The organism is Haladaptatus sp. DYF46 (assembly GCF_021083305.1).
In the GTDB taxonomy this organism is placed as follows: Archaea; Halobacteriota; Halobacteria; order Halobacteriales; family Haladaptataceae; genus Haladaptatus.
In genome coordinates this window covers 170,472-393,890 of sequence record NZ_JAJFAY010000004.1, presented here as the reverse complement: position 1 = coordinate 393,890, position 223,419 = coordinate 170,472, and the positions used below count along the sequence as shown (strand labels likewise).

Annotated in this window: 231 protein-coding genes and 4 pseudogenes (2 of these 235 running past the window's edge); 137 read left to right on the top strand and 98 right to left on the bottom strand. The window is 62.9% G+C overall.

What is annotated here, in order from left to right:
- Positions 1-935 carry the 5' portion of an MFS transporter gene (locus LJF34_RS20040; RefSeq protein ID WP_231187182.1) on the bottom strand. It extends 658 nt beyond the left edge of the window, so only the first 935 of its 1,593 coding nucleotides appear in the window; its start codon is at positions 933-935; its stop codon lies beyond the left edge, outside the window.
- Between the two features lie 162 nt (positions 936-1,097).
- Entirely contained in the window at positions 1,098-1,244 is a 147-nt protein-coding gene (locus tag LJF34_RS20035) for a hypothetical protein (RefSeq protein WP_231187180.1), read from the bottom strand.
- A 103-nt stretch (positions 1,245-1,347) separates the two neighbouring features.
- Here LJF34_RS20035 and LJF34_RS20030 point away from each other — a divergent pair, with 103 nt between their 5' ends.
- Positions 1,348-2,307, top strand: coding sequence for a PrsW family glutamic-type intramembrane protease (locus LJF34_RS20030; RefSeq protein ID WP_231187178.1), 960 nt, complete (start codon positions 1,348-1,350; stop codon positions 2,305-2,307).
- A gap of 13 nt (positions 2,308-2,320) precedes the next feature.
- Complete coding sequence (locus tag LJF34_RS20025; protein WP_231187176.1) at positions 2,321-4,024, top strand: SulP family inorganic anion transporter; 1,704 nt, start codon at positions 2,321-2,323, stop codon at positions 4,022-4,024.
- Between the two features lie 93 nt (positions 4,025-4,117).
- Here the strand turns inward: LJF34_RS20025 and LJF34_RS20020 are convergent.
- A pseudogene (locus tag LJF34_RS20020) lies at positions 4,118-4,346 on the bottom strand (transposase); the annotation flags it as partial.
- Positions 4,347-4,675: 329 nt separating this feature from the next.
- Between LJF34_RS20020 and LJF34_RS20015 the strand changes: the two are divergent.
- A complete protein-coding gene (locus LJF34_RS20015) occupies positions 4,676-5,227 on the top strand; it encodes an ArsR family transcriptional regulator (protein ID WP_231187174.1) in 552 nt (183 codons plus the stop codon).
- A 530-nt stretch (positions 5,228-5,757) separates the two neighbouring features.
- Here LJF34_RS20015 and LJF34_RS20010 read toward each other — a convergent pair.
- Positions 5,758-5,907, bottom strand: a pseudogene (locus LJF34_RS20010) (integrase core domain-containing protein); the annotation flags it as partial.
- Positions 5,908-6,265: 358 nt separating this feature from the next.
- Here LJF34_RS20010 and LJF34_RS20005 point away from each other — a divergent pair.
- On the top strand, positions 6,266-7,387 hold the full coding sequence (locus tag LJF34_RS20005; protein WP_231187172.1) for an AI-2E family transporter: 1,122 nt from the start codon (positions 6,266-6,268) through the stop codon (positions 7,385-7,387).
- 8 nt (positions 7,388-7,395) lie between these two features.
- Here LJF34_RS20005 and LJF34_RS20000 read toward each other — a convergent pair whose 3' ends face one another.
- Complete coding sequence (locus tag LJF34_RS20000; protein ID WP_231187170.1) at positions 7,396-8,067, bottom strand: helix-turn-helix domain-containing protein; 672 nt, start codon at positions 8,065-8,067, stop codon at positions 7,396-7,398.
- A 115-nt stretch (positions 8,068-8,182) separates the two neighbouring features.
- On the opposite strand from LJF34_RS20000, the gene LJF34_RS19995 reads away from it, so the two are divergent.
- A complete protein-coding gene (locus LJF34_RS19995; protein ID WP_231187168.1) occupies positions 8,183-8,884 on the top strand; it encodes a DUF502 domain-containing protein in 702 nt (233 codons plus the stop codon).
- Positions 8,885-8,902: 18 nt separating this feature from the next.
- Here the strand turns inward: LJF34_RS19995 and LJF34_RS19990 are convergent, their stop codons facing one another.
- Both LJF34_RS19990 and LJF34_RS19985 read right to left on the bottom strand, forming a co-directional pair.
- Positions 8,903-10,132: a M20 family metallo-hydrolase gene (locus LJF34_RS19990; RefSeq protein WP_231187166.1), complete on the bottom strand. Its 1,230-nt coding sequence runs from the start codon at positions 10,130-10,132 to the stop codon at positions 8,903-8,905.
- A gap of 78 nt (positions 10,133-10,210) precedes the next feature.
- Positions 10,211-10,660 carry a pyridoxamine 5'-phosphate oxidase family protein gene (locus LJF34_RS19985; RefSeq protein WP_231187163.1) on the bottom strand — a complete coding sequence of 150 codons (450 nt, stop codon included), beginning with the start codon at positions 10,658-10,660 and terminating at the stop codon, positions 10,211-10,213.
- Positions 10,661-10,830: 170 nt separating this feature from the next.
- Here LJF34_RS19985 and LJF34_RS19980 point away from each other — a divergent pair, with 170 nt between their 5' ends.
- From LJF34_RS19980 to hemG (LJF34_RS19960), 5 genes are all read left to right on the top strand, one after another.
- The gene (locus LJF34_RS19980) at positions 10,831-11,577 is read left to right on the top strand and encodes an ABC transporter ATP-binding protein (RefSeq protein WP_231187161.1); all 747 of its coding nucleotides are present in this window, start codon (positions 10,831-10,833) and stop codon (positions 11,575-11,577) included.
- Between the two features lie 15 nt (positions 11,578-11,592).
- The gene (locus tag LJF34_RS19975; protein ID WP_231187159.1) at positions 11,593-12,828 is read left to right on the top strand and encodes an ABC transporter permease; all 1,236 of its coding nucleotides are present in this window, start codon (positions 11,593-11,595) and stop codon (positions 12,826-12,828) included.
- A 200-nt stretch (positions 12,829-13,028) separates the two neighbouring features.
- Positions 13,029-14,360: a tryptophanase gene (locus LJF34_RS19970; RefSeq protein ID WP_231187157.1), complete on the top strand. Its 1,332-nt coding sequence runs from the start codon at positions 13,029-13,031 to the stop codon at positions 14,358-14,360.
- Between the two features lie 162 nt (positions 14,361-14,522).
- Positions 14,523-15,917, top strand: a complete 1,395-nt coding sequence (locus LJF34_RS19965) for a sulfatase-like hydrolase/transferase (RefSeq protein WP_231187155.1) — start codon at positions 14,523-14,525, stop codon at positions 15,915-15,917.
- 117 nt (positions 15,918-16,034) lie between these two features.
- Positions 16,035-16,574 (top strand): menaquinone-dependent protoporphyrinogen IX dehydrogenase, encoded by a 540-nt coding sequence (gene hemG / locus LJF34_RS19960; RefSeq protein WP_231187153.1) that lies wholly within the window; start codon positions 16,035-16,037, stop codon positions 16,572-16,574.
- Here the strand turns inward: hemG (LJF34_RS19960) and LJF34_RS19955 are convergent, their stop codons facing one another.
- Complete coding sequence (locus LJF34_RS19955) at positions 16,575-16,967, bottom strand: DUF302 domain-containing protein (protein WP_231187151.1); 393 nt, start codon at positions 16,965-16,967, stop codon at positions 16,575-16,577. It abuts the gene before it with no gap.
- A gap of 168 nt (positions 16,968-17,135) precedes the next feature.
- Here LJF34_RS19955 and LJF34_RS29050 point away from each other — a divergent pair, with 168 nt between their 5' ends.
- The gene (locus LJF34_RS29050; RefSeq protein ID WP_255666295.1) at positions 17,136-17,261 is read left to right on the top strand and encodes a hypothetical protein; all 126 of its coding nucleotides are present in this window, start codon (positions 17,136-17,138) and stop codon (positions 17,259-17,261) included.
- A gap of 9 nt (positions 17,262-17,270) precedes the next feature.
- Here the strand turns inward: LJF34_RS29050 and LJF34_RS19950 are convergent, their stop codons facing one another.
- The 7 genes from LJF34_RS19950 to LJF34_RS19920 all read right to left on the bottom strand — a co-directional run bounded on the left by LJF34_RS19950 (position 17,271) and on the right by LJF34_RS19920 (position 25,979).
- A complete protein-coding gene (locus tag LJF34_RS19950; protein WP_231187149.1) occupies positions 17,271-18,506 on the bottom strand; it encodes a permease in 1,236 nt (411 codons plus the stop codon).
- Between the two features lie 251 nt (positions 18,507-18,757).
- The gene (locus tag LJF34_RS19945; protein ID WP_231187147.1) at positions 18,758-18,916 is read right to left on the bottom strand and encodes a hypothetical protein; all 159 of its coding nucleotides are present in this window, start codon (positions 18,914-18,916) and stop codon (positions 18,758-18,760) included.
- 209 nt (positions 18,917-19,125) lie between these two features.
- Complete coding sequence (locus LJF34_RS19940; protein ID WP_231187261.1) at positions 19,126-20,307, bottom strand: ABC transporter substrate-binding protein; 1,182 nt, start codon at positions 20,305-20,307, stop codon at positions 19,126-19,128.
- A gap of 220 nt (positions 20,308-20,527) precedes the next feature.
- Positions 20,528-21,769: an ABC transporter substrate-binding protein gene (locus LJF34_RS19935; RefSeq protein ID WP_231187145.1), complete on the bottom strand. Its 1,242-nt coding sequence runs from the start codon at positions 21,767-21,769 to the stop codon at positions 20,528-20,530.
- Positions 21,769-22,977, bottom strand: coding sequence for an ABC transporter substrate-binding protein (locus LJF34_RS19930; RefSeq protein WP_231187143.1), 1,209 nt, complete (start codon positions 22,975-22,977; stop codon positions 21,769-21,771). Before LJF34_RS19930 ends, LJF34_RS19935 begins: the two co-directional genes overlap by 1 nt.
- Positions 22,978-23,045: 68 nt before the next feature.
- Positions 23,046-24,062, bottom strand: coding sequence for a HEAT repeat domain-containing protein (locus LJF34_RS19925; RefSeq protein WP_231187141.1), 1,017 nt, complete (start codon positions 24,060-24,062; stop codon positions 23,046-23,048).
- A 75-nt stretch (positions 24,063-24,137) separates the two neighbouring features.
- A complete protein-coding gene (locus tag LJF34_RS19920; protein ID WP_231187139.1) occupies positions 24,138-25,979 on the bottom strand; it encodes a cation:proton antiporter in 1,842 nt (613 codons plus the stop codon).
- A 152-nt stretch (positions 25,980-26,131) separates the two neighbouring features.
- Between LJF34_RS19920 and LJF34_RS19915 the strand changes: the two genes are divergently transcribed.
- Positions 26,132-27,922: a S9 family peptidase gene (locus tag LJF34_RS19915; RefSeq protein WP_231187137.1), complete on the top strand. Its 1,791-nt coding sequence runs from the start codon at positions 26,132-26,134 to the stop codon at positions 27,920-27,922.
- A gap of 314 nt (positions 27,923-28,236) precedes the next feature.
- Complete coding sequence (locus LJF34_RS19910) at positions 28,237-28,974, top strand: type II CAAX endopeptidase family protein (protein WP_231187135.1); 738 nt, start codon at positions 28,237-28,239, stop codon at positions 28,972-28,974.
- A 4-nt stretch (positions 28,975-28,978) separates the two neighbouring features.
- Here the strand turns inward: LJF34_RS19910 and LJF34_RS19905 are convergent, their stop codons facing one another.
- Complete coding sequence (locus LJF34_RS19905) at positions 28,979-29,260, bottom strand: hypothetical protein (protein WP_231187133.1); 282 nt, start codon at positions 29,258-29,260, stop codon at positions 28,979-28,981.
- 30 nt (positions 29,261-29,290) lie between these two features.
- Between LJF34_RS19905 and LJF34_RS19900 the strand changes: the two genes are divergently transcribed.
- Positions 29,291-29,569 carry a hypothetical protein gene (locus LJF34_RS19900; protein ID WP_231187131.1) on the top strand — a complete coding sequence of 93 codons (279 nt, stop codon included), beginning with the start codon at positions 29,291-29,293 and terminating at the stop codon, positions 29,567-29,569.
- Positions 29,570-29,583: 14 nt separating this feature from the next.
- Here LJF34_RS19900 and LJF34_RS19895 read toward each other — a convergent pair whose 3' ends face one another.
- Both LJF34_RS19895 and LJF34_RS19890 read right to left on the bottom strand, forming a co-directional pair.
- Positions 29,584-30,252, bottom strand: a complete 669-nt coding sequence (locus LJF34_RS19895) for a hypothetical protein (protein WP_231187129.1) — start codon at positions 30,250-30,252, stop codon at positions 29,584-29,586.
- 81 nt (positions 30,253-30,333) lie between these two features.
- A complete protein-coding gene (locus LJF34_RS19890; protein ID WP_231187127.1) occupies positions 30,334-31,659 on the bottom strand; it encodes an AI-2E family transporter in 1,326 nt (441 codons plus the stop codon).
- Positions 31,660-31,811: 152 nt separating this feature from the next.
- Between LJF34_RS19890 and LJF34_RS19885 the strand changes: the two genes are divergently transcribed.
- Complete coding sequence (locus tag LJF34_RS19885) at positions 31,812-32,426, top strand: universal stress protein (protein ID WP_231187125.1); 615 nt, start codon at positions 31,812-31,814, stop codon at positions 32,424-32,426.
- A gap of 19 nt (positions 32,427-32,445) precedes the next feature.
- Here LJF34_RS19885 and LJF34_RS19880 read toward each other — a convergent pair whose 3' ends face one another.
- Positions 32,446-33,276 (bottom strand): NAD+ synthase, encoded by an 831-nt coding sequence (locus tag LJF34_RS19880; RefSeq protein WP_231187123.1) that lies wholly within the window; start codon positions 33,274-33,276, stop codon positions 32,446-32,448.
- 543 nt (positions 33,277-33,819) lie between these two features.
- On the opposite strand from LJF34_RS19880, the gene amt reads away from it, so the two are divergent.
- The 3 genes from amt (at position 33,820) to LJF34_RS19865 (ending at position 36,813) form a co-directional block, all read left to right on the top strand.
- Positions 33,820-35,190 carry an ammonium transporter gene (gene amt / locus LJF34_RS19875; RefSeq protein ID WP_231187121.1) on the top strand — a complete coding sequence of 457 codons (1,371 nt, stop codon included), beginning with the start codon at positions 33,820-33,822 and terminating at the stop codon, positions 35,188-35,190.
- Positions 35,187-35,543, top strand: a complete 357-nt coding sequence (locus LJF34_RS19870) for a P-II family nitrogen regulator (RefSeq protein WP_255666286.1) — start codon at positions 35,187-35,189, stop codon at positions 35,541-35,543. The genes amt and LJF34_RS19870 overlap by 4 nt, the downstream gene beginning before the upstream one ends.
- Positions 35,544-35,700: 157 nt before the next feature.
- Positions 35,701-36,813: a Xaa-Pro peptidase family protein gene (locus LJF34_RS19865; protein WP_231187119.1), complete on the top strand. Its 1,113-nt coding sequence runs from the start codon at positions 35,701-35,703 to the stop codon at positions 36,811-36,813.
- A 25-nt stretch (positions 36,814-36,838) separates the two neighbouring features.
- On the opposite strand, the gene LJF34_RS19860 is transcribed toward LJF34_RS19865, so the two are convergent.
- From LJF34_RS19860 to LJF34_RS19850, 3 genes are all read right to left on the bottom strand, one after another.
- Positions 36,839-37,195 carry a hypothetical protein gene (locus LJF34_RS19860; protein WP_231187117.1) on the bottom strand — a complete coding sequence of 119 codons (357 nt, stop codon included), beginning with the start codon at positions 37,193-37,195 and terminating at the stop codon, positions 36,839-36,841.
- Positions 37,196-37,329: 134 nt separating this feature from the next.
- Positions 37,330-38,157, bottom strand: coding sequence for an ABC transporter ATP-binding protein (locus tag LJF34_RS19855; RefSeq protein ID WP_231187259.1), 828 nt, complete (start codon positions 38,155-38,157; stop codon positions 37,330-37,332).
- Positions 38,158-38,281: 124 nt separating this feature from the next.
- Entirely contained in the window at positions 38,282-39,379 is a 1,098-nt protein-coding gene (locus LJF34_RS19850) for an iron ABC transporter permease (RefSeq protein WP_231187115.1), read from the bottom strand.
- 566 nt (positions 39,380-39,945) lie between these two features.
- Between LJF34_RS19850 and LJF34_RS19845 the strand changes: the two genes are divergently transcribed.
- Positions 39,946-41,091, top strand: a complete 1,146-nt coding sequence (locus LJF34_RS19845) for a hypothetical protein (protein WP_231187113.1) — start codon at positions 39,946-39,948, stop codon at positions 41,089-41,091.
- Here the strand turns inward: LJF34_RS19845 and LJF34_RS19840 are convergent.
- Together LJF34_RS19840 and LJF34_RS19835 are read right to left on the bottom strand one after the other, a co-directional pair.
- Positions 41,057-42,337: a TIGR00341 family protein gene (locus LJF34_RS19840; protein ID WP_231187111.1), complete on the bottom strand. Its 1,281-nt coding sequence runs from the start codon at positions 42,335-42,337 to the stop codon at positions 41,057-41,059. The two genes, LJF34_RS19845 and LJF34_RS19840, sit on opposite strands and share 35 nt — an antisense overlap.
- A 53-nt stretch (positions 42,338-42,390) precedes the next feature.
- Positions 42,391-45,165 carry a PAS domain S-box protein gene (locus LJF34_RS19835; protein WP_231187108.1) on the bottom strand — a complete coding sequence of 925 codons (2,775 nt, stop codon included), beginning with the start codon at positions 45,163-45,165 and terminating at the stop codon, positions 42,391-42,393.
- An 81-nt stretch (positions 45,166-45,246) separates the two neighbouring features.
- Between LJF34_RS19835 and LJF34_RS19830 the strand changes: the two genes are divergently transcribed.
- Positions 45,247-46,971 (top strand): DNA mismatch repair protein, encoded by a 1,725-nt coding sequence (locus LJF34_RS19830; protein WP_231187106.1) that lies wholly within the window; start codon positions 45,247-45,249, stop codon positions 46,969-46,971.
- Positions 46,972-46,980: 9 nt separating this feature from the next.
- Here LJF34_RS19830 and LJF34_RS19825 read toward each other — a convergent pair whose 3' ends face one another.
- Positions 46,981-47,184 (bottom strand): DUF4177 domain-containing protein, encoded by a 204-nt coding sequence (locus tag LJF34_RS19825; RefSeq protein ID WP_231187104.1) that lies wholly within the window; start codon positions 47,182-47,184, stop codon positions 46,981-46,983.
- 74 nt (positions 47,185-47,258) lie between these two features.
- Positions 47,259-47,696 carry an SHOCT domain-containing protein gene (locus tag LJF34_RS19820; RefSeq protein WP_231187102.1) on the bottom strand — a complete coding sequence of 146 codons (438 nt, stop codon included), beginning with the start codon at positions 47,694-47,696 and terminating at the stop codon, positions 47,259-47,261.
- A 148-nt stretch (positions 47,697-47,844) separates the two neighbouring features.
- On the opposite strand from LJF34_RS19820, the gene LJF34_RS19815 reads away from it, so the two are divergent.
- The 10 genes from LJF34_RS19815 to ptsP all read left to right on the top strand — a co-directional run bounded on the left by LJF34_RS19815 (position 47,845) and on the right by ptsP (position 57,423).
- Positions 47,845-48,753 (top strand): helix-turn-helix domain-containing protein, encoded by a 909-nt coding sequence (locus tag LJF34_RS19815; protein WP_231187100.1) that lies wholly within the window; start codon positions 47,845-47,847, stop codon positions 48,751-48,753.
- 77 nt (positions 48,754-48,830) lie between these two features.
- The gene (locus LJF34_RS19810) at positions 48,831-49,703 is read left to right on the top strand and encodes a DUF5694 domain-containing protein (RefSeq protein ID WP_231187098.1); all 873 of its coding nucleotides are present in this window, start codon (positions 48,831-48,833) and stop codon (positions 49,701-49,703) included.
- Positions 49,704-49,734: 31 nt separating this feature from the next.
- Positions 49,735-50,748: a lamin tail domain-containing protein gene (locus LJF34_RS19805; RefSeq protein ID WP_231187096.1), complete on the top strand. Its 1,014-nt coding sequence runs from the start codon at positions 49,735-49,737 to the stop codon at positions 50,746-50,748.
- A gap of 174 nt (positions 50,749-50,922) precedes the next feature.
- A complete protein-coding gene (locus LJF34_RS19800; protein WP_231187094.1) occupies positions 50,923-51,720 on the top strand; it encodes an aldolase/citrate lyase family protein in 798 nt (265 codons plus the stop codon).
- Between the two features lie 221 nt (positions 51,721-51,941).
- Positions 51,942-52,385 (top strand): arsenic resistance N-acetyltransferase ArsN2, encoded by a 444-nt coding sequence (gene arsN2, locus LJF34_RS19795; protein ID WP_231187091.1) that lies wholly within the window; start codon positions 51,942-51,944, stop codon positions 52,383-52,385.
- A gap of 228 nt (positions 52,386-52,613) precedes the next feature.
- On the top strand, positions 52,614-54,152 hold the full coding sequence (glpK, locus tag LJF34_RS19790) for a glycerol kinase GlpK (protein WP_231187089.1): 1,539 nt from the start codon (positions 52,614-52,616) through the stop codon (positions 54,150-54,152).
- A 1-nt stretch (position 54,153) separates the two neighbouring features.
- Positions 54,154-55,140 carry an MIP/aquaporin family protein gene (locus tag LJF34_RS19785; RefSeq protein ID WP_231187087.1) on the top strand — a complete coding sequence of 329 codons (987 nt, stop codon included), beginning with the start codon at positions 54,154-54,156 and terminating at the stop codon, positions 55,138-55,140.
- Positions 55,141-55,149: 9 nt separating this feature from the next.
- A complete protein-coding gene (locus LJF34_RS19780) occupies positions 55,150-55,389 on the top strand; it encodes a hypothetical protein (protein ID WP_231187085.1) in 240 nt (79 codons plus the stop codon).
- Between the two features lie 64 nt (positions 55,390-55,453).
- The gene (locus LJF34_RS19775) at positions 55,454-55,723 is read left to right on the top strand and encodes an HPr family phosphocarrier protein (protein ID WP_231187258.1); all 270 of its coding nucleotides are present in this window, start codon (positions 55,454-55,456) and stop codon (positions 55,721-55,723) included.
- A complete protein-coding gene (gene ptsP / locus LJF34_RS19770) occupies positions 55,723-57,423 on the top strand; it encodes a phosphoenolpyruvate--protein phosphotransferase (protein WP_231187083.1) in 1,701 nt (566 codons plus the stop codon). Before LJF34_RS19775 ends, ptsP begins: the two co-directional genes overlap by 1 nt.
- A gap of 60 nt (positions 57,424-57,483) precedes the next feature.
- On the opposite strand, the gene dhaM is transcribed toward ptsP, so the two are convergent.
- The 3 genes from dhaM to dhaK form a co-directional block, all read right to left on the bottom strand.
- Complete coding sequence (gene dhaM / locus LJF34_RS19765) at positions 57,484-57,864, bottom strand: dihydroxyacetone kinase phosphoryl donor subunit DhaM (RefSeq protein ID WP_231187081.1); 381 nt, start codon at positions 57,862-57,864, stop codon at positions 57,484-57,486.
- The gene (dhaL, locus tag LJF34_RS19760; protein ID WP_231187079.1) at positions 57,861-58,595 is read right to left on the bottom strand and encodes a dihydroxyacetone kinase subunit DhaL; all 735 of its coding nucleotides are present in this window, start codon (positions 58,593-58,595) and stop codon (positions 57,861-57,863) included. The genes dhaM and dhaL overlap by 4 nt, the downstream gene beginning before the upstream one ends.
- A gap of 489 nt (positions 58,596-59,084) precedes the next feature.
- On the bottom strand, positions 59,085-60,086 hold the full coding sequence (gene dhaK / locus LJF34_RS19755; RefSeq protein ID WP_231187077.1) for a dihydroxyacetone kinase subunit DhaK: 1,002 nt from the start codon (positions 60,084-60,086) through the stop codon (positions 59,085-59,087).
- Positions 60,087-60,242: 156 nt separating this feature from the next.
- Between dhaK and LJF34_RS19750 the strand changes: the two genes are divergently transcribed.
- Together LJF34_RS19750 and LJF34_RS19745 are read left to right on the top strand one after the other, a co-directional pair.
- Positions 60,243-61,823, top strand: a complete 1,581-nt coding sequence (locus LJF34_RS19750; RefSeq protein ID WP_231187075.1) for a HEAT repeat domain-containing protein — start codon at positions 60,243-60,245, stop codon at positions 61,821-61,823.
- A gap of 28 nt (positions 61,824-61,851) precedes the next feature.
- The gene (locus LJF34_RS19745) at positions 61,852-62,586 is read left to right on the top strand and encodes a hypothetical protein (RefSeq protein ID WP_231187073.1); all 735 of its coding nucleotides are present in this window, start codon (positions 61,852-61,854) and stop codon (positions 62,584-62,586) included.
- Between the two features lie 7 nt (positions 62,587-62,593).
- On the opposite strand, the gene LJF34_RS19740 is transcribed toward LJF34_RS19745, so the two are convergent.
- On the bottom strand, positions 62,594-63,442 hold the full coding sequence (locus LJF34_RS19740; protein WP_231187071.1) for an aldo/keto reductase: 849 nt from the start codon (positions 63,440-63,442) through the stop codon (positions 62,594-62,596).
- Positions 63,443-63,599: 157 nt separating this feature from the next.
- On the opposite strand from LJF34_RS19740, the gene LJF34_RS19735 reads away from it, so the two are divergent.
- Entirely contained in the window at positions 63,600-64,076 is a 477-nt protein-coding gene (locus LJF34_RS19735; RefSeq protein WP_231187069.1) for a DUF6789 family protein, read from the top strand.
- A 28-nt stretch (positions 64,077-64,104) separates the two neighbouring features.
- Here the strand turns inward: LJF34_RS19735 and LJF34_RS19730 are convergent, their stop codons facing one another.
- Together LJF34_RS19730 and LJF34_RS19725 are read right to left on the bottom strand one after the other, a co-directional pair.
- Positions 64,105-65,844, bottom strand: a complete 1,740-nt coding sequence (locus tag LJF34_RS19730) for a cbb3-type cytochrome c oxidase subunit I (RefSeq protein WP_231187067.1) — start codon at positions 65,842-65,844, stop codon at positions 64,105-64,107.
- Positions 65,845-65,982: 138 nt separating this feature from the next.
- Complete coding sequence (locus tag LJF34_RS19725; protein WP_231187064.1) at positions 65,983-66,384, bottom strand: universal stress protein; 402 nt, start codon at positions 66,382-66,384, stop codon at positions 65,983-65,985.
- 163 nt (positions 66,385-66,547) lie between these two features.
- Here LJF34_RS19725 and LJF34_RS19720 point away from each other — a divergent pair, with 163 nt between their 5' ends.
- Positions 66,548-67,321 (top strand): Sir2 family NAD-dependent protein deacetylase, encoded by a 774-nt coding sequence (locus tag LJF34_RS19720; RefSeq protein WP_231187062.1) that lies wholly within the window; start codon positions 66,548-66,550, stop codon positions 67,319-67,321.
- 89 nt (positions 67,322-67,410) lie between these two features.
- Positions 67,411-67,938 carry a DUF6789 family protein gene (locus LJF34_RS19715; RefSeq protein ID WP_231187060.1) on the top strand — a complete coding sequence of 176 codons (528 nt, stop codon included), beginning with the start codon at positions 67,411-67,413 and terminating at the stop codon, positions 67,936-67,938.
- Positions 67,939-67,971: 33 nt separating this feature from the next.
- Here LJF34_RS19715 and LJF34_RS19710 read toward each other — a convergent pair whose 3' ends face one another.
- From LJF34_RS19710 to LJF34_RS19695, 4 genes are all read right to left on the bottom strand, one after another.
- Positions 67,972-68,145 carry a hypothetical protein gene (locus LJF34_RS19710; RefSeq protein ID WP_231187058.1) on the bottom strand — a complete coding sequence of 58 codons (174 nt, stop codon included), beginning with the start codon at positions 68,143-68,145 and terminating at the stop codon, positions 67,972-67,974.
- 120 nt (positions 68,146-68,265) lie between these two features.
- Positions 68,266-69,759, bottom strand: a complete 1,494-nt coding sequence (locus tag LJF34_RS19705; protein WP_231187056.1) for an ABC transporter permease — start codon at positions 69,757-69,759, stop codon at positions 68,266-68,268.
- 52 nt (positions 69,760-69,811) lie between these two features.
- Positions 69,812-70,672, bottom strand: coding sequence for an ABC transporter ATP-binding protein (locus tag LJF34_RS19700; protein WP_231187054.1), 861 nt, complete (start codon positions 70,670-70,672; stop codon positions 69,812-69,814).
- Complete coding sequence (locus tag LJF34_RS19695) at positions 70,663-70,815, bottom strand: hypothetical protein (RefSeq protein WP_231187052.1); 153 nt, start codon at positions 70,813-70,815, stop codon at positions 70,663-70,665. The genes LJF34_RS19700 and LJF34_RS19695 overlap by 10 nt, the downstream gene beginning before the upstream one ends.
- Positions 70,816-70,913: 98 nt before the next feature.
- Between LJF34_RS19695 and LJF34_RS19690 the strand changes: the two genes are divergently transcribed.
- The 5 genes from LJF34_RS19690 to LJF34_RS19670 all read left to right on the top strand — a co-directional run bounded on the left by LJF34_RS19690 (position 70,914) and on the right by LJF34_RS19670 (position 76,356).
- Positions 70,914-71,528, top strand: coding sequence for a TetR/AcrR family transcriptional regulator (locus tag LJF34_RS19690; RefSeq protein ID WP_231187050.1), 615 nt, complete (start codon positions 70,914-70,916; stop codon positions 71,526-71,528).
- Between the two features lie 182 nt (positions 71,529-71,710).
- A complete protein-coding gene (locus LJF34_RS19685) occupies positions 71,711-73,576 on the top strand; it encodes a bacterio-opsin activator domain-containing protein (RefSeq protein WP_231187048.1) in 1,866 nt (621 codons plus the stop codon).
- A gap of 104 nt (positions 73,577-73,680) precedes the next feature.
- Positions 73,681-75,471 (top strand): asparagine synthase-related protein, encoded by a 1,791-nt coding sequence (locus LJF34_RS19680; protein ID WP_231187046.1) that lies wholly within the window; start codon positions 73,681-73,683, stop codon positions 75,469-75,471.
- 470 nt (positions 75,472-75,941) lie between these two features.
- Positions 75,942-76,154, top strand: coding sequence for a hypothetical protein (locus LJF34_RS19675; protein WP_231187044.1), 213 nt, complete (start codon positions 75,942-75,944; stop codon positions 76,152-76,154).
- A gap of 43 nt (positions 76,155-76,197) precedes the next feature.
- Positions 76,198-76,356: a hypothetical protein gene (locus tag LJF34_RS19670; RefSeq protein ID WP_231187042.1), complete on the top strand. Its 159-nt coding sequence runs from the start codon at positions 76,198-76,200 to the stop codon at positions 76,354-76,356.
- On the opposite strand, the gene LJF34_RS19665 is transcribed toward LJF34_RS19670, so the two are convergent.
- Positions 76,353-78,191: a DUF87 domain-containing protein gene (locus LJF34_RS19665; RefSeq protein ID WP_231187040.1), complete on the bottom strand. Its 1,839-nt coding sequence runs from the start codon at positions 78,189-78,191 to the stop codon at positions 76,353-76,355. The two genes, LJF34_RS19670 and LJF34_RS19665, sit on opposite strands and share 4 nt — an antisense overlap.
- Positions 78,192-78,569: 378 nt before the next feature.
- On the opposite strand from LJF34_RS19665, the gene LJF34_RS19660 reads away from it, so the two are divergent.
- Positions 78,570-79,583 carry an FAD-dependent oxidoreductase gene (locus tag LJF34_RS19660; RefSeq protein ID WP_231187038.1) on the top strand — a complete coding sequence of 338 codons (1,014 nt, stop codon included), beginning with the start codon at positions 78,570-78,572 and terminating at the stop codon, positions 79,581-79,583.
- A gap of 1 nt (position 79,584) precedes the next feature.
- Here LJF34_RS19660 and LJF34_RS19655 read toward each other — a convergent pair whose 3' ends face one another.
- A complete protein-coding gene (locus LJF34_RS19655) occupies positions 79,585-80,364 on the bottom strand; it encodes a hypothetical protein (protein ID WP_231187036.1) in 780 nt (259 codons plus the stop codon).
- Positions 80,365-80,494: 130 nt separating this feature from the next.
- Here LJF34_RS19655 and LJF34_RS19650 point away from each other — a divergent pair, with 130 nt between their 5' ends.
- The 3 genes from LJF34_RS19650 (at position 80,495) to LJF34_RS19640 (ending at position 82,438) form a co-directional block, all read left to right on the top strand.
- Complete coding sequence (locus tag LJF34_RS19650; RefSeq protein ID WP_231187034.1) at positions 80,495-80,905, top strand: hypothetical protein; 411 nt, start codon at positions 80,495-80,497, stop codon at positions 80,903-80,905.
- Between the two features lies 1 nt (position 80,906).
- Positions 80,907-81,578: a hypothetical protein gene (locus LJF34_RS19645; protein WP_231187032.1), complete on the top strand. Its 672-nt coding sequence runs from the start codon at positions 80,907-80,909 to the stop codon at positions 81,576-81,578.
- 122 nt (positions 81,579-81,700) lie between these two features.
- Positions 81,701-82,438, top strand: a complete 738-nt coding sequence (locus tag LJF34_RS19640; RefSeq protein ID WP_231187030.1) for a helix-turn-helix domain-containing protein — start codon at positions 81,701-81,703, stop codon at positions 82,436-82,438.
- A gap of 496 nt (positions 82,439-82,934) precedes the next feature.
- Here the strand turns inward: LJF34_RS19640 and LJF34_RS19635 are convergent, their stop codons facing one another.
- Together LJF34_RS19635 and LJF34_RS19630 are read right to left on the bottom strand one after the other, a co-directional pair.
- Positions 82,935-83,303 carry a DUF192 domain-containing protein gene (locus tag LJF34_RS19635; protein WP_231187028.1) on the bottom strand — a complete coding sequence of 123 codons (369 nt, stop codon included), beginning with the start codon at positions 83,301-83,303 and terminating at the stop codon, positions 82,935-82,937.
- A 25-nt stretch (positions 83,304-83,328) separates the two neighbouring features.
- Positions 83,329-83,553: a hypothetical protein gene (locus LJF34_RS19630; RefSeq protein WP_231187027.1), complete on the bottom strand. Its 225-nt coding sequence runs from the start codon at positions 83,551-83,553 to the stop codon at positions 83,329-83,331.
- A 286-nt stretch (positions 83,554-83,839) separates the two neighbouring features.
- Between LJF34_RS19630 and LJF34_RS19625 the strand changes: the two genes are divergently transcribed.
- The 5 genes from LJF34_RS19625 (at position 83,840) to LJF34_RS19605 (ending at position 87,975) form a co-directional block, all read left to right on the top strand.
- A complete protein-coding gene (locus tag LJF34_RS19625) occupies positions 83,840-84,175 on the top strand; it encodes a HalOD1 output domain-containing protein (RefSeq protein ID WP_231187026.1) in 336 nt (111 codons plus the stop codon).
- A gap of 44 nt (positions 84,176-84,219) precedes the next feature.
- Complete coding sequence (locus tag LJF34_RS19620; protein ID WP_231187025.1) at positions 84,220-84,360, top strand: hypothetical protein; 141 nt, start codon at positions 84,220-84,222, stop codon at positions 84,358-84,360.
- The gene (locus LJF34_RS19615) at positions 84,357-85,454 is read left to right on the top strand and encodes a tyrosine-type recombinase/integrase (RefSeq protein ID WP_231187024.1); all 1,098 of its coding nucleotides are present in this window, start codon (positions 84,357-84,359) and stop codon (positions 85,452-85,454) included. The genes LJF34_RS19620 and LJF34_RS19615 overlap by 4 nt, the downstream gene beginning before the upstream one ends.
- Before the next feature lie 94 nt (positions 85,455-85,548).
- Positions 85,549-86,814: a Dyp-type peroxidase domain-containing protein gene (locus LJF34_RS19610; protein WP_231187023.1), complete on the top strand. Its 1,266-nt coding sequence runs from the start codon at positions 85,549-85,551 to the stop codon at positions 86,812-86,814.
- 105 nt (positions 86,815-86,919) lie between these two features.
- Positions 86,920-87,975: an iron transporter gene (locus LJF34_RS19605; RefSeq protein WP_231187022.1), complete on the top strand. Its 1,056-nt coding sequence runs from the start codon at positions 86,920-86,922 to the stop codon at positions 87,973-87,975.
- On the opposite strand, the gene LJF34_RS19600 is transcribed toward LJF34_RS19605, so the two are convergent.
- From LJF34_RS19600 to LJF34_RS19590, 3 genes are all read right to left on the bottom strand, one after another.
- Complete coding sequence (locus LJF34_RS19600; RefSeq protein ID WP_231187020.1) at positions 87,972-89,261, bottom strand: hypothetical protein; 1,290 nt, start codon at positions 89,259-89,261, stop codon at positions 87,972-87,974. The two genes, LJF34_RS19605 and LJF34_RS19600, sit on opposite strands and share 4 nt — an antisense overlap.
- 148 nt (positions 89,262-89,409) lie before the next feature.
- Positions 89,410-90,393: a transcription initiation factor IIB gene (locus LJF34_RS19595; RefSeq protein ID WP_231187018.1), complete on the bottom strand. Its 984-nt coding sequence runs from the start codon at positions 90,391-90,393 to the stop codon at positions 89,410-89,412.
- A gap of 281 nt (positions 90,394-90,674) precedes the next feature.
- The gene (locus LJF34_RS19590; protein ID WP_231187016.1) at positions 90,675-91,301 is read right to left on the bottom strand and encodes a phosphoribosyltransferase family protein; all 627 of its coding nucleotides are present in this window, start codon (positions 91,299-91,301) and stop codon (positions 90,675-90,677) included.
- A 128-nt stretch (positions 91,302-91,429) separates the two neighbouring features.
- On the opposite strand from LJF34_RS19590, the gene LJF34_RS19585 reads away from it, so the two are divergent.
- The 9 genes from LJF34_RS19585 (at position 91,430) to LJF34_RS19545 (ending at position 101,613) form a co-directional block, all read left to right on the top strand.
- The gene (locus tag LJF34_RS19585; RefSeq protein WP_231187014.1) at positions 91,430-94,027 is read left to right on the top strand and encodes a PAS domain S-box protein; all 2,598 of its coding nucleotides are present in this window, start codon (positions 91,430-91,432) and stop codon (positions 94,025-94,027) included.
- The gene (locus LJF34_RS19580; protein WP_231187012.1) at positions 94,024-94,620 is read left to right on the top strand and encodes a hypothetical protein; all 597 of its coding nucleotides are present in this window, start codon (positions 94,024-94,026) and stop codon (positions 94,618-94,620) included. Before LJF34_RS19585 ends, LJF34_RS19580 begins: the two co-directional genes overlap by 4 nt.
- A 37-nt stretch (positions 94,621-94,657) precedes the next feature.
- Positions 94,658-95,716, top strand: coding sequence for a zinc-binding alcohol dehydrogenase (locus tag LJF34_RS19575; protein ID WP_231187010.1), 1,059 nt, complete (start codon positions 94,658-94,660; stop codon positions 95,714-95,716).
- Positions 95,717-95,762: 46 nt separating this feature from the next.
- Entirely contained in the window at positions 95,763-96,140 is a 378-nt protein-coding gene (locus tag LJF34_RS19570; RefSeq protein ID WP_231187008.1) for a 6-carboxytetrahydropterin synthase, read from the top strand.
- Positions 96,113-97,237, top strand: a complete 1,125-nt coding sequence (locus tag LJF34_RS19565; protein ID WP_231187006.1) for a glycosyltransferase family 4 protein — start codon at positions 96,113-96,115, stop codon at positions 97,235-97,237. Before LJF34_RS19570 ends, LJF34_RS19565 begins: the two co-directional genes overlap by 28 nt.
- On the top strand, positions 97,234-98,082 hold the full coding sequence (locus LJF34_RS19560; RefSeq protein WP_231187005.1) for a class I SAM-dependent methyltransferase: 849 nt from the start codon (positions 97,234-97,236) through the stop codon (positions 98,080-98,082). The genes LJF34_RS19565 and LJF34_RS19560 overlap by 4 nt, the downstream gene beginning before the upstream one ends.
- Before the next feature lie 112 nt (positions 98,083-98,194).
- Positions 98,195-99,595, top strand: a complete 1,401-nt coding sequence (locus LJF34_RS19555) for an aryl-sulfate sulfotransferase (protein WP_231187003.1) — start codon at positions 98,195-98,197, stop codon at positions 99,593-99,595.
- 137 nt (positions 99,596-99,732) lie between these two features.
- Positions 99,733-100,497, top strand: coding sequence for a class I SAM-dependent methyltransferase (locus LJF34_RS19550; protein ID WP_231187001.1), 765 nt, complete (start codon positions 99,733-99,735; stop codon positions 100,495-100,497).
- Positions 100,498-100,626: 129 nt separating this feature from the next.
- Complete coding sequence (locus tag LJF34_RS19545) at positions 100,627-101,613, top strand: WD40 repeat domain-containing protein (RefSeq protein ID WP_231186999.1); 987 nt, start codon at positions 100,627-100,629, stop codon at positions 101,611-101,613.
- A gap of 47 nt (positions 101,614-101,660) precedes the next feature.
- Here LJF34_RS19545 and LJF34_RS19540 read toward each other — a convergent pair whose 3' ends face one another.
- The 5 genes from LJF34_RS19540 to hflX form a co-directional block, all read right to left on the bottom strand.
- Positions 101,661-101,819 carry a hypothetical protein gene (locus tag LJF34_RS19540; protein ID WP_231186998.1) on the bottom strand — a complete coding sequence of 53 codons (159 nt, stop codon included), beginning with the start codon at positions 101,817-101,819 and terminating at the stop codon, positions 101,661-101,663.
- Positions 101,820-101,896: 77 nt separating this feature from the next.
- Complete coding sequence (locus LJF34_RS19535; RefSeq protein WP_231186996.1) at positions 101,897-102,358, bottom strand: NADH-quinone oxidoreductase subunit I; 462 nt, start codon at positions 102,356-102,358, stop codon at positions 101,897-101,899.
- Positions 102,355-104,013: an NADH-quinone oxidoreductase subunit D gene (locus LJF34_RS19530; protein ID WP_231186994.1), complete on the bottom strand. Its 1,659-nt coding sequence runs from the start codon at positions 104,011-104,013 to the stop codon at positions 102,355-102,357. The genes LJF34_RS19535 and LJF34_RS19530 overlap by 4 nt, the downstream gene beginning before the upstream one ends.
- Positions 104,010-104,684 carry an NADH-quinone oxidoreductase subunit B gene (locus tag LJF34_RS19525; protein ID WP_231187256.1) on the bottom strand — a complete coding sequence of 225 codons (675 nt, stop codon included), beginning with the start codon at positions 104,682-104,684 and terminating at the stop codon, positions 104,010-104,012. The genes LJF34_RS19530 and LJF34_RS19525 overlap by 4 nt, the downstream gene beginning before the upstream one ends.
- A 124-nt stretch (positions 104,685-104,808) precedes the next feature.
- Positions 104,809-106,107 (bottom strand): GTPase HflX, encoded by a 1,299-nt coding sequence (hflX, locus tag LJF34_RS19520; protein WP_231186992.1) that lies wholly within the window; start codon positions 106,105-106,107, stop codon positions 104,809-104,811.
- A 344-nt stretch (positions 106,108-106,451) separates the two neighbouring features.
- On the opposite strand from hflX, the gene LJF34_RS19515 reads away from it, so the two are divergent.
- Positions 106,452-107,144 carry a glycosyltransferase gene (locus LJF34_RS19515; protein ID WP_231186990.1) on the top strand — a complete coding sequence of 231 codons (693 nt, stop codon included), beginning with the start codon at positions 106,452-106,454 and terminating at the stop codon, positions 107,142-107,144.
- A 22-nt stretch (positions 107,145-107,166) separates the two neighbouring features.
- On the opposite strand, the gene LJF34_RS19510 is transcribed toward LJF34_RS19515, so the two are convergent.
- Both LJF34_RS19510 and LJF34_RS19505 read right to left on the bottom strand, forming a co-directional pair.
- On the bottom strand, positions 107,167-107,754 hold the full coding sequence (locus tag LJF34_RS19510; protein WP_231186988.1) for a DsrE/DsrF/DrsH-like family protein: 588 nt from the start codon (positions 107,752-107,754) through the stop codon (positions 107,167-107,169).
- A 2-nt stretch (positions 107,755-107,756) separates the two neighbouring features.
- A complete protein-coding gene (locus LJF34_RS19505; protein ID WP_231186986.1) occupies positions 107,757-108,014 on the bottom strand; it encodes a sulfurtransferase TusA family protein in 258 nt (85 codons plus the stop codon).
- Positions 108,015-108,230: 216 nt separating this feature from the next.
- Between LJF34_RS19505 and LJF34_RS19500 the strand changes: the two genes are divergently transcribed.
- From LJF34_RS19500 to LJF34_RS19475, 6 genes are all read left to right on the top strand, one after another.
- Positions 108,231-109,424 carry an MBL fold metallo-hydrolase gene (locus LJF34_RS19500; protein ID WP_231186984.1) on the top strand — a complete coding sequence of 398 codons (1,194 nt, stop codon included), beginning with the start codon at positions 108,231-108,233 and terminating at the stop codon, positions 109,422-109,424.
- An 18-nt stretch (positions 109,425-109,442) separates the two neighbouring features.
- Positions 109,443-109,934, top strand: coding sequence for a YeeE/YedE thiosulfate transporter family protein (locus LJF34_RS19495; protein WP_231186982.1), 492 nt, complete (start codon positions 109,443-109,445; stop codon positions 109,932-109,934).
- On the top strand, positions 109,931-110,401 hold the full coding sequence (locus tag LJF34_RS19490; protein ID WP_231186980.1) for a DUF6691 family protein: 471 nt from the start codon (positions 109,931-109,933) through the stop codon (positions 110,399-110,401). The genes LJF34_RS19495 and LJF34_RS19490 overlap by 4 nt, the downstream gene beginning before the upstream one ends.
- A 389-nt stretch (positions 110,402-110,790) precedes the next feature.
- A complete protein-coding gene (locus tag LJF34_RS19485; protein ID WP_231187263.1) occupies positions 110,791-110,937 on the top strand; it encodes a hypothetical protein in 147 nt (48 codons plus the stop codon).
- A gap of 2 nt (positions 110,938-110,939) precedes the next feature.
- A complete protein-coding gene (locus tag LJF34_RS19480) occupies positions 110,940-111,905 on the top strand; it encodes a sulfite exporter TauE/SafE family protein (RefSeq protein WP_231186978.1) in 966 nt (321 codons plus the stop codon).
- Positions 111,906-112,064: 159 nt separating this feature from the next.
- Complete coding sequence (locus LJF34_RS19475) at positions 112,065-112,472, top strand: helix-turn-helix domain-containing protein (protein WP_231186977.1); 408 nt, start codon at positions 112,065-112,067, stop codon at positions 112,470-112,472.
- A 193-nt stretch (positions 112,473-112,665) separates the two neighbouring features.
- On the opposite strand, the gene LJF34_RS19470 is transcribed toward LJF34_RS19475, so the two are convergent.
- The gene (locus LJF34_RS19470) at positions 112,666-113,196 is read right to left on the bottom strand and encodes a hypothetical protein (protein WP_231186976.1); all 531 of its coding nucleotides are present in this window, start codon (positions 113,194-113,196) and stop codon (positions 112,666-112,668) included.
- 71 nt (positions 113,197-113,267) lie between these two features.
- Here LJF34_RS19470 and LJF34_RS19465 point away from each other — a divergent pair, with 71 nt between their 5' ends.
- Together LJF34_RS19465 and LJF34_RS19460 are read left to right on the top strand one after the other, a co-directional pair.
- Positions 113,268-113,705 (top strand): CopD family protein, encoded by a 438-nt coding sequence (locus LJF34_RS19465; protein WP_231186975.1) that lies wholly within the window; start codon positions 113,268-113,270, stop codon positions 113,703-113,705.
- A complete protein-coding gene (locus LJF34_RS19460; protein WP_231186974.1) occupies positions 113,705-114,253 on the top strand; it encodes a hypothetical protein in 549 nt (182 codons plus the stop codon). The genes LJF34_RS19465 and LJF34_RS19460 overlap by 1 nt, the downstream gene beginning before the upstream one ends.
- Before the next feature lie 31 nt (positions 114,254-114,284).
- On the opposite strand, the gene LJF34_RS19455 is transcribed toward LJF34_RS19460, so the two are convergent.
- From LJF34_RS19455 to LJF34_RS19445, 3 genes are all read right to left on the bottom strand, one after another.
- Entirely contained in the window at positions 114,285-115,082 is a 798-nt protein-coding gene (locus LJF34_RS19455) for an SDR family oxidoreductase (RefSeq protein WP_231186973.1), read from the bottom strand.
- A gap of 132 nt (positions 115,083-115,214) precedes the next feature.
- Entirely contained in the window at positions 115,215-116,177 is a 963-nt protein-coding gene (locus LJF34_RS19450; protein ID WP_231186972.1) for a cytochrome d ubiquinol oxidase subunit II, read from the bottom strand.
- Positions 116,170-117,567, bottom strand: coding sequence for a cytochrome ubiquinol oxidase subunit I (locus LJF34_RS19445; protein ID WP_231186971.1), 1,398 nt, complete (start codon positions 117,565-117,567; stop codon positions 116,170-116,172). The genes LJF34_RS19450 and LJF34_RS19445 overlap by 8 nt, the downstream gene beginning before the upstream one ends.
- A 149-nt stretch (positions 117,568-117,716) precedes the next feature.
- Between LJF34_RS19445 and LJF34_RS19440 the strand changes: the two genes are divergently transcribed.
- The 5 genes from LJF34_RS19440 (at position 117,717) to LJF34_RS19420 (ending at position 123,913) form a co-directional block, all read left to right on the top strand.
- Complete coding sequence (locus LJF34_RS19440) at positions 117,717-118,145, top strand: universal stress protein (RefSeq protein ID WP_231186970.1); 429 nt, start codon at positions 117,717-117,719, stop codon at positions 118,143-118,145.
- A gap of 183 nt (positions 118,146-118,328) precedes the next feature.
- The gene (locus tag LJF34_RS19435; protein WP_231186969.1) at positions 118,329-119,591 is read left to right on the top strand and encodes an ABC transporter permease; all 1,263 of its coding nucleotides are present in this window, start codon (positions 118,329-118,331) and stop codon (positions 119,589-119,591) included.
- A gap of 334 nt (positions 119,592-119,925) precedes the next feature.
- A complete protein-coding gene (locus tag LJF34_RS19430; RefSeq protein ID WP_231186968.1) occupies positions 119,926-121,503 on the top strand; it encodes a glycosyltransferase family 39 protein in 1,578 nt (525 codons plus the stop codon).
- 117 nt (positions 121,504-121,620) lie between these two features.
- A complete protein-coding gene (locus tag LJF34_RS19425; RefSeq protein ID WP_231186967.1) occupies positions 121,621-122,646 on the top strand; it encodes a Gfo/Idh/MocA family oxidoreductase in 1,026 nt (341 codons plus the stop codon).
- A gap of 61 nt (positions 122,647-122,707) precedes the next feature.
- Positions 122,708-123,913 (top strand): MFS transporter, encoded by a 1,206-nt coding sequence (locus LJF34_RS19420; protein WP_231186966.1) that lies wholly within the window; start codon positions 122,708-122,710, stop codon positions 123,911-123,913.
- 23 nt (positions 123,914-123,936) lie between these two features.
- Here the strand turns inward: LJF34_RS19420 and LJF34_RS19415 are convergent, their stop codons facing one another.
- The 3 genes from LJF34_RS19415 to LJF34_RS19405 form a co-directional block, all read right to left on the bottom strand.
- A complete protein-coding gene (locus LJF34_RS19415) occupies positions 123,937-124,149 on the bottom strand; it encodes a DUF6684 family protein (protein ID WP_231186965.1) in 213 nt (70 codons plus the stop codon).
- Positions 124,149-125,918, bottom strand: coding sequence for a cytochrome c oxidase subunit I (gene ctaD / locus LJF34_RS19410; protein ID WP_231186964.1), 1,770 nt, complete (start codon positions 125,916-125,918; stop codon positions 124,149-124,151). The genes LJF34_RS19415 and ctaD overlap by 1 nt, the downstream gene beginning before the upstream one ends.
- Before the next feature lie 133 nt (positions 125,919-126,051).
- The gene (locus LJF34_RS19405) at positions 126,052-126,945 is read right to left on the bottom strand and encodes a succinate dehydrogenase/fumarate reductase iron-sulfur subunit (protein WP_231186963.1); all 894 of its coding nucleotides are present in this window, start codon (positions 126,943-126,945) and stop codon (positions 126,052-126,054) included.
- 157 nt (positions 126,946-127,102) lie between these two features.
- On the opposite strand from LJF34_RS19405, the gene LJF34_RS19400 reads away from it, so the two are divergent.
- From LJF34_RS19400 to LJF34_RS19390, 3 genes are all read left to right on the top strand, one after another.
- Positions 127,103-127,681, top strand: a complete 579-nt coding sequence (locus LJF34_RS19400) for a hypothetical protein (RefSeq protein WP_231186962.1) — start codon at positions 127,103-127,105, stop codon at positions 127,679-127,681.
- 24 nt (positions 127,682-127,705) lie between these two features.
- On the top strand, positions 127,706-129,283 hold the full coding sequence (locus LJF34_RS19395) for an acetolactate synthase large subunit (protein ID WP_231186961.1): 1,578 nt from the start codon (positions 127,706-127,708) through the stop codon (positions 129,281-129,283).
- 78 nt (positions 129,284-129,361) lie between these two features.
- Positions 129,362-130,300 carry a purine nucleoside permease gene (locus tag LJF34_RS19390; RefSeq protein WP_231186960.1) on the top strand — a complete coding sequence of 313 codons (939 nt, stop codon included), beginning with the start codon at positions 129,362-129,364 and terminating at the stop codon, positions 130,298-130,300.
- A 23-nt stretch (positions 130,301-130,323) separates the two neighbouring features.
- Here the strand turns inward: LJF34_RS19390 and LJF34_RS19385 are convergent, their stop codons facing one another.
- Both LJF34_RS19385 and LJF34_RS19380 read right to left on the bottom strand, forming a co-directional pair.
- Positions 130,324-131,142: an aldo/keto reductase gene (locus LJF34_RS19385; RefSeq protein WP_231186959.1), complete on the bottom strand. Its 819-nt coding sequence runs from the start codon at positions 131,140-131,142 to the stop codon at positions 130,324-130,326.
- 79 nt (positions 131,143-131,221) lie between these two features.
- Entirely contained in the window at positions 131,222-132,049 is an 828-nt protein-coding gene (locus tag LJF34_RS19380; protein ID WP_231186958.1) for a phosphosulfolactate synthase, read from the bottom strand.
- 109 nt (positions 132,050-132,158) lie between these two features.
- Here LJF34_RS19380 and LJF34_RS19375 point away from each other — a divergent pair, with 109 nt between their 5' ends.
- On the top strand, positions 132,159-132,641 hold the full coding sequence (locus tag LJF34_RS19375; protein WP_231186957.1) for a hypothetical protein: 483 nt from the start codon (positions 132,159-132,161) through the stop codon (positions 132,639-132,641).
- Positions 132,642-132,663: 22 nt separating this feature from the next.
- Here LJF34_RS19375 and LJF34_RS19370 read toward each other — a convergent pair whose 3' ends face one another.
- The 3 genes from LJF34_RS19370 to LJF34_RS19360 form a co-directional block, all read right to left on the bottom strand.
- The gene (locus LJF34_RS19370) at positions 132,664-132,996 is read right to left on the bottom strand and encodes a hypothetical protein (protein WP_231186956.1); all 333 of its coding nucleotides are present in this window, start codon (positions 132,994-132,996) and stop codon (positions 132,664-132,666) included.
- A 161-nt stretch (positions 132,997-133,157) separates the two neighbouring features.
- Complete coding sequence (locus LJF34_RS19365) at positions 133,158-133,478, bottom strand: hypothetical protein (protein ID WP_231186955.1); 321 nt, start codon at positions 133,476-133,478, stop codon at positions 133,158-133,160.
- A 368-nt stretch (positions 133,479-133,846) separates the two neighbouring features.
- Positions 133,847-135,190 (bottom strand): MmgE/PrpD family protein, encoded by a 1,344-nt coding sequence (locus LJF34_RS19360; protein WP_231186954.1) that lies wholly within the window; start codon positions 135,188-135,190, stop codon positions 133,847-133,849.
- Positions 135,191-135,305: 115 nt separating this feature from the next.
- On the opposite strand from LJF34_RS19360, the gene LJF34_RS19355 reads away from it, so the two are divergent.
- Positions 135,306-135,761, top strand: coding sequence for a cupin domain-containing protein (locus LJF34_RS19355; protein ID WP_231186953.1), 456 nt, complete (start codon positions 135,306-135,308; stop codon positions 135,759-135,761).
- 31 nt (positions 135,762-135,792) lie between these two features.
- On the opposite strand, the gene LJF34_RS19350 is transcribed toward LJF34_RS19355, so the two are convergent.
- Entirely contained in the window at positions 135,793-136,185 is a 393-nt protein-coding gene (locus tag LJF34_RS19350) for a MaoC/PaaZ C-terminal domain-containing protein (RefSeq protein ID WP_231186952.1), read from the bottom strand.
- A gap of 87 nt (positions 136,186-136,272) precedes the next feature.
- On the opposite strand from LJF34_RS19350, the gene LJF34_RS19345 reads away from it, so the two are divergent.
- From LJF34_RS19345 to LJF34_RS19325, 5 genes are all read left to right on the top strand, one after another.
- Complete coding sequence (locus tag LJF34_RS19345) at positions 136,273-137,076, top strand: alpha/beta hydrolase (RefSeq protein ID WP_231186951.1); 804 nt, start codon at positions 136,273-136,275, stop codon at positions 137,074-137,076.
- Entirely contained in the window at positions 137,069-138,709 is a 1,641-nt protein-coding gene (locus LJF34_RS19340) for an AMP-binding protein (protein WP_231186950.1), read from the top strand. Before LJF34_RS19345 ends, LJF34_RS19340 begins: the two co-directional genes overlap by 8 nt.
- An 89-nt stretch (positions 138,710-138,798) precedes the next feature.
- Positions 138,799-139,002, top strand: a complete 204-nt coding sequence (locus tag LJF34_RS19335; RefSeq protein ID WP_231186949.1) for a hypothetical protein — start codon at positions 138,799-138,801, stop codon at positions 139,000-139,002.
- A 125-nt stretch (positions 139,003-139,127) separates the two neighbouring features.
- Positions 139,128-139,331, top strand: a complete 204-nt coding sequence (locus LJF34_RS19330; RefSeq protein ID WP_231186948.1) for a hypothetical protein — start codon at positions 139,128-139,130, stop codon at positions 139,329-139,331.
- 117 nt (positions 139,332-139,448) lie between these two features.
- On the top strand, positions 139,449-140,150 hold the full coding sequence (locus LJF34_RS19325) for a helix-turn-helix domain-containing protein (RefSeq protein ID WP_231186947.1): 702 nt from the start codon (positions 139,449-139,451) through the stop codon (positions 140,148-140,150).
- A 98-nt stretch (positions 140,151-140,248) separates the two neighbouring features.
- Here LJF34_RS19325 and LJF34_RS19320 read toward each other — a convergent pair whose 3' ends face one another.
- Positions 140,249-141,118 (bottom strand): SDR family oxidoreductase, encoded by an 870-nt coding sequence (locus LJF34_RS19320; RefSeq protein ID WP_231186946.1) that lies wholly within the window; start codon positions 141,116-141,118, stop codon positions 140,249-140,251.
- A 121-nt stretch (positions 141,119-141,239) separates the two neighbouring features.
- Here LJF34_RS19320 and LJF34_RS19315 point away from each other — a divergent pair, with 121 nt between their 5' ends.
- The 6 genes from LJF34_RS19315 (at position 141,240) to LJF34_RS19290 (ending at position 147,415) form a co-directional block, all read left to right on the top strand.
- A complete protein-coding gene (locus tag LJF34_RS19315) occupies positions 141,240-142,664 on the top strand; it encodes an ABC transporter substrate-binding protein (RefSeq protein WP_231186945.1) in 1,425 nt (474 codons plus the stop codon).
- Position 142,665: 1 nt separating this feature from the next.
- Positions 142,666-143,433 carry an ABC transporter ATP-binding protein gene (locus LJF34_RS19310; protein WP_231186944.1) on the top strand — a complete coding sequence of 256 codons (768 nt, stop codon included), beginning with the start codon at positions 142,666-142,668 and terminating at the stop codon, positions 143,431-143,433.
- Positions 143,430-144,128: an ABC transporter ATP-binding protein gene (locus LJF34_RS19305; RefSeq protein WP_231186943.1), complete on the top strand. Its 699-nt coding sequence runs from the start codon at positions 143,430-143,432 to the stop codon at positions 144,126-144,128. Before LJF34_RS19310 ends, LJF34_RS19305 begins: the two co-directional genes overlap by 4 nt.
- The gene (locus LJF34_RS19300) at positions 144,128-145,138 is read left to right on the top strand and encodes a branched-chain amino acid ABC transporter permease (protein WP_231187254.1); all 1,011 of its coding nucleotides are present in this window, start codon (positions 144,128-144,130) and stop codon (positions 145,136-145,138) included. The genes LJF34_RS19305 and LJF34_RS19300 overlap by 1 nt, the downstream gene beginning before the upstream one ends.
- Positions 145,139-145,262: 124 nt before the next feature.
- Positions 145,263-146,411 carry a branched-chain amino acid ABC transporter permease gene (locus tag LJF34_RS19295; RefSeq protein WP_231187252.1) on the top strand — a complete coding sequence of 383 codons (1,149 nt, stop codon included), beginning with the start codon at positions 145,263-145,265 and terminating at the stop codon, positions 146,409-146,411.
- On the top strand, positions 146,411-147,415 hold the full coding sequence (locus LJF34_RS19290; RefSeq protein WP_231186942.1) for a 3-oxoacyl-ACP synthase: 1,005 nt from the start codon (positions 146,411-146,413) through the stop codon (positions 147,413-147,415). The genes LJF34_RS19295 and LJF34_RS19290 overlap by 1 nt, the downstream gene beginning before the upstream one ends.
- Before the next feature lie 10 nt (positions 147,416-147,425).
- Here LJF34_RS19290 and LJF34_RS19285 read toward each other — a convergent pair whose 3' ends face one another.
- A complete protein-coding gene (locus LJF34_RS19285) occupies positions 147,426-147,584 on the bottom strand; it encodes a hypothetical protein (RefSeq protein WP_231186941.1) in 159 nt (52 codons plus the stop codon).
- Positions 147,585-147,682: 98 nt separating this feature from the next.
- Here LJF34_RS19285 and LJF34_RS19280 point away from each other — a divergent pair, with 98 nt between their 5' ends.
- Together LJF34_RS19280 and LJF34_RS19275 are read left to right on the top strand one after the other, a co-directional pair.
- Positions 147,683-148,558, top strand: a complete 876-nt coding sequence (locus tag LJF34_RS19280; RefSeq protein WP_231186940.1) for a hypothetical protein — start codon at positions 147,683-147,685, stop codon at positions 148,556-148,558.
- A gap of 216 nt (positions 148,559-148,774) precedes the next feature.
- Positions 148,775-150,316, top strand: coding sequence for a stage II sporulation protein M (locus LJF34_RS19275; protein WP_231186939.1), 1,542 nt, complete (start codon positions 148,775-148,777; stop codon positions 150,314-150,316).
- Positions 150,317-150,323: 7 nt separating this feature from the next.
- Here the strand turns inward: LJF34_RS19275 and LJF34_RS19270 are convergent, their stop codons facing one another.
- Positions 150,324-152,003, bottom strand: coding sequence for an NAD-binding protein (locus LJF34_RS19270; RefSeq protein WP_231186938.1), 1,680 nt, complete (start codon positions 152,001-152,003; stop codon positions 150,324-150,326).
- Between the two features lie 98 nt (positions 152,004-152,101).
- Positions 152,102-152,791: a hypothetical protein gene (locus LJF34_RS19265; protein WP_231186937.1), complete on the bottom strand. Its 690-nt coding sequence runs from the start codon at positions 152,789-152,791 to the stop codon at positions 152,102-152,104.
- 236 nt (positions 152,792-153,027) lie between these two features.
- Between LJF34_RS19265 and LJF34_RS19260 the strand changes: the two genes are divergently transcribed.
- The 5 genes from LJF34_RS19260 to LJF34_RS19240 all read left to right on the top strand — a co-directional run bounded on the left by LJF34_RS19260 (position 153,028) and on the right by LJF34_RS19240 (position 158,390).
- Positions 153,028-153,987 carry an ABC transporter ATP-binding protein gene (locus LJF34_RS19260; protein WP_231186936.1) on the top strand — a complete coding sequence of 320 codons (960 nt, stop codon included), beginning with the start codon at positions 153,028-153,030 and terminating at the stop codon, positions 153,985-153,987.
- The gene (ccoS, locus tag LJF34_RS19255; RefSeq protein ID WP_231186935.1) at positions 153,984-154,832 is read left to right on the top strand and encodes a cbb3-type cytochrome oxidase assembly protein CcoS; all 849 of its coding nucleotides are present in this window, start codon (positions 153,984-153,986) and stop codon (positions 154,830-154,832) included. The genes LJF34_RS19260 and ccoS overlap by 4 nt, the downstream gene beginning before the upstream one ends.
- Positions 154,833-154,904: 72 nt before the next feature.
- Positions 154,905-155,690, top strand: a complete 786-nt coding sequence (locus LJF34_RS19250) for an HAD-IIA family hydrolase (RefSeq protein WP_231186934.1) — start codon at positions 154,905-154,907, stop codon at positions 155,688-155,690.
- Between the two features lie 9 nt (positions 155,691-155,699).
- Positions 155,700-157,253 (top strand): DASH family cryptochrome, encoded by a 1,554-nt coding sequence (locus LJF34_RS19245; protein WP_231186933.1) that lies wholly within the window; start codon positions 155,700-155,702, stop codon positions 157,251-157,253.
- A 96-nt stretch (positions 157,254-157,349) separates the two neighbouring features.
- A complete protein-coding gene (locus tag LJF34_RS19240; RefSeq protein WP_231186932.1) occupies positions 157,350-158,390 on the top strand; it encodes a hypothetical protein in 1,041 nt (346 codons plus the stop codon).
- A gap of 23 nt (positions 158,391-158,413) precedes the next feature.
- Here LJF34_RS19240 and LJF34_RS19235 read toward each other — a convergent pair whose 3' ends face one another.
- Together LJF34_RS19235 and LJF34_RS19230 are read right to left on the bottom strand one after the other, a co-directional pair.
- Positions 158,414-160,636 carry a PAS domain S-box protein gene (locus tag LJF34_RS19235; protein WP_231186931.1) on the bottom strand — a complete coding sequence of 741 codons (2,223 nt, stop codon included), beginning with the start codon at positions 160,634-160,636 and terminating at the stop codon, positions 158,414-158,416.
- Positions 160,637-160,672: 36 nt separating this feature from the next.
- Complete coding sequence (locus tag LJF34_RS19230; protein WP_231186930.1) at positions 160,673-160,834, bottom strand: hypothetical protein; 162 nt, start codon at positions 160,832-160,834, stop codon at positions 160,673-160,675.
- 46 nt (positions 160,835-160,880) lie between these two features.
- On the opposite strand from LJF34_RS19230, the pseudogene LJF34_RS19225 reads away from it, so the two are divergent.
- Together LJF34_RS19225 and LJF34_RS19220 are read left to right on the top strand one after the other, a co-directional pair.
- Positions 160,881-161,381 (top strand): annotated as a pseudogene (locus LJF34_RS19225) (aldo/keto reductase); the annotation flags it as partial.
- On the top strand, positions 161,376-161,849 hold the full coding sequence (locus LJF34_RS19220) for a DUF4396 domain-containing protein (RefSeq protein WP_231187250.1): 474 nt from the start codon (positions 161,376-161,378) through the stop codon (positions 161,847-161,849). The pseudogene LJF34_RS19225 and the gene LJF34_RS19220, both read left to right, overlap by 6 nt.
- A 3-nt stretch (positions 161,850-161,852) precedes the next feature.
- On the opposite strand, the gene LJF34_RS19215 is transcribed toward LJF34_RS19220, so the two are convergent.
- Positions 161,853-162,200, bottom strand: coding sequence for an SHOCT domain-containing protein (locus LJF34_RS19215; protein WP_231186929.1), 348 nt, complete (start codon positions 162,198-162,200; stop codon positions 161,853-161,855).
- A gap of 100 nt (positions 162,201-162,300) precedes the next feature.
- Here LJF34_RS19215 and LJF34_RS19210 point away from each other — a divergent pair, with 100 nt between their 5' ends.
- The gene (locus LJF34_RS19210) at positions 162,301-162,984 is read left to right on the top strand and encodes a haloacid dehalogenase type II (protein WP_231186928.1); all 684 of its coding nucleotides are present in this window, start codon (positions 162,301-162,303) and stop codon (positions 162,982-162,984) included.
- A 297-nt stretch (positions 162,985-163,281) separates the two neighbouring features.
- On the opposite strand, the gene LJF34_RS19205 is transcribed toward LJF34_RS19210, so the two are convergent.
- Positions 163,282-163,962, bottom strand: coding sequence for an MBL fold metallo-hydrolase (locus LJF34_RS19205; RefSeq protein WP_231186927.1), 681 nt, complete (start codon positions 163,960-163,962; stop codon positions 163,282-163,284).
- A 251-nt stretch (positions 163,963-164,213) separates the two neighbouring features.
- On the opposite strand from LJF34_RS19205, the gene LJF34_RS19200 reads away from it, so the two are divergent.
- Both LJF34_RS19200 and LJF34_RS19195 read left to right on the top strand, forming a co-directional pair.
- Complete coding sequence (locus tag LJF34_RS19200; protein ID WP_231186926.1) at positions 164,214-164,690, top strand: Lrp/AsnC family transcriptional regulator; 477 nt, start codon at positions 164,214-164,216, stop codon at positions 164,688-164,690.
- Positions 164,691-164,935: 245 nt separating this feature from the next.
- Positions 164,936-165,184 carry a hypothetical protein gene (locus tag LJF34_RS19195; RefSeq protein ID WP_231186925.1) on the top strand — a complete coding sequence of 83 codons (249 nt, stop codon included), beginning with the start codon at positions 164,936-164,938 and terminating at the stop codon, positions 165,182-165,184.
- 68 nt (positions 165,185-165,252) lie between these two features.
- On the opposite strand, the gene LJF34_RS19190 is transcribed toward LJF34_RS19195, so the two are convergent.
- On the bottom strand, positions 165,253-165,669 hold the full coding sequence (locus LJF34_RS19190) for a hypothetical protein (protein WP_231186924.1): 417 nt from the start codon (positions 165,667-165,669) through the stop codon (positions 165,253-165,255).
- Between the two features lie 97 nt (positions 165,670-165,766).
- On the opposite strand from LJF34_RS19190, the gene LJF34_RS19185 reads away from it, so the two are divergent.
- Positions 165,767-166,498, top strand: coding sequence for a sporulation protein (locus LJF34_RS19185; protein ID WP_231186923.1), 732 nt, complete (start codon positions 165,767-165,769; stop codon positions 166,496-166,498).
- Positions 166,499-166,522: 24 nt separating this feature from the next.
- Here LJF34_RS19185 and LJF34_RS19180 read toward each other — a convergent pair whose 3' ends face one another.
- On the bottom strand, positions 166,523-167,089 hold the full coding sequence (locus LJF34_RS19180) for a hypothetical protein (RefSeq protein WP_231186922.1): 567 nt from the start codon (positions 167,087-167,089) through the stop codon (positions 166,523-166,525).
- 311 nt (positions 167,090-167,400) lie between these two features.
- Between LJF34_RS19180 and LJF34_RS19175 the strand changes: the two genes are divergently transcribed.
- Positions 167,401-167,604: a twin-arginine translocase TatA/TatE family subunit gene (locus LJF34_RS19175; RefSeq protein ID WP_342765889.1), complete on the top strand. Its 204-nt coding sequence runs from the start codon at positions 167,401-167,403 to the stop codon at positions 167,602-167,604.
- Positions 167,605-167,734: 130 nt separating this feature from the next.
- Positions 167,735-168,085 (top strand): hypothetical protein, encoded by a 351-nt coding sequence (locus LJF34_RS19170; RefSeq protein WP_231186920.1) that lies wholly within the window; start codon positions 167,735-167,737, stop codon positions 168,083-168,085.
- A gap of 1 nt (position 168,086) precedes the next feature.
- On the opposite strand, the gene LJF34_RS19165 is transcribed toward LJF34_RS19170, so the two are convergent.
- Positions 168,087-169,757, bottom strand: coding sequence for a gamma-glutamyltransferase family protein (locus tag LJF34_RS19165; RefSeq protein WP_231186919.1), 1,671 nt, complete (start codon positions 169,755-169,757; stop codon positions 168,087-168,089).
- An 87-nt stretch (positions 169,758-169,844) separates the two neighbouring features.
- Here LJF34_RS19165 and LJF34_RS19160 point away from each other — a divergent pair, with 87 nt between their 5' ends.
- Together LJF34_RS19160 and LJF34_RS19155 are read left to right on the top strand one after the other, a co-directional pair.
- Positions 169,845-170,501: a DUF1028 domain-containing protein gene (locus LJF34_RS19160; protein WP_231186918.1), complete on the top strand. Its 657-nt coding sequence runs from the start codon at positions 169,845-169,847 to the stop codon at positions 170,499-170,501.
- Positions 170,502-170,600: 99 nt separating this feature from the next.
- Positions 170,601-170,897: an RNA-protein complex protein Nop10 gene (locus LJF34_RS19155; RefSeq protein WP_231186917.1), complete on the top strand. Its 297-nt coding sequence runs from the start codon at positions 170,601-170,603 to the stop codon at positions 170,895-170,897.
- Between the two features lie 37 nt (positions 170,898-170,934).
- Here the strand turns inward: LJF34_RS19155 and LJF34_RS19150 are convergent, their stop codons facing one another.
- Entirely contained in the window at positions 170,935-171,828 is an 894-nt protein-coding gene (locus tag LJF34_RS19150) for a hypothetical protein (protein ID WP_231186916.1), read from the bottom strand.
- A 122-nt stretch (positions 171,829-171,950) separates the two neighbouring features.
- On the opposite strand from LJF34_RS19150, the gene LJF34_RS19145 reads away from it, so the two are divergent.
- Entirely contained in the window at positions 171,951-172,355 is a 405-nt protein-coding gene (locus LJF34_RS19145) for a DUF5788 family protein (protein ID WP_231186915.1), read from the top strand.
- A 126-nt stretch (positions 172,356-172,481) separates the two neighbouring features.
- Here the strand turns inward: LJF34_RS19145 and LJF34_RS19140 are convergent, their stop codons facing one another.
- Genes LJF34_RS19140 through LJF34_RS19120 form a run of 5 tightly spaced genes read right to left on the bottom strand, consistent with a single transcriptional unit; the run spans position 172,482 to position 178,520 of the window.
- Positions 172,482-173,798 (bottom strand): oligopeptide/dipeptide ABC transporter ATP-binding protein, encoded by a 1,317-nt coding sequence (locus LJF34_RS19140; protein ID WP_231186914.1) that lies wholly within the window; start codon positions 173,796-173,798, stop codon positions 172,482-172,484.
- Positions 173,795-174,847 carry an ABC transporter ATP-binding protein gene (locus LJF34_RS19135; protein WP_231186913.1) on the bottom strand — a complete coding sequence of 351 codons (1,053 nt, stop codon included), beginning with the start codon at positions 174,845-174,847 and terminating at the stop codon, positions 173,795-173,797. The genes LJF34_RS19140 and LJF34_RS19135 overlap by 4 nt, the downstream gene beginning before the upstream one ends.
- Complete coding sequence (locus LJF34_RS19130) at positions 174,844-175,860, bottom strand: ABC transporter permease (RefSeq protein WP_231186912.1); 1,017 nt, start codon at positions 175,858-175,860, stop codon at positions 174,844-174,846. The genes LJF34_RS19135 and LJF34_RS19130 overlap by 4 nt, the downstream gene beginning before the upstream one ends.
- Positions 175,857-176,810, bottom strand: coding sequence for an ABC transporter permease (locus LJF34_RS19125; protein ID WP_231186911.1), 954 nt, complete (start codon positions 176,808-176,810; stop codon positions 175,857-175,859). Before LJF34_RS19125 ends, LJF34_RS19130 begins: the two co-directional genes overlap by 4 nt.
- A complete protein-coding gene (locus tag LJF34_RS19120) occupies positions 176,811-178,520 on the bottom strand; it encodes an ABC transporter substrate-binding protein (RefSeq protein WP_231186910.1) in 1,710 nt (569 codons plus the stop codon).
- Between the two features lie 163 nt (positions 178,521-178,683).
- On the opposite strand from LJF34_RS19120, the gene LJF34_RS19115 reads away from it, so the two are divergent.
- Entirely contained in the window at positions 178,684-179,379 is a 696-nt protein-coding gene (locus tag LJF34_RS19115; protein ID WP_231186909.1) for a helix-turn-helix domain-containing protein, read from the top strand.
- On the opposite strand, the gene LJF34_RS19110 is transcribed toward LJF34_RS19115, so the two are convergent.
- Positions 179,365-180,630 carry an MFS transporter gene (locus LJF34_RS19110; RefSeq protein WP_231186908.1) on the bottom strand — a complete coding sequence of 422 codons (1,266 nt, stop codon included), beginning with the start codon at positions 180,628-180,630 and terminating at the stop codon, positions 179,365-179,367. The genes LJF34_RS19115 and LJF34_RS19110 overlap by 15 nt on opposite strands.
- 96 nt (positions 180,631-180,726) lie before the next feature.
- A complete protein-coding gene (locus tag LJF34_RS19105) occupies positions 180,727-181,056 on the bottom strand; it encodes a hypothetical protein (RefSeq protein ID WP_231186907.1) in 330 nt (109 codons plus the stop codon).
- A gap of 129 nt (positions 181,057-181,185) precedes the next feature.
- Between LJF34_RS19105 and LJF34_RS19100 the strand changes: the two genes are divergently transcribed.
- The 4 genes from LJF34_RS19100 (at position 181,186) to LJF34_RS19085 (ending at position 185,507) form a co-directional block, all read left to right on the top strand.
- Entirely contained in the window at positions 181,186-181,842 is a 657-nt protein-coding gene (locus tag LJF34_RS19100) for a helix-turn-helix domain-containing protein (RefSeq protein WP_231186906.1), read from the top strand.
- A gap of 114 nt (positions 181,843-181,956) precedes the next feature.
- On the top strand, positions 181,957-183,678 hold the full coding sequence (locus LJF34_RS19095; protein ID WP_231186905.1) for a thiamine pyrophosphate-binding protein: 1,722 nt from the start codon (positions 181,957-181,959) through the stop codon (positions 183,676-183,678).
- 67 nt (positions 183,679-183,745) lie between these two features.
- Positions 183,746-184,711 carry an NAD(P)-dependent oxidoreductase gene (locus LJF34_RS19090; protein WP_231186904.1) on the top strand — a complete coding sequence of 322 codons (966 nt, stop codon included), beginning with the start codon at positions 183,746-183,748 and terminating at the stop codon, positions 184,709-184,711.
- Positions 184,712-184,814: 103 nt separating this feature from the next.
- Complete coding sequence (locus LJF34_RS19085; protein ID WP_231186903.1) at positions 184,815-185,507, top strand: DUF2071 domain-containing protein; 693 nt, start codon at positions 184,815-184,817, stop codon at positions 185,505-185,507.
- A gap of 19 nt (positions 185,508-185,526) precedes the next feature.
- Here the strand turns inward: LJF34_RS19085 and LJF34_RS19080 are convergent, their stop codons facing one another.
- On the bottom strand, positions 185,527-186,120 hold the full coding sequence (locus LJF34_RS19080; RefSeq protein ID WP_231186902.1) for an HD domain-containing protein: 594 nt from the start codon (positions 186,118-186,120) through the stop codon (positions 185,527-185,529).
- Between the two features lie 29 nt (positions 186,121-186,149).
- Between LJF34_RS19080 and LJF34_RS19075 the strand changes: the two genes are divergently transcribed.
- Positions 186,150-187,259, top strand: coding sequence for a DMT family transporter (locus LJF34_RS19075; protein WP_231186901.1), 1,110 nt, complete (start codon positions 186,150-186,152; stop codon positions 187,257-187,259).
- 56 nt (positions 187,260-187,315) lie between these two features.
- Here the strand turns inward: LJF34_RS19075 and LJF34_RS19070 are convergent, their stop codons facing one another.
- Positions 187,316-188,590, bottom strand: a complete 1,275-nt coding sequence (locus LJF34_RS19070) for a M24 family metallopeptidase (protein WP_231186900.1) — start codon at positions 188,588-188,590, stop codon at positions 187,316-187,318.
- A gap of 214 nt (positions 188,591-188,804) precedes the next feature.
- Between LJF34_RS19070 and LJF34_RS19065 the strand changes: the two genes are divergently transcribed.
- The 3 genes from LJF34_RS19065 (at position 188,805) to LJF34_RS19055 (ending at position 190,726) form a co-directional block, all read left to right on the top strand.
- Positions 188,805-189,560: an EthD domain-containing protein gene (locus LJF34_RS19065; RefSeq protein WP_231187248.1), complete on the top strand. Its 756-nt coding sequence runs from the start codon at positions 188,805-188,807 to the stop codon at positions 189,558-189,560.
- A gap of 76 nt (positions 189,561-189,636) precedes the next feature.
- Positions 189,637-190,161 (top strand): DUF192 domain-containing protein, encoded by a 525-nt coding sequence (locus LJF34_RS19060; RefSeq protein ID WP_231186899.1) that lies wholly within the window; start codon positions 189,637-189,639, stop codon positions 190,159-190,161.
- Positions 190,162-190,240: 79 nt separating this feature from the next.
- Positions 190,241-190,726, top strand: a complete 486-nt coding sequence (locus LJF34_RS19055; protein WP_231186898.1) for a GNAT family N-acetyltransferase — start codon at positions 190,241-190,243, stop codon at positions 190,724-190,726.
- A 98-nt stretch (positions 190,727-190,824) separates the two neighbouring features.
- Here the strand turns inward: LJF34_RS19055 and LJF34_RS19050 are convergent, their stop codons facing one another.
- From LJF34_RS19050 to LJF34_RS19040, 3 genes are read right to left on the bottom strand one after another with little or no spacing between them, the layout of a single operon-like run.
- On the bottom strand, positions 190,825-191,193 hold the full coding sequence (locus LJF34_RS19050; protein WP_231186897.1) for a hypothetical protein: 369 nt from the start codon (positions 191,191-191,193) through the stop codon (positions 190,825-190,827).
- 58 nt (positions 191,194-191,251) lie between these two features.
- A complete protein-coding gene (locus LJF34_RS19045; protein WP_231186896.1) occupies positions 191,252-192,067 on the bottom strand; it encodes an alpha/beta hydrolase in 816 nt (271 codons plus the stop codon).
- Between the two features lie 53 nt (positions 192,068-192,120).
- Positions 192,121-192,687, bottom strand: a complete 567-nt coding sequence (locus LJF34_RS19040) for a response regulator (protein ID WP_231186895.1) — start codon at positions 192,685-192,687, stop codon at positions 192,121-192,123.
- Between the two features lie 199 nt (positions 192,688-192,886).
- Here LJF34_RS19040 and LJF34_RS19035 point away from each other — a divergent pair, with 199 nt between their 5' ends.
- The 3 genes from LJF34_RS19035 to LJF34_RS19025 all read left to right on the top strand — a co-directional run bounded on the left by LJF34_RS19035 (position 192,887) and on the right by LJF34_RS19025 (position 194,337).
- Entirely contained in the window at positions 192,887-193,180 is a 294-nt protein-coding gene (locus LJF34_RS19035) for a hypothetical protein (RefSeq protein WP_231186894.1), read from the top strand.
- A gap of 256 nt (positions 193,181-193,436) precedes the next feature.
- A complete protein-coding gene (locus tag LJF34_RS19030) occupies positions 193,437-193,724 on the top strand; it encodes a hypothetical protein (protein WP_231186893.1) in 288 nt (95 codons plus the stop codon).
- Between the two features lie 70 nt (positions 193,725-193,794).
- On the top strand, positions 193,795-194,337 hold the full coding sequence (locus LJF34_RS19025; RefSeq protein ID WP_231186892.1) for a SprT-like domain-containing protein: 543 nt from the start codon (positions 193,795-193,797) through the stop codon (positions 194,335-194,337).
- Positions 194,338-194,372: 35 nt separating this feature from the next.
- Here LJF34_RS19025 and LJF34_RS19020 read toward each other — a convergent pair whose 3' ends face one another.
- Positions 194,373-194,735: a hypothetical protein gene (locus tag LJF34_RS19020; protein ID WP_231186891.1), complete on the bottom strand. Its 363-nt coding sequence runs from the start codon at positions 194,733-194,735 to the stop codon at positions 194,373-194,375.
- 67 nt (positions 194,736-194,802) lie between these two features.
- On the bottom strand, positions 194,803-195,249 hold the full coding sequence (locus LJF34_RS19015; protein ID WP_231186890.1) for a universal stress protein: 447 nt from the start codon (positions 195,247-195,249) through the stop codon (positions 194,803-194,805).
- 149 nt (positions 195,250-195,398) lie between these two features.
- On the opposite strand from LJF34_RS19015, the gene LJF34_RS19010 reads away from it, so the two are divergent.
- The 3 genes from LJF34_RS19010 to hemG (LJF34_RS19000) all read left to right on the top strand — a co-directional run bounded on the left by LJF34_RS19010 (position 195,399) and on the right by hemG (LJF34_RS19000) (position 198,174).
- Positions 195,399-195,710 (top strand): helix-turn-helix domain-containing protein, encoded by a 312-nt coding sequence (locus tag LJF34_RS19010; RefSeq protein WP_231186889.1) that lies wholly within the window; start codon positions 195,399-195,401, stop codon positions 195,708-195,710.
- Between the two features lie 137 nt (positions 195,711-195,847).
- Positions 195,848-196,897, top strand: a complete 1,050-nt coding sequence (gene hemH / locus LJF34_RS19005) for a ferrochelatase (protein ID WP_231186888.1) — start codon at positions 195,848-195,850, stop codon at positions 196,895-196,897.
- Positions 196,870-198,174 (top strand): protoporphyrinogen oxidase, encoded by a 1,305-nt coding sequence (gene hemG / locus LJF34_RS19000; protein WP_231186887.1) that lies wholly within the window; start codon positions 196,870-196,872, stop codon positions 198,172-198,174. Before hemH ends, hemG (LJF34_RS19000) begins: the two co-directional genes overlap by 28 nt.
- A gap of 5 nt (positions 198,175-198,179) precedes the next feature.
- On the opposite strand, the gene LJF34_RS29045 is transcribed toward hemG (LJF34_RS19000), so the two are convergent.
- The 3 genes from LJF34_RS29045 to LJF34_RS18990 form a co-directional block, all read right to left on the bottom strand.
- Positions 198,180-198,314, bottom strand: a complete 135-nt coding sequence (locus LJF34_RS29045; protein ID WP_255666269.1) for a hypothetical protein — start codon at positions 198,312-198,314, stop codon at positions 198,180-198,182.
- A gap of 34 nt (positions 198,315-198,348) precedes the next feature.
- A complete protein-coding gene (gene hemE / locus LJF34_RS18995; RefSeq protein ID WP_231186886.1) occupies positions 198,349-199,353 on the bottom strand; it encodes a uroporphyrinogen decarboxylase in 1,005 nt (334 codons plus the stop codon).
- A gap of 73 nt (positions 199,354-199,426) precedes the next feature.
- Entirely contained in the window at positions 199,427-199,624 is a 198-nt protein-coding gene (locus LJF34_RS18990) for a heavy metal-associated domain-containing protein (RefSeq protein WP_231186885.1), read from the bottom strand.
- Positions 199,625-199,866: 242 nt separating this feature from the next.
- Between LJF34_RS18990 and LJF34_RS18985 the strand changes: the two genes are divergently transcribed.
- The 5 genes from LJF34_RS18985 to LJF34_RS18965 all read left to right on the top strand — a co-directional run bounded on the left by LJF34_RS18985 (position 199,867) and on the right by LJF34_RS18965 (position 206,579).
- Positions 199,867-200,463 (top strand): AsnC family transcriptional regulator, encoded by a 597-nt coding sequence (locus LJF34_RS18985; protein WP_231186884.1) that lies wholly within the window; start codon positions 199,867-199,869, stop codon positions 200,461-200,463.
- A gap of 63 nt (positions 200,464-200,526) precedes the next feature.
- Entirely contained in the window at positions 200,527-202,290 is a 1,764-nt protein-coding gene (locus tag LJF34_RS18980) for a Rieske (2Fe-2S) protein (protein ID WP_231186883.1), read from the top strand.
- Positions 202,291-202,554: 264 nt separating this feature from the next.
- Entirely contained in the window at positions 202,555-203,040 is a 486-nt protein-coding gene (nrdR, locus tag LJF34_RS18975; protein ID WP_231187246.1) for a transcriptional regulator NrdR, read from the top strand.
- A gap of 16 nt (positions 203,041-203,056) precedes the next feature.
- On the top strand, positions 203,057-205,555 hold the full coding sequence (locus tag LJF34_RS18970) for a ribonucleoside-diphosphate reductase subunit alpha (RefSeq protein ID WP_231186882.1): 2,499 nt from the start codon (positions 203,057-203,059) through the stop codon (positions 205,553-205,555).
- Between the two features lie 31 nt (positions 205,556-205,586).
- On the top strand, positions 205,587-206,579 hold the full coding sequence (locus tag LJF34_RS18965; RefSeq protein ID WP_231186881.1) for a ribonucleotide-diphosphate reductase subunit beta: 993 nt from the start codon (positions 205,587-205,589) through the stop codon (positions 206,577-206,579).
- Here LJF34_RS18965 and LJF34_RS18960 read toward each other — a convergent pair whose 3' ends face one another.
- Positions 206,580-207,053: an acyl-CoA thioesterase gene (locus LJF34_RS18960; RefSeq protein ID WP_231186880.1), complete on the bottom strand. Its 474-nt coding sequence runs from the start codon at positions 207,051-207,053 to the stop codon at positions 206,580-206,582.
- A 118-nt stretch (positions 207,054-207,171) separates the two neighbouring features.
- Here LJF34_RS18960 and LJF34_RS18955 point away from each other — a divergent pair, with 118 nt between their 5' ends.
- Positions 207,172-207,570: an SPW repeat protein gene (locus LJF34_RS18955; protein WP_231186879.1), complete on the top strand. Its 399-nt coding sequence runs from the start codon at positions 207,172-207,174 to the stop codon at positions 207,568-207,570.
- A 14-nt stretch (positions 207,571-207,584) separates the two neighbouring features.
- On the opposite strand, the gene LJF34_RS18950 is transcribed toward LJF34_RS18955, so the two are convergent.
- Positions 207,585-208,430 carry a hypothetical protein gene (locus LJF34_RS18950; RefSeq protein WP_231186878.1) on the bottom strand — a complete coding sequence of 282 codons (846 nt, stop codon included), beginning with the start codon at positions 208,428-208,430 and terminating at the stop codon, positions 207,585-207,587.
- A gap of 209 nt (positions 208,431-208,639) precedes the next feature.
- Here LJF34_RS18950 and LJF34_RS18945 point away from each other — a divergent pair, with 209 nt between their 5' ends.
- The 5 genes from LJF34_RS18945 to LJF34_RS18925 all read left to right on the top strand — a co-directional run bounded on the left by LJF34_RS18945 (position 208,640) and on the right by LJF34_RS18925 (position 215,714).
- The gene (locus tag LJF34_RS18945) at positions 208,640-211,393 is read left to right on the top strand and encodes a heavy metal translocating P-type ATPase (RefSeq protein ID WP_231186877.1); all 2,754 of its coding nucleotides are present in this window, start codon (positions 208,640-208,642) and stop codon (positions 211,391-211,393) included.
- A gap of 120 nt (positions 211,394-211,513) precedes the next feature.
- Complete coding sequence (locus LJF34_RS18940) at positions 211,514-211,885, top strand: helix-turn-helix domain-containing protein (RefSeq protein WP_231186876.1); 372 nt, start codon at positions 211,514-211,516, stop codon at positions 211,883-211,885.
- Complete coding sequence (locus LJF34_RS18935; RefSeq protein ID WP_231186875.1) at positions 211,882-212,154, top strand: hypothetical protein; 273 nt, start codon at positions 211,882-211,884, stop codon at positions 212,152-212,154. Before LJF34_RS18940 ends, LJF34_RS18935 begins: the two co-directional genes overlap by 4 nt.
- Positions 212,155-212,185: 31 nt before the next feature.
- Complete coding sequence (locus LJF34_RS18930) at positions 212,186-214,552, top strand: N-6 DNA methylase (protein ID WP_231186874.1); 2,367 nt, start codon at positions 212,186-212,188, stop codon at positions 214,550-214,552.
- A gap of 112 nt (positions 214,553-214,664) precedes the next feature.
- Positions 214,665-215,714, top strand: coding sequence for a cation diffusion facilitator family transporter (locus LJF34_RS18925; RefSeq protein WP_231186873.1), 1,050 nt, complete (start codon positions 214,665-214,667; stop codon positions 215,712-215,714).
- A gap of 42 nt (positions 215,715-215,756) precedes the next feature.
- On the opposite strand, the gene LJF34_RS18920 is transcribed toward LJF34_RS18925, so the two are convergent.
- Complete coding sequence (locus LJF34_RS18920) at positions 215,757-215,942, bottom strand: hypothetical protein (protein ID WP_231186872.1); 186 nt, start codon at positions 215,940-215,942, stop codon at positions 215,757-215,759.
- 105 nt (positions 215,943-216,047) lie between these two features.
- Between LJF34_RS18920 and LJF34_RS18915 the strand changes: the two genes are divergently transcribed.
- Positions 216,048-217,880, top strand: a complete 1,833-nt coding sequence (locus LJF34_RS18915; protein ID WP_231186871.1) for an SLC13 family permease — start codon at positions 216,048-216,050, stop codon at positions 217,878-217,880.
- 121 nt (positions 217,881-218,001) lie between these two features.
- Positions 218,002-219,072, top strand: coding sequence for a glutamate-cysteine ligase family protein (locus tag LJF34_RS18910; RefSeq protein WP_231186870.1), 1,071 nt, complete (start codon positions 218,002-218,004; stop codon positions 219,070-219,072).
- A gap of 6 nt (positions 219,073-219,078) precedes the next feature.
- On the opposite strand, the gene LJF34_RS18905 is transcribed toward LJF34_RS18910, so the two are convergent.
- Together LJF34_RS18905 and LJF34_RS18900 are read right to left on the bottom strand one after the other, a co-directional pair.
- Positions 219,079-219,522 (bottom strand): hypothetical protein, encoded by a 444-nt coding sequence (locus LJF34_RS18905; RefSeq protein WP_231186869.1) that lies wholly within the window; start codon positions 219,520-219,522, stop codon positions 219,079-219,081.
- A gap of 85 nt (positions 219,523-219,607) precedes the next feature.
- Entirely contained in the window at positions 219,608-219,805 is a 198-nt protein-coding gene (locus LJF34_RS18900) for a transcriptional regulator (protein ID WP_231186868.1), read from the bottom strand.
- Between the two features lie 172 nt (positions 219,806-219,977).
- Here LJF34_RS18900 and LJF34_RS18895 point away from each other — a divergent pair, with 172 nt between their 5' ends.
- On the top strand, positions 219,978-220,253 hold the full coding sequence (locus LJF34_RS18895) for a MarR family transcriptional regulator (RefSeq protein WP_231186867.1): 276 nt from the start codon (positions 219,978-219,980) through the stop codon (positions 220,251-220,253).
- Positions 220,254-220,585: 332 nt separating this feature from the next.
- Here LJF34_RS18895 and LJF34_RS18890 read toward each other — a convergent pair.
- Positions 220,586-221,635 (bottom strand): annotated as a pseudogene (locus tag LJF34_RS18890) (zinc-dependent alcohol dehydrogenase family protein); the annotation flags it as partial.
- 104 nt (positions 221,636-221,739) lie between these two features.
- Between LJF34_RS18890 and LJF34_RS18885 the strand changes: the two are divergent.
- Together LJF34_RS18885 and tuf are read left to right on the top strand one after the other, a co-directional pair.
- Entirely contained in the window at positions 221,740-222,747 is a 1,008-nt protein-coding gene (locus LJF34_RS18885) for a YhjD/YihY/BrkB family envelope integrity protein (RefSeq protein ID WP_231186866.1), read from the top strand.
- A 61-nt stretch (positions 222,748-222,808) separates the two neighbouring features.
- Positions 222,809-223,419: the 5' portion of a translation elongation factor EF-1 subunit alpha gene (gene tuf, locus LJF34_RS18880; RefSeq protein WP_231186865.1), read on the top strand. Its footprint extends 655 nt past the window's final position; the window shows 611 of its 1,266 coding nt (coding positions 1-611); it begins with the start codon at positions 222,809-222,811; its stop codon lies off the right edge, out of view.

Genomic DNA, 223,419 nt, shown 5'->3' with positions numbered 1-223,419 from the left:
TGGACGAGCCCCAGGACCACCAGCGTGAGGCCGAACAGGGCCGACGCCCCGATGACGACCTGATTCGTCGTGAACCGCTGTCGCGCCCGTTCGAGGACGGTGATTCCGGCCGCCGACCCGAGACCCGTAACGCCGAGGACGATGCCGTAGCCACCGGCCCCGAGGCCGAGTTGGTTGCGGACGAGCAGGGGCAAGAGCGCCCAGACCGCGCTGGCGAAGGTGATAAAGATCACCGTCCGTATCAACACCGAGCGCAGGTCGGGGTCGTTCCGGACGAACCGAACGCCGCGATGTATCGACTCCGACAGGCGCTCGGGCGGCAGTTCCGATATCCGCGGTTCGCGGTCCCAGCGATAGACGACCACGAGGACGGCGACGAACGACACCGCATTGAGAAAGAACACCGTCGCCGCGCCGGTCGCGGCGAGGATGAGGCCCCCGACTGCCGGGCCGACCGCTCGGGCGACGTTGAAACCCACGGCACCCAGCGAAATCGCCGCCGGGAGTTCCTTCCGGGGAACCAACTCCGGTTGCACCGCTTGCCACGTCGGGTTCAGGAACGCGGTGCCGACCCCGAGCGAGAACGTGAGCAACAACAGCACCCACGGCGTCGTCGCGCCGACCGCGGTCAGTCCGCTCAGTATCACGGCGGTGACTAACATCCACGCCTGAACAACTATCAGCAGCCACCGCCGGTTGACGATGTCGCCGATGGCACCCGCGGGAAGCGAAACGAGGACGACGGGGAGCGTCGTGGCCGTCTGTACCAGCGCGACGAGCAGGGCGGAGGTGGTGAGCGAGGTCATCAACCACGCCGCGCCGACGTTCTGCATCCACGTCCCGACGTTCGACACGAGCGCCGCCGTCCACATCGCCCGGAAGACGGGTTCGCGAAGCGGTTGCCAGACGGTGATGGATTCCTCTCCGTCGGTCATGCAAGTTCCCCTCGATGCGATGTTTCCCTCGCGCTCGACCTCTCCACTCTCACCGTTCCCCCCGACAGCAACCGTCTCCGTTCCCCCCCGACGATGCTCGCTGCCACGTGTGGAGACGCTCGGAGCGGTCAAAGCTCTGTCCCGTCGAAAACGGCGTGTGACCTATCGCCGCCGTCCCGGTCCCCCTCTCGTGAGGACGAAAAACACCACGACGAGCAGAATCCACGCTGCGACCATTTTCACGCCTTCCCGCCCGGTTTCGCCCGGTTCGGACGACAGTCCCACTCTCTCGGTCGATTCGAACGCCATGCCATCGTGACACCACGAGGGCGAGAATAAAACTGGTGGGCGGTCGTCGTCCCCGCCACACCTGTCACCAATCGTTATAGTACGTCGTGACGTGGAAGGGTGTATGGGTGGGAGCGAGGACGATCTGATAGAGACGTCCCTTGAGGAGGAGGATCTCTACGACGTGACGACGTGGGAGGAACGAACTCGAATCGACAAAGCGGCGGTGTTCATCTATCGCGGCCTTACGGACAACTGGCGACGGATGTTCGTTGCGCTCGCGGTGCTGCTGTTCGTCGCTCAACTCGCCGCGACCGGATTCATCCTCTTTTTGCAACCGGCACTGGGCGTGTTGACCCTCCTGTCGGTCATTCCGGCGTTCGTCCTCGCCGCGATCATCTGGTACGGCGACGAGGTCCAGCGCGAACCGCTCGCACCGTTGGCGATAACGTTCCTCTTGGGCGTGCTGTTCGCCGGGTTCGCCGCCCTGCTCAACACGACGTTACAGCCGGTCTTCGAACTGATTCCGGTCGTCGGAACGGTCGCCTTCTTCTACGTCGTCGTCGGTCCGGTCGAGGAGACGTCGAAGTGGCTCGCGTCCCGACTGTACGCATATCGGACGCCGTACCTCGGCGCGGCCATCGACGGTGCGGTGTTCGGTGCGTTCGCCGGACTCGGCTTCGCGACCATCGAGAACTTCACGTACATCACGAACGCGCTGTTCGCGGCGGGACGCCTCCCGATGTCGAGGCTCGCCAGCATCGCCATCGGGACCGCCGCACAGCGGTCGTTCGTCGGACCCGGGCACGTCATCTATGCCTCGTTCGCGGGCTACTACCTCGGATTGGCGAAGGGGAATCCCGAAAACCGCGGTCCCATCGTGGTGAAGGGGCTGCTCATCGCCGTCCTCATTCACGCCACCTACGACACGCTGGTGACGTATCTGCCGTTTCCCGGACTGACGTTCATCGCGTTCGTCGTCGTGTACGACGGCTTCTTCCTCTTCCTCCTCTACCGGAAGATAGCGGCCTACCGACACAAGTACGAGCAAGCGATGGAGCAACCCGAACGAACCCCGTCGTGACCGGTGACGACGGATGGAATCGGACTCACAATCGGGGAGGGAAAACGGAATCGTCGAATCCGTCCTTCCTATCTCGAACTGGCTTCCCCGATACGACCGGTCGTGGCTCCGCGCCGACGCACTCGCGGGCATCACGGTCGGCGCGGCGGTCCTCCCCGAGGGCATGGCTTACGCGTCGTTGGCCGGGTTGCCGCCCGAAACCGGCCTGTACGCCAGCCTGCTCGCACTCCTCGTCTACGTGTTCGTCGGTGCCTCCCGGCAGGTCGTGTACGGTCCCACCTCCGCGCTCGCCATATTGGTCGCGACGGGCGTCGGGTCCGTCGCCGCTGGGTCCCCGGCGGACTACGCGGCCCTCGTCGCGGTGACGACGATGCTCGTCGGACTCGTCTCCGTCGTCGCGTGGCTGTTCCGACTCGGGTTCGTCGTGAACTTCATCTCCGAGTCGGTTCTCACCGGCTTTTCCGCGGGCGCGGCGCTATACATCACCGCCACGCAACTCGACAAACTGTTCGGGATTCCGCGGGCGAGCGGCACCTTCTTCGAACGTCTCGGGTTCGTCGTGACCCACCTCGGTGCGACGAACCTCCCGACGCTGGCCGTCGGCGTCGGCGCGCTCGCCCTCCTCGTCCTCGGCGAACGCTACGCGAGACGCCTTCCGATGGCCCTCATCGTCGTCCTCCTCGCCACCGGACTGGTCGCCGTGACGGACCTCCAGCGTCGGGGGGTCGAAATCGTCGGACGGATTCCGAGCGGACTGCCCCCGCTTTCGATTCCGACGCCGCCGACCGGTACCCTCTCCGACCTCGTCCCCGTCGCGTTCGCGCTCTTCCTGCTTTCCTACGTCGAGGGAATGAGCGCCGTGGAGACGTTCGCCCGACGACACGACGACGCCGTGGACGCGAATCAGGAACTCCTCGCCGACGGCCTCACGAACGTCGCGGCGGGGCTCGGCCACGGCTTCGTCGTCGGCGGGAGCATGTCCAGAAGCGCCCTCAACGACGAAATCGGCGGCAAGACGCAACTCGCGAGCGGCGTCGCCGCCGCAGTTCTCGCGCTCGTCCTCGTCTTCCTGACCGACCTGTTCACGACGCTCCCCGAGACGGTGTTGGCGGCGGTGGTCATCGTCGCCGTCGCGGGGTTGGTCGACGTGCCCGAACTCCGCCGCATCTACCGCATCGACAAGTTGGAGTTCGGGACGGCGGCGTCCGCCTTTTTCGGCGTCCTCGTCTTCGGCATGTTGGACGGCGTGTTCATCGGCGTGTTCGTCTCGCTCCTCGTCGTCGTGGGGCGTGCGACGTACCCAAACACGGCGACGCTGGGTCGCGTGCCGGACTCCGACGAGTTCAGCGACCTGTCGCGTCACCCCGAAAACGAGCGCGTTCCCGGCGTCCTCGTCTACCGCGTCGATGCCGAGTTGTTCTTCGCCAACGCCCCGACCATCCGCGCCGAAGTCATCGACGCGGTGGACGGCCGCGATTCTCCCGTCTCCCTCGTGGTCTTCGACATGCGTTCTTCGCCCACCATCGACCTCACTGCCGCCGACATGCTCGCCTCGCTGGCCGAAGACCTCGACGAACGCGATATCGACTTCCGTCTGGCCGAGGCCGACGGTGCGGTTCGGGACGTCCTCGCCGCCACCGGCGCGGGAGTGTTCGACGACATGCCCCTCAACGAACGCGTCGTGACCGTCATCGAGAAGTGGGAGCGAAATCGTTGAGCGTCTTCCCCGGCACAATCGTGTCGCAATGCTACTGTTTGTTTGGCTCTGTAGTTTCGACACACGGCGCTGGATTCACGGATATCGGACGCTCTAGCGGAGGTTGTAGGCGGTAGCTTTGAGCAGCATTTCCCGGAACTCAAGCCACCAGTCTCGCACACGCGGCTGCGCCGAGCGTGCGCTTGATGCTTGAGAAGACGGTTTCGTTCATTCAGCGACGGTTGTACCGATCACGATCCATGCGGGCGTTGTGAGCGTGATCGAGTGAGTTCATGATACGGTGAGTATCGGGACGGACGCCGTTTTCACGGAGTTCATCACGGAGGCCCTGTGTGGTGAGGAAGCCGCGTAATGCCAATCTCTTCGAGGACACCACGCATCTCGCCGAGCATTCACTACCAGAACGGATTCATCAGTGGCGAGGGATTAACCAACACCAACTAACACATACGGATTTATTGGTTAAATGCTCATTCATCGGTTCGGAGTTGCATTCGGCTTGACGCGAAATCTGTGCGGGTCGTTGAACAGGCGGTTCATCACCCCAATCGTCCCTCTTTGAACATTCAGTGGCTGAGTCGTACGTCAGGGCTCCTCCTAGATTATTTTATCCACGGAAAGATTATCACACTCGAAGGTGTAGAAGTGTATATGACCAAGTCACCAATTGATGGCGAAAACGATCCAGAGCCGGCGTATGTCGAGCGGTGGAAGGAACATACAACTGGTTTCGATCGAGTTCGGTCGGTTGCGTTTGGGCTTCAGGAACCACGGACAGCAGGATGGATCGCTGGCGAAGCATATGTTTCAGAGCCCACTACCCGAGACCACCTTACTCGGCTTGTCGATCTCGGGATCCTTGTCACAGATGAAACCAGTGGAGGCCGAACGTACTACCCCGATCCGATTTACTCACGGTTGACAGCGCTTCGCGAGCTTGTAAATGAAAACACGGCGGCCGAACTCGCTGAACAAGCCGCGACAGTACAACGCGATATCGAGGAGTGGCAACAGGAGTACGGAGTTAGTGACCCGTCTGGTCTCCGGGCAACAGTTGCTGGTGAGGAACTCTCCGCCGACGAGGCTCAGACTCGACTTCGTCGTGCGGACGATTGGATGTCAGCGAAATATCACCTCTCTCTGCTCCGTGATGCCATCGACCATTACGATACCTACACCGCTCGTCCCTCGGCATCGGCATGACTGACTCGTCTACATGGCTGTTTGCCGATTATCATCGGTCAAAAAGCAACTCTGGAGCGAGGAAGTCAGCGCTCCCTCTTCGTCCAGACGGTGGGTCACGAAATGAAAATGAATCTGCCGAGAAGCGTCACCGAATCCTTCGGACGCTGCGAGAACAACTCGACCGCCATCCAGCAATCACGAACGCACGTGGGATTCCAGAAGGGTTGTACGCTGAAGTTCGTGCTGAGATGAACCCTCGGTACTTCGGACGCGACGGTGACGATGCGACGTTTCGAGTGACGTGGCATCCGAATCCGACATTTCCACCTGGGACTGGACTCGAAGACCGTGAACGTACGTCGCTGACCGCCAACTTTGCCTTCCATTACAGCGAATCCACTGGTTTTGACTGTGGATGGCACCTCGAACCGAATCCGCACGTCAGTGGTCACCTCCACTCGCAAGAACGGGACACACCAGACGAGGACTACACGTATCACGAGTGCACGCTCACTGCGGATTCGGTAGTCGGGGTACTCTGGGAAGTACTAGATGCCCTTGAATCCCGGTTGCGTGGCACTGTTTAGTTCTGTATCCTCGACAGGTGTTTGATTGTTGGTCGATTGATGCGGTCTCAGACGATTATAGTACTGCATAAACTGCTCAAGTCACTTCCTCAAACTGGCTCAACTGGACAGTGCCCTCAAAATAAGTCCTATCGAAAGTTGATCCATTGCTGCTGCTACAGGTATACCTAGTACACCGATACGATCGATACGTTGTGTGCCGAGAAGTATCGGACGTAATTCCCATCGATCTACTAACGGACCGATGAGGAAACGGAGTGCGTTCGACACCTGCACAAGCGCACCAGTAAGACCCGCGTAGAATGGGTTCCCCGTTAACTCCCAGATGTTCACCCTCGGTGGCCTTCTCATCGGCCTGTTCGCGGCGGGAGGCGCTCTTCTGGTTCCGATACTCTCCGACGAAAAGCCGTGACACCCCTCCCAATTATCACGCTACCTGATGTATTCCGTCCACACCACGGGGAATGCTATGAAACTTGGAACCGACGAGGGACCCGACGCGGCCGAACTCGGTTGGTGGCTGTTCGCCACCGCCTTGGCTCTCGTCCTCCTCACGTCGCTCGACGTCTATCTTGGCTGGTCGGTGTTCGGCGTCTTTCTTTACTACGTCGCCCGTCCCATCGCCAGACGCCTTCAGCACCGAGGAGTACCGCCGGGTGTGGCGGCCGTGATCACGCTGACTGTCATCGTCCTCCCGTTCATCGCCCTTCTCGGTGCCATCGCGGTTATCGCGTTCGGACAACTCTCGACGGTTCGCGTCGCCGACGTCGAGCGCCTCGTCCGAACCCTGTTTCCGGGCTTCGACTTTCGTGCGATTCCGACGACACCCGAACGGCTGTCCGACTCGGTCATGGAACTGCTTCGAAACCCGTCCATTCGCTCGTTTCTCTTCCGGATTCGCGGCTTCGTCGGGACGTTCGCGACCCAATCGTACAACCTGTTTCTCACGCTCATCTTCGTCTTCTTCCTCGTCCGGGACGAGCGAAACATCGCGGATTGGTTCCACCGAACCGTCGCGGACGAGGAGACGCGGACGGGCGAGTACCTGCACGCGGTGGATCGCGGCTTGAACTCCGTCTTCTTCGGTTACACGCTGACGATCTTCGTCATCATCGTCCTCTCCGCGGTCATCTACAACCTGCTGAACCTCGTCGCCCCACCGGGAATGGCGATTCCCCAGACCATGCTCGTGGCGATCGCGACCGGACTCGCCACCATCGTTCCGCTCGTCGGCCGGTCCATCGTCTACTTCGCGGTGGTCCTCTTCCTCGCCGTCGTCGCGCTCGAAACCGACCCGATTCGACTCTGGTTTCCGCTCCTGTTTCTCGCCGTCATGGAACTCGCGTTCGACAACGTTGTCCGGACGTACATTCGGCCGTCCCTCTCGGGTCGGCTGTTTCCGACCAGCCTCATCATGTTCGCATATCTCCTCGGCCCGCCCGTGTTCGGGTGGTACGGAATCTTCCTCGGCCCGTTCGTCATGGTCGTCACGGTGCAGTTCCTCTGGGTCGTTTTCCCGGGACTGCTCGGTCGGAATACGGTCGAAACCGAAGACTCCGACGGCGATGGAAACGACTCGAAAACGACCTGAACTGCCGTCTATTCGCTGATCTCGTTCTCCCCGACGACGAGCGCGTTCGTGAGGAGGTTCGTGTACCCGCGTCGGAGGCGCTCGGACAACGCCTGATGTGAGATACCGAGGTCTGCGGCGAGGTCGGTTCCCGAAATCTCCCGCGGGATATCGTAGTAGCCCTTCTCCAACGCCGCGATGAGCGTCTCGTACTGCTCCTCGGTGAGTCCGTACTGCCCCCGACGGGGCGACTGGTCGAGGCGGTATATCTGTTCGAGTCTGAGCGGAATGTCGTGTTCCTCGCAGTACTCGTACGTCGCTCCGAGCGCATCGCGGGCGGGAAAGAGGATTCGAAGCTGCCACTCGTCGCCCGTCCCCGTGGCGTCGATTATCGTTCCGTTCTCCTCGACGAGGATGTGGATGACGAACTTCGTCTTCCCGACCCACGTCATGCGGAACAACCATTCGTCGTCCAAATCGACGAGGAGTTCCACGTCACCGGTGGTCGGGTCGTCTTCGAGTGCCGCTTGGAGGGCGTCGAACTGCTCCGCTTCGGCCGTCGCCCAGACGTAAGGCATCACTCGGTCTGCTTCGGGTGCGACGACGCGCTCGACTTCGAAGGAAACCCCCGGAACCCCTTCGAGCGTCGCCTCCAGTGCGAACTCCGAGGCCGGAAGCCGCACGACGGCGATAGTACTCATCGGACGAACCTAGGGGCTTCGCATGGATTAGTCTGCTGGCGATCGGCGCGGGTTTCCCAACTGCTGGAATATTCAGCCGGTACGCTCTTTGTCCCCCGCCCGAGTGTGCTGGACGATGGATTCCACGGAGGATTTGTCTGTCGTCGGGAAACTACGGGAGATGGCCTTGACGGGCGTCACCGTCGTCGTTCCCCTCCTTATCACGTTATACGTCGTCGTCGTTTTGCTCAAATTCGTTCGAAATATGCTGTTGCCGCTCCTCTCGTACGTTCCGGTCGATTCCGTGTTCGTTCTCGGTGGCATCGCAATCGGGAGCATTTTCGTGTTGATTCTGGCCGTCGGGTTTCTCGCCCACTCCCCGTTCGGGGAGCGAGCCATCGACAATTTCGATTACGCCATCAGCCAGATTCCCGGACTCGGAACCGTCTACCGGAGCTTTCGACGGATGGGCGATGCGATGGTCGAGAGCGACGAGGATCACTTTCGGGACGTGAAACTGCTCGAATTTCCGACCGACGACACCTACACGTTCGCGTTCGTGACGGCGGAGACCCCCGAGGAAATCACCGACGCGACCGGCCAAACGGACATGACGACCGTGTTCCTCCCGATGGCCCCCAACCCCGTCATGGGTGGCTTCGTCGTCAACGTGCCCTCCGCTGACCTCGTCGACATCGACGTCCCCCTTGAAGTGGCGTTCCGCGCCATCGTTACCAGCGGCGTCGGCCTCGACGAGATGGACTCCGACACGGGCGGCCTCAGCGAGGACCAACTCCGAAAACTGACCGGTCAGGACGTCGCCCGGTATCAGGACTGAACCCCTTCTTCCGTTCCGTCAGCGCGCCAACGACGCGAGTCCTCCCGCGAGCGCCCGCGTCGCCGTCGCACAGTCCTCCCACTCGGTCCACTCGGCGGGGTTGTGCGAAATTCCGTCGCGGGACGGCGCGAACAGCATCGCGGCGTCCGTTACCCCCGCGACGTACATCGTGTCGTGGGCCGCCCCCGAGTGCAGGTCCAGCGTTTCGATACCCGTGTCTTCTTCCGCCTCGTGTACCGCCCGACGACAGCGTTCGCTCATTTCCGTCGGTTCGAGGTCGAACCCACGCGAAAACGTCGTCTCGACGCCCCGTTCCGTTTCGAGCCGCGACAGCGACTCCTCCGCCCGCGAGACGAGTTCGTTCATCGACTCGTAGCGCACGTCGCGGATATCGACGCCCATCTCGACGGTCCCGGGGACGACGTTCGTCGCGTTCGGCCGCACGTCGAGTTTGCCGACGGTCCCGACCGTCGTCTCGCCGATTTCGGTGGCCGCGCGCTCCACGTCCCCGACGAACTCGCTCGCCGCGGCCAACGCGTCGGTTCGCTCGTCCATCGGCGTCGCTCCCGCGTGGTTCGCCTCGCCGCGAACCGTCACGTCGCAGTGGGTGATCCCCGTGATCGTCGTGACGACGCCGACCGAAGCGCCAGCCCGTTCGAGGCGTCGCCCCTGTTCGACGTGCAGTTCGAGCCACGAATCCCACTCGCTCGCGTCGAGTCGCCCCTCGCCTCGGAAGCCCATGGATTCGAGGGCGTCCGCCAGCGTCGTTTGCCCGTCGGTCAGCGCGAGCGCCTCCTTCACGGACCGCTCGCCGACTGCGACCGATGACCCGAGCAGGCCGCTGGCGAACCGTTGGCCTTCCTCCTCGGTGAACGAGACGACGTCGACCGGACGGGACGGCTCGACACCCACGTCCTGCATCGCCCGAACCGCCTCCAGCGCCGAATACACGCCGAGCGGGCCGTCGAAGATTCCCCCCTCGGGAACCGAATCGAGGTGGCTCCCCGCGGCGACCGCGGCCGCATCCGGGTCGGCACCCTCCGGCGTCCACCGCCCGGCGATGTTGCCGACCGCATCCACGCGAACGACCAATCCGGCGTCCTCCAGTCGCTCGACGAAGTACTCCCGTGCCCGTCTGTTGGCCTCCGTTCCCACGAGGACGGTCCGCCCGTGTCCGTCGCCGTCGAGCGCGCCGAACTCCCCGGTCGCTTCGATATCGGCTTGCAGTCGATCCCGGTCTACTTCCATGGCTGGGTGTCGGCGACGGGAGGCAAGAAGGTGGGGGTGGTCGGTAGGGACTGCCGGAGCCGCGAACTCCCCTCCCAGCTAGGATGTGTCCCCCATTTGAGCCGTGAAATCCCAACTGTGGAGACGGTCCGGTTCGATTCGAACGGTCACTTCGGTTCGCCCGTCGGACAGGAGTTCACGCGCGAGTCGGGAATCGGTCCCGCCGAGATACCGACCCAACAACTCCCTGAGGAGGTCCTTCTCGGGATCCTGCTCCACGCTCGCGGTGCCGTTTCCCCGCACCCCGCTGTACGGGGGGTCGTTCGTGGAAACCTCGAACGCGACGGTCGAATCGTTTCGGAGCAACCGCACGATATCGGCGTTCGCGCCGGTGGCACAGCACAGGGTACCGTCCTCGAAGAGGTACCACAACGATACCATCCAGAGGCGTCCCGACGGCGTGTTACACGCCAGTCGAAGCGGAACCGCCGTTCGGTCGAAGAACTCGACGACCTCGGATTTCGACCACGCGCCGGAGAGTTCGGTCATGAAGACGCACCAATACGTCATCGCTCTCGAAGACCGAATACGCTTCGTCGGGTGTGACCACGTTCGAACCCACCGGCGGTGAGTGTAACCCCGCGACTGGGTTATTTTTCCCCTCGCCGCCGTTCGTGGCATGGAGTAGGGTTTAGACTGTCGGGATGCTAACGGTTTCTATGGCAGCACGCCACTCGGCGACGGGGTCCGACGGGGGGCCGAGCGACGCGGTGACGCTGACCGACGTCCGAAAAACGTACTTCCTCGGCGAACCGGTCCACGCGCTCGACGGGGTGGACCTGTCGATTCCGCGGGGGGCGTACACGGCGGTGATGGGACCGAGTGGGTCGGGGAAAAGCACGCTCCTCAACCTCATCGGCTGTCTCGACACGCCGACCGAGGGGACGATTCACATCAACGGACGCGACGTCACCGACCTGTCCGATTCGGAACGAACGACCGTCCGCGGGGAGGAAATCGGCTTCGTCTTCCAGACGTTCAACCTGATGCCGCGTCTGACCGCCCGCGAGAACGTCGCGCTTCCGCTCGTGTTCCGAGGTATTTCGCGCACCGAGCGACGGGAACGCGCCGACGACCTGCTCTATCGCGTCGGCCTCCGCGGACGTGAGGACCACCGACCCAACGAACTGTCCGGCGGGCAACGCCAACGGGTCGCGATTGCGCGCGCGCTGGCGAACGACCCCGCCATCATCCTCGCCGACGAACCGACGGGCAACCTCGACACCGAGACGGGCCAGCAGATAATGGCGCTGTTCGAGGAACTCAACGACGAGGGTAACACCGTGCTGATGGTGACCCACGAGCGCCACATCGCGGAACACGCCGAACGCGTCGTTCACATCCTCGACGGCACCGTCGAACGCGTCGAAGAAATCGACTCACAGCGGCGGGTCGAAGGGCGGTAAAAGCGGGGGTTGGTCGTGGAGTTCAGCGAGACGCTTCGGATGAGCATCCGGGAGATTCGGAGCCACCGCGTTCGCTCTTCGCTCTCCGCGCTCGGCGTCGTCATCGGCATCGCCGCCGTCATCACGCTCGTCACCCTCGGCACCAGCCTTCGCGTTGAGATTTTACAGGAGTTCACCGGCGGCCACGCGCCGAACGTGTACGTCTGGGCGGGTCCACCCGGCGGGCAACCCGGGACCGGCGCGCAACCGGCATTCACCGCACACGACATCGCCCGTCTCCGCGGTCTCGACGGGGTAGCGGCCGTCGTTCCGCGCGGTGTACTGCCCGTTATCGCTCTTACTCACGACGGGCAGACGGTGAGCCAGAACGGAATCGTGGCCACGACGCCGGACCAGTTCCGAACCCGGAAATTCGCCCACGGCGAACCGTTCGAACAGGGAAAACGCGAAGTCGTCCTGAATCCCGCGGCGACACGCCTGTTCGACGATGACCTCTCGGTCGGCGACCGAATCGGTATTCGAACGGCCGACGGGACCACCGTACGCGCCCGCGTCGCCGGAATCCTCGCCCGGTCGAGCGGAAACGGCCAGTTCGACAGCGGCGGGTCGCTCCCGCAGGTGTACGTCCCGACGCGACCGTTCTACGGTTCGACCGTCGAGAGTCCGACGCGGGGCACCGCCCAGCGCGTCTATCCGCTGGTCACGGTGGTCGCCGAAAACCACGGACGGATTCGGGAGAGCAAACGGGCGGTGAAATCCTACCTCCGTTCGAACTCCGACGCGGCGCGACTCACGCCCGACGAGTACGACATCCGGGTCCGAACCGATCGGGACCTCGTGAACCGGGTGAAGGACGTACTCACGACGCTGACGACGTTCATCACGAGCATCGCGGTCATCTCGCTCGTCGTCGCGGCCATCGGCATCGCCAACATCATGCTGGTGAGCGTGACCGAGCGCACCCGCGAGATCGGCATCATGAAAGCCGTCGGCGCGCAGAATCGCGACGTCCTCCAGTTGTTTCTGACGCAGGCGGTCCTCCTCGGTATCATCGGATCCGTCTTCGGCGTCGCGCTCGGTGCCCTCGCCGGGTACGCCGCGACCCGATACGTCGGCCTTCCGCTCGTCTTCGCGTACGAAGCGGTCCCCGTCGCCATCGGCGTCGGTCTCCTCGTCGGCGTGGTGACGGGACTCTATCCGGCGTGGAACGCGGCCCGGGTGGACCCCATCGACGCGCTCCGCTACGAGTGAATCGCACGGACACTTCGGGCATCGACCCCGGGCCGAAACTCGTCGATGAACTGACCGATGTGGGGACTCGAAGCCGTCGAAACACGGATGGACTATCGATAGTATCGATGTGCAAATCCGGTGACCGACGCCCGGAAACGCCCGTTTTCGACCGATGATTTCTCAGCAGGGTTAAGGCACTGACCGTTCCTATTTCGACCATGCGAGCCTACCGGGCCAAAGTCGTCGAACCGATTCACCTTCCCGACCGCGACGAACGCGAAGCGAACATCGAAGAAGCCGGCTACAACGTCTTCAATCTCGACTCCGAGGACGTGTTCATCGACCTGCTGACCGACAGCGGGACGGGCACGATGAGCGACGAACAGTGGGCCGCGATGATGCGCGGCGACGAAGCGTACGCGGGCAGTGACAGTTTCAAACGCCTGCAGGAGAGCGTCTCGGACGTGATGGGCTTCGAAAAGATCGTTCCCGCCCATCAGGGCCGCGGCGCGGAGAACGTCCTCTACGGCGTTATCGTCTCCGAGGGCGACTACGTCCCGAACAACACGCACTTCGACACGACGCGGGCGCACGTCGTCAACAACGGCGGAAACCCCGTCGATTGTCCCGTTGACGTCGCGCCGGACGACCCCTTCCAGGGCAACCTCGACCCCGACAAAGTCCGCGAACTGGCCGGGGAGGTCGGTGCCGAAAACATCCCCGCGCTCGTCGTCACCATCACCAACAACTCGATGGCGGGGCAACCCGTGAGCGTCCGGAACCTCCGCGAGGCACGCGAGGTGGCCGACGAAATCGACGCCACGTTCGTCATCGACGCCTGCCGGTTCGCCGAGAACGCCTACTTCGTTCAGCAGCGCGAAGCCGAGTTCGAGGGCAAGAGCGTCGCCGACATCGCACGCGAGGAGCTTTCGTACGCGGACGCCATCATCATGAGCGGAAAGAAGGACGCGCTCGCCAACATCGGCGGGTTCGTCGGCGTACGCGACGGCGAACTGTTCGAACACGCGAAACAGCGCGGCATCCTCTACGAGGGCTTTTCCACCTACGGCGGTCTCGCCGGACGCGATTTGGAGGCCATGGCCGTCGGCCTCCGCGAGGCGGTCACGCAACCGTACATCGAATCCCGCGTCGAACAGGTGGCGGAACTGGGCGACCTCCTCATCGACGCCGGCGTTCCGATTTACGCGCCGACCGGCGGCCACGCGGTGTACGTGAAGGCCGAGGAGTTCCTGCCGGACATCCCGCGCGAGCAGTTCCCCGGGCAGGTGCTCGCGGGCGAACTCTACCGCGAGGGCGGCGTTCGCGCCGTCGAACTCGGCGAGTTCGCCTTCCCGGGCGAGGACCGCCCGCAACTCGTTCGGCTCTGTCTCCCCCGCCGAACCTACTTCCGCGAACATCTGGAACACATCGCGGAGACGTTCGAGGCGGTCGATGAACGGCGCGAGGAACTCTCCGGCCTGGAAATCGTCTGGGAACCGCCGATGGAGGAACTGCGCCACTTCAGCGCGAAACTGGAACCCGTCGAGTGACGCCGAGACGGCAATTTGGTTGATGCCGACTCGTTCGGCCCGTCGTCTCGAAACTCTCACGAGAGCTATGGAGCGCTATACGCTCTCCCGGGCCACTTCCTAGCAAGGTATTTTACCTCGGTGACGAACTTTCAGGTAGCGAACCAGCAGTCACCCCGACAGATGAGCACGAACGCCACACCGATAACGGTCCTGTTTACCGTCGATTCGCTCCGAGCGGACGCACTGCCCGACGACGGCGCGATCGCCGATCTCGGACGGGCGGGAACCACGTTCGAGAACGCCTTCGCGCACGGCAACTGGACGCCGTTTTCCTTTCCGTCGATTCTCGGCGGGGGGCACGTCTTCACCGATTCGCGCGACATCGGTCTGCCCGACCGTTCGACCCTCGCCGAAACGCTCCGCGACGCCGGAATCACGACGGCGGGGTTCAACGGCGCGAACGGGTTTCTGACCGACCACTGGGGATACGACCGCGGCTTCGAGACGTTCGAGACGTTCACGTCGAGCACGAACGACGCGTTTTACAGCAAGTATCTCACCGCCCATCCGACCGTTCAAGCGTGGTTGCAGGTCGCGGCGTCGCCGTTCCGCCGCCTCCTCGGCCGCGACGGCGGGGCGAGGAACGTCTCCCGGATGCGGGACGTGGAGGAACACGCCGTCGACTTCATCGAACGCGCCGAACCGCCCTTCTTCCTGTGGGTCCACTACATGGACGTTCACACGCCCTACGTCCCCGCACCGAAGTTCGTCCGCGACGAGACGGGCGTGAACGTCGGCTCGTTGAAGATGCTCCGGGCGCACGCTCAAGCCGGTCTCGGGAAGGAAGTCAGCGGCGAGACGCTCGACAACCTCCGATCGCTCTACCGCGCCGCGATTCGGCAGGTGGACGAGAGCGTCGGCCGCGTCGTCTCGGCGCTGTCCGACAGGGGATTTCGGGACGACGTCTGCCTCGTCTTCGCGGGCGACCACGGCGAGGAGTTCATGGAACACGGCCACCTCGCCCACTACCCGAAACTCTACGAGGAGTTGGTCCGCGTTCCTCTCTCCGTCTCCCATCCCGACGGCGGGTCGAAACCCGTCGAGCGGGCCGTCGGCCTCGACGCGATTCCGCCGACGATCTGTGACGCGATGGGCGTCGACCACGATTTCGACGGCGAGAGCCTTCTCGACGAAACTCCCGACTCGTCCGCCACGCCCGCCACTCCAGTTACCTCCGTCGCGGTTCGCGGACCGACCGTCACCTACCAACCGATTCCGCGCCGGTTGGACGACGGGGAACTCCTCGTCAGCGCCAGAACGCGCGAGTGGTCGTACGTCTACCACACCGAGTCGGAAGCCCGGGAACTGTACGACCGAACCGCCGACCCGGCGGAAACACAAAACTTGCTGGACGACACCGCCGCCGGGGATATCGACGTTCCCGACCATCTCCACGAGGCGGTGGAGGGACGAATCGACGCGATGGCCGCGGCGGACGTGGAAACCCGCGATAATGGAGAGAAAGCGCCGCCGTCCGCGGTCACCGACCGGTTGAAGGCGCTGGGCTATCAGTAACCGTCCTTCTCACTGGAATACTATTTTACTCGATGCCGTCGAACGGATCCCCGGGGGACAGACAGTGCAATCCATATCGAGCCACGAACGCACGCGTTCGAACGGGGGCGGAAACTGATGGCGCAGGTACTCGTGCTCTACGGTTCGACCGAAGGGCAGGCCGCGACGGTAGCCGAACGGATCGCCGACGTGCTCGAAACGGCGGGCCACGACCCGGCCGTCGTTCATATCAAACATCGACCGGAGCCGTTCGATTTGACGGACTACGACGCCGTCATCGTCGGCGCGTCGATTCACATGGGCAAACACCAGAAGTACGTGCGGAAGTACGTCAAGCGGCACGCCGACGAGTTGAATCGGCTTCCGTCGGCCTTCTTCTCGGTGAGCCTCGCCGCCGCCGACGATTCCGAGGAGGGATGGGAGGGTGCCCGCGAGTACGTCGCCGAGTTCCTCGCCGAAACCGGGTGGAACCCGGACGCGACGGCGGTCGTTCCCGGCGCGCTCAAATACAGCCAATACGGGACGCTCAAGCGGTTCGTGATGAAGCAGATAGCGAAGCGGACGAGCGGCGATACGGACACCGCCCGCGATTACGAGTACACCGACTGGAACGAAGTCGAGGGGTTCACGTCGGACTTCGCGGAGTCGTTGACGTGATTACTCGGCGAGCGACGCCAACACCCGGTCGAACCGACTTTTCACGTCGTCCGCGATGTCGTCCAGTTCGTCGTTGTCCACGACTGAAAGCATCGTTTCCGGGTCCACCATGCTGACCAGCACGCCGTCGTCGGTTTCGTAGACGACGACGTTGCAGGGCAGGAGGACGCCGAGGTCGGTTTCGGCGTCGAGGCCCTGCTTCGCGAGCGGCGGGTTGCAGGCACCGAGGATTCGGTAGTTCGGGTAGTCCTCGATGTCGAGTTTTTTGGCGAACGCCTCGCTCACGTCGATGTCCGAGAGGACGCCGAACCCCTCGTCGGCGAGCGCTTCCGTCGTTCGCTCCACGACCGAATCGAAGTCGCCGTCCACGCGCCGTTTGTCGTAGTAGGTCATCGCCGTTTCCTACGGAGCGGAGGCTGATAGTAGTTGAGGTTACTTCGTGCAATCGTGGTCGGTCGCTTTCTCCCCGCTTCCAGCTACTCCAGCTTTGTTTCGCACTATCCTCTCTCCCTGTATTGAATCTACCGCACAATACAAAGCGCTTCGGACCGTACTATGCATATGAACGATTCCGAGAAGACCTGCGAGCTAGAGGAGGGTCCGAACTGCGACTCCTCGCCGGTTTCGGACTACGCGTGGCTTCTGAAGCGCGTCGGTCGCAAACTTCGAACGCTCGTGGCTCGTTGAAAACGGACGTCAGTCCGCGTGAGCGGCGGCCTCTTCCCCCTCGCCGCTCGACTCGAAGTAGGTGACGTACACCTGCGCGGCGAAGACGGCGGTAAATATCACGTCGAGCACCGTCGTGTAGGTGTGGGGTACCGACCCGCCCGTCGCGTTGTGTTTCGGAATCAACCCTCCGGCCAACCACGCGTAGTGGGTGACGATGCCTGCGAACGTCGCCACGGCGAAGATGGAGACGAACAGCACCGCCGCCAACCGCTTGCCGTAGTATTTCCGGTACATGTCCACGATGTGCGGGACGATGAGGTCGGCGTAGATGAACGACATGACGCCTCCGAACGGGATGCCCGCGTTCCACAGCACGAGCGCGAAGGGGACGTTCGCCACCGAGCAGACGAACGTGATGACGCCGACCATCACGCCGATGGCCGACCCGAGGACGACCCATCCGACGGTTCCCTCCGGGACGAGCGTGAACAGTTGCGCCCACCACGACCGCGGGACGAAGGCGGCCAACAGCGAGGCCACGATGAACCCGACGATGAGGTCGTCCCACAGCATCTCCCACTCGCCGATGGCGTTGCGGAAGGCGTTTTTCCACCCGGACACGGTGAGGAGTTTGTCCTTCCACGTCGCGTCCTCCCGTTGATTGACGAACGTCTCCTTGCAGGACTGCGAGCAGAAGTATTCCGTCCCTTCGTCCGTTTCGACACTGAGCGTGTCGTCGTCGTTCGGGTCCACTTCCATGCCGCACACCGGGTCGCGGACGGTGTCGCTCTCCTCGTCGCCCGACCGTACGTGGTCGCGGGCGGCCTCGAACCACGAGTCCGGAACGACGTATTTCGTGATGGCCGCGAGCACCAGAATCATCAGGATTCCGCCGAAGATGTCCGCGGCAACGAACTGCCATCCCAGCAGAATCCACATCACGAGACCGATTTCGATGACGAGGTTCGTGCTAGCGAACTGGAACCCGGCGAACGAGGCCTCCGGCGACGCGCCCTTCTCGAACAGCGACTTCGTCGTCGCCACGGCCCCGAACGAGCAACTGGACGAGAGGAAGCCGAAGAAACTCCCGATGCCGATTTCGCGTAGTCCCCGCCCGCCCAGCAGGTTCGTCATCCGCTCCTCGCTCACGAACGCCTGTACCGCCCCCGAAATCGTGAACCCGAGGACCAGCGCCCACCACGTCTTCCACGTCATCTCGCCGAAGAACGTGGCCGCGTCGGTCAGGCTCCCTGCGATGTTCATACCGGCTAGTACGGGAACGACACTTTCTACGGTTGCGGCTAACAGGGTAAACCCGATGACTCGGGCGTCGAACGAACTATTTCCATGAAACAGCGCCTGAGACGCCGAAGCAGTCCGCACTCCTCGCATCTGAACACACGTTTCCGCGTACCAAGATGGATTTCACCTCAGAATATCAAAAACACTCCCGGAAAACAAAATTTCCTGTGGTATATCGACCCCCTTCTCCGCAGAATATTTCTTCGAGGTGATTACTGACGGACTTCCGCGCACGTGTTCGCCATCAACCACTGATTGTCCGTATCCTCCGGGTTTCGAATCTCCACCCACCCGTCGTCACAGAACAACATTTCACACTCGTCGTCGGACGTCGGTGCATCCGACGACACGCCTTCGTCTTCGGCCGACATCTCAGATACCTCCGCGGGTCGCGTGTCGGTCGGACTCAACCTCGCTCGCTCGAACGGAATCGTGAACTCGAACCATGGGCTTCCTCGGCTAGTCAGGCGACCGTTTCTCACTTTGTTATGCGGCGCGATACGCGTGATAAACGCTGCCTACCGCCGGGAAGGGAGTGGTTTCCTCCGGTGTGATCACCGGAGAGAACCCGTTCGGTTCCTCAGTTCGTTCCGGCGACGATCCCCGCCACGCGTCCCCTGTCGAACAACTGTTCGTCCTTCGGAATTTCCGGATACGGGTCGCCGTTTTCGTACTCGGGCCACTCGCCGAACTGCTCGGGATAGAGCTGTTTTGCGGTCATCTCCAACTGGAAGAGGTTCATCAGCGGCCCTTGGACCGGGTTTCCGGACGGGTAGACGGCGTCGTTCTTCACGGCGGTCAACTTGCTTCCGACGGGGTGGTCGGCGAGCGTCTTCCGGATTTGCGCGACGTCGTAGTACGAGGCGACCCCGAACGTGTGAAGGATGACGTCGGGGTCGACTTTCAGTATCGTCTCGAAGTCGTATGTCGTCTGATACGTTACCTCCCCCTCGGCGAACGCGTCGATCGCTCCGAGGGGTCGAACGTGGGCGTTGGCGAACCCTTCCGTGTTGATCTTCGAGGGGTAAAACGTCCCCTGCATGAAGATGACGGACCCGACGGTCGGTCGTTCACCCTCCGGCGGCAGGTTCGACTCTATCCGTTCGAGGAGGTCGTCGTGAACCGACGCGAGCGCCTCGTAGCGCTCCCGCTCCCGGAACACGGCGGCCACCTTCTCCGCGATCTCCCAGAGCGTGTAGTACTCGTAGTTATCCCGATACGCCTTCGGCGGTTGGCTGTGCTGACGGCTGTACGTGTTGCCGAACCACGGCGCTATCTTCTCCTCGATTTCGTCGATATCGGATTTCTTCCACCCGTCGAACGACAGCACGAGCGCGGGGTCGACCATGTGGAGGTCCGAATCCAACTCGTAGAACAGTTCCTTGTCGATGTTGACGCCGCCGGAACCGGTGTTCAGTTGGGTCAGTCCCTCCCGATCGAAGGAGACGCCGTCCAGTCGCTCGTAGTACGCGTCCAGCGTGTTTCCGCCCGCATCCGAGTCGAATCCCAGCGAGTTCACCGCGTCGCCGTGCCCGTAGGCGACCGCCATGTCGGCGTACAGTAGACTGTACACCATCACGTTCGCCGGGACGCTCTCGAACTCGACGGTGCCCATCGGCGACATCGTCACCGAGTACGGTCCGGACTCTCCCCCGTCCGATTCGGTCGTCGTCGCGCTCGTAGTCGTGTCCGTAGCCGCGTCATCCGTCGTTTCCGTCGTCGATGCACCGTCCGTCTCGTTCCCCGAACATCCCGCGAGCATCCCGGCACCGACCAGCGTGCCGGTGCCCTTGATGTACTCTCGTCGAGGAAGAGAGGTCAACAGCCTCTCTTCCTCGACGGCTTCCCCCTCGCTTCGTTCGCGGGAATCCCGTCGGGTCCGTTCGCTTCGCTCACTTCCCCGACGACTTATCACTCGCTGACGCTCGTGAGAATCCCGCCGCGTCGATGCGTCGGTCGGGATCGTGTCGTCGTTCGTCATGTTAGAACTCCCCCTCGACGATGTCCGCCACCCGCTGGCGGTCGAACAGTTTCTCGCTCGCGCCGAACTCGTCGGGATACACCTGCTTGACGGTCCGTTCGGTGTTGAACAGGTTGAGCAGGGGTCCCGCCTGCGGCGGGCCGCCGGGATAGACGGCGTCGTTTTCCACCGCCGTTAGCTGACTCCCGACGCCGTTTTCCCGCATGGATTCGAGGTACGCTTGACGCCACTCGTCGGTCCCGCGGAGTTCCGTCGATTCCAATTTCGACGGGATGTGCGCGTCGTAGATGAGCGCGTCGGGGTCCACTTCCAACAGCGTCTCGTATCCGACGGTGGGATAGTCTCCGGCCTCGATGTCCATCTCGCCCCACGCGTCGTCGAATCCCGCATCGCGGTAGTGCATCTGCCGGAACCCGTGTTCGCGGAGTTGAAGGAGCTGAAACGACCCTTTCTCGGGGTTCGACCCGACGAAGAGGACGCCGACGGTCGGCCGGTCGGCCTTCGACGGCAGTCGTTTCTCGATACGCTCCATCATCTCTGCGTGTAGTTGCCGGAACCTCTCGCCGCGTTCCTCCTCGCGGAACACGGCCGCAACCTTGTCGAAGAGGTCGTACAGCGAGACCATGTAGTCGCCGTTCCAGTCGTACTCCCGTGCGCTGTACGCGCCGAAGAACGGGCCGACGTTTTCTGCCACCTCGTCGATGTCCCCCTGCGACATGCCGTACGCCTTGAGATAGTTGGGGTCGGCCAAGTGGACGTCCGAGTCGGCCTCGTAGAACACTTCCTTGTCGAAGCCGCCGTCCTGCCAGATGACGGGTACCTCGTCCGGGTCCACGTCGATGGGGACGCCGGTCGCCTCGAACGCCACGGTCGGAAACAGTCCGAATCCGGTGGCGGCGAGGCCGTCCTGCTTCCCGAGCGCGATGGCCATATCGAGGTACGCGGGGCCGCCGGGGTTCGACCATCGTTCGGGAACCGATTCGAACTCCACGTCGCCGACGGGTTCCATCGACACCGTGTAGGACCCGTCGGATTCGGTCGTCGTTTCGTCGTCGCTCGTGGTCCCCGTTCCGTCGTCCGTTTCGCTCCCGCTTCCGGTCGTCGTCTCCGTACCGCTGGCGTCCGTTCCGGAATCGCTTGCACACCCGGCCAGCAGGCCCCCACCGACGATGACACCGCCGTATCTGATGTACTCGCGACGCGGTAGCGTGTCGCTTCGGGGCGTGTCCTCGTCGCCTGCCATCAGAGCTCTCCGTTGACGATGTCCGCGACGCGCTGGCGGTCGAACAGTTCGTCGTCGCCAGTTACGTCGCCGAACGTGTCGGGATACAGCTGTTTCGCCGCGCGTTCGGTCAGGAAGAGGTTGTGAATCGGTCCCTGGTAGAGGTAGCCGCCGCGGTACACGCGCCCGTTCTGAACGGCCGTCAGTTCGCTCGCGACCGGGTGGTCTCGCATGAACTCGAGGACGGTGTTTCGGAACTCCGTCGCGGACTGGCGCTCGTGTGCGCGCAGCATGATCACGTCGGGGTCGATTTCGAGCATCGTCTCGTAATCGATTCGCCCGCGGTCGGTGGTGCTGATGCCGTCGATGCCGCTGCTCGCGAGCGCGTCGCTGACGCCGAGGTCGCGCCACTGCTTCTTGCTGGTCCCCTTGTCATTGAGTCGGTACGGCGAGAACTTCTCCGGTTCGTTACTCCCCTCGTACACGAGCAACACGTTCGGGCGCTCGTCGGCCGGGGGAAGTTCGGTTTGTATCTCGGCGATGAACTCGTCGTGCAGCGTTTCGAACGCCTCGTACCGTTCCCGCTCCTGGAAAAGCTGTGCTATCTTCTCGAACGCCTCGTAGAGGGTGTAGTACCGGTAGTCGTGCCACTCGTCCTCGCGGCGGAAGATGAGGTTCCCCACGAACGGGCCGACGTTCTTCGTTATCTCCTCGACGTCCTTCTCGCTCCAGTCGAACCAGTTAACGAGCATCTTCGGGTCCATGACGTGGACGTCGCTGTCGAGTTCGTAGAACAGCTCTTTTCCCATCCCGGCCTCGCCGATATCGTTGTTTTCGAGCTTTTTTCGGTCCACGCTCACGCCGGGCAACTCGTCGTAGAACTCCGTGTAGTATCGGGCCGCGCCGCCGATTCCCGTCATTCCGTCGGCTTTGCCGAGTGCGACGCCCATGTCGGCGTAGCCGCCGCCGTACGCGACCCACTTACCGGGGACCGATTCGAACGTGACTTTCCCGGCCGGTGCCATCGAAACCGAGTAGGATTCGTCCTCGGTCTTCGTGGTCCCGTCGGACGAACTCGTCGTGTCCGTCGTGTCATCCGTCGTCGATGCCGTTTTCGATTCCGAATCTCCCGCACAACCGGCGAGCAGACTCCCGCCGAGTATCACGCCGCCGTATTTCACGTACTCTCTCCGCGTCCGTCCCGAATCTGTCGTGAACTCTCTCGACATACCTTTTAGGCTCGCCTAAAGTCATAAAACGGTTTCGAATTTTTAGGTCTGCCTAAACGACTGCGTATTTAATACGGCGACCCGCAGCGAGGACACATCGGCGGCCCGAAATCCGGAAGCGAAAGGCCGCAACTCGGGCACACGCCGTCCCCGTCCGGCGACGTTATCTCTTCGACCGCCTCGTCCGTCGTCGCACGGAGTCCGTCGAGCGCTCCCACCTCGATACTCCCCTCGGATGGTCGTTCGCGTCCGTCCATCGCATCGAGCGCAAACCGCGCCCTGCCGCGGACGAACGCCGTCTCGTTATCGCACCCCTCGCGCAACCGCGATGTCGTTTCCGGCGACAGCGAATCGCCGCCATCGGCGCGGGCGAGGAGACCGACCGCCTCGGCGGCCCGTCCCCGGACGTAGTCGTTTTCGTCGCCCAACCGTGCCGCGAGTGCGTCGGCTTCCTCGGCGAGCGCCTCCGGTGCCGCACACCCGACGGCCGCGAGCGCCGTACAGAGATAGTAGCGGACGAGTTCGTCGTCGTCGCCGAGATGCTCCGCGAGGTTCGGCACGCGGTGGTCGAGGCGATCCGGGTCGCTCAGCGCGATGTCCGCGAGCGCCTTCGCCAACTTCTCCTTCACTTCCGGTTCGTCGAACGACAGCCCTATCTGTAACTCGGCGACGACGGCGGGTGAGGCGACTTCGTCCGCGTGTTCGAGCGCGACGTTCCCCAATGCTTCGGCCGCCCGAGCGCGAACGTAGTAGAACTCGTCCGGGTCGGCGAGACGGTCGGTCAGCACGGGAAGTATCGAAACCACGGCGTCTGGGTCGCGTTCGGAAACGGCGACGAACAGCTTCGCCGTCTTCAATCGGACCGAACGCTCCTCGTCGGTGAAAAACGGCGACAGGGTCGGCAGAAGCGGTCCCACGGCCGACTCGTCCGCTTCGAAGCGCCGGAGGGTCCCGAGGGCGGCTTTTCGCTCCTCCGTCGGTGCCGTCTCGAACCGCTCCAGACACGCGATTGCGTCGTCGTATGCCCCGGCATCGACCAGTTCCGCGAGGTGCTCGACCGGAGGTGGGTGGGCTGATTCGTCCATCGTTCGTGTCGTTGGTGCCAGCAATGCGTGGCGACGGTATAAATACGGGGTGCGGTGAACCGACGTCGAATCCGGCTACTCCAACATCGAAACGCTCCGTTCGACCGCTTTCCGTTTCCCGATGAGCGTCACCAAATCCCCCTGCTGAAGGACGAGCGTCGGTTTCGGGATGACGAACTCGCCGTCCTGTCGGATGAGCGCGATGACGGCGTCATCGTGCAGTTCGACGTCCCGTATCTGCCGTCCGGCGGCCGACGTCGATTCGACCACTACTTCGGCGATATCGTTCTCGTCCCCGACCGCCGACAGCCAGTCGGAGAAGTTCGGTCGGAGTATCAGATCGTCCATCGTGTCCACCGTGGCAGTCACCGGCGTCACCGCTTGCACGCCGAGGTCCTCGAACGCCTCCGCGTTCTCGGGTTTGTTCACCTGTGCGATGAGCCGCTGAATCCCGAAGTTCGTCCGCGCCGTCTGGCAGGCGAGGATGTTCTGGTCGTCGTCGCTCGTCGCCGCGACGACCATCTTCGCCCGCTCCGCCCCCGCCTCTTCGAGGACGGCGGCGTTCGTTCCGTTGCCCCCCACGACCGAATACCCTGCCCGCCGGAGTTCGGTGATTGCCCCATCGTCGCGTTCGATGATGACGGGATTTTCGCCGCGCTCTTCGAGTCTGTCAGCCAACAGCTGTCCGGTCCGACTGCCGCCGATGATGAGTACGGTCATGGGTATGATATCGAGTGCTTTCGCCGCCAACGGTGCCCCGCCAGCCTCCACGATGACGGTCACGAGGATGACGAGGAACACCACGTGGACGACGCTCGTCGCGTTCGGGACTCCCGCGTTGGCGAGTTGGAGGGAAAACAGCGTCGCGGTGGAGGCCGGGATGATTCCGCGCGGGCCGACGGCGGCGACGAACATGCGTTCGTTTCGCGTGAACTGCGTCCCCGTCGTCGAGAGGAAGACCGAGAGCGGGCGAACGACGAGCATCGTCAGGATGACGATGGCGAGGCCGCCCAACCCCAGCGTGAGGAGGTGATGTAAGTCCAGCAAGGAGGCGAGGATGATGTACACCACGCTCAGCACTATCGACGTAATGTCGCCGCTGAACCCCGCGATTTCATCGTCGAAGGGGATATCGATACTCCCCAAAATGAGTCCGGCGACCGCCACGGTCACGACACCCGCCTCGGCGGCGAACGCGTCCGCGATGGCGAACGAAATCAGCGCCGTACCGATCACCGTGATCCGGGAGTTCTGCGGCGAGCGGCTCAGGTATCGGAGTACGTACCCCGCCACCAGCGCCGTCAGTATTCCGATGAGGACGCCGGTTCCGATTCGCTCCACGAAGTCGAGGACGACATCGATCCTGACGTCCCCCCCGAAGGGGTCGATTCGCAACACCGCGACGCTGAAGATGACCGTTCCAAGCACGGAGGCGGTCACGTCGTTGATGACGCCCTCCGCCTCCAAGAGGTTCTTTACGCCCTCTCGCACCTCTATTTGGTCCAGTATCGGCGTGACGACCGTCGGTCCCGTCGCCACCAGGAGCGCCGCGATGAGAAACGAGAGGTTCCACTGAATCGAGAGGAAGAAGTGAACGAGTCCCCCGAGGGCGAGGAACGTCAGGCCCGCACCGACCGTCACGAGCCGAAGCGTCGATTTCGGCGTCTCACGCATCTCCGACGCGGAGAGCGTGAACGCCCCCTCGAAGATGATGATCGCGACCGCCAGTCCGACGAGGGCCGAAAGCGAGTCGTCGAACAGCGCGGGGTCGATGAGACCGACCCCCTCCGGGCCGAACAGGATGCCGAAACCCAACAGGAACACCACGTTCGGAATCCCGTACTTGTCGGCGAGAAGCTTCGACACGGCTCCGAGCGCGATTATCGACGCCGACACGAGGAGGAGGTCAGAGGACATCTGTCGGAGGTGGTTGCTGGCGCAGGCTGGACGACCTCACCCGAACCCTTGCCATACATGAAAGTCACGCATCAGGATAGGTCTTTCCGAAAAACCGGTCACGGAGGCACCCGAGCCGAATTCTTTTGCCGTCACCCTTCACAGACTGTGGTATGTCGGACGCTCGCCATCCACTCACGCGTTATCTCGGTATCGATTCGGCCAGTTCGCCGACCATGACCGTCGACGGAACGCTCGTCTACCTCGCTGACACGACGGGGACGCCGCAGGTTTGGTCGCTCGACGAACCGGGATCGTTTCCGTCCCGTCTGACTGCCCACGACGAACGCGTCTCGTTCGTCTCCGCCTCCCCGACCCGCTCGGAGGTCGTCTTCGGCATGGACACGGGCAGCGACGAACACGACCAACTGTACCGCTACGACCTCGATACGGGAATCGAAACGGCACTCACGGCGACCCCCGAAGCCATCCACGGATGGGGTGCGTGGCGGCCCGACGGCGACGAAACCGTGTTCGTCGCCAACCGCCGCGACGGCGGGACGTTCGACGTGTACGTGCAGGATCGGGACGGGACGGACGCGACGCTCGTCCATGAGGGACCGGGAGGGTTCCTGAGCATCGAAGCGTGGGGCAAACCGGGAATCGTCTTCTCGCGGGCGAACGCCAGTTTCGACCAGAACCTGTTCCTCCTCGACCCCGAGACGGGCGACCACCGGAAAATCACGGACGACGCGGACGTCCGATATCACGACGTGACGTTCGGACCGAACGGCGAACTCTACTGTGTGACGAACCACGGCGCGGACACGACCTACGTCTGCCGACTCGGCCTCCACGACGGCACGCACACGGTCGTCGAGGAGGCGGGGAACTGGAACGTCTCCCACTTCTCGCTCCACGGCAGAACGGGCCGCGCGGTGTGGGTTCGAAACGTCGATGGCTACTCCGAGGTTCACGCGGGGCGATTGACCGAGGACGGCGACAGCATCGAACCGTTTGCTGAACCGAACCTCCCGACAGGTGTGGTCTTCGGTGTAGGCTTCGGCCCCGACGGCGAGTGTGCGCTCTCGATGAGTCGCAGCGACGACCCGCAGAACGTTCTCGTCTTCGACCCGAAAACCGGAACCGCCGAGCGGTGGACGGACTTCGGCACGCTCGGTATTCCTCGGGAGACGTTTCTCGACCCCGAAATCGTGCGATACGAGTCGTTCGACGGGCGGGAGATTCCGGCCTACTGGACGCTCCCGCCGAACGCGAAACCGGGCGAGACGCCCGTCATCGTGGACATCCACGGCGGGCCGCAGTACCAGCGCCAACCGTGGTTCTACCCGATGAAGCAGTACTTTCTCCAGGAGGGCTACGCGATTTTCGAACCCAACGTCCGCGGGTCGAGCGGGTACGGCACGGCCTACACCCGATTGGACGACACGGACAAACGGATGGATTCGGTGGCCGACATCGAGGCGGCGGTCCAATGGCTTCACGGGCGGGACGCCGTGGACGCCGACCGAATCGTCGCCTACGGCCGTTCCTACGGCGGCTTCATGGTCCTCGCGGCGATTACGGAGTACCCCGACCTGTGGGCCGCCGCCGTGGATTTCGTCGGCATCGCCGACTTCGAGACGTTCCTCGAAAACACGGGCGAGTGGCGACGAAGCCACCGCGAGCAGGAGTACGGGTCCCTCGACGATACCGACCTGCTCGAACGAATCAGCCCGATTCACGAGGCGGACCGGATTTCCTGCCCGCTGTTCATCCAGCACGGCGCGAACGACCCCCGCGTCCCGGTCGGCGAAGCGGAACAGATCGCCGAGAAGGTCCGCGAGCGCGGCGTTCCCGTCGAAACCTGCATCTTCGAGGACGAGGGTCATCACACCACCTCGCGCGAAAACCTCATCGAGGAGTTCGAGCGTATCGCCGCCTTCCTCGACGAACACGTGTAGAATTCGCACTCGCTCCCCGGTTTGAAATCTCCCGTGTAGGCAGTGCCTACCGATTACAATCGCTTCCATCGGCGAAAATACAGGGTTCGATTCGCTTCAACCACCGGCCGCCTTCGTTTCTTTTTCGATCGACGAAATTCGTTTTTCGGTTGCCAGTCCATCACGTCGCCGTCGTGCCTTTCTTGCCACGCCAAACGAGACAGTATTTCTACACAATAGTCAGTACCCTCCGCGTCGAACCCCGAAACGGAGGAGATTGGGATGGGACATGTCATCACGGGAGCAACGGGCGTGGATTTTCGAGAGGCAAACGAATGACGACCTTGTGGAACGCGCGTTCCCGCGCGGTGTTCGTCGCCGCCGGGTTGGGGTTCGGCGGGTACGCCTTCGCGGTCATCGTCGTCCTCCTCACGGCACTGGTGTTTTCGGCCGGCGGAATCGACTTGCTCTCCAGTCCGACGCTGTTGGTCGCCGTCTCCATCGTCATGGGCCAAGGGGTCTCATTCGGCGTGTTTGCGCTGGCGTACCTCCGCTACACCGGACGCGGGCGTTCGTACATTGGGGTTCGGTTCCCGACGCTTTCGGACCTCGGATGGACCGTCGGGGGGTTCGTCGTCTTCTACGGCGGCCTCATCGTGGTGTCTATCGTCCTCACGACGTTCGGAATTCAGTCGGCACAGAACGAACTCGCCAACATCGGCGAACAGGACCCGCGGGTGTTTCTCCTGCTGATTCCGCTCTCGTTCCTCCTCATCGGCCCCGGCGAGGAACTGCTGTATCGCGGTGTCGTGCAGGAACGCCTCCGCGAGTCGTTCGGACGGTGGCCCGCCATCGCGCTGGCGAGTCTCATCTTCGCGTTCGTTCACTTCTTCTCGTTGCAGGGTGCGGGGAAGTTCGTCTACCTCGCCATCCTGTTCATTCTCTCGCCCGTCCTCGGGGCGGCCTACGAGTACACCGGCAACCTCGTCGTCCCGTCGCTGATTCACGGCGCGTTCAACGCGCTCCAGTTCGGACTCGCGTATCTGATGGTGACGGGCCAACTGCCGCCGTGAGTCGTTACTCCTGTCCCTGCCATCGCATGATGAGAAATTCGGTGTAACCACCGTAGGCGATTTCGAGCGACCCGACCCACCAGTTCCATCGCTCGGGAAGCGACATGTCGTCCGGTGCGTCCTCCAGATGACTGACGATAGCCCCGGCGGTGAGGTCCATCCCCGAATGCTTTCGGTACTGCCCCGAGTCCGACAGGTCGCGGGCCTCTCGAACGACGACTCTGCGGGCACCCTCGGGTGCGTCGAATCGCTCGCGCAGTCGTCGGTCGAGTTCGGTCGGGTTCATTTTAATAGCGTTCTCCGCGTTATTCCACCCATGCCGACGGTCTTCGCGGTAGACGAATACGAGGCACAGGAGTACGATGCGGTACTCGTCCAAGAAAACGCAGTCGTCTGTCTTAACGCTGACCCAGGACTCGCCCGCGTCATCCCCTTTCAGAAGGTAAACCACGTCGATTCCGACCCCGAACTGCACCTCTCCGACTCGGAAGTTCCGGATTCGTTCTTCGGCGGCGCGGAGTACGCGTTCGTGGAGGTTTCGAAATTTCCACGAATCCAACGCCATCTGGAGGACCTAGAGAAAGAACAGTACTGAATCCATTCCCGAAATCACAGTTTGACCCACCCCGTACTCCTGTCGTCCATCGGTACGTGCCAGCGCTGTTCTGCGACCAACCGATCCCGACGCCGGAGTTCGATTCGCGCGTCGAACAGCGGCGACAACCGAGCGACCGTCCGCGAGTCGTCGGGGACGGGCAGGTGAACGTGTCCGATTCCGCTGACGCCTCGGACGAGTGCCATCACCGTCCGGAGAAACCGCGTCACGGTCCCGTAGCCGTTCGTTTCGAGGAGTCCTTCGAGCGAGTCGATGCTGACCCTGAGTTCCGCGGGGGACAGTCCCGATGCGATGTCGTCGAAATACCCGACCGCTTTGAGGAGTTCCGCCCGGATGTATTGCAGTTCGGTCTGCCCGACGTCAGTCGGCGAGTCGTTCAACTCGACATCGGGGGGTCGAATGACGCGAACGTCGGGACCGTTCCGTTCCACGCCCGGTGGGAGGCCATCGGCGATATCCACGTCCGACCGTCGCGTCGCGACGAGGACGCGTTTTCGGTCACACCGCGGGTCGCCAGCGAGACGCCGTGTCGCCTGCAACGTGACGTCTCCGGCCACCGCGCCGGTTATCAACAGGACGCATCCGTGTCGCTTCAGTTCCCGTAACGTCCCCTCGAAATCCCGAGCGCAACCGTCCCGATACCGGTTCCGCACGAATGACATTCTTTATTGATAGATGAAACTCAATAGTATATTATTTACTATTGTTATTTGATACAAACGCCGATTCTAACGCTCGATCGCTCAGGGTGGAGGCGTGTCGTTCTCGTCGTCGCGGTCCGATTCTCCGTCGCTGGTTCCCTCTTCGAACGATTCCGACTCCCCATCGGTCTGCGTTCCCGATTTCGGTTTCGTTTTCGACCGCTTTCGGCTTTTCTCCGCTCGTTCGTCCCCTTCCTCCCCTCGCTCCGCCGTGTTTCGTTCTCCCGCTTCGCCATCGTTTTCCGAGTCGTCCCCTCCGATGGCGTCCGTGGCCTCCCGTGTCTGAATCGGAGTTCCCTGCATCAAATCCGGGAGCACGATGCGGTTGAACTGGACGAGGAGGACGAGCAACAGCGGGCCGAAAAACAGGCCGTACCACCCGAACAGGAGCGGACCGAAGATGTACGCGAACAGCATCAGACCGACGTGAAGTTCGGGGCCCGTGATGTACGGACGGATGATGACCTCGGCCACGATGTCGATGACGACGATGAACAGGGCGACGAACGCGGCGGGGAACCAGAGCGTTCTCGGTCCGATTTCGAACGACCGGACGACGAGGTACGCAGCGATGGGAACGTACACGAGTTTGGTCCCGACGATGGGAACGAGGCTTGCGACCCCGGTCAGCAACCCGAGGAGGGTCGGAAGCGGAACCGAGAGCCCCGGCGGCGCGAAGACGTTGGCGAGGTTGTACACCACGGCGGCGGCGAGGCCGACGACGAAGGCGTTGAGGATGTTCCCGAAGTAGACGGTCTGGAGACTTCGGTCCACCGCCGCGACGTAGGTGTACGCCGTGCTCCGTTCGCCACCGATGTCGCTGACGAACCACCGAACCAGTTTGTCGTCGTCCCGAAGCAGGTAGAAGGCGAACGCGAGCGCGACGAACAACTGGAGGAGTCCCGTACCGAACGCCGCTAGCACGTCCGCGGCGGTTCGAAGGAGTTCCGGGCCGCCGAATCGCATGAACTCCCCTTGGCTCTGCTGGGCCAGTTCGAGGATTCGCCGGGGATGGACCGTCAGCGACGACAGGTCGAGGTAGGGTTGCAGAACGCCCTCGTAGCCCTGCAACGACTGTCCCGCGATCGTGGCGACTTCGACCGCGCTCACGGCGACCGCATAGGAGACGAGAATCACGACGGGGAGCGCGACCGTTACGAGCGCCGCGACCGCGGTCAACCCCGGATGGCCCAATCGGCGTTCCAATCGGTCGTATACCGGTCGCGTCGCGTAGTACATGAACAGTCCGAGGACGAACGTCCCCTCGAACGAATAGAACACGAACAGGACGACGACTCCGAGGACGAGGCCGACCACCCACCACGCGAGACGCGCCCGCTTCCGTAACAACGCTCTGTTCCCATCCATCGTTTCGTTGGGTCCCCACCCGATACTCCGTACGTTCGCCGTCGCTATAGCCGTCGGGGTCGGTCGAGTTCGAATCGAGGACCCGGTTCGAGTCAGCCGATTCGAACCGGAAATCACCCCGACTTTTACCGACTCGCGTCCTACGTTCATCGATGTACGAACGTATCCTGGTTCCGGTCGATGGGGGAAGCGAAACGCGGGGGGCGGTGAGCCACGCGATCGACATCGCCGACAAGTACGACGCGACGGTGTACGTCCTCCACGTCGTCAGCCAACAGTTGGTCGGGGACGCGGCAGAACTCGAAGCGGATGGAAAGCACATCACCGACGAAGCCGTCGAACGGGCGGCCGAATACGGCGTCGACGTCGTCGGCGACGTGACGGACGGACGCCCCTCCGACCGTATCCTCGGCTACGCCGACGAACGGGACATCGACCTCATCGTGATGGGGACTCACGGTCGAACCGGCGTGGGTCGGGTGCTCCTCGGAAGCGTCGCGGAGCGCGTTGCCCGTCACTCCGTCGTGCCCGTCCTCCTCGTTCGCTCTCCCGGCCTGCGGACCATCGACTCCGAGGAGGAGGTGATCGACATCGCCAAAGCCGCACTCGTCGACGAGGGGTACGACGACGTGTCCGTTACGGAAACCCCGTATCGGGCGGCCAACACGTGGATCGTTCGTGCGGCGGCGGACGAGGGGACGTTCAACGTCCACGTTGACCCGGCGACGGGCGAGACGAGCGTGGCGAGCATCCAGCCACGGGAGTGACCGCCGTCGTTTCCTCACCTCACTCGACGGATTCCCGGCCGGGCGTGGCAGGAAGACGCCGTTTGTGATGGGTCTCCAGGTGTTTGTTGAGGACCCCCCAGACCGTCTCTATCGGGATGTCGAGTTCCTCGGCGACGGTTTCGGCGCGGTAGCGACGGTCAACCACGTAGTGTAACACGGCGTCGATGCAGTCGTACGTCGCACCTAACTCCCCCTCGTCGGTCTGTTCGGCCCACAATCCCGCCGTCGAGGGCTTTTCGACGATTCGGCACGGCAGTCCCATGTGGCGTGCGAGCGCCCGAACCTCGGTCTTGTAGAGGTTCGCCAACGGAATGAGGTCACACCCGCCGTCCCCGTACTTCGTGAAGTAGCCGAGGAGCCGTTCCGAACGGTTTCCGGTCCCGAGGACCAGTTTCGACTGCGTGTTCGCCGTGTAGTAGAGACAGGCCATGCGCAGTCGCGCGGTGGTGTTGCCGAGCGCACGAATCCGTTCGTCGCGTCCCTCGTCGCCGACCAGAAGGCGCTCGAAACACCGGATGAGCGGTTGGAGGTGAACTTCCTCGTAGTCGATGCCGAGCGCTTCGGCGACGGTCAGGGCGTCGTGGCTTCCCACCTCGGCGGTCTTGTTGCAGGGAAGCAACAACCCGAACACGCGGTCCGGGCCGAGGGCATCGACCGCGAGCGCCGCCGTTAACGTGGAATCCACCCCGCCGCTCATCCCGACGACGACGCCGCTCGTTCCCGAACGCTCCACGTACTCCTCGATGAAAAGGGTGAGCTGTTGGTGTGTCGCCTCCAGATTCTTCTCGTCGGTCAGCAGTTCGGTCGGCGGGAGGTACGACGAAGTCACGTCCCTGTCACCCCGTTGTACGGAACGTTCGTGTTCCTCATCGAGAACTGACGCGAACGCGTGAAACAATGTTGGAGATTTTGCGTGTATTTGGGAACGTTTGTGGGTGTATTCACGTGATAACGAAATAATCTGGCACTATAAAACGTTTCTTGTGGGTTGATGCATACTTCTCGGATTGTGTTTTAGGTGTTTAATCATCGACCCGCCACAGTATGATCACTGTGCGCATCGAGGCGCACCCCCTCCAAATACTGTCTGGAATTTCCCATCTACGTTTGTTGACGAACGACCGGTTATCACGTCTGCAAAAACGCATCTCTGGACACTTTACAACCTTAAACAGAATATATCTGATTGTGAACTGACCGATCGTCAATAAGTACCGAGATAATCGGTCATTTGTAAACACTTAGGTTTATATTCTTATGAATCACGAGTCTATAGCGTGAGTTGGATTACAAACACAGCGGAAACGGGTGAAAAGGTAAACGATTCGGTTATGATTGGTTGTTCAAAACCGGTCGAGGAGCGTGGTGACTGATGGTCGATTTGACCTCAATCGCGACGGGCATCAACACCGTGTGGGTGCTCACGGTTTCGTTCCTCATCTTCTTCATGCAGCCGGGCTTCGCCATGCTGGAGGCCGGACAGGTTCGCGCGAAGAACGTCGCTAACGTCCTGATGAAGAACATGATGGACTGGTGTCTCGGCGTCCTCATCTACTTCCTCGTCGGTTCGGGAATCGCGGCGGTCGCCGCCGGTCTCACCTCGTCCGGCGGGTTCTCGATGGCGGAGGCGTTCGTCTACATCAACGACCCGAGCGCGTGGGTCGGCTGGCTGTTCGGTGCGGTGTTCGCCATGACCGCCGCCACCATCGTCAGCGGTGCGGTCGCGGAACGGCTACACTTCAAAGCCTACCTGTTTTACTCCATCGCGCTGACGGCGGTCATCTACCCCGTCGTTCAGGGCTTCGCGTGGGGCGGCGGTCTGCTCTCCGCGGGCGGCTACCTCGGACAGGCAGTTGGCTCCACCTTCGGCATCGCCGCGGGCGTGGGATACATGGACTTCGCAGGGGCGACCGTGGTTCACATGCTCGGCGGCATCGCCGGACTCGTGGGCGCGTACATGGTCGGCCCTCGTCGCGGTCGCTTCGATAAGGACGGCAACAGCGTGCCGATTCCCGGCCACTCGCTGACGCTCGTCATGCTCGGAACGTTCATCCTGGCGTTCGGCTGGTACGGCTTCAACGTCGGGACGCAGGCCAGCGTTCTCTCCGTGGAGAACGGTGCCCTCCAGTTCGCGGGTGCCACGCTCGGTCGCGTCGCGCTCAACACGACCCTCGGAATGGGTGCGGGCGCGGTCGCCGCCGCGCTGACGACGACGTACCTCGAAGGCAAGCCGGACCCGCTGTTCACGGCCAACGGCCTCCTCGCGGGCCTCGTCGCCGTGACCGGCGCGGTCCCCCACGTCACGTGGTTCGGCGGCATCGCCCTCGGCGTCATCGCGGGCGTGCAGGTTCCGCTCGTCTACCGCTGGGTCGTCGACACGCTCAAAGTCGACGACGTGTGTGGCGTCTTCTGCGTCCACGGAAGCGCGGGTGCCATCGGTACGTGGCTCATTCCCGTGTTCGCCGTCTCGGGCTTCTCGCTCGCACAGTTCACCATGCAGACCGTCGGTATCTTGGTCATCACCGTTTGGACGCTCGTCACGTCCTACCTCATCTTCAAGCTCGCCGACGTGACCGTCGGCCTGCGCGTCGACGAGAAGGAAGAGCACACCGGACTCGACAGCTCCGAACACGGCATCGTGGCATACCCCGAATTCGTCGAATCCTTCGACGAAACCGGCGGCGGTTCCCCGACGGGGACCGCGGACGGCCCTGCCATCGCGGACGGAGGTGAGAACAAATGAGTGCCGACTCCGGAATCGAAATGGTCGTCGCCATCATCCGCCCCGCTCGACTGGAAAACGTCAAGCGGGCGTTGGTCGAAGCAGGCGCGCCGAGTCTGACCGTCACGAACGTCTCCGGACGGGGCAGTCAACCGGCGACGAAGAGCCAGTGGCGCGGCGAGGAGTACGTGGTCGACCTCCACCAGAAGGTCAAAATCGAGTGCGTCGTCGCCGACACCCCGGCCGAAGACGTCGTCGAGGCCATTCAAGAGGCCGCCTCGACGGGCGAACCCGGCGACGGGAAGATTTTCGTTCTGCCCGTCAGCGACGCCTGTCAGGTCCGAACCGGTAAACGCGGACCGGACGCGGTCTGAACCGGCCGCCGTTCCGACGAATCGCTTTTCGAACGCGTAACCTTGCCCGCTCTCCGCCCTTCGCTGCCGCTTTTTCAGTCTCGATTACCCATCGAACGTTCGCCGCCGAGGATACCGAAGAGTGAACTTTTACCACAGCGGCGACGACAATCGAATCATGCCCGACGTTTTCGCGGAGCGAACCCAAAGGAGCCAACAGCGATTGCAGGCGACCGAGGCCGACGCGCTCGTCCTCTTTCCGAGTACGAACCTGTTCTACGTCTCCGGATTCGAGGAACATCCGGCCGAACGCCACCTCCTCCTGTTCGTCCCGAGTCAGGGGGACCCCGTCTTCGTCGTCCCCGACATGTACGGAGAACAGATAACCGAGGAGTCGTGGGTTCCGGACGTTCGAACGTGGAGCGACGGCGACGATCCGCTCTCCCTCGTGAACGACGTCGCCGACGAGTTCGACCTCCGCGGCGGCCGCATCCTCGTGGACGACACGATGTGGGCGCTGTTCACGCAGGACCTCCGGCGTGCGCTCCCCGACGCGACGTTCGGACTGGCGAGCGAGGTGCTCGAACCGCTCCGAATGCGAAAGGACGGGACGGAAATCGAGGCTCTGCGGAGGGCCGGAGAAGCCGCGGACCGCGCCAGCGTCGAAGTCCGGGAACTCGGCGAGGAGGCCATCGGCATGACCGAAACCGAACTCGCGGCCGAAATCGAGTCCCGACTGGCCGACGCGGGCGGCGACGAACCCGCCTTCGGAACCATCGTCGGGTCCGGCCCGAACGGCGCGAAACCCCACCACGGCCACGGCGACCGGAAGGTAGGGTACGGCGACCCGGTGGTCCTCGATTTTGGCGCGTACGTCGGCGACTATCCCGGCGACCAGACCCGAACCGTCGTGTTCGCCGGGGACCCACCGGACGGGTACGAGCAGGTTCATCAGGCCGTTCTCGAAGCCGAGCGGGCGGGCGTCGAGGCCGTCCAACCCGGAGCAACCGCCGAGTCGGTGGACCGCGCCGCCCGCGAGGTCATCGAGTCCTACGGCTACGGCGAGGAGTTCATCCACCGGACGGGCCACGGCGTCGGCTTGGACGTCCACGAAGGACCGTACATCGTCGAGGGCAACGAGTTGGAACTCGAACCCGGCATGGTGTTCAGCGTCGAACCCGGAATCTACCTCCCCGGCGAGTTCGGCGTCCGTATCGAGGATTTGGTCGTCGTCACGGAGGACGGCTGTGAGCGCCTGAACGACTCGCCGCGGACGTGGCAGTCGCTCTGAAGAATCGAATTACGCACGGGGGAAGTCACTCGTTTTCGCGGTAGTGCTGTGCGTACATCATGGCGAACACTCCGAAGAGCGGAACGAGGTTTGCCACCGTCCCGGCGAATTCGTCCATCGGGACGAGTTGGTACAGTGCGCGACTGATGCCGCCGAGTACGAACAGGGAACCGGCCACTAACGATAGGGTGCTGTCCCCGTGGAGGTACAGTTCCTTGACGCCGAAGAGAACGAACATGGTCGGGAGCCCCCACCAGACCACGGTCCTGAACGGTGGATAGGACACCATCGCCGCGCCGAAGACGGCGATTCCGACGACGAGTATCGCCAATCGTCCGAAGGGGTGCTCGGCGAGTCGGTCCGCATACTCTACTGTATTCATTACTTCGTGCCGTCCTGTCTTCTGGCGATACTCTTTCCGCTGTTAAAAATGTATTCCAACCAATCGGTTGCCGGACGAGTACCTGACTCGGACTGCAATCGAACTGAACTCCCTCGAACTCACGCACACCGCATTCAGAGCGGTTGCTGTGGGTTCACTATCGGCCCGTCGGGACCGAGTCCGACCGTCGCCTCGACGCCGAACACGTCGGCGAGGAGTTCCTCGGTGACAACTTCGTCCGGCGGTCCCCAGTCGTACGGTTCGCCGTCGCGCAACGCGACGAGGTTGTCGGCGTAGCGCGCGGCTTGCGAGATGTCGTGGAGGACGATGCCGATGGTCAAATCCTCCTCGCGGGCGAGGGTTTGGACGACTTCGAGGACGCGCAACTGGTGGCGCAAATCGAGATACGTCGTCGGTTCGTCGAGCAGGAGAACGTCGGTTTCCTGTGCCAGAACCATCGCTATCCACGCGAGTTGTCGCTGGCCGCCGCTGAGGCTGTTCATCGCCTCGTCCCGCAGGTGAGTGACGCCGGCGCGTTCGAGGGCCGTTTCGACGGCTTGGTGGTCCTCGTTCGTTTTCGACTCGAAGAAGCCGCGGTGCGGATAGCGTCCGTAGTACGCGAGTTCCTCAACGGTCAAGCCACCGGGAGACTCGTTTTCCTGCGAGAGGAGGCCCAACTTTCGTGCCAACTCCTTTGTTCCGAACGCCTGGATGTCCTCGCCGTCGAGTCGGACGGCACCGTTCTCCGGGTCGAGTTCCCGCGAGAGCGCCCTGAGCAGCGTCGATTTGCCGCTCCCGTTCGGGCCGACGAGCGCGGTGATTTCGCCCTTCGGGAGGACGATGGAGTCACACTCGACGATGATTCCCGAGTTCGGGTAGCCTATCGCCAACTCCTCGCCGAACAGTTCGCTGGCCTGTTTGCCCGTTTCGTCGCTCGTTTCATCGTTCAGTTCGTCGTTCATTCCTGTACTCATTCTGATTCCTCCGGTTGATGCGCCCTACCCCCAGAAACTCGCACCACAGTCGCTCGTTCGCGTTCAAATCCTTTCCTCCCCTTGCCGGCTTCGATCACACCATCCAGCGTCATCAGAGTTCACCTACCTTTTGGCGCTTCCGCATGAGATAGAGGAAGTACGGCCCGCCGACCAGTCCGGTGACGATTCCCACCGGAATCTGTATCGGGTTGAGTGCGAGGCGAGCGCCCACGTCCGCGCTGACCACCAGCGCGGGTCCGGCGAACAGGCTTCCGACGAGGAGTTTGCGGTAGTCGCTGCCGACGATGTTCCGGACGACGTGCGGCACGATGAGGCCGACGAAGCCGACGATTCCGGCGACCGAAATCGCGGAACTGGCGGCGAGAATCGCCAACGTCGAGAGCGCAAACCGGATGCGTTCGACCGACATTCCGAGCGACCGGGCGGTTCGTTCGCCGAGCAGGAGGACGTTCAACTGCCGGGACGCCAACATCGCGAGCGGGAGTATCACCAGCGTCGGGAGGAGGATGATTCGTACCTGTTCCCACCCGGTTCCGGTGAGCGACCCCGTGGTCCACGAGAGGGCTGTCTGTACCACGCCGATGTCCTGTGCGAAGAAGAACAGACCGCGCTGCAACGACGAGCAAATGGTGCCGACGATGACGCCTGCGAGGACTAGACGGACGGGGCTCGTTCCGCCCTTCCACGCGATGATGTAGACGACGATAAACGCCGCGATACCTCCCACGGCGGCGAAAATCGGCAGGAAGACGGTGAGTCCGCTGAACACGACGAGGGTGAGGAGGACGGCCAACCCGGCCCCTTGGCTGACGCCGAGAATGTACGGACTGGCCAGTTCGTTGCGTGTGACGGCCTGAAATATCGCGCCCGAGACGGCCAGGTTCGCGCCGACGAAGATACCGACGAACACGCGCGGCAGGCGGAGGCTCCAGATGACCGTCGTCGTATTGCTCAACGTCACGTTCGACGGGATTTCCGTGCCGAGCAGGAGCGCACCGAGCACGTCCGGGTTCGTGACCACTTTCGGGTTGAAGACGGCGTTCCACGCCTGCGAGAGCGTCGTGGAGTACGCCCCGAAACTGACCTGCACGAGCGCCGAAATCACGACGATGGCGATACTGCCGAGGATGAGCATCACCAGAGAGCCGTCCAGTCGTGCTCCTATCCCCGTCTCGGTATCCTTCGTCATACGTGTCGTTCCATCCTCGGTTTCTTCCATCGTTCCCTCCAGCGAAGCACTGTTTGCCTCGCTGCTCGTCTTTGCTTTTAGGTCCCCCTAATATCCGATAAGAGCTTTGGTTCTCGCTCCGCTACCGCGATTTACCCCCGTCTCTTCCGTTCTCCCCCTATTCCGGGTTTGTTTCATTGTTCATGGCTGGGTTTCATATTCCAGCCGTCGTATCGGACGGTGATATGGGACGACGCGAGCGATGATGCCTACCGCACTCGCGTCGCACTGGTTCATGATTCGTATCTCGATTCGTGACTTGGTTCGCGGCCCGGCGTGCGAGCCCGAACCGGAGCTTCGATTATGAGAGCGGCGCTACAGCCGAGGAGTCCATCGTCGCATCGTGAACATCGACTCGCCTGCTACCACGCTCATGTTTTAGGCTAGCCTAAACACACGTAAACTTTGCTATTTTTCGGCGTGCCTAAAACACTCTCGATAATTTCAGCCGACACCCGTCGAACGTGACGGTTCACTTTCAAGTGCCCGTCCGTCGTACTCCGGCTCGGGAATGGGGAAACGACACGATGGGGAGACACGACGACATCGGACAGCGATGGCTACCGCGTTCTCTGTCCGATAGACGACTCGAAACGATGGGGAGGAGACGGTTCATCACGACGCTGGCGGGTGCAGGGTTGGGATCCATGGCCGCCCTGCTCACCCCCGACGACGTACGGGCGGCCGGCGGGGACGAAGTACCGCTCGTGTACGGCCACGGTCCCGACTCGGAACCGCTGACCACGACGGTGCCGGCGGACTGGTTCGCGGACCTCCGTGCCGCGTTCGACGCACACGAACGCTCCGACGTGCTCTCGCATCCCGGCGTCGTCGGGAGCGCCGTCGTTCCGGGGGAGTTCGGCGGCCGAAACGCCGCCCTCTCGGTGGACGTGACCGACGACGAAGCGACGGGAACCGTTCCCGAGCGCGTCGGCGACGTCGCCGTCGAAGTCAACCGGGTTCGGTCGGAAGCCGAAACGCGGAACGAGGGTTCGGACGGGCGTCCGTTCGACGGAAATCACATTCCGGGAAGCATCGAATGCGGTAGCAGGGACGCGTCCGCCACGCTCTGCCCGGCCATGTACGACGGTGAGACGCCGTTTTTCACCACGTCGAACCACCTCTACGGCGACGACGGGGGACGACACAGCGGCGAACCGTTCTTCGTCAAACGCCGCGACGGGTGGCGAAAGGTCGGCGAGGTGCGACGCGGCTACGCGCTCGACGATTTCGTTCGCATCGACCCGGTGAACGATGCGGTCCCGTTGAACTCCATCGACGGCGAGTCGCCCTCCACCGTCATGGGGCAGTTTACGCGCGGGGGCCTCGCTCATCTCAAAGCCCGTGGGTCGAAACTGAAGAAAATCGCCGTCGTCTCGGGCTACACGTCCGGCGCGATTCAGGCCATCGACGGAATGACGTGCGCCTACGGCACCGTCTGCAAACACGGCCAACTGAAGTGGGGGTCCCAGTCGTCGTTCACCGACGGCGACAGCGGAAGCGTCAGTTACCACTCGGACCTCGAAAATCCGGAGGACGGTCTCCTCGTGGCCGGCATCAACAACGCGCGGACGTGGTGGCCCGTCGAGGACTACATCTGGGGGACCGCCGCGTATCGAATCACGGCCGACTACGGGTTCACGTTCTCGCCGCCGACTGCTGACGTTCCGTGAACTCCAGTTCGACCACGGTTCTGCCGCCCAGTTTCACGGAGATTCGCTTTGCTATCTCCTTCGCCAGTCCTGCATACCGCTTGCCCGACGGGCGAGTCACGAGGACCGTTACGTGCTGTGTGTTGTCCACCAAACCCATGTCGTCGAACTCGACGTTCACCTTCACGAGGTCCAGTTCCTTGTACTGCTTTCCCTCCAAGAGCGTCTGTACCTCCCTGTTCGCCGTGTTCTCCGTGTGAACCTGCTGAGCCATCAGCGCCCCCGCACCCGCGAACGAAACGAGGAGGACGGCGACGGCGACGAGCGTCGGCGCGGCCTTGCGGAGGTTCGTCTCCGTCGTCGGACGGTAGCCCAAAATCCACAGGACTCCGCTTCCGGCGGCGTTGATGGAGACGACGTTCACCACCAACAGGACGAACGCGCCGAACGCGAGCACCGGCGGACCCCACGCCAATCCGACGCCAACGGCGGCCGCCGCGGGAATGAGCGCCGCGGCGATCATGACGCCGACGAGCGACACCGGCAGGGCGGTTGCGAGGCCCAACGCTCCCGCCCCTCCGGCGCAGAGACCCACCGCGAGCGAGAGGAATCCGGGCGAGGTACGCTGACTTATCTGGTTCACCGTCGCCACGTTGAGGGCTGGCGGGATGAACTGTGCCGATTTGAGCGCCCACCCGAAAATCGTCGCGCTGACGATGGCGACGGCGAGTCCGAGGACCTGCGACCACAGGCCGTCGCGTATCATGTCGCGGTCGTTCAACACGAGTCCGACGCTCGTCGTCATCGCCGACCCCACCTGCGGTGCGATGACCATCGACCCGACGACGAGCGCGGGCGAATCGAGTAACAACCCGGCGGTGGCGACGATGGCCGACAGCACGGTCATGGCGTAGTACGTCACCGGACTCGGGTTCATCCCGAGCGCCTTCGTTCGAATCTCCTCCGTCGCGATGCTGTCGTCCTCGTCGCGTCCTTTGACGAAGCGGTCCTCCAGTTCGTCGATGTTCGGCGTTCGGGCCGTTTCCAGACTTCCGACGACGGTGTATCCCTCCTCGTCCAACCCCGCATCCCTCAGGTCCGTGAGGACGGCGTCCACCGCCTGCGTCGGGACCGGAAACTGGACGACCGCCGCGTCATCTCCGTTACCCTCCTCCCGCGTGAGAACGTAATCGATGTGCTCGTCGTCGAGCACGGCGAGAACCTCGTTCCGGCAGTCGTCCGGGACGAGGATTTGAATGAGACGCATGCCCCGACCATCCGACGCGGGGATGAAAACCTCTCCGGCCGAAAACTGGCGTCTTATCGGTCAAAAAACGTCTTTAGCAGTTTCGCCTCCGCGTGTCTGAGGTGCTGATGGAACGTCGGTGCCGACACGTCAAGCAACTCCGCCACCTCCTCGCCCGTGCTGTCCCGAGGCCATTCGAAGAACCCGGCGAGATAGGCCGTCTCCATCGCCGTCCGTTGCCGGTCGGTCAAGGACTCCGACAGTTGCATGCGGAACTCCGTCGCCGTCGGTTCCGGCTTCTCGCGTTCGCGTTGGGCGACGACCCGTCCCTTCGGCGCGATGCTCTTCACCGCCTCGACCGCCCCCCTGATGTTCGCGTCGGCCGGGAGTTCGACGGTGCCACGCGCACGTTCCTCGTTCGCTTCGACGTATCCGATGGCCCCTCCCCTATCCACGAGCGTCTTGACGAACGACGGCCCCTCGTAGGTCACTTCGAAGACGCACTCGTGGTCGGATTCGCGGATGAGCCGCGTGTCGGTTATCCCGTCCGCTTTCGCGGTTCGTTCGAGGACGACGTCCGACGGCACGCCGGTGGCGGTGATGAAACAGTGGATCTCCCCGGTCGGCGACATCGTCGTCCCGTGAAGGGTGAACGTACATCCCAACTCCTGTGGGACGCGAACGAAGTAATGATCGGCGTCCGATATCTCCATCTCCACCTCGACCACGCAGTCCGAAGCCAACGCCTTCCTGCTCTCCATCGCGGCTATCGCCATCCCCATCGTCTCCCCGAGTTCCACGAGAACGTCCCGTTCCCTGTCATCGAAGGCGCCACCCCTGTTCGCGTGGACTGCGAGGACGCCGTAACAGGTTTCGTCGTACCGAATCGGGATGGCGGCCATCGACTGTACACCGCCGTCGAGCGTCGCTTCTCCCCACGCCTCGAAATCGGGATCGATTTTCACATCCTCGACGACCACCGCCCGTCCCGATGTCTGTGCCTGTTCGACCGGGCAGTTACACGTGTCCGCGGCCGTTTCCACCGCCTCCATATAGGTGGTGTCGCCCGCGTTCGCCACCGTGCGGACGGTTTCGGCGCTCACTTCGCTTTCGCTGACCCACGCGAATTCGTACGGCCCTGCCGCCGCCAGCCGATTCACGACCGTCTCTTCGATTTCCTCCCGACTCGTCGCCTGTACCAGCGCTTGGTCCACCTCGCGGATGACCTCGTTGATACGATTCAGTTCCACCAACTCGGCCCGCTGGGTGGAAAGGGTTTCCTCGCGTGTCGCCCGGTCGAGCGCGGACCGGACGTTCGTCGCCAAAATCTCGGCGAAATCCCTGACGTACTCGTCCAGTTCGGCCGCCGAGAGCGATCCCAACAGAAATATGCCATGGTCGCCCAGCGGAATTACCATCTCCTGTTCGACCGAAACCGGCCGGTCATAGGTCGTTCGCGCGTCTTTCGCGTCGTCGAACGTGGTCGCCTCTCCCGATTCGAACGCCGACCACGTGAGGCCCTCCCCGGCCTCGAAACGCGGCAGTTCGTCCAATAGTCGCTCCGTCGTCTCCGTCACCGCGACCGGCCGCAGTACGTCCTCCTCGTCGTTCGCGAGGTAGATGCCGGAGAGGGGGAGGTCCAACTCCTCGCCGGCGGCCTCCACCGCGATTTTGCAGATGTCGGCCTTCGTTTCTGCCGTCATGAGTTCGCGCGTCGCGGACCGAAGGTACGCGAGCGTCCGATCGCGGGCCTTGCGCTCCGAGACGTCCTTGAAGATACCGTGAATAACCAGTCGGCCGTCGAGTCGCGTTCGGTTCGTGCTGATTTCCACCGGAACCTCCTCCCCGTCCGACCGGACGACCGAGAGATCGTCAGTGCTCCGTGATATTCCACCTTCCTTCGCGTGCCGCTCGAAGAGTTGTCGGTAGTACGTCTGTCGCTCCCGCGGATGTATCTCCCACTGATACATCCCGCGGATTTCGCTTCGTGACCGATCGAGGAGTTCCTCGGCCGCGACGTTGGCATCGATCAGCTTCCCCGTTTCCGCGTCGGCGACGAGGATGGCTTCCGGACTCGCTGCCACCAGCTTTCGATAGCGCTCGCGTGACGCTTCGAGTTCCGTCTCCACCGTCTTGCGCTCGGAGATGTCGCGGATGATCCCCGTTATCAACTCCTCGCCGCCGTCGGTCGCGTTCCGAAGCGAAAGCGTCACCGGAACCTCGTGGCCGTCGCTGTGTCGCGCTCTCGTCTCGAAATATTCCCAGTCGAGGCTTCGCTCATCCGTTTCGGAATACCGTCTCAATGCGGCTTCGTACAGCGACTCCAACCGCTCCGGAATCACGCGCTTCAACGGTTCACCCGCTATCCCCGTCGAGTCGTAGCCGAGTACCCGCTCGAACCCGTCGTTGGCGTACCGAACCGTTCCCTCCGTGTCGATCGTCACGATAGCGTCCGGAACCCCTTCGAGAACCGCTTTGGCTCGTGAGAGCGCCTGTTCATTCCGATAGCCAGTTACGGCACGTTCGATTTTGTGCGACAGAACCGTCCGGTCCTCGGGACCGATACAGTCCGTTACGTCCATCGCAAACGCTTCTGCTATCGTTTCATCGTCCTCTGTCACGACGAAGAACGGAAGGCTCGAATCGCGTTCGCGCACCTCGCTCAGTACGGCGAGTGCATCACACTCGGGCAGTCCGTGCTCACAGACGATGCACTCCGTCGCTTCGAGGGCGTCGAGCGCCCGCTCGACGCTCGCCGCTTCCGCTGACATCCCCGGAAGAGAAACCCCACTCGTATCGCCGACGTGGAGGATACGCGGCGTTTCAGAGTATTCTTCATGGAGGGGCATGGGAACATAAACTCTCCAGGGCCTCCTCTATGTTTCGGTCGAACGGGAATGATTAATAGCCGTCCGTGTCAGCGGTCAGGTATGAGGCTGGAGGATTACTGGGGCGTCGGGCCGAAGACGAGCGAACTGCTCGAAGCCGAACTGGGCGTCGAACGAGCGATTCGAGCGATCGAATCGACCGACGTTCGCGCACTCACGGCCGCGGGGTTGTCCCGCGGCCGAGCGACGCGAATCCTTCGACAGGCCAACGGCGGCGAGGGAATGGCGGTCCTCGCCACCCGCGACGCCCGCTCGGTGTACAAATCGTTGCTCGACCTCGCGAGCGATTACGCCATTACGCCCGACGCCGGCGACCGAATCCGGGTTCTGACCCCGGTTCGCTCCCGGGAGGAGGCCACCGAACGACTCGATTCCGTCATGGCCGCCGTCGAATCGTGGGACGAACTGAACGACGGGACGCGAACGACCGTTCTCGATGCTTTCGAGGAGTACGACGGCAGCGAGCGAACCGCGGTGGAGACGGCGATTTCCCTCCAGCAGACCGGCGTGACCGACGGCGCGTTCGCCACGGTGGCCGCCATCGACGCGGACGACCTCGCCGTCGCCGCCGGTGCCCTCGGAAAACTCGACGACGGAACGGTTGCCGAGGGGGCGGACGATGAACTCGACCGCTTCCGGGCCGCGCTGACTGCGGTCGAACGCCTCGAAAGCGGTGCCTTGGACGTGCTCGAATCCGTCCAATCCGGCGACGTGCGGACGCCGGACGAGTTCCGCGAGAGCTACGTCGAGTACGTCGCCCGCGAAACCGATATCGAACCGCAGCGAATCCGCGACGCGACGGTCGGTGAGGCCACCGACGCCACCGATTTCGTCGGCGGGTCGCTCCGCGAACTCGTCGCCGAAACGAAGCGCGCCGTCGAAGAGCGCGAGGAAACGGTCGTTTCGGCGCTCGAAACCGACATCGAAACCGCCCGCGACGCCATCGACGCCGCCGTATCGGCCGTGAGCGACCTCGCGGTTTCGCTGTCGCTCGCCCGCTTTGCCGACGCGTTCGACATGACGCGCCCGGAGTTCGTGGACTCCGGTTTCGCCGTCGACGGCGCGCGAAACCTGTTTCTCGCCACCGCGGGAGACGTGCAACCCATCACCTACGGCATCGGCGACCACGGAATCGCCGGCCCGCCGAAGGGCGACCGAGTGACGGTCCTGACCGGCGCGAACAGCGGCGGGAAGACGACCCTGCTCGAAACGCTGTGTCAGGTCGGTCTGCTGGCACAGATGGGGCTTCCCGTTCCCGCCTCCTACGCACAGGTGTCGATTTCGGACGCCATCGTCTTCCACCGCCGCCACGCGAGTTTCAACGCGGGCGTGCTCGAATCCACGCTCCGAAGTATCGTCCCGCCGCTCACGAACGACGGGCGGACGCTCATGCTGGTGGACGAGTTCGAGGCGATTACCGAGCCGGGAAGCGCCGCGAACCTCCTCCACGGACTCGTCAGCCTGACCGTCGATAGGGGCGCGCTCGGCGTGTTCGTGACCCACCTCGCGGACGACCTGAACCCGCTCCCCGGACGGGCGCGCAAGGACGGCATCTTCGCCGAGGGGCTGAACGAGGAGTTGGACCTCCTCGTCGATTACCAGCCGCGGTTCCAGACGGTCGGCAAGTCCACGCCCGAGTTCATCGTCTCGCGCCTCATCGCCTCCTCGGACGACCGGGCGGAACGCGCCGGATACGACGTCCTCGGCCGCGCCGTCGGTGAAGCGCTGATTCAGCAGACACTGGATTCGTGGACGGACGAGGAGTGAGCCACCGCATTACTCCCTCGGTCGCTTGAACACTAACGCGCTCGTCTCGCTCTTCGGTCGACCGCCGAGCGTTTTGTTGGACCCGGTTAGCGACGATGCCAGTTCCCAGCCCTCTTCCCCGAGTTCGTTGAGGTCTGCCTCGGTCGGTTCCTCGCTCCCGCCGAACAGCCCGCCGTCCGACAGCTCCACGATTTTGTACTCCCATTCGTCCATGGAGCCGTATTGTCCCGTTTTTCCGTATAAACCTTCGCCCAAAGGAGATCGCCACTATCTCCCCCAATCGTGGCTCAGTTCCGCTCCACGTCCCGCTCCTTGCGTCGCAATCGTTCCTCGACGTCCTCCACGGTGTCGTTTTCCATGAGTCGTTCCAGCTTTCGCTCGAACTGTTCGTCGGTGAGTTCCCCCCGCGCATAGCGGTTTTTGAGGGTTTCGAGGGCGTCCCTATTGTTCGGTTCGACGGTTTCGGCGGGTTCGTTCGAACGTTCGTTACCGCTGGACCAGTCCCACCAATCGTCGTCCCACGTGGCGTCCCACCAGCCTTCGACGTCCTCGTCGTCCCCGAACAGCATCTCGACTATCGGAATGACGACGATGTAGCCGAGAAGCATGGCCGGAAGCCACCAACTCTGGCCGGTAAAGAGAGCGAGAAGCCAGAACCCCGTGACGAGAATCGACGCGATTTCAGTCGCGTTCTCGCGGAAGCGCTCGGTCGGTGTGTCGCCCATATCGGTTCGTTTCGGCGCTGGGATATAAAACGTCCTTCTTGTTCACTTGCGTACCCGTTCGACAGTCGGTTTTCCGACTCAACCCTTCGGAACGATTCACGAACCACGGAACCACACTACTTTGTTTCCGTTCTCGTAACGATGCAGTATGGAACGCGACGACGACCCGACCGTTACGTGCCTCACCCCCGACGAGGCGTTCGGGCTGCTCGGCGACGAGACTCGGTTCGAAATCCTGCGGGTGCTGAACCGGGCCGAGGAGTCGTTGTCCTTCTCGGAACTTCGAACCCGCGTCGGTGCGGACGACCCCGGCGGGTTCAACTACCATCTCGGGAAGTTGACGGGACAGTTCGTCCGCAAGACCGATGACGGCTACGATGTCGCACCGCCGGGGGAACGGGTCGTCGGGGCCGTCCTGTCCGGTGGGTACACCGCGGAGTTCAGCGCCGACGCCGTTCCGGTCGATGGGAACTGCCTCCACTGCGGGGGGCGGTTGGAAGCGGTCTTTCGGGACCACGGAATCACCATCGACTGCACGGGCTGTGAGTGGATGTTCACGGACCCGGAAATTCCCGCGGGACTCATGGACGGGATGGACGCGGCGGCGGCACCGACCGTCGTCGCTCGATGGCTCCGAACTTTGGACGAGGCCGCCGAGGTCGGCATGTGTACGAACTGCCACGGGCAGTTGGATTCGACGCTGTATCTCTCCGACGACGAGGACGCACCCGACTGGCTCGAAGGCAGCGGATTGGTCGGAATGGAGTTCCACGAGTGCGGTCGGTGCGGTCACAGGTACAATCGGTCCGTTCAGTTGGCCGTCCTCTCGCACCCGCTGGTCGCCGCGTTCCACTACGAACACGGCATCGACCTCCGCGAGACGCCGCGGTGGGAACTCCCGTGGTTGAAGGAGGACAACGCGACCGTCGAATCCACCGACCCGCTTCGTATCGCGGTTCCCATGACCCTCGACGGCGAGACGAGGACGTTCGTTTTCGACCGCGAGTTGGACGTCGTGGAACGGCACGGTGGGGAAGTACTGACACCCGAAGAATAGAACTGTGCTTTTGTAACCTCGCGTATAGAAATTCAATTCTACGAACACTTATTCCCGGCGCGTCGGTCGTCCCGTCCATGGCGAATAGGAACGACGCCCGGACGCCGAACGGATGGCCGGAACCGACCTCCGAGCAGGTGCAGGTGATGTTGCTCGGTACCTATCACATGGACAATCCGGGATTGGACGAGGTGAACGTCGATGCCGACGACGTGCTCGCCGACCGCCGACAGGCCGAACTGCGCGATTTGGTCGCCCGCGTTTCGGAATGGAACCCGGACAGGGTCGCCGTCGAACGACCGTACGACCGAAACGAGGCGATAAACGACCTGTATTGGGAGTTCCGGTCGGGCGAATTGGCCTACGACCGCGAGGCGTCGTTTCCCTCGCCACACTCGGAACGGGACGAACTGACCACCGAATGCCGGAGCGAAATCGTCCAAGTCGGTTTCCGACTCGCCGACCACCTCGGCCACGAGCGGGTCGCCGCGATAGACGAGTATCCCTCGGAACCCGACACCGATCCGTTCGAGGACCGCGACGTCGATTCGAGTCGGAAGACCGACATCGAACTCGCCGACAACGACACCGTACAGCGTGAGAGCGACGAACGACTCTCGTCCTCCACGATTCCCGAGTACTTCGCGTGGATCAACGACAAAGAGGAGCGCCGGGAGAACCACGATTTCATGTTCGATAGGGGGATTCGCGCGGCGGACGAGCGGTTCGGGAGTCCGCTGGCGCTCGCGTACTGGTACGACCGAAACATCAGGATGGTCCACCACCTCTGGCGGACCATGGACGCCACGGACGACCGAATCCTGTTCCTCGTCGGGGCGGGTCACGTTCGCGTTCTCCGCCACCTTCTCACGGAAGCACCGATGTTCTGTCCGGTCAGTCCGCTCCCGTATCTACCGGCACGCGACCGAGACGCCGAAGGAGTCGCATAGATTTAACCGCCGGAAGCGTCTCGGTTTCCTCGTGTCTTTCACGGGCTCCTCGCGGCCGGTCTCCATCGCCGTCGTCCTCGTCGTCTGCGCGAGCGTCCTGACCGCCGGGTGTGCGTCGGTGCAGGATACCACGACGCCCAGACCCGACGGAACCGCCTCGATCGGCGACTCTCAGTCCCAATCTCGTCACTGGACCGTCACCGTCTCCAGAATCGTGGACGGCGACACCGTGGAGTTCCGCTACGCGAACGGGACGAAGGAGACGGGCCGCCTCCTCGGCGTCGATACGCCGGAGGTCCACACCGAAAACGACCCGACGGAGTTCGAGGAGGTCCCCGACGATCGGAGCGGAGAGCGGTGTCTCCGCGATTGGGGGCACAAGGCGAGCGAGTTCGCCAGAGCCGAACTCGTGGACGAGCGAGTGACGATCACGCTCGACGCGAACGAGGGACCGCGGGGCTACTACGGCAGATTGCTGATTTACGTCCGCGAATCGGACGGCACGCTCTTCAACTACCAACTGGTGAAACAGGGCTACGCGCGGGTGTACGACAGTGAATTCACCGAGCGCGACCGGTTTTACGCCGCCGAATCACGTGCACAGAAGGACGGCGTCGGCCTCTGGGAGTGTGCGAACGGACGGGCGAGCGGGGGTGAACAAGGAAGCACGGACGAATCGACGACCCGAGTGGCGACCGACGGCGGGACGGACGGCCTCGCCGTCGCTCGAATCCACGCCGACGCGGACGGCAACGACCACCAGAACTTGAACGACGAGTACGTCGTTCTGAAGAACACGGGAGACGTGACCCTCGACCTCTCCAGATGGACGATTTCGGACGACGGCGGGCACACGTACCGCGTGCCGTCGGGTGTGACGCTGGCGAGCGGGAAGACGCTCACGCTCTACACGGGGAGCGGGTCCGACTCGCCGTCGGAACGCTACTGGAACGCCGACGGTGCCGTCTGGAACAACGACGGGGATACGGTCGTCGTTCGGAACGCGAGCGGGTACGTGGTGGTGCGCGCGGAATATTCCGGTTGACGGGTGGTGTTCTCCGAGAGCGTGTTCGACTCGACAGCGCGGACCAGCAGCGCTACTACCGTCGCTAGCGTACCACGTTCGCCGACCCGACACCGATAGCGGTGCGAAATCGAACACAGGTGGCGCGAAACGCACCGTCGAACAACCCGTGTCGGTACCCGGTTGGGGGGACTCATGGAACGAGAAAGAAACACGACAAGTTTGCGAAAGCGACTCGAACGCGGCGACGTCACGCTCGGGATGGCCGAAGACACGTACTCGCCGACGCTCGTCGAACTGTACGGCGATCTCGGACTCGATTTCGTTTGGATCGATTTCGAACACGCGGGGCCGAGTCCGTGGGACGCAAGCGCGGTGGAATCGCTGCTCCGCGCGAGCGAGCTGACTGGTACGGAGCTGTTGGTTCGGGTACCGGTTACGGAACCGGCGCTCGTCCGGAAGGTACTGGACACCGGCGTGAGGAACGTGTTCCTCTCACACGTCGATACGGCTGACGAGGTGCGGGATATCGTGCGGGCAGCGTACTTCCGCTACGACGGCGGGCCGGGCGAACGCGGCCTCGCTGTTCCACGAGCGAGTCGGTGGGGATTGACGGACGACTACGCGGCCGCCGAGGACGAAGCGGTGCTCATCGGGGTGACGATAGAGTCCTTGGAGGCGGTCGAGAACATCGACTCGATTCTCGACGTTCCGGACCTCGGCTTCGTCTTCGTCGGCCCGTTCGACCTTTCGGTCGCGGTCGGCTCTCCCGGGGAACTCGATAATCCGGACGTACAGGACGCCGTGGAAACCGTTCGTTCGAGGAGCGTCGAACGAGGCGTACCCGTGGGTAACCTCGGCTTCGGAATGGAGGACGTCAACGAGAAGGCTCGAAACGGGTATCAAATCCTCAACGTCGGCACGACCGCCCTCGCGATTCAAGAGATAGTCGCCGAGTGGTTGAACGCGTACGAGGAACCCCGAAACCGATAGCCCGAACGACACTTCACGCTCGACTTGTTTTCAACCTGCTGTATTTTCTCCCGGTATAGCTACGTCAGGTCCCATTCCCCTTCGTGTCCCGGCCCACGACTAGCCGCTTTCCCGAAGTTTACCACCTTCCCCGACACGCGAGCTAAAACGCCGGTTCGAACCCGTCCGAGCGATGGCCGCCGGGGGAACGTACTTTACGCTCGTTCCCGCATTCGTTCCCGATGAGCGAGACGACACTCGTGCTTCGACAGGCGGATGACGCTCACCGCTCGTATATTCGAACGCTGCTGAAGGAAAACGGGTTACCGTTCGAGGACGTCGGGCCGAAACTGGACCGTTTCTACGTCGCCCACGTTGGACCCGACCCCGTCGGTCTCGGTGGCGTCGAAGTCCACGGAACGGACGGCCTTCTACGGTCGGTCGTCGTGGAGCGAGGCGCTCGTGACGAAGGCTACGGAAGCGTACTCTGTGCCCGATTGGAGGAACGAGCGGCCGCCGACGGGGTGGAGACCCTTCACCTACTGACGACGACGGCGGCGGAGTTCTTCGCCGAACGGATGTACGTCGAAGCGTCCCGTCGGACCGCTCCCGACGCCATCCGGAAGACGACGGAATTTGCCGACCTCTGTCCCGACACCGCGACATATATGCGGAAGTCGCTGTGACGCCAAACCCCATGTGATTCACATGTGTCTCGGTCGAAATTCGGCGAAGGGTGGTCTGTTTGTTGTCACAATCCAGTGTCTCGAAGAGTAAAGTGAACGGTCACGGACGGTTCAACGAGTCCGAGGTACCGAAACCGGCGTGGGAAAACATCATTATTCTTCGTCCCGTCTCTTTCCCGAGGTGTGGCCGAACGTGGCAATGAACCGGCGCACCCAATGGGGGAGTCAATGTCAGAAACCTATGTCGGCGCTATCGACCAAGGAACGACCGGAACGCGGTTCATGCTGTTCGACCACGACGGTCGGGTCGTCCAAAGCGCCTACGAAAAACACGAACAGAAATACCCGGAACCGGGATGGGTCGAGCACGACCCCCTCGAAATCTGGGAGAACACACAACACGTCGTCACCACCGCGTTGGAGGAGGCCGACGTTTCCGCGGACCGGCTGGAAGCCATCGGCATCACCAACCAGCGCGAGACGACCCTGCTGTGGGACAAGGACAGCGGCAGTCCGGTCCACGACGCCATCGTCTGGCAGGACCGTCGGACGACCGACCGCGTGGAGCAGTTGGAAGACGAGGGGAAGGTAGACGACATCCGCGCGAAAACCGGGTTGGAACCCGACGCGTACTTCTCGGCGACGAAGGCCGAGTGGTTGCTCGACAACGCCGACCCGATAAAGCTCCAGCGCGCCCGTCCGCAGGACATCCACGAACGTGCCGAGGAGGGCGAAATCCTCTTCGGGACCATCGACACGTGGTTGATTTACAACCTGACCGGCGAACACATCACGGACGTGACGAACGCCTCGCGGACGATGCTGTTCGACATCCACGAGATGGACTGGGACGACGACCTCTGTGCGGAGTTCGACGTCCCGCGCGAAATGCTGCCCGAGGTGCGACCGTCGAGCGACGACGAGACGTACGGTTCGACCGACTCGGACGGCTTTTTGGGTGCCGAAGTCCCGGTTGCTGGCGCGTTCGGCGACCAGCAGGCGGCGCTGTTCGGGCAGACTTGCTTCGACGCGGGCGACGCGAAGAACACCTACGGGACGGGCAGTTTCTTCCTCCTGAACACCGGCGAGGACGCGGTCGAGAGCGAACACGGCCTCCTCACGACGGTCGGATTCCAGCGCTCGGGAGAACCCGTACAGTACGCGCTCGAAGGGTCCATCTTCGTCACCGGCGCGGCCATCGAATGGCTCGTAGATGTCGGCTTCATCGGCGACGCGGCTGAGACGGAGACGATGGCTCGAAGCGTCGATTCGACGGACGGTGTGTACATGGTTCCGGCGTTCACGGGACTCGGCGCGCCCCACTGGAACCAGCGCGCTCGCGGCACCCTCGTCGGGATGACACGGGGTACTCGCCCCGAGCACATCGTCCGGGCGACGCTCGAATCCATCGCCTACCAGACCCGCGACGTGGCCGAAGCGATGGAGGCCGACAGCGGTATCGACATCGAGTCGCTGAAGGTCGACGGCGGCGCGGTGAAGAACAACTTCCTCTGCCAACTGCAAGCCGACATCCTCGGTGCCGACATCGTTCGGCCCGTCGTGGACGAGACGACGGCGCTCGGGTCGGCCTACGCCGCCGGCCTCGCCGTCGGCTACTGGGACTCCGTGGACGACCTGCGAAAGAACTGGCAGGTCGACCGCGAGTTCGAACCGAAGATGTCAGAAACCGAGGCGGACGCGAAGTACGACCGCTGGGAGGACGCCGTCGAGCGCTCCCTTGGATGGGCACGCGAGGGAGGTGCCTGAGATGACGGACGAAGCGACGGTCGACGGCGGCGAACCAGTCTCGGATGGCGGGGAAACCGCTACCGACGACGGCTCGGTGGAGGAGTACTGGGGCGCGAAGTACGTGAACGAACTCGTCGGGACGTTCATCCTCGTCCTCCTCGGTGACGGTGCCGTCACCGTCTCGGTGTTGACGGGCGGGTTCGACCTGTTCGGCGTGGCCGTCCTGTGGGGATTCGCGGTGATGTTCGCGGTATACTGGGTCGGCGGCGTCTCGGAAGGGCACATCAACCCGGCCGTGACCATCGCGAACGCCGTCTGGCGGGACTTTCCGTGGAAACACGTTCCGGGCTACATCGTGGCTCAAATCGTTGGGGCGTTTCTGGCCGCCGGGACGTTGCTCGTCACGTGGTCGGGGTACTATCAAAGCTTCAGCGAGGCCAACAACGTGGTTCGCGGTCAACCCGGTAGTTCCATCACCGGAATGACGCTCTGGACGTTCTTCCCGAACCCCGCCTTCGCGGGCGTGAAAGTGGGGGACTACAACTCGCTTCAGCAGGCCGCGTCGCTCGTCTCGTTCCCGCAAGCGTTCTTCAGCGAGATGGTCATCACGGCCATCCTCGTCGCCGTCATCTTCGCACTTGTGGACGACGAGAACCCGATGGGAACGCGGGCGACCCCCGGAATCGCGGCGCTCCTCATCGGACTGCTCGTCGCGGCGCTCGTCCAGTACGAGGCACCCATCAGCATGGCGGCGTTGAACCCTGCCCGGGACCTCGGTCCGCGAATCATGGGGTATTTCGCCGGATGGGGTCGAATCGCCTTCCCCGGTCCGCGCGGCGGCTGGTGGCTTCCGACCGTTTCCACCATCGTCGGCGGTATCATCGGCGGCGGGTTGTACGACTTCCTGACACGTCGGTACGTGATAAAGCTCGAAGCCGAGGAGATAGAACCCGAAGAGCCGGCGGTCCACGACGAAGAGCATGAACGACCGTCCGGAGGGAGTTAGAGGGGCACCGTGACGACTTCGGACGATCCGAAGCGTTCGACCGGTGCCTACCTCCGGTTGGTGTTTCTCGATCCGGTGAGCCTCGCGGGACTGGTCGTCCTCGCGTGTGGACTCGCGCTCGTCGCCGTCTCCGCGCCGGGACCTCCGGTCAACGAACCGCTCCTCGGCGGGTCACTGATGTTGGTCGGCACGGTGTTGTTCGCGCTCGGCTACACTCGGGCGCAGTGGGGATTGCAGGAATGGGGGTGATGGCCGAAACGATGGCGGCGATAGCATGAAGCGGCTTCCACTCCAACTGTCGGCCATGCCTCGAATGGAACGAACCGTTACCATCGTCCCAGCGGACGGACTGCACGCCCGACCAGCCTCGAAATTCGTCAATACAGCGAACGAGTTCGACGCCGACTGCACCGTTTCCCTCGTGGACGGCGACCCGGTCAACGCGGGAAGTATGCTGTCCGTGACGACGCTCAACGCCCGAAAGGGCGACGAGGTTCTCCTCGTGGCGGACGGCGACGACGCCGAGGAAGCGCTCGATGCGCTGGAAGACGTTCTCACCACTCCCGAGGAGAAAGAAGCGTGATGACGGAACTCTCGGGAACGGGTGTGACGCCGCGCGCCGGAATCGGTCGCGTCGTCTGGTATCGCGGAACGACCGACCTCGAAGACCCGCCCGACCCCGCGACCGTCGACCCCGACGAGGAACTCGCGGCGTTCGAGTCGGCACAGGAGGCCGCCCACGAGGAACTCGAACGCGAGCGGGAGCGGACGAGCGAACGCCTCGGGGAGGACGAAGCGGAGATTTTCGACGCACACCGCGCGTTCCTGGACGACCCGGAAATCGTCGGCGGTATCGAGGCGGCCATCGAGAACGGCCTCCCGGCACCGCACGCGATTCGACGCGCGTTCACCGACCCCATCGCCCGTTTCGAGAACTTGGACGGGCCGATGGCCGAACGGGCCGACGACCTCCGCGACGTGCGCGACAGGTTGCTTCGACTCGTGACGGACGGCGACCGGATGGACCTCGGCGACCTTCCCGACGGGTCCGTCCTCGTCGCGGAACGGTTGACCCCGAGCGACACCGCACAACTCGACGCCGACGCGATCGCCGGATTCGCCACCATCTTCGGCGGCCGAACGTCGCACGCCGCGATTTTCGCCCGCTCGCTCGCCATCCCCGCCGTCGTCGGCGTCGGCGAGGAACTCGCCCAAGTCGGCGACGGGCGGGAACTGGTGGTCGACGGCGAGCAGGGGACGGTCGTCATCGACCCCGACGACGAGGCCCGGAACCGAGTTTCCGTCTCGGAGACGCCCATCGTGGAGGATCACGTCTCGACGGCGGGCGGCCGAGAAATCGAAGTCGCGGCCAACGTCGGGACGCTCGCGGAACTGGATGTGGCGGCCGAACAGGGTGCCGACGGCATCGGCCTCTTCCGAACGGAATTTCTGTTCCTCGACCGCGAAGCGCCGCCGGACGAGGAGGAGCAGTACGAAGCTTACACCGCCGCACTGTCGGCATTCCCCGACGAACGAGTCGTCGTCAGGACGCTCGACATCGGCGGCGACAAACCGATTCCGTACCTCGACACGCCGGACGAGGCGAACCCGTTCCTCGGCGAGCGCGGAATCCGGCGCTCGCTCGGCCCCGATTCCGACCTGTTCGAGGCCCAGTTGCGCGCCCTGCTCCGGGCCGCCGGCGACCACGAGGACTCGGGTGGCTCCCTCGCCGTGATGTTCCCACTGGTCGCCAGCGTCGAGGAACTGGACGCGGCGCTCTCCCGCGTCGAATCGGTCGCGGCGGAGTTGGCCGGGGAAGGCATAAACCACGCCGTTCCCGAACTCGGCGTGATGATAGAGACGCCCGGGTCGGTGTTCATGGCCGAAGCGCTCGCCGAGCGGGTGTCGTTCCTCAGCATCGGGACGAACGACCTCACGCAGTACGTGATGGCCGCCTCCCGCGAAAACGAGCGGGTTTCGGACCTCCACGACCCGCGCTATCCCGCCGTCCTCCGCGCGATTCGTCGAACCGTGCAGGCGGGCCACGACGGGGACGCGTGGGTCGGCATGTGCGGCGAGATGGCGGGCGATCCCGCCTTGACGGACCTCCTCGTCGGTCTCGGCTTGGACGAACTGAGCATGAGTGCGATTACGGTTCCCGACGTGAAGGCGAACGTCCCGGAAATCGACACGGACGACGCCGCCGAACGCGCCGACCGAATCCTCGCCGCCCAAACGCGCGAGGAAGTGGTCCGTCTGCTGTCGGTGGAAGAAGCCGAATAAAATTAGAACGTATTTTCCGAAACCGGCGGCGTCGGCCGCCTTCGACCTCCCTCCGACGAGTTACAACTTCGAAACCTCGCCCGCTTCCTCGGCCGCTTCGAGGACGGATTCCACGGTGGCCTTCGAACCGTTCGCCGTGACCGCCGCGTTGACGGCCCCTTCGAGGATCGGCGCGTCGGCGATTTCCGCCTCCACTTCGGCCATCTCGATGGCGAGTTCCGTGTTCATCACCGCGCTCCCCAAATCGACGAGGACGACGACGCCGTCCTCGTCGGAGAGCGAATCCAACGCCCCCTGTATCTCGGGGGCGCTCGTTCCGAGGCCGCCGTCCGGGTCGCCGCCGACCGCCACGATGGAAACGTCGCCCGCCATCTCCGCCGCCACTTCGCGAATCCCCTCCGCCGCTCGTTCGCTGTGGGAGACGATTACGATGCCGATCATTCAGACGCCCCCGGTTCGCCGTCCTCGGGCGTCGGTTCCTCGTCCGGAACCGTCGGCGACTCCGCGTCCGCTTCGAGGTCCCCGTCGCCGAGGTATTCGACCGCCGTGTCCTGTATCTCCTCGACGATGAACAGCGTGCTCGTCGCGCCGGGGTCCTGATGGCCGACCGACCGCCAGCCAAGGTACGACGCTCGCCCCTTCTTCGCACGAATCGGGGTAGTGAAGTTGACGCCGCGCTCGCACGCGTCGACCGCCTTCGTCAGCGCCTCGACTGGTTCGAGGTCGTCCTCCTCGATGGACTTCTTGTAGGTGTGGACGGCGGGCGTCAGCGCGTCCACCATCGTCTTCGCGCCGACCGGCGCGTCTCCCCTGTCCTGTACCTTCTCCAGAAACGCCTCGGCGAAGGCCACCGTCGATTCGGCGGTGACGCCGTCGGACAGTTCCGCGCTGGCGCTCATGAACGACCCGCCGTACAGCGGTCCGGCGGCCCCGCCGACCTCCGAGATGAGCGTCACGCCGACCGTCTTCACGAGGTCGGCGGCATCCGCCTCGTCCATCCCGTCCGTCTTTTCGAGGACCGCCCGAAAGCCCCGGTCCATGTTCGCGCCGTGGTCGGCGTCGCCGATGGCCGAGTCGAGGTCCGTCAGGTATTCCTTCTCGTCGGCCATTCGTGCCGCGACGTTCTCGATTGCAGAACGCACCGCATCCCGCTCCGTTGCTGTATCTGCCATCTCTATGCCGACCCCACGGGGCGGGGTAGGGTAAACCTTCGCTCGTGTCGTCGGTGACTGTTTCCGATTCGGACAAGATCCCACCGATGGTATCGGGATGGGTTGTGACGGGATTGTGTATCGTGCTAGCGTTCCTCAAAACACATCAATTCACTGTGGATGCCTACCGAGTAGTTCAGACCGAGAGGACGGTCACTATCGTGACTCCGATTACGAATCCGACACCACCTCCGAGGAGGTCCGTAACGATTCGCGCCGGTGTCGACTGCAAAACGTTCAAGTCAGTAAATAATTTGTCAGATAAAAGGGTGAGGAGGAACATACACCCGAGGACGATTACGACGCTCAGAACGTAACTGAGGACAGTCACCATATGTTTCAAACGTTTTGTTGGTACAAAAATAGCTCGAAAACGCGGTAGTCTATTCGATGTTACTGATGGTGAAACGAAGGTTCACTCCACGAAATAGTTCCGGAATATGATTTCGACTACGTCACCGTCAACGCGGGCGTCTCCACCGGATGCGCCAACAACTCTTTCAACTCGTCGTCCAACGCCAATACCGTCACCGAACAGCCCTGCATGTCGAGCGAGGTCATGTAGTCGCCGACCCACGCGTCCCACGTCTCCAGTCCCTCGTCCTCCAGTATCGACTGGAGTTTCCGGTTCACGATATACAGTTCCGACAGCGGCGTGCCGCCCATCCCGTTGACGATTGTGGCGACTTCCGTTCCCGAATCGAGGTCCAAGTCGTCGAGGACGTTCTCGGCCAGTCGCTCGGTGATGTCGTCCGCGGACATCGTCTCGGTGCGTTCGACGCCCGGTTCGCCGTGGATGCCGATGCCGAGTTCGATTTCGTCCTCGCCGAGGTCGAATGTCGGTTCGCCCTTCTCGGGCGTGATGCACGACGTGAGTGCGGTTCCCATCGTCGCCACGTTGTCGATGACCTTCTGAGCGACGCGCTGTACCTCGTCCAAATCGCCGCCCTCGTCGGCCATCGCGCCCGCGACCTTGTGGACGAAGATCGTGCCACAGACCCCGCGTCGTCCGGAGGTGTACAGCGAATCTTCGACCGCCACGTCGTCGTTGACGACGACCTGCGCGACGTCCACGTCGGATTCCATCTCGGCCATCTCGCCCGCCGTCTCGAAGTTCATCACGTCGCCCTCGTAGTTCTTGATGACCATGAGGACGCCCTCGCCGCCGTCGCAGGCCTGTACCATCTCGCTCACCTCGTCCGCCGTCGGCGAGGTGAACACTTCGCCTGACGCCGCGCCGTCCAGCATTCCCGGCCCGAGATAGCCCGCGTGTGTCGGTTCGTGCCCGCTCCCGCCGCCGCTCACGACGGCTACCTTTCCTTCGACCGGCGCGTCCGCTCGAACGAGGACGTTCGAGTCCGGCAGTCGTCGAACTTCGTCGGGATGTGCAGCGACCATCCCGTCCAGCATCTCGTCCACGACCGCCGACGGTTCGTTGATGAGTTTTTTCATGTGTCGTGTTATCATCTACTCCGTGACGCATAAGGGTTCTTTCGATTATCGTGACAGTTCTCCGAAGTTCTGATGTTTTTTCGTTTCCCGACCCGGTTCGGGGGACACACAACGATTATTGTATATCGGCTCTTCGATAGGTACGAAGGTTGAATTATGGGCCGGTTCGACTCCGAGGAGCGCGATGTACGGCGATACGAGGACGGAGAGCGTGCGAACGTCTACTCGGTACGGGACGTTTCGGACCTCCTCGTGTCGCTCGACGCCGACGACCCGAAGCGACGCGCGAGCGCGGCGTGGGCGCTCGCGGAGGTGGCCGCCAACGCGCCGGAGCGGGTTCCCGTTCCGGACCTCATGCAGGCCATCACCGACGACGACCAGTGGGTGCGACGCGGCGCGACGTGGGCGCTCGCGGAAGTCGCACAATCGAATCCCGCCGACGCCAAACCGGCCATGAAACACGTCCCCGAGTTGGTCGAAGACGGCGACCCGTTGGTGCGCGAAAACGCCGTCGTGACCGTGGCCGGCGTGGCCGAAACGTATCCTCGGTCCGCGGAACCGGTGTTCGGTTCGCTTTTTTCGCTTCGAGACGAGGGGAGCGGAACCGTTCGACGGTACGCGACGGAGGCGATTCGACACATCTCCAACGCGCTTTCGGGGGCGACGCTGGACGGCCAACCGGTCGTCATCAGCGTTTCCGACCCGGAAACGGCGGCGGTGTTCCCCGTCGGGGCGAACGTCGTGCAGTCGGGACGGGGCGGGCCGGAAACAGGTGGTATCCGTATCGAACCGGCATCGGATGTCGATAGTCCGTCAACGTCGAAACCGTCATCCGGGGACGCCTTCCGTTCCGGCACGGGTCCGCCGTCCTCCGAGGACATCGAATCGCCACGACCGCTCCCGGTCGAGTACGAGGATTTCGAGACGCTTCGTCCCGCCGGACGCTCGCCGCTCGTGGTCGCACACCACGCGCGGGCCGCGACCACCCGCGAACAGCACGCCATGACGACGCTGTTCACCCTCCGTCCCGACCATCGAACGCAGTCGATTATCGATTCGTTCTTCGACGCCATCGACCGGTGGGAGGCCATCCACGACCACGACCACGTGCTGACGGTTCGGGCGCGCGGAAGCGCCCCGCCGTGGGTTGCGACGGAGTTCACGGGTGGTGGGACGCTGGATGACCACGTGGTTGCCGGGTTGGAACCCTCGCTCTGGTTCGCACACGGCCTCGTCAGAACGGTTTCACACGCTCACGCGCTCGGTGTGATTCACGGCGGCCTCTGTCCTCCCGCGGTTCGGTTCACGAGGACCTTCGGTTCGACGTGGCCCGTTCCGAAGGTCGGCGATTGGGGATTCGCCGAGGTGATGGCCGACGCCCGACTGTCGCTCGTGCCGCCGGCCTATGCCGCACCCGAGCATCTGGAACCCGAATCGTTCGGCGGCATCGACCACTCGACCGACGTGTACGGTCTCGGTGCTGTTTTGTACACCCTCTTCACCGGCAGTTCGCCGTTCGTCGGTGACTCGCACCTCGTCGTAAAACAGGTGACGTCGGACGTCCCGCCGACGCCGTCCGATGTGAATTCCGATGTGCCACCCGAAATCGACGACTTCCTCCGGCGCGCGATGGCGAAGCGCAAGTCGGACCGATACGAAACGATCGAGGACCTCCGGGTCGCTCTCGAACGAGTCATCGAGACACACTATCCGGAATTGATGGGTCGAATATATTAAATAACTGCGCTCCTTTCGATGCACGCAGATGGTCATCCCACTCGCACAGGTCGGTGCCGACGCAAGCGGGGGCGTCGTGCGGTTCGTCGGTTCGGGTCTCCTCGCCGTCTCGGCCGGAATCTTCGGCTTCTACGCGTTCCGTAACCTGCAACTGAATCGGATGGAGTCCCAACGACCGTTCTGGTTCTACCTCGTCGCCATCGGCGTTGCGGGGGTTCTGTACGGCGTCCTCGGGATGGCGGGCGTGCTTTCGGCGGGCCGATGGCTCCTCGCGCTCGCCCACGCGGCGTTTCTGTTCTGCACCGTCTTCCTCGCGTTCGCGATGCGCGAACTGTACTACAACAGCACGTTGGCCCCGCCAGCTGACGAACGGCGGATTCCGCTGTCGCGACTGCGCCGGATCGAACTCGGGTTCGTCTGCGCCATCCTGTTCGAACTCCTCGTCGTCCTGCTCCTCGGTCACGGCTCCGTCGTCTCGTTCGTCAAAGGCCTCGGAAGCATCTCCTTCGCCGTCTACGGCATCGTCTTCGCCGACCGACTCGAATCGCTCGCACAGGGAACGTCCATCGACACGTTACGCCGCCACTTGCTTCCGGTTCTGGTCTGTTCGGGCCTCCTGGGCCTCGCCGACCTCGGCGTCGTCGTCGGCGTCGAGTCGGTGCTCGTGGGAAGCGTCGAAAGCGTCTTCGTGGTGATGATCGGCGCGTTCATGCTTACCGCGACGATTCGACTTCAGCAGAACGTTCGCGGGCTCTCGGCCTGATTTTCGCCTAATCGAGACGTTCCATCTCGTCGGAGGAGAGGTCGACGTGCGACGCCGCGACGTTGTCGTGCAGGTGATCCACGCTCGACGTGCCCGGAATCGGCAGCGTGACCGGCGAATGATGAAGCAACCACGCCAAGGCTATCTGTCGGTCGGAGGCGTCGTGGTCTTCGGCGATTTGGTCCACCACGTCCCCCTTGTCGCCGAGGTCGCCCGCGCCGAGCGGGAACCACGGGATGAAGCCGATGTCGTACTCCTCGCAGGCTTCGAGCACGTCCTCGTGTTCGCGGTTGCCGACGTTGTACCGGTTCTGTACCGTGGCGACGTCCACGATGTCGCGGGCCTCCTCCAACTGTTCGACCGAGACGTTGCTCAGGCCGACGTTTCGGACCTTGCCCTCGTCCTTGAGTTCCGCGAACGTGTTTACCGCGTCCTCGAACGGGACGTCCGGGTCCGGGCGGTGGTACTGGTACAGGTCGATGGTATCCACCTTGAGTCGGTCGAGGCTGCCGAGGATGGCGTTCCTGATGTAGCCCGGTTCGCCGCATTTCGGCCACGACCCGTCCCGGCTGTCGCGCCAGAGACCGCCCTTCGTGGCGACGACGAGGTCCGAGGGGAAGGGATGGAGCGCTTCACCGATGAGTCGCTCGCTCACTGCCGGGCCGTAGGAGTCTGCCGTATCGATGAAGTTCGTGCCGGTCGACACGACTTCGTGCAGGACGCGTCGCGCTTCCTCCTCGTCGTCCGGGGGGCCGATGATGTCCTCGCCGGTGAGGCGCATCGCGCCGTAGCCGAGTCGGTTGACCGTCAGTTCGCCGCCGATATCGAACGTGTCGCTCTCGTTCTCGATTGTCACGTCGGAGGGTGTGCCGCCCATCGGGTAACGTCTTTTGGCGAACCACGTGATTTGGCGAACCACGTGGCCCGTCCGTTCGGCGGATTCTCCTCGAAACGATTTTCTCCGTCGGCAAACAGGGAGTACATATAAATCGCTTCCGCTCATGCCCGCTAGTATGTCACAGGAAGTCGCGGGATTCGAGGACGATTCCGGCCTGCCTCCCGCCGTCGTGGAGGGGATTCAGACGCTCAAGGCGGGTATCGTCAGCACCGCCGTCATGCTGTTCATCTTTCTCGTTTCCGAAGCGGAAACGGACTTCAATCTGGGCGTCCCGGCCGCGATCGCGAAGTTCGTCGGAATGTCCGGAAAGCCGTACCTCGGGTTCGCGGTCTTCGTCTTCGCCGGCATCGTCGTCTGGCCCCTGGTGTTCGCGGCGATAGAGGACCGGTTCGCGGTCATCCCCGGCGCGGACGACATCGGCGTTCGAGGCATCCTGTTCGCCCTCCTGCTGTGGTTCGCGTTCCTCGGCTTGGGTTCCACGGGACTCCATCTGGAGGGGGCGTTCTTCTTCCTCTACATCGTCTTCAGCCTGCTCGCCCACCTCGCATACGGCTACTCGTTAGGCGTCTTTTACGGTCGATTCACGGGATGAAAAACGCGCGATAAAAACGCGCCGAGAATCACTCCAACCGTTCCTCGAACCACTGCCACTCGCGCGAGAAGAAGCCGTGCTCCTTCAAGTTCCACACGTCCGCGTCGGTGACGACGGGTCCGTTTCGGTAGGATTGGAGCATGTTCCACACCCAGACGAGCGTGCCGAGCGCGATGATGAACGCGCCCACGGTGGCGACCTGCTGGAGGAACGCGAACTGCGGCGGGTAACTCGCATAGCGGCGCGGTAGGCCCACCATGCCGAGGACGATGAACGTGTTGAACGTCAGCATGACGCCGATGAAGGTGAGCCAGAAGTGGACCTTCGCGAGGAACTCGTTGTACATCCGCCCGGTGAAGATTGGGTACCAGAAGTACACCGCCGCGAATATGGCGAACGGAATCAGCCCCATGATGATGAGGTGGAAATGGCCGACGACGTAGTAGGTGTCGTGGAGCACGAGGTCCACCGGAATCGACGCGAGGAAGATGCCCGTCACGCCGCCGATGATGAACGTCGCGATCGATCCCACGCAGAAGAGCATGGGTGCGGTCAGGCGAATGTTCCCGTTCCACATCGTCGAAATCCAGTTGAAGACCTTGACGGCGCTCGGAACGGCGATAGCCAGCGACACCGCCATGAAGCTCGCCCTGAGGCGCGGGTCCATTCCGGTGGTGAACATGTGGTGGGCCCAGACGCCGAACGAGAGCACGCCGATGGCCAGCGTCGAATAGACGACGAACTTGAACCCGAACAGCTTCCGCCCCGAGAACCGGGGAATGATGAGGCTTATCAGCCCCATCGGCGGCAGGACGAGGATGTACACCTCCGGGTGGCCGAAGAACCAGAACAGGTTCTGCCAGAGGAGCGGCCCGCCACCGTTCAGCGCGAAGAACGTCGTCCCGAACACGCGGTCGAACAGGAGCATGAGGATGGCGCTTCCGAGGAGCGGGAAGGCGAACAGCACGAGCCCCGCCTGCGTCAGCAGCGTCCACGAGAAGATGTCGAGTTCGGCCCACTCGACGTCCTTCAGCGTGAACGTGGTCACGATGATGTTGACCGCCCCCATCGTGGTGCTGAGCCCGGAGAGGTGTAACCCGAGCAGCATCACGTTTATCATCGGGTTCCCCTGCTGGCGCGACAGCGGCGTGTACATGGTCCACCCGGTGGTCGGCGGTTCGAGCGTGAAGAAGGGTTGTGCGGCCGCGGTTCCGAGAACCGGTTGAATAACGTGGCCGAAAATGTCGGAGATGAGGCCGAACCGGACCAACAGGAACGCCGCTGGAAGGAGCCAAAACGCGATGGCGTTGATGCGGGGGAACGCCATATCGTCGGCCCCGATGAGGAGGGGCAGGAAGTAGTTCGCGAACCCGAAGATGACGGGCGTGGCGAAAAAGAACAGCATCGTCAGGCCGTGCATGGTGAACAGGCCGTTGTAGGTCGTGGCGTTCCAGACGTCCACGTTGGGGGTGAACAACTCCGTCCGAATCATCATCGCGTCCATGCCGCCCCAGAAGAACGCGACGCTCCCGAACAGGAGATAGAGGAGGCCGATGTCCTTGTGGTCAACGGTCGTCAGCCATCGGATGACGCCGGTCGGCTTCCCGTAGCCGGTCGGAAAGCCGCTGACGTAGCCGCCGTCCGTTTTCGGCGTCCGCTTCGGTTCGATTGCGTCTTCGATGTTGAGCGAGCGAGCGAGCAAGAGCGCGGTCGCCACCAGCGCGAGTCCCAACCCCACACCGGTGGCGGCTTCTCCGAGGAGATTCATTGTGGTCGTTTCTCTACCAAATATCGGTTACGGTCGGTCGTAATTTTACGGTGCAATGCGGCTCGTAATACGACGTTAGGACGGACGTGCCTTAACCGACTGGGCCGTTCCCAGTCGGTGAAAACGGACGCCGAGGTTTTATTTGGATTTCCGAAGCGGCACGCCGACGACGGGGTGACGGGTTTGCATGAGGACCGATTGTGTGTTGCTCCCGAACAGCACCTTCTGGGCGGGGCTCCGTTTCTGGGTCAGCCCGATGGCGATTTCGTCCGCGTCCAACTCGTCCGCGGCGGTGAGGATGTCGTGGGCGGGGTCGCTCGCGTCGGTGTTCTGCACCGTCTCGACGTCGAACTCCCCGCCGAGTCGTTCTCGAAACACGGAGAGTGCTTGCTGGCCGTCCGCAACCATCTCCTCGTCGTTACCGCCGTGGAGCGAGTTTAGGACGTGTACTTCGTCCTCCCCGTCGATGCGTGATCGGAGGTAGTCGCATATCTTCTCGCTCGTCTCGGCGCTGTCCGTTCCGACGACGATTCGGGTCATGCTTGCAGAGAAACCCGGGGGAACCATAAAGAGGACGGCACGCGAAATGACGTGACCCGATCAGGACGGGATTCCATCACGGCCCGTTCGAACGGTTCCGACTGACGGGTCCCGCGGGCCGATTTCCACAACTATACAACTCCGCCATCACTGATTTCGGAGCATGAACGACATCGCTCGACTCGCGGAGCGAATTCGTGACGCGGAATCCGTCGTCGCCTTCACGGGCGCGGGGATGAGTACCGCATCGGGCATCCCCGATTTCCGGAGCGATTCGGGACTCTGGAACCGCTTCGACCCGGAGGAGTTCTACTACCGCCGGTTCCGTAGCGACCCCGCGGCGTTCTGGGGCGACCGTCTCGAACTGCACGAGGCGATGTTCGGCGACGACGTCGGGCCGAACGCCGCCCATCGCGCGCTCGCCGAACTCGCCGCCGCCGGACAGTTGGACGCCATCATTACCCAGAACACGGACGGCCTCCACGAGGACGCCTCGAACGCTCAGCGTGGCGATTCGGCCGTCCCGGAAATCGTCGAACTGCACGGCAACGCCCACCGAGTCGTCTGTGACGACTGCGGGCGGAAAAGCGACGCCGCGCCCGTCCGCCGCCGAATCGAGGCCGGGGAACTGCCGCCCCGTTGTGCGGACTGTGACGGCGTCCTCAAACCCGACGTGGTGTTGTTCGGCGAGCGGTTGGACGAGGGGACGCTCCACCGTGCCCGACGCCACGCGCGGCGAGCGGACGTGTTCCTCGCCATCGGGTCGTCGCTGACGGTCGAACCCGCGGCGTCGCTTCCGCGAACCGCCGACCGCGAGGGGGCGATGACCGCCGTCATCAACTTCGACGAGACGCCGTTCAGTCCGACCGCGACCTTCGACGTTCGCGGGGACGTGACCGACCTGCTCCCCGAATTGCGCGCGAACGTCGTCGAGTGAACGGCCGTTTTTCTTCGACCTTCGGCGTCGGAACTGTCGGATACCCGAGGAAAGAACGATTTTTGCTGTTGCAACTGCTATCATCACTCATGGTTGATAATGACACACAACCGCCCGTCGAGGTGGAGGTCGGCGAGGAAGTCGCGGAACCGGACTTCGACAGTCTCTCCGGAATCGTCACCGACGGGTTCATCGGGGCCGTCGGCGGACTCGTCGGCACCGCCGTCATGACGGCCGTGTTGCTGGTCGGAACGACGCTCGGGGCGTTCGACCTCGATTCCTTTTCCGTGTTGGCACGGATTACGGGTGCCGGCGTACTCCTCCCCTCGAACCCGGCGGCGGTCGGATACGTCATCTTCCTCGGCGGCGGGATGGTGACGTGGCCGCTCCTGTTCGTCTCCATCGGGTCGTATCTACCGGGCGAGACGTACGCGGCGAGAGGGCTCCCGTACGGGTTCGTCCTCTGGACGGGGTTCGTTCTCGCGTTCTACGACGGCTACACCGGGATTCTCCTCGTAGTGTATCTGGTGTTGACTCTGCTTTCCCACCTCGCCTACGGCTTTTCCCTCGGCGCTGTGTTCGACTACCTGTCGAAGCGCCCTACGACGCTCGTCTGAACGGCACGCGGTCGTTTTTCGTCTTCTTTCGTCCTATTCCTCGACCCCGTCGAGGTCGGTCGTATACTCGTGTTCCGGTCGCCGCTCGTGTTCTTCGAACGTCTCGACGAGATCCGAAACGTCTTCCCCCGTCTGCATCCGATACTCCCGCAGTATCGAGACGATTCGCTTGATATCGTCGTCGCTGAGGGACACGGTGTTGGGCATACATCGACGCACGGTTCCCGAAGTAAAAAACGTCGTGGCGGAAGGGACAAAAAGGTGAAAGGGGGCGAGAAGCGTCGAATCGGGACCGTTCGATAGTTCCGACGAAATCGGTCGGTCCGCTCACCGCGTCCGTTCGGCGAACCACCAGCCAAAGAGGGCGATGGCGATCGCGTTAACGACGACGCCGATGCCGAGGTACAGTACCCATGACGAATCGCCGGACACCCCCACCACGAACGTTTTGATCGCCCAATACGCGGGAAACACTCCGACGACGAACTGGAGCGGTTCGGGGACCAGCGCGATGACGAACGCGGGTCCGATGAAGACGATGTTTCCGAACTTGCTGATCGCGATTCCCTCGATGGTGTTCGACGCCACTGCTCCCAAGGCGAACGCGAAGGCCGGTGCACCGAGCGAACTGACGGCGGTCGTTCCCACGATGACCGCGGGCGAGGCGGGCACGAGGCCGATCAGTGCGACGGCGGGCAGCGTCGTACCGAAACTGAAGCAATACGCCGTCACGCAGCGGTAAACGAAATACCCGCGTGCCGATAACGGACTCGTTTTGTACGCATCGAGAACGCCTTCGTCCCGGTCCTCCAATACGAACATCCCGACGATAAACCCGTATATCGCCGGTCCGAACACCGCGATCGTTCCCGCGATAACGGGATAGTACGGCCGTAGGTCGGCCGTCGGGGAAAGCATCGACGTCACGGACGGAAGGATCAGTCTGAGCACCAGAACCATCGCGAGCGGACCGACGGCCGCGATCGCGAGCATCGGATCTCGAACCCAGTTTCTGATATCGCCTCGAACCATCGCCGTCCACGGCGAGCGTGAAAAGGGCATCCGCTCGTCATCCCTTTTCCCCTCCCGTGAGACGTCTCTCCGCCCTAACTGCCTGCCTGGATCACCGCCGCGAACGATGTGTTTCCGAAACGCACGGCGGGCCAGGATGTAGGCGACGACGTTTCCAGCTACCAGATATCCGAAGCTGTAGAGAAGGTTCAACGACGATATCGGACGGAATCCGGCCTCGATGACGAAGAGCGTCGCCTGCGTCGGGAACAGGTAGAGGAGCGGACTCTCCACCAACCCGACGTACCCGACCAGCGGTGGAACGAACAGTATTCCGCCCCAGAAGACGGCGGTGAGAAAGTATTCGTTGATCGAATCGAACCGAGCGATCGCGACGAAACCGATCGACACGAAGAGGGATGCCGACAGTGCGACGCCCACGACCAAAATGACGATGCGGGGCGTAGCACCGTGCCCGAGGACGGCGACGAGGGTCGAAACGAGCGTGGCGAGGAACGAGAGGGTGATCGTCTTCGACGCCAAATAGCCGCGGTCGCTGAGCGGCGATACGACGAGCGCTTCCACCACGCCCTCCCGTTTCTCGAACAGGACCAACGCGGCGATGAAGTAAAAACCGAGCGCGGTCGGATCGAGAGCGATGACCAGCACGGCGACGTCCGTTCGCAGACTCGGGTCGGTCAAACGGACACCCAGAACGAAGAGGACGGTGAGAACGGCGTAGACGGAGTATATCCCGTATCTGACCTGCAACCGCGTATCCCATGGGAGCATCGACCGAAGTGCGGTCACGATACCCGCTCCGAATTCGACGCGTCGAAACGGGAGTCCACACGGATAGCCGTCACGTGAGCGTCTCCCCCGTCACGTCGATGAACACGTCTTCGAGCGTCGCCTCCTCGGTGTGAATGGTTTCAACTCGATTCCGTGCCAACAAGGTTTGAAACGCTTCGTTCGTGCCGAGGTCGGTCGTGGAGAACTCGGCCGAGTCGAGCACCCCGTCGTTTCGATACTCTACCCGCACCGACTCTTCGCCGTGAGCGAGTTTCAGCGCCCGTGGCGTATCGATCACCGAGAGGCGTCCGTCGACGATAAATGCGACACGGTCGCACAATTCGTCCGCGACGGTCATATCGTGGGTGGTGAGAAACACCGTTTTTCCGCTCTCGCGGAGTTCCTCGATGACCGTTCGTACCGCACGTGCGTTGGTGGGGTCGATGCCGCCGGTCGGTTCGTCGAGAAACACGAGTTCGGGGTCGTGAACGAGTGCTCGGACGAAGTTCAACCGCATCCGCATTCCCTTCGAGTAGGCCCCGACTCGTTTGTCCACTGCGTCGGCGATTCCGACCCGGTCGAGGAGTTCGATGGGATTCCGCTTCGCCCCGCCGTACAAGGACGCGAACAGTTCGAGGTTCTCACGCCCGGTCAGTTTGTGATAGAGGTTCGGCGTCTCGGCCGAGACGCCGATTCGCCGGTACAGATCCGGGCCCCACTCCTTCACCTCCCGGTCGAGAACCGTCGCTCGTCCCTCGTAATCGTCGAGGAGACCGATGAGAATCTTCTGCGTCGTGGTTTTCCCGGCACCGCTGGGTCCCAGAAATCCGAATATCTCCCCTTCCTCGACGTCGAAGTCCACCCCCCGTAACGCGGGGGTTTCGCTTCCTCCGTATCGGTACTGAAGATCCGCAACCTCGATTACCCCCATCCGAAGCCCTCCCCGTTGCGGGGACTCCGTATCGGTCGTTGCCGCCTCGCTCGTCGAATCTCCCGCCCGTCGGATTGAAGCCCGATACCGACTCCGTTCGACCCTTCCCCGAGTGCTCGTCGGACGCCCCGAGACGGACTCATACCCGTTCGATGAGCCCATAAGCATTTAGATTTTTCGCTCATGAGGGCGTGAGCGATGAATATTTGGCTCATAACCTTGTACTACTGCTCGTTCACGTATGCCCGGTTTCAGCGACGAGGAGCGGGACGAGATAGAGAGCGCGCTCGTCGATTCAGCACAACAGCTATTCACGCTGTACGGGTTCCAGAAGACGACGGTCGAGGACATCACGGAACCGGTCGGCATCGCCGAGAGCACGTTTTACCGGTTCTTCGACAGCAAAACGGAGATGTACACCAGAGTCCTCCTCCGGGAACAGGACGAGGTGATCGATGCGATCGAATCCGAAGTGGAAGGGATTACGGATCCCGAACGGAAACTCGAACGCCTCTTTCGGACGTGGGCGACGGAGTTCGAGAAACGGGACCTGCTGGTACGGAGTCATCGGGAACCACAAAACACCCTCCGGTCGATGAACCACGTGGACGTGGACGAAGTGAAAAGCGATATCATAGTGCGCGTCTCGCCCATCGTCGAGGATATTCAAGCGAATTCCGACGGATTGATAAACGATCTGCGTCCGGAAGTGATTTTCCAGTTACTGTCCGTACTCGAACTGATAGTGGCCCAGAAGGAAGCCTACGACGAATACGGATGGGGGTACTCCTCCTTCAAAGACACCGTGATAACCATCCTGACGGAGGGATTGATGGGCGAGCGACCGGAAAAGTAGTTTCGGGCAGAAAAATCGGAAGCACGAGCGAACCGAGAGGCCGTTTTCACTTCTATACGGTGCAGTCTCCATCGAAAACTACCAGCCGTCCGATCGGATCGCCCGTACTCACGCCTCGTCGCGAGCACCCGACCCGTCGCCGATAACTGAACTACTATTTTCCGTCGGCCCCTAGAGTGGGTATGGACATCCCTGACGAAGCGCGCGTGGGGGCGAGTCAGGCGCTCTCCCGACTCTCTATCCCACTCCTCGCGCTGGACTCCGACTGGCGGGTTTCCTACCTGAACGACCCGGCCCGCGAACTCCTCGGCGTCGGTATCGACGAGCGGTTGCCGACGGCGCTCCCGACCAAGGTCGGTGAAACCATCCTCGACCGCTGCGAGACCGCACGACGAACCGACCGCACCGAGTCGTTTTTCGTTACCATCGGCACCCGGCACGAGGCCACCGTTCACCCCGATTCGGACGGCGTGACGGTCCTGTTCCGCGAATCGGATACCACCGCAACGGAGAACGTCGTCGCCGAACTCGACCTGAAGGAGCGCGCGATCAACGAAGCTCCGGTCGGCATCACCATCGCCGACGCGAAACCGGACAACCAACCGCTCCTGTACGTAAACGAGGCGTTCGAGGAACTGACAGGATACGAGGCCGAGGAGGTCCGCGGCCACAACTGCCGGTTCCTACAGGGGGAGAAATCGGACCCCGAGGCGGTGGCGACGATGCGCCGCGCCATCGAGGACGAGGTGCCGGTTTCGGTCGAACTGGTGAACTATCGCAAGGACGGGTCCGAGTTTTGGAACAGCGTTGACATCGCGCCGATCCGGGACGAGACGGGAACCGTCACCCACTTCGTCGGGTTCCAGATGGACATCTCGGAGCGAAAACGCGCCGAACGGGCCGCCCACCGGCGGGCCACCGAACTCGAACACCTCCTCGAACGGATCGAGGGACTCCTCGGCGACGTCACGAGCGCGGTGGTGGAAGCGCCGACCCGTGAGGCCATCGAGACGGCGGTCTGCACGCAAGTGACGCAGGTCGAACCCTACAACTTCGCGTGGATCGGCGAGCGCAACGTTCGAACCGACGGGGTGGATGTGCGAACCGTCGCCGGGGATTGTGACCCCCAACCCGACCACCCCATCGTCACCGAGGCGATGGAAACCGGCGAGTTACGGACGGATACCCTCGACGTCGAGGACTGCTCCGCGGTCGCTGCCGTCCCGCTGTCGTATCACGACACGGAGTACGGCGTGTTGGCCATCTGTGCGACGAAAGCCGACGCGTTCGACGAGCGGGAACGGGTCGTCCTTCGCTCGCTCGCCCGGGCCATCGGGAGCGCCGTCAACGCCCGCGAGACGCGCCGAATCCTCATCGCCGACAGCGTGGTCGAAGCCGAGTTCTCCTTTCGGAGTTCCGACCTCTTCTTCGTCGACATCGCGGAGCGCACCGATGCGGAAATCACCTACCTCCAGTCGACCAACCGGGACGACGGGTCGGTCGTCTCGTTCTTCTCCATGCGCTGTGACTCCACCGAGGACGTACTGGAAATCGTCGCGGAACGGGACGACGTGCTCGACGCGCGAGTGGTCGCGGAACAGGACGACGAAACGGTGTTCGAGTTCGTCCTCCCGCCGGGGACGCTCGTCTCCACGATGTCCGACTACGGCGGCAAGACGCAGGACATCACGGCGACGCCCGACGAGGCCCGCGTCCTCGTCGAGTTCCCGCAGGACGCCGACGTTCGTAGCCTCATCGAGCGCCTGAAGGAGTCGTACGCCGGCACGGAACTACTCGCCTATCGCCACCACGAACGCCCCGCGAAGACCAAACAGGACTTCATCGAGAGCCTCACCGACACCCTCACGGAGCGGCAGTTGACCTCGCTCCAGAAGGCCTACGTCAGCGGCTTTTTCGACTGGCCGCGACCGGTGACGGGGGAGGAACTCGCCGAGTCGATGCGCATCTCGCGTTCGACGTTCCACGAACACCTCCGCGCGGCGGAGCGGAAACTCTGTGCCGAGTTCTTCGGCGACGACTCACAGTAAGGCGAGCCGGTCCTGTTATTTTCGCCCTACGCGCGTTCGTACGTCGGTCCTACGTCCGTCGAAGGCGTCTCATAACAATATAGGCTCTCGTGAACTTCTCTGCTATGCCCGGCGTAACCGGTGGTACTGTCAGCAGTCGAGCGCTCGGTGAGATGCTCGACACGATGGACGACGAGGAATGGTACGGAACGGTCGAACGAACCGTTGGCGACCGTCGAATCGGACTCGTTCACCACGGCGACCGCGACCCGAACGGATGGACGACGTGGCACGACGGACGACGCGTCGGCGTGCTTCACGGCGTGATCTCGAACCGCGCGGAACTGGGATGGTCGAACGACGAACTCTTCGAGCGGGTGCTTTCGGACCCCGACGGCACGCTTCCGAAACTCAGCGGCCCGTTCCTGCTCGTCGCCGCCGACCGCTCCGCTACCGTCGTCGCGACCGACAAACTCGGCACGCGGCCGTGTTACTACTCGACCGTCAACGGATTCCTGTTCGGCAGCAAACTCTCGTCGCTCGTCACGCAACTACACGACCCGCGAGTGGACGAACGGGCGGTGAGCGACATGCTGTTCATGGGCTACGTGTTCGGTCACAAAACGTTGGTGAGCGACGTTCGCTCGCTCCGACCAGCAACGTATCTCCGCCACGAGGGCGGCAACGTCGAAACGCGTCGGTACTGGGAACCGGATTTCGGCATCGACCCGACGGACGGATACGTCGACGAGGCCGTGCGTCGGTATCGACGCGTCGTCAAGAACGCCGCGGACACCATCGACGGACGAGTGGGGGTGTGGCTCTCCGGGGGACTCGACAGCAGAACGCTCGCCTCCGCGTTGAAGGACGAAATCGGAACCTTTCGGACGTTCACCTACGACAACTCCGCGACGCAGGAGGACCGCACGGGTGCGGAACGCGTCGCCGAATCGCTCTCCCTTCCGAACCAGTTCTGTGGCTACTCCGCGAGCGAGTTCGTCGAAACCGTCGAACGCGGGGTGGACATCATGGACGGGATGTTACAGTGGGGATTCTTCGTCAACCTCCCGCCGGTTCTGAACGACGTGTCGGGAGAGGTGGACGTGCTGTTCGAAGGCAGCAGTCAAGGCGAGTTCTTCGGCGACGTACTTTACCGCTCGTATCTGACCGATATGTCGTCGGTGGACGCGCTGGTCGCCCAGAAGGGACAGATTTCGCCCGACGACGTTCGGAGGCTCCTCTCTTCGGATATCTCACCCGTCCAATCCGTGGGTCGCGTGGTCGAGGACAGTACACAACACCGTCGGGAACACCGCACGCTAGACGCGCTCTGGCAACTGTTCGCCGACTCCCACTTCCGCTCGAATCGGCTGTATCGGAGTCAGGCGGGGACCCGCGTCCCCTTCGCCGACGGCGAGTTCATGGACCACGTCGCCCGGATGCCCTTCCAGCGCTATCGAATCGGGTCCCTTCCCGGAACCCGTGGTCGAATTCCCACGGCCGTCGCGCCGCTCAAACTCGAGGTTGCGCGACGGGTCGGCGGGCCGTCCGCGACGGTTCCCTACAATCGGACGAAGCGGCCGCCGACGTCACCGCTCGCGCTCCACACGGCCGGATTCGTCGCCGACAACCTGAAAAAGCGCTTCGTCGGACCGGACACGTGCCTGATGGGTCGCTGGTACCGGAACGACCCGACGATGCGGTCGTTCGTGAACGGACTGTTGGATGCCGCCTGTGACCGCGACGTCTTCGATTCGAACGGCGTTCGTACCCTCCAGCACGAACACCTCGACGGGCACGCGGACCACCTGAAGACGATTTCGTCCATCACGACGGTCGAACTCTGGCTACAGAAGCATCTCGATGCACCCCGTCCCAGCTCCGGTCAGCGCGCTACCGTGGGCGAAGCAAGGTAATATTTAAAATAGCTCGGATGCATTGAATCAGAATAGCAATCTTCAAGGGTCGCGCATTGTACGGTTCGTACGCATGGTGCGTGGCAGATTGGTACGTGGTATTCGTCCATCCGAGGTGTTGTCCACCTCGCCTTCCCGCTCGTGGCTTCGCCGGGTTGTCCACGGGGGCTGTCTCCTTTCTTTTCCTCTCCGCTCTTCTTCTGCATCCCTTTCGTCCACTTCGCTTACTTTTCCCTTCCCGTGTTTCGCTTCCGTCCCTTCGGCCCCCACTTCGGTCCTCCCCCGTTTCGACCGTCCGAGAAACAACGCTCACTGAGACATGTCTCACGGATTACTGTCCCAATTTTCTGATATTTTCGAACAATGGCACCAAATACTGAAAGATGCAATAAAAACTTCCCGAATTAACAGAAACATATAAGCATTCACGCCGTGAGCCCGACACAGGCTGATCACGCGTGGCTCAACAAATGAACGACGAAACGACGAAGAAAACCCACAAACGACGTCTCATGGCCCTCGTGCTTCCCATCTTGGGCGTCTGCTGGCTCGCGTTTATGGCGTTCCCGGGACTCCTCGGCGAGGAGTCGGCCATCGATTACGCCGCGATGGCGCTCGGTGCCGGGTTGATGGTCGCCGGTGCGTTCCGGTTCCTCTACGACCCCTCGGAAACCGAGGAGTGACGCCGAAAGACCGAGGACCCTACGGCGCGTATCGACGACGATGATGCTCGGCGTGTTTTTGCTCGTTTATGCCCTCTTCGTCGCCGTCTTCCTTACCGTCGGCATCGCGCTCATCGCCCGTTGCCGGGCGGACGGCGAGTGGCAACCGCGTGGTCTCGTGGACGTGGAAGAGGACGCCGGAATAGACGAGGAGTGGCGTTAGTCGCGCCACTGAGAGTGGAGTTCGCTGTGATGTGCCCGCTCGTCGGGGTCGGTGATGACCGAAATCATCTCCTCCCTGTCGAGGGCGTACTGACGTGCATCGTTCCGCGTGACGAGCGACCGATTCCGTAGTTCCGCGAGAAGGCTCTGGATCTGTTCGACGGACGCCGTCACCGCGGCCGCGATTTCGTGGACGGTCATCGGTCCTCCCGACGCGAGCGCCTCGACCACGTCCCACGTGTGTTTCTCGTTGCACAGCGACTCCCGTCGCGCGGCCTCGATGCGCACCGCCACGGGTTCCGCGTTCGCCAGCTCCGTGAGCGAGGAGGTGTCGGGAACCGAGTCGTTCGAGACGGCGCTTCCCAGTCTCCGCCCGCGTTCCTTGAGTTTCCGCTGATACGCTTCGATGGAACCCTTGTCGTCCGGGCTCTCCCTGCTCTCGGGGCTCGAAACGTTCGCCCCCCAGCGCCTTCGCGTCCCGTTCGAGGTTTCTGCTGCGGTTTCGTGTCGTTCGTCGGCGGACGTGGTCCGCTCGCCCGCATCGCTCGGAGCGGGACGCTCGACCGAGTCGGACGAGTCGTCCGATTTCACCGATTCGGTGGATTCGTCCGCTTCGACTGATTCCGCCGGTTCGACCGATTCGAACTCGTTCCGAGCGTCCTCCTCGACGTCCCCCATCCCGCCGTTCCACTCCTCGAACGAGCGGAGTTCCGTCTGCTCGTTCTCCAGTTCCTCGACGCGCTCTCCGAGTTCCCGGATGCGCTCGTTCTTCTCGCGGAGTCGTTCCTCGAACTCCTCGGGACCTCCGAGGTCTCCGTGGGCGAGCGCGTTCGCCATCTTGCGCGCGGCGTTGGACACGTCCCGCGCCGTCTGTAGTTCGTTCTCCAAATCGGCGATCCGCTCCTGTTTGCGCTCCAGTCGGCTTTCGAGTTCGGCGACGCGGTCGTGTTCCTGTTCCTGTAGCTCGGTGATGCCCTCCAAATCCTCCATCAGCGCGTCGCTGACGGATTTGAGTTCCGGGCGCTCGAAGTCGTCCAACCCCGGCGTCGCCCCCGCGTCGAACGTCCGCTTCCGATCGAACTGCACGCGCCGAATTCCACCGTCGGTCCAGTCCGTCTGCACGAAGGCCTCCCCGGCGTTCAGGTTCGGAACCTCCTCGCCGTACTCGTTTCCGACGATTCGACTGACGACCTTCGTGTCGTTCTCCCACGTCAGTCGATGCCAGACCAGCCAGTTCGCCTGCGTGATGAAGTCCTTTTTCACGTCGGCGGGTCGCTGGCTGATCCCCATGATTCCGAGGCCGTGTTTCCGCCCCCGCTTGCCCACCTTGATGAGCATCTTGCCCGTCTCGCCCATGCCGCCGCCCTCCGGGATGTACTCGTGGCACTCCTCGACCACGAGCAGAAACGGCTTTTTCAGCTTCTTCTCCTTGGCGAACAGGTGACGCGCCGTCTCGCGGATGAGTGCGTCGGCCTCGTCATCGTCCAGAAACCCCGACACGTCGAGGATGATGGGCACGTTCTGTTCGAGCGCCAACGAGGCGACCTTCTCGGCGTGTTCCGAGCCGACTTGAATGTCACACTCCTCATCGGCGCCGACGTGGAGGAGTTCGTACTCCTCTTTCAGGCCGTAGTACTCGCCGTCCGCGTCGATGATGGCGACCGGATAGCCGGCGTCCAGCAGTTGCTCGACAACGACCGACGCCGTGTTCGACTTCCCGCTTCCCGATTTTCCGGTGACGAAGCCACGCCCCGTCAGGATTTCGACGACGGGAATCGCCACTTCGGTGTCGTCGGCGACGAGATGACCGACCGGCAGTTGTTGTTCGTTGTCCATTCTCTTACATCCCGATTCGACAGGAATTCCTTCAACTTTTGCATCAGGGGGATTTCCCGTCGAAGAAATTGGCGAATATCTGTCATTTTACGGATAGGAAATGGAATCGATGGGAGTGGTGCGGTAGTGGTGTGACAGTCGGCGAACCGCCGTCGAGTACCGCTCTCTTCGTGAACGCTCGAAAATCGTCCCCTCATCCGTCGTCCCACGACTACCGCACTCGCCACGTCGTAACCACCGCACTCGCCGTGCCACAATCACTTTGCCGCGAGCGGTCGAACGACCTCGTAGCATGGCCTTCCCGGGAGAAGAAACGCTCATCGACGGAAAATCGACGTCGGGAACCGACCACGCGAAACGACCGACCGAGGCGATGACGTGACCCGCATCGCAGTCGTGGGCGGCGGCGTCGCCGGTTTCGGGGTCGCCCTCTCCGTCGGCGATGACGCGGAAGTGACGGTGTTCGAGCGCACCGAGCGCGTCGGCGGTCGCGCCGCGACGCACGAGCGGGATGATTGCGTCTACGACGTCGGCGCGAACTACGTCAAAAGCGACGACGAGCGCGTTTCGCGCGTCATCCGTGACCTCGACGACGGCTTGGTCGAAACCGAAGGGCCGGTCTGGACGTTCGATGCCGACGGCGAGATTTCCGAGGGCCGCGACGAGGAGACCCCGAAGTGGACGTTTCGGGACGGAATCGGGACGCTCGGAAAACGATTGTGCGAGGCGAGCGACGCGACGGTCCGAACCGACACTCGAATCTCCGGCCTCCGCCGAGACGAGGCGTGGTACGTCGAGGACGCGGACGGCGGGGAGTACGGCCCGTGGGACGCCCTCGTTCTCACGCCCCCAGCGCCGATTACGGCGTCCCTCCTCGACCTCGCGGAGTGGGAGGGAGACGTTCGCCGAGAGCTTCGGGAACACGTCGGTCACGTCCCCTACCGACCGATTCTTACCGTCGCGTTACACTACTCGTTCGAAATCGAGCGGCCGTACTACGCGCTCGTGAACGCGGACAAGGACCACGAAGTCGGATGGCTGTCGAGGGAATCCTGCAAACCGGGGCACGTTCCGGACGGTGAGAGCCTGCTCGTCGTGCAGATGGCTCCCGACTGGTCCGCCTCGCGCTACGAAGACGACGATTTCGACATCGCCACCGACGTCGCGGACCGAACGGCGGACCTCCTCTCGAAACACCCGCTCGCGGCCCCCGACTGGTACGACGTGATTCGCTGGCGGGATGCGCTCCCGAACGGCGGAGCCGATAAAAACGTGCTACGACAGGGGGCCGCCTCGGACCTCTTTTTCGCCGGGGATTGGGTCGCGGGCGAAGGACGGGTTCACCGCGCGTTGGCGAGCGGGCTCGAAACGGGCGACGACCTCCGCGACTGAGTCACTTCCCCCAGTCGTCGTGCTCCCGAATCGACGTCGCCTCCGCGAGGTACTCCTCGTAGAGCGACTCCGCCCACGAGCGGACTTCCGGGGCGTCGGTGTCCACGAAAACGCGGAGAATGCCGTTCTCGTCGTAGCCGCCGATACCGACTCGGTCGTCGAAGATCGCCAGCCCGAACGGCAAGTCGTCGTAAACGTACAGGTCGAGTTCGCCGCTCTGGATGGCGTTCTCGGTCTCCTCGCGGTGGTCGTTGAGTAGCTGGTCGATGACCGTGGGAAGGTAGATGATTTCGGTCCGCATCCCCGCCATGATGCTGTCACGGATTTCGTCCACGTACATCGGCGCGATGGTCGTCGTGTCGAACCCACACAGCGTCTCCGACTCGCGTAACAGCGTGATGAACCGGCGAACGGGTCCGTACGGGTCGTTCGACTCCTGTACGGTGATGGTCGCCTCGGCGAGGTATTCCACGTCGATATCCGTTCGGTCGAGGGACGGCAGCAGTGCGGAGAGCTGTTCGGCGACCGAAACGGTGTCCTGTAGGTGTTCGACTTCCTTTGCCACGATTCGTCCCAATGGGGTGAGTTCGTACACACCGTCGACACGGCGGATAAGCGATTTATCGGCCAACTCCCGAACGATTCGATGCGTCGTGGTTCTCGACACGTCGATCTCGTCCTGTAGCTCCGAGCGCGTCAGCGAGCGGCCGTCCAACGCGTGTAACGTGTCCGCTCGCTTGACAGCAGTGACGACGAGTTCCGAGTTTCTACCGTCACTCATCGACTGTCACATGGTAGTTCTCTGGTATAGTGTTTCACACTTCGAACCGCGTTTCGAGACGTGGGACGGTTCCACGGTACGGAAATATACCGCTCAGTAATTATATCATTCGTGGATTCCACTTATCTTCATGGCTGTCGAACCAAAAACGACGACCGACGTTGCCGAATCGGCCAGTTCGAGTACCGGAACGGGACTCGACGAAAACATCGCGGGTGCGCTGGCGTATCTGTTCAGTCCTCTCACAGGAATTCTGTTCTTCCTCCTCGAAGGTGACAACGAGTACGTCCGGTTCCACTCCGCACAGAGCATCGTCTTCGGCGTCGGGCTGTTCGCGGTGTACGTCGGCATGACCGTCTTTCAGATGGTGTTGCTGTTCATCCCGCGCCTCGGTGGATTACTCTCCCTGTTGTTCTCGCTCGTGTACTTCGTCGTCGCTTTCGTCGCCTTCCTCACGTGGGCCTTCCTGCTGTACAAGGCGTACTCGCACGAACGGTACGCTCTCCCCGTATTCGGAAAACTCGCGGCTCGATTGGCGTAACATGCGACGCGTTACGCTCCTCGTCGTCGTCGTATCTGTCGTTCTCGCCGGATGTGCCGGCGTGTCGAACCAACTCGATGCGGGTGACGGGAGCGACTCCGGCTCGTCCGGTGGCGACGGTAGCGGTGCTGGTGACGCGGGAACCACCCAAGACGACGTGTTCCTCCCGTTCGCGTTCGAGCGACCGGGCACCTACACCTACGAAACCTACGAGATGGACGATGGAACCGGGAAAATCGTTTGGGATATCCAATCGGTCGAGGGTGAGAACATCACGATGCGGAGTACGTTCACCCACGACGGGAAGACACGGGAGCGGACCGCCACGTTCACGCGTGAGGAGGCGATGGTCCAAGTCGCGTTCCTTCCGGGCGGCGAGTACGCCACCATGACGATGTTCTCCCCGTCGATGAACGGGGTCTACGGAAACGACTTCCGCGTGGGTAACACGTGGACGGTTCCTTCCTCGGACGGGACCATGACCTACGAGATAACGGGGAAGAAGACCTACGCCGGTATCGGCTGTTACAACTCGGAGATACGGATCAACGGCTCGGTGTTCACCGACGCCTGTTACTCCCCTGATCACGGCACCGCGATGTACGGCGTCGTGTACGACGATGACGGAACGAAGGTCCGCGAGATGAAACTCGTGAGTTACGAGGCGAAATAGGAAGAGCGCCGCCATTGGGCCTGTTCCAACTTCGATTCACTTTTCTCACGCTGAACGTCACCAGAAGAGCGATAATGCCCCGGTGCACACACCATTTCTCGAAGGACTGAAAAAGGTAAACCATGTCTCGCTCCCGAACAGTCGTGGTATTGACCGCCCTGCTCCTCGTTGCGACCGTTCCCCTCGGGTTCGTCGTCTCGGCGAGTGCGAGCACGTCGGTACACCACGCGACACACGCACCGCCCGGGACGAACGCGCTGACTGCCGATTCGACGGCACGGCCCGGGACCCACGGTGGGCCGACGCCGAGTGGCGTCTTCATCGGGGCGGAGTACGCCGACATCGACGAGGCACCCGGGTCGACCACGGTTCGAAGCTATAGCCGCTATGACGGGTCCAACCCGCTCGATAACGTCACTCGGGCGAAGATTTTCGCCACCGTTGGCGACGAACCCGGACTCTCCCTGTCGGCGCTGAGCGAGCGCACCGAAATCCCCCGTTCGACGGTGCGCTACCACGTCAGAATTCTCGAAGAGGAAGGGTTGGTCGAAACGGCGACGGTTCGCGGGAAACGCCGCGTCCATCCGGCCGGGAACGACAACCCGGAGCTGGCCGCTTCGCTCTCGGACGATTCGACGGCCGAACTCCTCGAAACCGTCGCCCGCGACGGCCCGGCCAGCGTCTCCGACCTTGCGGACGCGCTCGACCGGACGCCGGGAACGGTCTCGTATCACTTGGAGCGCCTCGCGGACGACGGACTGATAGAGCGGGAACGCGCCGGTAACGCCGTGGTCACGACGCTCACGGACGGCGTTGCGGCCGCGATGGAAACCGCCGAAAACGCGGTCGACGCCGACTGAAGCGGTTTCGATGAATCGGTCAAAACCTCCTTTTTACTGCCGTAACTGGTGGTAGGTGCGGACGGACGCGGGGGACCGAGAAACCCGGCGACCTGACACACGAGCGATGCCGTCTCCGTCGGTGGTGACTCCCGACCGGAGACCCCTGCGCCCACCCGCGAACACTGCACCGTGTCATCGACTGTCGCTCTCGCGGCGAGACGAACGTGGATGACGAGACGAAACCTCATCCCCGCCTTCGGCCTTCCCAACCCTAATCGATTCGAACATCCTTGATGGTCGTAGCCCGCCGAAGGCGGGTGATTCCAGACGGAAATCACGTTCGTTTTCACTTTCACTCCGCACCGGTGAACTATTAGTTTCTCACGTCCGAACCGCGGGGCATGGGACTCATTCGACGGTTCGGAGTGATAGAGAAATCGGACCGTCCGTACGAGTGCAAGCGGTGTAAAACGGCATTCTCGGTCCAGTATCAAGTCTGTCCCGAGTGCGGAGGTTACTCGGTCGAGCGCGAGGAGTGGGACTGACGAACGAGGAGTTCGTCGCCCGGTTCCACGTCGTCGGCTCTCTCCTCCGGAAACTCGATGACCATATCCCCGATCCCGCGGGCTGTTCCCGTCCATTTCGGCAATCGAGCGACCCGCGTCACTCGCCCACCGTTCGTCCAGACGACGTCCAGCGCGAGCGGCGTCGCTAGCGTCGAAGCGCGATGCTCACCGACCGACTCGAACTCGAACACCAGTGCGTACTCGTCGCCCGCCGCGAGCCGAACCAGTCCGACGACCCGCGACCCGAGGGAGGAGACGTGTTCCGCTCGCGAAACGAGTCGCCGCGCCGACCCGTTTCGTCGATGAACGATGTGCACGGTCCCCGTACATCTCGTGTCGATGTTATGCCTTTCGTCGTCGGTGGCCGTGACCGAGATAGAGCGTGAACGCATGGAGGACGAGCAGGCCGAAGAACAGCGGGAGGACCTTCTCACGGAGGCCGTCGAACAGCAGCGGAACGTATACCAGCGGAAGCGACACCGACAGCCAGAAGCTGACGAGTTGAACTGGCGCGGCGACGAACTGGTACCGGTGATTGAACGCGGTGAGTATCTCGGGCAACGACATTATACATTCTACACTTTCCATCCCGAATACTATACACCTGATAATTCCACCTAACCGCCTGTTAATCCGGTACTCGTCGTCACACCGTTCTCCACCCTCGTTTCGTTCATTCCGAACTGACAACCGAAGTACGTAAGACAACCCCGTTCGCGACGGTGGTCCCCCGTCTTGCCTTTTCGCGCTCGGTCGTATGACCGACACCCGTCTTTCGTCTGACAGTGATTTATGATTTTTCAGGGTGTATGTGTGACGTACAGGACACCGTGTCCCACAGGAGGTTGTCCCAATGAGCAAATCAGAAACGTACCCCTACCCGCCCGCAACGACCACCGCAACGTACCACACGCATCACGACTGGACCACCACTGAACCGCTCAGTACGTCCGTGATAAACGCCATCGCGAAATCGATGGGCGCCGACCCGACCAAGATAGGACCGGTATTCGATCAATTCGACCCCGAAGCGTTGAACGGGTTGTTCGACCCCCGCCGTGACGGGATGCCCCACAGCGGCGGTCACGTCGGATTCACCTTCCACGGCTACCACGTCTTCATCCAGAGTGACGGTCACATCTCGGTGCACCCGCCCAGCGACATCTGCGACGCTTCGGAGGGAACGTAGGACGTAGATTTTTATCGCTTCCGCACCCACAGGACGATATCGCGATGATTCAGCTACCGATACGGCGATGTCCTTCCTGTGGCTATCTCGGCCCGGTCGGACGCTTCGTCGACGAGGAATCGACCCTGACGTGTCCGCGGTGTGGCACCGCACTCACCGGAACGTTCGACCCACGACTGGCATGACGGGGACGAAACTCACCGACGCCATCGAGGAGTACCTCGTCAGCATCGAGGCGGGTAACTACCGCGCCAACGCCGGGTCCGTGTTGACGGCGTGGGCGAACTGGCTAACCCGGGAGCGCGACGTCAGCGTCCTCGACGACGTGGACGTCATCGACTGCCGTCGCTACGCCCGCCATCTCAAGCGACAGGTCCGCGAGGACGAGGTGAAATCCTCGACGGCGCACACCTACTACGCCTACGTCCGGGCGTTTCTCGGCTTCTGCGAGGCGGACGAACTCATCTCGAAGAATCCGGCCGCCGTCTCGCGGGCGCAGGCCGAACTGCCCGAGGACACCGCCGATGCGACCCGTCAGTTCTGGTCGGCCCGCGACCGCAGCGCGATCCTTGCCTTCATGGACCGCCGCGTCGAGGAAGCCTTGGACGGCGAAGCGGACGTGTCGCGCGAACGCGCCTACCGCGACAGAGCGCTCGTCCGCCTCCTCGCGCTCTCCGGCGTCCGCGGTGCGGAGGTGTTCCGCGCCCCGGCGGACGACAAGCGAACCGGCATCGCGTGGAAGGACGTGGACATCGAGGGCGGTTCGGTTCGCGTCTTCGGCAAATCGCGGGAGTACGAGTACGCCCAACTGCCGCGGAAGGCGGCGGAAGCGTTGGAGCGATATCATCGGGTTTCGGACCCGCCAACACCACGGTTTCCGGTGTTTCCGACCGACCACGCGCCGTCGAAGTACCGCGCCGCTCGGGAGGCCTTGGGCGAGGAGTTTTCGGACGCGCAGGTCGAGAAAATACTGGACGAAACCGACATCGACGACGTGATACGCGAGCACGATATCGTCATCCCCGCGATTTCGACCCGCGGCGCGCGCAACCTGATGAAGCGCCTCTGTGAGTCCGCGGGACTGGACATCGACGGCGAGTACCTGAAACCGCACGGCGCGCGACGCGGATTGGGCCACCAACTGTACAGCGAGGGCCACGCGGAACTGGCCCAGTCGGCGCTCCGTCACACCTCCATCGCCACGACCCACGAGAGCTATTCGAACATCCGCGCCAGCGAGACGGCCGAGCGCGTGGACGACGTGTTGGACGAGCGGTGAATCAAGTTACCGTCGATCACCGCTCACACTTTCGGGGTCCTTTTCGACGGGTGTACCAGAACCCCTTTTCTCGCGGCCCCGCTAGCGTCGAACGATGAGCGATTCGACGCGAGGAATCCCCCGGCGAGAGTTCATGAAAGCCGCCGTCGCCATCGGCGGGTCGGCGGCGCTGTCCGCCTGCCTCGACCGTGGCGGGATGCCGGACGTACCGAAGGGGCCGTCCGACCTCTCGACGCTCCCGGAGCGCCAGCACGCGTGGAACCGGTTTCTCGCCACGGACGAGTACGGGAACAACGTGGCCGCCCGCCACAAGGTGCTCGTCTTCCTGAACTACGCCGGGAACGGGACGCCGAGCGAGTCCGAACGGAAGACGGTCGAGAAGTCGCTTCGAAGCCTCGAACGTGCATACAAACGGGGTCACGACGGACTTCTGTTCTCCATCGGCTACTCCCCGTCCTACTTCGCCCGATTCGGGGCGGAGGACGTGCTTCCGGACCCGAAGGCGCTCGCGCCGTTCGAGGACCCGGAACTGGACGAACAGGACGCCGTGGTGCAACTCGAAAGCGACCACGCACAACTCGTCCTCGCTGCCGAGGAGGCGCTCCTCGGCAACCGCAACGAACTGAACGGCGTGGACGTGAGCGGGGTCGCGGACGTGTTCGAGAAGGCGGACCGACGAACGGGATTCGTCGGGGACGGTCTGCCCGCCGACAATCAGGACGTGAGCGGGATTCCGGACTCGGAACCGGTTCCGGAGGACGCGCCGCTCTACATGGGATTCAAGTCCGGCTTCAAGAAGAATCAGGCGAGCGAGGACCGAATAACGGTTCGTGACGGCCCGTTCGCGGGCGGGACCACCCAGCACATCTCGAAAATCGAACTGCACCTCGACCAGTGGTACGAACAGGACAGCCGCGAACAGCGCGTGGGAAAGATGTTCTGCCCGGTCCACGCCGAGGAGGACAAGGTCGAGGGCGTCGGCGAGAACCTCGGCGATTCGAGCGGGATGACGGACGAGTGCATCGACCACGTGGAGGACCACGCTCGGAAGCGCGGGATGGTCGGCCACTCGCAGAAATCCGCGGGAGCGCGGAAGGACGATTCGCCAGTCATCCTCCGCCGGGACTTCGATTCGACGGACGGCGGCAAGGCGGGTCTCCATTTCGTCGCCTTCCAACGAAGCATCGAGGACTTCGAGGAGACGCGTACCGCGATGAACGGCACCGACCTCGCGGGGAACTCCTCGGTCGGTCAGCGGTTGAACAACGGAATTTTACAGTACATGACCGTGTCCCGTCGCGGAAACTTCCTCGTTCCGCCGCGCTCGCTTCGCTCGCTTCCGACGCCGAACCCGGAGTAACCGTTTCCCGTGTCTCGGCGACGAACCCCTTTTGATGCGTATCAGCATCCCTTTTCGACGGGTGTACCAGAATCCCTTTTCGCGGCGGGTCGCAAGTTCGGACCAATGAACCGACGTAACGTTTTGCGGACCGCTGGCGTTCTCGGCGTCTCCTCGCTTGCGGGGTGTTCCGGATTGTTCGAGACGCGGACGATGCCACAGGCTCCCCCGCTAGTGAAAAACCGCCCGGACGCGGTGTACATTCCGACGCACAAGGAGGGAATGAAGATGGCCGGGATGGCGAAACAGGGACGATACCGTCTCGCGCTGTTTTACTCCTATCCGCATCGCTTCTGGTTAATGGGCGGCGGAACGGCCAAACAGCAGGAGAAGGTCTCCATCGAGGACGGCGACGACCTACACCTGATGGCCTCCGTCTGGGATTCGGAGACGAGGACCGTCCTCCCGACCGGGAGCCTCCAAGTCGAACTGTCGAAGGGGGACTGGAGCGACACCCGGACGATGTGGCCCATGCTCTCACAGAACATGGGTTTTCACTTCGGGGACAATATGGCCCTCGACGGGGACGGAAAATACACCGCGAAGGTACGCGTTTCGGGCTTGAGCGTCCGTCGGACCGGAGCGCTCGCCGGACAGTTCGAGAGCGGCGCGACGCTCACGACCGACTTCGAGTTCGACCGGGACACGTTGGAGGAGATTCCGTTCACGACGCTGGACGAGAAGAAGGGCCAGAAGGGCGCGATTTCGCCAATGCAGATGGACATGCCGATGAGCCACGTTTCGGAGAAGGCGGACCTCCCCGGTCGGTTCGTCGGCCGAAAATCGAGCGGCGACGCCGACTTCCTCGTCACGACGGTTCCGGATTCGGACCTCGCAAAGGAGACGTACCTCCTCGTCTCGCCGCGGACGCCGTACAACGGCTATCCGATTCCGATGCTGTCCCTCTCGGCGACGCTGAAGCGGGACGGAGAGACGGTGTTCGACGACGTGCTGAACGCCACCATCGACCCCGACATCGGGCTTCACTACGGGGCGAACGTGACGAGCGCCGAGAAGGGCGACGAACTCACGGTTCGGGTGGACTCGCCGCCGACCGTGTCACGTCACGAGGGGTACGAAACGGCGTTCCTGAAGATGTCGAACATGCAGTTCTCGGTTTAGACGGCGTCGAGTAACGGCCAGACGAGGACGCCGACCCACATGACGAGTCCTGCCTGTACCAACGTGTTCCAGCGACCGTCCGTCTCCTGACACGAACCGCCGACCCCGAGTACGCCGACGACGCAGAGGACGGCGAGTCGGTGTACCACGACCGTGATCGGAAGCACGTTGACGCCGATGCTCCGGTAGTCGAGGAGGAACCCGAGGCCGAGGGCGAGGATGGCGATGGCGAACCAATCCGTCGACTGTCGTCCGCTCGGAAGGGAAATCGCCGCCAGTGGGAGACCGAAAGCGAGAACGAGGTAGCCCGCTCCGGCGATTGCCTTTATCGGGACGGACGGGACGGCCGTCTCGACGGCGATACTCGCGGTGCGCACGAACAACGGGAGTCCAAACAGCGAGACGCTAAACGCGATACCTCGTTGTACCGTTTTTCTCTCCAACCGTGAAACGAGGGTTCGAATCGAATCCACGACGGTACCTTTCACGTCGACCGAGCCGAGGAGTAAGACGGCCATCAACGCCGCTGGCACCGGTCCCATCTCCGACTTCGGCCGCAAGTCGACGATGGACACCCACCCATTGGAGTCGATGATGCCCCCGTTCGCGTACCGTTGACGGGAGACGCCGTCGACGTACCACTTCCCGTAATACTGCCCGTCGAGGTAGTACTGCGCTTTTTCGAGTGACCCGACCGTGTGCCGGAGTCGAAACCAGTCGAAGTACTCGTGGTGTGCTTGGATGGCAGTCCAGGTCCCGGTCCCCTTTCCGCCCTCGTATAGTCGAAGGTGGTAGCGCGAACCGAAATATGCACCGTCGTGGAGTTGGGCCGTCTCCGTCGTCCACCCGCCACGCGAACCCGGCGCTTGGATGTAGGTGTACCGAACCGCCCCCGTCGTGTTGTGCCACTCGACGGCGCGTTTGCCGACGCCAGCCGTCCCCTCGTCGTTGGCGACGCCCTGCCACTCGTTGGAGTCGTTGTTCCACTGGGCATCCCGTCGGTGTTTGAGTTCGTTGACCACCCGCGATGAATCCGCCTCGACGACGACGTTGATCGGCAGCGTCAGCGAATCGTATCGCTCCTGACGGCTCGTGAACGGCCACAGTCTCGCCGAACTGTTCGGGTTCGGCGACACGAGTCGAACGTCGCTGGGACCTTTCGGTCGTGGCTCTCCCCTAGATTGAGGGGTGAGAAACCCGGGTTGAACGATGAGGAGACCGAACAGTATGAGAAATATGAGGCTCGTGGCGACTCGCTTGTTCAACCCGATGCGAGAGCCGGGCATGGCTGTCCAATGATAAAAAAGCGTGCAAAATTAGTGTAACGGCCGTTTAAATCAAACACGTATAATAATCATTCCAATAGCATTTCCATTGAACGGTATTCTGGTCGAATCGAATCTGTTGTCGTAAATCGAACGGTATCGAAGCCGTTTAGGCCGCGATGCCGTCTTGGCCCGCTTCGAGGAGTTCCTGATACCGGTTTCGGATGGTGACTTCGCTCACGTTGGCGACGTCGCTGACCTCGCTCTGCGTCACCTTTTCGTTGCTGAGCAGGGAACCGGCGTAGACGGCCGCGGCGGCGAGTCCGACCGGCGACTTGCCGCTGTGGACGCCCTCTTCCTTCGCGGTCTTGAGCAGTTCGTTCGCCCGGCGCTCGGACTCGTCGCTGATGTCGAGATCCGAGGCGAACCGCGAGACGTAGCTCAGCGGGTCGGCGGGTTGGATTTCGAGGCCGAGTTCGCGGACGATGTAGCGGTAGGTTCGCTTGAACTCCATCTCGTCGATGCGGCTGACCGCGGCAACTTCGTCGAGGCTGCGCGGGACGCCGGTCTGGCGCGCCGCCGCGTACACCGAGGACGTCGCGACACCCTCGATGGAGCGTCCCGGCAGGAGGTCCTCGTCGAGCGCGCGGCGGTAGATGACGCTCGCCGTCTCGCGGACGTTCTTCGGCAGGCCGAGCGCGCTCGCCATGCGGTCGATTTCGCCCAACGCCTGCTTGAGGTTGCGCTCCTTGCTGTCGCGGGTGCGGAAGCGCTCGTTCCACGTTCGGAGTCGCTGCATCTTCTCGCGCTGGCGACTGCCGAGGGTGTTGCCGTAGGCGTCCTTGTCCTGCCAGCCGATGTTGGTCGAGAGGCCCTTGTCGTGCATCATCTTCGTCGTCGGCGCACCGACGCGGCTCTTCTGGTCCTTCTCCTTCGAGTCGAAGGCGCGCCACTCCGGACCCCGGTCCACGGAGTCCTCCTCGACGACGAGGCCACACTCCGAGCAGACGGTTTCGCCGTGGCCCTCGTCGGCGACGAGGTGGCCGCCACATTCGGGACAGGTCCCCTCCTCTTGCTCGTCCTCGGTCTCGTGTTCCCGTTCGTGGGCCGTTACGCCGGACTCGCTGTAGCGTTGTATCTTGGTTGTAGTCATGGTATATGCGTTGGCGGAGGCTCCCAAGGGGGAAGACCCAAAGAATCCCGGAAGCTTGGTTCCTAACCACGAGTTAGGACGAAACGTACTTAAGGGTTTCGTAATTTGGTGCGTTCTTCACCAATCCATATTCATCGTTAATGACGCTTATACCGCGCACTGATCGCGGTTTGAGGCTTCGACGCTCTCCGAACGCCGATTCGATCCCGACGAAATCCTATCTGTCGGGGTCGTCGCCCCGTGTTCCCGTTCGGCCCTCCCGGATCATCCCTTTTCGTGCGCTACTCGTCCGTTAGATACGTCTTCGCCACTTCGTCGGGTACCTGATCGAACGTTCGGTAGAACTGGCCGACGGCACCGAACTGGAGCGGCGATTCGAGACAGAGGACGGAATCCGCTTCGCCGCGTAACTCGTCGATGGAACTCGGCGATCCGACCGGGACGGCCAGCGCGACGTGGCTCGCGCCCGCGTTCTTCACCTGCCGCAAACAGGCGATGGTCGTCGCACCGGTGGCCACGCCGTCGTCCACGATGAGCACCCGTTTTCCCTCGATGTCGGGTATGCGGTCGCCGCCGCGGTACGTTTCCGCTTTCTCTCGGGCCGCCTCAGTCTTGCGTTCTTTCTCCCCTTCGAGATACGTGTCGCCGACGCCGAGTCGCTCGATGAGTTCGTCGTTCAGCCAGACGCTTCCGTCCGCGCCGACGGCCCCGATTGCGAGTTCCGGATTCCCGGACGCACCCAATTTCTTTGCGACAACCACGTCGAGCGGGACGTCGAGCGCGTCCGCGACCGGTCGTCCTATCGGTAGTCCGCCGCGTGGAATCGCGAGTACGATGTCCGCGTCTACCCCCTCCCGCGTGACGAGCGACGCGAGTTGTTGCCCCGCGTCAGTTCTGTCGTCGAACATGACTGTCCCCGTTCGAACAGAGAAGTCTCCTGTGGATAAAGGTGTCCGGCCTCCACATCCCCATAAACGCCAATATCGTAACATAACAATTATGGTATTATACTCCGTTTATAGGACGAAATTGATAAATGGGTGAGAAGACAGCTCTCGCCGCTCTTTACGTGGATGGCGACACCGAGATGCTCGAAGATACGGCGAACTCCCTCGAACGGAAGTCGAGCCAGCTCCGACTTCGGACCGCATCATCGGGTGAGAAAGCGCTTCACGCCCTTCGTACGACCGACATCGACTGTATCGTCTCCGAATACGACCTCCCCGACACGGACGGGTTGTCCCTCCTCGAATCGGTCCGTGACGAGTTCCCGAGGGTTCCGTTCATCCTCTTCACCGACGCAGGAAACGAGGAGATCGCAAGCCGAGCGATCTCCGCGGGCGTCACCGACTACTTTCGAAAGGAGTTTTCGCCCGAGCAGTACGCGGTGTTGGCGAACCGAATCGAAAACGTCGTTCGCTCGTCCACCACCGAAGACGCCCTACAGGAAAGCGAGGAGCGCTATCGAACGGTGGTCGAGGGAAGCCACGACGCCGTGTACATCTATCAGGACGACCGTTTCATCTTCGTCAACCAACGTGCCTGTGAGATAACCGGCTACACCGAAGCGGAGCTCAGAGGGATAAACGTCTGGTCGCTCGTTCACCCGGACGACCACGAACGTCTGCGAGCTATCGCGGTAAACCGAATGGACGGAACGCACGACGTTTCGACCTACGACGCCCGCTTCCTGACGAAGGACGGCGAGACGCGGTACGGAAACTTCTCGGTCCGAGAAACGACCTACGAGGGGCGCACGGCGACCATCGGGTCGGTGCGCGACGTGACCGAACGTAAGCGAACCGAGGCGCGACTGAAGGCGCTCATCGAACACTCACACGACCTCGTGACGCTCATCGACGAGGGAGGAATCATCCGGTACGAAAGCCCATCCGTCGAACGTCTCGGCTACGACCCGGACGACCTCGTCGGCGAGACGGCCTTCGACTACATCCATCCTGACGACCGGGCGCACGTCGTGGAAACCTTCTATCGGGCGGTCGAAAATCCCGAGATCTCCCCGACCATCACCTACCGCTTCCGGCACGCGGATGGGTCGTGGCGCTACCTCGAAACGACGGGTGAAAACCACGTTGCGACCGCCGACGTGGAGGGGTTGGTGTTGAACTCACGGGACGTGACCGAACTCCTCGGAATGAGAGAGGAACACGAGGAAATCCTCGCGCGTATGACCGACGCGTTTCTCGCGTTGGACGACGACTGGCGGTTCACGTTCGTCAACGAGCGGGCCGAGGAGATACTCAACCGGACCGCGCCGGAAGTGCTCGGCGAAATCATCTGGGACGTGTTTCCCGAAGCGGCCGACACGGCGTTCCACGACAGCTACGAGGAGGCCATGCGAACGCAGGAGCCATCGACGTTCGAGGCGTATTTCGAACAGTACGGCAGCTGGTACGAAGCGACCGTCTATCCGTCTTCGAACGGCGTGTCGGTGTACCTGCGCGATGTGACCGAACGGAAGGACAGGGAGGAAACGCTCGAAGCGCTCCACAACGCCACCAGAACGCTGATGCAAGCCGAATCCACCGCTTCCACGAGCGAAATCGCGGTTCGGGTCGCACGGGACGTCTTGGGTTTGCCGATGACCGCCATCTGGGAGTACGACGACACCACGCCACGACTCGTCGCACGGACGAAGGAGCATCGGACGGCCCATAACGGGTCCGTTCCGTCCTTCGACCGGGAGGCGGCGGTGAAGACCTACCGGACCGGCGAGCCGGTCGGCAGTAACGACCGGTCCGCGGACGATACGTCGAAGGTATACGTTCCGCTCGGCACCCGTGGCGTCATCACCTTCGGCGCGGAGGAGCTAGACGATTTCGACGTGTACTACGCACAACTCCTCGCCGCGAACACCGCCGCCGCCCTCGACCGAGCGGAACGCGAGGACGAGCGAAAGGCCCACCAACGGGAGCTGGAACGTCAGAACGTTCGCTTGGAGGAGTTCGCCAGCGTCGTCTCCCACGACCTCCGAAACCCGCTCAACGTCGCGAAGGGCTACCTCGACCTGTATCGTTCGACCGACGAGGAAGACCACCTCGACCGAGTCGAGAACGCTCACGAACGGATGGCGAACCTCGTCGGCGACGTGCTAACGCTTGCACGGCAGGGACGGACGGTGAGCGAGACGGAACCGGTGTACGGATGGACCATCGCGATGAACGCGTGGGGATCGGTCGAAACCGGGTCGGCCACGCTCGACTCCTCGTGGACGGCGACCATCGACGCCGACGAGAGTCGGTTACAGCGATTGTTCGAAAACCTGTTCCGCAACGCCGTCGAACACGGCCACCCCGACGTGACGGTTCGCGTCGGCGAACTCGACGGTATCGCCGGGGATGGCGGTCTGCAACAGGGAGGACCGACCGGACGCACGACACCGGCGACGACCGATCACGGCTTTTTCGTCGAAGACGACGGGCCGGGAATCCCCGAGTCGGAGCGAGAGGAGGTGTTCGAATCGGGATACTCCACCGGCGAGCGCGGCACCGGACTCGGATTGACCATCGTCAGGCAGATAGCCGAAGCCCACGGCTGGCAGGTGTCGCTCGACGAAGCGGCGGGCGGGGGCACACGATTTGAGTTCACGGGCGTCGAACTTGTGAGCGAATGACGCGGGTTTCACAGGCGACCGTCCTCCGTCACTGGGTCGAACTCGAACAGCGCAAGGCGAACGTTCCGAATCGGGGCCTCGAACCGCTCTCGGAGCGCGAGCTGTTGGATCGTCTCCTCCGTCTGAAACCGGGTGTGGCGTCCTTCATCTGGCGCGAGAAGCCGATTTCGTGGCGTCGGTTGACGCTCTCCCGCGAGTCGTTCGAACACTTACGCGTGGTCGATGGTCCGGACGGCTTGCTGTGGCGCGCGCTCTCCCCCGACGGAACGATTCTCGGGGCGGCGCGGGCGGTTACGGCGGGCGATCCGGAGACGCTGACGGCCGAAACTGGCGTCGATATCTCCCGTATCCTGTCGTTTCGAGAGAATCCATCGAACGAACCGCTCGTGGCCGTGACCCGGCGAGACTGTCACCCTCCCCGCGTCGTAGACGGCAACCACCGGGCGACCGCGCGGGCGCTTCGGCTGGTGGAAACCGGGCAGTACGAACCGGTCTCCGTGTATCTCGCTCGTTGCGAGCGCCCGCTCGCGCCGCTGGTCCGTGAACGGGCGTGTGACGCCCTCCGCCGACTGCGCGGCCACCCGACGTGGTAGCCGCAAAGAATTTCCGGGAATCCGTCGCATGGAAGGTGTGCCATCCGCACGGGCGGTCTACTTCACGGGGGAACGCGAACTCGACGTTCGAACGACGGAGGTTTCCGAACCGGGTCCATCGGAGGTGCTCGTTCGAACGTCGGTGTCGGCAATCAGCCCCGGCAGCGAACTCCTCGTCTATCGGGGGAACGCCCCGGCCGAAATGGACGCGGACGCGACCATCGACGCGCTCTCGGGGTCGTTCGACTTCCCGCTCCAGTACGGCTACGCCGCGGCAGGAACCGTCGTCGCCGTCGGGAGTGACGTCGAGGCGGACCTCCTCGGCGAATCGGTCTTCGCGTTTCAGCCACACGCCAGTCACTTCCTCGCCTCGCCCGACGACCTGCTTCGGATTCCGGAGGGCTACGCGCACGAGGAGGCCGTCTTCCTGCCGAACGTCGAGACGGCGGTCAACCTCGTCCTCGACGGGTCGCCAAGGGTCGGCGAGCAGGCCGTCGTCTTCGGGCAGGGCGTCGTCGGGTTGTTGACGACGGGACTCCTCGCGGAGTGCCCGCTCTCGGACCTCGTGGCCCTCGACTGCTATCCTGCGCGCCGCGAACTCGCACGCGAGATGGGTGCGGATCGCTGTTTCGACGCCGGAGGCGACGAGGGCGATGGAATCGACGCGGATGCCGAACCCGTCGAAACCGTTCGTTCTCACCTGTCCCGCCCGGACACGCCCGCCGGTGCGGATTTGAGCTACGAGCTTTCGGGCGACCCTTCGGCGCTGGACGATGCCGTCACGGTGACGGGCTACGACGGCCGCGTCCTCGTCGGGTCGTGGTACGGCGATAAGCGCGCGGACCTGAATCTCGGCGGGGCGTTCCACCGGAGTCGAATCGACATCTCGAGTTCGCAGGTGAGCACCCTCGACCCGGAACTGCGCGGGCGCTGGGACACCGAGCGCCGACTGCGCGTCGCGTGGCGACGGCTCGGCGAACTGGACGTATCTCGGCTCGTCACCCACCGGTTCCCGGTCGAATCGGCCGCCGACGGCTACCGTCTGTTGGACGACCGACCCGACGACGCGCTTTCGGTCCTGCTGACCTACGACTGACCTCGACGCCGTTCGCTCGGCACGCACGAAAATCACCATCGCTACCATGTACGAAGTATGCGTTTCACGGACGTTCGTCGCACAGCACTTCCTGACCGTTCCGAACCCCGGCGCGGAGGGGGATCTCCACTCGCACCGATACGAAGTCGAACTCCGACTCCGCGGCGAATCGCTGAACGAGTTCGGCTACCTCGTCGACATCGACGACGTTCGGGCGTCGCTGGACGAAACGGTCACGCGATACCGCGACGAGACCCTGAACGATCTGCCGGAGTTCGAAGGGGACAACCCCAGCGTCGAGCGCTTCGCTCGGGAGTTCTGTGCCCGCACGCTCGACACCCTCGACGCGCCCGGTGTGTCGGAACTCACGGTTCGGATGCACGAGGGCGACGACGCGTGGGCCGCGTTCGAGCGGACGGTGTGATGCGACTCGGCTTCGTCGTCTACGGGTCGCTGTCCGAACGCTCGGGGGGCTTTCGCTACGACAGAAAGCTGGTCGAGGGGCTTCGAAGCCGCGGCCACGACGTTTCCGTCGTCGGCCTCCCGTGGGACCGATACGCGAAGTCGCTGTATCACAACCTCGCCGACCTCGAATCGCGACTTTCGGGCTTCGACGCGGTTCTGGAAGACCACCTCTGTCATCCGTCGCTGCTTCGGGCTAACCGCGCGCTCGACGTTCCGGTCGTCGCGGTGGTTCACCATCTCAGGTCGAGCGAACCGCGGGCGGCGTGGAAGAATGCGTGTTTTCGAACGGTCGAACGACGGTATTTCGACGGTGTCGATGCCGCGGTCTGCAACAGCCAGACCACCCGACGGTCGGTGAAACGGCTTCGCGACCGTCCGACGACCGTGGCGTATCCCGCCGGCGATCGATTCGAAGCCGCGGTGTCGAACTCGTCGAAATCATCGAAACCGTCGAAACCGTCGGAGACACGTTCGGTCGGCGACGACACCGATGGCCCGCTTCGACTCCTCTTTCTCGGCAATCTCATCGAGCGAAAAGGGGTTCACGTCCTGCTCTCCGCGCTCGCAACCGTCTCCGGCGACTGGACTCTGACCGTCGTCGGCGCGCGGACCGACGCCGAATACGCGGCGCGGCTACACCACCTTCGGAATTACCTCGGACTCCGTGAATCCGTCCGGTTCGCGGGTCGGCTTTCGGACGAGGAAGCGGCGGACCACCTCGCTCGAAGTCACGTCCTCGTCGGGCCGTCGCTGTACGAGGGGTTGGGGTTGGTCTACCTCGAAGCCATGGCGTTCGGCCTGCCGGTGATAGCGACGACGGCGGGCGGCGCGAGCGAAATCGTCTCCGACGGCGAAACCGGACTGCTGTGTCCGCCGGACGACGCCGACGCCCTCGCCGACGCGGTTCGGACCCTGCGCGACGACCCAAACCTGCGTCGCAGGATGGGCGATTCGGCGCGCGAGCGGTACGAAAACCACCCATCGTGGGAGGAGACCACGACGACGGTTGTCCGGTTTCTCGACGACGTAACCGACCCGACAGGAGCAGTCCCGTGAACTTCCAGACCTACCTCGACGCGAAGCGAACCGTGGATGACCGCGCGCTGAACCGGCGGGTTCTCGGTCGATTCAGCGACGAACTCCCCGAGTCGGCCCGAATCCTCGAAATCGGGGCCGGAATCGGGGCGATGGTGGAGCGATTGCACTCGTGGAACTGTCTTCCCCCGACCGTTCGGTACACCGCCCTCGACATCGACCCGGAAAACGTTCGGTTCGCTCGCAAGCGGTTGCTGTCCTCCGGATTCGAACCGCACGGCGACGAACTGCGGCTTACGTCGGACGACCGTCGATTGGCCGTCGACTTCGAAGTCGCCGACGCGGAGACGTTCGCGGCCGAAACCGACGAGCGATGGGACGCGCTCGTGGGTCACGCCATCGCCGACCTGTTCGACCTCGATTCCGCGCTCCCGGTGTTCCGTTCCATCCTCGAACCGGGCGGCCTCTGTTACTTCCCGATAACGTTCGACGGCGGGACGACGTTCGATCCCCCACACCCGCTCGATGCGCGGGTAGAACGGGTGTATCACCGCGATATGGGAAACGGTAGCGGGACCGAGAACGCCGGTCGACGGCTTCTGTCGGCGATGCGCGGGGAACAGTTCGACCTCCTCGCCGCGGGCAGTTCCGATTGGTTGGTGTATCCGTCCGACGGGTCGTATCCCGTGGCGGAGGCGCGGTTTCTCCGCTTCATTCTCGACATCGTGGCTGGCGTGCTCGCCGACAACCCCGACATCGATTCGGATGCGTTCGCGGACTGGTTACGGACGCGCCACGAGCAAGTCGAGGAAGGGGAACTGACGTACATCGCTCATCAGTTCGACGTGTTGGGTCGCCGAACGTAGCTCCGTCCGAAGCTATCGCACCAATTACAGTTTCCCGCCGACAAAAAATCAGGGTACGACATTGGTAGACGAAACACAAAATACTCAAACAGTTCCTCGACATGACTATGTTATGGACTGGACGGAACGGCTGCCGCCGCGGCAATGGCTCACGCGCGGCGTCGTCTTACTGCTGGTCGTCGCCCTGTTGACCCCCTCCGTGGTCTCCGCGATTACGTACGACCGAGAAGCATCGAACCTCAAACCCGGAACCATCGAGCAACCGGCCAACGGAACGACGATAATCAGCGTTCAGGGGTATCACTTCCAAGGCCAAGGGAACAAGAAAAAGCCCGCCCGCCTCGTCGCCGTCGGTCCGAACGGCGGCGTCGAATGGGTGTACAACGGCACGAAGGAGGGAGCGACGTGGTTCTACGACGTCGACCCGCTTCCGAACGGCAACCTGCTCGTCGTCTCGACGCAGCGCGGCGGAACGGTCGTCTACGAGATGAATCCGAAGACGAAGGAGAAGGTGTGGAAACGCTTCCTCCCCATCCATGACACCCACGACATCGATCTCATCAACAACGGGACGCAGTTGCTGGTCGGCAACATGCGGAACTACAACGAGACGTCCGGACAGAACGACGACAGGGTGTACGTCTACGACCTCGAAAAGGACGAAATCGTCTGGCAGTGGCGTCTGCGCAACCACTACGAAAAGGGCGCTGGCGGCGATTTCACTGACGACTGGTCGCACCTCAACAACGTCCAGAAGGTCGGCGACGGCAAGTACGCGTTGGACCCCCGAAACATGGACGAGGTCATCGTCGTCGACCGGAACACGGGCGAGGTCACGATGAAACTCGGCGAGGACGGCAACTACGATATCCTCCACGAACAGCACAACCCCGACTACCTCGAAAGCGAATCCGGCGCACCGACCTTCCTCGTCGCCGACTCCGAGAACAACCGCATCGTCGAGTACGAGAGGAACGGCGACGGTTGGGACCGTACGTGGGAACTCGGGTCTTCGGACTCCCTGACGTGGCCGCGCGACGCGGACCGTCTTCCGAACGGCAACACCCTCGTCGTCGATTCCTCGGACCACCGCGTCATCGAAGTGACTCCCGAGGGGGAAATCGTGTGGGAGTTCTACTCGCCGTGGCTCCCCTACGACGCCGAGCGCATCGGCACCGGCGACGAATCCAACGGGCCGACCATCGCCGACCAGAACGCTCAGGGGAAGTACGCCATCACCGGCAGCGCGAACCTCGATCCCGGAACCGGAAAGAACCTCAGGATGTCCGTGTTCCTCTCGAACACCTTCGCGGGCACGTCGCTACAGGACACGATGCGCGACTACGGCGCACGCTGGGACCAAGTGACGCCGTTCATCCGCCCCATCTGGATGAACGAGTACGCCTTCATCGCCCTCATCTTCGCCCTCCTGCTCCTCATCGGGTGGCTCATCGGCGAACTGGTGTACCAGCGACGGCGGATTTACAACGGCGTGAAATATCGGTTGGGCTGACGGCGAACCCGTTCTCGCTTTTTTCGTCGACCCGTGTTCGATTTGACGACCGAAGCGTGGTCGCGCAAATATAAACGACTGAACAAAAATCGGCTGCAGATAACCTTTATTCGCCCCGAGAAGCGACGATTCGTACGATGAACGAACCCGAAAATGGGACCGAACGCGAGGCGAAAGCATGGTGGAACGGTTGGGCGAGCTATTTTCAGGAGGAGTACGGCGACGACGATATTCCGGTCGGCATCGCGTTCGGACCGGGCGCGAAACAGGGCGACGACTTGGGCCTTCTCGGCGAACTGGGCGGGAAAAAGGCGATTGAACTCGGCTGTGGCGGCGCACAATTCGGAATCGCTGTGTCGAAGCGAGACGCGGACGTGACGGGCGTAGACATCTCCGAAGAGCAGTTGGAATTCGCGCGAACCCTCGCGGACGAACACGACCAAGACATCGACTTCGTCGAAAGCAGCGTGACGGAGATGCCGACGATTCCCGACGCGACGTACGACCTCGCGTTTTCCGCCTTCGCCTTCCAGTGGGTTCGTGACCTCGACGCCTGCTTTGCGGAGGCGTATCGGGTGCTGAAAGAGGACGGAAAACTCGTCTTCAGCGTGGACCACCCGTACTACAAGACGCTCGACCCGGAGACGGGCGACATCGAACGGAGCTACTTCTCGGACGAACCGCGTCGCGACTACAGCGAGGAGTTCGACGCCGAGATGGTGATTTACAGTCGCGGCCTCGGGGAGACGGTGGCGCTCCTGACCGACGCCGGGTTCACCGTCGAAGCGATACGGGAACCGGGTTACGAGGACCCCCACCGGTACGAGTCCGAGTACGGGAGTTTCGTTCCGGAGCGCATGGCGAAGGTTCCGCCCACCGTCGTCTACTCGGCGCGGAAGTGAGCGGCGTCCCGTTTCGCACTCCGGGTTCGGTACCCCGGTGCTCGGTCGATGAACTCGTGAACATGATACTTGTTCTACAAAAATGCAGTTCAGATAGCACTTAAGCCGCCCCTGTCCGACTTCGTTCACATGCTCATCGCAGGAACCGACGACGGGGTGTATCGAATTTCGGGCCTCCGCGGGTCAGGGGAAACGACGGCCGAAACGCTACTCGACGCCGAGAAGGTGTTTCGAGTAAAGCAGTTCGATGGAGTGGACGGGTTGTTCGCGGCCGCGAAATCGGGGCTGTACCACTCACCCGACGGGAACGAGTGGACGGCCCTCTCCGTTCCGGACGAGGAGGTGTATAGCGTTACCGTCGACCCGTCCGGCGAGCGGCTATACGCTGGTACGCGGCCCGCTCGCCTGTTCGTCGCCGACTTCGGTTCTGGCGTTCCGTCCGATTCGGAAGCGTGGGAGGAAGTCATCGGCTTTCGGGCGTTGCGCGACCGGTTCGACTGGGGGCTGGAGCGCCACGACAATCTCGCACAGGTTCGCAGCCTCTGCACGCATCCCGACGCGCCGGCACGACTCGTCGCGGGCGTCGAGGTCGGCGGGGTGTACGTGAGCGACGACGGCGGGGAGAACTGGCAGACGCGATGCATCGACTGCGACGCGCCGCATACGGACGACATCCACCACCTCGCCCTCGAAGACGGGGAAACCATCGTCGCTTCGACGGGAAGCGGTCTGTACCGCTCCACCGACGTCGGCAGGACGTGGACGCGATTGGACGGCGACCACGACCAGCGGTATTTCCGCGGCTCGTTCGTCCACGGCGGCACGCTCTACGCCGGTGGCGCACCTGCGTCCTCCTCGTCGTGGGAGGAGGGAAACCACGCCCTGTTCACGTCTCACGGTGGGGAATCGCTCGAACGGATTTCCTTCCCGACATTAGACGAGGTGGCAATCGGATGGTGTGCGGTCGATGGCGACGTTCTGACCGCGACGCACCGCGGAACGCTGATTCGGCGTCGCTCAGACGGGTGGGAGACGGTTGGGTCGGTTCCGACCCCTGGACGAGTCCGTGGACGATACATGCCGCTGACGTGGTACGAGCCCAGACGGGAACGATAAAAGAGCGGTCGTTCGCGATTCGCGATTCTCGATTCGAACGAGCGGGGTTATTCGGTCGCCGTCTCGAAGTCGAGTTCGACTTCCTCTTCGTCGTCGAGCATCTGCGGTTTGCCCAGCGGGAGCGAACCGAAGAGGACGTAGTGGACGGCGAAGGCGACGCCGACGAGCGCGACGAGCAGGGTCAAGGTGCGTTTGACACTTCCCATATTCGTCACGACGGGCGCGAAAAGAAAGAGTGCTTCGGTGTGAGGTCGGGCGGCGTGTCGGACCGTTACTTACTCACTTACTGATAATCGACTTCCCCTTCACCCTCTCCTATCCACGCGCCCCGGTCCGGTTCACGCGATTCGAGCGGGTCGATGTCCTTGTACCACGGCACGTTCTTCAACTGTTCTTTGTTGTACACCAAGTCGTCCTTCGTGTCACCCGTGAACTCGAAGTTCTGGGTGAGCAGAATGGCGTCGACCGGACAGACCTCCTCGCAGAGCCGGCAGTAGATGCATTGGCCGACGTGGAGGTTGTACTGCTCGCCGTTGCGCTGGTCGTCCATCACTATCTGGATGGTGTCGTTCGGACAGACGTTCTCGCACTGACGGCACCAGATACAGCGCTCTTGGCTGAACTTGTGAATCCCACGGAAGCGCGGGCTTACTTCGGGCGGGACGTCCGGGTATTCGACCGTGAACGTCGACCCGTCCAGCGCGTGCTTCATCGTCGTCGCCATCGATTTGAGCAGTCCGATCACCGGTCCACCTCTCCCAACACGATGTCGAGGCTGCCGAGCGAGGCGATGAGGTCCGGAATCAACTCGTCCGCCGCCATCTCCGGTAGCGCGGAGAGGTTGTGGAAACACGGGCTTCGAATCTTGAACCGCGCGGGAGTGTCCGTGTTGTCCGAGCGAATGTAGACGCCGAGTTCGCCCTTCGCGGCCTCCACCGCGCGATACGTTTCCGCGTCCATCGGCGGTTTGAGCGTCCGAGGGACGTTCGATTGGAGTTCGCGCTCCTCCTCGGGCCACTCTTCGAGCAGTTCCACGCACTGCTCGACGATTCTGGCGGACTGTTCGACTTCCCGGAGTCGGACGAGGACGCGGGCGTAGTTGTCACAGCCGTCCTCGGTGACGACGTTCCAGTCGAGTTGGTCGTAGTAGCCGTACGGGTCGTCGCGGCGCAGGTCGTAGTCGATTCCGGAGCCACGAGCGACCGGCCCCGTGACGCCGTACTGTTTGGCGACCTCGGGTTCGAGGATACCGGTCCCGACACACCGCAGTTGGAATATCTCGTTGCCAGTAAGGAGGTCGTGATACTCCTGGAGCGTCGACGGGAGGCCGTCGATGAAGTCCAGCGTCTTGTCGAAGAATTCCCGCCGCGGTTCCGGAACGTCCCAGATGACCCCGCCGAGGCGGAAGTAGTTGAACATCATGCGCTGGCCGGTGAGGTCCTCCAGTACGTTTTGAACGATTTCGCGGTCGCGGAAGGCGTACTGGAAGATGGCGGTGAAGTCGCCGTACACGTCCAGTGCGAAGGTTCCCACCGCGAGGAAGTGCCCGGCCATGCGCGAGAGTTCGACGCCGAGCGTGCGAAGTATCTGGGCGTATTCGGGCACGTCGATGTCCGCCAAGTCCTCCGCGGCCCGCGCGTAGGCCCACTCGTTGGTCATGTTCGCCGTGTAATCCCAGCGGTCGGGGTACGGCATGATTTCGTGACGATACTTTCCGTTCTGGGCCATCTGTTCCTCACAGCGATGGAGGTAGCCGATGTCGGGACGCGCGTCCAACACCTGTTCGCCGTCGAGGACGGTTTCGATGTGCAGGACGCCGTGGGTCGCCGGGTGGTGCGGCCCGACGTTGAGAAACATCGTGTCGGCGTTGTCCGCGTACTCGTCCTGCGTTATCGGGTTCTTGTGCTCCTCCAGCGTGACGATTTGCGGTCGGTTCTGGTCGTACTCCAACGAGAGCGGATGACCCTTCCACGCCTCCGGGAGGAGAATCCGTCGCAAGTCGGGATTGCCCTCGTACTCGATTCCCACGAGGTCGTAGGCCTCCCGTTCGTGCCACTCCGCGGTTCGGTAGACGGGTTCCGCTGTCTGGCTAACGGGATCGTCCGTCGGCGTCGGAACGACGATGCTCACCTCTTGGGTCGGGTCGGCGTACTTCTTCAGGTGATAGATGCTCTCGTAGCGGTCCTCGTACTGCTGGGCCGACAGACACGAGAGGTGGTCGAACCCGGCCTCCTCTTTGAGGGTCGTCAGCGCGGACTGCACTTCGTCCGGACGAATCACGAACCCCGGCGCGTTCATGTGGTCGTCGCGGCCGATGACGTGGTCCCCGAGGAGTTCGGCCAGTTCCTCCGCCTCCAGTTCCCGCACTGCCGGGAGGCGTTCTTCGCGTTGGGAACTCACGGCGAATCCACCCAGTTGTAGCGCATGACGAGGGTGTCCTCGTCGATTTCGTCGGCAAGCGACTGAACCAACTCGTCGGGTTCCAAGTCCCCGAATCGCTCCAGTTCGTACGGTTTGACGACGACGGGGCTCGCCTCGCCGTGGGCGACCCGCTCTTGCAGGTGGGCGATGCCGTAGATGAGCGCCTCGGGGCGCGGCGGACAGCCCGGAACGTGGATGTCCACCGGGATGACCTCCTCGGCACCCTTGATGACGTTGTAGCCCTCCTGAAACGGCCCGCCCGAGCAGGTACACGACCCCATGCTGACGACGAACTTGGGTTCGGGCATCTGGTCGTAGACGCGCTTCATCCGCGGCGCGAACTTCGAGACGATGGTCCCCGGCACGATGATGACGTCGGCCTGTCGCGGCGACGCGCGCGGCACCCCCGCTCCGAAGCGGTCCAAGTCGTGTTTCACGGCGTAGGTGTGCATCATCTCGATGCTACAGCAGGCAATGCCGAACTGCAACATGAACATCGACGACGACCGCACCCAGTTCATGAACGCATCGAACTTCGTGAGGATGAACGGCGACGTGCCGAGCGACTCCCGAAGCTTCGAATCGAACCGCCCCGGTAGCTCCTCTTTCGCCCGCGCTCGTCCGGGCGGGTCGACCAATTTGTCCTGCATCGAACTGTCCCCCTCCTCCGGTGGCTGTGTTTCCTGTGTTTCGCTACTCACGATTTCCACTCCCCCGATTTCCCCGATGGGCGTCGAAGGACGTTCGGGATGGAGGCGTATCAGTATTCGGCCGTTACCCTCCGCTTACCATCGCGTCGGCCTTCGCAGTCGCTCGTTTCGCCACGGACGGGACGGCGGCGAACTCCACGACGACGCGCTCTCCCGACGGGTAGCGCACATCCTCGACGCGAGCGTGGTCGTGGAGCCACGAGAGCAGTGCCATACCGTCGCTGGTGTTGGGAAGTCGTATCCGCTCTTCGTCCAACGGCGGGAGTTCGTCGGCGATTCGCTTTTCGAGAGTATCGAGTCCGTTGTTCTCGATGGCGCTGACCACCACGGGATTCGGCGCGAAATCGGCCACGCCCGCGAGTCGATCGTCGATTTCCGTGGACGAAATCCCGTCCGCCTTGTTCAGTACCGTCACGACCCTCTCGACTTCGTCGTCGAGGAGGTCGTGTGAGGTTCGCAGTTTTTCGCGCAGTTCCCCAACCGGGTCGCTCACGTCGGCGACGAGACAGACGAGGTCCGCCTCGTACGTCTCTGTCAGCGTCGTTTCGAACGATTCGACCAGCCAGTGGGGCAGGTCCCGAATGAATCCGACCGTGTCGGTGACGAGCGTTCGTCGCCCGTGAACCTCGGCCCGTCTCGTCGTCGTTTCGAGCGTCTTGAACAACCTGTCCTCGACGCCCGCGCTCTCGTGGAGGTCCTCGTGGCGTTCCGGGGAGATCTCCATCTCGTCGGCCAGTCTGCGCAGGAGCGTGGACTTCCCGGCGTTCGTATAACCCGCAAGGGCAACGAAGGAAAACCCCTCCTCGCGGCGCTTTTCGCGCCGCTGTCCGTCGATATCCGAGAGGTTGTCCAGCTTCGTTTCGATAGTTTCGATGCGGTCCCTGATGTCCGTGATGCGTCGGTCCTCCTTCTCGCCGAGACCGTTCCGCGACCGCCGCTCGTTCGCGACTTCCTTCTCCAACCTGATTTCGGCCTGTACGCGCGGCAGTTCGTACCGTAACTCCGCGAGTTTGACCTGTAACTGTGCTTCCTTCGTTCCTGCCTGCTCCGCGAAGATTTCGAGGACGAGACGGTATCTGTCGATAATTCGCGTCCCGTCGGGGCACAATTCCCCGATTTCGAACGTCTGTTGCGGCGAAAGCGGGTTGTCGAAGATGACGGAATCGGCGTCCGAATTCGCGATGCGTTTCGCCAGTTCCTCGGCCGTTCCGCGACCGAACTGATAGTTGGTATCCTCCGTCCGTGATTGGGTTATCGTCCCGATAACCTCGAAACCCGCCGCGTCGGCGAGCGCGCTGATCTCATCCGTTTTCGGAAGACCGTCGTCCGCTCGTTTCGCGATGATTGCTGAACCTGATTGCATGCGTAAATTCTCTTGCTGTGCTTCGGCGAAGATGCCGCTCTGCGCTTCCGAGTTCGAATTTCGACCGGGAACGGGTCACTGACGTTTGTTACGCCGGCCGGCGTAACGAACGGGCAAACGGCGAACTGACCCGGGATATCCGGTCAGTGGAGGAGAGAGGTGGTCATGGTTCGACCTTGTTCGCTGAAACGAGTATCTTCGCAAAAAACCTTGCGTATGCGTGTGAACGAATAGCATCCAGTCGATTCGGAGGCGGGTGCGCGTTCGCGTGACGGTCGAAAACACACGTCACCGGGACGGGAATTACATCGACGGAGCGAGAACCGTCGGTCGGAGACCTCCAAATGACCCGACCAGCAGTTTCGATAGTCACCGCGGCGTACAACTCGGCGGAGTACGTAGAGCGCACGCTGGAAAGCGTTCGACGGCAGACGGTCGGGACCGAACGGATAGAACACATCGTCGTGGACGACGGTTCGACCGACGGGACGGCGGCAATAGTCGACTCGTTCGAGGCACCATACCTGCGCCTCGTCGAGAGCGAGGAGAACAGCGGCGACGGAACGGTCGCCTGTAACCGGGGAATCGAGCGCGCACGCGGCGAGTACGTGGTCGTTCTCGACTCGGACGACGAGTTTCTCCCGTCGCTGGTCGAGCGGTCCCTCGACGCCCTCTCGACGCGGGAGGACGTCGATTTCGTGTACACCGACTACTACGAGCGATTTCCCGACGGGGAGCGGAAACTCGTGGAGACTGGAAGCGACATCACGAAGACGGTCAAGGTCGGCACGATGCACCGGACCGAACGACTTCGGGAGTTCGGTTCGTACGACCCCGATATGATCTTCGCGGAGTACGACCTCCTGTTTCGATATCTCGACGCCGGTTTAATCGGGTATCACGTTCCGGAACCGTTGTTCGTGTACCACCGTCGGAGAAACAGCCAGACGGGCGATAGAGCGCGTGTCGATGCGGGAAAAGCCGAATTGCGAGAAAAGTTCGGCGAGAACGTTCGGATACGGGCCTACGATTTCTGAACCGACGCCGCTCGGACGCCGCTCAGACGAGCAGTTGCACGTCCGACTCGGCCATGTGTTCGAGCGCGGTCGCGGCTCCGACGCCGGAGACGACGCCGTCGTAGAACTCGGCCTCGTCGTAATCCATCAGGTCCATCGTCATCTGGCAGGCCTGCAGTTCGACGCCCGTGTCCAACGACACGTCGATGAGTTCCTCGATGGTGGCCGTCCCGTTCTCCTCGATTTTGCGGTTCATCATCCTCGTCGCCATGGAGTCCATGCCGGGGAGCGCGGCCATCGCGTTCGGCATCGGCATGCTCGGGTTACCCACCGCGCTTAGTTTGAGGTTCTTCGACTTCTCCTCGTGGAGGATGTCGAGGCCCCAGAACGTGTGGAAGACCACGACGTCCCACCCGAAGGCGGCCGCGGTGCTGGCGAGGATGAGCGGCGGGTACGCCATGTCGAGCGTCCCCTTCGTGGCGATGATGGTCATCTTCTTGGGGCCGTCGACCTCCTCCTTCAGGTCGGCGAGTTCCGCCTCCAACTCCTCGATGCGGTCCGCGAGTTCGCGGTCCGAATCGCCATCCGACGCGTTCGTACCCTCACCGGCGTTCGGCGTGTCCGTACTCATGGTCACTCCGTCTTTCGAACGTAGTGTTTGTAAACCGATTCGCCGCCCTCCTCGTCCTCCGCTTGGTCGAGGAGTTCCACGCCGTCGGTCGTGTCGGCCCACCCCTTCAGGTCGCTCATGCTCCCCGAGTCGGTGGCGACGACTTCGAGCACGTCGCCCTCGGCGAGGGAGTCCGTCGCCTGCTTCGTCTTGACGACCGGCATCGGGCAGTTCAATCCTGTTACGTCGAGCGTCTCCGTGATATCGAATTTTGTACTCATTGTCCGACCTCCTGTATTGGACGTATCGAACAATATCGGACACATCGTTAAAAGTGTGTTGATTATTGTGGACAGCACTCACGAGCAATTCTAGTGAAACCTCTTATTGAACGCTCGTGCGCGCTGTTTAACGATTCTCCTCGAACCTGTATTGCATACTTTGTGAACTACTATACGAACTCTTTTGTAGCTGTAGCAGATAAGGACTGGTACAGCATGAGCGAATCAGCGTTTCCATCGCCGGACGCCGAAGTGGAATCGGTGACGCCCGACGAACTGTACGGGCGAATCGACGCCGGGAACGAGGTCACGATCCTCGACGTTCGAGCGACGGACGAGTACGAGAAGTGGCACATCGACGGCGAGAACGTCGAGACGATAAACGTCCCCTACTTCGAATATCTCGCCGACGACCCGGACGACGAACTGTTCGAACCGGTCCCCACTGACGAGGAGGTAACGGTCCTCTGTGCCAAGGGCGGGTCGAGCGAATACATCGCCGGACTGTTCGCCGAACGGGACTACGACGTGAACCACCTCGAAGACGGGATGAAGGGATGGGCGCGCGTCCTCGAACGGAAGGAAATCGAAAGCGCGAACACCGACACGACGGTCGTACAGTACCAGCGACCCTCCAGCGGGTGTCTCTCCTACCTCGTCGTTTCCGACGACGAAGCCGCCGTCATCGACCCGCTTCGCGCCTTCGCCGACGAGTACGCCGCGGACGCGTCGGAGCGCGACGCCGACCTCCGGTACGCCATCGACACGCACGTCCACGCGGACCACGTGAGCGGCCTCCGAGCGGTCGCGGACGTGAGCAATGTCGAAGCCGTCGTCCCCGCACCTGCCGAGGCACGCGGCATCGAGTACGACGATTCCTACCGAACGGTCGAGGACGGCGAAACCCTCGAACTCGGCGAGACGGAAATCGAAGTCCTCCACACGCCCGGACACACGACCGAGATGACCTCGTATCGCGTCGGCGGCGTCCTCTTCACGGGAGACGGCCTCTTTACCGAGAGCGTCGCCCGCCCGGACCTCGAAGAGGGCGACGACGGCGCGCCAGAGGCCGCGGGGACCCTCTACGACACGTTGCAGGACCGCGTCCTCTCGCTCCCGGACGATACCGTGGTCGCGCCTGCACACTTCGGCGACTCGGCGACGGCCGCCGAGGACGGTACCTACACGTCGACCGTCGGCGAACTGCGGGACTCGATGGCGGTCCTCTCGATGGACCGCGGGGAGTTCGTCGAGTTCGTCCTCTCGGATATGCCGCCGCGGCCGTCGAACTACGAGGACATCATCGCAACGAACTTGGGGCAACGGCACACAGACGACGAAGAAGCGTTCGAACTCGAACTCGGGCCGAACAACTGCGCCGCGAGTCAGGATTCGCTCACGAGCGACTGACGCGGCGGGAGAGAACTCATGGATCCACTGCCAGCATTCGCGTTTACGAACCTGTTTCCGAACGGAATCGAGCGGTACGCCATCGGCGGCGTCTTCATCGGTCTCGGGGTCGCCGTCATCTACCTCGGTACCGGAATCATCGCCGGGGCGAGCACGTTCTTGGAGTCGACACTTTCGTACGTCTCGGACGTGCCACGATTCCAGAAGCCGAAGTACGTCGCCTCGCGGGACTGGCGTGTGCTGTTCACGCTGGGAATGGTCGGCGGCGCGGCCGTCTATCAACTCGCGTTCCACGGCGACGTCTGGACCACCGACGTGCAGTGGTGGCGACTCCTCGGCGGCGGCTTCCTCGTCGGCGTCGGCACGCGAATCGGGAAGGGGTGTACGTCGGGCCACGGCGTCTGCGGCGTCGGGTCGGCGTCGTTCACCTCCGTCGTCAACGTGGCGACGTTCATGACGATCGCCATCGGCGTCGCACAACTGATGCAGGCCCTACAGGTGGCACCATGAGCCGAACGCCGAAACGGGGGGGCCTCCTCTTCAACCTCCTCATCGTCGCGGGTGGCCTGCTGTTCGGCTTCGGACTCGGGTTCAGCCACATGGCACAACCGGAAGTTGTCCTCCATTTCCTGCAGTTCGAGGACTTCGGCCTGTTGTTCGTCATGGGCGGTGCGGCCGTCGTCACCGGAACGACGTTCGCCGTCGCGACTCGGTGGTCGCGGCGAGCCCCGCTGACCGGGAAGGCGTACGCCCGCCGACTCAAATCGCTCGACCGGAACGTTCTCGTCGGGGGTGCCGTCTTCGGCGTCGGATGGGGCCTGTCCGGCATCTGCCCCGGCGCGGCGTACGCCAGTCTCGGAATCGGAAATTTCCCCATCCTGTTCGCCATCGGCGGCATGTTCGCCGGTGCGTACGCACAGGGTCTCTGGCGAAAATACGGGACGGGCCAACCGACCGCGTCGACGGGGACGGACTGACGGCCGCGTCACGCTCTCGACACCCATCATCCCACGCCTTTCGCGCGTTCCCCGTTCCAACCGTGACTACGACGTCGTTTAAAACCGTGACTACGGCGTCGTTAAGTCCGATAATATTGCATTTCTATTGAAATATTCTCGCCGATATCGTCGAGATCCCCGTCCACTAAGCGGATTGAAGTGAGGAAACCCCCGGTTGTAAACGGCCCTCAAAACCGATCATGCCGTTCAGATCGCGAAACGAACGATGAGGTCCGGTTTCGGTTTTCCCGAATTGTCTTGTACAATATTCACAAAACTATTAAGGGCCCTGAGCGGATAGGCTGTACCGAGTAGAAAAGTATGAGACATACACAACCGCGGTCGGTGCGGAGACGGGGCCGATGAGCATGGTCGGAATAGAAGCGCTGAGCGGCGTACAGGCGGCCGCGACCGTCGGTGCAGTCCTCGGGGAGGCGGTCGTTCTCTACGCCGGATACGGCGTCGTGGTCCAATCGGTCGGTTCGAGCGTGCTCGACGTGCTCACGGGTGAGTAGTCGTGGAACCGTTGCTTATCGCCCTCTTCGTCGGGTTCGGGTTGATCATCGGCGTCCTGTTCGGGTTCTTCGGTATGGGCGGATCCTTCCTCGTCACACCCGCGCTGCTGGTGTTCGGATACTCGGCGAAAGTCGCCGTCGGAAGCGGACTCGCGTTCGTGTTCGGGACGTCGGTCATCGCCGCGCTCCGACACCGCGACCTCGGACAGGTCGATTACAAACTCGCGCTGTTGTTCATCGTCGGCATGACGGCGGGCATCAAGGTCGGGGAGCAAGTCGTCTTGTGGCTCGAAGCGACCGGAATCGCCGACGTGGTCGTCGGAACCGCCTACGTCCTCCTGTTGGCAACGGTCGGTCTCTTCACGCTCCGCGACGCGCGCGGCGGTGGCGGCGAGTCGTCGCTCCCGAACCGCTTCGACGCGCTCCGGATTCCGCCGATGGTTTCCATCAGCGGAGGCGTCGAGGTTTCGATATGGCTCACCCTCGGTATCGCGCTGTTCGTCGGAATCCTGTCCGGGTTCCTCGGGGTCGGCGGTGGCTTCCTCCTGATGCCCGCGATGGTGTACGTCCTCGGCGTTCCCGCCGTCGTCGCGGTCGGAACCGACGTGCTTCAGATAACCATCTCGGGCGGGTTCGGCGCGTTCTCCTACGCACAGAACGGGGCGGTCGAACTCGCCGTCGTCGCGCCGCTCTTGGCCGGCAGCGCGCTCGGAGCGCGTATCGGCGCGGCGGCGACGAACCTGACCGACGAGGACGACATCAAGGGGTATTTCGCGGCAATGCTTCTCGCGGGCAGCGTCGCCGTCGCGAGCAATCGAGTCGGGGACGCGTTCGGCATCCACCTCCTCGACACGGTCAGTCTGGTACTCATCTTCGGGTCCGCGCTGCTCGTCGCCGCGGCGGTCGTCTACAGCGCGCTGGTCAACCTCCGAAAACGCGAATCGTCCTCGGTGACGACGGTCGAATGACCGCCGGAGCGGTATCCAGATAGACGACGGGCGAGATAGGCGGTGGCGGACGAAACCTTCGACGGGCGGCGGAATTCGTCGTTATCCGCCCGTCGCAGTAGTTTTGTACGAACTATGCAAAATCCTTATACGTGCCAACTCCCTACTCTCGACTCGATAATGGCGAACTCGATGGCCGAGTACCTGCAGCAGGACATGGAGTGTGAGGGACTGCTGGAGTGTATTCACGGACTCAAGGAACTCGACAAGCGGTGTTATCGAGTCGTGATCGAGAGCGACAACCCTCTGACCATCGACGACATCGCGGAACGCATCGACCGGGAACGCTCGACGGCCTACCGGTCCATCCAGCGACTCCTCCAGTCGGGGTTCATCCAGAAAGAACAGGTCAACTACGAACAGGGTGGCTACTACCACGTCTACAAACCCACCGACCCCAACGAGGTGTCCCACGACATGCAGCGCATGCTGAACGAGTGGTACGCCAAGATGGGGCAGTTGATTCAGGAGTTCGAGGACAAATACGACCGGATGGAACAGCCGGAACAGCCCGAACAACCGGTCTAACCGACGCCACTCCGCAACTATACGGTCCGCGTGGTCCCTGTTTTACACGCCGTCTTCGTCCTTCGGTTCCACCGAAAGCGATCACGCTTCGACGACGATTTTCACCCGATCGTACGGAAGCCAGCGTAAATCGGCGTCCAGATACTCGGCGACGTGCGCGACGAACTCGTCCTCTTTCAACAACCCGTCGCCGTCACCGCCGTCGCTCAGTTGGAGTGACTTCGCTCACCTGCTCCAGCGCGTCGCTGCCGACCATGACGGAGAACAACTCCGCGGGCGTGACGGGTTTCCCGGCATCGATGGCTGCCGCCACGTCGTCCACGGCGGTTTCGACTTCGGTTTCCACGTCGAACCGGACGTCCACGGACACCGCTCGGCCGAGCGTGTCGGCGGCGTGGACCTCCTCGGCCTTCCGAACGGCGGGTTCGAGCACGTGTTCGAAATCGGTCCCGTTCTCGCGCATGCCGATGTAGGCGAACGAGAGCATTGCCGTCAGACCGTCCGTGAACCGCTCGTCGTCCGTGTCGAACACCTGCCGTCTGTCCTTCCTTTTGAGGTGATGGACGAGGACCATGAAATCCAGCACCGTGTCCGTGATTCGCGTCCTGATTCGCGCCTCGGCGTTGCGCTTCGACTGTTCGTGTTCCATCTCGGTCTCGCCGAGGAGGTAGGCCCTGTCGGCGGGCGAAAGCATCCCCCGCCCTCTGTCTACGTCTGGTTTCATAATCGGAACCGGATTATACAGCGTCCGATTCCATCCGAAGCTATTTGGAGGGTCGAAACAACCTCCGCCAAATGACGGTTCTCGACGTGACGATGCGAATCGTTCACACGCTGTTCGCGGGCGTGTGGGCAGGTTGGACGGTGTTCATGGCCGCGCTCGTGATTCCGGCAGCGCGAGAGGGAAAACTCGGTGCGGACGGACTCCGATGGATGACTCGGCAGTTCTCGCGCTTCACTTCGCTTTCCTCGCTCGTGCTGTTGATCAGCGGCGGACTCATGGCGAGTACCCTCTACACCACCGAAACCCTCATGCGTGGTTCACGCGGCCACCTCGTCCTGACGATGGTCGCCCTCTGGTTCGTCCTCACAGGGTTGAGCCACGTGGGAAGCAGTCGAGTGAAGAGAAACCTCGATAGGGGGCCTTCACGGGCCGCGAAATCCGCGACGACGCTGTTTTACGCTGCGGCGGTCGTCGCGCTCGCCCTGCTCGTCGTCGCCGGGAGGCTCTGATGACCGAAAACGGGTCGAACAGGGCGCTCGCGGGACTCATCGCCTCGTTTTTCCTCCTCTCGTTGGCGTTCTCCTCGATGGAAAGCATGTTCGTCCTGTTCACCGAGCAGAAGTACGGCTTCGGCCCGGCGATGAACGGCTACGTCCTCGCCTACGTCGGCGTCGTCCTCGAATTCGTGACGCTCGCCTCCCTCCCGTTCTCGCCGATGCTCGGCGACCACGTTCCCACCATCGGTCCGCTCTCCTGTGGCCTGCTCGTCCTCCTGTTCATCCTCACACCGCTCGCGGCCGGCAACGGCTTTGCCAACGTCTCGCTCACGACGCTCGTCTCGAAGAGCGCGACGGGGGACACGCAGGGCGGCGCGTTCGGTCTGACCCAAAGCGCCGGGAGCATCGCCCGAGCGGTCGGTCCGATCGCGGCGGGGGCGCTTTATGCTGCCGTTGCCTACTGGCTCCCGTTCGTCCTCGGCGGCCTGCTCATGCTCCCCATCGGCTACGTGTTGCTGACGACGTTTCGGACCGACAGTATCCCGGCACCGATCAACTGAGCGAACTGCGTTCGAGTTCCGGAACACCGACTCAGAAGGCGTGTCGGTGCCACCCGCCGTCGACCGGAAGGGTCGCTCCGGTGATGTACGCCGCAGCAGGTGAGGAGATGTACGCCACCGTGCGGCCGAACGTCTCCGGCGTTCCGAGGTCAGAAACCGGCAGTTCGTCCGTTCGTCGCTCCCTCGCCGCCGCTTCGCTGATTCCCTCCCGTTCGGCGAGTTCCGAGATTTTGAACCGGATGCGGTCGGACATGACGCCGCGCGGGGAGACGCAGTTGACGCGCACATCGTCGGCACCGAACTCCTCGGCGAGAACCTTCGAGAGGCCGTAGATACTGGGTCGGAAGACGTTCCCGAGCGCGCCGCTCGCGGACGGTTCGAGCGCCGACGCCGCGACGAGGTTGGTGATCGCCCCGCCGCCGTCACGGAGCGCGGGGAGTGCGATTTGACACGTCAGGATGGTACTCCGGAGAACTCCGTGATACGCCTCGTCGAACGCCGACAGAGATGTCTCCGGGAACGCGTCGGTAGACGGGCCGCCGTGATTCGTCACGAGCACGTCGAGGCCGCCCAAACGGTCGATGGCGGTTTCGGTCGCGTTTCGAACGGACTCCTCGTCGGTCAAATCACAGACGACCCAGTCGATGGCGTCCCCGTCGCACTCCGTCTCCGCCCGAATCGCCTCGGCCGCCGTTCGAAGCTTCGTTTCGTTCCGCGAGGAGATGACGACGGTCGCACCTTCTCGGACGAGTTCCGTGGCCACCGCCCGACCCAATCCGCTACTCGCCGCCATCACGTATGCCGTCGTTCCGTCGTATCCGAGGTCCATACCTGAAGCTATCAGCTCATTCTCAAATAGGTTCCCCCGAAGCCCATCCGATTCAAACCCGTTTTTCGTGTCTGATAATTGAGCATAGAACTGTGCCTGTCGTCGAGACAGGGCACCTCAATCGGCGGAGCTTCAGTACGTCTCCGAGGGGTCCGCGGGGCCGCGGAAGACGGAGTACACGACGACGAAGTACACCACGACGATGGGGAGGATGAACGCGGCGGCCACGGTCATTATCGTGAGCGGTAGGTCAGAAACGACGCCCTCCTGCACCGTCAGCCCGACGGCGGGGTCGATGGCGGGATACAGCAGGTTCCCGACGAACGCGGCGAGCGCGTACGGAAGCCCGGCGGCGGCCACGAACGCCGCGCGATAGCGTTCCGCCCTGCCCGCGAGGACGAGGGCGGCGACCAGTCCGACGGAGACGACGACGCTGGCGATCGAGAGCAGCGACAACAGCGCGCCGTGGAGGTCCGAACGGGTGGCCGCGAGGTAGGCGATAACGATGACGACGAGGACGAGATACGCCATGGCGGCCAGACGGCCGTAGTGCGTCATCTCGTCGCGGAGCGGTCCGCGCGTTTTGAGGCCGAGGAACGCTCCGCCCTCCGCGAGCGTGAGCGCGACGAGCGTCAGACCGAACGCGAGCGAGGGGACGGACACGATGGTCGATGCACCGAGCACCCAGTTGGCCGCGAACATGCCGAGCAGGAACGGTGCCAACGCGCTCCCGACGACGAACGATCGGCCCCACCAGCGTTGCCAGCGTTCGTCCGAGCGCTGTTCGTACAACTCGGGCGCGATGCCGCGGAGGATGAGCGCCCCGAGGATGGCGAACATGAGGAGGTAGTGGCGACTGAACAGTCCCGCGTAGGCCGCCGGGAAGACGGCGAACAGCGCACCGCCGAACACGACGAGCCACACCTCGTTGCCGTCCCAAACCGGCCCGATGGCAGCGAGCAGCGTATCGCGGTCCTCCGCTTCCTCACGGGTCGCAAAGAGCATCCCGACGCCGAAGTCGAACCCATCGAGGAAGAGAAACGTCCCGAGCAGGACGAACACGAGCGCGAACCAGAGGATTGCGAGATCAATCATTCGCAGTCACCTCGCTTTCCGGCGCGTCGCGGCGTGTTCGCTCGACTTCGGGCGCGCCGCCGCGGATGATTCGCCGAACGACGTAGACGTACACGACTAACAGGGCGGCGTACACCCCGACGAACCCGAGGAGCGTGAGCGTCGCCTCGGTGCTCGAAAGGCCGGGCGAGACGCCCGCGCTCGTCTTCATCACGCCTTGAACGACCCACGGTTGGCGGCCGACTTCGGTGACAATCCACCCGGTTTCGACGGCGAAGAACCCGAGCAGTGACGACCACGTGAACGCCCTGTGTAGCAGGTCGTCCTCGAACAGTTCGCCCTCCCGCCAGCGGTACCCCGCCCAGAACGCGAGGAGCATGAACCAGAAGCCCATGGCGACCATCAACCGGAACGACCAGAAGACGACGGCCACGGGCGGCGACCCCTCGAACTCGTTCAGTCCGGCGATTCGGGCCTGTGCGTCGCCGCCGCTGGCCAGCCACGACGCGCCGCCCGGAATCCCGATACCGAAGATGTCCTTCGCCCGCGGGTTGAGAACGTCGTTCAACGACGTGGGAAAGGCGACGATGTATTCGGGAACGTACGAGGCGGTGTCCCAGACCGCCTCCATCGCGGCGAACTTCTGCGGTTGCGTCACGGAAACGTGGCGGGCGTACGCGTCGCCGTGGACCACCTGCAACGGCGCGGTGATGAGGAGCGCGACGAGCGCGATTTTGAGCGTCGCCCGCCAGAACCGGTCATCGATCTCGGGGCCGCCGCGGCGGATGTAGTACGCCGCGATGCCCGCCATGAGCAGGGCGACGGAGAGAACGGCGGCGTTCTGCATGTGGACGAACATCCACGGGAATCGCGGGTTGGCGTAGGCGGCGACGGGGTCCACGAGGGTGATGACGGGGTTGCCGTTTCGCGTCGCCACGTCGAATCCACGTGGCGTCTGCATCCACGAGTTCGCCACCAGAATCCACACCGCCGACAGCCACGTACCCAACCCGACCAGGACGGCCGAAACGAGATACATCCTGTCCGAAACTCGCTCGCGACCGAAGACGAAAATCCCGAGGAAGGTCGCTTCGAGGAAGAACGCCATCATCCCCTCGACGGCCAACGGCCCGCCGAACAACTCCCCGGTCGTCGCGGCGAACGAGGCGAAATTCGTCCCGAACTCGAACTCCAACACGAGTCCGGTGACGGTTCCGACGACGAAACTGACCGCGAATATCCGTACCCAGAATCGTCGTAACTGCTCGTAGATCCCTTCACCCGTCCGAACCTCCTTCCACGTGAAGTAGACGAGGAACGGTGCGAGCCCCATACTCACCACCGGAAACACGATGTGAACGATGGTCGTCAGCGCGAACTGAAGACGGCTTGCAAGCGTTGGGTCGAGCATGAACTCTCATTCCAAACTTCGCGCAGTATCGATTTCAGAACGAGGCTGATTCCCATCCCATGATAACCACGTTCCGAGAATCGAACTGTCGTCTCCAGTAACAAGTTCCACCAGTATAGCTTTGCAGGTCGATGACGTGTCGTACGTGCATGTACGAACGAATCCTGCTGCCAACGGACGGGAGCGTGTCCACCGACAAGGCCGTCGAACAGGCGCTCACCCTCGCGGGGATTTCCGATGCCAGCCTTCACGTCCTGTCGGTCGTGGACCAGACCGCGATGCCGCCGGACGTTCGGTCCAACATCCTCGCCGACGAACTCGAAGCGGAGTGTACGGACGCGGTCGCGGACGTCGAGCGCGCGGCGACCGAAGCGGGTATCGACGTGGAAACGTCCGTTCAGCACGGCACGCCGTATGAAATCATCCTCGACTACGTGGACGAACACGACATCGACTGCATCGTCATGGGAACCCACGGCCGCCGCGGACTGGATCGCTATCTCCTCGGCAGCGTCACGGAAAAAGTCGTCCGCCTGTCGGGCGTTCCGGTGTTGACCGTTCGAATGGTGGAGAACTGAGAAAACCGTTCGAACGGAAAAACCGACCACTTTCGAAACGGCCAAATACGGTATAATTTGGCGTTTCAGACGGTTAAGACGACGTTTCGCATCATAGACTTTTGTCGGAGGAACCCGTAGACGTTTTCGGGTAGACGAGAATATGAACGACACGCGAACTGACACGCGGACTGGCACGTGGGGATGAACGTTCTCGAAAGCGTTCGAATCAGTTGGCGAAACATCCGCGAACACAAACTTCGGTCGACGCTGACGACGCTCGGCGTCATCATCGGCGTGGCGGCGGTCATCACGTTCGTCACGCTCGGCGCGAGTTTGCAGGCGGATATCGTCAACACGGTCGCCGGTGGAAACGCTGCGACCATGTACGTCTCGGCGGAGTCGCCGAGTCAGAGCGGGATTCCCAACTTCGGGAACAGCGGCGGACAGACTATTTTCACCGAACACGACCTCGACGGCATCCGATCGCTCAGGGGCGTCGAAACCGCCGTCCCGGAGAGTGGCATCGCCGCCTCGACGGTGGCGTACAACAACTCGACGGTGGGTCGGCAGTGGATAGTCGTCACGTCGCCGCCGTACTTCGACGTGAAAAACCAACGGTTCGTCCAGGGCGGGTCGTTCCAGAGCGGGAAGCGCGAAGTCGTCCTGAACAGGCCGGCGGCGCGGATGTTCGGCGGCGGCAACGTCTCCGTCGGGGACAACATCACCGTCACCCGTGCCGTCAACGGCGAAGAGATTAACGCGACGGTGACGGGCATCGTCGAACCGTCCGACGAGACCTCGTTGGGCATCAGCAGCGGACCGACGCCGCGGGTGTTCGCGCCGACGGACCCCTTCTACCAACGGACGGTAAACAGTCCGTCCACCGGCCGGGATCAGCGCGTGTACGGGCGAATACTCGTCCTCGCGCGCGACCCTGGCCAAGTGGATGCGGTACAGGGGCGCGTCTACACGTATCTCGGTGAACGGTCGGACGCGAGCCAGTTGAAGTCGGAGAACTACAAGTTCAAGGTGACGACCAAGGAGGAGCTAGTCAATCAGGTCAAGCGGGTCAGCGACACGTTCACGGCGTACATCTCCGGCATCGCGCTCATCTCGCTCATCGTCGGGGCCATCGGAATCGCCAACATCATGTTAGTGAGCGTGACCGAGCGCACCCGTGAGATCGGCATCATGAAAGCCGTCGGCGCGCAGAGCACCGACGTCCTCCAGTTGTTCCTCTTCGAGGCGGTGTTGCTCGGCCTGTTCGGGTCCGCGCTGGGCGCGGTGGTCGGCTTCGGCGGGGGGTACATCGCGGCCCAACTCATCGGACTTCCGGTCGCGTTCCGGGTGGAGTGGTTCGGTATCGCCGTCGTGGTCGGCGTCCTCGTCGGCGTCCTCGCCGGGATCTATCCGGCGTGGGACGCTTCCCACACGGACCCCATCGACGCGCTCCGCTACGAGTGACCGCGGTGGACGACTCGGCCGGCGAAACCGTTTCGTGAACTGTTTCGCCCGTTCCAAAACGGGGGACGACGGAGGACGGGGTTCTCCCGCGCCGTCTCGAAATCGAGATTCACACAACCCCGTGTTACTACTGCTGGAATTTCCACCTACCGTGCGCTCGTCGTCGGTATTCGTTGCTAGCTCGGGGATAGCCACTGGATAACAAAGAGTGAATCCTGCGATAGTTTCGTCCGAGCGAGAACGCTGCCGCTGCCGATCTCGGAGCGGCGGCTCCCCACCCACAACCATGGCTAGTCATCAGACGGATTCGAATACGTCGCAGGAATCGAGAGGCTTGAGTTACGAACTACCATGGCTCGTCCCCGCGCTCCTCGCCGGTGCGTGCGTCCTCTATCTCTACGTCGGGAGCCATCCCTTCCCCTCCTTTGGTGCGGGGCTGTACTTTCAGATCGCCGAGGAGATACAGAAAAGCGGGTACGTCCTGCCGAAGACGATTCCCGGGTACACGCCCGACGGTGTTCCCTTCGCGTATCCGCCGTTCATGTTCTACATCTTGGCGCTCATCCTCGATACGACGCGTCTCGGTGCGTTCACAATCGCCCGGTTTCTCCCCGGACTCGTCTCGATAGTCTATCTCGTTCCGCTGTATTTCCTCGCGCGCGACCTGTTCAACTCGCGGCCGCAGGCCTCGCTCGCCACGCTCATCGTCGCGGTCAGTCCGCCGATACTCCAGTGGCACATCTCCGCGGGCGGCATCGTTCGCGCTCCCGCGATGCTCTTTTCGCTGACCGGGATTTACGCGGGACTCCACCTCTTCCGGGACCACGACCGGCGGTTCCTCGTCCCGTCCCTCATCGCGTTCACGCTCACGGTGTTGACCCACCCGATGTATACGATATTTTTCGTCATCAGTTTCCTCGTGCTCTACGTTCGGTTCGACCGGTCGGTTCGCGGGCTCTCTTACGGACTGATAGTCGGTCTCGGCGGCGTCGTTCTCACGGCCCCGTGGTGGCTGTCGGTGATCTCGATGCACGGATCGTCGGTGTTCAGCGGAGCGGCGGGCACCCACGGCGGCCTCGGGGGTGCCCTCCCGGCGCTGAAGCAGTTGCTACGGAAACAGATCAACGAACCGCCGTTCCTGTCGGCGTGGCACCTGCTTCCCGCGGTCGGGTGTCTCTGGCTGATACGACGGCGCGAGTACTTCCTCCCGGCGTGGTTGGTCGTCATCACGGCGACGATGAACGAGGCGCGCTTCGTGTTTCTCATCGGCGCGCTCATCAGCGCACGGTTCGTCTTCGACGGGATTTTTCGATGGATTCGCGACACCTCCTCGTCCGCCGATCGGAACGAAATCGTCACGTTCTCCGTCGTTCTGCTGGCGACCATCGGACTCAGCGGAGGGATGCTGTACGCGATGGGGGGGATGAACGCCCACGCCGGAAGCCCGTCGCTTCCCCAGTTCGTCAACGGCAACGACGTCGAGGCGATGTCGTGGGCGAACGAACACACGGACCCATCCGCACAGTTTCTGGTCCTCGGCGACGCCGCCGAGTGGTTCCCACAGCAGACGGACAGGACGATTTCCATCGGGCCGTGGGGAGTCGAGTGGAAGGGCGACCAGAAGTACGGCTATCAACTCCATCAGTTTCAGGAGCTGTCACGATGTCACAGTTCCAACTGTCTGACGGCGGAGCTAATGCGGATGGACGTCCATCCGCAGTACGTCTACGTCCCGAAAGGGGCGTACACGATTCGAGGGATGCGTCACCATCAACCGCCGGAGATGATGTCGACGATGCTTTCGTCGCCGCAGTATCGTCTCGTGTTCGAGAACGAGGACGTGGCCATCTTCGAGATGTCGGACGGCTGGCATCCGCCGGGACCCGGAACGAGCGGACCGGTACCCGTCTGAGGGGCGAAGGGAAGGAAAATACGCCGTCGACAAATTCGTCGTGAAACCGCCACGAAAGATAAGACGGGGGCGTGCGTACCGACCACTCGTACGAATTACTTCACGAGAGAGTGACTTATGTCAGGACAATCCCCATCCCCCGAAAAGCATCGTATCGGCGTCATCGGCGGCGGTTTCATCGGAACGACCGTCGGACGATCGTTCGAGGAAGACCCGCGTTCGACCGTCGTCGCCCTCGCGGACGTGAGCGAGGCGGCCCGCGAGGAAGCCGGAAACACGCTGTATATCGGCCAAGGATCCCAATACGAATCGTACGAGGAGATGCTGGACGCGGAGGAACTGGACGCGGTACTCATCGGAACGCCGCACGCTTTCCACTACGAGCAGATAACGACGGCGCTGGACCACGGCCTTCACGTACTGTGTGACAAGCCGCTCACCATCGACACCGAGGAGGCACGGGAACTCGTGGAACGCAGCGAGCGACTCGACGATCAAGTGCTGATGGTCGGCTATCAGCGCCATCTGAACGAGGCGTTCGTACGGGCACGTGAGCGGTGGACCGACTCGGACCTGACGCCGCGGTTCATCAGCGCGGAAATCACGCAGAACTGGATTTCGCGGTTCGAGGATGCGTGGCGGACCGACCCCGACCTTTCCGGCGGCGGGAACCTCTACGACACGGGGAGCCACCTCGTCGATGCGGTGCTGTGGACGACGGGCCTGACGCCGACGTCGGTGCAGGCGGAGATGACGTTCGCCGACGAGGAAAACCGGGTGGACGAGCGCGCACAACTCACCGTCAGGTTCGAAAACGACGCATCGGCGAGCATTTCGGTGTTCAGCGACGCCCCAAGCGTCCGCGAACACATCCACATCTGGGACGACGAGGGAGCCATCTACCTCGAAGGACGACAGTGGGAGCCGCGACAGTTGACCGAAGTTCAGGACGACGGGACGACGGTCGCTCCGTACATCGACCAACATCGAAGCGGCGACAAGGCGGCCGTGTTCATCGACTGTATCGAGAGCGGGAAGACGCCGCCCGCCACCGCCCGCGACGCGTACGCCGTGACCGCGCTGACCGAGGCGGCCTACGAATCGGCGCGGAGCGGCGAACGCGTGGACATCTCGCTCGACTGACTGCCGCTCACCTCGCCGGTTCCGCCCACTTTTTATCGGTGGCCCGAGGACCATTGCTCGGATGAGAACCCGAGTTCGGAACGGTTTTTCGCGGGTGTCGGAGTACGATGCGCTCCTGCTGACGGCCGCACTCTGGTTTCTCGCGAAGTTCCTTCGTTACGCGCTTCCAGCGCTGTTTCCCACCTTTCGGACCCAGTTCGGCGTCTCGAACGCCCTCCTCGGGACGATATTCACGGTCACGATGCTCTGTTATTCGCTCATGCAGTTCCCGAGCGGAGTCCTCGCCGACCGGTTCGGCGCGGTGCAAGTCATCGCCGCCGGTGCCGTGATCACCGGTGGAGGCGCGCTTGTTTTGGGAATCGCCGCGCCGTTCACGGTACTCGTCGGTGGAATGTTCCTCGTCGGTCTTGGGACGGGAATCCACAAGACCGTCTCCATCAGGTTGCTGTCGCGGGTGTATCCCGCGAGAACGGGGCGAGCGCTCGGCCTGTTCGACACCCTCGGCGCGTTCGGCGGCGTGGCCGCGCCAACCGCCGTCGTCCTCGTGACCGACGCGGGTAACTGGCATCTCCTCTTTCTCGTCGGGACGGTGATGGGGTTCGCGCTCGCAGGCGGCGTCCTCGCGTTCGTGCCGCGACGGACGTCGGACTCCGTGAATATCGACGGCGATGGTTCGGCGAACGCACTCGCGCTTCGGCAGTATCTAGCGCTCTTTCGAAGCCGTCGGTTCACGGCGTTCGTCGGCGCGACGGTGTGTTTCAGTTTCGCGTACAACGGCGTCGTCGCGTTCCTTCCGCTCTATCTCACCGAGCACGGCCTGTCGGGGTCGAACGCGTCGCTCATTTACAGCGCGCTGTTCGCCGTGAGTCTGGTACAGGTCGTCACCGGCGACCTGTCGGACCGCATCGGACGACTTCCGCTCGCCACCGCCGTCCTCGCCGTCGCGGCGGGTGCGCTCGGAGCGCTGTCGATGGCCGGAACGGCGGGTCCGCTCGTGTTCGGCGGTATCGTCGTCTTTTTCGGCGCCGGAAGCCATGGCTTCCGGCCGATTCGTGACTCGTACCTCGCGGCGACGATTCCCGACGACGTGACCGGCGGCGGCCTCGGGTTGGTGCGTACCCTCCTGATGGGTGTCGGCGCACTGGCCCCCGCCATCGTCGGCGTCCTCTCCGATACGGAGGGATTCGCCGCCGCTTTCGGCCTCCTCGCCATCGTAATGGCGGGTGCGTCGCTCTTTTCTGTACTCACCGAACTCATCGGGCGGTGAGGCGGGGAACTCCTCCGACAGCGCTACCCGACGTACCGCGCTGCGATCCACGTCAATAGCCCGAGCAGGACGAACGGGATGATGGTCAGGAGGTGTGCCATCGCGGAGATCAACGGTTCACCGTGCCACGGCGTCCAGACGAAGGCCAGGACGATGAAGAACAACAGGATGAGCATCGGGACGATGTTCACGACGATGTCGAGCATGGTCTCGCGGTCGAACGGGGAGTACGACATCAGGTATCGCCCCCCGCGTCCTCCGAACCGCCGTCGGTCAGTCCGTCACCGTCGCCGCCGTCGGCGAGCGCGGTTTCGCGTCGCTTCTCGAACCACACCCATTCGGGCGAAAGCATGCCCTCCTCCTCCAACGCCCACGGGTCGCCGCTCTCGACAGTCGGACCTTCGAGCCACGACTGGACGATGTTCCAGACGAAAATGAGCTGGCCCAGTCCGACGACGAGCGCCCCGAGGGTCGCGACCTGATGCCACGTCGTGAACTGCGGAAGGTAGGTCGCATACCGGCGCGGCATGCCGCCGTAGCCCAAAAAGAGCATGGCGAAGAACGCCACGTTCGTCCCGATCATGGTGAGCCAGAAGTGCCAGTGGGCGAGGGTTTTCTGGTACATCCGTCCGGTGATGATGGGAAACCAATAGTACACCCCCGCGAACAGCGCGACGGCGATGGCCCCCATCACGAGGAAGTGAAAGTGGCCGACAACGTAGTAGGTGTCGTGGAGCACGAGGTCCACCGGAATCGACGCAAGGAAGACGCCCGTCACGCCGCCGATGATGAAGTTTTGGATGAATCCGATACTGAACAGCATCGGCGCGGTCAGGCGTATGTTCCCGTTCCACATCGTCGTGATCCAATTGAACGTCTTCACCGCACTCGGAACGGCGATGGCCAGCGACACCGCCATGAAGCTGAGACGGATACGCGGGTCGATGCCCGTGGCGAACATGTGGTGTGCCCAGACGCCGAACGAGAGCACGCCGATGGCCAGCGTCGAATAGACGACGAACTTGAACCCGAACAGTTTCCGGCCCGCGAAACGGGGGAGGATGAGGCTGACGAGTCCCATCGGCGGCAGGACGATGATGTACACCTCCGGGTGGCCGAAGAACCAGAACAGGTGTTGCCAGAGGATCGGACTACCGCCGCCCTGCGGGGAGAAGAACGTGGTGCCGAAGTTCCGGTCGAGCAACAGCATGATGAGGGCGCTGCCCAGCATCGGGAACGCGAACAGGACCAGGCCGGACTGGGTGAGAACCGTCCACGAAAACAGGTCGAGGTTTTCCCATCCGATGTTCGGGCCGCGTTCGGTGAAGATGGTCGCGATGAAGTTGATGGCACCCATCGTGGTGCTGATACCGGAGAGGTGCAGGCCGAGGAGCATCAGGTCCACGGACGGACTCGGTTGCTGTACGGAAAGGGGCGTGTACATCGTCCAACTCGTCTGCGACGGTTGGATTCCCGACCCGACCGCTCCCAGCGGGAAGCCGATCCAGATGAGCGTGGCGGCGGCCGGAAGGAGCCAGAAGGCGATGGCGTTCACCCGGGGGAAGGCCATGTCGTCCGCGCCGATGAGGAGCGGAATGAAGTAGTTCCCGAACGCGAATATCATCGGCGTGGCGAACAGGAACAGCATCGTCAGGCCGTGCGTCGTCAAGAGGGCGTTGTACTCTTGGGCCGTGAGGATCGTCGACACCGGGGTGAGCAACTCGACTCTCATCAGTAGGACCCCGACTCCGGCCCAGACGAACGATATCATCGCGAACACGCCGTAGAGTATGCCGATGTCCTTGTGGTCGACCGTTGTCAGCCATCGGAGTATCCCCGATGGCTTCTGCTCGTAGACGGACCGCTGTTCTTCTCCTTGACCCACCCCCCCACCTGTGGGTGTGTACGACCGCCAGTCCTCGACTTGTAGAATGAAATACAGGACGAGGAGGAGGAACCCACCCATCAGGACGGTGAGCGCCAATGATGTGGTAAGCGCTGCCATCATACAATGGTCGGGAGCGAGGGAGTAATTCGTTTCGGTCGTTTGTCATTATTTACGGTGCGCCTCGGGTCCAATCTATAACCTGAATTGTGTACGACGTGAACTGTCCCGCGAAAAGGAAAGACCCCACGGGTCACCAGAACTTGAGGTTTTTCTTCACCGCTTCCCGCTTGAGTTCCTGAATGTGCTGTGTCAACGGGATGTCCTTCGGGCAGACGTTCGTACAGGAGAACTGGGTCTGACAGCGCCAGACGCCGTGTTCTTGGTCCATCTGGTTCAGTCGGTGATCCGTCACGGATTCGCCCTCGCGTTCGTCCATGGCGAACCGATAGGCCATGTTGATGGCCGCCGGGCCGAGATACTGGTTATCCTCCGCCGCGATGTTACACGAGGACATACACGCGCCGCACCAGATACAGCGCGTGGACATCTTGATTTCCTCCCGATTCTCGCGGCTCTGGCGCTGTTCTTCGAGGTCGTCGTCCGGTTTCTCCTCCGTCTGGAGGTATGGTTCGACCGAGTGCATCTGGTCGTAGAAGTGTTCCATATCGACCACGAGGTCCTTGACGACGTCCTGATGCGGGAGCGGTTCGACCTGCACCGGGCTGTCGAGTTCGGACACCTGCGTCTGGCACCCCAATCGCTGCGACCCGTTGATAAAGAAGGCGTCGCTCCCGCAGATGGCCTGCCGGCAGGAGTGACGGAACGTGAGCGTCGTATCGAAGTTGTCGCGGGCGTAGATGAGCGCGTCGAGGACCGTCAATCCGCGCTTGTCGGGAACGTAGAAGTGGTCGAAGCGCGGCTTTTGCTTCTCCGGCACGTCCGGGTCGTAACGAAACACCTTGAGGTGGACCCGCTCGCCCTCCGGTTCCGTCTCGCGTTCGACCTCTGCCGCGCGCTCGCGTCGCTGCGCTTTCCGGTCCAATCGGTCCTGTTGTGGCGACGCGATGTCGCTTCCCGCTTGCGTCTCGCCCTCCTGTACACCCTCCGAATCCGACTGCTCTACTTCCCGTTCCTGTTGACTCATCGGAAACCCCGTTCATCCGTATCACGGGCCGAACGAGGATAAATCCAGTCCTCGGCACGGGCCTTCGTCGAACGGAAAGACGGTGAGAAAGACGAACATCTCCGCGGAACCGACAAAAATGGTAACATGTCGCACGACCATCTCGGAGCGACTCCCCATGGAATCGAAACGACACGTACGAACCCGACGGGACGTCCTCAAACGAGGTGCCTTCGCTGCCGCGGGGGTCGCCTTTGGCGCGCCATCGCTCGCCGGAGCGGCGAGCGCACGGGACGGCGCGCAGGAATGCTGTAAGACCTGCTGGATGGACGTGAAACCCGGCTGTTGTCCGAACACGATACACGCGCGGAAGAACCGACTCGTCACCGTCTACGTCGGATGGCCGAACGTGAAACCCGAGAGCATCCGATTGGTGCCGTCGTCTGCCCCACCCATGTTCGAAACGCGAAACTGCCAGAAGTACCGAAATCCGAAATGGAAGGGCGTCTCCTGTGGCGACATCGACGACCTGCTTTCGAAAGCGGACGGGCGATCCGCACGACCGTGTCGGGTGAACGTCAGGAACGTCGACGGCGACGACGACGGGGACACCGTGCTCAAGGTCTGTAGCTGTGACCTCGAACTGTGTTCCACCGACCGAACCCTGCTCCTCGAAGCCGAGACGGGAAACGGGTGCCGACTGCTCGCCATGGACAGCGTGAAGCCGGTGGGCTGTGGAACCGCCAACAAACACTAATCGTTCTTCCTCGTATTTCGACCGATGAAAGCATCCGACTTACTGGTGGACTGTCTGGAACAAGAAGGGGTGGAGTACGTGTTCGGTCTGCCGGGCGAGGAACTGGGCGACGTGCTGTTCTCCCTCCGCGATTCGGACATCGAGTTCATCCCCGTCCGACACGAGCAGGGCGCGGCGTTCATGGCCGACGTCCACGGGCGCGTGACCGGACGGGCGGGTGTCTGTCTCTCGACGCTCGGACCCGGCGCGACGAACCTTCTAACGGGGGTTGCGGACGCCCACGTGGACAAGAGTCCCGTCGTCGCCATCACCGGACAGGCGGGTCTGGAACGACAGCACAAGGAGAGCCACCAACTCCTCGATGTCCTCCACACCTTTCGGTCGGTGACGAAGTGGAACACGCAGATGACCGACCCCGAGACCATCAACGAGTCGGTCCGCAAGGCGTTCAAACTCGCGGAGTACGAGAAACCCGGCGCGACACATCTCGAATTCCCGGAGGACGTCGCGGCGGAGGAGACCAGCGCGAAACCGCTCCAATCAACCCGACGAATCAGGCGACCCGACCCGGACGAACGGTCGGTCGAACATGCCACGGAACTCCTCCAAGCGGCGGATAGACCGCTCGTGATCGCCGGAAACGGCGCGGTTCGGGAACGGGCGGCCGAAAGCCTCCGCGAGTTCGTCTCCGAGACCGCGGTTCCGGTCGTCGGAACCTACATGGGCAAGGGGGCGCTCTCGGACGCCGACGAACACTCGCTGTTCACGCTCGACTCGGGCGAAAACGGGGAAGCCGCGGACGCCATCGCGCAGGCGGACTGCGTACTGACGCTCGGGTACGACATCGCGGAACACGACCCGGAAAAGTGGAACCCCGACCGCGACAAGGACATCGTCCACCTCGATTCGGAACCCGCCGAGGTGTACGAACACTACAACCCGAACGTGGAACTCGTCTGTGACATCTCCGCCGGACTCAATGCGCTCCGGACGCGACTGGACGTGGCCTGTCCCGCCGGATGGTATCGAGACCAGCGCGAGGCCATCGCGGAACAGACGGCGCGATTCCCCGAAGCGGACGACCCGACCACGGTGAAAAGCGTCCTCCCGTTCCTCCGGGAGGCGATGGCCGACGACGACGTCCTCGTCTCCGATGTGGGGAGTCACAAGATGGCCATCGCGCGGAGTTTTCCGACGTACGAACCCAACACGGTCATCATCTCGAACGGGTTGGCGAGCATGGGAATCGGCGTTCCGGGGGGTCTCGCCGCCGACCTCGCCGTCGATTCCAACGTCGTCGTCGCCACCGGAGACGGCGGATTCCTGATGAACGCGGCCGAAATCGACACCGCGACCCGACTCGGCTGTGAGTACACCATCATCGTCTTCAACGACGACGAGTACAGACTCATCACCGAGGAACAGGAGGAGGAGTTCGGCGAACACTTCGGGACCGGCCTGACGAACCCCGACTTCGTGACGTTCGCCGAAAGCTTCGGCATCGACGCCGTGCGGGCCGAGACGTGGGACGAAATCGACGACGCGCTGACCGATGCGATCGAAAGCGACGGCATGACACTGGTCGAGATTCCGGTGCAGTAGGGACGACCGCGCCGAAATCGTGTCGACGGGTGCCCCGACCGAAATCACCTATACGAACGCCGCCGAACCGGTTCTCAAATGACGGATGCGACGGAGCCGATAGTCCTCGACGTCCTCCTGCTTCCGGCCTTCGCAGCGGACGATTTCGACTTTGCGAAGGATTTGCCCGACGAGTTCGAACTGTGGCGCGAGAGCTACGAATTCGAGGAGTCGGTGTCGATTCCGGGCGCGAACATGCCCCTCTATTACACCGACGACGGAATCGGAATCACGTCCACGGGGATGGGGAAGGCGGACGCCGCTGCCACCGTGACGGCCATCCTCGCCTCGCCGAAAATCGACTCCTCGGAGGCGTACTTCGTCACGGTCGGCGTCGCGGGGTCACCGCCGGACGTGGGGACGCTCGGGTCGGTGTTCCTCGCGGACGACATCGTCGATTGGGATCGGAAACACCGCTGGTCGGAACGCGACGGGGAGCGGGAGGAAGAACGGAAACGGGAGAAAGGGAAACGGGAGATGCCGCTCGAACTGCTCTCCTATCGCCCCTATGATTACGTCTATCACCTGAACGGGGAACTCGTGGCGGACGCTCGCCGCGCCGGAGAATCGGTCGAACTCCTCGATTCGCCGGGAACGGAGGCGTACCGAAACCGCTATTCGCAGGTCGCGGCGCGGAAGAAACCGAGCGTCGAGGTGGGAACGACGCTCTGTGGCGACGAGTTCTGGCACGGCGAAGCCGTCGCCGAGCAGGCCCAGTGGCTCGTGGATCAGTACGACGCCGGAACCTACGCGACGACCGAAATGGAGGAGATGGGAACCGCAACCGCGCTCGACCGGTTCGGACTGCTGGACCGGTATCTGAGCGTGCGCGGCGTCGTCAACTTCGACAGACCCTACGACGGGCAGTCGATTCGAGACAGTCTGCACGACGGCGTGCAAGCCGAAACGTTCGACGTCACGCTTGAGAACGTTCGCCGCGTCGGGTCAACCATCGTGGAGGAACTGCGCGACGATTGAAGTGAAACCGGAAAATCAGCAGTCTACCGACCCAACCGACCGCGAAGCATCGACATTCCCGTTCGGAGACGCGACGGGCGTCCCACGAGGGCCATCTCGGTTTCCGTCAGTTCGAAGTCGAAGATTTCGAGGTTCTGCGCTAGGTGCTCCGCGCTCGTGGACTTCGGAATCGTCACCACGTCGTCCTGTTGTGTCACCCACCGAAGCGCGACCTGCGCCGGGGATTTATCGTACTTGTTCCCGAGTTCGGTGAGGATGTGGTCGCGCATGGCCCCGCCGTGGGCCAAGGGACTGTAGGCCGTCAACAGCACGTCGTTTCGCCGGCAGTAGTCGAGCACTTCCTCCTGCGGGTTGAACGGGTGGAACTGCACTTGGTCGGTGAACACGTCCACCGTCGCCTCCTTCCGTGCCGTCTCCAACTGCTCCGCGTCGAAGTTGCTCACGCCGATGTGGCGCGCCAACCCGTCCGTCCGCATGTCCGAGAGCGTCCGCATCACCTCGCCCGTCGACGCGAGCGGGTTCGGCCAGTGGATGAGGAGCAAATCGACGTAGTCGGTGCCCAACTGCGCCAGACTCTCGTGCACGGAGTTCACGATATCGACGCGTTTGCGGTGCATCGGCCACACTTTCGTCGTCAGAAAGACCTCCTCGCGGTCCACGTCGGAGTGTTGAATTGCTTGACCGACCTGCCGTTCGTTGCCGTACGCCTGTGCGGTGTCGATGTGTCGATAGCCGAGGTCGAGTGCGGTTTCCACCGCCTCGCGGCAGGTCGCACCCTCCATTCGCCACGTCCCGAGGCCGATTTTCGGAATCTCTTCCCCCTGAATCGTCTCGTACTCCATATCCTTCGTGTCGGGATGCGGCGGTAAATATCGACTGGCGGACTGATGGGGGACGGGCGGTTCACCCGTCCTCGTTGGTTCACCCGTCCTCGTTGTACGACACCACGCGACCCCAGGAACTCTTCTTCCCCCACAGGCCCGACCGCATGCACTCCAACTCCACGATCTGGGAGTTGTCCACGAACAGGTTCACCTCCGGCCCGAAGTTCTTGATGTACCACTCGAACACCTGCGGGTCCGCGGCCTCGAACACGCAGTTCTCGATGCCGACCTCGTTCGCGATTTCGAAGGCCACGTCGGTCCGCCAGTCGCGGACGCGCTCCGTGATGCCCTCGGATTCGACCATGATCTTGTACGCCCCGGCGTCGAGGTGGCGCTCCGCCTCCCGAATCGCGCTCCCGGGGTCGATGGCCGCCTCGCTCTCCAGTTCCTCGACGGAGGAGGCCCCGCCGGCACCGAACTGGACGTTGATTTCCGGCTTGGCCTTCAGGCCGTGGTCCTGAACGAGTCGGGTCAGTTCCACGAGGTCGTCGGTGTCGATGGCGATGAACCCCGACGATATTTCCACGATGTCGAAGCCGAGGTTTCCGGCCTCCTCGATGTACCGCTCCACCTCGTCGTTGTCGCGGACGAGGACGTTCTCGATGAAACCACCCGTCGAGACCTGAACGTCGTGGTCGTGGCAGATGGAGATGAATTCCTCCACCACGTCCTCGGGCATCAGGGCGAACGACCCGCCCGAGAACTTGTAGATATCCACGTATTCGCCCATCGTATCGAGAATGTCCTGCAGTTCGCGCGGCCCCATCGGGTCGTAGTACGGCCCGCGCATCTCGGTGATTCCCTTGTCGCGCGGTTTCGATTCGCGTTCGTTGACGTGCAGAAAGTCGAATGCTCTGTCGGTCATGAAAACCCCCTACGGGTACGACGAACAGATACAAAAGGAGTTGGGCGTCGGAGAATGACAGTTCACCAATAGAAGATGCGTTCGCCAAAGGTTGAAGAAAAGCGGAGGTATGGACTCGCCGTCGTCCCTCGCGTCGGAGATTCGATCGATGAGCTTCGACGACATCTTCCTGCTCACGACGATGGCGGTGGTCGCCGTCTCGTTCGTCGGATCGGAATCGTACCTCGGAATCGACGACTGGACGATTGCGTGGGGACTGACCCTGCTGGGGATGGCGTGGGCGTTCTCCCGCAGGCGGGTCGCGTACTCGCCGATGACGTTCGGGACGAAACACCGCACGGACACGTATCCCATCGAAACGGGCGAGCAAATCCGCTGTGACTGCTGCGGAAAACCGGCAGAGAACGGTCGACGACGGCGATACGCGAAACAACAGGTGGCGTTCGGCATCCCGCTCAGAACGCTCGACTGGGGCGAGAACGCCTACTGCCGGGACTGTCTGTCGCCCGAATCGGATACCGAATTCGACTCCGAGGAGAAAACGACGGACGGGAACGACCACGCGTTGGAACTCGAAGGCAACGGCCGCTGAGATATCGTTCCACGACGACCCGCTACAGCGGGACCCACGGCGGATCGCCGATTCTGTCTATCCGCTCGCCCGTCGGAAACCGGACGAACCCGTCATCGTGACAGCCAGCGCCGTAGCGTTCGAGATGCCACGCCGCGTTGCCCCCGGAGTCCGTCGTACAGTTCTCCGCGACGGAATCGGTCGGTTGCGGGGACGCTCCCGAGGGAACGCCGATGCTCAGACCGAAGGAGAGGACGACGAGCAAAACGACGGCGACGCTGCCCGCCCGCCGACACGTTCGTCGAACTCCTGTGGCGCCCGCACCCGGGTTCTGTTCGTCCGCGGACGGGTTCGAACCGCGTTCACACCCCGTCATGACTGAGCAAACCAACGGGTCACCGGTGTTTTGTTATTGGGAGCCAGTTCGGCGGTCAACTTCGATTACCGGTCGCTACGGCGGAAACGGTCCGAAAAATTAGCTATTACCGAGCTGCCGGGGTTCGGTTCCCCGAATCGAACAGCGGTAGTAGTTCGGTTTTAGTTGGACTGCCAGTTGAAGTTCTGGGCGTTCGAGCCCGCGACCTGTGCGTTCTCGTTCTCTTGGGCGTTGGCTTGAATAGCCGTCGCGTCGTCAGATTCTGCCTCGCCACCGTTCCACGCGGCGCTGGCCGAGATCGCGTAGTTGTCGTCCTGTTCGTTGACGTTAGCCTGTCCGACGTACTGTTCCTGGTTCACGCCCGACAACGCGTACTGTTCGCTGTACTGTACGCTATCGCCGCCGTCTTGATGGTGGTGGCGATCTGTTGCGGCAGCGTTTCCGGCGAAGCCCACCACGAAGAGACTGGCGACCAGACTCATCGCGAGGAGAACTCTGAATCCTTTTTTCATTGTATCTACCTGGACGACACCGACACGTCGTCGTGTGTTCATCGTCCACTTTCTCGTGTCGCCGCATCTGTATTTCAATGGAGAGGACCGTTTTATCGACGCCGTCGCCCAGTACTCGTCGGCTATCCCGACCGGTACGGTATAAGCGCGACGGACCGCTCGAATCGACCGAATTCAGGCCTTTTGGTCCAAATCTGGTGACGTAGCTTACCGAATAAAGCACGGCTGACGCTCCGTAATGAGTCTCCTATGTTTCAATATGGGCGGGCTGTCAGCCGAGTTATATGGTATCTATTCACACCATACCCCCCGAGTAGTGGGAGACTGACCCACCGCCGTCAGTCGAGTAATCGAACGATGTCGGTCACGTCGCGGTTTTCGAGTCCGCGTACCGCCTCGATTATGTCCTCCTGTCGCCCATCGTCGTATCGTCGGTCGGTCATCCGCTCGAACTTCGATTCGACCTGCTCCCACGACATCGAGTTGTTCGGATGCCCCGCGAAGTGGTCCTTCTCGACGTGGTACGTCGTGCCGTCGTCCATCACCACGTCGATGGTGGCGGGCATCTCTCCCGCCTCGAAACGGTCCGTGAGTTCCTCGTCCTCCTCCACTTCGACGGTTCGGAGGAGTCTCTGTACGTCGTCCTGCCGGATTCGGTCCGGATCGTACTGTGCGTTCGTCATCTCGCGATCGAGGAGCGAGACGGCGAGCATGTACGGCAGGGAGTGGTCGGCCTGCGCCTTCGTCTCCACCTCGTAGCGCGACCCTTCACCGCCGCCGATGATGAGTTTCGCGCCCGCGAACGTGTCGAGGTGAATCGAGTCCACGCGGTCGGGGTCGATGTCCTCGCGCTCCGCCAACTCGATGATGCCCTCGACGGCCGACTGGGCGTACGTCTCGGCGACGTACCGCTTCGTCATCACGTCGTGAACGCGCTCTCCGGGCGACAAGTCGACGTCGAACTCGCCGGAGACGATCTGTTTCCACCCCTTTTGGCCCTCGAACAGGTTCTTCGGCCCCTCGACGCCGTTCTTCGCCAGCATCGCCGAGTAGACGGCGTTCCGGGCGGCGTTCGCGGACGCCAACCCTTTCCACTCGGAAATCCCCTCCGTCCGGGTCACTCGCAGGGCGTTGTGCGCGGTTCCCGCGATGCCGATGGCCGAACGCGTCTCCTCGCGGTCCAAGCCGAGGAGTTTCGACGCGCCCGCCGTCGCCGAGATGACGGTATGGGTGACGTGGTCCCATCCCCTGTCCCGAACCGGCGCGTTCCACGCTAGTTCCGCCTGCACCTCGTACGCGATGGCGATGGCCGTGAGGAGGTCCTTCCCCGTACCGTCCTCGTACTCCCCGCAGACGATTGCGGCGGCGATGTTATCGCTCGGGTGCGGCGTCTCGCCGGGCGCGAGAAACGAATCCATGTAGTCGAGATAGCGGACGTAGGCCGTGTTCAGCATGGTCGCGTCCGGCGGTGAGGCGCTGCCGCCGCCCCACAGGGTGCAGTCCCCGTCGCCCATCTCCTCGACGGTGTCCCGCACCGCCTCTGCGGGTTTTTCGCCCATGGCACCGACGGCGATTCCCACCGAATCGAGCACCCGCTTTTCGAGTTCGTCCACCGTGTTCTCCGAGAGGTCGTCGTAGGTCGTTTCCGCGACGAACTCCGCGAGCTCTGCTGTGGTCGTCATGGCTCATGTGGGCAACGGGCACGGGTAAAAGTACAGCGGCGATACGGTCGGTGATTCGTCGGCACTTTCGGGACGCGGGAAAGCGCTAATCGACACCTCCGCGAATGTACACGGGATGAAAAAGGTCGCGATCGAGAGGTCCGACGGGAGCGCTCGCGTATTTAAACCGCTGGCAGGGGACCTTGAGACGGACGGCCTCGCCATCAACTACTTCGAACGTGCCCCCGGCGAGCACATCGGTGACTGCTATCATCGCCACCTCGAACAGGAAGAGGTATTCTACGTCCTCTCGGGAACGGCGACGTTCGAAACCGAGGACGGGGATGTCGAAGTCGGCACGGGGGAACTGATTCGGTTTGCACCGGGCGAGTGGCAACAGGGGAGGAACGGTGGGGACGACCGACTCGTCGTCCTCGCGCTCGGTGCGCCACGCGACGACGAACCGATGGACCTCCGACGAACCTGCCCGTCGTGTGAGGAGCGGACGCCAGCAGTCCCCGAAGAGGGGAACGGCGAAGTCGTATTCCACTGTGAGGTTTGCGGCGCGGAAACCGGTCGGTACGCGTGGTGAGCCTATTCGTGCTGCAACGACGGAACCACACCTATTCGTGTGGCAGTGACAAAACCGTCGTCGTACCCGAGAGAACGGTTCTGTCGGTCTCCGCGCGAACTTCGACCGCGAGACGGTCGTCCCCCAAATCCTCGGTCACGGTGGCCGTCGCGCTGACCGTCTCGCCCGGCCGGACGGGGTTCTCGAAGTCGAGGTGCTGGGAGAGATAGACGATGTCGCCGGGGAGCGCCGCGAGGGCGGCGCTTACGACGCTGGCCGTGAGCGCGCCGTGGGCGACGCGGCCGCCGAACAGACCGTTACCGGCGTAGTCGGCGTCCACGTGAAGCGGGTTGTCGTCGCCGGTGAGCGCCGCGAACTCGTCGATTCGTTCCTGTGTCAGTTCCAACGTGGCCGTTTCTTCGTCCCCGACGGATGCGACGGGCATACGCGAACTCGGTTCGCGGCCGGAATGAATCTCCGGGTTAACATGTGAAACAGGGGGTTGATTACTCGTTCATCCGTCGCCATAGGCATGCCATGTACCGACACCGACGGCGTCTCGCTCTACTACGAGGAGCACGGCCCGGCGGACGCCGACACCGTCGTTTTCGTGGAAGGTCTCGGCTACGGGCGGTGGATGTGGCGCTGGCAGCGCGAGGCGCTTTCGGACGACCATCACGTCGTCCTGTGGGACAATCGGGGAACGGGCAAATCCGACGCCCCGGACGGTCCGTACAGCATCGAGGAGATGGCGAGCGACCTCGAATCCGTTCTGGCCGCCGCCGGCGTCGAATCGGCGCACGTCGTCGGGGCCAGCATGGGGGGAATGATAGCCCAACGGTACGCGCTCGATTACGACCGAGCGGAAACGCTCTCCCTCCTCTGTACGACGCCCGGGGGCGAGAATTCGGTCCCGACGCCGCCCGAGACGCAAGAACGGATGTTCGACGTCCCCGCCGAGTACGACGAACGCGAGGCGATTCGCTACAAGATGGCCCCTGCGATGAGCGAGGCGTTCGCCGAGGAACGCGACGACCTCGTTTCCGACGTCGTGGACCGTCGGTTGGCCGAAGATGCGTCCGACGAAGCCAGACGGGCACAGGCGGCGGGCGTGATGCACTTCGACGCCAGCGACCGATTAGGAGAACTCACGCTGCCGACCCTCATCGCACACGGGACCGCGGACCGCGTGCTTCCGGTCGGGAACGCCGAACTGCTCGCCGACTTGCTTCCGCACGCCGAACTCGAACGCTTCGACGGCGGGTCACACCTCTTCTTCATCGAGGAGTCCGGGACGGTGAACGAACGACTGCGCACCTTCCTCCACGATGCCTGAACACCCGACACGACCGTACGAGTGGGTCGGCGCGTGGAGCGAAAAACGTGCACGACTCTCGCCGGACGCGGTGGGACTGGTGGATGCCACCACGGGCGAGCGCTACACCTACCGCGAACTGAATCGGCGGGCCAACCGCACCGCCCGTCTCCTCTACGAATACGGGGTTTCGAACGGGGAGCGCGTCGCCGTTCTCTCCCGGAACCGACCCGAATTTATCGACTGCTTTTTCGCTACCGGGAAGACCGGCGGCGTGCTCGCGCCGCTCTCACACCGCCTCGCGGCGGACGAACTGGTGCGGATGCTGAACGACGTCGAACCGGAACTCCTCGTCGTGGAAGAACCCTTCACAGACCTCGCCGCCGACGTGCTGTCCCACGACGAACGCGAGTTCGAGGGTTCGATTCTCTCCCTGTCAGCGGGCGATTCGGACTCGCTCGACGAGTCCGAATCGAGGAATCGAAAATGGCAGTCGTGGAAAACGGCGCTTCCGGCGGGCGATTCGCCCGTCGAATCCGCGGACGTGTCCATGGACGACCCGCACCTCCTCCTGCACACCGGCGGTTCGACGGGCGTACCGAAGGAGACGGTCATCACCCACGGGTCGATTCTGTGGAACTCGTTCAACACGATTACGGCGTGGGGGTTGCGACCCGAGGACGTGACGCCGATGGTGTTCCCGCTGTTCCACACCGGCGGGTGGAACGTCCTCACGGTTCCGCTCTTTCACATCGGGGCGCGGGTCGTCATCGGCCGCGAGTTCGACCCCGAGTCGGTCCTCCGAACTGTCGAATCGGAGGATGCAACCGTCCTCGTGGCGGTTCCAGCGGTCCTACGGATGATGTGTCGCCACGAGGAGTGGGCCGATACCGACCTCTCGACGCTCCGCTTCGCCAAGAGCGGCGGCGGGCCGTGCCGAAACGCCGTGATGGAGGCGTGGTGGGACCGCGGCGTCGAACTCTCGCAGGGCTACGGCCTCACCGAGTGCGGGCCGAACAACTTCACCCTGCCGGACGGGTGGTCACACGAGAAGTCCGACAGCGTGGGCGTCCCCGCGATGCACGTCGATGCCCGCGTCGTGGACGATTCGGGCGAACCGCTTCCGACGGGCGAAATCGGCGAACTGGAACTCGCCTCGCCCCACGCCGCGGACCGCTACTGGAGGAATCCGGAGGAGAGCGCCGAGACGTTCGGTCTCTCCGCGTGCGAAGCGAGGGGAGGTTCGGAAGGCGAACAACGCGGGTCTTCCGGCGGGTGGGTGTCCACGGGCGACCTCGGGCGCGTGGACGACGACGGCTACGTCTACATCGAAGGCCGCAAGAAGAACATGTACGTCAGCGGCGGCGAGAACGTCTATCCCACGGAAATCGAGGACGTCATCGCGGACCATCCCGGAGTCGAGGAAGTCGTCGTGATCGGCGTCCCCGACGAGAAGTGGGGACAGGTCGGGAGGGCGGTAGTGGAGGGAGACGAGTCGCTGACACTTTCGGATTTGGAGGCGTTTTTGGACGGGAAACTCGCGCGGTTCAAGCGCCCGCGTCACCTCGCGTTCGTGGACGAGATGCCGACATCGGGACCGTCGAAAATCGACCGAGGTGCGGTGAAAGCGGAGTTCGGTGACGGTGAGCGGTAGTCAGGTTGTCCGTTATACGCGAGGGGTCACGCCGTTCGGGATTCGAACGCACCGGAACCGATTAGCTGGTTGAAATTAATGAAAACGGTATGAGGAAAATACGCCCGCAAAACCCGTCGGTTTTCATACCGGGAATGGTCGTCCTCAGTGCGGTGGTGTGGGTGATCGTAGGGGTCCTTCTCTTCGGTGAACGCCCGGCCGACGAAGCGGTGTCCGGTGCACGGTGCGGGTTCTTTCTGTCCCTCATCTACATCTTCGACCATTGGTGGAAACGGTGGCGCGACGACGCGTAATTCGGGTCAGTTTCCGTCGAGTGTCAGCATACGACCTTTCGAACGGAAGACTCGACGGCGACGAGAGGGACGGTGAACGCCGATATTTCCAATACACATATGTCGGTGGAAAACTGATTTCGGGTATGGATATCCTCAGCCTCGAAAATCCATGGGTCTACTCGGCCATCATGGTCGTGATTTGGGTGGTGATATGGGGGGTACTCGGTGTGTTCGTCTTCGATGAGGCACTGGTTGCCACCGCGATCACGGGTGCCTTCAGCGGACTGGCGTTCGCACTCGTCTTTCAGTATCTGCGCCGGAACGAGGAGAACGCGACTGGTCCCTGACTGCCAGCGTCACCGCCTTTTCCCCCCCTTCGACGGGAGAAATCAGCCAGCAGCGAGCGATAAGGAAACTATTTTAACTCGTCTTCCGTATGTTCCGCGGTAACAGGGCGAACGATAATGATAGACCTCACGATGGACATGGAGCAGTACGACTGCCCGTTCATCGACACCTCCGACGACTACGGCGTCGCGTACTCGGCCGTTCACTGGGATTTCGACCGGGCAAGGGAGGAGTTGGACACGAGGCTGGTCGTCGAGGGTGACGACCGAACGGAACTCGAACACGGTCTACGGGCGCTCCGGGAACACGACAACATGCACGACTGCTCGCTCCTCTCGAAGCGGGACAACGTCGCGCACATCCGCACCACAATCGGGCAGACGGAGGCGATGGAGGCCATCCGCAACCACGACGGCTACATCACCGGGCCGTTCTACATCGAGGACGGCCACGAACTCTGGCACGTCGGCTTCGACCACGAGGACGTCGCGGAGGGCGCGCTCTCGGAACTCGAATGGAACAACGAGTTTGACGTGGTGTCGCGCGAGACGCCCGACCTGCCGGACCTACAGAACCTCGTACAGAACGCGGGGGCCGCGATGACGCTCATCGACGGCTGCCGGGACCTTTCGGACGTGGAGCGCGAGACGCTCGAACACGCCGTCAGGGACGGCTACTTCCAAAGCCCGCGCTCGGCCACGCTCGGAACGTTGGCCGACGAGTTCGGTGTCTCGAAACCCGCCGTCTCGAAGAACCTCCGGCGCGGACAGCGGAAGATGATTCAGCGCGTCGTGGACGCGCTGGAGCTACTGGACTGACTTTCGCTTCCGTTCGTCTGCCGATGCAAACCACTCGGTCGGCCCTCGGTCACGTGCGGTCTCGATTTTTCCAATTCGCGTGTCGGCGACGAGAGCGTTCAATCGTAGGTGAGCGTCATGCCGCCGTCGAACAGCAGGTCGCCGCCGTTCAGGTGTTTCGCGTGTTTGGAGAAACCGAAGACGAACAGGTTCGCCACGTCCTGCGGCGTCATCATCTCCTTCGTGCGCGCCTGTCCGAGCATCACGTCTTCGACGACTTCGTCGATCGAAATGCCCCGCTGTTCGGCGGTGTCGGGAATCTGGTTCGTCACGAGCGGCGTCTTCACGTACCCCGTGCTGACCGAGAAGGCCCGAACGTCGCCGTCGCCCTCCGCCGCGATCGACTGCGTGAGGCCGCGAAGGCCGAACTTCGAGACGTTGTAGGCGACCTTATCCGAAGTCGTGTAGTGACCGTGAACGGACGCCATGTTGCCGATACAGCCCGTTCCGTCGTCGCTTTCCCGCATGTGGGGGAGGCAGGCTTTCGCCAGCAGGAACGGCGCGCGGACCATCACGTCGTTGAGCAGGTCGAACTGCTCGGCCGGGAACTCGTCCACGGGGTCGATGTGCTGGAGTCCGGCGATGTTGACGAGGTATTTCACCGTGCCCGCATCCGCCGCTTGCGAGACGATCCGATTTATCTCGTCCTCGTCCGTGAGGTCTGCCGCGACCGTTTCGACGTTCTCGGCGAGTCCCAACTCCTCGGCGCGGTCGATCGTCTCGGCCAATCCCTCCTCGTCCACGTCCGTCCCGACCACCGTGAGGTCGTTCGCGGCGAGCGCGAACGTCGTCGCTCGTCCGATACCCGAGGCCGCACCCGTGACGCATGCCACGTTTTCGGGCCTGAAGTGATCGTCCTCGACGAGCAGTACCTCCTCCGGGTCGAACGTCGGCGGCGTTATCGCGTCGTCTGCCGCATCGTCTGCCATAATCCAAATCCGAACGGTAGCGAGGAAAAATACACGGTTGATATGTGAACCACCTGATTTGGGATCTGTTCACATGTTAACCCAGCAGTATTTGCCGCTCGTAACTCCCGGTATAGGTGGTATGACGAACCGGAGACTGACGCGGCGCAACGTCCTCACGTCGGCGGGAGCGGTCGGCGTGGCCGGACTGGCCGGATGTACGGGTGACGGAAACGATGGCACAAACGATACAACGGGCGACACGAATTCGAAGAACGATAATGGAACGGGCGGCATGACGAAGACGACGAAGAACGTATCGGGCACGGTCAAAATCGGCGTCTTGCAACCGATTTCGGGGAGTCTCAAATACTACGGGCAACAGAGCCTGTGGGGCTTCCTTTCGGGATTAGCGTACAAGGCCGACGCCGAACCGAAGACGGGCGTCAAGAGCGGAAAGACGGTCGTCTCGGTCGGTGACACGGACTTCGAACTGTACGTCCGGGACACCGGGTTCTCCCAGAGCAAGGCCAAGAAACTGGCGACGAACCTCGTGACTGATCAAAAGGTCGACATGCTCTTCGGCTGTGCGTCGTCGTCCTCGGCGACGACGGTCATCAAGACGGTGGCCAAGACGAGCGGCGTGCCGTACGTCGCCGGACCGGCCGCCTCGGCGTCCATCACCTCAGACGGCGAGACGTGCAACGACCTCGTGTTCCGTGCGAGCGAGAACACGGCGATGGACGCCCGGAGCGGCGGGAAATACGTCGCCAAGGAAACCGACGTGAAGAAGGTGTACCTGTTCGGGGCCGACTACAGTTTCGGCAAGGCCGTCGTCAACAACTACGAGCAGGTGCTCAAGGACGAAGGCGTCGAAATCGTCGGCAAGAAGTTCGTTCCGCAGGAACACTCGGAGTGGAAGGGACTGCTCGACAAGGCACAGGGGGCGGGCGCACAGGGTATCGTCGGCGGATTCACCGTCGCCACCCTCCCGAACCTGTTCACCGAATACCTCTCCGGGGACTACGACTACCGCGTCTTCGGCGGGCTTGCGACCCGAATCACGAACAAGGTCGTCGGCCAGACGATGCGGAAGGTCCTCGGCAAACCGCTGACGAAGGAGAAAATCGAGAACGCGAAACTCGGGCCGTTCACGACCCGTTATCACTGGAACCAGTACGACAACGACATCAACTCCTCGTTCGTCGATTCGTACACCAAGGCCTACGGCGTGGTGCCGGACCTGTTCACCTCGGGCACCTTCACCGCCGCGTCGGCCATCGTGCAGGGCGTCCACCAAAGCGGTTCCACGAAGGGGACCGACATCGCGGAAGCCATGCGCGGAATGGCGGTCAAAGACACGCCCAAAGGCGAAGACGGCTACGTCTTCCAGAAGTACAACAATCAGGCTCGGTCGGCGATGACCGTCGCCAACCTCGACCCGACGACGGACGAGTGGGCGGATAGCTGGGACGCCGCCGTCATGCCCGGCAAGCCCCTCGCCACCATCGAGGGGAAACAGGCGACCATTCCGAAGGATGCCGCCGGAATGTCCTGTTCGCTCTAACATGCTCCGAACCACGGGGCTGACACGGCGGTTCGGCGGCTTGGTCGCCGTCGATGACGTGGATTTCTCGCTCGGCGAGGGGGAACTGTGTTCGCTCATCGGGCCGAACGGGGCGGGCAAGACGACGTTTTTCAACCTGCTGACCGGCGTGCTCGCGCCGAGCGAAGGCCGAATCGAATTTCGAACGAACGGGTCGTGGCGGGACATCACGGGGACGGAACCGCACGAGACGGCGCGGTTGGGCCTTCACCGCTCGTACCAGATAACGAACGTCTTTCCGACGAGTTCCGTCCTCGAAAACGTTCGCGTCGCGGTGCAAGCACACGGAGCGGGGTCGGCCAATCCGATTCGGAACGCGGGCGCATTTCCCGAACACATCGAGGAGGCCCACGCGATTCTGGAACGCGTCGAACTCGGCGACTTCGCCGAAACGACGGCGGGGAACCTGAGCCACGGGCAGGCGCGTCAACTGGAAGTCGCCATCGCGCTCGCGGGCGATCCGGACGTCCTCCTGCTGGACGAACCGAACGCGGGCGTCTCCTCCGAGAGCGTCGGAACGATAATCGACCTCATCGAGGACGTGGCGGAGGACCACGCCGTCCTGCTGGTCGAACACAACATGGACATCGTGATGCGCGTCAGCGACCGCATCGTCGTGTTGAATCAAGGGTCGGTCATCGCCGACGACACGCCCGAGTCGGTGCGCGACGATCAACGCGTCCAGAAGGCGTACCTCGGCGGCTACGAGACGGCGGAGGGAATCGCATGAGCCTCCTCACGGTCGAGGACGCACACACCTACTACGGCGAGAGTCACGTCCTGGAGGGCGTCTCGATGGAGATCGATGCGGGCGAAGTCGTCGCCCTCGTCGGCCGAAACGGCGTCGGCAAGACGACGACGCTCCGGACCATCCTCCAACTGACCCCGCCGCGGCGGGGGAGCGTCCGGTTCCGCGGTACGGAACTGGTCGGGAAGAGCACCCACGAGGTCGCGGAGACGGGAATCGGTTGGATTCCCGAGGAGCGACGCATCTTCGCGCAACTCTCGGTCGAAGAGAACGTCCGAGTCGCGGTACCCAAGGGAAGCGACGTGACCGATGCGCTCTCGCTCGCGTTCGAAACGTTCCCCAACCTCGAAGCCCACCGCGACCGCGAGGCCGGAAATCTCAGCGGCGGCCAACAGCAGATGTTGGCCCTCGTCCGCGGCCTCGTCGGGGAGAACGACCTCCTGTTGGTGGACGAACCGAGCGAGGGACTGGCCCCGCTCATCGTCGAAGCGGTCGCCGAAGCGCTTTCCGAAGCGGCGACCGACACCACGCTGTTGCTGGTCGAACAGAACCTTCCGCTCGCGCTCGACCTCGCGGACAGGTTCTACGTGCTCGATACCGGTCGCGTGGTCGAACAGGGTGATGCGAACGAGGTGTCGACGGACGACGAGCGACTGAGGAGGTATCTCTCGGCATGATGGAACTCGTCCCGCTCGCCGGAATCGGGAGTTCCCTCGGGGATTTCTTCCGACCGTCGACGCTCGCGTCGGTGTTCGTTCAGGGATTGGCGAAGGCCGCGCTGTACGTGATGATAGCGAGCGGCCTGACGCTCATCTTTGGCCTAATGGGCGTGTTGAACTTCGCCCACGGGTCGCTAACCATGCTGGGTGCGTACCTCGGCGGATTGGTGATGGTCGCGTTCGTCTCCGCCGGAGGGGATTCTATCGCGCAGTTGGCCCTGTTCTTCGTGGCCGTCGTGGTCGTCTTCGGCCTGCTCGCTGGACTGGGAACCGCCGTCGAGGTCGGCCTGATCCGCAAACTGTACGACAGGCCGCCGGTGTACCAGATCCTCCTCACCTTCGGACTGACGCTCGTGCTGAACGAACTGGTCCGAATCGCCGTCCTGTTCTACGGCATGCAACCCCAGACCGCGTGGCAGGACGCCTTCGGGACGAAGCCCGGCTTCCTGACCACGCAGGTCGGCCTCGCCGGAATTTCCGTGAGCGGCCTCGCGCTGTTCGAAATCACGTTCGGCGTCCTCTCCGTCGCGGGAATCTGGGCCTTTCTGACCCGGACGCGCTACGGTCTCGTCATCCGCGCGGGAAGCGAGGACGCGGAGATGACGGAGGCGCTCGGCATCGACGTTCGCCGCGTGTTCACCGTCGTCTTCGCGCTCGGAACCGGGTTGGCCGGAATCGCCGGGGTTCTGTTGATGTGGGACCCGAAGTGGGGTGCAAGCGTTCCGGTCGCCTCGGAAGCACTGCTCCCGGCGTTCGTCGTCGTCATCGTCGGCGGTCTGGGGACGTTCCGAGGGACCGTGGTCGCCGCGCTCATCGTCGGCATGGTCGATGCGACGACGTCGTGGTGGTTCGTCAACGCCATCGACTTCGCGGGACTGCCCGAGATGACCATCTTCCTCATCCTCGTGGTCGTCCTCGTGCTCCGCCCGCAGGGCCTCTTCGGCGTCGAGGAGGTGGGCGGCCATTAGCACCGAAACCGGGACGGACGCGGGGCGGTCGATTTCGGAGACGGACGCGTCGTGGGTCGAGGAGTACGTCCGCGATCATATCGTCCACCTCGTGGTCATCTCCTTCCTCGCCGCGTACCCCGGTCTGCATCACTTGCTCGTGAACTCGCCGTTCGGGACGGAGGCGGCGACGCTCCTCCCGCGCGTGGAGACGATGATACCCGTCCTCTACTTCGGCCTGTTCGCCATGTCGTTCGACTTCGTCAGCGGCTACACGGGCTACCTCTCGTTCGGCCACGCCGCGTTCTACGGGACCGGCGCGTACTTCGTGATTCTCACGGCGAACGACAAAATCCCACTCCTGCCCGCCGGAACGCCGTTCATGGTGTCGCTCGTCGTCGCGGGATTCGTGGCCGTCGTACTCGCGCTGGCCATCGGGGCCGTGTCGTTCCGCCTGACGGGCGTCTACTTCGCCATGATAACCCTCGGCTTCGCCCAGGTGTTATACGTCTTCGTCCGCGGGTGGGATTACGTCGGGTCGAATCCACGGGACGGCATCTTCCTGAACGGGGCCAACGGACTCAACGTCGGCGTCCCCGGCGTCGATTCGCTGAACCTCGCCATCGGGGCGCTGACGGGAGACGAGGTGTCGCTCGGATTCGTCCACCTCGGCCAGACGGCTGTGTCCTACTACATGATCGGCCTCGTCGTCCTCGTCTGCTACTTCGCCATGCAGCGAATCATCCACTCGCCGTTCGGCAAGGTGATGGTCGCAATCCGCGAAAACGAGGAGCGCGCCGTCGCTGTCGGCTACGACACCTTCCGGTACAAACTCGGCGCGTTCGCCATCAGCGCCTTCTTCGCGGCAGTGGCGGGCAGTCTGCTCGCAGGGTACGAGAGAACCGTCTCCCCCGACGAGTCGTTCAACTTCCTCGTGGCCGGGGACGCCCTGTTGGCCTCCATCATCGGCGGGTTCGGGACGCTCGCCGGACCGCTGTACGGCCACCTGTTCGACGAGACGGTCCGCGAGTTCCTCTCGAAGGACGGCGGCGGTCTCCTACCGTACCTCAGGACCCACCTCGGGTCGGGCATCATGGAAACGACGATTTACAACGGCCTGACGGTACAGGGAGCCATCGAGACGTTCCTGAACGGCCACGCCAGCCTGTACGTCGGCGCGCTGTTCGTGCTGTTCGTGTTGTTCGTTCCGAACGGCCTCCTCGGGACGCTGCGGGACCGACTCGGCGGTCCCGTCGCGAAAACGGTTCCCGCGCGATTGTGGAGGAATCGGTAATGGTCGGACTCACGGGCTACGGACTGTACGTCCCCGAGGACACCGTGACCGGCGGGGAAATCGCCCGAAAGAGCGGTATCCCTGAGAACGTCATCGTCGAGAAGATGGGTATTCGCGAAAAGCACGTCTGTCCACGGGACGGCGACCACGTCACGGACATGTGCGTGAAGGCGGCCGAACGGGCGCTTTCCCACGCTGGCATCGAGGCGTCGGACCTCGACGCCGTGTTGTATCACGGCAGCGAGTTCAAGGATTTCGTCGTCTGGAGCGCCGCCGCGAACGTCGCCGATAGAATCGGTGCCGAAGACGCGTTCGCGAGCGAGAGCTACGCGCTCTGTGCAGGTGCGCCCATCGCGATTCGGGAGGCGAAAGCGACCCTCGTCGCCGATACCCCGGAGCGAATCCTGCTCGTCTCCGCGAGCCGAGAAGAGGACCTCGTGAACTACGAGAACGAAGAGTCCTCGTTCATGTTCAACTTCGGCAGCGGCGCGTGTGCGATGGTGCTCGAAGAAGCGCCCGAAACCCCGCTCGCGACGGTTCGGGAGAGCGCCGCGATAACGGACGGGAGTTTCTCGGAGGACGTGGTGATGCCCGCAGGCGGGTCGCGGAATCCACCGAGTCACACGACGGTCCAGTCGGGTCTGCACGCGCTGAACGTCCCCGACCCGGACGGCATGAAGGAGCGATTAGCCGAGGTCAGCCTCGACAACTTCCTCGACGTGGCCGATACCGCGCTCTCGCGGTCGGACTACGGCCGCGACGACCTCGATTTCGTCGCGCTGACGCACATGAAACGGTCGTTCCACGACCACCTCTGCTCGACGCTCGGCGCGTCGAACTACTATCTGGACGAGTTCGGCCACGTCCAGAGCGTGGACCAACTCCTCGCGCTGGACGCCGGCATCGAGAACGGATCGGTCGAAGCGGGCGACGTCGTCTGTTTCCTCGCCGCCGGAACCGGGTACACGTGGGCGGCGACGGTGCTGGACTGGCACGGCGAGTAGCCGACCCGACTTACTCCTTCGGGTAGCGCACGTAGGGACCCGGAAGCAGGGCACGGAGCGAGTAGGAACGACGCGGGGGTTTCTCGTCGTCCGACTGCTCGGTTTCCGCGTCCGGTCGTCCCGTTTCGCGGCGACCCCTCCGTTTCCAATCGATTCCAAAGGTGCTCATATCACAGGTAGAATACTTCAGATGACTTTATTATGCGCTCGATAACCGCGAGACAGGACGGGAACGAATTGAAATACGGAGGTGACTAATCGTATAGTATGTCCATGTGGTCGGCCCGTTCACGCCGGCGTGTCGTCACGTTCGTGGTCGGCTTCCTCGTCCTCCTCGTGATCGTCGGCCAGCGCGTCCGGTCGGTGGTCCACCGAACGCGAGACGTTCCGTTGAGCCCGCTCGTCGCCCGAACGCGGGTAGGTTCGGACTACCTGCAACGGCACGCGGTTACGACCGGCGTGAACCTATCGGGCGAGATGGACGACATGGGGGAGTTCGCCCGCCCCGACTTCGACCCCGACGACGTCCATCCCGAAGTCCGCCGGTTCTACGAGCGCACCGCGGACTACGACATCGCATATCGTGTGCGCTGGCATCGCGGCTTTCGGGGCGGAGCGGCGCTCGCCGCACGACTCACGAGTCGAATCGAACAGCTCAATCTTCCCGGGCCGTGGCAGTCGTCCAGCGAAACCCTCACGAGCGAACTCGTCGCCATCGACCCGGACGACGACCCGCGGGACGGGGCGCGGGCGTGGATTCGAACGGACGAGACGGGAACCGCCGTCTTCGTCGCCATCTACGCCAGTCACGTCAGGGACGAAATTCGCTACGTCAACATCGCCGTCCCGCTGCCGTGGTCGAACCTGAGCACCGTTCTGCACGTTCGGACGCTCGACGCGTCGGACGGAAACGAACGTGGGAACGGGGACGCGATCGAAAACGGAAACGCGGGTATCGAACTGACGACCGAAACGGAAACGGGCGACGAGGGATTGTACCTCCGCATGCCGTTCGGCGCGGTTTCACTCCCGATGGACCAACGCTTTCGGGTGGTCCCCGACGGCGACGGTATCCACGCGGAACACGAGATGTGGGTGTTCGGTCGCCAGTTTCTGACCATCGAATACGACGCGGACCGCTAATCTGCGTTCGGTTCGGTATCGCTCGTACTATCGCTACCATCAGAACGGTCGATAGCGTCATCACCTTCGGTACGATCGGCTCTATCGGGACGTTCGTTACCGCCACCGCCGTTCCGATTTCCACTCCCATCGCCGCTCTCACAACCGCCGCGATATCCCGCCATCGTCGCAATCACCACCACCACACATATCTAATTCGAGAGAGATGTCCCCCGTATGAAGTTCAGCGACGCTAGCTCGTCCGTACGAGCAGTCCTCCTCGGCCGCCCGGCGTCGGTCCTCCCGCTGTTCCTCGCCGGTGCGAGCATCAACCTGATGGCACAGACGTTCCCGATAGTGGGACTCGTGCTGGCGTTTCTCCTCCTCGCCGGAACCGGGCGACTCGACGCCGTGTTCGCCGCGTTTCGACGGACGGATTTGAACGGAATCGAGACGAATCCCGCCGCCGTAGAGCGACTTCGGGACGCGGTCATGGGCGTGTTCACGCCCGAGGTTATCGTCCTCCTCGTCGCGTCCTTCCTGTGTAGCCTCGTCGTCGTGTTCGTCGCTCGCGCTCTCGTCGGCGCAGCGCAGGTACACGCCGTGACGGCCGCCCTGCGGAACGCAAGCGCAGGTGCGAGCGACGAATACGACGTGGCTACCGTTCCCGTCCCCACGGCGCTTCGGACCGAACGAGCGGTTGCGGCCGGTGTCGCCGGAACGAAGCGGGACGGAATCGCGTTCGTCCTGCTCTCGCTGGCCCGGATAGTCGCGGTGCTCCTCGTCTTCGTCGCGTTCGGCGTCGTGGAGGCTGCGGTGTTGAGCGCCGGCACCATCGTCAGCATTCTCGGTTCGTTCCTGCTGGCCGTCGCGCTCTTTTTCGCCCTCTTCGTCGTCTACCTGCTGTTCCTGTTCGTCCCGCAGGCCATCGTCGTCGACGGCGTCGGCGTTCACGGCGGACTGCGGCGAAGCGGCGGGTTCATTCGAGGTCACAAGGCCCGCGTCGCGGGCTACATCGTTGTCGTGGTCGCGTCGTTCGGTGTGTTCTCTGTCGTGGCCGCCGGATTGAGTTTCCTCGGAGTCAGTCGAGTCGCCGCCGTTATCCTCTTTTTCGGCTTGCTACCCGTACTCGGCGTGCTGAAGACGGCGCTGTATCTCGATTCGGAACCGACGGTACCCCACGGTCGGGGGTCGGTCCGCGGCGCATTCGGTCGCGGGATTCGGGAACTGCGGACGTTCCTCGGACGGAAACCGCTCCTCGTTCTCGCCGCGCTCTCGCTCTTCGTGGTCGGTGGCCTCGGCGGGTGGGCCGCCGTTCGGCCGTTCACGCTCGAAAGCGTTCGCCCCGACCTGACGAGCAACGTGTTCGGGGCGTTCCCGCTGGACGTGTTCGTCAAACTGGCCGCGAACAACTGGTTCGTCGCCATCTCCGCGGCGTTCGCCGGTCTCGGGTTCGGCGTCCCGACGCTCGTCGCGCTCCTGTTCAACGGCGTGGTGGTCGGTGCCGTCATCGGTCTCCTCCCGGACCCGACGTTCGCCCTCGCGCTCATCCTTCCCCACGGAATCATCGAAATCCCCGGCCTGTCCGTCGCAGGCGCGCTCGGCCTCCACCTCGGCGGCGTTTCGTGGTCCTACGTTCGCGGTCGGTCGTCGGCCGACGCGTTCGCGACCGAACTCGTCCGCGCGTACTACGTCCTCCTCGGCCTGCTCCCAGTCTTCATCGTCGCGGCGTTCATCGAGGCGTTCGTCACGTGGTGGGTCGCCTCGGCGGTCGTGTGAAAGCGACTCACTGTGCGATTTCGGCGAACTCGTTCGTGTCGTCGTCGGTCCCCGCGATGATGAGTTGGTCGTCGCCGCGAATCACGAAATCGGGACCCAAATCGGTGATGACCTCGCCGTCCCGTTCGACGGCGATGACGGTACACCCCGTCCGGGTTCTGACCGCGGCGTCCCGCAACGTTTGGCCGGTCAACCGCGGCGCGGTCGTCCGGAGGATTTCTATCTGCTTGTCGGGCGAGATTATCTCCTCGCCTTCGAGGATGGTCGAGGCGAGCATCCGCCCGCTGACGGTTTCGAGCGCGAGGACGTAGTCCGCACCCGCGCTGTACAGCTTTCCGATGTTGTCCGTCTCGTTCGCTCGGGCGACGATTTCGACCCCCGGCGCGAGTTCGCGCGCGATGAGCGTGGCGAAAATCGTCGTCGTGTCGTCCGCGAGCGCGAGGATGAGCGCGTTGGCGTACTTCACCCCGGCTTCCTGTAACACGCTCTCGTCGGTGACGTCGCCGAGCACGTCCACGCCCTCCTTGTCGTCTTTGTCGACCACCGTGGTTCGCATGGACTTCGACTCCATGGCCTCCTCCACCGTCGAACCGACTTCGCCGTACCCGGCGACGATGACCGACCCGCGAATCGGTCCGCGGCCCTCCGAAAGGGTCATCTCCTTGAGTCGTTCGAGTTGGGCTTCCCGACCGGCGGCGAGAAGGATCGTGTTACCGTCGAGTTCTGCCTCAGGGGAGGGTGAACTCTGGAACTCGCCACGCCGCCACAGGCCGATGATACTCGCACCGGTTTGTTCCCGGATGCCGCTTTCGTCCAGCCTCGTGCCGTCGATTTCCGACCCGGCCTGAATGGATAGCTCGACGATTTCGAAGTCCTCGCCGATGGTCACGGTTTCGCCGAGGTCGGCGGTCACGGACGCCGTGACCTTCTCCGCGAGGCTGTGACCGAGGAGGTGGCGCGGCGAGATGACTTGGTCCGAACCGGCGTACTGGAGATAGTTCGTCAAGTCGGGATTTTCGACGAGGGTAATGACGCGAACCGTATCGGACACCTCGCGGACCGCGAGCGCGATACTGGCGTTCTGCTCGTCCGTCGCGTCCGCGACGACGGCGTCCGCGTCCTCGACGTGGACGTTCCGGAGCGTGTCCGCCGATTCGGGGTCGCCGTGGACGACGGTGATGTTACGCTCGTACAAATCGAGGGCCTCCTCTCGATCCCGAACGACGACGACGTATTCGCGGTCCCACGACCGAAACTCGTCGATGAGCGTCTCGGCGCGGGGGGAGTAGCCGCAGATGACGATGTGGTCCTCCACGTCATCGAGGGTCGTGGGGGGGCTGACTCGAAGCGCCTCCTGCACCCACGGCGCGACGAACACGGGGAGGGCCATGAAGATGAGAATCACGCCCGAAATCTGCATCGTCACCATGAGCAATCGCATCTGTGGCGTCGTCCATTTGTCCGCATCGACCCCGTAGCCGGTCGTGGTGAACGTCTCGATGACGACGGAAAACGCCTGTAGAACGGTCCGCGGTGTGTCCTCGAACATCGCCATCCCCCACATGTACGCGAACGTGTACAGCACGAGTACCCCTGCGAACGATGCGAGATAGAGAAACGCCCGACGTCGCTGCCGTGAGACTGTTGGAAAGACGGTAAACGGAACGCGCCCGGGTCGGTCGACCATTATCGTAAGACTGTAAGTCGGATGACTTCATTCTGCCGTCCTCGGATGGAATCGACGCGAACGGTACCGGCGAGAACTCCCGACGAGAGGGGAAGTTCCTACGCCGATTCGCCCAACCACCCCATCCGATTCCTGACCGTCGGCACGGCGACGTTCCGGAGGACGTGATAGGTCATGATGAGGGTCCATCCGGCGACTCCCGCGAAAATGAGGAGGAAGATGATCTGTTGAATCACGGTGGTTCCGCCCCGCCAGATGCTCGTGCCGAAGAGCATGTCCGAGAGCCAAAACAGGGTGCTCACGGCGACCGCGCCCCCGCCGAGCACCATCGCGGCGTTCGCGCGTTTTACCCATCGATTCAGTTCGAACCGTTCGCTGGTTTCGGCCGCCGCTTCCCGTTCCGTTTCGGACTCCGTCCGCAGTTCGAGTCGGTGGAGCGATTCCACGTCCACGAACGCTCCGTTGTCGGTGAGGTCCTCGCCGCGCGAACGAGCCGTCGAAATCAGTTCCTCTCGCTCGATTCCCCGAAGTTCACGGAATCGCTCGACCGTGAGATACGTCTCCGCCAGCGCGTCACGTACCTCCTCGTCGGACATCGAATCGAGCGCCATCGAGAACTGTTCGTCCGGGTAGTCCGACAACAGTTCGAAATCGAGGAGTCCCGAGCGAACCCGCTCCCGAATCCGTTGCTGGTCCCGGCGCTTTTTCTCCTCGTCGAGGTCCGCAAACTCGTTGCGGAGTCGTCGGCGCTGCGTCTTCGTAAGCAGCGACGCCGCTTTCCGTGTCATACATTCAGATAGTCAGTTCGAGTATTATATCCTACGGTCGAACGGGGTTTCGCGCCGACGTGCGTGACGACTCGCGATACATCGTTCGCCGGGGTAAAAACTGATGACGTCGCCTCGAACTGCCGCCGTATTCTATGTGTAGAGCGCCCGAGATGGGTGTATCTCGATATCATGTCGAGAGCCGTCGGTGAACGGTGTCGCCCGTTTAGTACGGAACTCCCACGACGTTACATCGAATGCCAGCAATCGAAACGAACGAGTTGTCGAAGCGCTACGGAGACGTAACCGCGGTTGCCGACCTCGACCTTGTGGTCGAAGAGGGTTCGACATTCGGCTTTCTCGGACCGAACGGCGCCGGAAAATCGACTACGATAGACCTGCTTCTCGGGTTTCTGCGACCCACGGGCGGGAACGTCACCGTCCTCGGTTGTGACCCGACGACGGACGCGAAATCGGTTCGGTCCCGACTCGGCCTCCTCCCGGACGACTTCGAACCGTATCGAAACCTCACCGGGCGACGGCACGTCGTGTCGGCGATTCGGACGAAAGGGGCGGACGACGACCCCGACGCCGTCCTCGAACGGGTTGGGTTGTCGCCGGAACAAGCCCGTCGGGACGCCGGTGGCTACTCCAAGGGGATGACCCAACGGTTGGGTTTGGCCGTTGCCCTCGTCGGCAACCCCGACCTGCTCATTCTGGACGAACCGTCCTCGGGCCTCGACCCGAACGGCGTCAAACTCCTCCGGCGGGCCATCGACGAGGAGAGCGAACGCGGCGCGACGGTGTTCGTCTCTTCGCACCTCCTCGACCACGTCGAGCGGGTCTGTGACCGAGTCGGAATCATGCGCGACGGGTTGCTCGTCGCGACGGATTCCATCGAGAACCTCCGCGAGCGGTTGGGAGCGAACGTCGTCGAAGCGACCGTCGAAAGCGTCCCAGACACGACTGCGCTTCGCAGCATCGACGGAGTCACGGACGTGTCCGTTTCACGGAAGTGCGTTCGAATAGCGTGTACGCGACAGGAGACGAAAACGCGGGTGTTGGTCACACTCGATGAACTGACGACCGTGGAGAACGTCGAGACGAGGGATTCGTCGCTCGAATCGGTGTTCGATGAGTTCGCGGGGGGACGGAACGATTTCGGCGAGGAGAACCACCTCCGCGGAGTCGCCCCCGAGGGAGGTGAGCGACGATGAGTACCTACACCGTCGCACGGGACGATTTCAGGAACAGCGTCGGGTCGCTCGTCGTGCTGGGCATCGTCGCGGCATTGGTCGCCATCGTCGCGCTCACGTTCGCCGCCGAGAGCGGGCAGTACGACGACCCGTATCGGACGCTGTTCGACGTGACACAGGCGATTATCCTCCTCGGACCGGTTTTAGTTGCGCCGCTCGCCTACCAGTGCATCGTGGACGAGAGAACCAGTGGGCGTATCACGTTCCACATGGGCCTCCCCAACAGTCGTGCGGAGTACTTCGCGGGGAAACTCCTCTCCCGGTTCGGCGTCGTGCTGCTCGCCGTGGGGTGTAGCATGGTCCTCGGGTTCGGCGTCGCCGCTCTGACCTTCACGAACACACCGGATATCGGCCGATTCGCCGTCTTCACCGCCGCGACTGCGCTCTACTTGCTCTCGTTCGTGAGCATTTACTTCGGCATCTCCGCGCTAGTGACCGGTCGCACGACGGCGATGATGGGCGCGCTCGCCATGTACTTCCTCCTGATTCCGTTCTGGGGTGGGTTCACCCCGTTCGTCAACCTCGATACGCTCCTCACCGGCGTCGGAAATCTCCTCGGAACGCCGCTTTCCGATGCGACAAGGGAAGCGATACGAACCCTCTCGCCGTGGAAAGCTTACGGCGGTTCGACGGTCTCGATGTACGCGGACATCGGCGGAGGGTATCAGCAATTGCCGTCGATTCCGCCGGGGAAGATGGACGACATGTACCGACAAACGGCGAGGAACGTCCTCGCCCTTCTCGGGTGGTCCGCCGCGTTCCTCCTCGTCGGCTACGCGAAGTTCCGGACGGCGGAGTTGCGCTGAACCGCCATCCGTCGGTCGTAGTCTACCGCTCCACCGGACGACTCAACACCCCGGGGTCCGTCTACCCCGCCAATGGCGACCTATCGCGGCGCGGTTGTGGACGTGGATGGAACGCTCGTTCGCGGCGACGACGGCTTGCCCGGTGCGGCGGACGCCGTGAGGGAGTTACGGGAGGCGGGAATCACGCCCCTTTTCTTCTCGAACAATCCGACTCGACCGCCGGAACACTACGTCGACAGACTCGCGGCCAGCGATATCGCCATCGACGCCGAGGAGGTACTCACCTCGGCGCTCGTCACGGCGGAGTTTCTCGAAGCCGAACACGCCGGACGGGACGTCTTCGTCGTCGGAGAGGCGTATCTCGGCGAGTTGCTCGAATCGCGCGGGTTCAGGGTTCGCGACGATCCGGATGTGGCCGACGTGGTCGTCGCGTCCATCGACCGCGCGTTCGACTACGAGGCGCTCACGGAGGCGTTCTGGGCGCTCGAAGACGGGGCGACGTTCGTCGGAACGGACCCGGACGTGACGATACCCGCCCGCGAGCGACTGGTTCCGGGGTCGGGTGCCATCCTCAACGCCATCGCGGGCGTGGCGGGGCGGGACCCGGACCACGTCCTCGGAAAGCCGTCGGCGGACGCGGGGCGGGCCGCGCTGTCCCACCTCGGCGTGTCGCCCGAGGAGTGTCTCGTCGTGGGCGACAGACTCGACACCGATATCGCACTCGGGGAGCGGATCGGAGCGACGACGGCGCTGGTCCGTTCGGGCGTGACGACGGCCGCGGACCTCGCCGAGTCGACGGTGACGCCGGACTACGTACTCGACTCAGTTAGGGAGATAGGGGAAGTGCTCGCGGACTGAACGGACCGCATGGAAACCGCGCTCGTCTGGTTTCGGACCGACCTCCGCGTTCGCGACAACCGCGCGCTCGTCGCCGCGACCGATGCAGACCGACTCCTCTGCGTGTACTGCTTCGACCCACGGGCGTTCGGTTCGAGGGAGTACGGCGGGGAATGCTCGTTTCGATACACGAAGACGGGAAGCCACCGAACGCGATTTCTCCGGGAGAGCGTCGAGACCCTCGGAGCGTCGCTCGGCGGGATGGGAAACGAACTGGTCGTTCGCCACGGACGGCCCGAGGAGGTCGTTCCGTCGCTCGCGGCGGCCATCGACGCCGACGTCGTGAGCTTCCACACCGCGCCGACGGCGGAGGAGCGGGCCGTCGAGCACGCGGTGACGAGGGAAATCCGCGATTCGGAGACGCGAGGAGACACCGATATCGAAGCGATGTGGGGCCACACGCTCTATCATCCCGACGACCTGTCAGTATCGGTCACCGACATCGACGACACGTTCACGTCGTTTCGAGGGACGGTCGAGCGTTCCGACGCTGGGGTTCGCCCTCCCATCGAAGCGCCGACGAGGCTTCCGCCGGTACCGACTGAAGTCGGTGACGGTGGCGAAATCGAACCCGGAACGGTTCCGTCGTTCGTCGACCTCGGAGTGGAACCGGTGACGCCGGACGAACGAAGCGTCCTCGACTTCGAAGGCGGCGAAACGGCGGGGCTCGATCGGTTGGAACGGTACGTCTGGAAACGCGACCGTCTCCGAGGGTACAAGGAGACGCGAAACGGGCTGTTGGGGTCGGATTACTCCTCGAAGCTCTCGCCGTGGCTCAACTCGGGGTGTCTGTCGCCGCGGACGGTGTTCGAAACCGTCGAGCGATACGAACGGAAGCGGGTCAAAAACGAATCGACGTACTGGCTCGTGTTCGAACTGCTGTGGCGGGATTTCTTCCAGTTTCAGTTCGCCAAACACGGAAATCAGGCCTTCAAGCGGGAGAGAATCCGTCGTCGAACCATCGACTGGCGAAGCGGGGAGGAAGACGGGAGGGGTGGAAGCGGAGGGGACGGAAATGGCGAAAACGGAAGGAACAGGGATGGCGAAATCGGAGGCGACGGAGAAAGCGAATTCGAGCGCTGGAAACGCGGGGAAACTGGCATCCCGTTCGTGGACGCCAACATTCGGGAGTTGAACGGGACGGGGTACATGTCGAATCGCGGGCGGCAGAACGTCGCCAGCGTGCTGGCGACCGACCTCCGAATCGACTGGCGGAAAGGAGCGGCGTACTTCGAAACTAAACTCGTGGATTACGACCCGGCGAGCAACTACGGCAACTGGGCGTACATCGCTGGCGTCGGCAACGATTCACGAAACCGCTCGTTCGACGTGCAGTGGCAGGCCGACCGTTACGACCCGGACGCGACGTACGTGAAATACTGGCTCCCGGAACTACGGGACGTGCCCGACGAGAAGGCACACGAACCGTGGCGACTCACCCCCGAGGAACAGGACAGATACGGCGTCACGCTCGGCGAGGAGTATCCGAAACCGTTGGCCAGATGGTTAGCCTCGAACGGCTAGAGGTCGTCGTTTCAGTCGGACGAAATACCGTGGAGAATCGTCAGTCGACGGAAATCGACCCGAAAGTTATCCCGATTCCGCTCGTTTCATCGTACGATGACACTCTACGAGTCAGTCGCGGACCTGTCGCTCGAAATCGACTCCTGTTCGTTCGAACCGCACGAACGCGAGACGTCGAGTGATTTCACGCGCGTCACGACCGAAATCACCCTCCGTGGCGGCGGCGAAATCGGAAAGGGCGAGGATGTGACGTACGACGCGGAGGACCAGCGCGGATTGGAGGAGTTGGAGTTCGGCCTGACCGGTTCCTACACCCTCGATGAGTTCTCGGCGGAGCTATCGAAACTCGACCTGTTCCCCGTCGGACCGTCACGGGAGGACTTCCGACACTACCGCCAGTGGGCCTTCGAGAGCGCGGCGCTCGACCTCGCGCTTCGGCAGGCCGACACGGACCTCGCGTCGCTCCTCGACCGCACGCCCGAACAGGTGCGGTTCGTCGTGAGTACGCGGTTGGGCGACCCGCCGAGCGCCGAGCGGGTACGCGATTGGCTCGATATCGATCCCGAGTTGGGGTTCAAACTCGACGCCACGCCGGAGTGGGACGACGAACTCGTCTCGGAACTGGCCGCGACGGAGCGGGTCCGCATCGTGGACATGAAAGCGGAGTACGGCGAGGCCGAGGTGGGTCAATCCCCGAACGCGGAACTGTACCAGCGCGTCGCCGACGCGTTGCCGGACGCCGTCATCGAGGACCCCGCGTACACCGACGAAACCGCGGCCGTGCTCGATTCCGCGAGCGAGCGCGTGTCGTGGGATGCACCGATCACGGGCGTCGAAAGCATCGAATCGCGCCCGTTCGAACCGCGATGGCTGAACATCAAGCCGTCGCGCTTCGGAAGCGTGGAATCGCTGTTCGACGCGCTCGATTACTGTGCCGAACGGGGGGTTCGCCTGTACGGCGGCGGGCAGTTCGAACTCGGCGTCGGCCGCGGACAGATTCAACTGTTGGCGTCGTTGTTCTACCCGGACGGACCGAACGACGTCGCTCCGCGGGGATACAACGATCCGGAACCGAACGCCGGGTTACAGTCGAGTCCGCTGCCAGCACCGACCGTGGACGGGTTTCGGTGGCTGTAGTTCGGGGAAGGGGATCCATGGGACTACTGGATCCCGCAAATCCGAAACCGAGCCCCGCCGTCCGGTCCGTCGCGAACGGAGATAGACCACCCGTGGGCATTGGCGATGGTTGAGACTATCGACAGCCCCAATCCCGACCCGGCCCGTACCGTCGTGTACCCGTGTTCGAACACGGCCTCGCGGTCTTCGGGCGGGATTCCGGGACCGTCGTCCTCCACGAAAAAGCCGTCCGTCAGTTCGCCGACGCGAACGGTTGTCTCGTCCCCGGCGTGTTCGACGGCGTTCCGAAACAGGTTTTCGAACAGTTCCTGCAGACGGCCGGGGTCGGCATCAAGAGTGCCGAGTTTGTCCACGACGAGCACGCTTTCGCAGGTGTCGACGCTCGACCACGCCTGTCGTACGATCTTCGGGAGTTCGACCGACTCCGTTTCGTTGACGACGTGCCCCTCTCGTGCCAACGTCAATAGGTCGGCGATCAGGGTTTCCATGCGGTCGAGGGCGTTTTCGGATTTCTCGAAGTGAACGTCCTCCTCGCGCTCTCTGGCGAGTTCGAGGTGTCCCTGTGCGACGTTCAACGGGTTGCGCAAGTCGTGGGAGATGACGCTGGCGAACTCCTCCAACCGCTCGTTCTGCCGCTGGAGTTCCTGTTTTCTCTGTTCTCGCTTCGTCACGTCGCGGGCCGAGCCGAGAAACGCCCGTTCGCCGTCGTACGTGATGACTCGGACGCTGAATTCGACGTGATGGATATCTCCTTCCTTGGTTTCGACGCGTGCTTCGTAGTGAGGGAAGCGTTCGCCCCGACCCCGACCGCTCGCGATTCGCCGTACCTCCTCGCGGTCGTCCGGGTGTATCAACTCCCAGATCTCCATCCCCATGAGTTCGTCACGGGTGTACCCGGACAGCGCGCACACGCGCTGGTTTATGAACTCGAACTTGTCGTTGCGGTAGATGTAAATCGCGTCGTGGCTCTGTTCGACCAGCGTGCGATACTTCTCCTCGCTTTCGCGGAGGGCGGTCTGTGAAACGATTCGACGAAGCGCTTCCACGGTGTGTGAAAGCAACAGTTCGGCCAGTTCGGCGTCGTCTTGGTCGAAGGAAGCGACGTCGCGGGACCCCGCCTGAAAGACACCCACGTCGCCGATGGGGACGCTGAGGAGGGACCGATACTCCGCCTGTGCCGGAACCGCATCCGACTCCGTTCGCACGTCGTCGAGGACGTAGGTTTCTCCGTTCTGGTGTGTTTTTCCGGCGATACCCTCGTCGATACGGAGTTCGGTGTACCCGTCGTCCGTCATGCCGGTCGAAATCGCGGCCGGGACGAAGTGGTCGCCCTCGATGAGATCGACGCCGCAGATGTCGAACTGGAGGATGCTTTCCGCGGCCTCGACGGTCAACTCACAGATGTCGGTCGTCGTCTGGCACGTCTCCATCTCGGATGCGACCTCGTGGAGTTCCTCGATTCGTCGTTTCTCATCGCGGAGTTCCCTCTTGACGTGTTCGTGTTCCTCGATACTCCGGAAGACGCCGACCGTCCCCCGAAACACGTCGTCGTGAACGAGTAATCCGATTCGACCTTCGCACGAAATGGTCCGCCCGTCCGCCGTATGGAGTATCGCCCGTATCGTGCCGACGTCGTCGCCGCCATCGAGGAGGTCCTCGATGAGGCGTGTGCCACGCTTCACGCTCTCCTCGGCCAGCAGGAGTGATACGTGTTGGCCGAGGAGTTCGTCGCGTTCGTACCCGGAGATATCGACGAGCGTATCGTTGACGGCGGTCATGTACCCGTTCGGATCCAGCGTGTACACGCCGTCACCCATCGCCTGCACGATGGATCGATAGTGGTTGAATCGTCGGTTCGGTCCGTTCGTATCGGACGGATGCACCAACCGTTCCGCTCTCTCTACGAGCGTCTCCGCGTCCGTCTCCTCGGCGCGGAGATAATCGCTCACGCCGGCGGAAATGGCCTCGCTGGCGATTCGTTCGCTTCCGGATTCGGTGTAGAGGAGGAACGGAAGGTCGGCCCACTTCTTTCTAACCGCGTGTAACAGTTCGATGCCGTCGGATTCTGGAAGCATGTAAGCGCTGAGAACGCAGTCGATATGATACTCGTCCAACATACCGAGTGCTTCGTCGGCGGATTGTGCCTCCAAAACGGAGAGATCGTCTGCGACTTCGGAGAGACGATCCGAGGAAACACCCGCATCCGAGAGAGGGTTAACGGATAGTACGCGGATGTCATCGATCATTGTTACAGCTTCTCTGTCAACTATCGTATTCGTTTCCTAATAATTAGTATTATCGAAATCAATGGCCTCGTTTGAGCCGAATTGGGCAATTCTGAACGTGAAGGCGACCGCTTTTGCCGAACGAATCACCGTTGCCCGTGCTTTTTGCTCGGCGGAAGCGAGCGAAAAACCACCATGCGGGCGCTGGACGATGTTCACGAGAGCGGAGTTCTCGCGAGCCAACCAGAACGCAGAACGTTCTGGTGACGCGATTCGACGTGAGAAGGTGCGCTACCTCGACGCGAGTTCGATGTGGGCACACTAACTCGCCGGGGCGCTGTACATCAGCGAACGAATCGGATTGGACCGGTTCGTCACGATGCAGAACCACTACAACCTCACGTATCGGGAGGAGGAACGCGAGATGCTGCCGCTCTGTGAGAAGGGAGGGATGGGCGTCATCCCGTGGAGTCCGCTGGCCCGCGGCTTCCTCACCCGTCCACACGAGGCGTTCGAGGACACCACCCGCGGCAAGACCGACGACTACGCTCACGAACACCCCTACGCCGAAGGCGGCGGCGACGAAATCAACGAGCGCGTACAGGAACTCGCCGACGGGAAGGGCGTCACGATGGCGCAAATCGCGCTGTCGTGGCTCTTCCACCGGGACGCCGTGGACGCACCCATCGTCGGGACGACCAGCATCGAACACTTGGAGGAGGCCGTCGAAGCGCTCGACATCGATCTCTCTTCGGGCGACATGGAGTACGACTCGCTCTGGCGTCGCGGTTTTCGCTCCACCGCACACTGTTACTCCGGATGTGGAGCAGGAGAGGTCGTCGGAATGGTCTCCATCGCGGGCGCGCTCGCCACCGGAAGCACGCTCGTACAGGCCGCGGGGACGTTCGCCCTCGCGTACGTGTTCGGCTACGCGCTGACGATGGGACCGTTGATGCAGGAAGGAGAGGAGTTCCGGTCCGCGTTCATGGACGCCCTTTACAGCGAGACGCCGTCGATAACCGTCATGGAAATCACGGCCATCGGCACCGACCTCCTGTTGGCGGGGGGAGCGAAATTCGACGAGGTTCTGTTCTGGGGATCGCTCGTCTTCTCGCTCTCGGTCGGATTCCTGTTCGCCTACCCCGTGAACGCCGCGCTCGTCCGATTCGGGGTCAAGGAGGGGATGATGAACCCGAAGGAGATGCGGGACGATAGCGGCCACACTGCGGACTGACCGTCAGTCCTCGTCGCGGAGTCGCTCCCGTCGTCGCTCGAACTCCTCTTCCGAGATGTCGCCGCGGGCATAGGCCATCCGCAGTTCGGAGAGCGCGGGGTCGGTTCCGAACTCGCCGTCACGAAGTATTCGGTAGACGAGAACGCCGAGGGCGACGAGGAGACCGAATGGAAGGAGCATGATCAGCCACCCCCAGACGGACATCGCGCCGTATCCGCCGTACCGGCCACCCATCATCCATCCGCCCATCATCGGGAAGGCGAAGAACATCACCAGCATCGGCACCAACAGCAGGACGAGAAGCGCGACGACGAGGAGTCGAAGGAGCGAATCGCCCGTTGTCGTGGTCATAGCGGCCGTACGACGGGGAAATTGATAATCGTACTGTCGCCCTCCTCCGACGCTCAAGCCCCCAGCGGTTAACTCGTCGCCACCCAAACCGACTCGACATATGGTCTTCGACCCCGACCGCGTTTCGACGGTGACGTTCGACTCGTACAGTACGCTGGTAGACGTGGACGCCGCGGAGAAAGCGCTCGCCGAGCGCGTTTCCGACCCGGAACCGGTCTCGAAACTCTGGCGCGCCCGGTCGCTCGAATACACCTTCGTCGCGAACCACGTGGACGCCTACCAGCCGTTCTACGAGATGAATCGCGACGCGCTCGAATACGCCCTTTCGGTCCACGACGCCGACGTCTCGAACGAGGAGCGCGACGAAATCCTCGCCGTCTACCACGAACTCGACGTGTTCGACGACGTTCGGGACGGCATCGAGCGGTTGCGTGACGGCGGCTACGACTGCTACGTCGTCTCCAACGGCAACCCCGAGATGCTCGAATCGATGGTCGAACACGCGGACATCGGCGACCTGCTTTCGGACACCATCAGCGCCGACGAGGTGGCGACGTTCAAACCCGACGCGGAACTGTATCGCCACGCCGCGGACAGAATCGGCACGCCGATAGCGGAACTCGCCCACGTCACCGCCGGGTGGTTCGACGTGATGGGCGCGAGCCACGCCGGGATGCAGGGAGTGTGGCTGAATCGGAAGGACATGCCGTGGGAACCGTTCGACGGCGAACCGGTCCTGACCGTCGATTCGCTGCACGACTTCGCCGACGAACTCGGCGTGTGAGCGGGGAAGTGGAGGAGCCGGATGAAGAAGTCGGGTGGAGAAGCCGGGTGAAGTCACCCAACGACGACGATGGTGATTGCAGTCGCTAAGGACCACCCACCCCACCGCCTGCTCCCCTCGCGGACGCAAAACGTCCGCTCGGTCCGCCCGGCGGACCACCCCGATAGGGAAGCGGGCGGAGTGAGAGACCGAACGCCGTATGACGATATCGGACGATTGCTCGTCCGGCCGAAGCGGGGTGGGAGACGAGGGGGGCGGGACGCGGAGCGGTGTGACGACGTGAAACGTCGAAACGCGTCACAGTCGTCGAGCCAACGACGCGAGCGCGTCCGACCCGCCGCGCAGAATCGGCGTACCGTGGCCCATACAGAGGAGGTCGAACGGCGGAACGGAACCGGCGAACGCCCGAATGCTGCGCCTGATTTCCCCGGTGTCGTAGGAGTCCCACCACTTGGGTGGCGTGAGCGTCCCGTCGCGCTCCCAGACGAGGTCGCCGAGGAGACCGAGTCTCAACCGCTCGTGGACGTAGACCGTGTGGCCCGGATTGTGGCCGGGCGTGTGGTAGACCGTGAATTCGCCGACTCGCGTGCCGTTCGAGACGGGGCGCACGTCGAACCGGGACGGAATCGAAACGACCCGGCGGGCGAAACGGTGGAACGCGCCCTTGTGGTGGAAGAGCGGCGGGTCGTACGTCCCGGTGAGGAGGGCCGCATCCCGCTCGCCCACGAACACCGGGACGTCGCGAACGGGGAGGTCACGGAGGCCGCCGATGTGGTCGATGTCGTAATGTGTGACCAGCACGCGGTCGATGTCGCCGGGGTCGTGGCCCGCGTCGCGGAGTTCACGGCACAAGCCGAATCGTGGCAAACCCGCGTCCACGAGCGTCACCTCGCCGTCATCCACGAGAAAGGCGTTCGCGCCGACGACGGGGACCGCGAGTTCGAGCACCCATACGCCGGGAGCGAGTCGCCGGGCCATACCGGGACGACGGCGCGGGGACACTTAACGTTCGAACCCCATCGAACGTTCGAATCAGGTGGAGGGGAGCCGAAACGCCTTCCCGCACGAAACGCCCAGTGTGGGGCATGCGATTCGAAGCGGTCGGTGCAGGGGTGCTGGTCGAACTGCTCGCGGGCGGCGCGGCGGGAACCGTGAGCGTCGAACCGCCGTAGGAATCGGACGGCGAAACCGACACAAGCCTCATCACCGAAAACGCTGTTGTCCCGTCCATGAGCCCGATTCAACTCGACGACGTTGACCGGGGAATACTCCACGCGCTGCAACGGGACGCACGAAACAGCACGGCGGCAGAGATGGGGGAAACCGTCGGCGTGTCGGCGAGCACCGTCAGGAACCGCATCCAGCGATTGGAGGAGGCCGGAGTCATCAAGGGATACAACCCGGATATCGACTACGAGCAGGCCAACTATCAGCTACACGTCATTATAGTCTGCCGCGCACCCCCGTCCGAGCGGTCGGAACTCGCCGACCGGGTGATGGGAGTGCCCGGAGTCGTCACCGTCCGGGAACTGTTGACCGGAACCGAAAACCTGCACGTCGAGGCTGTCGCCGCCGACTCCGATACGGCCGATTCGATAACCGAACGGGTACACGAACTCGGGATGGACATCGTGAGTACGGACATCGTGAAGACCGAACACGTCCGGCCGTTCGACCACTTCGGTGAGGAAGTTACCGATGAGTGATCCGTGACTCGGATTGTGAAAACCAGCACGAAATCGGAGGTGTCCTGTTGAATTCGTACCGTTGAAGGTGTGGTTTCCGCAACGACGTTTTCTGTTGGGAGGGCGTTACTAGAGATATGATTGTGGATTCCAAAATCGACGAGTTCAGCGACCCGCCACCCGACGGGCTATCCGTCGATACGGTACTGCGCCTGTTCGGGGAGTGACGGCGACGCCTCATCGTAAAACGTCTGAATCAGCACGATGTGGCGCTCCCGTTAGCGGACGTGGCGAACGAAGTCGTAGCGGAGGAAAACGATGTCGCGCTTCCCGAAACCGACGACGACGAGGTCTTGTCCGTCTATCTGAATCTCTACCACAACGATATCCCCCGGCTGGCGGACCACGATGTCGTGGAGTACGAACGGGAGAAGGACGTGGTTCGGCTATCGGGAGATTCGGAGCGACTGCTAGAACTGCTCGCGCTCCTCGAAGGCGACGAAGACGGAACGTGATACAACTCCTACAGTTAGTTCGATAGAGGAAGGTCCACGTTCGACTATCGACTGTCCACCGAAACGGTCTATTTGAGTTCGACGGAGATAGCGGACCGGTGGTCGTTCGCCGCCCGAACGTACCGAGTTTCATGTCCACGAATCACGTCGAAGAGGAGAAACGAGACGACGAGTCGACCCCCCGTGAGCGTAGCGCGGAGGACCGGTCCGCGACTGGTAACGACGACGTACGGCGGCGCGGGGACCGGCCGCGCTGGAAGCGAAAATCCGGCGGCAGTGACCGCCGCCGAGAGCAGGTCCGGGAATCGTGCCATCAACCCCGTTTCCCGAAGTTCCCGCGAGAGCGGTCCGACGACGGCGTTCCGGGACGTAGTCGAGTCGCCGTCCCAGCCCTCCGCAACTCGGTCGGCACAGCGCAGCGTCGCAACGGTCGTCTCCTTTCCCTCGGAACGAAGATACTCACGGACGCGCTCCGGCACGGACATCGCTCGAAGGAGCGATACGGAGGCACAAAGTCGTGTCGAACGGTATCGACTCGCATCGAGAAAGCTTATATCGGAAATGGAGCAAGTGTCCGGTGGAATGAAACGAATCCTCTCCCGCGTTGGCATTGGTTCCGCCCGCGTCGATACGGTCCTCCCGAAAACTACGCTCTCGGCCGGTGAATCGGTCGACGCCGAAGTTCGCGTCGAAGGTGGCTCCGCCGAACAGGAAGTCGACGCCATCTATTTCGCGCTGTTGACAAGGTACGAAACCGACGACAGCGTACGGACCGGCGTCATCGACAAGTTCCACGTGGCCGACCCGTTCACCATCGGTCCGGACGAGGAGCGGACGTTCCACGTCACCATCGACGTCCCCCTCGATACGCCCATCACGGCCGGTCGGACGGACGTGTGGCTCGAAACCGGCCTCGACATCGACTGGTCGGTGGATCCCGACGACCGGGACCCGATTCAGGTCGAACCCGGCCCGAAACTCGGCGCGTTCATGGACGCGCTCGACTCGCTCGGATTCAGGCTCCGGAAAGCCCAGTGCGAGCAGGCACCTGGTTCGATTTTCGCTGGACGGTTCGTTCAGGAGTTGGAGTTCGTCCCGCACGCCGGACCCTTCGCCGGAAAACTCGACGAACTCGAAGTCGTCGCCACCGAAACCGAAACGGGCCTGGACGTGAAGCTGGAAATCGACCGCCGCGGCGGCCTCCTCTCCGAGATGGCCGACATCGACGAGCGGTGGTCACAGCTCTCGTTCGCGAACGAGGGAGCGCGAGAGATGGAGACGAAGCTCTGTTCGGAAATCGAACGACACGCGTAACCGCAAAAGAAGAGCGTACGGCGATTAGCGACGCAGGAACGTGACCGCGAATGCCGCAACGGTCGCCAGCACCACCGGATACGCGGCACCGATGACGGCCGATTTGAGGAGGTCCGGTTGCGCCGTGATCGAGTCGACGTGAAGGGTGAGCATGAGCGCGACGAGGACGGCGACCACCGCGTAGCCGACGGTGATGCTCGCGCCGGAGTAAACGATGGTTTCGACCGGGTCGTCCATCCGATTGCGCGAGGAGAACACGGCACTCGTCGCGAGGAGCGAAACGACCGGAATCAGGAAGTACACGAACGACGGCACGGCCGGATTCGTGGCCTCGGTGATGTAGTTGTACGATTGGCTCCCGACGGCGATCGGGATGAAGTGAGCGTTGTAGAAGGCGAACCCGAACCACGTGAGTTGGACACCGAGCGTTCCCTCGACGTTCGCGGGACCGACGACGAACAGCGCGGCGACGAGGAGATAGCCGACGAGATACGCGAGGAGACCGAACGTGACCCCGCGAGTGCAAAACGACGCGAGGGTATTTTCCGGTAATTTCCGCGTCCCCGTTTCCGACGAAGTTGGTGACTCCATATCCAGTTTCGCGCCGGAGCAATTATATAAACGTTGTGATTTGTCCGTTTCCATATCGAAATGTGCGTGAGAGATAGGTCGGTAAAAGTACGACATAGGCACCCAACTGGTAGTTTTTGGATGGTGATGGATAGCATGGGACGAGTAGTGAAAGAGATCGATCATTCCTTTGAACGGCCGTCGACGCCGCGTCCGAACAAACGGATGTTAACAACTGACACGAGGCAAAAAGCCTATAAATAACCATCCGGTATCGTTTAACACAGATGGTAGTTGAAATGATTCCGCTGTTCGGGCCGGTTCCCGGTGGGATGGAGCTCGCGGTGATTCTGCTCATCGCGGTCCTCCTGTTCGGTGCAAACAAGATTCCAAAACTCGCGCGTTCCACGGGCGAGGCCATGGGCGAGTTCAAGAAAGGTCGCGAGGAAGTCGAGACGGAACTCGCAGAGATGCGGGAGTCCGGTAGCGAAACCGAGCAGAACCCGTCGGTCGAAACCGAAGCGGAAGCACAATAACGGATTTTGGGGGGCTCGGGGGACCACCCGGCCCGAACCGGATTTTTTCTGCGCTCGATATCGAGCGACAGCAGTCGAATCTCCCTTCCTGACCACAACGGAAAAGTCACTCACCCGCAAACCGGATGGTATGTCCGAGAACACGACAGACGGAGAATCGGAAACCGAAACCGAGAACGCGGTGAATTCCGGGTCGGGACTCAAAACGCTCGCCCTCATCGGGGTTTCCTTCATCGCGGGCTACATCCTCGGGAAGAGTCAAAGCGAATCGAGCCTCGGCGACGAACTGGAGGAACTCGGCGAGTCGGGGACCGGCCCGATGGAAATCGAGATTCACGACACCGACGTCGGTGCGACGACGGAATCCGCCGAGGAATCGGATGAGACGGCGGACGAAGAAGATGAGAACGAGGACTCGGACGGGAACGACGATGACGAAGGGACAACGGATGCGGAGAGCGACGACGAAGAAGAAGAGTAGTTCAGTACCCGGAGGCGTTTCCGTCCTTCCGTGGTTCGGTCGCGCCCGAGAGGACGCCGTTATCGTTTCTCACGATCTGTGCGCCGCCGAAGAGCACAGGCGCGAGAACGCGCACGTCGTGGCCCTTTCGAGTGAGTTTCGTGGCGAGGTTGCCGTCCATCCTCCCCTCGACGGCGAGGGTGCCGTCCTCGCGGTAGCGCCAGCGCGGTTCGTCGAGTGCGGCCTGTAGCGGCAGGTCGTAGTCCACGATGTTCGAGACGACTTGAACGTGGCCCTGCGGTTGCATGTAGCCGCCCATCACGCCGAAGGCGGCCCAGTCGTCGTCGTCGAATTTTGCGAGCGCCGGAATCAGGGTGTGGAACGGACGTTTTCCGGGTTCGAGGTGGTTGGGGTGGTCGGGGTCGAGCGAGAACGATGCGCCGCGGTTCTGGAGCGCGATGCCGGTGTCACCGGCGACCAGTCCGGAGCCGAACCCGGCGAAGCGGGAGTTGATGAACGAGACGACGTTGCCCTCGTCGTCCGCGACGCAGAGGAGAACGGTGTCCGCGTCCTCCGCGTTCGCGTCGGGGACGCCGAACGAGACGTCGTGGTTCGCGCTCTCGCCGACGTGTTCCGCCCGCTTCTTCGCCCACAAGTCGGACGCCAGCGGCGGAACTTCCTCGTACTCGGGGTCGGTGATGTAGCGGTGGCCGTCGTGGAACGCGAGTTTCATCGCCTCGGCGAAGTAGTGGACGCGTTCGGGGGAGTCGATGGGGTGGTCGTTCGCGCCGAGTTCGTCGGCGATGTTGAGCGCCTCCAGCGCGATGAGCCCCTGATTGTTCGGCGGCAGTTCGTAGATTTCCGCGCCGTTGTACGTCGTGGAGACGGGGTCCGGGAACTCGGGTTCGAAGGACGAGAGGTCATCGACGGTGAGGAAGCCGCCCTGAGACTGGACCTCCGCCGCGATTTTCTCCGCGATGTCGCCCTCGTACAGCACGTCCGCACCCTCCTCCGCGATTCGACGGAGACTTTCGCCGAGGCGGGGAAGCGCCATGGTTTCACCCGCTTTCGGTGCCGTGCCGTCCTTCAGATACGCCTCGCGGGCGTGGTCCGTCTTGAAGAGCGTTTCCGCGCCGACCCAGTGGGAGGCGATGACCTCCGATACCGGATAGCCACCGATGGCGTAGTCGATGGCGGGTTGGAGCGAGTCACCGAGGGAGAGGTTTCCGAACCGCTGAATCGTCGCTTCCCATCCGCGAGCGGTTCCGGGGACGGTGACGGCGTGCGGTCCGAGGAACGGCATGCCGAGGTCGTCGGTGTCCTCCGTTCCGTCCACGGCGTAGCCCCGGTTCTCGGGGTACCACTCCGTCGGATCGTCGTGTTCGTTCAACGACGTTCGGACGTTTTCGATGGTCGCTTCGGCGGGCGCACCGCCACAGCTCCGCATCGCGCCGACGTCGCCGTCCGCGGTGCGATACAGCGCGAACACGTCGCCACCGAGTCCGGTACTCGTCGGTTCGACGACGTTCAGCGCGGCGGCGGTGGCGACGGCGGCATCGAAGGCGTTCCCCCCCTGCTGCAGAATCGAGACGCCCGCCTGCGAGGCGAGCGGTTGACTGGTGGCGACGACGCCGTTGGGCGCGTACACGGTCGATCGTCGCGAAGTAAACCTGTCCAAATCGGGTTGCGTCATACCATGTCATACTCGGAAGCGGGCCTAAAATACATACCAAATAGGTCCGGGGTGTTTCTTATCCGGATGTGAACGAATGACACACCAATGACGTTCTCCATCTGTGTCAGGGAGGAACGAGCGGAAGGATTCAGTTTCGGCGTCGCCGTCGCCACGGACGCACCCGCCGTCGGCGCGCTCGCGCCGTGTGTCAGCCACGACGGGGTGATCAGCACGCAGAGTTTCGTCAACGTCCGTCTCGGGCGTCGGGGCGTCGCGCTCCTCCCCGACCTCGGCGTCGACGACGCGCTGTCCGGATTGCTCGAACAGGACGACCACAGCCACCTCCGGCAGGTACACGGACTCGACGCGCGTGGGAACGTCTTCGCCCACTCCGGGGACGGCTGTGACGGCTGGTTCGGGCATCAGGTTCACGAGGAAAGCGACCTCACCGTGGCCGGGAACATGCTCGTCGGCGAGGAAACGCTGGACGCGCTGGCAGAGACGTTCGCGGAGGGTGACGACGACGAGGACCTCGTGTCCCGACTCATCGACGCCCTCGCGGCGGGAAAAAACGCGGGGGGCGACAAACGCGGGCACACCTCGGCGGCGGTGATGGTCAAAGCACCGCGAACGACCGCCTTCCACGATTTACGGGTCGACGCCCACGAGGAACCCATCGCCGAGCTCCGGCGCGTCTACGAGACGACGAGGGATGCGAGCGACGGCTTCAGCGAGTCCTCGAAGGAACGGATCTTCGACTGAATCGGCGACGATTCGGCTCCGTTCGCCGCTCGGACGAGTATCGCGTAGCTCTCGGCTCACCAAGACTTAACCGTCCGATGCACCTCTCTTCGAGTAACGATGGGATTGTTCAAGAACATCGGCCGGAAAGTCGAGGAGTTCAAGCGGACTTCGGAGTCGGTCGCAGCCGAGGAGGCGAGTTACGAGTGTGCGGAGTGCGGAAAGCGCCTCTACACCAGTCACGACGAGTGTCCCGAATGCGGTGGTCCCGTGGTTTCGCGGGGTGGCGAGTCGGAAACGAGCGACGACGGCGAAGGGGAAGCGACCACCGACGACGACAACGAATCGGAACCGACCGACGTGAGCGACGAGGACGCGACCATCGACGGCGAGAACGAACCGACCGACGACGAGTAGTGACGGTCAGCGGTCTGTTCGGACGGTCGGCGCGGCGTCAGCAGTTGCGCGGTTTTTCGGCGGCCGACCCCGCTATCGCGGTCGAGACCACGGTGCCGTTCCGGTCCAGCGTGAGCGAGAGGGTTTCGTCCTCCAGATTCACGTCCACTCCCAGTCGGAGCGGGTCCGTGGACAGCACCGTCTCGCGACCGGGCGCGCAGAACTCCAGCGTCCAGAACGGAGCGGTCAGGACATCGACACCGCGGTCGTAGTAGAAACTCGTCACGGCGGGATGACTGGCGAGGAACATCCCGACCGGGATTCCGTGATGGAACCCGCACCGACGACAGTGGCCGTGGTAGTGGTACCGTTCGGGTTCTTCGGGTATCGTCTCGACTCTCCCCTCGACGTACCCCTGACACTCCGAACAGATTCCGCGACGGGTGAGCGACCCCCATCGGTTTTCGAGAAACGCGATTCGCTCGACGAGTTCCTCCTCGTTTCCCTCCGGGTGCGATTCGAGGAGGCTCGGCGGTATCGAAAGCGGGACGGAATGCTCGTCGGTCCCGCAGGTGAGCCACAGGATGCCGTCCTCGTAGCGGAGCTGCAATGGGTCGTCACAGCGACTGCAATGGCCGTGTGCGTCCACCGGCCCCCACGTCCGTTCGGTGTCGAAGATGCCGGAAGCGATGGCCGAAACGACCGACATCCCGATACGCGAGAGTCTGTATCCCGGCGAACCCTTCACGACCAGTCTCCCGAGTTGGTCGAGATGATAGTTGAAATTTCCGTTATCACGGATGCCGACCGTCTCCTGAAGGTCGCTGTACGCGAGCCACGGGTCGGTCGGCGAATCGGAGTGCGCGTCCGCCAGCGCCCGCAGGATGTCGACCCGAGTCGAGTTGGTCACCGAGTCGAGGACCTCGGTCGCGTTCGATTCGCCGTCGCTCATCGTTCGGGGGTTCGGCCCTCGGAAGGAAAACGTTGGTGTCAACTCCGATGGAGGAATTCGTTGCTCCGAACGCATTTTTCGTTGTCAGTTCAACTGACGGATGAGGCCGAACCACCCAAGCCATGAACGAACGACAACGACGACGGCTTCTCGACCGAATTCAGCGCCCCTCGGCGACTGTCGGGAAGCAGATGGTCGACGAACTCACGGTTCGAGGCACGACGATAGACGTACAGGAGTTCGTCTTCGAGTGCAAGCGCCTCGAAGCGATTCCCGAAAGCGAACGCGAAGCCATCGAGGGAATGAAGACGAAGCTCAAACGGGAACGTCTCGCTAGAAAACAGCGAATCGAACGCGAGGAGATGACGGAAGAAGAGGGGGAGCGACTCGTCCGGAGCATCCACGGAATCGACCGCGCCCTCAACGCACTGGAGGGGTTGGACTCCCCGAGCATCGAGGAGGAGATGCGACTGAAAAAACTGAAAGACGCGAGGGAACTCCTTTCCCTCATCAGACAGAGTCAGTAACGGGATACCGCGGATTATTTTCGGTGATCCGTCGCCGTCCCAGTTCCGGCGTGGTGTCGGAGGCCGGACGGATGGATGACAGACGAGTCCGGCAGAGGGACGAACGGCGAAGTGAATCCGCAACCGTCAGGAGTCCCGTGGAGTCACGCGATGACACGCCGCGACGTGGCCATCACCCGCGTCGGTCGATTGCGGCGTTTCACGCTCGCACGGCGACGGAAACGCGTTCTCGACGGTTTCGTTCGCGCGTTCGTGGTCGCCGTTGGCGAGCGCGTCCGCCGCCGAGCGAACGGCCTCGCCCGCGTCCGACGGCAGGGCCTCCGGATCGCCCGGAAGCAGTTGCGCCACGAGATACGAAGCCACGCTCGAATCGTCCGTCCCGCGTCCCTCCGCTTCGAGACGCGTTCGCGCAGCGTCGGGGTCGAGTTCGCCCGACAGCACGCGGTTTCTGAACGCGAAGGCCGCGCGGAACTCCTCGTCGCTGCCGGACCACCCTTCGGGCGGAATCACCATCGGACAGCGCGTGTGGAACCGACACCCCGACGGCGGGTTCAGCGGCGACGGAACCGACCCTTCGAGGATGATTCGCTCGTCGCGGTCCGCCGGGTCGATGCGGGGCACCGCCGACAGGAGCGATTTCGTGTAGGGGTGCTGCGGGTTCTCGTAGAGTTCGTCCACGGGTGCGGTTTCCACGATTCGACCGAGGTACATCACGGCGACCCGGTCCGCGACGTGGCGCACGACCGAGAGGTTGTGCGCGATGAAGACGAGCGACAGGCCGAGGTCGTCCTGAAGCTCCTCCAGCAGATTGAGGATTTGGGCCTGCACGGACACGTCCAACGCCGAGACGGGTTCGTCCGCGATTATCAACTCGGGTTCGAGCGCGAGCGCGCGGGCGATTCCGACGCGCTGTTGCTGGCCGCCAGAGAACTGGTTCGGGTAGCGTTCGATGTGTCCGGCCTTCAACCCGACGCGGCGGAGGAGGTCCTTCGTCCGCTCCAGTCTGTCCTCGTCGCTGTCGCCGATGCCGTGAACCTCCATCGGCGTGGTGATGATTTCCCCGACCGTCTGTCGCGGGTTCAGCGACGCCAAGGGGTCCTGAAATATCATCTGTAGGTCGCGCCGGTACGGCCGCATCTCCTGCTGTGAGAGGTCGGCGAGGTCCGTCCCACGGTACTCCACGGACCCGTCGGTCGCGTCGTGGAGGTTGAGAATCGTCCGCCCGAGCGTCGATTTGCCACACCCGGACTCGCCCACGATTGCGAGCGTCTCGCCCTTTCGAACCGTCAGATCGACGCCGTCGACGGCGCGGACGCTGGCCGTCTCGCCGACGAGTCTGTCGAGGACGCCCCCCGACTGGTCGAAGTGCTTTTTCAGGCCGCGAACGGCGAGCAACGGTTCGGCGGCGGACGTTTCGTCGGTACTCGTCATCTGCATGCTCATAGTCGTTCCTCCATCGGGCCGCGACGCAGACACGCCGCGACGTGCCCGTTCGAGTCGAACTGCTCGTCCGCGCCGACCGGTCTGAAGTCGGGGTCGATTTCGTAACACTCCCGCGTAGCCTCGGGACAGCGCGGCGCGAAGTGGCACGCGAAGGGGATGTCGATGAGATCGGGGACGTTCCCGTCTATCGGTTCGAGGCTATCCGTCGGGGCGTCGAGACGCGGCGTGCTGGCGATGAGACCCTGCGTGTAGGGGTGTTGTGGGTTACGGAACAGTTCGTCCGCGTCCGCCCGCTCGACGATTTCCCCGGCGTACATCACGTTCACGCGGTCGCACACCTCGGACACGACCGCGAGGTCGTGCGTGATGAGCAGAATCGACGTGTCGAAGGCGTCCTTCAACTCCCGGAGTTCGTCGAGAATCTGGGCCTGAATCGTCACGTCCAGCGCCGTCGTCGGTTCGTCCGCGATGAGCAGGTCCGGTTCCGCGGCCAGCGCCATGGCTATCATCGCCCGCTGGCGCATGCCGCCGGAGAACTCGTGCGGATAGTCGCTCGCCCGCGTCTCCGGTTCGGGAATCTCGACGCTTTCGAGCATCTCGATGGCCTTTCGCCACGCCGGCCCGTTCTTCGAGGACCCGACGAGTTTGCGCTTGATTTCCGCCGGGAGGCTGACCGACTCGCCGACTGGTTGGTGGAGTCGGACCATCTCGGCGACCTGTTCGCCGACGGTGAGCGTCGGGTTGAGGCTGTTCATGGGGTCCTGAAACACCATGGAGATCGTCCCGCCGCGAATCTCCCTGCGTTCGGACTCCGGCATGTCGAGCAACGACTCGCCGTGGAGGCGGATGTCGCCCGCCGCGATTTCGCCGGGTTCCTCGACGATTCCCATGATGCTCTCCGCGAGCACGCTCTTCCCCGACCCCGACTCGCCGACGAGGCCGAGTATTTCGCCGGATTCGATGCGGAGGTCCACCTCGTTCACCGCGTCCACCGTCCCTCGTGGGGTCGGGAAGCGGGTGTGCAGTCCGTCGACTTCGAGGACGGTCATCGGCTCTCGACCTCCCCGTCGCTCACGTCGAAGATGTCGCGCAGGCCGTCGCCGAGCATGTTGAACGCGAGGACGGTCAGCATGATGGCGAGGCCGGGCACGACGCTTATCCACCACGCTTCGCCGATGAACTGCCGCCCGTCCGAGAGCAACAGCCCCCACGTCGGCGTCGTCGGCTTGACGCCCAATCCGAGGAAGGACAGTCCCGCTTCGGCGAGAATCGCGAGCGGAATCATCAGCGTCGACTGCACGATGAGCGGCGCGACGGCGTTGGGCAGGATTTCCCGCGTCATGATGCGCCTGTCGGTCATGCCGATGGCGCGGGCCGCCATGACGTACTCCTCCTCGCGGAGCGACAGCACTTCACCCCGAACGAGTCTGGCGAAGTCGTCGATGTACGCGATGCCGATGGCGATGACGACGTTCGTGATGCCCAATCCGCCGGAGATGGCGATGATGCCGACTCCGAGGATGAGTTCGGGAAACGCCCACTGGAAGTCGATGTAGCGCATCAGCACGCTATCGATCCAGCCGCCGTAAAACCCGGCGAGGAGGCCGATTGACGTGCCGAGCGTGAACGCGACGGCGACCGTCGAGAGGGCCACGAGCAGCGACACCCGCGCACCGTAGATGATGCGCGAGAGGATGTCGTGGCCGAACGAGTCCGTCCCGAGCGGGTGCCACACGGTCTCGGTTCCGGGCGCGTCGTCGTAGTTGCCGACCGAGTGGGAGTTCGGCCCTTTCATGAAGCCGAACGTGGCCTCGGGGTCGTGCGGCGCGACGAACGGTGCGAACACCGCGACGAGAACGAACAGCACGACGACGACGGCACCGAACAGCGCCATCTTGTCGGCCAGAATGCCCTCAACGAGGCGCTGGCGCGTCGATTTGTGTTCCTCGTAGTGTTCCTCCTCCCGATACTCCGGCGGAACGTCGATGGGGCCCGAATCTGCGGAAGCGGTGGATTCGCTGGCCGCGTCGCGGCCGACGTTCGAATCGGTGTGTTCCGTCATTGATTTCCTCCGTAGCCGATACGCGGGTCGATGACGGTGTACACGAGGTCAACCGCGAGGTTCGTGAATACCATCACCGCGGCGACGATGAGGATGACCGCCTGCGTCACCGGGTAGTTCCGGTCGAGCATCGAATCGACGAGGAGTCTGCCGAGTCCCTGAATGCTAAAGACGAGTTCGACCGTGACGCTGCCGACGAGGACCAGCGCGAGTTGAATTCCCGCGACGGTGACGACGGGGATGAGCGCGTTCTGGAAGGCGTGTTTGAACAACATTACACGACCGTTGACGCCCTTCGCGCGGGCGGTTCGCATGTACGGTTCGTTCAGCACCTCCAGTAACGACGACCGCATCATCCGCATGACCACGGCGGCGTACGGCAGACCGACGGCGATACCGGGGAGGAGAATGCTCTTCAACCACGGGCGGATGCCCTCGCTGAGCGGCGTGTAGCCGAAGACCGGAAGCAGGCCAAGCCAGACACCGAACACCAGCGCGAGGAGGATGCCGACGAAGAATGCGGGCATGGAAACGCCGAGGAACGCCGTCACCGTCGCGAGGTAATCCATCGGTTCACCCTTCCGCGTCGCGCTGAGGATGCCCGTCGGTACGGCGACGCCGAGACCGATGATGATGGCGAGAATCGCGATGGAGAGCGTCTTCGGTGCGGCCTGTGAAACCAACGTCGAAACCGGCTGGCCCGTACTGAGGCTCTGGCCGAACTGCAGGGTGAGCATCTCCTTCAACCAGTCGAGGTACTGGACGTACAGCGGCTGATTCAGGCCGAGTTTCGCTCGAAGTGCCGCGACCGCTTTCGGCGTCGCTTCCTGTCCGAGCATGGTCCGAACCGGACCCCCCGGAATCAGGCGCAGGCCGAAGAACACCGTGGTCGCCACCAACCACATGATGAACGCGGCGTGTGCGACCCGCTTGACGACGTACCGGCGCATCTATTCCTCGACCCACGCGGTGTGGAAGTTACGCATGAAGGGGATGTGGACGAAGCCCTTCAGGTTCGAGCGTTTCGCCGCGATGTCGTTCTGGTGCATCAGGTAGGCGTGCGGGACCTGCTTGATGAGGTGGTCTTCGAGTTCCTGCAGGAGTTTCTTACGCTCCTCCCGGTCGAGCGCTTTCCGCTGTTCGGCGAGCAAGTTGTGGGCCTTGTCGTCCTCGAAGTTCACCCAGTTCCACGCGCCCCCGTCGTCGGGTTTGCGGTAGAAGTTCCAGAGCGACTGCTCGGGGTCGGGGTCGCCGACGCTGCCGCTGATGGTCGTGTCGTAGTTGCCCTTCTCGTAGCGTTCCCAGTAGGACGAACTCGTCACCTGTTCGATGCTCACGTCGAACCCGGCCTTGTTCAGCTGTTGGCGCATCGCCTTCGCGCCGCGGAGACTGCTTTCGGTCGTCAGGATGGAGAAGGACGCTCCTTCGGCACCCGCCTCCTTTATGAGCTGTTTGCCCGCTTCGGGGTCGTACTGCTGGTCGGTCGGCTTGTCGTCGCGCCAGACCCAGTTCGTCGCCTTGTTGATGGGACCCGTGTCGGGGAGCGCGTTGCCGAAGTAGGCCGCGTCCACGTACGCCTGATTGTCGATGGATTTCGCGATACCCATGCGGGCCTTCTTCGAGTCGAACGGCTTCCGGCGCTCGTTCATGGCAAATCCGTACCAGTTGATGCCGGGCGCTTCCAGTTTCGTCACACCGCTCGCCGACTCGACCTTCTTCACGTTCTGGAGCGGCACGAGGTTCGCGAAGTCGATGTCGCCGCTCCGGAGCGCGTTCACGAGCGTCGCGGGTTCCGGAATCGGCTTGATGTCGATGCCGTCCAAGTACGGGAGCGCGTTTCCGTCGCTGTCCGTTTCGAAGTAGTCCTCGAACGCGTCGAGCGTGATGCCGGAGCCGATTTCGTGTTTCGTGACTTTGAACGGACCTGTTCCGACCGGCGTCACCTTGTACTTGTCCGCGCCCATCTTCTCGATGGCCTCCTTGTTGACGATGGTCGCCGCGCGTCCCGGCCCGCGCGTGAGGTAGACGAGGGCGGGTGCCATCGGCTCCTCGAAGTTGAGTTCGACCGTGTGGTCGTCCTTGACCACGACGCCGCCGTCGTCCACCGGCTTGAGCGACCCGAGTTTCGAGGCGGCGGGGGCCTCCTCCGAAATCGTCCGGTTGATGGTGTATTTCACGTCCTCGGCGGTGAAGTCCGAGCCGTTGTGGAACTTCACGCCCGTGCGCAAATTGAACGTGATCTTTTTGCCGCCGTTGGTGACTTCCCAGTCCTCGGCGAGGTCGCCGCGGATGGTCAGGTCCTTTTTGAGCGTGACGAGGCCGTTGAACACGTTCGCGGCCACTTGGAAGTACTGTCCGACGCTGATGTACGGCGGGTCGAGCACGTCGATGCTGCCGGTGAACCATCCGGCCGTCAACCGACCGCCGCGCTGGTCGTTCGACGGGACGTCCGTCGTTTCGTCGCCGCCATCGTTCCCGTTTCCGTCACTGCCGCCGCTTCCGTCGCTGCCACCGTCACCGCTGTCGCCGTTGTCGTCGCCACCGCCGGTGCAACCGGCCAAGCCGGTGATGCCTGCGGCACCGAGGAGTTTCACGGTCGTCCGACGGTCGATAACCGGCCCGCTGAGGGCCTCGTCCGAAATTTTGCCACTGTTTCCCATGGTAGTATGGTACAGAGAAACAGGCCCCTTCGTTGTATACCCGGATAGATTCGGTTGGGCAAAAACCGACGGGGAAAGTGATAGAATCATTCGATGTTTGATTCAGAAGAGTAACTAGATTGGATACAAAGGTTAAACACGTTCGGTTTCCTCGATTACAGGTATGCGAGAAGTGACGCTTCGGGTACGTCATCACGACGAGCCGGAGAGCGACATCAGCGCCGACTACCCGGCGATAACGATTCGCTCCGTCTCCTCGATGACCGGAAGCGCCGCGGAACGGAAGCGCATCATCGAGATAACCGGCCCGAAAGCGTCGATCACGGGGTTTCTCGACGAGTTCGAAGCCGCCTCAGCGGTACTGGAAATAGACGTATTGACGCCGCTCAACGTCCCGCGGGTCCTCGTCGCCGTCACCATCGACAGCTACCAGTGGGACAGCATCGCCCAACGACTGACGGACCTCGGCGTTCACTACCGAACCGGGGCGACGATAAATGCGGGGTGGGAGCGATGGACGTTGTACCTGTCCGACGACGACGACCTGAACGACATCGTCACGTCGCTCGAACGCGCCGGGAACGAAACCGACCTCGTTCGAAACGTCGAACTCGGAACGGTCGCCGAACAGGAACAGTTGGAGTTCTCGCGCGTCGTCCACGAACTCACGGGGCGACAGCGCGAAGTACTCGGGACGGCCATCGACCTCGGCTACTACCGCCCGAAAAAGGAGACCAGCATCGAGGACATCGCGGATACGGTCGGCATCGCGTCTACGACGGCGTGGGAACACCTCGCTCGCGCGGAGCGAAAGGTGATGGAAGAGGTCGGCAAACACGTGAACTCAAGCACGTTCTGAAGAGGGACCGCGGAGCGTGAGGAGGACACCGAGGAGCGATGCGCCTCCCGCAAATCCCGCGAGAACGAGAAACAACGTCGTCGGAGAGTAATACTGGAGGACGTAGCCAGCGATGGCCGCGCCGAGCGCGCCGACCCCGAACACGCCGAGATAGGTGTAGCCGTAGGAAAGCCCGCGAGCGTCGGGCGGCGTGAACTCGGCGACGGTGGCCTGATACAGCGGTTGCACCGCGAACAGCCAGAACCCGAGGAGGAAGCTGACGACGAGGATGGGAGCGAGTCCGGCGTTCGCGGCGGGAACGAACACGAGAGCGATACCGGCGAGCGTGGCGAATGCCACGGCGATTGCGGCCGTGTTCTCCACGCGGTCGGTGAGTTTGCCGCCCGCGAATTGGCCGACCATGCCGACGGTGAGGAGTCCGGCGTAGAGGTAGCGCGCCGGTTCGAGCGACTTCCCAGCGACGTCGACGGGTGCGAACAGCGGAAGTCCGGAGAGCAGGTCGGGGAGGAAGGTCAACACGCCGCGGTAGTACAGTCCGGAGAGCATGACGACGAAGAAGACGGCGACGAACCAGCCGGAAAAGAGCGACCGGGAGTCGGCGAGGAGTTCGGAAATCGAGGCGAGACCGCCGTCCGTGCGGGCGGTTCGTTCCTCATTCCCACCCTGTTCCGCCAGTTCCTCGTCCACCGCGGCCGTCTCATCGATGGAAGTCCGAACGGCGACCACGGCGGCGAGGAGCGCGGGAACCGCGAGAACGGCGACGACGAGACGCCACCCGAAGACGAGCAGGAGGAGCGTCGTCGCCAGCGGGCCGAACGCGATGCCGACGTTTCCGGCGATGCCGTGGTAGGCGAAGGCGGTCCCCTGCTCCTCGGGGTCAATGCCGGTGCTGAGCAGGGAGAGACCGGAGGGATGGTAGACGCTCGCCGCCGTTCCCCAGAGCAGGAGCGCGATCGTGATGACGGGAATGGAAGGAGCGAAGGAGAGGAGCAGAAACGACCCGCCCATCCCGAGCAGACACGCGACGATGAGCCGTCGGGAGCCGTAGCTGTCCGAAAGGACGCCGCCGGGCAACGCACCGACGCCGAACAGCGCGTAGCCGAGCGAGAGGACGACGCCGAGGGTGGCCTTCGACGCGCCGAACTCCGCTAGCCACACCGGAATGAGGATGGGGAGTGAGAGTTCGTAGGTGTGAACCATCCCGTGTGCGAGCATGGTGAGTCCGAGGATGGTTCGGTCGTTTCGCTTCACTGGAAACGCTTTCGCCGGTCTCGTGCATAAACCGTCGCCCGATTCGATTCGCGCGCCCATCGATTTCCGGCAGCAATCGCGAAAGGAGCGGTTGAACTATGGACCTATTCGAACCAGATCCTCGATGAAGGGCCTCATCTCGGTGTCACCGCACCGGACCGTTCCGCTTCTCGCGTCGTATTCGATGAGACCGAAATCCCCCAGTTTCGGAAGGTCGATATGGTGGAGGGTCGCCTCGATAGAAGTTCGGCGGAGCTCCTCCTTCCCCCCGTTTTCCTCCCGCATCGTGAGATGGTCGACGAGTTCCTCGAACGGAAACATCTCGTCGTCCGTGTCAGTCATATAGAGCCACAGCCGCCGCCGCCGTGCGCTGCTGAAAAGATCGAACATCTCGTCTATCGTCTTCGAATCCGTGTTCACGTTCATCGTTCACTTTTCGGTTCGGTTTGATAACTAATCTGCACAAATATTCATAGTCTTTTTAACCCTGTGTTGCGAATTGTTAGCAGCTAGCAAAAGACATCGGTTCCATCATCGGAATCGGGAGTGATCGACATGATAATCGTAGAATTTCGGCTCGATTACCCGATCCTCCGGGAAGCGTTGGGCGTCGTCCCCGAAATGGAGATCACGTGGGAACAGTCGGATCGGACGGCAGAAGGGCGGCATCAGATACTCTTTTGGGCGGAGAACGGCGATTTCGATGCCTTCGAGGGCGGCCTCGAATCGGACCCGACCGTCGCAACCTCGGAAGAGGCCATCGAAATCAGCGACCAACGGTTGTACCGCGTCGAATTGAAGGACGAAGGGCAACGGGCGAGCATCTACCCGGTTCTGCTCGACGAGGCGAGCGTCCTTCGACACGTCACCGCGACACACCGCGGGTGGGAGTTCCGCACGGCGTTTCCCACCAAAGAAGGGTTTAGCCGCTTTTGTGAGCACTGTCGGTCCCACGAAATCGGGATCGTGCTCCACCGGTTCTACGAGGAGCGCGGGAGTCTGGACACCCCGCAGTTCGGCCTGACCGACCCGCAGCGGGAAACGCTGGTTACGGCCGTCGACTGCGGCTATCTGGAGATTCCACGGGAAAACTCGCTCGCGGACCTGAGCGATCGGTTCGACATCTCCGAAACGGCGGCGTCGGAGCGCTTCCGTCGCGGCGTGAAGACGCTCATCGAGTGTACGGTGTATCCGGACGACGAGCGAACGTAGCCCCCACCAACCTATCGGTGCGGAAATCAGAACTCGTGCCCGAAGCGAGATATTGCATCTTCGACCGTGATAATCGACAGAACCAAGGGACGAGAGCGGGTGGCTTCCGGTGACATGACAGGCGTTGACGACGGCGAGGGGGAGACGACGAGCGAGGCGCTGGTTTCGGTCCTCGAATCGCTGGGCGTGGAGTACGTGTTCGGTTATCCGGGCGGACGCGTCATCGAACTCCTCGACGACCTCCCGGAATCGAGCGTGGACGTGGTTCGCCCGCGCGACGAACGCGAGGGGAGCGTGATGGCCGAGATGTACGGCCGACTCCACGGCAAACCCGCGGTGCTGGCCGGACAAGGACCGTGGATAGGGAGCCTCGGCGTCATCGGCCAGATGGAGGCGCGACTCGCCTCCTCGCCGATGGTCGTCCTGACGGAGGCGAGCGAGCGCGGCGACTACTCGACGCTCGCCCCGTACCAGCAGTCGCGCGGCGACTACGGCGGCCTCTCGCTCCCGAAGATTCTCGACGGCGTGACCAAGGAACACTGGTTCCCGCGCACGCCGACCGAAACCGTACGAAGCGTTCAATTAGCGTTCAAACACTCGACGGCGGGGCGGGCGGGACCGACCGCCGTCATCCTCGACGGGAGCGCGATAACGGGGACGGTCCCCGAGAATCCGATGCCGCCCGTGTGGGACAGCGAGGAGCAGGTCCGAAACTGGGATTCCAAACCGACCGACCGGGACGTGAGCACGGCGGTCGATGCGCTCGAAGCCGCGGAGCGTCCCGTCATCGTCGCCGGAAACGGCGTTCACTCGGCGGGCGCGTACGACGAGCTGCAAGCTGTCGCGGAAGCTTACGACGCCGTCGTGACGACCTCCTACCTCGGTAAATCCACGATTCCCGAGACGCACGACCTCGCGGCGGGCGTCATCGGCTCGTTCGGTCACGAAGGGGCGAACCAGGTCGTCAGCGAAGCCGACACCCTGCTCGTCGTCGGATGCCGGATGAACCCGATGGATACCAACTGGCAGGCACCCTCGTTCATCCGTCCGGACGAACAGACCATAATTCACGCCGACATCGACACCCGAAACGCCGGGTGGGTGTACCCCGCCGACGTGGGACTCATCGGCGACGCGAAGGAGAGCCTCCGGGCGCTTTTGGACGGCGGAAGCGCCGACAACGACTGGGCGCGCGAACGGGCCGAAACCGCCCGCGAGTCGTTTTTCACCGAGAAATGCGAGCGCGACGCATCGCCCATCAAACCCCAACGCGCGGTCAAGGAAATCGAGGCGATGGTGGACGGGGACACCATCGTCACGGCCGACTCGGGCAACAACCGCTTCTGGTTGTTGAACTACCTCCAGACGCCCGCCGTCCGAACGTACTTCGGGTCGGGCGGCGTCGGCGGGATGGGGTGGTCCGCACCCGCCGCGGTCAGCGCCGCCATCTCCACCGACAAGGACGTCATCGGCGTCGCGGGCGACGGCGGCTTTACGATGACCATGACGAGCGTCGAAATCGCCGTCGAGAACGGCGTCGCGCCGACGTTCGTCGTGTTGAACGACACCAGTCTCGGCATGGTTCGCCAGATGCAAGAGGAGGACGGCGACATCGCGGGCGTCGAGTTCCACGACACCGACTTCGTGAAAGTCGCCGAGGGATTCGGCGCGGACGGAACGCGGGCGACGACGCCCGACGAACTCGCCGACGCGCTTCGAGCGGGGAAGGAGAGCGACGTTCCCTTCGTCATCGACACGCGAATCGACCGCGAGGAGGACATGGCCGAACAGCTAGAATCGTCGTTCTACGCCGAAACCGGCGGGCTACACGAGTAACCCGATTCAAGCCCGTCACGAAAAAACAGGAAGAAAGCCTTTTCCTGCCGCCACGAGATGCCAAATCATGGCGCAAAGCGAGACGGTGCTCGTCACTGGCGGGACAGGCTTCATCGGGTCGTACACGGCGAAGGAACTGCTCGACCACGGCCACGACGTGGTCGCCTACGACCTCTCGACGGACACGCGTATTTTGGAGAAACTCGGCATCGCGGACGACGTCGAGGTACGACGGGGCGACATCACCGACTCGACGGACGTGTATCGCGCGATTCGTGAGACGGGAACCACGCGAATCGTCCACCTCGCCGCCCTCCTCACGACGACGGCGCGCGAGAACCCGCGCCTCGCCATCGACGTGAACGTACGCGGCACGAACACCATCTTCGAGGCGGCGCGCACGTTCGCCGACCAAGTGGAGCGCGTGGCGTGGGCGTCCAGCGCGGCCGTGTTCGCTCCACCCGCGAACTACGACGACGGGTGGGTGACGGAGGACGACCTCGTGTACCCCGACACGCTCTACGGCGCGAGCAAGGAGTTCAACGAACATCAGGCGAAGGTGTACTTCGAGGACCACGACCTGTCGCACGTCGCACTGCGTCCGACCGTCGCCTACGGTCCGTACCGCGAAACCGGTGGTTCGGCGTTCCTCGCGAACATCATCGAAAAGCCCGCGCTCGGCGAACCGTTCAGCGTCGAGTACGGCGACCAAGTCATCGACTGGCAGCACGTGGAGGACATCGCACAGGCGTTCCGCCGCGCGGCGTTCACGCCGGACGAGGACCTGAACCAACGCGTCTACAACGTGCGGGGCACCGTGGCGACGATTCGGGAGGCCGCCGAGACGGTCGAGAAAATCATGCCCGACGCCGACCTCGAAGTCTCCGACGAGGGCGAACTCCCGTGGACCCAGAAGCTCGACATGACCGCGATTCAGGAGGATATGGGCTACGAACCGCGCTACGACCTGGAGAGCGGGTTCCGCTCGTACATCAACGTGCTCCGGGAGGAGAACGGGTTGGAGACGGTCTGAGAGGACAATCGGACGTCGGTCTGAACGGAGGTATTGGACGTCGGTCTGAGGGGACAATTGGACGACGGAACTGCTTTTGGCGGCCGCTTCCAATCACTTCCCAATGCTCGGTATCGAGATGGGGTGGCGACGACTGCTGTTCGCCAACTGGCCGGTCGAACCGGAAATCGTGGAGAGGGGACTTCCAGAGGGGCTTCAGGTCGATACGTACGACGGGAAGGCGTGGCTCAGCGTCGTCCCCTTCACGAACGTCGCGGTGCGTCCGCAGGGACTGCCCGCCAGCGTCGGGGTGGACCTCCCCGAACTCAACCTCCGAACCTACGTCACGGTGCCGGGGGAGGACCGCCCCGCCGTGTTCTTCTACAGCCTCGAAGCGGACGGCCCGCTGTCCGTTCTCGCCGCCCGTCTCGCCTTCGGACTGCCGTACTACAACGCGAACATCGAAATGGCCGAACGGGACGGAACGGTTCGCTTTCGAAGCCGTCGCGCCCATCCCGGCGACCAACCGCTGCGGTTCGACACGCGCTACGAACCGACCGGCGGGCGACTCGACGCTGCCCCGGAATCGCTGGCCGCGTTCCTCACCGCGCGCTATCGGTTCTACGTCGGCGGGAGGGATGGGAAAATCGGGTACGCGAACGTGGACCACGACGTGTGGTCGCTCCGTCCGGCGACGGTCGAATTCGGGGTGAACGAGATTTTCCGCGCAAACAACTTCGCCCACCCGGACGGGGACCCGGTCTGTTACTACAGTCCCGGCGTCGACATCGTCTCGTCTCGCCGACAGTGGCTCTAACTCGGGGGATTTCCGGACTTCACTGCGTCTGGCTGTACTTCTCCACCCACTCCTGTAGCGTGATGCCCATCGCGGACTGCGTGATGGCGTTCGAACTCGCCGAGTTCGCGCTCTTGACGAGTTCGGCTTCCAGCGTGCGCGTCGGAACCTCGCCGAGGAAGTGGGGAATCGCGCGCTGGACCGAGATCGGACAGCCCACCTCGTGGGCTAGCGCGTACCCCGACAGGGAGTGGGGGATCTCCTCCGTGGCGTACGTCGGGTTGGGGTCGAGCAACTGATCTTCCTCGGCGAAATCCACGTACTCGTAGCACTTTCCGACGTCGTGAAGCAGACACGCGGCGATGATTGTATCCTCGTCCGGGTCGGCACCGTGGAACTCGCGCTGTTCTTCGGCCGAGCGCATGGCGATACGCGTCACGCCGCGAACGTGCTCCACGTTGGTCTTCTCGTGGATGTTCCACGCGTAGGGGATATCCTCGATGTCCTTCCATCCACCACGTTCGAGGGCCAACACCCACGCCTCGACGACTTTCTCGCGCAACCCGTCGCTCTCGATGGACTGGAGTTCGGGATAGGCGGCCTCCACCTGCTCGCGGTACTCCGGCGTGCTCATGTTGGGTGGATTTCGTTCGCGGGAACGTAATGGTTCGTGATGGGGAACCGGGAGTGAGAGCGGACGATTCGACGAAAGGGCTCGATTTCGAGCAGCCGGGTTTTCCACCGAATCACGCCCAAGAACAGGAACGATTCGTCGAATTCGCGTTTCGTATCGAAACCCACCTAAGGGCCACCGACAAGATGTCGGTAATGGCCACCCGTCGCGACGTCGTTCTCTATCTCGCGCTCGCCACCGCGTGGGGGACCGCGTTCCCCGCGACGAAGGCCGCACTCACCGGATTTCCGCCGATACTCCTCGGTGCCGTCCGCTTCGATGTGGCCGCGTTAATCCTTCTCGCCGTCGCGGCCACGTCCGGGCGCTCACTCCGACCGCGCGGGTGGGGGGACTGGACGCCCATCCTCGTCGGCGGCACCTTCAATATCGGCCTCCACCACGCGCTCCTCTTCGCCGGGCAGGAGTACGTCACGAGCGCCGTCGCGTCGACCCTTCTCGGTCTGGTTCCGGTCCTCACGCCCGTCGTCACCTCGGCGTTCCGCCCGGAGGAGTCCATCTCCGCACGAGGAGCGGTCGGCGTCCTCTTCGGATTCGTCGGGGTGGTCCTCATCGCCAACCCGAGCGCGGGGAGCTTCCTCAGCGATATCGGCGTCTGGTTCGTCCTCGGGTCCGCCGTCGCGTGGGTCGTCGGGGCCGTCTTCACCGACGAGCGCAAGGCCGGACTCTCCGGGCTTTCCCTCCAAGCGTGGATGCTCGCGGTGGGCGCGCTCGCGCTCGACGCCGCGGCGTTCGTCGTTCCGGGGCAGGGGTTCGCCGCCGCCACGCCGACGACGAGTTCGTTCGCGTGGGTGCTCTACCTCGCCGTCGTTCCCGGCGCGCTGGGGTTCCTCGTCTACTTCCGCCTCCTCCACCGACTCGGCCCGATAGAGATGGGACTCATCGAGTACGTCATTCCACCCTTCGCCGCCGTCTTCGGGTGGGTCGTCCTCGGAGAAGGACTCACCGTCACGACGGGCGGCGGCTTCCTCGCCATCCTCTGTGGCTTCCTGCTCGTGAAGTGGCCGCGGGTCGTCGGAGGGATACGTGGCTACGTCGATGGACACGCCGCTGGAAGGACTGAATCTTCGAAGGCCGACTGACTGAGGACTGAACGAAACGATAGGGAGAGAAAAACGTTCTCTCGACTCGGTTCGACTCAGTAATCGATTCGCGTGATTTCCTCGACGGGCCACTGGCTCAGGATCTCGACGCCGTTCTCGCGGACGACGACCATCTCCTCGACGCGGACGCCCTGCCGGTCCGCGGGTTCCATCGTCTCGACAGCCATGGTCATGCCCTCCTCGATTTCGATGGGGTGGTCCGGCGAGATACCACGCCATATGAGCGGGACTTCGTACAGTTGCAGTCCGAGGCCGTGCGCCCAGTGGTTGGTCGTCATCTGCCAGTGGTCGGTGGCGTCGTACCAGTCGGCGTGTTCGCCCTCCATGTCGGGGAAGCCCCGACAGATTTCGTCCGTCGTCGCGCCGGGTTCGATGCGCTCCAGCACGTCGTAGAGGTTGTCGCGGGCGGTTTCGTAGGCATCCTGTTGGGCTTGTGTGGGTTCGCCCATGCTGAAGGTCCGGTAGTAACAGGAGCGATAACCCATGAAACCGATGTTGTAGAAGTCGGCGTACACGATGTCGCCGGGGCGGATGATGCGGTCCGTGGTGTTGGCTTGGTGTTTCGGCCACGTGTTCGGCCCGGAGGTGACGTAGCCGCCCTGCACCATCGCGCCGAGGCTCCAAAGCTTGCTGCTGGCTTCGCCCCAAACCTCGGACTCGCGGACGCCGGGTTTCGCTGTTTCCGTGATGCGCTGGAAGCCGGCCTCACAGAGCGCGGCGACCATTCGCAGACATTCGATTTCGTCGCGCGTCTTGACCTTGCGGGCGCTCTCCATGACCTCCGCACATTCCTCCGTCCGAACGTCCACGCCGCGGTCCTCGAACTTCGAGATGAGCGGAGCGTTACCGATGTCGATGCCCATGGGCTCCTTGGCCACGCCGTACTCCTCCATCGCCTCGTACACGAGTCCCGCCATCCTGTCCTTCAGCCAACCGCGGGCCGAGTCGCGTCCCGACGCGCGTGGGACGTTTCCGAGTCCGGGGCAGGCGTACCGGATGTCCGAAATCCACGGGCAGTTGAACTTCTGGTTGCTCGCGTGGTCCGCCGTATCCCAGTGGACGATGTCGCCGTCCTCGGTCAACAGGGTGTAGTGGTCAGCGCCGGACCCGCCCGTCATGGCGAGGCCCGTCACGTAGCGCACGTTCGGGTCGTTGATGAGGAGCATGCTCCCCAATCCCGCCTCGCGCATCCGGGTGAGGGCGCGTTCCTTGCGCTCCTCGCGCATGCGCTGCATGTCGATTCGCTCCTCCCAATCGACGCTCATCGTTCCGCGCGTCCCTTCCATGAAATCGCGTTGATAGAACCCCATGCGAAACCGTACACGGAGCGACGTTATGTAATTTCCCGAATCGTCCGTGATAGATTATTCCGGGGTGGATAGTCCGTGTCCAATCGCGTCGGACAAAATCGTCCGAAGCGAGGGGCCGAACACCGGAAACGATGGTGTTGAACCCGGACGAAAATCGTCCGAGGCGACACGCTTCGCGTCATTTATCACAGCACGGACTGTGGCCTCGAACGAGATGTACAAGCACGTCGCCCTGTTGGTCCGCAAGGACGACATGAGCCACGAGGAATTCGTGGAGTATTGGCAGAACAACCACACGAAAATCACCCGTGACATCGAGGGCGTGGTCAAATACAGCACCGTGCTTCCGGTGACGCCCGAGGCCGCGGAGTTCGACGGCCTCGCCGAACTGTACTTCGAGGACATAGACGCGCTCCACGACGCCCTCGGCAGCGAGGGAAGCCGCGACTACGACCCCGAGAAGGGGAAAGCGAAGGAAGCCCGCGAAGACGTAGATAACTTCCTCGCACTCGAAAAGCGTCCCCGGTTCATCGGCGAAATCGTCACCCAGAAGGACGAAACCGCAGCGCGAGGCACCGACCGCGAGGACGAGGTCGGCGGCCAGACGGATGGCCTGTACAAACACTCCGCCTTCCTCGTCCGCAAGGAGGGAATGACCCACGATGAGTTCGTGGACCACTGGCAGAACAACCACACACCCATCGCCCGCGAAATCGAGGGCGTCGTCAAATACGACACCGTCCTCCCGACCGACCCCGAAAACGCAGAGTTCGACGGCATCGCGGAGCTGTACTTCGAGGACTTGGACGCGCTCCACGACGCCCTCGGCAGCGAGGGCAGCCGCGATTACGACCCCGAGAAAGGAAAGGCAAAGGAAGCCCGCGAGGACGTGAACAACTTCCTCGCGCTCGAAGAGCGCCCCCGCTTCATCGGCGAGGAGACGGTGCAGAAGGACGAGACCGGGAACTGAACCGAGAGGCGGAACCGGGCGGGACAAGTCCCCTCCACACCACGAACTTTTGTCGGTCGCGCCCGTTTCGAGAGGCATGCGCGTGAGTGCGGTCCTCTCTGTCGTCTGTCTACTCGTGCTGGCCGGCTGTGCCGGGGGCGGGTTCGGAAGCGACGGTGGAAACCAAGGAACACAGACGCCGACGACGGTCGAGGAGACCGTCAACGCGGCGTTCGTCACCGGAGGGAATCGAACGACCGTGACCCTCGAAGTCGCGAACTCCGCCGGAGAACGCGAGCGTGGACTGATGTACCGGGAATCGCTGGCGAAAAATCACGGGATGGTGTTCGTCTTCGAGGACCCGGCGGTCCAGTCCTTCTGGATGAAGAACACGCTCATCCCTCTCGACATGGTGTTCGTCTCGGAGAACGGAACGGTCCTCAACGTCGCGCACGCCGACACGCAACCGAACGCGAGCGACAGCGAGTTACGGAGCTATCAAAGCGACGGCGACGCGAAATACGTCGTCGAGATGCGACAGGGATTCGCCGACAGGGTCGGAATCGAACCCGGGTCGAAACTCGTGTTCGAGGAGTCGCGACCGAAAGTGGAAGAAAGCTGACTTTTCCTTCCGCAACGACGGTTGTGATTCAACGCCGTTACCATCGGTCACGCTGAACGGATTGCCGGGGGAACGACGAATGGAGATACGACCGGCGAGCGAGGAGGATTTCGAATCGGTCCGGAACGTCGCACGACGTTCGTGGAAGGAAGCATACGAGACGTTCGTCAACGATGACGCCATCGACGGGACGGTATCGTCGTGGTACTCGGACGAGTCGCTATCGGCGGCAGTCGAGAAACCCGGAACGGCGTTCCTCGTGGCGACGGGAGACGACGAACTCCTCGGCTTCTGCCACGCGGTCTGTCACGAGGACGAAGGCGATTTGCTCCGACTGTACGTCGACCCGGACCGCTGGGGCGACGGCATCGGAACCGCGCTTTACGAGCGGTTACGGGGCGACTTTCGGGACATCAACATGAAGCGAATCCGGGCGATGGTGCTCTCGCAAAACGGGATGGGAATCGAGTTCTACCGGCGGTTCGGGTTCGAGAAAACCGACGAGGAAACCGTCGAAATCGGTTCCGAGGAGTACGACGAATCGGTGTACACGGTCGCGCTCTGACGCGGCCCGAGAACACAAAGCATTTATCGGATGGTCGTCAATTCCCGGTTACCTCGGGTAGGGGTACACGAGGTATTTCTTTATCACAACGCCGACAGCTACCGCTCTTTCGACCAATCGTCTTCGAACAGTTGATACGCGCTCGCGAGGTTGAACAACAGTTCCCGCGTCGATGCGCCCGAATCGAGTGCCCGCGCCGTAGCGTGAACGACCTGTGAATACTGTATCGTCGCCTCGTCCACCGTCGAATGGTCGACGCCGAACTCCCCGTGTGAAAACGACGCGCGAACCGCCGCCCGCTGCTGTCGTTCGACGAGTTCGAACAGTCGCCAGTAGTTCACACCGGCACGCCGCGCGTCCACCATCGCGGCGAGCACTCGACGTTCGAACCGCCGTTCCGGTGACTCGGTCGTCTCCCCCGTCAGTCCGAACGTCGCCAGTATCTCCGCTTCTTCCTCGTCGCCCATGTCCAGAGTCTGTGAACTCCACAGCTTTACTATTACGGATGGACTGGTCAGTAGTTGGTTACTTTTCGGCGTTCGAATCCGACGAGAGCCGACGGAGGAAGGTCCGAATCTCCGCGTATGCGGCATCGTACTCGTCGCGAAGCACGCAGTGGCCCGCATCGGGGATGTGGACGAGCCGTCCGTCCGCCAATCGGTCGGCGCGGTCGAGGTCCGTCACCCTCGTCTCGGGGTCGGCGTCGGCCTTCAAAACGAGCGTCGGACAGTCGATGTCCGGGAACGCCGCTTCGAGGGGCGGGTAGCCCTCCCTCGGGATGGCCGCGATTTCCGGACGACACTCGGTAGACGCGACCGCGAGGCGTCGCGCCAACGACGGTTCGCACTCGTCGTGTTCGGCGACGAGTTCCTGCATCGAGGCGCTTTCCCACTCGCGAACCGTCTCACGGACCATCCGCTCGCGTTCCTCCGGGGTGGTATCGGGCGGTCCGTGCATACCGGCGGGGTCTTCGAGGACGACGGCGCGCGGGAGCGTCGGATGCATCGCGGCCGTCCACGCCGCCGTCGAACCGCCCATCGAGTGCCCGACGAGGACGAGATTTTCGAGCGACAGTTCCCCGATGAGGCCGACGAGGTCACCGACTCGGTCCTCGATTCCGTACCCCGTTTCCGTGGCTTCGGAACCGCCGTGGCCGCGCGCGTCGTAGAGCACCAGTTCGAAATCGTCGACGAGGTCGGTCGCCAACCGTTCCCAGCAGCGTCCGTTGCTATAAAAACCGTGTGCCAGAACCAACGTCGGCCCGCCGCCGGTGCGGTAGTACTGCAACTCGACGCCGTTTACGCGGACGGTGTTCGCCGTCCATCCGTCGGGAAGGTCCATACTGAAAGGCCGTAGCGAGTGTAAAAAACACCTTGGACGTCGGATCGGAGTACTCAATCGAGGTCCCGAAACGCGCCGACGAAATCGTCGTGATCCTGTAAGTTCTCGCGGGAGTCGTCAACGGTCTCGCGGAGGCTATCGGCCTCTTGCCGGAGTTGTTGATACTCCTCGTTGTTCTGCAAACTCTCCTCGTCCTTTTCGATTTCGAGGATGGCCAGTTTGGACACGTGAGAGAAATACGTCCGCATCGTTTCGTCGTATTCGACCCGCGTGAGCATCCCCCGAACGGTCGTGAAGAGGTCGTCCTTCGAAACCGGTTTGACGAGGTAATCGTCGAACCCCATGTCGATGATGTCGAAGTCGGGTTTGACGGCCGTGACCATCACGACGCGCGAGTGGAGTTCCCGGTTCCGGAGTTCCGAAAGCACTTCGTCGCCGGAGAGGCCGGGCATCCGACGGTCGAGGAGGACGATATCCACCTCACCGTCGAGCAGTTCCAGCGCTTCACGGCCCTCGTATGCGCGACGGACATCGTAGGAACTCTCTAACCACGTCGCGTACAGGTCCGTAACGTCTGCCTCGTCATCGACGACGAGTATCGTTGGTTCGTCAACAGCCATGATTGGTCCCGGTGTCCCCGTTTCCTCACGAAATCGGTTCGTTAATGAACAATTCGCGATAGCATCTTTATATCTTGTGGTTATGGAATCTATGAATAACTCAACGGTGGTTGCGTGTGGCGATTCTTCTATACGTCTATCAGTACCGAAATAAATAACAACCACGATATCCAAGGGGTGAGTGGTATGTCGAACACCAGTGATCGATTTTGCCGGACACTCCGGCAGTAACAGTACCCCGTACGAACGATTCGAGCGGCTTATCGAACTGCCACCCAGTGCAAAACTCGTCTTCCGGGTCCTCGAAGAGGACGCACCGATGACACAGAAGGGGGTGCGCAACGAGGCGCTATTACCCGCCCGAACGACACGAGACGCACTGCTGAAACTGAAAGACGGGAACCTCATCGAGGAGCGACTCTATCTTCCCGACGCGCGAAAACGCCTGTACGCGCCACTCGAAGTAAAACGGCCGGACGACGCCATGGAGTGACGAACGCGCCGCGGAATCGCCGAAAACGAAGTATCGATCGTGACCACGGAGGTGGATTACGCGGTCATGGCCGGCGGATGCCGGGCCGGAATCCGTCGCTACTGGTCGTCATCACGCTCTCCAGCCACACCCATCGGGAAAGTCGTATTTTCCGATATCCCACCTGTTGCTTTCTATTGCAAGCCGATGCGATCGACTTCTCGCATCCGCCGACCCATTGATACCCGTCAATCCCGTTCGATACCGTGGGAAAATGATGACGGACAAGCACGATCGGTGGCGTTCCCGACGACCACGAATCGATGCGACGGACACCCGACGGGAGCACGCACGACGAAGGCTGTTTGACCAACTGCACGCCGAAATAGAGACGCTCCAACGGCGTCTCGAGGAAGCCGAAGAGAGAATCGAGCTCCTCGAAGCCCGGCACGAGCGTCGTGAACGTCGAATCAGGTCGTGTTCGATGTGCGGTCGCGTCGCCACGCGATCCGGACCCGATGCCCGCTGTCCGTACTGCGGAACGGGAGAGTTGGAACGAGTGTAGCGAGATGGTGGAACGCGACCCGGTACGCGGACGGACACTTCTATGGTCCGGCGATTCGAATCGTCCGGCGATGGAACCGGAGACCCGCGAGGAACTGCTTTCCGCGGCCGAACGCTACGCCGAGACGGTTCCGATAGCCGTCGACTTCGACGCTCTCGACTGGGAGTACTCGGACCGGGCGGTTCGTCGGGCGGGGGTGTGTCTGTACGACCGGACGACCGGAAAAGTAACGATTCGGTTGACGTGGGACGCGTATCGCTCGTTCGGGTGGGAGGAGTTCACGGGCACGATTCGACACGAGTTGATACACGCGTGGGAGTTTCAGCAGTTCGGCGAGTCGGGACACGGCGCGCGGTTCGGCGCGAAAGCGGAGGAACTCGACGCGCCGCGTCACTGCCAATCGTTCTCGGACGCGCGACTCCGACTCGTCTGTTCGTCGTGCGACTGGGATGCGCGCCGGTTTCGCGCGTCGAAAGCGGTCAAACGACCGGAACGCCGACGATGCGGGAGTTGCGGAGCGCGCTATCGCGTCGAACACGTGAAAAGCGGACGACGGTGGCGAACGCACGCCGGATACCTCGTCGCGCGGCGAAAGTTGGCCGACGACTGGTAAGGATGGACGGCGGAACTGGAGAAAAAACGTCGAACTCACTCCGAAACCGACTCGATGAACGAGAGGAGTTCCGAGAGGGGTTCCGCGTTCTCCCCGGGGACGAGCATCCCGCTGGGACCGTCGGGTGCCGAGAGAACGTCGGCGTCGTCCAAGATGGCGATATGTTGCTGGTAGAATGTCGTGTAGACGGTGGTCCGTTCGTTCGTGGTCCGGTCGGGACCGAACTCGCGGGACGCGACCTCATCCACGAGCGTCCGCATCGGAATGACGTCCTCCACGTCGGCCATTATCGTGATAGCGTGTCTGCGTCGTTCGACCCGACAGAGGTTGAACAACTCGTCCAGGGACAGCGATATCGTGGAAGAGACGGGTTGTCGACCGAACAATCGTCCGAACATTCATCGGATTGTCAGTGGAGCGCCACCTTACCTGTTGTGATTCCGAGAAAAGAAAGGACGGGCGGACTTACTCCGTGACGACGGTGACAGCACCGTCGAAGTCGAGGATGACCGCCTGGGTTCTGTCGCCGAACAGGGCTTTACCGGTGGGGGAGCGCTTTCGCCCCGCGAGGAACACGTGATCACAATCCAAATCGTCTGCCGAGTCTAAAATCTGGTCGCGTTCGTCGCCCACACGCCCGACGGCGTCGTATTCGACGTCGACGCCGTCGAGGACTTCCCGCCCGATGTCCCGTGCGAACTGTCGGGCACCTTCGAGCGCCTGCCCCGCGGTGTAGGAGCTTTCGAGGTTCGGAATCCGCTCCAGCGACGTGCGCGTTTCCTCGTACTCCTCGTTGGTCGTGACGTGGAGCAAGACGAGTTCCGCCCCGACGCCCGCTGCCAATTCGCCCGCCTCTCGAACGAGTTCTTTCGCCGATTCGGATGCCTCGACGACCGCGAGTGCCCGTTTCATACCAAATATTGCCATAGACGAAGGATATATATTACCTTTTGATCGCGTTCGGATCGCCTTTCCGTGGTCGGGGAGGTATCATTCCGTTACGTGGTTGGAATACGAACCGATTTATACCCTCGCGGAGTGGAACGGAACGAGAACAACGAATGTCCGAATCCGTCGAGAAAAACGTCTGTCCGGTGGTCGAATCGGTCGAGCAGATCGGGTCCCAGTGGCGTCTGGTCGTCCTCCACGATTTACAGGACGGAGAAAAGCGGTTCAACGAACTCAAGCGCTCCACGGGGGCGAGTTCGCGGACGCTTTCGCGCGTGTTGGACGACCTCGGCGAGATGGGGTTCGTCAGTCGTCGCACCGAGGAGGACGCGCCGATCGCGACGTACTACAGTCTCAACGAGAAGGGTCGCTCGCTCTGTCCGATTTTCGAGGAACTGGAACTGTGGGCCGACGAGTGGCTGTGAACGATTTGGGGTAGAAACCGCTATCGCGTCGGCAGCGGGGAGTCGTCGGAAACGACGGTGTCCGAATCGCGATGAAAAACGTTCGCCCGCACACCGCAAACGACAACTATTCGGCGTGTCCGTCCCGACGTTCGACCATGACGACTGGCGTCGTGGTACTCAACTTCGGAGAGCCGGACGAACCGACGCGAGAGAGCGTGATCGACTATCTCGAGCGCATTTTCATGAACAACGCCGACCTCGAAGGGGACACCACCGAAGAGGAGGCACGCCGACGCTCCCGGCAGTTGGCCGAACGCCGCGCACCCGGACTCATAGAGGAGTACGAGGAGATAGGTGGGTCGCCCCTCGACCCGCAAGCGAGAGCGCAAGCCGACGCCCTGCAAACCGAACTCGATGCGCGTGACCTCGACGCGAAAACCTACGTGGGCTTTCAGTTCACCGAACCATTCATCGCGGACGCAGTGGAGAAGGCACACGAAGACGGGGTGGACGAACTCATCGGCCTTCCGGTCTACCCGCTCTGCGGTGCCTCGACCACCGTCGCGTCGCTCGAAGAACTCACCGACGCGGTGGAAGCGCGCGAGTGGGAGGTTCCGGTTCACGAGATCACGGGATGGCACAAACACCCGACGTACAACCGGATTCGCGCGGAGAACATCAGGGAGTTCGCCGACGGGGAGGGTCTCGACCTGACCGACGACGACACCGAACTCCTCTTTTCCGCACACGGAACGCCGAGCCACTACCTGGACGAGGGCAGCCGGTATGATACTTACGTAGACGAGTTCTGTGACGTGATGGCGAGTAAACTCGGCGTCGAGTCGTACTCGCTCGGCTTCCAGAACCACGGCAACCGGGAGATTCCGTGGACCGAACCCGAAGTCGAGGAAGTCGTGAAGGGCATCGACGCCGAACGCGTCGTCGTCGACCCGGTCAGTTTCATGCACGAACAGAGCGAGACGCTCTCGGAGTTGGACGACGAACTCCGCGAGGAGGCCGAGGAGGTCGGACTCGACTTCTATCGCGTCCCGGTTCCGCACGATGACGAGCGCTTCGGCGGCGTCCTCGCCGACCTCGTGGAGCCGTTCGTCGCCGATTTCGACCCCACTTACTACCAGTTCCGCCAGTGTCAGTGCAAGGACACGCCCGGCACGATGTGTCTCAACTCCCCGCTCAGCCGATGACGGTCGGAATCGTCGGCGCGGGCATCACCGGACTCGCGCTCGCTCACGACCTCCAACGGACGGGAACCGAGTACGTCGTCCTCGAAGCCGACGACGAACCGGGCGGCGTGATTCGGAGCGGACGCGTCGATGGCCACCTGCTGGAATGGGGGCCACAGCGACTCCGACGGACCGGGCCGGTTGACGAACTCATCACGGACCTCGGGTTGGAGGACGAAGTCATCGAAGCGGGGGACACCAAACTGTTCGTATACGCGAACGGCGCGCTTCGACGCGCGCCGTTCTCCATCGAGGAGTTCGGGCACACCGACCTCCTCTCGTGGCGGGGCAAACTCGACGTGCTGGAAGAACCGCAAACCGCCCCGGCGGACCCCGATGAGACCGCCGCCGAGATGTTCACCCGGAAGTTCGGCGAGGAAGCGTACAAAAACCTCATCGGTCCGCTGTTCGGCGGGACGTACGGTTCCCTTCCGGAGCGAATGCCCGTCAAACACTCGCTGTCCGGCGTGTTGCGGATGGAAGAGAAGTACGGCGACCTGCTGACGCCGGTCCTGAAGCGCGCCACGGCCGGTGGCAGTTCGGCACCCGCCATGTCCTTCGAGGAGGGCGTTCAACGGCTTCCTGAGGCGCTGTACGACGCTCACCGCGAGAACGTCCATCTGGAAACGCCGGTCGAGGCGATTCGGGAAGCGGGTGGCGGCTATCGCCTCGAAACGGACGACGAATCGTTCGACGTCGATTCGGTCGTCGTCACCACGGCCGCCGAGGCGAGCGCCGACCTCCTCTCGCCGCTCGCCGAGCGCGCGGACTCGCTCCGAGAACTGACCTACAACCCGCTCGCGCTCGTCCACCTGCGGGCCGACTCCGACCGGGACGGCTTCGGCTATCAGGTCCGCCACGACGAAGGGCTCGACACCCTCGGCGTCTCGTGGAACGCGAGCATGTTCGGTCGGAACGGGCGGTCGGAGAACGGCGAAAATGGGGTCTATACCGTTTTCCTCGGCGGGATGAAGAACCCGGAACTGCTGGACGAGAGCGACGAGGCGCTCGGCGACATCGCCGCGACGGAGTTCGCGGACGTGATGGGAACCGATGCCGACGTGCTGAGCGTCCGCAAACTCCACCGGGGATTTCCGGCGTACGACGAGTCGTGGGATGTGCTGGATGATTTCGAAACGCCGGACGGAATCCACCTCGCCACTAACTACACCGGACGGATGGGCGTCCCGAGTCGGATTCGGGAGGCGAAGGCGTTGGCCGAACGGTTCGCGGTGTGATCGGTTCAGGTCGGCGTTTTCGAACCGACAGTAGCCGAGAGCGAGCGGATGGGCAGGGCGAGGACGACTGTAACGGCCAAAAACGACTTCTTCCGAGCAAAATCGGGGAAATCCTTTCGGGCAACCAAGCGAAGGGACATACGTGGTCGTGTCGTCAGGAAGGAATGAGATTTCCTATCGTTCGACTTCCTTCGCCGCGTCGACGAACGCCTTCGCGTTCTCGACGGGTGTCGTCCTATCGATGCCGTGACCGAGGTTGAGGATGTGTCCGGAGTCGCCCGCCTTCTCGATGACCTCGTGGGTCTTCTCGCGGACGAACTCGGGACTCCCGAGGAGGTACGACGGGTCGAGGTTGCCCTGAACCGGCGTGTCGCCCAGTTGCTCGCGGGCGTCGGCCATGTCCACCGTCCAATCGAGGCCGACGACGTCCGCGCCCGCCTCCGCGAGCAGGTCGAGTTTGCCGCCGGGGTGACGCGCGAAGACGATGGACGGCACGTCGATGGCGTCGAAGATGCGCTTGTGGTGCGGGAGGACGAACTCGCGGTAGTCGTCCGGCGTCAACACGCCCGCCCACGTGTCGAACACCTGAATCACGTCCGCGCCCCGTTCGACTTGGTACTGAACGTACTCCTCCACAACGTCGGTAAAGATTTCGAGCAGGTTGCGGAACGCCTCGGGGTGATTCGTTCGGAACCGACGAATGGGCTTGCGGGAGGTCGGTTCGTCGCCCACGACGTAGGAGGCGAGCGTGTACGGACCGCCGGAGAAGCCGATGATGCTCGTCTCGTCGCCGATGCTCGCCTGCAATCGGCCTAATAGGTCGCCCACGTAGCCGATTTCGCTGGCGACGTCCGCGAACTCCGTCGGCACGTCGTCCGGGTCGGTGACGGGGTTCGAGACGACGGGGCCGACGCCGCTCTCGATGTGATAGTCGAAGCCGAGCGGTTCGAGGACGGTGAGGATGTCCGAGAACATGACGAGTCCGTCCGGTTCGAACAGGTCCCACGGGAGGAGGGTGATTCGTTCGGCCACCTCTGGCGTCTTGATGGCCTCCTTGAACGTGTACTCCTCGCGGATGTCGCGGTACTCCGGGATGTATCGCCCGGCTTGCCGCATCAGCCAGACCGGTGGGCGTTCGGTCCGTTCGCCGCGTGCCGCCCGAACCAACAGGTCGCTCATGTGCCGACGTTGGCCGGATAGCGTCTAAGCGTTTCGACTCACGGTTTCGGGGCGGCAGAACGGCGAGCCCGTTTCAGTCGGAGGCGTCGTACCCGGCGTCCTCAACGGCGGCGACCAAGTCGGCGTCGTTCGCGTCGCCTTCGACGGTTGCCGTTCCCGCTTCGTGGTCGGCGCTCGCGTCCGAGACGCCCGAAACGCCTTCGAGCGCTTCGACGACGTTCTGTTCACAGCCACCGCAACTCATTCCGTCCACGTCGATGGTTTGGACCATACACGAACGTACTCGCGGGTTACTTTTTTCGATTTCGGGAAAATATCCAAGCCGCGGACGACGAATCCGACGGGCGATACAGGCGGCAGAACGGGGCTGCCGAAGAGACGAAACGTTCGCGGGGATAATTCGCTTTTTAAACAAACGGAATTTTGTATTTCTCCGAAGATATACAGGATGTCCGTGGCAGAGACGTGGGATAACGAAAACTGTTTTTATTCCATAACTCGAAGGGAGGTGTAATGCGACAACTCGACGACACTGACCGGGAGATAATCCGGTTGCTCGTAGAGGACGCACGCCGCCCGTACAACGAAATCGCGGAGACGGTTGGTCTCTCTCCGCCGACCGTCTCCGACCGCGTGGAGCGCCTCCAAGAGATCGGCATCATCCGTCGATTTACGGCGGACTTGAACCACGGCCTCCTCATTGACGGCCTCTCGTTGCTCGTCACGGTCAACGCCAAACCAGGGCACGTGGACGCGATCAAGCGTTCGTTCGGGTCGTTCGACGGCGTCGAACACGTCTTCGTCACGGCCGACGCACACATCGTCTGCAAAGCGAACCTCCACGAACAGGCGGTCGAAGCGCTCCTCTCGGACGCCATCGAGGACGACGCCGTCCGTGATTACGACGTGCAGTTGCTGGTGGACGAGGAATGGAACCCGCAACCGGGTACCATCGATTTTGCGCCCGACTGCGTCGAATGCGGCAACACAGTCACGAACGAGGGCGAGTCGACGCGCATCGACGGCGAACTGTACCACTTCTGCTGTTCGTCGTGCAAGGGGCAGTTCGCCGAGCGATACGAGCGCCTGCAAGAGGGTGCGGCCGACTGAAAGCGAAATTACATAAATCCGTTTCAGGGAAGGGTTTTGGTGTCATGTAGCAAACGCTCAGACATGGCAACGGAACAATCGTTCGTCCGGGTCGCCGACGCGGACGAGTTGCGGGAGGACAGTCCCCAAATCGTCAGCGCGAACGGCCACTCCATCGGACTCTTCTTCCACGAAGGGGAGGTACACGCGATAGACAACAGATGTCCGCACATGGGTTTCCCCCTCACGAAGGGGTCGGTGGACGAGGGAATCCTCACCTGTCACTGGCATCACGCGCGGTTCGAACTGTCCTGCGGGGACACGTTCGACCCGTTCGCCGACGACGTGCGGACCTACCCCGTCGAGGTCCGTGACGGGGACGTGTACGTCCAACCGAACCCGCCGCGTGACGAACCGCCCGAGGAACACTGGCGTGATCGACTCGAACACGGCCTCCGGGAGGACATCAACCTCGTCGTCGCGAAGTCCGTCATCGGGTTGGAGTCGGAGGGCGTTCCATCAACCGTCCCCGTCGAACTCGGCACGGAGTTCGGGACCCACTACCGGCAGATGGGATGGGGAAGGGGGCTGACGACGCTGGGCGTGATGGCGAACCTCCTCCCCGACCTGCGCCCGGAGGACCGCCGTCGGGCGCTCTACGTCGGACTGACGGAAGTTGCGGACAACTGCTCGGGCGAACCGCCGTTCTTCGTCCAAGAGGCGCTTTCGACGGACGACGTGTCGGCCGAACGGCTCACCGACTGGTTCCGGGACAACATCGAAGTTCGGGACTCGGACGGCGCGGAGCGCGTCCTTCGGGCGGGAATCACGGCGGACCTCGACGAGTCCGAAATCGCCGGGATGCTCGTCGCCGCCGCGACGGACCACCTGTATCTCGACACCGGACACCGACTCGACTTCATCAACAAGGCGTTCGAGACGCTGGACCTCATCGGATGGGAACGCGCGGACGACGTGCTCCCCAGCCTCGTCCCCGGACTCGCGTCGGCCAATCGCGCGGAGGAGAACTCCTCGTGGCGACAACCCATCGACGTGGCGGCGTTGTGTTTCGACGCCGCCGACGACCTTCCCGAACTCATCGAAGCGGGCGAGGGGAAGACGTGGGAGGAACCTGACGACTTCGTGGACGTCCTCCTCGGCGAGGACCCGCACGCGATCACGGACGCTGTGAAGGACGCCATCGAGAACGGCGCGACGGCGACCGAACTCGCCCGCGTCGTGACGTTCGCCGCGGCGCGGCGTGTCGCCCACTTCGGCACGTCGAACGAGTTCCGCGACTGGAACACGGTCCACCACACCTACACCTACGCGAACGCGGTGGACGGACTCTCTCAACGGACGGACGCGCCGGAAGTGTATCGCGGCGTCTTCGATGCCGCGATGAACGTCTACCTCGACCGGTTCCTCAACACGCCGCCGACGCCGATTCCCGACCCGGAGGGTGAACGCGACCCGACGGCCGTCCTCGACGAACTGATGGAGACGTTCGAGGTGGAGGCCGACGAGGAGGTGGACCTCGCCGGGGAGTTGACGGCGGAGTACCTCGCCGCCGAGGGCGACGTGGCCCGACTGAAACGAAAACTCGGGGAGGCGCTCCTGCGCGAGGACGTCGGGTTCCACACCCGGCAGAACGTCGAGGTGGCGTTCAGGCAGTACGACGCGCTCGAAGACGAGGGAACCGAGGAGGCCGAACGGAGGGCGCGAATCCATCTGATTGCGACCGCACGCTACCTCTCGGCCCACACGCCGACGCGGCGGGCGGGCGAACAGACGTTCCGAATCGCCGAACGCCTCAACCGCGGGGAGAACATCCACGAGATGGACTGACGGGGATGTCGACCCTGTCGGTGGAATCGGAACGGCGAACGATGCCGGCTGTTTTTTCGAATCGGATAGCCAGAAATCGGCGTCCACTGCGGTCGTGTCGTCGGACTCGGCGGGTTTTAGCGATCCAATACAATCTCATTTGTTTTACTGCAACTGAATTGGGTAAGGTTTATGGGTGGGCGGGAGGACACCACATATAGCGGTTGGAGTAGGACAAGCCCCACATGTGGGCTTACAAGACTGGAGGTGCAAGGAGTGACAACCATGGACTGCCCGGACTGCGGGAACGAGCGGACGCGAGTCATCGACACCACGAGCGCCGACGGAACCTCGGTACGACGGCGTCGCGAGTGCCAACGCTGCTCGTTTCGATTTACCACGTACGAGCGTCCGGAGTGGGACTCCCTCCAGGTGAAAAAGCGCGACGGGAACATCGAGGCGTTCAGCCGCGAGAAACTCCGCGCGGGTATCGAACGGGCCGTGGAAAAGCGCCACGTGAGCGAGACCGACGTGACGGACCTCGTCGAGGCGGTGGAGTCCGAACTCGGAAATCGAGAGACTCGAATCGTCTCGTCGAGTCTGGTCGGCGACCTCGTCTCGGAACGACTCCGCGAACTCGACCAAGTGGCGTACATCCGCTTCGTTTCGGTGTACAAAGCCTTTTCCGAACCCGAGGAGTTCCTCCGCGAACTCGACGCCGTTCTCGACGCGGAACTGGACGACGACCCTCCTCATCCGACCGACAAGTAAAACGAGTTAACGATTTATGAGCCACCAATCAACAGCGACGACGACGGACGCTCGGTCGATTCTGGACCGAGCACGAACGGGCCACGAAACGATACTTTCGGCGGACGACTGGGACGATATCGTCACCGAAATCGAGCGGAGCTCCTACGACGGCGCGAGCACCGACGAACTGTATCAAGCCGTCGTCGACGCGCTCTCCGCGCGCGTCGAACGCGACCCGACGTTCAAGAAAATCGCCGCCGCAGCTTCGCGCCAGCGGTACTATCGCGAGGTTATCGGCGAGGATTTGGAGGGGTACGAACTGGACAAGGAGTACCGCTCGACGTTCGTCGACAACCTCGAACGCGGCGTCGAAATCGGCCGTCTCGACCCGCGACTGACCGAAACGTTTGACCTCGAATCGCTGGCCGACTACCTCGAACCGAGCCGCGACGAGCGGTTCGAGCACATGGCGATGGACACGCTGATTCAGCGATACTTCCTCAAAACCGAAGAGAACGGCGAGCACCTCGAACTGCCGCAGGCGTTCTGGATGCGCGTCGCGATGGGATTGGCGGTCGAAGAGGACGAACCCCAGCGCCGGGCCGAGGAGTTCTACGACGTCCTCTCGAAACTGGAGTTCACCCCTTCGACGCCGACGCTGTTCCACAGCGGAACGACCCACCCGCAACTGTCGTCGTGTTACCTGACGACGGTCTCGGACGACCTCGAACATATCTTCGAGTCGTACAAGGGCCACGCACAGCTTTCGAAGTGGAGCGGCGGCCTCGGCAACGACTGGACCAACCTCCGCGCGGGCGGCGCGCTCATCGAATCGACGGGCGTGGAATCAACCGGCGTCGTGCCGTTCCTCCGCATCAGCAACGACGTGACGGCGGCGATAAACCGCTCCGGCAAGCGGCGAGGAGCGGCCTGCGGCTACCTCGCCTGCTGGCATCTCGATTTCCCCGCGTTCATCGACCTGAAACGGAACACGGGCGACGAGCGCCGACGCACGCCGGACATGAACACGGCGGCGTGGGTTCCGGACTTGTTCATGAAACGCGTCGAGGAAGGTGAACAGTGGACGCTGTTCAGCCCGGACGAGGTCCCCGACCTCCACGACCTGTCCGGTGCCGCCTTCGAGGAGAAGTATCGCGAGTACGAAGCGATGGCGGACGAGGGCGAGTTCCGGCAGTACGAACGCGTCGACGCCGAAGAGCTGTGGCGAAAGATGCTCACGCGACTGTTCGAGACGGGCCACCCGTGGCTGACGTTCAAGGACCCGTGTAACGTCCGCTCGCCGCAGGACCACGTCGGGACGGTTCACTCCTCGAACCTCTGCACCGAAATCACGCTGAACACGAGCGAGGACGAACACGCCGTCTGCAACCTCGGCAGCGTGAACTTCGTTACGCACGTTTCGGACGGCGAGAGCGCGGAACAGCGTTCCGCGGAGACCGAGCGGTCGGAGTCGACCGCGAGGCTCGATCGTGACCACCTCGCGGACACCATCGAAACCGCCATGCGGATGTTGGACAACGTCGTGGACCTCTGTTTCTATCCCACGGACGAGGCCGAGTATTCGAACATGCGACACCGGCCGGTCGGACTCGGAACGATGGGATTCCACGACGCGCTGATGGAACTCGGAATTCCGATGGACTCCGAGGACGGCATCGAAGCCGCGAACCGCTGGCAGGAGTTCGTCTCCTACCACGCCATCCTGAACTCCTCGAAACTCGCCGCCGAACGGGACCCCTATCCGTCCTACGACGGTTCGAAGTGGGACCGCGGCCTGCTCCCGCAGGACACCGTCGATTCGCTCGAAGCGGAACGAGGGAGGGAGATTCCGACGGACCGCGAGGAGACCCTCGACTGGTACGTCGTCCGCGAACACGTCGAGGAGCACGGAATGAGAAACTCGAACACGATGGCCATCGCGCCCACGGCCACGGTTTCGACCATCAACGGAACCACGCCGTCGATCGAACCGCAGTACTCGAACCTCTACGTGAAATCGAACATGTCCGGCGAGTTCACCGTCGTCAACGACCACCTCGTCGACGACCTGCAAGAAATCGGCGAGTGGGACGGGGAGATGGTGGACAGGATCAAGTATCACGACGGGTCGATTCAGGAGATCGACGCCGTTCCGGACGACCTGAAGGAACTGTACCGCGGGGCGTTCGAAATCGATCCGCGCCACCAACTTCGATTGACCGCCCACCGGCAGACGTGGATAGACCAGTCCGTCTCGCACAACGTCTTCTTCCCGTCCACGGACGGTACGCTGCTGGACGACGTGTACAAGACTGCGTGGCGGTTGGGCCTGAAGACTACCTACTACCTGCGGACGCTCGGCGCGTCGGGAATCGAAAAGTCGACGCTCGACATGGCCGAGTACGGCAAGAGCCAGCACCGGGACGAGTTCGGAGCCGACGAGGCCGAGACCGACGGCGGGCAACCGGCGGACGAAACGGACGGGAAGGACCTCTGTACCGTCGAAGATCCGACGTGCGACGCCTGTCAGTAATCGACCACACGCTCACCATTTCAACCCATCCATGCCACTCATCAACAACGACGCCGAACACGACCCGAACAGGATACTCCCGCTGGACTACGACTGGGCCCGCGACTACTACCAAGCGGGCGTCAACAACAACTGGGTTCCCGAGGAGATTCCCATGCAGGACGACATCTCCCAGTGGAACGGAACCGCCCTCTCGGATGCCGAGCGCCAACTCGTGGAGTGGAACCTCGGCTTCTTCTCGACGGCCGAGTCGCTCACCGCGAACAACATCGTCCTCGCACTGTACGAGTACGTGACCGCGCCCGAGTGCCGCCAGTACCTCCTCCGACAGGCCTACGAGGAAGCCATCCACACGGATACGTTCATCTACTGCTGTGACTCGCTCGGCTTCGACCCTGACTACCTGTACGGGATGTACGAGCGGGTCCCCTCCATCGAGGAGAAAGACGAGTTCGTGGTGAACCTGACGCGGGCTATCAACCGCCCGGATTTCACCATCGACACCGAAGACGACGTCCGCGAATTCCTGCGCGACCTCGTCGGCTTCTACGTCATCATGGAAGGCGTCTTCTTCTACGCCGGGTTCGCCATGATGCTCGGGCTGAAACGCCAGAACAAGATGGTCGGCATCGGCCAGCAGTTCGAGTACATCATGCGCGACGAGTCGCTCCACGTCGGGTTCGGCGTCGACCTCATCAACGAGATTCGGGCCGAGAACCCGGGCGTGTGGACCGACGAATTCGGCGACGAAGTGACCGACCTCATCACCGAAGCCGTCGAACTGGAAAAGCTCTACGCCTACGAGGCGTGTCCCGACGAAATCCTCGGCATGAGCGCCGAGCAGTTCGCCGAGTACGTCGAACACGTCGCCGACCGCAGGCTCGGACAGTTGGACCTCCCGGAGCAGTACGGTACCGACAACCCCTTCCCGTGGATGTCCGAGCAGGTGGACCTCAACAAGGAGAAGAACTTCTTCGAGACGCAGGTCACGGAGTATCAGAGCGGCGGGTCGCTCGACTGGTGATCACCTCGCGCTGAGCGACGTTCTGCGGTTTTCCCGGCGACGAAGGGCGTCGTCGCGCAACGTCTGTTGTTCGTCCGTCGGACAGTCGAGGTCAGGAACCGAGGCGGGTCGTTCGTCCTCGTCGAGAGCGACCATGGTGAAAAACGACGTCGCTGTGTCGCGCTTCTCGTTCCGACTCGGCCGCTCCGCACGGACGGTGACGACGACGTCCATGCTCGTTCGCCCGGTGTCGAACACGTACCCCTCGACGGTCACGATGTCGCCGAGGTCGATGGGACCGAGGAAATCGACGTGGTCCATCGACGCGGTGACGACCTGCCGCCGCGAGAAGCGACGCGAGGCTATCGCGGCGCAGATGTCCATCCAGTGCAACACCGACCCGCCGAGCGCCCGACCGAGGTTGTTCGTATCGTTCGGCATCAGGATTTCGCTCACGACCGTCCGCGATTCGGCGAGGGTCTCCGTTTCGTTCATCGATGGGTCCTACACGATGCTTCCAGATAAATCACCTGTACTTGTCTTTTTGAAAGTCTGTTTGTTTTAGTGGCCGTCTCACTTATCCGGCGACGAATCGTGATAGTGGACGGATATGATGGAACGGACGGAAGCGGGGGGGAACGGAACGGTTATCGCCGGACTGGCGCTCGGCGTCTGGTTGCTCGTCGCGCCGTTCACCGTTTACGGCGCGATGCTCGCACCGAACTTCTGGAACGACGTACTCATGGGGGTCGTCGTAGTGGCGCTCGCACTCTACGGCCTCCGCCGTGTGTGGCGTGGACGGCCGATAAGCATCGCGGCGGGCGGACTGTTCGGCCTCCTCGGACTCTGGCAGGTGACGCGCCCGTTCGTCGTCGCTACCGCTGGGCCGATTCCGAAGTGGGGCGACGCGATCATCGGCGTCCTGTTGGCGTTCCTCGGGGGACAAATGGTACGGGAAGCGCGGACGGCGGCGCTCGAACAGCACGCCCCGAGCGACGTGGGTGGCGACTGACTCGGCGCACGGAGTCAGCCCGCTGTGTGAGTACGATGTGCTGCCCTCGTGACGTTCCTCCGACGGGAAGTGGCGTTCATCGCGGCCGAATACCACGACGGTCGGCGTATCGTCGTCTCACCGACGTTCGTTATTTCGAAGGTCTCGGTTCGCTGAACCGTCTCGCCGCCCTTCGTTCCCGTCGCCACGAGTCGATAACGATGGACGACGCCCCACGTGTCGATGGTTGCGACGAGGGAAGCGTTTTCGACGGTGTCGAAGTTCGGAAACAGCGACGGATGCCTGACGCCGTTCATGACGACGCGGTACGTCGGCGTCCCGGGTCGGTCGATTCGCTCTATGTCGGTCACGTTCAGCGCCACGAAGCGGTTGTACAGTCGTTTGCTATACGTGGTCCGTCGAACGTATCCCAACGAATCCGGGTCGTGAGTCAGTTGATAGCTCGTGTGTTCGTTCGTCGTGCGGGCGAAAAGGGTCGTCGTTCCGTTCGCCCAGGCTGAAAGCCCGTACGACGTTTGTATCGGACCCAACGATCCGTTTTTCACGATATCGTACGTGAAATGAGTACTGTTCGAACCGACCTCGTGTGAGATTTGGACGTGCCCCAGAACGCTTCCGTTGCTGGCCGTTTCGGTGACTCGATACCGAAACGTGTACGATTTCTCCCGAAGGACCTTCCCGTGAGCCTCGGTCAATTTCGCGCGATCCGTGAATCCGTTCGCGGTCAGTCCGGGCGCGAGTCGGCCCGAAAGCCCCGTGGTCGTTTCGGGGGCAGGAGAGGGGTCGGGAACGACGAGGGAGTTACACCCGGCGGTCACGAGGACGACGACGAGGGCCGCCGAGAGGAGGGCACGACGCATGGACGAAAATGGATTCGTCGTGATATAAAAACATGAGGGATAATGAGAGTCGAGACAGTAACAAAGGCGGTGCCGGCTGTTTCGTATTTCTCTGAGATGGAAAGGGCGAATAACAGATTAGTATCGAAGGTTTCGAGGAGAGTGAGCCGAACTTTCTAAGGGACAACGGGGATGAATACGGATAGCGTATAGAAACACAAGGAGTTACCATGACGGAACGAACGCAACTCGAAATTCGCGGAATGAGTTGCGCGAACTGTTCGGGAACGGTCGGCGAGGCGCTGAACTCGCTCGACGGCGTCGAGGAGGCGAACGTCAACTTCGCCACCGACGAGGGAACCGTCGAGTACGACCCCGAGGTCGTCTCGCTGTCCGAGATCTACGCGGCCATCGAGGACGCGGGGTACGACCCGGTTCGCGCGACGACGACCATCGGAATCACGGGGATGTCCTGTGCGAACTGCGCGGACGCGAACCGGACGGCCCTCGAATCGGTGCCGGGCGTGGTGAGCGCGGACGTCAACTACGCCACCGACGAGGCGAGCGTCGAGTACAATCCGGGGCAGGTGAGGCTCGCCGACCTCTACGACGCCGTCGAGGAGGCTGGTTACGAACCGGTTCGGGAGGAAACCGACGGGGAAGAAGAGGACGCCCGCGAAGCGGCCCGCGACGCCGAGATACGCAAGCAGTTCCGACTGACGCTGTTCGGCGCGGTGCTCGCGTTGCCGCTCGTCCTCTTCATGTTCGAACACCTGTTCTTCCCGGGGATGGTGGGAGAGACGCTGTTCGGCGTCGACGTGGCGGTGATACAGTTCGTCCTCGCCACGCCCGTCCAGATTTTGCTCGGCAAGGAGTTCTACGGCAATGCGTACAACGCACTCGTGAAGAATCGGACGGCCAATATGGACGTACTCATCGCGCTCGGTTCGACCACGGCGTACGTTTACAGCGTCGCCGTCATGCTGTCGCTCATCCCGGGCGGCACCTACTTCGACAGCGCGGTGCTCATCCTCGTGTTCATCACGCTCGGCAACTGGCTCGAAGCCCGGTCGAAGGGGCGGGCCAGCGACGCGCTCCGAGAACTCCTCGAACTGGAAGCCGACACGGCGACGGTCGTCACGGACGACGGTGAACGCGAAATCCCGCTCGAAGACGTGAAGGAAGGCGATCTGCTTCGCGTGCGCCCTGGCGAGAAGATTCCGACGGACGGCGTGGTCGTGGAGGGGGAGGGCGAGGTTCCAGTGGAACCTCGAACGAACGGCGACAACGAGGAGCTTCGCTCCTCGGGTCGTTCGAGCGGGCAGCGCCCGCGAGCAGAAGCCGTGAGTACGGTCGACGAGTCGATGGTGACGGGCGAATCCGTCCCCGTGGAGAAGAGCGAGGGCGACGAGGTCATCGGCGCGACCATCAACGAGAACGGCGTGCTGACGGTTCGCGCGACGAAAGTCGGCGAGGAAACTGCCCTTCAGCAAATCGTCGGCATGGTGAAGGAGGCACAGGCCCGTCAACCCGAGATTCAGACCCTCGCCGACCGCATCAGCGCCTACTTCGTCCCGGCGGTCATCACAAACGCGCTGGTGTGGGGGATTCTCTGGTATCTCTTCCCTGAGACGCTGGCCGGGTTCGTGAACGGCCTCCCGCTCTGGGGACCGGTCGCGGGGGGTCCGAGCGTGGCGGGTGCGGGCGCTGCCGCGGGCGGCGTCACGGTGTTCGAGTTCGCCGTGGTCGTCTTCGCCAGCGCGGTGCTCATCGCGTGTCCGTGTGCGCTCGGCCTCGCCACCCCGACGGCGACGATGGTCGGGACCGCAATCGGCGCGCGGACGGGCGTCCTGTTCAAGGGCGGCGACGTGCTGGAGCGGGTGAAGGACGTGGAGACGGTCGTCTTCGACAAGACTGGAACCCTCACGGAAGGGGAGATGCAGTTGACCGACGTGGTGGCGATTCCGGGCGACGCCGACCCGACGATGGCGGATGGCGGAGCGGACGTAGTCGGAACCGAAGTGGGTACCGAAACGGCCACCGAGGAACACGTCCTCTCCGCGGCGGCGAGCGCGGAGCGGGGAAGCGAACACCCGCTGGCGAAGGCCATCGTGGCGGGAGCGGAGGAACGCGGCGTCGAAATCGAGGAGCCGAGTTCGTTCGAGAACGTCCCCGGCCACGGGATTCGGGCGGAAACGAGCCATGGGAGCGTTCTCGTCGGCAATCGAAAACTCCTCCGCGAGGCGGGGATCGACACCGACCCCGCCGAGGGGACGATGGAACGACTCGAACGCGAGGGGAAGACGGCGATGGTGGTCGCCGTCGATAACTCGCTGGCGGGTGTCGTGGCCAATGCCGATGAGGTGAAAGAGAGCGCGAAGGAGGCCGTCGCGGACCTCCGGGAACGCGGCTTGGACGTACACATGCTCACGGGGGACAACGAGCGAACCGCCCGCGCCGTCGCGGAACGGGTCGGCATCGTCACCGAGCAAAGCTCGGTTGGCACACCAGAACGGCGGAGCCGTTCTGGGGACGACCCCGAAAACGTGCGCGCCGAAGTCCTCCCCGACGAGAAAGCCGACGCGGTCGAGGAGATACAATCGGGCGGCGTGAATGCGATGATGGTCGGCGACGGCGTGAACGACGCCCCGGCGCTCGCGGCGGCGTTCGTCGGCACCGCCATCGGGAGCGGTACGGACGTCGCCATCGAGGCGGCGGACGTGACGCTGATGCGCGACGACCCGCGCGACGTGGTGAAGGCGATTCGCATCTCCGCGGGGACGCTGTCGAAGATCAAACAGAACCTCTTCTGGGCGCTCGGCTACAACACGGCCATGATTCCGCTGGCGTCGCTAGGGCTGTTGCAACCCGCGCTCGCCGCGGGGGCGATGGCGTTCTCCAGCGTGAGCGTCCTGACGAACAGTTTATTCTTCCGTCGGTACACCCCGGACCACGACTACCGCCTCCTCGGCTTCCTTCGCTGAACAACGGAAATCATGGTGTGTGACTCCGTACCGTCCTCCGTTTTTCGATGATTCTCATCCGCCGAGAACGGTCAAAGTAGTCGAACCAATTATGTACTGAGAAACGAAAGGTGGGATCGAATGGTGCGGGATTTGGCAGACGATGCGCCCGAATTACAGGACATCCTCGACGCCCTGGACGACCCCGCATGCCGACGAATAATCATGGAATTACGCGCCCCGATGACAGCGCGGGAAATCGCCGACGCGACGGACATCCCGCTCTCGACGCTCTACCGAAAGCTCGACATGCTAAGCGAAGCCTCGCTCGTCGACGAACGAACCGAGATTCGTGAGGACGGCCATCACACTTCCCGGTACCGAATCACGGTGGAGTCGGTCAACATCTCGCTGACCGACGATAGCGAGTTCGAAGTGTCGATAGACCGGCCGCCGGAGACGACCGACGAACGCCTCGAACGACTGTGGACGGAGGTGAGAAAGGAAACATGAACGTCACCGTCATCGTCATCGCGCTCAAAACCCTCACGCTCGTCCTCGGCGGACTGATAACGTACTTCGCCTTCAAAGCGTATCGACGAACCGGTTCTCCGGCACTCAGGTCGCTCGCCATCGGTTTCGGCGTCGTCACCCTCGGAGCCCTTCTCGCCGGACTGGCGGACCAAGCGTTCAACGTGAACATGGATTTCGTCCTCGTCATCGAGAGTACGCTGACCGCCCTCGGGTTCGCCGCGATCGCCTACTCGCTTTACGCGGAGTAAACTTATCCCACAGGCGGGAGTTTTGAAAGTAATGAACGGAAACCGTGGAGCGACCGCGGACTCTACGGAAGCGTTGGACGAAACCGTCCGACAGGCCCTCGAACACCTCATCGGCGAACGCCTCGAAACGACCCACCCGACGGCCGACGAACTGGAATCGGCGTTCGACGCCGCCCTCCTTCATACCTTCGAGCGTCTCGTCGCCGAGTTCGCCGCGGCACGCAACCACGACCGACCGCCGTTCGCGACCGGTCCCGAACTGCGGGACGAACGGAGGCGACGGGACTCGCTCTCGAAAGGCGCGAACGAACGGGTGGACGAACTCCTCGGGACGCTCGAATACGACGCGTTTTCGTTTCAGCAGGTGGGCGGCGTGTACGAGCGGTCGCTCGATTACGAACCCGAAATGGGGGACGACGGAGTGTTCCTCACGGACGACGCGACGCGGCGGGCCTCGGTCGGCGCGTACTACACGCCGACCGAGGTGGTCGAATACGCCGTCTCGCGGGCGCTCGATGGGAGCGAATCCGACGGCGAAACCCGCGTTCTCGACCCGGCGATGGGAAGCGGGAACTTCCTGACCTGCGCCATCGACCGGGTGGCCGAATCGCGCGACGAACCGACCGAACCGGCCCGACGATACGCCGCGGAGAACCTCGTGTTCGGCGTGGACGTGGACCCGCTGGCGGTCGAACTCGCGCGGTCGGCCGTCTGGTTCGAAACCGGCGTCTGGCCGGACGATACCCTCGTCGTCGGCGATGCGCTCGCCCCCGACCCCGAGTGGATGGATGGGAAGGGGTTCGACGAAACGGGATTCGATGCCGTGGTCGGGAATCCCCCCTACGTTCGGAGCCGACACCTTCCGCCGGGGCGAAAGGCCGACCTTCGGGAGCGTTTCGAAACCGTACGCGGCGCGTTCGACCTCTACGTGCCGTTCGTCGAGCGCATGGCGGCCCTCGGCGGTCGGGTGTCCTGTATCGTCCCGAACAAGTGGACGACGGCGCGGTACGGCCGCACCCTTCGTGACCACCTCTTCGACCGGCATCGGGTGGTGGAACTGCTCGACGTGTCCACCGCCTCGGTGTTCGCCGACGCGAGCGTCTATCCGCTGGTCCTGACCTTCGACTCCGGCGACGGACCGACCGAGGAGATACCGATTCGGCAGTCGAAATCGGAGGACGGAGCGGCGGAAACAGCGGAAACGGTGCTCTCGCGCTCGTTCGTAGACGCGCTCGGCGACAGGGTGATTCCCGTCGGTATCGACCCTGCGTTCGCCCCTGTGGCAGAACGACTCGTGCGGGAGTTCGACGAACTCGGAACGCACGTCGACATGACGGAAGGAATCCACACCGGCAACGTGCGCGAGAAACTCATCGCGGACGAATCCGACCCGGACTGTGAGCGGGTCGTGGGCGGCGGGGACGTCTCGCGCTACCGAATCGAATGGAGCGGCGACTGGATTCGGTTCGACCCGTCGCTCATCGGCGACGACGAATACGGCGCGTTGCGTGAACGGACGGTGTTCGACGACGAGAAACTGCTCCTTCGGGACATCAGCGAACGCCCCGTCGCGGCGTATAGCAACGATGGAATGTACGCACTCAACACGCTCTACAGCGTCCAGTCCCGCCCGCGGTCGGACCTGCCGCTCCGCTATCTCCTCGGAGTCATCAACGCCACCGCGTCGGCCTGTTGGTTTCAGCAGGTGTACGGCGGGACGCACGTCAGCGGCGGCTATCTCCGGTTCAAGCCGATGTTCGCCAGCCAGTTGCCGGTACCCGACGGAAGCGACGAGCGCGACGAACTGGTCGCGCTGACGAAGCGGTCGGAACGCTTGCGCTCGGCGCGTGCCGACCTCGAAATCGAACTGCCGGAAGGAGGCGGCGGCCCGCGACTCGGGGACATCTCCCGGCGGGTCGATACCGACTCCCCGCTAACCGAGACGACGGCGACGCGGGACGCGCTTCGTCTCGGCGACGTGCGCGTCGAAAAGCGGGAGGAGGAACTCGCCTTTTGGGCGACGGCACGCTACCGTCCCGCGGAGGATCGTGCGACCGATTCGTGGGGATTCACGGCGACGGAACCGGTTCGAGCGCTCGTGATCGAGAGTGACGAGATGACCACGTGGGACGACGTACTCGGGTGGTACGTGCCACGCCTCGTGGCGAACGACGGGTTCACCGAGGAAGCGAGGAAGACCATCTCGCCGCTCGACCGACTCGAATCCGTACGTCTGCCGCCGCTCGAACGCGCGATGGCGTTCGTGGAGGCGTGCCGGACGGCGGCGCAACTGGACGCGAAAATCGCCCGGACGGACGCGGAAATCGACCGACTCGTTTATCGAGCCTACGGACTTTCGGCGGACGAAATCGAACTGGTCGAACGACTCGTGGAGTGACGGATGTTCCGGACTTGTTATTAACGTATTTCCGTCCGATTGTTAGGAGATGTTATTCTACCCCGTATCACTGACAGGGGAATTAATATCCGAGAAGGCGCTCCGTTCTCACATGAGCGATCACTCGCACGGTCATGGACACGACCGTGACCACGATGGCCACGACCACGGTCACAGTCACGACCACGGAGGGGGTCACGGACACGACCACGGCGGGGGTCACGGACACGACCACGGCGGGGGTCACGGACACGACCACGGCGGGTCGGGCAATCGACGGGCGTTGAAAATCGCGCTCGTCATCAACACCGCGTTCTTCGTCGTGGAAATCGCGGGGGCGTTGTACGCCAACTCGCTCACGCTCCTCGCCGACGCCGCACACATGCTCACGGACTCGGCGAGCATCCTCCTCGCGCTCTTCGCCGCGTGGATCGCGACGCTCGATGCGGACTCGAAACGCACCTACGGCTATCAGCGCGCCGAGATTCTCGCCGCGCTGGCGAACGGCGTCTTCCTCGTGATAATCGTCGTCTACGTCGCCTACGAAGCCGTCATGCGATTCCAGAACCCGCAGGACGTGAAGGCGCTCCCGACCATCGTCGTGGGTATCGTGGGACTCGGCGCGAACCTCGCCGGGGCCTACGTCCTCCACGGCGGCCGGGACAGCCTCAACGTCGAGGGCGTGTACCTCCACCTGCTGACCGACGCCGCCGGAAGCCTCGCCGCCATCGCGTTAGGTGTCGGGTTGTACGTCTCCGACCTCTACATCCTCGACCCGCTATTCAGCCTCGTCATCGCCGCGCTCGTCCTGTACTCCGCGAAGGACCTCCTCGTGGAAAGTACCAACATCCTCCTGCAAGGGACGCCGTCCAGCATCGACGTGGACGACATCACCGAGACGCTCCGCGGGTTGGACGGGACGGAGGACGTCCACGACGTGCACGTCTGGGCGCTCACCAACCGCAGTTTGGCCTGTAGCGCCCACGTCGTCGTCCGCGACGACGCGGACCGCGACGCGGTTCTCGACGCCGCACGTCAGGTCCTCAGCGAGCGACACGACATCGGCCACGCCACCATTCAAATCGAGTCCGAGAGCGGCGACTGCGAAACCGCCGACTTCGACTGCTATCCGGCGAGCGACGGCGGTCACGTTGCCGACTGAAAAGAACTGGTTTTGAACCGAGGTACTCCAGCACGAGATAACTCAGAAAATCCCGGAAACGACCGAGAAGACGACGAAGACAGCCATGAGCATCGAAGCACGTCGCATCGAGAGCGCGTCGCTTCCGGTCGCGGGACCGAACGCGACGCCCGTAGACGATCCGCCGACGTTCACGCCCACGAAGGTTTCGGTGCCGAGACCGACCGTTGAGAGAAGGGAAAGAGCCATGTAATAATTAACATGAATATGATTGAAAATCCTTTTTGAAGTTTTTTGAGGGTTTCTAATAAGTTATCAGCAACCTTTTTTAGGGCAAAATCCGTACACAGGGGTATGATGCAGACCGGGTTGGCTGGTGTGACGACGGACATGCTGGTAGTGTTCGCCATCGTCGTCCTCGCGCTGGTGTTCTTCGCGACGGAGTTGCTTCCCGTGGACGTGACCGCGATTCTGGTCATGGTTACGTTGATGGTACTCGAACCGTGGACCGGAATCAGTACCACCGAGGGAATCGCCGGGTTCGCCAACGAGGCGACCATCACCGTGCTGGCGATGCTCATCCTCAGCGCGGGCGTCAGCCAGACCGGGGTCGTCCAGTTGCTCGGCAGTCGTCTCGCCGAGTTCGCCGGAACCGACCTCAGAAAACAGCTGTTCGCCACCATCGGCGTCGCCGGACCCGCGTCCGGGTTCGTGAACAACACGCCCGTCGTGGCGATTCTCGTCCCCGTCATCACGGACCTCGCACACGAGGGAAAAACCTCGCCGTCGAAGCTCCTCATCCCGCTCTCGTACGCCTCGATGCTCGGCGGGATGCTCACGCTCATCGGCACCTCGACCAACATCCTCGCCAGCAACGTCACGGGTCGACTCGCGGAGCGAACCGGCAACCCGCAACTCCACGCCTTCTCGATGTTCGAGTTCACGAAACTCGGCGTCATCGTCCTCGTGGTCGGCGGACTCTACCTGCTGTTCGTCGGCCACCGACTGCTCCCCGAACGCGTCCCCCCGGAGGAGGACTACATCGAGGAGTACGACATGGAGGACTACCTCACGGAAGTACGAGTGGCAGAGGGGTCGCCGTTCGTGGGACGAACGGTCGAAGCCGCCATCGACGAGGCGGTGTTCGACGCCGAAATCATCCAACTCGTTCGCGACGACGAGACGTTCATCGAACCCATCGGCCAGAAGACGATTCGGGCCGGAGACGTACTCACGCTGCGAATCGACAAACCGACCCTCGAAACGCTCACGACGACGGAGCACCTGACGCTCGTCGGGACGCCGACCGAGGCGGAAATCGACCCCGGAGAGGAACAGACGTTGGTCGAAGTCGTCATTCCCTCCGGGTCCGCGCTCGTCGGCGAGACGCTGTCGGGGGCGACGTTTCGCAAGCGTTACAACGCGGCGGTGCTCGCGTTCCGAAGTCGCGGGGAAGTCATCCACGAGCGACCCGAGCAGGTGACGATTCGAGTCGGCGACACCCTCCTCGTCCAAGCGTCGGCGGACAGCATCGACCGACTCGCGGCGAACCGGGACTTCATCGTGGCACACCAAGTCAGCGACCCGGACTACCGAACGGGAAAGATTCCGGCGGCGTTGGCCATCATCGTCGGCGTCGTCTCGCTCGCCTCGCTCGGGATTTTCCCGATTCTCGTCACGGCGCTCGGCGGCGTGGTGGCCATGGTCGCGACCGGCGTCCTGAAACCCGGCGAGTTGTACGAATCGGTCGAGTGGAACGTCATCTTCCTGCTGGCGGGCGTCATCCCGCTCGGCGTCGCCCTCGAAAATTCCGGCGGCGCGGAACTCCTCGGCGGCCTCGTCGCGGCCAGCGCGAACTACCTCCCGGTCGTGGTCGTCCTCTGGATATTCTACATCGCCACGGGACTCATCACGGAGGTCATCAGCAACAACGCGAGCGTCGTGCTGATGATTCCCGTTGCCGTCGAGGCCGCGACACGCATCGACGTGAACGCGTTCGCGTTCGTCCTCGCGGTGACGTTCGCCGCCTCGACGTCCTTCCTCGGACCTGTCGGGTACCAGACCAATCTGTTCGTTTACGGACCGGGGGGATACAAGTTTACGGATTACTTCCGTATCGGCGCGCCGCTCCAACTACTCCTATCGGTTGTGACCGTGGCAGGAATCGTAGTGTTCTGGGGACTCTGACATGAAACAATTCTCGGAACTTATTAGAGCGTAAACGGCGTACTATAATCAACGTTCGATGACGTCCGCGGTGTGGGGGTTCTGTTGCGACGGTACTTCGTCATCGACCGGGGGGAGATGGATGAAAATAGGATTGGAAGCCGAGTATTGGGTTATCGAAGAATCGGGAGAACTAGCGACCGAAACCGACGACCTCGCCACGGTGAGCGACTACGTCGTCCCCGAGTTCGTCGCACCGCTGATAGAGGTGCAAACGCCGCCCGTATCGAGTACGGCGGAGCTACGGCGCGAGTTCGGGTCGGTCCTCAAAGCCGTCCGCGACGAAGCGGACGAACAGGGATTGGCACTCGTTCCACTCGGGACGCCGCTGGCCCGCGAATCGCTCGACATCACGAGCGAGCGCGGTCGGCTATTGGAACGAATGTACGGCGACGACATGGAGTACGCGATGAACTGCGCGGGGACGCACGTTCACTTCGACAAGACGGACGTCGTACGCCAGTTGAACCTGCTGACGGCGCTCGACCCCGCACTCGCGTTGGTCTGCTCCTCGCCGTACTACAACGGGAGCAAGTTGGCCAGTTCGTCGCGCGCGGCGGTGTATCGGTACGAATCGCACTCGACGTTCGCCCGCTACCGTGATCTGTGGGATTACGTCGAAAGCGAAGAACAGTGGGAGGCGCGAATCGACGAGCAGTACACCATCCTACAAATCATCGCACGGGAGCGCGGTATCGACATCGGAACGTTCACCGACCACTTCCAGCGGGAGGACGCGGTGCTGACACCGGTGCGGCTCCGCCACCGTTCGCCGACGATCGAATGGCGCGCACCGGACACCGCGTTGCCGACCGAAATCGTCCGACTCGTGGGAGAAGTGATGGAACTCATGGAGCAGACGACGTACAAGGACGTCGTCGTGGGGGAAACCGGGATTCGTTCGACGGAGATAGGCGTCCCGCCGTTTCCGGAACTGCGCGGGCTCAGTACCGCGGCCATCAGCGAGGGTATCGGGTCGCTTCGCGTTCACGAGTATCTGACGACGATGGGGTTCGACGTGACGCGGTATCATCCGGTTTCGAAACAGATAGAGGCGGGATGGACGTTGCCGCACGAGGAAGCCCTCCGTCTCAGACGCGAGTTCGCCGACGCCCTGTGGGAGGACATCGACGAGATGAACGGCACCGCATGAGACGATTCAGTTTTTGTTCGGGCGGAACCCGGAGAGCACGTCGAGCCACGAGATGAAGATGAACGCCCCGATGACGGCGGTCATCGTGCCGCCGAACAGGGTCGCCATCCGTTCCGTGATGTGTTCGCGTTCGGAAATCGAGAGCGCGTACACCTGTTCACCGTCGATGACGAACGAATGGTCTTCGAGCGCCCCCGGCGGGTCGTCCGACAGCCGATACGACCCGTGGATTTTCGCGCGGCCGAAGGCGACCCGTGCATCGTTCGATAGCCTTCCGTAGTCCACCGACGAGGAGCGAACGCCGGGGTCGTTTTTCTCCGCCTTCTCCAGCGAGAGCGTGTACGTCGTCGTGCTTTGCGGTGGCTGGAGGAGTGCGTAGCCGGAGAGACCGAGGCCGACCAGCAGCATGAGCGTCGCGAGCGCCTGAATCAGAAAGCTGTCGAACCGCATTCGATATTCGTTGTCGTGCGGCGGGGGATGTAAAGCGTTTCCATCGGACGCGGGAAGAAAGAAAGACGGTCGGTCGAAACGTCGATTATCGGTGCGACGGGAGCACGTCCTGAATCGGATACAGGTCCTCGTGGATTCCCGCACCGTCACAGTCCTCGTTCGGACACCGATAGTGCCATCCGTCGTCCGTCGCGGCGTCGGCATCGAAGCGCTCCCCACATTCCTGGCAGAACAGCCGGTCCATCTCACCGGACCGCGTTTTGCTTGCTAGTTCAGGCTGCATATACACATATTCACAGCCATCCATGAAAGAACCTACGCTTTTTCGGTGACAGGTGTGTCACCCCGAACCGGCCGGTTACAGGTGTAACTCCCTGCCGCCGGGTGACATGCATGATACCGGGTTACCGCACAGTTAGCGAGCGGTTTAGTGGGTGGATTTCGTTAGACCCTGTATGGAGAAGCAAACCCTGACCGGCCTGTGTGAGCTACCGCCAAGCGCGAAGCTCGTGTTCAAAGTGTTGGAGTACAGCGGCGCCCACACACAGAAGGAAATCGTGGAGCGATCACGACTTTCGGCGCGGACGGTCAGGAGCGCACTGGAGAACCTGACGGATATCGGTGCCGTCACGGAGGAAGTGTACATCCCCGATGCCCGGCAACGGCTCTATCGGCTCGACGAGACGGGCGACTGGGAGCAGGTGAACTGCCTGAACGAAGTACCGGTCTGAACCACGAGACGGTCAGAACATCCCTATTTCTACGCGAACCGAGCGAACAGACGCGTCATACCGTCGGTGTCGCCGGTCAACGACCAGATACCCGAGAGAAGCGACAGCGGCGCGACGACCAACAGCAACCAACCGCCCGGCCCGGCATCCGCCGTCAACGCCGCGGCGATGAGGACGAACGCGACGAACGGCGTCGCCAGCAACAGGAGGCCGATGATGATGGCGCGTCGAAGCGAAAGCCCGCCGGTGGAACCGTCCGAAGACATGCCGATGAGTTTCACATCAGAATAAATAATTGTTTTGTAGCCGAAGTTTTGCGAGGACAATGAGAAATCCACGACTTCGATACCGGTCGTTTCGAAGTCGTTCATCGCGGCGAGGCGGTCGGGAACCTTGGCAAGCGGGACGGTGTTCGTCACGAGCTTTTCGGGCGAGAGCGTCCCGCGGTCGAGCATCCGGAGCAGTTCGTCGTATCGTGACGGTGGCATCCCGCGCGAGCCGAGGAACGTGATTTCGCGCATCGTCATCGCGTCCGTCGGGAGGGAGACTTCCCCGCGCTCCTCGTCCGTCGTCAATCCGAGTTGGACGTGCTGGCCGCGCGGGCGGAGGCAGTCGATGGAGTTGCGACAGGTCTCGGCGATTCCGAGCGCGTCGATGGAGACGTCAGCCCCGCCGACGCGGGCTTCGATCACGGTCGGAACGTCGGTGTCCGAATCGACGAGGAGCGTCTCGTCCGCGCCGAGGTCCCGCGCTGCGACGAGTTTGTCGTCGTCCAAATCGACGGCGACGACGTTCGCGCCGAGGGCGTCGGCGACGTGAACCGCCGAGAGGCCGACGCCGCCACACCCGTGGACCGCTACCCAGTCGCCCGGCGTCAGGTCGGCGCGGTGGGCGAGCGCGTGGTACGCCGTGACGAACCGACAGCCCAACCCGGCCATCTCGACGGGGGAGACGGATTCGGGAAGCGCTACCGCGTTGTAGTCGGCGTACGGAACGTGGACTCGTTCGGCGAACGCGCCCGGTGCGGCCTCCTCGAAACCGAGGGCGATGCCGTGTTCACAGACGTTTCCGTGGCCGTTCTGGCAGTACCCGCAGTGTCCTCGGCCGAGGTTGAACGGGACAGCGATTCGGTCGCCCGCTTCGATGTCTCGTACCTGTTCTCCGACCGCGACGGCCCGTCCGGCGGGTTCGTGGCCGAGGATTTGCCCGAGCGGCACTCGGTCGTCGGCCCACTCGCCGTGACCCTGCCACGCGTGCCAGTCGCTTCGACAGATACCACAGGCCTCGGTTTCGATGACCACGCCGTGTGGGTCGGGCGTCGGTTCCGGCACCTCCTCGATGGAGAGCGGTTCGCCGTACTCGCACAATACAGCGGCTTTCATACGCGAACGTCGGGCGTCGCCGGCTTAAAACGGATGGAGGGGGCAAGCGGAAAACGACGCGGAACACGGTTGGAACTTTTAGGCTCGCTCACCATAGACGGGATATGAGCCCTCGACACCGGCACGTCGTCTCACTCGGCCGGGACATCGTGCGAGAAGTGCGCGAGGAGAACATCAAATTCATGGCGGGGAGCATCGCGTATCACTCCTTCGTCTCCCTGCTTCCCGTCCTCCTGCTGTTGACGGTTATCGTGTCCACGGTGGGAAGCGAAACCCTCGCCAGACAGTTGGTTCGGGACATCGGCTCGTACCTCCCGGCGAGCGCCAATATCTTCCTGCAGAACGCGATTTCGGGCGCGCCGTCGCCCGGCGACTCGTTCGTCGTCGTCGCCGTGCTTCTCTGGGGGACGTTTCGAATCTTCCGGGCGCTCGACGCCGCGTTCGCGGACATCTACGACGTTGAGCGCAAGACGTCGGTCGCGGAGGAAATCAAAGACGGCGTCGTCGTCCTCGTCGCGCTCGTCCTCGTCGTCGTCACCATCGGCGTGACCAGCGCGACGGTTTCGACGCCACGGGGGTTGCCCTTCGACGACTATCTGATCGAGGGGATGTCGATACTCGTCCTCGGCGTCGCGTTCCTGCCCATGTACTACGTGTTCCCGAACATCGACGTCGGGGTCGGCGAAGTCCTCCCCGGTGTCGCCATCGCCGCCGTCGGTTGGCAGGCCCTACACTCCGTGTTTCACATGTACGCCCAAATCTCGGCGTACAATACCAGCCTCTACGGAACCATCGGAAACCTGCTCCTCGTCATCGTCTGGCTGTACGTCGGCAGTTTCGTCATCCTGTTCGGCGCGGCGGTCAACGCCGTCCTCGCCGGACGAACCGGAGACGCCTCCGAGAGTGACCCCGAACGCGAATCGACGGTGCGGGAAACGGATTTCGGGACGGAAACCGAGGCGGTGATGAACGGTGGAATCGAGGACGAAGGGGAGTTCGCCGCGGCCCTTCATCGACTGACGACGCGAGCACGAAAGGAAGGTCTTTCCGCGGCGGAAGTTCGCCGCCAGTTGCGGCGCGAAATCGCGGAAACCGAGCGAAGCGGGGAGTAGAAAACGGCACAACTGTTTTGCTCATTCGTCACGATACGTACTCGATACGGGGAATGGGGTTATGCCAGACAAACCACACCAGAACTTGGCCATCATCGGCCACGTAGACCACGGAAAATCGACATTAGTCGGGAGACTCCTCTTCGAGACGGGGAGCGTCCCGGAACACGTCATCGAACAGCACAAACAAGAAGCCGAGGAGAAGGGGAAAGGCGGGTTCGAGTTCGCCTACGTGATGGACAACCTCGCGGAGGAGCGGGAACGCGGCGTCACCATCGACATCGCCCATCAGGAGTTCGACACCGACGAGTACTACTTCACCATCGTCGATACGCCCGGCCACCGCGACTTCGTGAAGAACATGATCACCGGGGCGAGCCAAGCCGACAACGCGGTTCTCGTCGTCGCCGCCGACGACGGTGTCGCGCCGCAGACCCAGGAACACGTCTTCCTCGCGCGCACCTTGGGCATCAACGAACTCATCGTCGCGGTCAACAAGATGGACTCGGTCAATTACGACGAGGACCGCTATCGCGAGGTCGTAGACGAGGTGACGAAGCTCCTGAACCAAGTCCGGTTCGACACGGAGGACGCCTCGTTCATCCCGATGTCGGCGCTCGCGGGGGACAACGTCGTCGACCACAGCGACGAGATGTCGTGGTACGACGGGAA

Bases quoted from the DNA above. Each gene is read 5' to 3' on its own strand.
- LJF34_RS18910 (WP_231186870.1), top strand. From the start codon at position 218,002: ATGAAAATAGGATTGGAAGCCGAGTATTGGGTTATCGAAGAATCGGGA.
- LJF34_RS19945 (WP_231187147.1), bottom strand. From the start codon at position 18,916: ATGTCGGCCGAAGACGAAGGCGTGTCGTCGGATGCACCGACGTCCGAC.
- LJF34_RS18990 (WP_231186885.1), bottom strand. From the start codon at position 199,624: ATGGTCCAAACCATCGACGTGGACGGAATGAGTTGCGGTGGCTGTGAA.
- LJF34_RS19700 (WP_231187054.1), bottom strand. From the start codon at position 70,672: ATGGGGGTAATCGAGGTTGCGGATCTTCAGTACCGATACGGAGGAAGC.
- LJF34_RS19460 (WP_231186974.1), top strand. From the start codon at position 113,705: ATGACCGAAAACGGGTCGAACAGGGCGCTCGCGGGACTCATCGCCTCG.
- LJF34_RS18895 (WP_231186867.1), top strand. From the start codon at position 219,978: ATGGAGAAGCAAACCCTGACCGGCCTGTGTGAGCTACCGCCAAGCGCG.
- LJF34_RS19130 (WP_231186912.1), bottom strand. From the start codon at position 175,860: ATGACGGAACACACCGATTCGAACGTCGGCCGCGACGCGGCCAGCGAA.
- LJF34_RS19515 (WP_231186990.1), top strand. From the start codon at position 106,452: ATGACCCGACCAGCAGTTTCGATAGTCACCGCGGCGTACAACTCGGCG.
- LJF34_RS19845 (WP_231187113.1), top strand. From the start codon at position 39,946: ATGGGGAGACACGACGACATCGGACAGCGATGGCTACCGCGTTCTCTG.
- LJF34_RS19940 (WP_231187261.1), bottom strand. From the start codon at position 20,307: ATGCTCGCGGGATGTTCGGGGAACGAGACGGACGGTGCATCGACGACG.
- LJF34_RS19815 (WP_231187100.1), top strand. From the start codon at position 47,845: ATGGAACGCGACGACGACCCGACCGTTACGTGCCTCACCCCCGACGAG.
- LJF34_RS20030 (WP_231187178.1), top strand. From the start codon at position 1,348: ATGGGTGGGAGCGAGGACGATCTGATAGAGACGTCCCTTGAGGAGGAG.
- LJF34_RS20025 (WP_231187176.1), top strand. From the start codon at position 2,321: ATGGAATCGGACTCACAATCGGGGAGGGAAAACGGAATCGTCGAATCC.
- LJF34_RS19630 (WP_231187027.1), bottom strand. From the start codon at position 83,553: ATGTCGTTGCCCGAGATACTCACCGCGTTCAATCACCGGTACCAGTTC.
- LJF34_RS19550 (WP_231187001.1), top strand. From the start codon at position 99,733: ATGAACGAACCCGAAAATGGGACCGAACGCGAGGCGAAAGCATGGTGG.
- LJF34_RS19265 (WP_231186937.1), bottom strand. From the start codon at position 152,791: ATGACACGGAAAGCGGCGTCGCTGCTTACGAAGACGCAGCGCCGACGA.
- hemE (WP_231186886.1), bottom strand. From the start codon at position 199,353: ATGAGCGACCTGTTGGTTCGGGCGGCACGCGGCGAACGGACCGAACGC.
- LJF34_RS19950 (WP_231187149.1), bottom strand. From the start codon at position 18,506: ATGAACATCGCAGGGAGCCTGACCGACGCGGCCACGTTCTTCGGCGAG.
- LJF34_RS19695 (WP_231187052.1), bottom strand. From the start codon at position 70,815: ATGAGTCCGTCTCGGGGCGTCCGACGAGCACTCGGGGAAGGGTCGAAC.
- LJF34_RS19720 (WP_231187062.1), top strand. From the start codon at position 66,548: ATGAACGACATCGCTCGACTCGCGGAGCGAATTCGTGACGCGGAATCC.
- LJF34_RS19965 (WP_231187155.1), top strand. From the start codon at position 14,523: ATGAGCACGAACGCCACACCGATAACGGTCCTGTTTACCGTCGATTCG.
- LJF34_RS29050 (WP_255666295.1), top strand. From the start codon at position 17,136: ATGAACGATTCCGAGAAGACCTGCGAGCTAGAGGAGGGTCCGAACTGC.
- LJF34_RS19240 (WP_231186932.1), top strand. From the start codon at position 157,350: ATGACACTCTACGAGTCAGTCGCGGACCTGTCGCTCGAAATCGACTCC.
- LJF34_RS19735 (WP_231187069.1), top strand. From the start codon at position 63,600: ATGTCACAGGAAGTCGCGGGATTCGAGGACGATTCCGGCCTGCCTCCC.
- LJF34_RS19835 (WP_231187108.1), bottom strand. From the start codon at position 45,165: ATGCCCCTCCATGAAGAATACTCTGAAACGCCGCGTATCCTCCACGTC.
- LJF34_RS18885 (WP_231186866.1), top strand. From the start codon at position 221,740: ATGAGCCCTCGACACCGGCACGTCGTCTCACTCGGCCGGGACATCGTG.
- LJF34_RS19785 (WP_231187087.1), top strand. From the start codon at position 54,154: ATGACGGACGAAGCGACGGTCGACGGCGGCGAACCAGTCTCGGATGGC.
- LJF34_RS19870 (WP_255666286.1), top strand. From the start codon at position 35,187: ATGAGTGCCGACTCCGGAATCGAAATGGTCGTCGCCATCATCCGCCCC.
- glpK (WP_231187089.1), top strand. From the start codon at position 52,614: ATGTCAGAAACCTATGTCGGCGCTATCGACCAAGGAACGACCGGAACG.
- arsN2 (WP_231187091.1), top strand. From the start codon at position 51,942: ATGAGCGAGACGACACTCGTGCTTCGACAGGCGGATGACGCTCACCGC.
- LJF34_RS19245 (WP_231186933.1), top strand. From the start codon at position 155,700: ATGGAAACCGCGCTCGTCTGGTTTCGGACCGACCTCCGCGTTCGCGAC.
- LJF34_RS19330 (WP_231186948.1), top strand. From the start codon at position 139,128: ATGGATATCCTCAGCCTCGAAAATCCATGGGTCTACTCGGCCATCATG.
- LJF34_RS29045 (WP_255666269.1), bottom strand. From the start codon at position 198,314: ATGTCCCTTCGCTTGGTTGCCCGAAAGGATTTCCCCGATTTTGCTCGG.
- LJF34_RS19065 (WP_231187248.1), top strand. From the start codon at position 188,805: ATGTACAAGCACGTCGCCCTGTTGGTCCGCAAGGACGACATGAGCCAC.
- LJF34_RS18940 (WP_231186876.1), top strand. From the start codon at position 211,514: ATGGTGCGGGATTTGGCAGACGATGCGCCCGAATTACAGGACATCCTC.
- nrdR (WP_231187246.1), top strand. From the start codon at position 202,555: ATGGACTGCCCGGACTGCGGGAACGAGCGGACGCGAGTCATCGACACC.
- LJF34_RS19345 (WP_231186951.1), top strand. From the start codon at position 136,273: ATGCCATGTACCGACACCGACGGCGTCTCGCTCTACTACGAGGAGCAC.
- LJF34_RS19365 (WP_231186955.1), bottom strand. From the start codon at position 133,478: ATGAGTCTGGTCGCCAGTCTCTTCGTGGTGGGCTTCGCCGGAAACGCT.
- LJF34_RS19540 (WP_231186998.1), bottom strand. From the start codon at position 101,819: ATGGGAAGTGTCAAACGCACCTTGACCCTGCTCGTCGCGCTCGTCGGC.
- LJF34_RS18970 (WP_231186882.1), top strand. From the start codon at position 203,057: ATGAGCCACCAATCAACAGCGACGACGACGGACGCTCGGTCGATTCTG.
- LJF34_RS19270 (WP_231186938.1), bottom strand. From the start codon at position 152,003: ATGGTCGACCGACCCGGGCGCGTTCCGTTTACCGTCTTTCCAACAGTC.
- LJF34_RS19140 (WP_231186914.1), bottom strand. From the start codon at position 173,798: ATGAGCATGCAGATGACGAGTACCGACGAAACGTCCGCCGCCGAACCG.
- LJF34_RS19350 (WP_231186952.1), bottom strand. From the start codon at position 136,185: ATGCCCGTCGCATCCGTCGGGGACGAAGAAACGGCCACGTTGGAACTG.
- LJF34_RS19650 (WP_231187034.1), top strand. From the start codon at position 80,495: ATGGCTGTCGAACCAAAAACGACGACCGACGTTGCCGAATCGGCCAGT.
- LJF34_RS19980 (WP_231187161.1), top strand. From the start codon at position 10,831: ATGGCAGCACGCCACTCGGCGACGGGGTCCGACGGGGGGCCGAGCGAC.
- LJF34_RS19105 (WP_231186907.1), bottom strand. From the start codon at position 181,056: ATGAACGTGAACACGGATTCGAAGACGATAGACGAGATGTTCGATCTT.
- LJF34_RS19495 (WP_231186982.1), top strand. From the start codon at position 109,443: ATGGATCCACTGCCAGCATTCGCGTTTACGAACCTGTTTCCGAACGGA.
- LJF34_RS19640 (WP_231187030.1), top strand. From the start codon at position 81,701: ATGTCTCGCTCCCGAACAGTCGTGGTATTGACCGCCCTGCTCCTCGTT.
- LJF34_RS19620 (WP_231187025.1), top strand. From the start codon at position 84,220: ATGATTCAGCTACCGATACGGCGATGTCCTTCCTGTGGCTATCTCGGC.
- LJF34_RS19885 (WP_231187125.1), top strand. From the start codon at position 31,812: ATGTACGAACGTATCCTGGTTCCGGTCGATGGGGGAAGCGAAACGCGG.
- LJF34_RS19985 (WP_231187163.1), bottom strand. From the start codon at position 10,660: ATGACCGAACTCTCCGGCGCGTGGTCGAAATCCGAGGTCGTCGAGTTC.
- LJF34_RS18945 (WP_231186877.1), top strand. From the start codon at position 208,640: ATGACGGAACGAACGCAACTCGAAATTCGCGGAATGAGTTGCGCGAAC.
- LJF34_RS19595 (WP_231187018.1), bottom strand. From the start codon at position 90,393: ATGACTACAACCAAGATACAACGCTACAGCGAGTCCGGCGTAACGGCC.
- LJF34_RS19590 (WP_231187016.1), bottom strand. From the start codon at position 91,301: ATGTTCGACGACAGAACTGACGCGGGGCAACAACTCGCGTCGCTCGTC.
- LJF34_RS19125 (WP_231186911.1), bottom strand. From the start codon at position 176,810: ATGCGCCGGTACGTCGTCAAGCGGGTCGCACACGCCGCGTTCATCATG.
- LJF34_RS18920 (WP_231186872.1), bottom strand. From the start codon at position 215,942: ATGGCTCTTTCCCTTCTCTCAACGGTCGGTCTCGGCACCGAAACCTTC.
- LJF34_RS19215 (WP_231186929.1), bottom strand. From the start codon at position 162,200: ATGACCACGACAACGGGCGATTCGCTCCTTCGACTCCTCGTCGTCGCG.
- LJF34_RS19115 (WP_231186909.1), top strand. From the start codon at position 178,684: ATGCGAGAAGTGACGCTTCGGGTACGTCATCACGACGAGCCGGAGAGC.
- LJF34_RS19235 (WP_231186931.1), bottom strand. From the start codon at position 160,636: ATGATCGATGACATCCGCGTACTATCCGTTAACCCTCTCTCGGATGCG.
- LJF34_RS19015 (WP_231186890.1), bottom strand. From the start codon at position 195,249: ATGAAACGGGCACTCGCGGTCGTCGAGGCATCCGAATCGGCGAAAGAA.
- LJF34_RS19325 (WP_231186947.1), top strand. From the start codon at position 139,449: ATGATAGACCTCACGATGGACATGGAGCAGTACGACTGCCCGTTCATC.
- LJF34_RS19545 (WP_231186999.1), top strand. From the start codon at position 100,627: ATGCTCATCGCAGGAACCGACGACGGGGTGTATCGAATTTCGGGCCTC.
- LJF34_RS19450 (WP_231186972.1), bottom strand. From the start codon at position 116,177: ATGATTGATCTCGCAATCCTCTGGTTCGCGCTCGTGTTCGTCCTGCTC.
- LJF34_RS18965 (WP_231186881.1), top strand. From the start codon at position 205,587: ATGCCACTCATCAACAACGACGCCGAACACGACCCGAACAGGATACTC.
- LJF34_RS19930 (WP_231187143.1), bottom strand. From the start codon at position 22,977: ATGTCGAGAGAGTTCACGACAGATTCGGGACGGACGCGGAGAGAGTAC.
- LJF34_RS19145 (WP_231186915.1), top strand. From the start codon at position 171,951: ATGAACGAACGACAACGACGACGGCTTCTCGACCGAATTCAGCGCCCC.
- LJF34_RS20035 (WP_231187180.1), bottom strand. From the start codon at position 1,244: ATGGCGTTCGAATCGACCGAGAGAGTGGGACTGTCGTCCGAACCGGGC.
- LJF34_RS19075 (WP_231186901.1), top strand. From the start codon at position 186,150: ATGGTTCGTGATGGGGAACCGGGAGTGAGAGCGGACGATTCGACGAAA.
- LJF34_RS18915 (WP_231186871.1), top strand. From the start codon at position 216,048: ATGATGCAGACCGGGTTGGCTGGTGTGACGACGGACATGCTGGTAGTG.
- LJF34_RS19340 (WP_231186950.1), top strand. From the start codon at position 137,069: ATGCCTGAACACCCGACACGACCGTACGAGTGGGTCGGCGCGTGGAGC.
- LJF34_RS19375 (WP_231186957.1), top strand. From the start codon at position 132,159: ATGGACTCGCCGTCGTCCCTCGCGTCGGAGATTCGATCGATGAGCTTC.
- dhaM (WP_231187081.1), bottom strand. From the start codon at position 57,864: ATGATCGGCATCGTAATCGTCTCCCACAGCGAACGAGCGGCGGAGGGG.
- LJF34_RS19655 (WP_231187036.1), bottom strand. From the start codon at position 80,364: ATGAGTGACGGTAGAAACTCGGAACTCGTCGTCACTGCTGTCAAGCGA.
- LJF34_RS18950 (WP_231186878.1), bottom strand. From the start codon at position 208,430: ATGCGTCGTGCCCTCCTCTCGGCGGCCCTCGTCGTCGTCCTCGTGACC.
- amt (WP_231187121.1), top strand. From the start codon at position 33,820: ATGGTCGATTTGACCTCAATCGCGACGGGCATCAACACCGTGTGGGTG.
- LJF34_RS19170 (WP_231186920.1), top strand. From the start codon at position 167,735: ATGTCCGAGAACACGACAGACGGAGAATCGGAAACCGAAACCGAGAAC.
- hemH (WP_231186888.1), top strand. From the start codon at position 195,848: ATGACGACTGGCGTCGTGGTACTCAACTTCGGAGAGCCGGACGAACCG.
- LJF34_RS19040 (WP_231186895.1), bottom strand. From the start codon at position 192,687: ATGGCTGTTGACGAACCAACGATACTCGTCGTCGATGACGAGGCAGAC.
- LJF34_RS19275 (WP_231186939.1), top strand. From the start codon at position 148,775: ATGAAGTTCAGCGACGCTAGCTCGTCCGTACGAGCAGTCCTCCTCGGC.
- LJF34_RS19955 (WP_231187151.1), bottom strand. From the start codon at position 16,967: ATGACCTACTACGACAAACGGCGCGTGGACGGCGACTTCGATTCGGTC.
- LJF34_RS19615 (WP_231187024.1), top strand. From the start codon at position 84,357: ATGACGGGGACGAAACTCACCGACGCCATCGAGGAGTACCTCGTCAGC.
- LJF34_RS19830 (WP_231187106.1), top strand. From the start codon at position 45,247: ATGAGGCTGGAGGATTACTGGGGCGTCGGGCCGAAGACGAGCGAACTG.
- LJF34_RS18980 (WP_231186883.1), top strand. From the start codon at position 200,527: ATGGCAACGGAACAATCGTTCGTCCGGGTCGCCGACGCGGACGAGTTG.
- LJF34_RS19580 (WP_231187012.1), top strand. From the start codon at position 94,024: ATGACGCGGGTTTCACAGGCGACCGTCCTCCGTCACTGGGTCGAACTC.
- LJF34_RS19205 (WP_231186927.1), bottom strand. From the start codon at position 163,962: ATGGCCCGGCGACTCGCTCCCGGCGTATGGGTGCTCGAACTCGCGGTC.
- LJF34_RS19525 (WP_231187256.1), bottom strand. From the start codon at position 104,684: ATGCAGGACAAATTGGTCGACCCGCCCGGACGAGCGCGGGCGAAAGAG.
- LJF34_RS19445 (WP_231186971.1), bottom strand. From the start codon at position 117,567: ATGCTCGACCCAACGCTTGCAAGCCGTCTTCAGTTCGCGCTGACGACC.
- LJF34_RS19290 (WP_231186942.1), top strand. From the start codon at position 146,411: ATGGTCGGACTCACGGGCTACGGACTGTACGTCCCCGAGGACACCGTG.
- LJF34_RS19400 (WP_231186962.1), top strand. From the start codon at position 127,103: ATGGAATCGAAACGACACGTACGAACCCGACGGGACGTCCTCAAACGA.
- LJF34_RS19060 (WP_231186899.1), top strand. From the start codon at position 189,637: ATGCGCGTGAGTGCGGTCCTCTCTGTCGTCTGTCTACTCGTGCTGGCC.
- LJF34_RS19500 (WP_231186984.1), top strand. From the start codon at position 108,231: ATGAGCGAATCAGCGTTTCCATCGCCGGACGCCGAAGTGGAATCGGTG.
- LJF34_RS19555 (WP_231187003.1), top strand. From the start codon at position 98,195: ATGGACTGGACGGAACGGCTGCCGCCGCGGCAATGGCTCACGCGCGGC.
- LJF34_RS19135 (WP_231186913.1), bottom strand. From the start codon at position 174,847: ATGACCGTCCTCGAAGTCGACGGACTGCACACCCGCTTCCCGACCCCA.
- LJF34_RS19080 (WP_231186902.1), bottom strand. From the start codon at position 186,120: ATGAGCACGCCGGAGTACCGCGAGCAGGTGGAGGCCGCCTATCCCGAA.
- LJF34_RS19160 (WP_231186918.1), top strand. From the start codon at position 169,845: ATGACGTTCTCCATCTGTGTCAGGGAGGAACGAGCGGAAGGATTCAGT.
- LJF34_RS18930 (WP_231186874.1), top strand. From the start codon at position 212,186: ATGAACGGAAACCGTGGAGCGACCGCGGACTCTACGGAAGCGTTGGAC.
- LJF34_RS19070 (WP_231186900.1), bottom strand. From the start codon at position 188,590: ATGGGGTTCTATCAACGCGATTTCATGGAAGGGACGCGCGGAACGATG.
- LJF34_RS19280 (WP_231186940.1), top strand. From the start codon at position 147,683: ATGTCCATGTGGTCGGCCCGTTCACGCCGGCGTGTCGTCACGTTCGTG.
- LJF34_RS19820 (WP_231187102.1), bottom strand. From the start codon at position 47,696: ATGGGCGACACACCGACCGAGCGCTTCCGCGAGAACGCGACTGAAATC.
- LJF34_RS19680 (WP_231187046.1), top strand. From the start codon at position 73,681: ATGCCCGGCGTAACCGGTGGTACTGTCAGCAGTCGAGCGCTCGGTGAG.
- LJF34_RS18955 (WP_231186879.1), top strand. From the start codon at position 207,172: ATGGAACGGACGGAAGCGGGGGGGAACGGAACGGTTATCGCCGGACTG.
- LJF34_RS19050 (WP_231186897.1), bottom strand. From the start codon at position 191,193: ATGGGCGACGAGGAAGAAGCGGAGATACTGGCGACGTTCGGACTGACG.
- LJF34_RS19150 (WP_231186916.1), bottom strand. From the start codon at position 171,828: ATGAGCGACGGCGAATCGAACGCGACCGAGGTCCTCGACTCGGTGACC.
- LJF34_RS19900 (WP_231187131.1), top strand. From the start codon at position 29,291: ATGCCGACGGTCTTCGCGGTAGACGAATACGAGGCACAGGAGTACGAT.
- LJF34_RS19995 (WP_231187168.1), top strand. From the start codon at position 8,183: ATGGATTCCACGGAGGATTTGTCTGTCGTCGGGAAACTACGGGAGATG.
- LJF34_RS19685 (WP_231187048.1), top strand. From the start codon at position 71,711: ATGGACATCCCTGACGAAGCGCGCGTGGGGGCGAGTCAGGCGCTCTCC.
- LJF34_RS19030 (WP_231186893.1), top strand. From the start codon at position 193,437: ATGACGGACAAGCACGATCGGTGGCGTTCCCGACGACCACGAATCGAT.
- LJF34_RS19675 (WP_231187044.1), top strand. From the start codon at position 75,942: ATGAACGACGAAACGACGAAGAAAACCCACAAACGACGTCTCATGGCC.
- LJF34_RS19095 (WP_231186905.1), top strand. From the start codon at position 181,957: ATGACAGGCGTTGACGACGGCGAGGGGGAGACGACGAGCGAGGCGCTG.
- LJF34_RS19020 (WP_231186891.1), bottom strand. From the start codon at position 194,735: ATGTTCGGACGATTGTTCGGTCGACAACCCGTCTCTTCCACGATATCG.
- LJF34_RS19710 (WP_231187058.1), bottom strand. From the start codon at position 68,145: ATGCCCAACACCGTGTCCCTCAGCGACGACGATATCAAGCGAATCGTC.
- LJF34_RS19385 (WP_231186959.1), bottom strand. From the start codon at position 131,142: ATGGAGTACGAGACGATTCAGGGGGAAGAGATTCCGAAAATCGGCCTC.
- LJF34_RS19320 (WP_231186946.1), bottom strand. From the start codon at position 141,118: ATGGCAGACGATGCGGCAGACGACGCGATAACGCCGCCGACGTTCGAC.
- LJF34_RS18900 (WP_231186868.1), bottom strand. From the start codon at position 219,805: ATGCAGCCTGAACTAGCAAGCAAAACGCGGTCCGGTGAGATGGACCGG.
- LJF34_RS18960 (WP_231186880.1), bottom strand. From the start codon at position 207,053: ATGAACGAAACGGAGACCCTCGCCGAATCGCGGACGGTCGTGAGCGAA.
- LJF34_RS19025 (WP_231186892.1), top strand. From the start codon at position 193,795: ATGGAACCGGAGACCCGCGAGGAACTGCTTTCCGCGGCCGAACGCTAC.
- LJF34_RS20000 (WP_231187170.1), bottom strand. From the start codon at position 8,067: ATGAGTACTATCGCCGTCGTGCGGCTTCCGGCCTCGGAGTTCGCACTG.
- LJF34_RS19910 (WP_231187135.1), top strand. From the start codon at position 28,237: ATGACGACCTTGTGGAACGCGCGTTCCCGCGCGGTGTTCGTCGCCGCC.
- LJF34_RS19475 (WP_231186977.1), top strand. From the start codon at position 112,065: ATGGCGAACTCGATGGCCGAGTACCTGCAGCAGGACATGGAGTGTGAG.
- LJF34_RS19370 (WP_231186956.1), bottom strand. From the start codon at position 132,996: ATGACGGGGTGTGAACGCGGTTCGAACCCGTCCGCGGACGAACAGAAC.
- hflX (WP_231186992.1), bottom strand. From the start codon at position 106,107: ATGCAATCAGGTTCAGCAATCATCGCGAAACGAGCGGACGACGGTCTT.
- LJF34_RS19190 (WP_231186924.1), bottom strand. From the start codon at position 165,669: ATGTCCGTGCCGGAGCGCGTCCGTGAGTATCTTCGTTCCGAGGGAAAG.
- LJF34_RS19920 (WP_231187139.1), bottom strand. From the start codon at position 25,979: ATGTCCTCTGACCTCCTCCTCGTGTCGGCGTCGATAATCGCGCTCGGA.
- LJF34_RS19925 (WP_231187141.1), bottom strand. From the start codon at position 24,062: ATGGACGAATCAGCCCACCCACCTCCGGTCGAGCACCTCGCGGAACTG.
- LJF34_RS19305 (WP_231186943.1), top strand. From the start codon at position 143,430: ATGAGCCTCCTCACGGTCGAGGACGCACACACCTACTACGGCGAGAGT.
- LJF34_RS19745 (WP_231187073.1), top strand. From the start codon at position 61,852: ATGGTCATCCCACTCGCACAGGTCGGTGCCGACGCAAGCGGGGGCGTC.
- LJF34_RS19470 (WP_231186976.1), bottom strand. From the start codon at position 113,196: ATGAAACCAGACGTAGACAGAGGGCGGGGGATGCTTTCGCCCGCCGAC.
- LJF34_RS19300 (WP_231187254.1), top strand. From the start codon at position 144,128: ATGGAACTCGTCCCGCTCGCCGGAATCGGGAGTTCCCTCGGGGATTTC.
- LJF34_RS19220 (WP_231187250.1), top strand. From the start codon at position 161,376: ATGGAGTACGACTCGCTCTGGCGTCGCGGTTTTCGCTCCACCGCACAC.
- LJF34_RS19425 (WP_231186967.1), top strand. From the start codon at position 121,621: ATGTCAGGACAATCCCCATCCCCCGAAAAGCATCGTATCGGCGTCATC.
- LJF34_RS19285 (WP_231186941.1), bottom strand. From the start codon at position 147,584: ATGAGCACCTTTGGAATCGATTGGAAACGGAGGGGTCGCCGCGAAACG.
- ctaD (WP_231186964.1), bottom strand. From the start codon at position 125,918: ATGGCAGCGCTTACCACATCATTGGCGCTCACCGTCCTGATGGGTGGG.
- LJF34_RS19610 (WP_231187023.1), top strand. From the start codon at position 85,549: ATGAGCGATTCGACGCGAGGAATCCCCCGGCGAGAGTTCATGAAAGCC.
- LJF34_RS19420 (WP_231186966.1), top strand. From the start codon at position 122,708: ATGAGAACCCGAGTTCGGAACGGTTTTTCGCGGGTGTCGGAGTACGAT.
- LJF34_RS19865 (WP_231187119.1), top strand. From the start codon at position 35,701: ATGCCCGACGTTTTCGCGGAGCGAACCCAAAGGAGCCAACAGCGATTG.
- LJF34_RS19485 (WP_231187263.1), top strand. From the start codon at position 110,791: ATGGTCGGAATAGAAGCGCTGAGCGGCGTACAGGCGGCCGCGACCGTC.
- LJF34_RS19165 (WP_231186919.1), bottom strand. From the start codon at position 169,757: ATGACGCAACCCGATTTGGACAGGTTTACTTCGCGACGATCGACCGTG.
- LJF34_RS19570 (WP_231187008.1), top strand. From the start codon at position 95,763: ATGTACGAAGTATGCGTTTCACGGACGTTCGTCGCACAGCACTTCCTG.
- ptsP (WP_231187083.1), top strand. From the start codon at position 55,723: ATGACGGAACTCTCGGGAACGGGTGTGACGCCGCGCGCCGGAATCGGT.
- LJF34_RS18985 (WP_231186884.1), top strand. From the start codon at position 199,867: ATGCGACAACTCGACGACACTGACCGGGAGATAATCCGGTTGCTCGTA.
- LJF34_RS19905 (WP_231187133.1), bottom strand. From the start codon at position 29,260: ATGAACCCGACCGAACTCGACCGACGACTGCGCGAGCGATTCGACGCA.
- LJF34_RS19355 (WP_231186953.1), top strand. From the start codon at position 135,306: ATGAAAAAGGTCGCGATCGAGAGGTCCGACGGGAGCGCTCGCGTATTT.
- LJF34_RS20015 (WP_231187174.1), top strand. From the start codon at position 4,676: ATGACCAAGTCACCAATTGATGGCGAAAACGATCCAGAGCCGGCGTAT.
- LJF34_RS19800 (WP_231187094.1), top strand. From the start codon at position 50,923: ATGGAACGAGAAAGAAACACGACAAGTTTGCGAAAGCGACTCGAACGC.
- LJF34_RS18935 (WP_231186875.1), top strand. From the start codon at position 211,882: ATGAACGTCACCGTCATCGTCATCGCGCTCAAAACCCTCACGCTCGTC.
- LJF34_RS19850 (WP_231187115.1), bottom strand. From the start codon at position 39,379: ATGACGAAGGATACCGAGACGGGGATAGGAGCACGACTGGACGGCTCT.
- LJF34_RS19100 (WP_231186906.1), top strand. From the start codon at position 181,186: ATGATAATCGTAGAATTTCGGCTCGATTACCCGATCCTCCGGGAAGCG.
- LJF34_RS19120 (WP_231186910.1), bottom strand. From the start codon at position 178,520: ATGGGAAACAGTGGCAAAATTTCGGACGAGGCCCTCAGCGGGCCGGTT.
- LJF34_RS18925 (WP_231186873.1), top strand. From the start codon at position 214,665: ATGAGCGATCACTCGCACGGTCATGGACACGACCGTGACCACGATGGC.
- LJF34_RS19390 (WP_231186960.1), top strand. From the start codon at position 129,362: ATGACGGATGCGACGGAGCCGATAGTCCTCGACGTCCTCCTGCTTCCG.
- LJF34_RS19970 (WP_231187157.1), top strand. From the start codon at position 13,029: ATGCGAGCCTACCGGGCCAAAGTCGTCGAACCGATTCACCTTCCCGAC.
- LJF34_RS19915 (WP_231187137.1), top strand. From the start codon at position 26,132: ATGTCGGACGCTCGCCATCCACTCACGCGTTATCTCGGTATCGATTCG.
- LJF34_RS19750 (WP_231187075.1), top strand. From the start codon at position 60,243: ATGGGCCGGTTCGACTCCGAGGAGCGCGATGTACGGCGATACGAGGAC.
- LJF34_RS19055 (WP_231186898.1), top strand. From the start codon at position 190,241: ATGGAGATACGACCGGCGAGCGAGGAGGATTTCGAATCGGTCCGGAAC.
- LJF34_RS19890 (WP_231187127.1), bottom strand. From the start codon at position 31,659: ATGGATGGGAACAGAGCGTTGTTACGGAAGCGGGCGCGTCTCGCGTGG.
- LJF34_RS19600 (WP_231187020.1), bottom strand. From the start codon at position 89,261: ATGCCCGGCTCTCGCATCGGGTTGAACAAGCGAGTCGCCACGAGCCTC.
- LJF34_RS19395 (WP_231186961.1), top strand. From the start codon at position 127,706: ATGAAAGCATCCGACTTACTGGTGGACTGTCTGGAACAAGAAGGGGTG.
- LJF34_RS19775 (WP_231187258.1), top strand. From the start codon at position 55,454: ATGGAACGAACCGTTACCATCGTCCCAGCGGACGGACTGCACGCCCGA.
- LJF34_RS19250 (WP_231186934.1), top strand. From the start codon at position 154,905: ATGGCGACCTATCGCGGCGCGGTTGTGGACGTGGATGGAACGCTCGTT.
- LJF34_RS19690 (WP_231187050.1), top strand. From the start codon at position 70,914: ATGCCCGGTTTCAGCGACGAGGAGCGGGACGAGATAGAGAGCGCGCTC.
- LJF34_RS19335 (WP_231186949.1), top strand. From the start codon at position 138,799: ATGAGGAAAATACGCCCGCAAAACCCGTCGGTTTTCATACCGGGAATG.
- LJF34_RS19085 (WP_231186903.1), top strand. From the start codon at position 184,815: ATGCTCGGTATCGAGATGGGGTGGCGACGACTGCTGTTCGCCAACTGG.
- LJF34_RS19670 (WP_231187042.1), top strand. From the start codon at position 76,198: ATGCTCGGCGTGTTTTTGCTCGTTTATGCCCTCTTCGTCGCCGTCTTC.
- dhaK (WP_231187077.1), bottom strand. From the start codon at position 60,086: ATGAAAAAACTCATCAACGAACCGTCGGCGGTCGTGGACGAGATGCTG.
- LJF34_RS19310 (WP_231186944.1), top strand. From the start codon at position 142,666: ATGCTCCGAACCACGGGGCTGACACGGCGGTTCGGCGGCTTGGTCGCC.
- LJF34_RS19315 (WP_231186945.1), top strand. From the start codon at position 141,240: ATGACGAACCGGAGACTGACGCGGCGCAACGTCCTCACGTCGGCGGGA.
- LJF34_RS19935 (WP_231187145.1), bottom strand. From the start codon at position 21,769: ATGGCAGGCGACGAGGACACGCCCCGAAGCGACACGCTACCGCGTCGC.
- LJF34_RS19045 (WP_231186896.1), bottom strand. From the start codon at position 192,067: ATGGACCTTCCCGACGGATGGACGGCGAACACCGTCCGCGTAAACGGC.
- LJF34_RS19490 (WP_231186980.1), top strand. From the start codon at position 109,931: ATGAGCCGAACGCCGAAACGGGGGGGCCTCCTCTTCAACCTCCTCATC.
- LJF34_RS19010 (WP_231186889.1), top strand. From the start codon at position 195,399: ATGTCCGAATCCGTCGAGAAAAACGTCTGTCCGGTGGTCGAATCGGTC.
- LJF34_RS19435 (WP_231186969.1), top strand. From the start codon at position 118,329: ATGAACGTTCTCGAAAGCGTTCGAATCAGTTGGCGAAACATCCGCGAA.
- LJF34_RS19405 (WP_231186963.1), bottom strand. From the start codon at position 126,945: ATGAGTCAACAGGAACGGGAAGTAGAGCAGTCGGATTCGGAGGGTGTA.
- LJF34_RS19440 (WP_231186970.1), top strand. From the start codon at position 117,717: ATGTACGAACGAATCCTGCTGCCAACGGACGGGAGCGTGTCCACCGAC.
- LJF34_RS19415 (WP_231186965.1), bottom strand. From the start codon at position 124,149: ATGTCGTACTCCCCGTTCGACCGCGAGACCATGCTCGACATCGTCGTG.
- LJF34_RS19810 (WP_231187098.1), top strand. From the start codon at position 48,831: ATGGCGAATAGGAACGACGCCCGGACGCCGAACGGATGGCCGGAACCG.
- LJF34_RS19210 (WP_231186928.1), top strand. From the start codon at position 162,301: ATGGTCTTCGACCCCGACCGCGTTTCGACGGTGACGTTCGACTCGTAC.
- LJF34_RS19860 (WP_231187117.1), bottom strand. From the start codon at position 37,195: ATGAATACAGTAGAGTATGCGGACCGACTCGCCGAGCACCCCTTCGGA.
- hemG (WP_231187153.1), top strand. From the start codon at position 16,035: ATGGCGCAGGTACTCGTGCTCTACGGTTCGACCGAAGGGCAGGCCGCG.
- LJF34_RS19725 (WP_231187064.1), bottom strand. From the start codon at position 66,384: ATGACCCGAATCGTCGTCGGAACGGACAGCGCCGAGACGAGCGAGAAG.
- LJF34_RS19465 (WP_231186975.1), top strand. From the start codon at position 113,268: ATGACGGTTCTCGACGTGACGATGCGAATCGTTCACACGCTGTTCGCG.
- LJF34_RS19180 (WP_231186922.1), bottom strand. From the start codon at position 167,089: ATGGAGTCACCAACTTCGTCGGAAACGGGGACGCGGAAATTACCGGAA.
- LJF34_RS19380 (WP_231186958.1), bottom strand. From the start codon at position 132,049: ATGACCGACAGAGCATTCGACTTTCTGCACGTCAACGAACGCGAATCG.
- LJF34_RS19840 (WP_231187111.1), bottom strand. From the start codon at position 42,337: ATGCGTCTCATTCAAATCCTCGTCCCGGACGACTGCCGGAACGAGGTT.
- LJF34_RS19455 (WP_231186973.1), bottom strand. From the start codon at position 115,082: ATGGACCTCGGATACGACGGAACGACGGCATACGTGATGGCGGCGAGT.
- LJF34_RS19645 (WP_231187032.1), top strand. From the start codon at position 80,907: ATGCGACGCGTTACGCTCCTCGTCGTCGTCGTATCTGTCGTTCTCGCC.
- ccoS (WP_231186935.1), top strand. From the start codon at position 153,984: ATGAGTACCTACACCGTCGCACGGGACGATTTCAGGAACAGCGTCGGG.
- LJF34_RS19585 (WP_231187014.1), top strand. From the start codon at position 91,430: ATGGGTGAGAAGACAGCTCTCGCCGCTCTTTACGTGGATGGCGACACC.
- LJF34_RS19185 (WP_231186923.1), top strand. From the start codon at position 165,767: ATGAAACGAATCCTCTCCCGCGTTGGCATTGGTTCCGCCCGCGTCGAT.
- LJF34_RS18905 (WP_231186869.1), bottom strand. From the start codon at position 219,522: ATGCGGTTCGACAGCTTTCTGATTCAGGCGCTCGCGACGCTCATGCTG.
- LJF34_RS19510 (WP_231186988.1), bottom strand. From the start codon at position 107,754: ATGAGTACGGACACGCCGAACGCCGGTGAGGGTACGAACGCGTCGGAT.
- LJF34_RS19715 (WP_231187060.1), top strand. From the start codon at position 67,411: ATGGTTGATAATGACACACAACCGCCCGTCGAGGTGGAGGTCGGCGAG.
- dhaL (WP_231187079.1), bottom strand. From the start codon at position 58,595: ATGGCAGATACAGCAACGGAGCGGGATGCGGTGCGTTCTGCAATCGAG.
- LJF34_RS19855 (WP_231187259.1), bottom strand. From the start codon at position 38,157: ATGAACGACGAACTGAACGATGAAACGAGCGACGAAACGGGCAAACAG.
- LJF34_RS19825 (WP_231187104.1), bottom strand. From the start codon at position 47,184: ATGGACGAATGGGAGTACAAAATCGTGGAGCTGTCGGACGGCGGGCTG.
- LJF34_RS19665 (WP_231187040.1), bottom strand. From the start codon at position 78,191: ATGGACAACGAACAACAACTGCCGGTCGGTCATCTCGTCGCCGACGAC.
- LJF34_RS19730 (WP_231187067.1), bottom strand. From the start codon at position 65,844: ATGAATCTCCTCGGAGAAGCCGCCACCGGTGTGGGGTTGGGACTCGCG.
- LJF34_RS19625 (WP_231187026.1), top strand. From the start codon at position 83,840: ATGAGCAAATCAGAAACGTACCCCTACCCGCCCGCAACGACCACCGCA.
- LJF34_RS20005 (WP_231187172.1), top strand. From the start codon at position 6,266: ATGAAACTTGGAACCGACGAGGGACCCGACGCGGCCGAACTCGGTTGG.
- LJF34_RS19175 (WP_342765889.1), top strand. From the start codon at position 167,401: ATGGAGCTCGCGGTGATTCTGCTCATCGCGGTCCTCCTGTTCGGTGCA.
- LJF34_RS19260 (WP_231186936.1), top strand. From the start codon at position 153,028: ATGCCAGCAATCGAAACGAACGAGTTGTCGAAGCGCTACGGAGACGTA.
- LJF34_RS19090 (WP_231186904.1), top strand. From the start codon at position 183,746: ATGGCGCAAAGCGAGACGGTGCTCGTCACTGGCGGGACAGGCTTCATC.
- LJF34_RS19990 (WP_231187166.1), bottom strand. From the start codon at position 10,132: ATGGAAGTAGACCGGGATCGACTGCAAGCCGATATCGAAGCGACCGGG.
- LJF34_RS19505 (WP_231186986.1), bottom strand. From the start codon at position 108,014: ATGAGTACAAAATTCGATATCACGGAGACGCTCGACGTAACAGGATTG.
- LJF34_RS19895 (WP_231187129.1), bottom strand. From the start codon at position 30,252: ATGTCATTCGTGCGGAACCGGTATCGGGACGGTTGCGCTCGGGATTTC.
- LJF34_RS19200 (WP_231186926.1), top strand. From the start codon at position 164,214: ATGAGCCCGATTCAACTCGACGACGTTGACCGGGGAATACTCCACGCG.
- LJF34_RS19360 (WP_231186954.1), bottom strand. From the start codon at position 135,190: ATGACGACCACAGCAGAGCTCGCGGAGTTCGTCGCGGAAACGACCTAC.
- LJF34_RS19155 (WP_231186917.1), top strand. From the start codon at position 170,601: ATGGGATTGTTCAAGAACATCGGCCGGAAAGTCGAGGAGTTCAAGCGG.
- LJF34_RS19605 (WP_231187022.1), top strand. From the start codon at position 86,920: ATGAACCGACGTAACGTTTTGCGGACCGCTGGCGTTCTCGGCGTCTCC.